This is a genomic window from Candidatus Neomarinimicrobiota bacterium (genome assembly GCA_017656425.1).
Taxonomy (GTDB): domain Bacteria; phylum Fidelibacterota; class UBA2242; order UBA2242; family B5-G15; genus JACDNV01.
Genome location: JACDNV010000004.1, coordinates 1 through 189,837 on the forward strand (window position 1 = coordinate 1; position 189,837 = coordinate 189,837).

Genomic DNA, 189,837 nt, shown 5'->3' on the forward strand with positions numbered 1-189,837 from the left:
GATTGGGGGTACCTTTCTTATTTTTATTCAAAATTTCAACAGAAAATTTAACAGATCCCAGTTGTGTTCTTATCTATAGCCACAAGTATCATATGAGACCTGTAATCATCCGGGTTCAAAAAATACACATCACCTGTAGCTACCATCTCCAGTTTATACTTCATGGAAAGAGCCTGCGCTTTTCTTTCCTCGATACCACATCTTAGCTCAACAAAAAGATTCGTTTTTGGAATTACGTTAATAAGTCTTTCTATCACTCTTTCTTGATACGCGAGTACGAACAAACCCTCTCCATACCTTTCAAGCAACCGAGCAATATTCCCATTTGCATCATAATGCACTTCCGTAAGAAGCCTGCACAAATTCTCATAACCCTGTTGGTTCTCCACAAGCAGCACAACCTCATCTGTATTATCCATAATAACATTTGAACCAGCAATCGGATTTATACACTCATCTTTAGCACGCTGAACAAAGTGTATAAAACCCCATATTCCATTTACTTCCGTAAGAGCAAGATGAGTTTGACAAAACTCCTTTGCCCGTGCAATAAGTTCACTGGGTGAAGCAGTCCCCCTCATTTTGGAATAGGTAGAGTGAACATTAAGATGAGTAAACATATTCTACTTCCTTGCCCAAATCTTCAACCATACATTTCAGATGACTTTGTTTGGAAAACTTTAAGCTCAGAAGCTCTGAAAATTGCTGAAAAACCGTATTTGTTTCTTATCCTGTCAACAACTATTGAAAGATTCCTATCCTTTTCAGGAAAAAAAATATTGAGCTGTCCCACATAGGGGGCAAAATCCCATGCATCTATTAGAATAGACCTTATTCGATTTCGCCGATAATTTGCTCTGTGAAACAAGTCAATGCATACAGATATTACATAGCTATCAGAATTTGACAAAAGCCTCCCTTTCTTCATCCCCTTAAAGCCATCAGAATAGTGAACCTCAACCTTTACACTGCGGGCAATCTGTTTCCTAATTCGGAGCTGATATGCTACTTGTTCAGCTATACCTATGAATGCTGTCATCACACTATCTTCGTCGTTGGTATCTTCAGTTAGAACAGTCTGTTCCACTATATGCTCTTTTAAAGTCGGAGGTTTAACTGCAGAATTATCCTTACCATGGGACTCCATATAAAGCTTTCTGGAATAATTACGAAAGATAGCTTCAGAGGTCTGTCTGTCCTCTGTTATCTCCTGGATATTCTTTACTTTCTTAAGCAATAGGAAGCTTACTATTTTTTTTACATCGGGTAGAGAAACCGTGGGCAAGAAGCTGGATGCAAGAGGACTGAGAAATAGGGGTTCTTTTCCCTCCTCCACAAGATAGACATTCTCTGGTACTACAGCTGTAGAGATACAACTTACCAACTTATTTGTGCTTATCCTTATACGGCTGGACAGATTTACCTTTTCTAAAAGAGTTTTAGAAATAAGACAACCTGCGTCTACCGAACTTTTGTATATCCCATCCATTCCTGTCATGTCCACAAAAAATTGCCCATAGGAAAGTGGCTCTATTACAGGAGAGAAAGGTTTTATCATTCTGTAGATATATTCATGAATCTGAGCATACAAAGAGCGATTGAAGGGAAGAAAAATCACTCCCCTTGCAATTTTCTTTGCTGTTAATACTTTCAGTCCTGGTCTTATTCCTTCTTCCTCCGCCTCCGGAGAAGCAGACACAACGGTACCATTCTGAGCGTTTGATGAAATAATGGCTATTGGCTTTTTACGTAGCCTTGCATCCAGCATTCTCTCTACCTGAATGCTAAAGTCTTTAACTCTTATATGAAATATCGAACGTTTCATTTTTCATTTATATTTTCTAAAGACAAAAAGTACTACCCCAATTATTCTGAAATCATCTTCCGGTGCTACTTTTATAATACTGTAAGCAGGATTCCTAGGATGTAGCTCTACCCCGTCTTTACTTGGATAATATCTTTTTAACGTAGCTTCTCCATTTATGAAAGCTACAACCGTCTGTCCTGGATATGCCGTGGCTCTTTTTCTTACAATGATAAAATCCCCGTCTTGAATATTATCTTCCACCATGGAATCACCTTTTACCCTAAGTACAAAGTTATCAGGATGAACATACGACAGGGGCACCTCTATATATTCCCTGTCTTCTATAGATTCAAGAGGCTTACCTGCGGATATCAAACCCAGAAGTGGCAGTCTATAATTTTCCTCATCCTTATCCTCACTAACGTAAAGAGCCCTTTTTGCATTAAATCCACCACGTATAAGATAGCCATCTCTTTCAAGCTCCCTGACATACCAGTTTACAGTCCCCAATGAACTAAACCCCAGTCCATTCATTATTTCAAAAAATGTCGGTGGTCTATCGTACTGTTTGATAAACCCTTTTACAAACCTTAAAAACCTTTCTTTCTTTGGCGATAATTTTCTCTTCATAATAAAACCCGTAAGTTTCTCGTAAGTAATATAAAAAGTTTATTACTATTTTTCCAGCCGAAAATTCAAAAAAATGAAAAAATATTCTTTAAAGTACCGCTGATACGAGGCGATACTTTCTATGTTATTTTTTATGTTGAATGAATATGCAATTTTTCCAGTAGCTTGTTATTAAACCAGCCTATCTTTTTATCCTTTAAAACTTTTGCCATAATTGTTACCACTCTACCAACATTAGCAGCATCAAGAACTCTATTTTCTTCCTCATCCAATAATCTATTAGAATTTTTATATGCAAGTGCCCATGGTGGTATAGAAAATCCCATGGAATTTAAAACAGCATATAAATTGGATATCACAGATATACAACCAGAATCATTCCCAGCTGCTATAATACCTGCAACTTTCCCCTCAGTAGGACAATTTCCCTCAATAAAGATTGAATTTTCAAAAATTGTCATTCTGTCAATAAGGTTCTTTACTGGAGCTGATACATTATACCAATATATTGGAGAAGCTATAATCAATCCATCAGCTTTTATAATTTCATCATACAAAAGCTTCATATCATCTTCAATTTCACACGGATATTTACACCTCAATAAATCATCGCAAAGACACCCCTTACATTGCTTTATTTCATAATCATAAAGATGATAAATTTTTGTATTAGCACCTTCATACTCCGCAGCCTTAAGAGCAACAGACAACATTTTCATCGTATTTCCATTTTTTCTTGGAGAGCCATTAAATCCTACAATAAAAACTTCAGACATGGCTTTCCCCCACTGAAATGTAATTAATTAGTATTAATCTAAATTAGAATTATTCTTTTATTTGCTCAGTTAATTTATTATAACTGCTTATCTCATCTTTAATCTTTTCAGGAATATGCTTCATATGTGATCTTGCAGCTACAAGAATTGCATTTGTTACTGCTTTGGCTTTCGATCTTCCATGAGCTTTTATTATTATTTTCTTAAACCCTAAGATTGGTGCGCCGCCATACTCAGAATAATCTACTGCTTGTTTGATCTGCTTTAGACCACTGGAAAGAGCAATAAGACCTAACTTCCATATAAATTTTCTTTTAAAAGCATACCTTCCGAAATGACTTAGAATATCAGCCATTCCCTCAATAGTTTTCATAACAATATTCCCAACATAACCCTCAGTCACGACAATATCAGCATATCCTTTTAAAATTTCATGCCCTTCTATGTTACCTATGAAATTCAATCCATCAAGAGACGCCAATATTTTATATGTCCTACTCAGTATATCTCCACCTTTATATTCTTCCTTTCCTATATTTAACAGCGCGATTGTAGGATCTTTTAATCCCTTTAGTTCACCAAAATAAATTTTTCCCATTATAGCAAATTGTACAAGGTCTTCGGGATTGCAATGAACATTAGCACCAACATCAAGCAGTAGAGAAAATGGTTCCGGTCTTGCCTGAGCATTTTGAGTTGGAAATACAGTAGCTATTGCAGTTTTTTTAACTCCAGGTATTCTCGAAATGTGTTTCGCACATGATAATACATAAGCTCCTGTATTTCCTGCCGATACTAAGCTGTCAGCTTTACCCTCATTTGTAATACTTGCAGCAATCAACATTGAAGCTTTTGGATTCCTCAAGATTCCCAGTCTGGGAGTTTCCTCATTTGTAATTCTTTGATCAGTATGTATAATATCTATCCGATTTTTTTTATATTCACACTCATCCAATATTTCTTTTATTTTCTTTTCATCTCCAACCAGTATTATGTTTACATCACTCCTCAATGTTGCATCAGCGGCACCGCGTACTATCTCACCAGGGGCATAATCACCACCCATTGCGTCGACTGCAACAATAGCACCATTTACCCTTATATACTCCTCATTACTTTTTTTCTTATACCACACTTTTAGTTTTACCTAAGATCAAAAATCCCTCTAACCGAAAATATACTAAATCCCCATGAAAATAATAAGAAGGTTAACTTCCACTTACTATGAGACCATCCACAAGTATGGTAGGTGAACTTATATTATCGCGGAATTCTAAATCACTCCCCACCATCTTTATATTTTGGAGCATATCGAGTACATTTCCCGATACTGTAAATTCATGGACTGGATAACTCAGCTTCCCATTTTCAATCCATATACCTTCAGCACCTCTTGAATAATCACCTGTAACATAATTTACACCAGTCCAATGAACATGGGTTAAATATAACCCATTTTCGACTGAAGCAATAATATCTTCCTTCCTTACATCTCCCTTTTCAAGATAAAAGTTTGTAATTCCCGAAGATGGAACCGAACCTATTGATCTTACGGCACTTCCTGTTAATGGATGATTCAATTTTCTAGCTGAATAAGAATCGCACAGATAACTCCTTAAAACCCCATCCTCAACTATAACATTTTTCCTACTTACAACTCCTTCATCATCAAATGGCCTAGAACCTAATCCAGCATGTAGTAAAGGATCATCAATGAGTTGAACTTTGTCTGTGCCTATAACTTCTCCAAGTTTATCCGCTAAAAATGAGCCTTTCATAAACACTCTGGAACCAAGCACACAGGTTGCTACAATCCCTATTAAGTCTGTAGCAACATCAGGATCAAAAACGACCGGAACCTGAGATGTCTTCGGTTTTTTTGCTCCAAGCTTTCTTATTGCTCTTTCTGCCGCCTTTTTTGCCACAGAACCAATAGACTCCAGGTTTTTATAAAATCTACTCTTTGTATACCAGTAATCGGTTTGCCTAGAACCATTTCTTTCCGCTACAAGTACTAGACTCATCGAATAATTCGTCGTGGAATACCCATCAACAAAACCTTTTGTCGAGCCTATAACTATATTGGATACAGAATCACTCCACTGTGCTCCTTCAGAATTTTTAATTAACGGACTATATTTGAATCCTTCTTCCTCAAGCTCTCTAACCATTCTTATTTTATCTTCAGTAGGTATTACCTCAATTAACCTATCATAAGTATTTATCTCCCTTGTTGATCTGCCAATTAATTCCCCATCCGGTAAACCGACATAACTGTCCTCGCTCATATATTCCAGCATATCTATCATTTTTAAAATTTGTTCTTTTACTTTCTCCTTTGAAAAATCATTGCTGAATGTTACACCACATTTTTTACCTTTTATTATTCTTAAACCAATTCCCTTTGGATTAGAAAATCTTAGCTCTTCTATCTTTCCTCTTCTTATTTTTACATGATGACTTTTTGATTCAATAATTATTAAATCAGCTTCGTCAACTCCCTCACCGCGAATAACTTTTAAAACAAATTCAGCAAAATCTTTTAGTTCATTCATAATTACCCCTAAATCTTTGTACCTCCAATAGTAATACCACTTACCTTAACGGTTGGCATTCCAATACCTACTGGTACTCTCTGATCGTTTTTGCCACATGTCCAACCTCCCTTGGAAAAAACCAGATCGTTCCCAACCATCTCAACTTTCTTCAAAATATCGGGACCATTACCAATTAACGTAACATCTCTAAGTGGGACTGTTAATTTACCATTTTCTATTAAATACGCTTCTGATACACCAAATGTAAAATCACCATTTACAATATCAACCTGCCCACCCGCAAACCTTTTTGCATATATGCCAAATTTCACAGAGGAAATTATTTCATCGGGATCATAATCCCCGGGTTTCATAAAAATATTTGTCATTCTCGGAATAGGAGGATATTTATATGATTCTCTTCTGCCATTACCAGTAGCATGCATATCCATTAGTCGTGCGGACATTATATCATGAATATACCCTCTCAAGATACCATTCTCAATCATTACAGTCTCTTCTGGAAGAGTACCCTCATCGTCTATGTTTATAGAACCCCTTAAATTTGGTATTATTCCACTATCTATAATAGTACATTTATCTGATGCTACTTTCTCACCAATTTTACCAGAGTAATTTGACAGCTTTTTTCTTGCAAAATCAGCCTCCAATCCATGCCCTATTGCTTCATGAAGTAGTATGCCACTCTCACCCGGACCCAGGACGACAACATGAGTACCTGCTGGTGATGGTTTTGCATCAAGATTTGTCACAGCAATTCGAGCCACTTCCTGACCTAACCATGATGGCGAATTCTCATCAAGAGAATAAAATTCAAGCCCTACTCTCCCACCGAGCGCCAGTCCAGCTCCTTGCCTATTCCTTCCATTTTCTGCTACACAATAACAAGTCAATAAAACGAGGGGCTGTATATCTTCAAAGTATCTACCTTCAACATCAACATATATAATCTTCCTTGTTTCTTCATTAAAAGTTACGCTCACTTTAGTAATTTTGTTATCATATTTTCTAGCAGACGAATTAACTAAGTTTAGTAATTCAATTTTTGAATCAATCGATTCATCAGTCGACAATTGCTTTACACTGTATAAATTTCGTTTTCTAGTTCTTTGTATTGGAGCAATATTAACTGAACCTCTATTCATAGCTATCTGAGAAGCATTTAATGCCGCCTCTTTTAAGTTTTTAAAATTTATCTCTTCTGTATATGAGTATCCAACCTGTTCCCCATCCACGACTCTTATGCCCGCCCCAGCTGAGATTCCCGAGGAAACAGATTTTATTAAATCTTCTTCCATTTTTACGGTGGATGCAATCTTATATTCAAAATATATATCTGCATGTTCACCACCACGAGACAAGGCAAAATTGAGAATCTTTTTTATCTCACTTTTCGTAATTCCGAATAACTCTTCCATATCCTTAAACTCCCAACAATTAAATTGAATGACTATAAGCAATTTATTTTATCAAATTAAATGGTTTTTAACAAACACTTTATTATAACCTCACTTTTATTTAAGAAAGGTCCAAATCAGGTCTTAAAATATTCATGTGTTTTTAAACTTTTCCAATAGTATTAAAATATTGGGATTTATGTATTTATATTCTATCGTATCTATTTGGTAACATCAGTATAATAAGTTTATCAACTCGGCAATTCCTCCATTTCTATCGGCATTATTTATATGCTATAAGGAAACAGGTTTCGAATTGATTGTGTTCGATAAAATCCCCTGGGCAATCGATAATATTCTTAATGTCAACATGTATGTTATTCTAAATTTTAAATTATAATTACTCTTTCGTTAAAACGAAAGAGTTTTATAATTGTTACCTTATCAATAATTTAATAGATCTAAATTATGAGGTCTTTATGAATAAAGTTAATTTTACTTTAATAGGAGTCATCTTTATGTTAATATTTACCAATATTACCTACAGCAAATCGAAAGCATCAGGAGATTACAAATATTCACCATTTAATCCACCTATTAGTTACGAAGAAGCAACGAAAAGAGCTGAGCAAATACTCAGCAAGATGAGCCTTGATGACAAAATCCAGCTCTTAGGTGGACACAAATTATTTTACGTTAAAGGATTTAAAAAATACGGTATTCCTGAATTTTATATGTCCGATGCTACCCAGGGAGTTCATATAAGAAAAATAGTTAGTAAAAAGCTAAGAAAATCGGTTGCGTTTCCGTCTCCTATTTGTCTATCATCTACATGGAATCCCGAACTCGCCTATAAATATGCAAAAAGCATAGGAGAAGAGTGTCGTGCAGGCGGAATAGCAGTCTTACTTGGACCAGGTATGAATATTTACAGGATTTCACAAAATGGAAGAAATTTCGAGTACTTTGGTGAAGATCCGTATCTGGCAGCAAGAATGATTGAAAACTATGTTGTTGGTGTCCAGAGCACAGGAACAATCGCCACATTAAAGCATTTTGTTTGTAACAATAATGAATATCACAGACGTACAACAAACGTAATTGTTGACGAACGATCTCTTTTTGAAATCTATACTTATCCATTTAAAGCAGGCATAGATGCAGGTGCTATGGCAGTGATGACAGCATACAATAAAGTCAATGGAGAATGGTGCGGTCAAAGCAAATTTGTGGTGGATTGTCTACTACGGAAGAAACTGGGTTTCAAATGGCTGGTGATGTCAGATTGGTGGTCTACCTGGGATCCAGAAAAAACAATAAAATCTGGTATTGACCTTGAAATGCCAGGTGATATCTTAGATGGTCACCCCGTTTTTGATCGCATTGGCGACATCACAGTGAAATCAAATACTAAAAGACTTCTCAAAGAGGGCAAAATAACCGAAAATGGCATAAATCGTATGGCAAAAAATATTATTAGAACTTTCATTGCTATGGGTTTGTATGATAGACCTGTCATGGAGAAAAAATTTTTAAAAAACTTCCCGATACATGAAAAAATTGCATTGCAAACAGCCAGAGAAGGTATAGTATTATTAAAGAATAAAAATAACATTTTGCCGATAAATAGTAGCAAAAAAATATTGTTGACAGGCAAATTTGTAAGGAAAATACCACATGGTGAAGGATCAGCTTATGTAAAAGGATACAATCGTATTTCACTAATAAAAGCGCTAAAAAGTGAATTCGGACGAAAGATAAAATATAAAAAGAACCCATCAGACAAACATATAATAAACTCCGATGTTGTTATTCTATGTATTGGAACAATTGATTCTGAGGGGAAAGATAGACCTTTTGAACTACCTGAAGAAATAGAAAAAAATATTAAAAGAATCGTTTCTCTAAATCCAAATACAGTTGTAATAGTAAATTCAGGTGGTGGTATCAAAATGACTGATTGGGCTGATAAGGTAGGTGCAATTATATATGCCTGGTATCCAGGACAGATAGGGAACATTGCTCTCGCAGAGATACTCGCTGGTAAAGTTAATCCATCTGGGAAGCTTCCAATTACTATTGAGAAAGATTTTAAAGATTCTCCTGGGTATGGTTATATACCTGAGGGGACAGACTTGAATACTGGCTGGGGCGAAGACTTTAATATATTCTTTGAAGTAAACAATATAGAATACAAAGAAGGGATTCTTGTAGGATACAGGTGGTACGATACAAAAGGAATAGAACCATTATTTCCCTTTGGACATGGCCTATCCTATACCACATTCGAATATAGAAATCTTGAATTATCAAAGAGTAAATTTACATCTAAAGATACTGTCACCGTCAAATTTAACTTGACAAATACAGGGAAAATGGCAGGCGCTGAAGTAACCCAACTTTACGTAAGAGATATTGAATCAAAGGTTTTAAGACCAGTTAAGGAGTTAAAGGGATTTAAAAAAGTATATCTCGAACCCGCCGAAACAAAACAGGTTGAAATAAAATTAACAAAACGTGATTTTTCCTATTGGGATCCTGACAAGAAAGATTGGTATGCAGAACCAGGAGAGTTTGAAATACTAATAGGCTCATCTTCAAAAGATATCCGACTTAAAGGAAAAGTCACATTGGTTGAAAAAAATTAAAATAAGAGAGGCTTTTTTAAATCCAGCAACCACTGCAAGGCAATATAAAATTCTTTCTTTTCTTTATCCTTTTCATGTTTATAATTATCTATTCTTTTTAATCCCAAATTTAACTTAATATAATTGCTATAGGAAAATAGGTATAAAAACCCAAATTCTGGATTTAAATTGTATTCGACAATTCCAGTAGGAAATGGCTCACTATAACCTTCTTCTACTGTTCGCTCCATCCATGGTTGATCCCACTCCTTAGATAATTCGCCCTCACCTCTTCTGATATAGTCAATGTTAAATGTCACCTGAATTTTATTTCCAATATATTTCCTTAAAAAAATGTTAATCCTATCCAGATCGCTACCGAGAGGATATCCAATTGGTACATTTCTATGTATAAACCATTCATGCTTGTTTGGTGTTTTATATGTCCTATTAGTTATTACTATATATTCAATTCCTATATAGAGACCACTTATATTAAAAATATCAGCAGTTTCCATTCCCACTAAAAACCCTACTTCATTAGGTTCCAAATCGCCTGGTTCTTTCTTGTCGAGTTGAACATCATCTATTAAAACCTCACCATATAATGCCCACTTATTTCCAAGATAGTCAAATGTTATATTACCTAAGGTATTACCAATAACCCCAAGGCTACCATCGTTCATCTGTTCACCATGGAAAAAGAGAAATGGATTTAGTAATGAAAAAGTAAATAGTCTATCACTGCCACCATACAATATACTTTCAGTAAAATCTACAGAGAAGTTCTTTATCCTAAATCCAATTGTATGTGTACTCAGATATCTTCTGCTTCCATTAATTGGGTCAAGCTGGGCAAGCATAAAGGATAGAGTGAAATTTTTCCTTTTCAATTCAAACTGCACATTATCAAGGGGACGAATAAACCAGGAATAGGTAAGATTACCCGTTCTCCCATTCCCTTTTGAATAATAGCTTCTTCCGAAAGAGAAACGCATAAAATTATTTTTATACATGATGTATGCTTGTTCGGTATACCCCGCAAGGCCACGCCACTGTTTTCCAATATATCCTTCCTGTTTGGTTACCCAGGGATCAATTGCCATTACATTAACAACGGAAATATTGTTATTTATCGGTAGTAGCCCGTATGTCCTAATAGCACATCTAAATTCATTATCAATAGAGTTGAAGTTAAACTGTGAGTTTATTCCAACTAATAAATAATCATCTTTACCTTGTAAATAGAAATTGTTTATATACTTATCTGCTAAATTTAATCTGGGATTATCTATATTTTTCACAAAATCTGCTATATTACTAATATCAAATGGTTTTGTGATAAAGTCTAATGGATAAGCTTTTTTATAAATGAGTCTGTAATATCTTAAGTCCTGATATAAATAGTCATATTGAGGCAACATATATTGAGGAAACAAATTTTTACACAGAAAGCATATGAATGTAATTATGAATAGCCTTCTAAAATTCACAAGAGAAATTATTAAAAATATATAAAAGTTAAAAATGTATTGTATGTGCCAAAAATTATTATATGTTCCTCCGAAAAAATTTTCACTTACCGAGAAAAATTTCTTTGACAAATATTATTTTTCTGTATATATTAATATCAAATGAAAATTAATTTATGTCTATAAAAAATAGTTAGGGAGGGTAAAAATGAAAAAAGTAGCAGTATTAACGGTAGCTCTGATGCTCATTTTTCTAATTAGCTCAGAGAGCATATTTGCCAAGCAGCCAGTAGTTGGAGCTAGCACTGGAGCAATGATGCCTCTCGGTGAAAACATCAAAGACAAATTTGGAATGGGGATTCCATTTACTGTAACAGCAAAAGTACCAGAGCTGGTAATGTTTGGTGATATGTCACTCGCAGCAGGGCTGGAATTAGGCTATTATATGGCAAGCGGGGAAAATGGTGGTGACGACCTAAGTGGAATTCCTTTATTAGTTGGTGGGACTCTAGATCTATCGCCCTTTTTACCTGTTGAAGGATTAATGCTCGGTATAGAAGTCAACCTCGGATTAAATATGCAAACAGTAGGAGATAATTCATACACAAATATAGGATTGTTACCTGGTATCTGCATTGGATATAATGTAATGGAAGGTCTAAATGTAGTCGCGAAGGTTCGTGGCGCAGAATTCCTGAGTAGCGAAGATGATGCCGACTTTGGTGGATCTCAAGAATGGCTTGACATAAGGGTAGGTGTTGAATACGCATTGCCAGTGGAACTACCCTTCTAATTATACCGATTAAATCGGGTATTCAAACCCCTTTCCTCCTCTAAATGAGGGAAGGGGGTTGTTTTTTATAACAATTATACTTACAACTTTATACCAGAATTATTAAACTTCATTAAAATGAAGTGTGTTTTTATCTTCTTTATTTCAGAAAATGACCCAAATGGAAAAGAATACAATGTAAAAAATGTAAAAAAGTGCAACATCCATCAGTGAAAATGCAACGATTACAATTTTCATAAATGACTCTATATCAATTTATCTAGAGGAGGCAAAAAACTGCCTCATAATTAATAATGAATATAAAAATATAATGCATGCTTTAAAAATTCTTATAGAACAATACAAGATACCATGAGATCTAATTTCTATTTTGCAACCTGGCTATGAAATAGAATTTTCAAAAAATATCGTAGATAAATTTTACCGAGCATATTCTCTCTCTGGAGCTGGATTTATAGTTTGTAATCATTATGAAATTTCAAATAACGAAAAAGAGTTGCATATTCTCAAAGATGGGCAAGACCCATCAAATATTATTGTACCTGGTAGAGTTAATAATTCAATGCTCTTTTACCATGGCCCTTTGATTGCGATTTCAAGAAAGTACTTGAATAAGGTTATACTAAAAACTGATGTAAATCACGCATATGATTATGCACTAAGAATGGGAGTACTCTCGCATGGCGGCACTATTTTTACCATTAAGGAGCCTTTATATTCCTGTAAAAAGCTTATCCCCTTCTATCCCGGATATGAAGCAATTAAAAAGAATGAAAATAGTAAGATACAATTCGATCAATCTAATTTTAATTATCTATCTGACCCGGGAAGATTCGAATGGTGTAATATAATTTTCAAAGATTATCTAATAAAAAATAGATATTATCTTCCGGATTGGTATTTTTCAAAACCCGCATCAGGTTACCCCCCTAACGGTTCTCATTTGTTACGCCAACATACAATAGGGAAAAGCTCATCAAATATGCTGTTAAATCTTTCATAACCGCATTTAACAAATTCTCAAAAAAGTACCAATGGAATTAATAATCGTAGACAATGGATATGATAACACTTCCGATGTTATATCAAAATATATAAATGAACACAAGGAAATAATAAAGTACTATAAAGTTAACAATTTAACTCTCGGAGAAGTCAGAAATTTTGGAGTACAGAAAGCAAAGTATAATATCATTGGTCAGCTTGATTCCGACGATATTTTAATAGATGACCCAGTAGTTGAGATTTTTGACCAATTTAAAAGTACACATGCTGCACTAATAATTGGAACATATAGGATTGCAACAAGAGATTTAGATTCAGGTGAACTAACCATATCCGATCAGATTGTAGACCATGATGAATTCTTAGTTCATTACAACAATCCTTTGTTACAATTCTGTATACCAGGTTATGGGGCACCAAGGTATTTTAGAAAAGAAGTTTTCAATAAGGTTGGTTTTCCCACCTTTAAATTATGGAGAAGATACTATCTTTATTGATTGGATTATAAGAGATGGCTATATTATAAAAAGAAATCTATCAAAACCTAAATATCTGGTTGTAAGACACAAAGAGAACACTGACAGTAATAATATATCATACGAAATTCTTCAGGAGGAAAATAAAGCAAAATATTTTGCAAGAAAATATATCCTAGAGGAGATAAAGCATAAAATTGAAGCTGATAAATCTTTAAGAATCCAATGACAGAAAATAAAAATTTTATCTCAGTAGATGAACTGAGACCATATCTCAAAGAATCTAACAACGTACTTGACTATAATAATCTGGTCAAAGCTTTAATCAAGCATCAGGAAGATTTATTAAATGGCTTTGAATTGTTAATAAAAAACTTAAAAACCCTGGACAAATGTCAGATACAAAAAATAAAAATAGGTTCTATTGTACTAAACGTTATGCTAAATCCAGTGAGGAAAAATAGCTTACTGAGTAGTGGTTTTAAAGACAGGTTAGAAAAAGCCCAATGTAAGCTGTGTAATCTTTATCCAAATCAAAGAGGACTTCCAATTATTAACGGTAAATATATAATACGAATAAATCCCATGATGGTAACAAGAGGAGATTTGACTATAGCAACTACAGAACACTATCCACAAGTAATAAAAGGAAAATTTGCAGATATGGTTTATATTGCAAAAACGTTATCTGATTTTTCGATATTCTACAATGGACTATTGGCTGGGGCCTCCAATCCGCACTTTCATTTTCAGGCTGGCTTTAAAAATATGCTACCCGGGGAAATGCAAATTGAAAACTTTTTAAATAATATTGAAAAATATAAGGTGGAGAAAATAATAGCAAAATCTAACATTCAAGTGCTATACATTCCTGATTTTTTAAGAAAAAATATTATCGTTACCTCAACCAGCGAAGATGAATTGACCGAATTTTTTGATTTTTTTAATAATGACTTTCTTGATATAAGTAAAAATATTAAAAATTTAAACGGCGTTCCGGATTTTGGAGAATATATCGATTCTATAAAAATGAATGAATTGGAAGGCAGAATGAATTTACTATTGAAATAGTATCCAATAACAAAAAAATATCTTCTCACGATTTTCCCAAAAGTTACAAATAGACCTTCACTGTTCTACGATAAAGAACCAAAAAGAATTATTCTCGGTATGGCTATAAGGGAATATTTGGGACAAATAATCACGATCAGAAGTAAAGATTTCCAGAAGTTAATCTTCAATCCACTTTTAATTGAAAAAGCTTACCAAGATACGACACTACCAGATAATCTCTTTTACCAATTAGTTCAAAAACTTTCTGAATATCAATTTTTTTAAAACTCTATGACAAACCCTCCAACTGGCATGAAACTGAATTGGTAAATCTTACCTTTTTTACCATCTCCTGTGTAATAGTAATCCCAGATATTTTTTCTATTCAACGCATTTATAAAATGAAAGTAGGAAACAATTGAATATTTCTTTGTATACCACCTTCTGAGAATCATAATATCAAGTCTATTATAGCATGGCGTTCTTTCAGTATTTAAGTCTGTAGACCACGTTATAAACCATCTCCTTAAATATGGGTTATAGCTATGTTTCGTATATGGTTTGCCATCTGAATATCGCCATCTGATTCCAATTTCCAGCTCATTACCCGGATCTAACAACCATGCGATTGGTTTCCACCAGAATCTATTATTCAAATCAAGATACCAACTATATCTTAACATTACTATCTTATAGCCTACTATAAAAGTGAATACATTCCTGAAATCATAACTTGAAGTATAATATGCTACTTCTTTTCTTCTTAAATCAAGCCTTTTTGATATATAATGGGAGTAAGATAGAGTGAAGTTAAAGCTTTTGCTAAGTTTCTTTTGTAAAAATAGCTCTATACCCTTTGAATAGCCCTTACCTTTGCTCAACTTTTCAAAATTATAATTAGATAATGAATCTCTTTCAACCCAAGCACGATTTGTTGCAAGATTGTAATATTTCTTATAATATATCTCAATATTCCCTTTAAAAGTGTTAGAAAAAAGATGCTCCAGACCAAAAATATACTGCTCACAGATCTCAGGTTTTAAGCTTCTATTTTTCTCTGGATTTATAGAAAAATTAAAATAGGCAGGTTGCTGAAAATGTTTCCCGTAACCAGCATTTATATAAGTTGAACTGATTATTCTATATGAAATGCCCAAACGGGGTGATATAGCATTGCTATTATTATACTCAAATTGACTAAGCCTCAAACCCATAAGAATTGTTAATCTATCAAATAGTATAAGTTTGTGTTGTAAATAAGCGGCATAGCTTCGTGTATCAATATCATTATTAATTCCCCATTCATCAAATATTCTTTCCACTCTATATATAGAATAAGTATCAGGACTGGCTGAGTAAAAACCATTAGCATCGTAGTAGAAAGTCGTATCATAGGGATTACCATAGGGATGATAATAGTAGGAATAGATGGTATCAGCGCTTGACCAGTCTTTATGATAAAAATTTATTAGCTTTAAATTAAAGCCTGCTGATAAAGTATTGAAATCATTTATTTTACAGGTGTAATCTCCCTTTAGTGTCCATTCACCTTCTGCATCCCTCTTTTGAAAGGTTTTATATTTTTTATTATTATTTAAGTTAAATACATCCCATTTCCAGTAGTCTTTGACGTTTGATAATGTAACATCCATAAAACTATTTTTACTCAATAAAGATTTGAATGTTATACCTGTAGCATATTTCCCGCTCTTGACATCAACTATATCCGTTCCTGAAGGAATAGTTTCTTTTGAATAATCAATATAAATCTTTTCATCACCGAGTAGTCCATTCCAGATAATTTTAGCTCTAGGTGAAATATAGTAAATCACTTTCCATTGTGCATTCCAATACTTAGGAATAGCAGTCATGCCAAAATTTCCAATAATATATTCGAGATAACTTTTATGAATACCAAATATATATGTTATCCTATCCTTTATTATTGGTCCTTCACTTAACATTCCGATACCCGACATTCCCATATCAAAACTAAAATTACGTTCTTCCTTGTTGCCCTCTTTAAGGTGAATATCCATTACTGAAGATAATTTACCACCGTATTTTGCAGGAAAAGCACCAGCGTAAAAATCAATATCATTGATAAAAAAAGGATTTATCATTGATATTGGACCACCACCTGCACCCTGGTTTCCATAGTGATTTGGATTAGGAATTTCAATGCCATCCAATAAAAATAAATTTTCTCCAGGATTGCCTCCTCGAACTATAATTTCATTTTCTTGATCTGCACCCGATATGACAGAAGGTAAAGCCTGCATCATTCTCGGAACATCCATCATGCTACCGGGGTCATTTATCATTTCAGTGTAATCCATATTCTTATCACTGGGGACTGGATCTCCAAGTTTTGCGAAAGCAGATGACTTTACCACAACTTCTTTCCCGCTTAATACTACTCTACTCATTCGAATATCCATTTGAGTTTGTCTACCCAATGCAACAGGGATATTTAACTTTTCAATAGTTCTATACCCTATAATCTGAAAACTGACATTGTACATTCCCGGGGTTAAATTTAATAGTCGATAGAATCCATTTTCATCCGTAATCGTACCAATAGAATCACCTTTTACAAATACATTTACACCTGCGATAGGCGATTGAGTTTCATCATCCACAATTGTGCCTACAATCCCCCCACTTTCATTCTCGGAAAATGAAAACCTAAAGAAAACAAAGGTAACTATGAATACTATTATCAAAATTTTCATAATATGAATCCCCTTATGAAATAAAACATTAACCCTAAGAGTATACTTTGTCTAATATGGTTGTCTTATACCCTAATATTTTTTAATTAAAGTATTATCTTTTCCTTTATTATTACACAAATGAAGACATTTATTACAGAATCTTATACAATCTATCGGCAATAAATCCTGCAATAGGTGGAAAAAAGAAAGTGCTTAATAAGCGGGTAAGATAAAATTTCCAGCCTACAATTGCTATCTCCATGGGCATTCTACCAATTGCCCAGAGTGACCAGGCTGTGACAAAAGCTACCATCGTTCCAATGCTTGCTCCGGACTGTATAAGTCCTGCTATTACAGGCAAAGCTACATAAGGTCCACCCGGGGTAATACCACCCACGATTGTCCCTATCAGGAGGCCCCTAAACCCAGCTTCCTGTCCTATCCATTTAGATATAATTTCATTGGGAATAAGAGACCTGATCATACCAGCTAATATAAAAGCAAAAATTAACAATGGTAATACATCCAGTGTCATCCTAAATGCAATTTTTAAACCAACAATATGGTTACCTTTTCCCTGAAAATAAGCAATAAGGAAAAGAATAGTGGACAGCAACGCCATTATTATTATAGAGGTTAACATACTATTATTCCCTTTCCTTTTTTCAGTTTTATTCATTTTCTAAATTCCTTATTCAATAATAATATAAGAACAAAACTATCGAATTAAATTAACATTCCAATCAATAATAAACAAAGAATCCTCTAAAATCATAGATTAAATCGAAAATTACTGGTACTAAAATCATCCCTAAATCTTTACCGTGAAAACCCGAAAAATATCTCTAAAGATAAAAAAATAAGATACATTTAAATCTCTTAAATATACAGGATTCATAAAAGGGTAACGACACTAATTATGGTTAATTAAAGATATTATCAATGAAATAATAACGGATAATCTTTTGCTTAATCTGCATTTTACCTTTGAACAATCTCAAAAAATGAATAATAAGTTTATTTTATATCAGGGAAAAATTTCAATATGACTTCCTTTTCAGGTGGTTTCGTCAGATTTGTAACGGTTACAAGCGCACCAACAGAAACCAATAGTGATATATAAATACCTGGTATACCCCATGGATCTCCATTTTTCATAATCGATGGGAATAATGTCGGGATAACAAATTCTAGAGAAAGACTTGTGGCAGCACCTGCAATAATTGAAGCAAGTCCACCGGCTTTAGTTGCTCTTTTCCAAGACAGAGCAGCTATCAAAGCTGGTGTTATAGTCACTCCATACATTGTATATGCTACGTATGCGTATCGCAAAACACTGATACTTGATCCCCTTACAGTAGGAATGAAAATCATTAAAAAGGCACAAACACCTAATATTACAACAAATGTCTTTTGTAAAGCCACCATTGTTGAATGACTAGCTTTTGGATTTATAAATCTCTGATATATGTCTCTCATTATATTTGTGGTGGGCGAGAGTAAGTAGTTCATACCCGTAGAAATCACTACAGCACATGCTGCACCCCACAGCAGTAACCCGGCGATTAAACCAATTACAGACATGCTTGATATATCTTTGGCTGCCTTTAATACAATAGAAGCAGGGTCAACTCCAGCTTTAAAATTAAGAAACTCATCTTCAGTAAAGTTTTTTGAAAGTGAACAGTCTATTCTTTCTATTAATGCTTCATACTGATTTTTCTTTAATACTCCCATTTGATAATCTTTTAATGCTAATTCATTCGCTCTGGATAATATCTCACCAGTTCTGATCTTTTTTTCAATAACTTCATGCTTTAGCCGATTTATAATTTCAAATTCCTTTATATCTACCCAGTGAGCTGAAGCCGCATATATTGCAATCGCTACAACAATTACTTCGACTAAAATAGTACCGACAATCCAGAGAGCAACAGCTTGCTTTGCTTCCCTCGGAGATCGTGCACTATAGAATTTTTGATACATGGATTGTATTCCCAAAAGCAAAGTTAAAGTTGCAAGGAAGTAACCACCAGCTTTTACAGCCGGATATCTCCCAAAGTCAGGAGAGAAAACCATCATATGTCCAGCTGGTAGGTGCTGAGCCGGAGCATGAAATCCTCCAGAAAATAATACAACAAGTGGAACTGCTATACAGCATGCAAGCAATATAATAATCCCATTCGGTAAATCCGTATGAGCTACAGCTACCATTCCTCCAAGAGCTGTGAAAAGGATAACAAAAATTGCCGCAAGGGTTTGACCAACTTCCACTGATACTTTACCTTCAGTTACAACATTCAAAATCAAACCCCCAGCCCTGAATTGATAAGAGACAATTGTTGTAAAAGCTATTATTATCATTATTGCACCAATTACTCTCGCAGCTTTTCCATATCTTTCCTCAAGAATATCACCGATCGTATACTGTCCAAAAGTCCTTATTTTTCCTGCCAGAAAATAAATCACTAAAATGCCAAACCAGGCTCCCGCTGGCATCCAGAGACTCGACCAACCTGCCTTTGCAGCATATTCAGCTCCTGCTATAAAAGTACCCGAACCAATCCATGTGCATATCAATGTAAATACCATTATTTTAATATTAAGTTTTCTGCCTGCAACCATAAAATCATCCTGGGTCTTTACCTTCTTGCTGCGGTAAAAATTAAATCCAGTAAGTATTAAGAAGTATAAAAGTATTACATATAGGTACCAGCTCATATCTACTCCTAAACACTAAATTAAAACCAACTCTTTTTGGATTTCTCCAACGATCACCACTTCCCTATTTTTATCTACATACACATCTATCTCTGTCCTAACGCCAAGTTCACCAGGGATATAAATTCCAGGCTCAATAGAAAAACAAAGTCCTGGTAAAATTTCCCTATCATCTTTGGTTTCAAAATTATCAATATTGACTCCATTCCCATGAACCTCTGTTCCTATCGAATGCCCTGTTCTATGTATAAAGTATTCACCATATCCTGCATCTTTTATAATTTCCCTCGCTACATCATCAACTTCATAACCGAATAATTTTTTATTTTTCTCTAACCTATTTTTGATAAAACCAATAGCTTCATCTCTAGCTTTACATACCAGTCTAAATACTTCCACATATTTTTCAGGTGGATTATCCCCCACAAAGCCACACCAGGTTATATCGTAGTAAATCGATCCTGGCTCATCCAGCCTTGCCCATAAATCAATCAAAATCCTATCTCCATATTTAATTATATATGAATTTTCAGGTGTTGGTGAAAAATGGGGATCAGATGGATGTTCATTAACACCAACAATTGGATGATCTCCATCATCCGTCAAGCCTTCCTCTTCAAATCTTTTTACAATAAACATTTGAATGTCAAATTCTGATATGCTTTTTCCTTTTTTTAAATTCTCTCCAATAAAACAAAATGCTTCGTCTTTTATTTTTTGTATTTTCTCTCCTGCCTGCTTATGTGTTTTAAAGGCTTCTTCATCTATAATTGCTTCAAATGATTGGACTAAATTTGCCGATGAAACTATCTTTACTCCCAAAGACCTCACCAATTCTATAATCCCACCATCAACAACTGATATATACGGAATATTATTCATAGGTGAATATTGCATAGCAATTTTCTTATACCCTTTCAAAATATCCTTTAGATTTTCTCTCAATTCTGACCATGTACGGTAAACAAACTTATCACCGGGTAGGCTATCAAGCTTTGTTGATTCTACCCCGGAGACGAGCTTTTTCGGGTTCCCACTTTTTGGAATAAAATAGAACCATCTCCTCGTAGTAAAAGATTTTGGATTAAGACCAAGGATTTTATAACTGATTATATCTCTATTATGAAAATCATAAAAAAGCCATCCATCAATTCCTGATTTCAAAATTTCTCGTTGAACTTTTTCTATATTCATAAATGACCTCCGGTTTTACCTCAATTTTTGTTCATGCTTTACTGGATATTTTCCCTCCTTGATACTCTCAAAAACTTTTCTGAAATATAAAAAATACAAAATTGCAATAACCATAATTAACAATAATAACCTTAAAAGTCTGAAAGCTTTACTCTTTGCCCGTCGCTTCATTTGTCCAGAGATATATTAAGCATTTTTAAAAATTTTACAATTAAAATTTTTTAGGATACTCTTTTATCTACAGTAATACCTATACTTTCACTTTCAAAGTTTAAACGTTAAAAATTAATAGTGACAATTCATTGTGACTCAAATGATCTATTTATGTGTTAATCAAATGGCTAAAATAGTTAAATAAAAAGGAGTACCCCGATTTTTGAGTAAATGGGATAAAGAAAATATCTTTCTTACTTTTTCTGACTTTTGTAAATACCTCCTGTAAGTTATGTTTAACCGTTTAACAAACGAAGGTATTTGCCATAAAAATAGAGAAAGCCATCATCGAGAAACTGGAAAAGTATCTGGAAACTGCCAAAACTATAAATGATTTGCTTGATAAAAATGGCGTCATCTCTCAAAAGAGATCCTTCGGAAATCCGTAGGATCCCTATTCGGGAAAAGCTTATCGAACACTTAACTATAGCAACTGTTACAGAGAGTTTCACAAGGTCACCAAAACTAAAACCATTTTCCAAACCGACACAGCACTAAAAAATACTTTATCTGGCTTATTTATGCGTCTCAAAGAAATAGATAACAACCATCAGAGACTGGACAAAATTATTGCTCAATTGGCTATCTATTTCAAAGGAAGGTTAAACCTAAAATTCTAATGGAAATAGGTATTTACACAAAAAATTAAACAGTATCTTCTCTGATAACTATGAAAAAATTTAATGTTATACAAAATTCTTCGGGTAAATCCATACAGAGAGTTATCTTCTTCAATTATCTTTATCAAAGATGTCCAATTCCTTTTTACTATTCTTCTCAACCCTATAAATCTCTTATCTCTTATTCTCTCAATCTTTCTTATCTCTATCAATTCTACCAACCTCCTTAATTGTATACCATGTGCATGAACTTTCCCGTTACAAACAATTTTTGACTTGACTCAAATATATTACTTGGCTATATTATAGTAATAAATTTAGATATATGATTAAGTAGAAGGATTTTAACAATCATTTTTTTATTCTATTGGATATAATATCAACTTTTTAAAATAAGAGGTTGTATATGAATGAAAAACAAATTATTGTTAAAATTATTATTGCTCAAATTTTAATAGCACTTGTGAGTTGCAATAAACAACCCTTACTTAATAATGTGGATAAATCGCGAACTAAAGTAATTTCAGGTTTTGTACAAAAGGGGCCTTTTATAAAAGGATCTTCAGTGACAATACAAGTATTGGATGAACATTTGAATCCTATTGGAAAAACTTACAATACTCAAATCTTAAATTCAGTAGGGGAATTTTGTATCGTAACAAATACTGAAGATACTTTATTTGAATTTATCGCTAGTGGATACTATTTCAATGAATTAAAAAATTCTCTATCAAATAATGAACTAACATTAAGAGCAATTGTTAAGGTAATTGAAGATACAACTATTAATATAAATACTTTAACGTATATGATAACTGAACGCATGAGATATTTAATTGATCATGAAAGTTATACATTTGAAGATGCAAAGAAGAAAGCAGAAAGAGAGCTATTAGAGAATTTCAATATTCCTGTTGATAGTATTGATTTTCCAGATGGATTTGAAAAGTTAGACATTACGAAATCAAATGAAGGTAATGCTGTTCTCCTTGCTATTTCTTGTACTCTGCTTGGCAATAGAACAACCGCTGAATTCATACAAATTATGGCAAATATTTTATCAGATATACGAGAAGATGGTTTAATCGATAGCTCACAAATTTTGGATGAAATTAGAGAGGATGGAAAATTAATTAATTTTTTTAAAGCCAAATATAATTTAAAAACATATTATGACTCTTTAAAGATAGATGCTTACATACCCGATTTTGAAAAATATTGTGATAATGATGGAGATGGTATTTTGAACTATGAAGATAATGATTATGATATATTTAAAAATTTAACTAAGACAGATAAAAATGGTATTATTAAATCTATTGACGAAAATGATTGGGGCTATAATGGAGAATATGAAGTTGGAGATACAATAAATTTAACTTTATTAAGTAATTTTCATTCTTCGGAAAAATGTACAGTACTACCACCATTTCCTAATCCTATAAACAAAAAGAATACTTTAAATTTTTATTTTAATTTACCTATGCAAAATTATCTCAAATTTTACTTTATTAATGAAAAAGGAGATACAATGAAACTAATAAATTCATATATGATGATGGGTTCTTATCATTTACCTATAACAATTGAACAAGTTGGTTATTACGAAGCATATTTTATTTTTGGTAACTATACTATTAAAGGTACAGTATTAGTGAATTAGACATAAAATTCCAAAAGTTAAATTTGGCAATACCTTTAGACTATCACTATTACTGAAGAGATAGAAGAGATTGAATAAGGATTATTAAGAATTTTTATAAGCTAAGTTGACAAATGGATATACAAAGTCAAAAATAGCTAAAACATTAAAGAGTTTATGGTTAGTATCTAGTTAAGGCTCTATAGAGGATGTTAAAGAACTATTATATTAAAAAAGGATAATGAAAATATAGGATTCTGGAAGAAGGTATTTCAGGATTTAATAAGCAGAGAATTAAGTAAAATATTTGTTTTTTTAATGGATAATTTTTATGGTCTTGAAAAACTTTTAAGGAAATTCTTCTCACTATAAGATCATCAGTTATATTTTTTTATATTTATCAAGAATCTTAAGGACAATCTATCTAAAAATAGTTGGATTCATAATCTTTTGGTCGACTAAACCTCTTCCTATTCCCAAAAGCAAAGCCTATGAACTTAAACAAATTTTCTTTATGAAGATCTCTGATAACTATGATAAATTTTAATGTTATGCACAATTTTTTAGGCAACTTTTAAATTCTAAATTTGCAATTTTCCCTCACAACTACTTCAAATTTACTTCAAGTTTTCTTCTTCCCTTATTCATCATATCTTCATCAGTATCATCAATTTTATTTATTATGTATAAAATTTTAATTAGATTTAGCGATAATTTTTTTATGACATTAAGAAAAAGAGGTAGAATATGAGACCTGTGGTTGTAATAGTAAGAGATGGATGGGGTTACAATGAAAATCCTGAAGGAAATGCTGTAATGGCTGCTAACACTCCAAATATTGACTACTACAAAGAAAATTATCCATGGACTTTACTGGAATGCTCTGGAGAAGCAGTAGGTTTACCAGCAGGATACCAGGGCTCAAGTGAGGTAGGACATCTTAATATGGGCGCAGGTAGGATTGTGATTCAGGAATTAAAGAGAATTGATGATGGACTAAGAGATGGCTCATTTTTCAACTCGCCAAAATGGAAAGAAGTAATTGGAAACTGGAAAAAGAACGAATCAAGATTGCATTTATTTGGACTACTTCAAGATGAAGGGGTGCATGCACATCAGGAACATCTTTTTAAAATAATGGAGAGGGCAAGAAAAGAATATCCGGAAGGAGAAATAATAATTCATCCATTTCTCGATGGAAGAGATACACCACCAAGAAGCTGTCTTGAATATATTGCAAAACTAAACAAAGTTATGGAAAAAGTTGGAAATGTCAGAATTGGATCCATCATGGGCAGATACTACGCTATGGATAGATCAAGAAACTGGAAGCTTACAGACATTGCTTTTCGTTGTATAGTTGACGCTGAGGGAAGACATGCAAATTCAGCCGAGGAAGCAGTAAAGGAATCATATGAAAAAGATAAAACTCCCGATAATGTTGATATGTTTGATGAATATATACCACCTTATGTGATTGGAGATTATGATGGCGTTAAAGATGGTGATTCAATAATACATACCAACTATAGACAGGACAGAGCGATACAACTTTCAATGGCATTTGTAGAGCCAGACTATCCTGGAAATCTATCAAGAAGACCAAAGGTAACATATGTTGGATTAACAAGATACTACGACGAATTTAAAAATTATATTATTGAAGCTATGTCAAGCACTGGTGGCATGGAAAATATTCTGGGTGAGGTAATTTCAAACGCGGGATTAAGACAATTAAGAATATCCGAAACGCAAAAATTCAGACATGTTACAAGCTTTTTCAATGGCAAAAATACAACACCATTCCCACTTGAAGACCAGGTTGAAATAAAATCAAGATTTGACCCAGCCACATTTGCAAGCCACCCCGAAATGGAAGCATATAATGTAACGGATAAATTACTGGAGATTTTAAAGGATAATTCTTATTCATTTATACTTGTTAATTATGCCAATGGTGATATGGTAGGTCATACTGGAGATTTTAATGCCGCAAAGAAGGCAATAGAGATTGTAGATGAAAATGTAGGTAGACTCGTCACCAGATTGCTCGAACTTGATGCCCATGTCTTAATTACTGCAGATCATGGTAACTCAGAACAGATGATAGACTATGAAACTGGTATGGTAAAAACAAGCCACACAACGTTCCCTGTAGAGTGCATTTATGTATCTAATAACGCAAAAGGAAAAAAATTAAAGGACAGAGGTATACTATCAGATATAGCACCTACTGTGTTATACCTGTTAGGTCTTAAAATTCCTAAAGAAATGACTGCAGAAGTACTTATAGAAGATTAGTTTCAGATTAAACCTTTTTCTTTAAGCTTACGTCTATAAATTTCAGCATTTTCACCTATTACAACAAAGTGCACCATATCAGGCACATTATTTTCTTTTAGAAAGTTAACAATCTCACTAATAGCAATTTCAGCAGCTTCTTCTAATGGATAACCATAAGCTCCAGTGCTTATTGCGGGGAAAGAAATCGATTTCAGACCCTTTTCTTTTGCCAGTTTGAGACAATTTCTATAACACTTAGCCAGAAGTTCGGCTTCATTATTGTATCCGCCCCCATAAATAGGACCTACAGTATGAATAACATATATTGCCTTTAAATTGTAACCATTAGTTAGGACAGCTTCTCCTGTTGGTAATCCATTTGGGAATAGTTCTCGCCTTATTTTTTTACATTCTTCAAGCAACTTTGGTCCTGCTGCCCTATGGATAGCTCCGTCTACACCCCCGCCTCCCATCAAAGAACTATTAGCAGCATTAACAATGGCATCAACATTTTCTTTTGTTATATCACCCTCGACTAAAATTATTCTTCCCTTTACTTCCATGGGAACCTCCACAAATTAGTTTCAATTGTGCTATATAATATTCATACAATAACTTTCAATAATTTTAATCTTAATACAAATTTATCCTCACTCGTTTAATATAATAAGAACACAGCCTCATTTTCATATTTAAATATGTTATTCCATATTTAATATTGGGAAAATTTTTAATAATTTTCAACCGATTCAGATCAGAAATTTAGCAATGCCAATATTCTCAATATGTCTTTGTTTAAGATTGATTACTGAGAAATAAAGGAAAACGAATTATATGGGCAAAGAAAATTATGATAAGGAAATTGTTACACATCTCATTTTTAGGTTCTTGGTTATGTAGAAAAATTAGGGATGGTTTAAAGACATTCCTCTTTAAATATCTTTTTCAAAAAATTAGTAAACCCATCGCTATAATTGATATAACCACTACTGTCTATCCACATCGCATATACATCATCAAAATTTTTTAAAATTTCCCTTCCTTTTTCATATCCTGCTACGAAGAGCGCAGTTGCTAATGCATCAGCAAGTTCGGTATTTGGTGCTATAACTGTTACTGACTGGCAGTTGGATGAAGGGAGCCCGGTAAATGGATTAAGAAGATGATGATATTTTTTCCCATTGACAATATAATAATTTTCATAATCACCTGAAGTCGCTACTGATTCACTGGAAAGATTTAAAATCCCAATAATCTCACCAGGTTTTCTCGGGTGTCTTATCCCTACTTTCCATTTTTTACCATCAGCTCTTTTTATCAATCCAATATCACCGCCTGCATTTATTATCGCTCCCTTTATGATTGGAAAACTTGAAAGATAGTTTTTAACAGAATCAACAGCGTATCCTTTCGCAATCCCGCCAATTGTTATTCTTAGATTATCAAATTTTTTTGAAATTCTATTACCATTCATTAATGAAAGATTATTATATCCAACTATACCGGATAAAACATTGAGACTATCAATATCTGGTTCTTTTTTTATTTCCTTACCAAAGCTATATTGGTTGAGGTATGTACCTACAGTAATGTCAAAATAACCTAAAGTCTTTTTAGATATACTTATACTCCTTTTTATCATATTATAAAAATCTTCAGGTAGTTGCATTATCACATTGTTTTTCATCATATTAACATGATAAGAATAACTTTCTTTATTTCCCTCATAGAATATTCTATCAATACTATCGATAATATTAAACGCATTATTTACGATATTTGAAACGCTATCTTTAAGTTCACTCGAAGGAAATAAAACTGTAATTTCTATAATTGTACCAATGGAAAAGTGAGTATATTTTTTTAATGAAAATTCACTTATTTTACCACAGGAAAAAAAATAGATGGAAAATATAAATATTGAAAAGGATTTTTTTATCATTAAGAATTATTTACATAGTTATGGCATCAACATTTTTCAGTTTACCAAGCTTTACGTAAAGCCTATTTGGTGCACATACAATATCCCCGTATCTCTTTTCCCCCTCATGAATACATAGCTTACTTCTGCAGCAAGAGTTGATCACCTTTATCTTCCTATTTTTTGTTTGAAGAACGGATTTGCCAGCGAATCCTGAAATTATTATTTTATCGTAATCCCTCTTTAAATTTATTTTTTCAACGATTTTACCATCTACATATATCTCTGCCACATCTTTTTCTGTGTTATTAAATGAAAAAAGATTAAATAAACTATTCTTCTTTATTTCAAGGCATATTTTCCATTCCGCTTTAATACATGAACCTCTTAGGACTTCTGCCAGTCTCTTAATTTCATTCATACCCCTACTTAAAACAGGATCAATTACTCTGTCATCGTGTATAATTGTAAGCCCACCGTTGACCTGTCCGTGTTTTTCTAAATAATACAAAGCGCTATAACTTTTTATCAAATCATAAAATACAATAACATTACCTTTTTGTTTATATTGGAGTCCAAAATCTTTTGAAATTCCTTTAGTTAAGTCTATTAAACCTTTCTCAGGATTATCTGTAAAAAGAATAAATGATGTATCATCAAGTTCGTCACCAATTTCTACTTTAGGCAAAATCAATGTAGCTCCAAGTAAACCGGCCTCCTTTAAAAATTCTCTTCTTGAAATATTACCCTTCATCTCCCATCTCCTAATCACTTTTTATTACTCTTACAATTTTAAACATTGTTAAATCTTTTCTCGATATCTTACTAAAGATATACTTTATCAAAAACCCTGATAAAATTACTACAAAAATTCCAACACAAAAAGATATCAGTTCAGGATACCCATCTGAAATCTTTGTTTTTAATAGTGAATATGAAAGGGATATTGAGCTTATAAAAAACAGTAGGGGTATACCATACTGTATTAAAGATATTTTTAAAATATTTTGGCCAACCTTTTCTATCTCAACCAATTCGCCACTACTGATTTGTCCGTCATATTTTATCTTTATCTTCCGTTTTCCATTTCCACCTATGTTACATAAAAATCTTCCGGAACAATTATCACATTCACCAGTCTGAACAAGTTCAACAGTCACACTATCACCATTTTTATCAACAATAATTCCCATCTCCTTATCACTGTCCTGATTCATTTTTCCTTCTCCGGATCACCAACTATTACAATACATTTTGTCGGGCATTTATCCGTTGGTAATATAGGTTCCTTTGTGTATTTTTCATAGTCAACAACTGCCAGATTATCAATAACTTTAAAGCCTTCACCTCCAGTTGCTCTTTCACATATACCGCAGGAAATGCAGGCAGCGGAACACACACTCCTTGCAAGTCTCGGATTATCTCTATTTTTGCATAAAACAAAAACATTTCTGTTAATAGGATGGAGTTCAATAATATTTCTAGGACAGGCTTCAACACACTTTCCACAACCGGTGCATTTATCACGATCTACAACAGGAATACCGTCAGGACTCATATATATCGCATCAAATGGGCATACATCAACACAATCTCCAAAACCTATACATCCCCAATTACATGCCCTTTCTCCACCACCTACAAGATGAGCTGCAAGACAGGATTCCACTCCAATATATTCAGCTTTCTTTTTCTGGTTTTTTCTATCACCTCTACATAACACAACAGCTACATTTCTAACCTTCTCTTTTACCTCAAGTCCAAGTAGTTTTGATATTTTCTCAATACTTTCACTATTAGCGACTGGACAACTGCTGGGCTCCATATCACCCTTCAGAATAGCCTCCGCCATCGCAGCACATCCAGCAAATCCACATGCTCCACAGTTTGACCCTGGAAGTAAATCAATAATTTCTATAAGTCTTGGATCTTCTTCAACTGACAATTTTTTACTGGCAATAGATAATCCGACAGAAAATAACGCACCCAATGCCCCCATTGTTAATATTGCATATAGTATAGTTATAACTGTCATATCAACCTCTTTAAATCAATCCTGCAAATCCCATGAAGGCCAAAGCAAGGCAACCAGCTGTTATCATTGTGATACCAGCGCCTTTGAATGGCTCCGGTACATCAGCAATATCGAGCTGCTCACGAATCCCAGCCATTATAGAGATAGCAAGGGTAAAGCCAGCTCCCGCTCCAAAACCAAATACAATACTTTCAATAAAATTATATTCCTTTAAAACCATAAAAAGCGCCAATCCGAGTATTGCGCAGTTTGTAGTAATTAGTGGCAGATATATTCCAAGGGCATCATAAAGGGGTTTACTAACTTTCCGTACAAACATCTCAACCAATTGTACTAGACTGGCAATTACAAGAATAAATGAGACAATCTGTAGAAATTCTAGATTCAAAGGAATCAACACAAGATAATAAATCAGCCACGTTACCGTAGCAGTCATTGTCATGACGAATGTTGTAGCAAGCCCCATACTAACCGCAGGTCCTAGCTTTTTCGAAACACCCACAAAGGGGCATAACCCAAGAAAGTATGTTAATACATAATTATTAACAACTGCAGCAGATATAAATACCAGTAATAAATTCATAGATTACCTCAACATCATTTTTTCTCTAATCCTATCTTCTTATTTATCCAGTTTGCAAATCCAATCATTAAGCCCAAAGTCAAAAATGCTCCTGGCGGCAAGATCATAACAAGCCAGGTATCGAAGCTCTCTGGCATTACCTGGATGGAAAAAATTGTCCCTGATCCCAATAGCTCTCTTACTATACCAAGCACCGTTAGTGTAAGTGTAAAACCTATACTCATTCCCAACGCATCAGCTATCGCCATGTGTACAGGATTTTTCGATGAAAAAGCTTCCTGCCTACCAAGAATAATGCAGTTTACAACTATCAATGGAACATATGGACCAAGAGCTTTACTTATCAGTGGGAAAAAGGCAGCCATTGTCCTGTCGGCAACAGTAACAAATGTGGCAATAATAACAATGAATGTAGGAATTCTTACCTGTCTTGGTATAACCTTCCTGATTAGCGAAACCAGAATGCTGGACATTGTAAGTGTGAATATAACAGCAATCCCCATTGATAATCCATTTATAGCTGAATTGGTAACAGCGAGCGTCGGGCATAATCCAAGAAGCATTCTTAATACGGGATTATCCCTCCATAAACCTTTTAAAAATTCGTATAAAATTGAGCTCTTCCTCGTTGCCATTTTTTACTCCTGATTCTCCAGAAATATTTTTCTGCTTTGACTAATTGTATTATTTAAAATCTTAACAACTGACCTAGAAGAAATTGTTGCACCTGTTATTGCCTGAATCTGATTTGGCTCTGTCGGTTTCTGATTTTTTACCCATGTTATCTGCGGTAATACCTTCAAACCTTTAAACTGATCCGAAAACCAATTCCTATCATTTGGCTTAGATGGATCGTTTACTATTTTTGTCCCCAATCCTGGCGTCTCTACCTGTTCAAGTATTTTTATTGCAAGTATTTTTTCCATATTCAAATCCATACCCACAAGTATAGATATTTTCCCTTGAAATCCATTTCCTTCTGCTAAAAAAGCAATCCCCAACTTTTTATTATCCTTTGAATAACCGACATAAAAAGTCATCCCACTCTTTTCTACTTCCTCATATCTTACAGCGCCCGGAATAACTTCGAATATAGCTTTTCTCTGCTCAGACTGACGATATTTCTGTATTTTTGGATATGTATAAAAATTATATATTGATAAAATTGCTCCGCTTAAAATAGCAGTAACTGATAATACTATAATCATCTTAGCAGTTGTATTCATTTTCTCTCCCCAAATATCCTAGGTCTGGTATATCTATTTATTAATGGAGTAACAGAGTTCATCAGAAGAATTGAATACATTACTCCCTCAGGCAAACCACCAAATAGTCTTATAATAATAAGGATAACACCAGCTCCTATTCCAAAAATCCAGGAACCCAAAGGGGTAATAGGAGAAGTGACCATATCCGTTGCCATAAAAAACGCTCCCAACATCAAACCACCCGATAATAGATGAAATAATGGATCTGGATACTGCTGTGGATTTATAAGCCAGAACAAGCCCCCAAAAACTGCAACTGTTCCTAGGTAACTAACCGGAATTCTCCAATCTGCGTATTTGAGGAAAAGTATAACCAACCCCCCGATAATAATCGCTATGGCACTGGTCTCCCCAATACAACCACCTACATTACCCCATAACAAATCAATATACGGCGTTAATGTCTTTTCAAATTTAAATGAACCTAGTGGAGTTGCAGCTGTAATAGCATCGACAGCATTTGAGGTCGCCTGAGAAACTTTATGGGCATTCATCCAGCTCTTTTGCTGAAGTATAGTTGGTGTCCATGTTGTCATTTTTACGGGAAATGACGCCTGCAGAAAAGCACGACCAATCAAAGCAGGATTAAAAATATTATATCCAAGTCCACCAAAAACCTGTTTCCCAATTCCAATTGCAAATATTCCACCTATAATAACAGCGTAAAATGGTATTGCAGGAGGAAGCACCAAAGCTAGCAAAAGTCCTGTGATAACAGCGCTGCCGTCATAAACGGTTACCCTTTGTTTCCTCAATAGTTGTATTATAGCTTCAGTCGTTGCAGTCGCTAAAATCGAAACAAGCATGACCCAGAGCGCCCTCAAACCAAAAAAGTAAATACCCATCGCAGATGCCGGAATCAACGTTATAACAACTGTCCACATTATCTTTGGTACACTTTCACCAGATTTTTGGTGTGGTGATGGAGAAAGAAAAAGCAGTTTTTCCTCAAGTCTGTTTTTCTTGTTCTTATCCATCTGATTTACTCTTTCTTATTTAGTCTATTGACCATAAACTTTCCAATTTTAATATATTGAACCAAAGGAATATGGGATGGACATACATAGCTGCATGAACCACATTCAATACAGTTTAATATCCCATAATCGTTCGCTTCCTTATAAAGAGCCTTCTTAGAAAAATGAGCAATTCTTGTAGGGATTAGAAACATAGGACATACGCTGACACAGTTTCCACACTGAATGCAGGGGTAAACCTTTTCAACAAATCCCTTATCATCCTTTAAGCATAAAATACCACTTGTACCCTTTATTATTGGTACATCAAGACTTCCAAGTGCAATCCCCATCATAGGACCACCCATTATAACTTTTATTTTATTCCCTGTAAGTCCACCGCAGTATTCTATAACATCTTTCACTAGTGTACCTATTGGTATTAAAAGGTTTTTGGGCTCTTTTATTCCATCACCTGTAATAGTCACAACTCTCTCGATAAGTGGTTTCCCATACACTACAGCGTCATGAATTGCAGCAACAGTACCAACATTATTCACAATAACACCTACATCCATCGGTAATCCGCCTGCTGGGACTTCCCTATTCAGGATGGCTTTTATCAGCATCTTTTCGGCACCTTGCGGATACTTTGTTTTTAAAACAGATACTTCAATATTATCATAGTCCTTTATATAACCGTTTATAATCTGAATTGCCTCAAGTTTATTATTTTCTATTCCAATATAGGACTTCCGGATACCAAGAGCTTTCATGATTATCTGTATGCCTTTGATAATTTTCTCCGGGAATTCAATCATCATCCTGTAATCAGTTGTAAGATAGGGTTCGCATTCACAGCCGTTTAATATAAAGGTATCAATCTTTTTATTTCTTGTAGGACTGAGTTTGACATGCGTTGGAAAAGCTGCACCGCCAAGTCCAACTATACCAGCTTTCTCTATTATCGATACTATATCATCACCAGAGAGTTTATCCAAATCTCTTTTTTCTTCAATAACTTTTGATTCACCTTCTTCAGTTGCAACTATATGAACCATTTTATCAGAATAACCAAGAGGATGAAGAAAAGTATCCACTGTTTTCACTTTTCCCGTTATGCTTGCATGTATATAGCCTGAAATAAAACCAGATGACTCCCCTATCACCTGTCCCTTTTTGACATCCATTCCTTTTTCTACTATAGGTTTAGCCGGACTACCAACATGTTGAAACAACGGGATAAATACTTCCCTCGGTGTTGGAAATCTCTCAATTTTTTTATGTTCCGTTAACTCTTTAAATTCCTTAGGATGCACACCTTTCCTGAAAGTCAGTAATTTCATCTAAAACATTCCCCCTAAAATAACTTGTATTATTTTGCAAAATTAATACCATAAAATCTCTCGACATAAAATTTTAAAAACATTCTATAAATTAAAAAAGAAATTCTATTTCATTAGAATTACGAAATCAAACTTTAATCAATAAACCACCACTTGACACCATATGTGTAAAGCCTATTTCTATATGGCATTAATGGAAGCGCTGAGAAAAGTCGTCCATTAAGATTATAAGTTGCATAATAAATGTAAAATGAGCTGACTTTAGCACCTATCTCTCCTGATATATATAATTTATCATTATTAAATACATCAAAGTTTATAATGCCAATTGAATTTGTCTCTTCAAACCAGGCTACATGATCATATCCCTTTAAATACCAAACTCCACCTGAAAAATATATTTTTAAATTCCCCTTAAATAGATAAAAATACCCATTTATTGAACTATTAGCATAAAAAGATAAAAATCTATCACTTTTATTTTTAACGGGTATAATAACCTTATTGGATAATTTTACATAATTTTCGAATTTAAAATCAAACTGTAACCGCAGGAAAAATTCGTTAATAGAAATTTCATTAAATCCTACATATCCAATATTAGGCTTGTTTTTAAAGGGTAGATAGAAGTCAGCCGAAACAAATTTTAAACCGGCATAAGAGGCAAAATATTTACTATTAAAGTTCAATTCCAGTCCCCTATCTAGAACTGAAAATCCTTTCGTCAAATCGTAATTACTTAAAGTATCCTTCATTACCTCGTATATAAGTGGATAGAAATAAAAATCCCTTGATAAGTTAAGCTTCATTTTAAGATATTTTGACAAATTCAAACTGATATAAGAATTTATCACTGCATTTGTATTTACTAAACCTCCCCTGATAAAAAATTCAAAATACTTTGTATTCTTCCAGGTCTGGATGCTTTGTCTTATTTCATATCTTCCATATTTACCTTCGCTAAAGAATGTATAATTCATCGCATTAATATTAATTTTCATATCCTGTTTAAAAATTCTGAAATTACGATTGTATAATATCTGATACTGACTCGATTCGCCATCCATTTTTATATCACCCAGCCTCCGCCGGTATATATTTGCACTTGTTAATAATCCTATTTTATATCCATTAATCGAATCGGGATTCTCAAGAGAAACATATCCACCAACTCTATAATTTTTATCACTCCCTGCAAAATCATAATAAGCCGTAGACATATTATACTCTGATACACCAGGCATATATTTATTATAAAATATGCTGGACCTCAAAATCAAACCCTTCGGATAGAATTCTGTGATGAGCCTGTAATTTTGATTTAAACTCTCTCCTATAGATCTACCATATTTAGAACCATATAAATTATACCTGCCATCATAAGAAATGTTGGAAAATTCAAATCCCCATATTCCTTTTTCATAGTAGCTTCCACTTGCAAATCCATATACATTTAGAAAAGAATAATCCCCTTTTGTGTAGCCAAATCCCGTGATAGGTGTTGTCAAATAACCATTATAACCTGCTGATAATGTATTAAAATTTATCTTATTGATATAAAATCTTGACTTTCTCCATAGGTTTGGTATATCGCTAAACAAAGGATCTATTTCTATGAAACCATCCCTCTTATCCATAAAGGTATAATCTGGAAGGTTATAATATATATTTGCATTTTTAATTCCCCAGTCATCGTAATCAATTGAAATAACATCGCTTGTGTTTTCTATCAAATCTGAAATTTTCATTGGAAATAGTGATGTATCAATACAGAACGATACATGTGAAGAATCGATCATTGAGTAAATAGGTTGGTATATCATTAAAAATACAAATAATACAAATACTGTTATTTTCAACATTCCCATTTTAATTTTCACTGTAATTAATAAAAATTGCCCTGTATAAAATTCTTGAAATATATGGTACAATAAGAGCAAATATTATAGTGTTTGAGACAATATGAATGATACTGAATCCAACACCTGCTATAATCACCGCTATTATACCTTTTGCGTCAAAACCAGCAGTAATGGGATACGCAATTGTTGTTGCTACGTCGTAAAACAAAGTGAGAAGTAGCCCAATCAACCCTATAATTATTGATATTTTCTTATAATCACCCTTTAATACTCTTTTGGATAATAATCCCCCTGTAAATCCAATAATTGCACCAGAGACTGATTGAAGGACAATAAGAGGTGGAAACATCAAACCTGAACCGAAGGGATTTAATGCAGAGAACAAAAATTCACCTATTAATCCTATAATAGCGCCCTTTAATTTTCCCATCAAGACACCAGATATAAAAATCATAGCAATTATCATCTCAACATTTGGCACCATTATCAATGAATAGCCCAATCCTAAAATTAAGGCTATAAATAACCCTATAAACGCTATACTTTTTGTCTTTGATAAAATTTTTTCCTGCACTGCCAAATACTATTCTCCGAACAATCCACCCTGAGTCTTTTCTGTCTTATCCCTTTTTTTATCTAAGGTTCTTCCTTCATCTCCCTCTTCATTACCTTTGTCTATAATAACATTGCTATCCATTACCGCAACATCCTCCGTAGTCCTTTTGTATTCCCCTTTAAACAATGCACGATGGAAATAATTATTTTTTGATGTCCAGTTTCCTGAACTTGAGTCACAGATTATGCTATTTTTCATCTGGTACAATCTTGTATCCATCTCATCTATCTGATGTACAATCTGTGCTTCAATAAACGCTGGTTCCTTTGGAGATTGCCACTCGAACTTACCGTGATGAGAAAGGATAATATGCTCAAGTTTAAGCTTTAGCAACTCTGGAAAGTTTTTAATTTTTTTTATCTCTTCCAGTAGTATGTCTCTACCCAGCACCACATGACCGAGAAAATTCCCCTCATCGGTATATTCTGGAAAGATTTCTCCTGACAATTCTCTTATCTTGCCTATATCATGAACCAATATCCCTGCAATAAGCAAGTCACGATCAATTTCCCCTTTGTATATTTCACTAACAGCATCTACTATTTTCAATGTTATATAAATATGCTCAAGTAGTCCCCCTCTATATGCGTGATGTAGTTTCATTGAACCAGGAAATGATTTAAGACTCTTTTCATATTTTATATAAATCCTTTTTAAAAGCTCTTTCAAAGCCTGATTACTGATACTTTCGATACTATCCATAATTTCATCCCACATTTCATCAATATTACGACTTGTAGTCATTATAAAATCTTCATAGGTAATATTTTTTTCTGCCAATCTGTCAGGCTCAATCTTTTTCACTCTCTCCAGCTTCACTTGAACATTATCCCTGAATCTTTCAACAAATCCAACAACTCCTATTATATCACCTCTATTTATATAATCATTTATCCGTTCTGAATTATCCCACACCTTAGCATTTATTGAACCTGTCTTATCAACAAGTTCAAGATCAAGATACAAATTTTCATTCTTCGCTACTTTTAATTCCTTCTTTTTTACCAGAAAATACCCTACGAATTTATCGCCTTCTTTTAATTCATTTATGTATTTCCTTTCCACTTCCTCCCTCTCATAAATGTGGTATTAATTTAAAAATTTAATTAGAGTTTGGAAAAGATTAATTATCAAATTTTAGCATAATTAAAAACATCTGTTATAAACCGAATTAAATATTTGAAAAATCTAAAATAAAATTACTCCAATCATTCCCCAGGTTTCATCTGATTAAATGCTAAAATTTTAAGACCTAATAATCACAAAAATTATTTAATTTAAATTGTGAGTAAAATTAGGAACACGACAATTATCGTTATATCATTCCTTTTCTTGCTAATTTTACTTCTTTTAAATGATTTCATTAAAATGAAAAGATATTCACTCGATGTAACTGATAAAATTCCCATAATTGTTTTCAGCCTCGGCTGGCATACAGGGATAACAATTGAATATAAATGCATACCTAAAAGATATAAAAAATATTTTGATGATTTTAGAGACTACAAATATATCGAGATAAGCTGGGGTGATGCAAAATTTTACCAGGATCGATCACCGAGGATAAACTATCTCCTTGCTGCAAGGGCGATTCTACTGCCAACACATGGGATACTGCATATTACAGGGTTTAATCTATCTATAGAATTATTTTATAAGTACTGTTCAATAAAAAAGATCAATATTACAAACAGTGATTTCAAAAAGATGATGGATTGCATTACTTCATACTTTGTTTTGAATCGGCATTATCAGCCAATACGAATATCTCAAAGCCTTTATGCCTATGGTTGGTTTTATGAAAGCAGAGGTATTTACATCTTTCCGATAACATGTAATGTTTGGACGGCACTTATATTAAAAAAAGCCGGACTTGATATAACCCCTATATTTTATCAATCAGCAACACTATTGATGTTTATGTTGGATCAAATCCGTGAATATTCACTGGAATAACTGCTTTATATAAATTTTATAGTCTATGTTGATAATAGAATATGTTTATGGTAAATTCGATTTAGATTATTAAAAGTGAGAATAATTCTATGAATGAACATGAAATTCTGATGAAAAAAGCACTAAAGCTGGCTGAAAAAGGACGAGGTTATACAAGTCCAAATCCTGTAGTAGGCGCTGTGATTGTAAAAAAAGGCAAAATAATTAGCGAAGGTTATCACGATACCTTTGGCAAGCCACATGCCGAGGTAATAGCTTTGCAGAAGGCTGGAGAAGAAGCATTCGGTGCCACCTTATACGTTAACCTTGAGCCATGCTGTTTTTCTGGTAAGACACCTCCCTGCACTCAGGCTATTATTAATGCAGGGATAAAAAAGGTTGTTGTAGGGACAATTGACCCTAATCCCCGAGTAAATGGGAAAGGTATAAAAATTTTAAAAGAAAATGGTATTGAAGTAGTCGTCGGAGTTCTTGAGAAAGAGTCAAAGGAAATAAATAAGGGGTTTTTTAAATATATAACAAAAAAACTTCCATACATAACCTTAAAATTTGCCATGACACTCGATGGATTTATTGCCGATGTTTCTGGAAACAGCAAATGGATATCATCTGATAAATCAAGAATATTAGTAAAAACAAAGCGTAAGAGCTATGACGCTATTATGGTAGGAATTGGTACAGTACTCAAAGACAATCCGGAGCTATTACCCGCTGAGAAAGATGGCTTCATTCCTTATAGGGTTATAATTGACGATCTACTTAATATACCTATTACAGCCAGACTTTTAAACGACAATTTCAGAAAAAGAACCATTATTGTAACAAAAAATGTTGCCAAGAATAAAAAAATAAATGAACTCAAAGGCAGAGGGGTAAAAATTGTAATTTCAAAAGAAAATGATTTTGGATGGATTGATCTGAATGATGCCCTCAAAAAACTTGCAGATTTTGGTATAACTTCTATCTATTGTGAGGGCGGCAGTCAGTTAGCTGGCAGCCTGATAAATGAAAATTTAGTGGACGAGATTGAGATATTTATTGCACCTAAAATAATTGGAAAAGGAATAAATTTCGTATCAGGTTTTTGTAAAAGTATTGACGAATACATTAAACTAAAATTTACAAATGTGGAAAAGATTGAAGAAGACCTGCATATAATAGGGAAATTCAATTAAATGTTCACAGGGTTAATTGAAGAGATAGGTAAAATTAAAAATTTAAAATATATAGGAAGCCTATTAAAGGTTGATATAGAATCATCTAAATGTATAGAAAACCTCAAAATTGGAGACAGTATATCTGTCAACGGAGTATGCTTAACTGTTACAGATTTAGGCAAAACCTCTTTTAGCTCAGAAGTTTCAAGGGAAACAGTTGAAAGAACTACATTTAAAATTATAAAAAAAGGTGATTATGTAAATCTTGAAAGACCTTTAACAATTAATGAAATGCTTGGAGGTCACCTTGTACAGGGACATATTGATTGTGTTGTAAAAATTTCAAATATTAAAAATATTGGGGAATCTACGGAATTCATGATAAATATTCCTAATGATTTTATCGAATATATTGTAGAAAAAGGTTCTGTTGCATTAGATGGTATAAGCCTGACAGTTGCAAGACTTATTGGAAATAATATTATAATTTCGATAATACCAGAAACGTTAAAAAGAACAACACTTCAATATAAAAAGAAGGGTAATTATCTCAATCTTGAGGTAGATATTATTGCTAAATATGTTAAAAATTTCGTAACAAAAATTGATTCTAATTCACTAAATTTAGGCAAATTAAAATCTATGGGTTATTAGAAAGTGGTAATAAACAAAATCGAAGAAGCAATTGAAGAAATAAAAAAAGGGAACATAGTAATCATCGTTGATGATGAAAGCCGGGAAAACGAAGGCGACATGGTAATGGCAGCTTCCAAAATAACACCGGAAAAAGTTAATTTTATAACAAAATACGCTCGAGGGTTGCTCTGTGTTGGTATCACTGAAAATATAGCGAAACAGCTCTATCTTAATCCCATGGTAGAAGAAAATACAGCCCTACATAAAACAAGATTCACCGTAAGCGTCGATGCAATAAAAGGTACTACGACAGGTATATCCGCATATGATAGAGCGATTACAATAAAAAAACTTGCCGACCCAAAAGCAAAACCCGATGATTTTGCAAGGCCAGGTCATATATTTCCAATAGTAGCAGTCGAAGGGGGAGTACTACGAAGAGCAGGGCATACAGAAGCGTCAGTGGATATTGTAAAGCTAGCTGGGCTCTATCCTGTAAGTGCCCTATGTGAGATAATGGATGAAGATGGCAATATGGCTCGCGGTGAGTCTTTAATAAAATTGGCAAATACACATAACCTAAAAACAATAACAATAGCAGATCTAATTGAATATAGAAGAAGAAAAGAAAAATTAATTAATAGAATCAGTGAAGCAACACTGCCAACAAAATATGGTACTTTTAATATTATTCTGTATCAGGATAGTGCAAAAGGTGATGAGCATATTGCAATGGTTATGGGAAAAGTAGACGATGGAAATCCTATTCTCGTAAGAGTTCATTCAGAGTGCTTTACGGGAGATGTTTTAGGTTCAATGAGATGCGATTGTGGTGATCAATTGCATAAAGCACTTGAAATGATTAGTAATGAGGGTAAAGGAGTGCTATTATATCTAAAACAGGAAGGAAGAGGTATCGGATTAAAACATAAATTGCAAGCATATCAGCTTCAGGATAAGGGACTTGATACTGTAGAAGCCAATGTAAAACTGGGATTCAAGCCCGATTTGAGGGACTATGGTATAGGAGCTCAGATATTGGTTGATCTCGGCATAAAAAAAATGAGACTCCTAACAAACAATCCAAGGAAGATAGTCGGACTTGAAGGATACGGATTGGAGGTCGTTGAAAGAGTACCAATTGAGGTACCACCAAACCCTATAAATATAGAATATTTAAAAACTAAACGAGACAAACTTGGTCATCTTATTCTTAATAAAAACGATAAGGAGAGCCATGGTAAAAAACATTGAGGGAAGATATTTTGGAGAAAAGCTTAAAATCGCCCTAATTGCTAGTCGATTTAACGAAACTATCACAAAGAAACTCATCGAAGGTGCAGTCGATTGTCTAACAAGGCATGGCACTGATAACAAGGATATTCATATTGTTTGGGTACCGGGAGCATTTGAAATCCCTAAGACCGCAAAGGAGGTAGCTGAATCTGGATTATACGATGGTGTGATATGTCTGGGTGCTGTAATAAGAGGAGCCACACCACACTTTGATTATATAGCAGCAGAAACTGCGAAAGGAATAGCAAAAGTGGGGATCGAAGCTGATGTACCAATTATCTTTGGTGTACTCACTACAGATACGATAGAGCAAGCTTTGGAAAGAGCTGGAACAAAGGCTGGTAATAAAGGCTGGGACGCTGCTCTCAACTTACTGGAAATGGTAGATCTATTCAAACAACTCAGGGAATTAAAGCACAAATAAAAGAAAAAATTTGCGTCATAAACTATTTGCACTGTTAATAATATATTCTTTTATATATACTCAGGTAAGGATAGGGGAATGGAAATACATTACCTCTAAGCTTTCATTCAATGACCTTGAAATACTAAATGATAAAATATTTGCTGCTACATCCGGAGGTGTTATTTCTTTTGACCCCGTAAATAATAAATTCGAGATAGGTTCATTAAGTCAAGAACTGGAGTCATACAATTTTTATAGTATAAAAAAAGATGATAAAGGATTTATATGGTTAGCAGCCGATTATCCATTTGCTAAAATTTATATTTTAGACTCAAAAAACTTAAACATAAATCAGGTTTTTGATGAGTACACCTGGGATAAAAAACTTACCGCAATCAAAGGCTTTGCTTTTCGTGAAAATGATGCTTTCGTTATATTTCAAGATAATGTTGATTGGGGCTTAATGTATTTCACCTATAATAAACTAAGATCACGATGGGAATATCGAGAATTATATAAGAATTTTCCAATCGATATATACAGAATAAACAATGTTTCGGTTATAAATGACACAATATATATATGTACCGACAACGGACTGCTATATGCTGATTTAAAAAATAATACAAATCTCATCGATAGAAATAACTGGGATATTGTCCCATCTACATTAGGGTACAAAATCCAGAATATAAAATTATACATGGATAAAAAATTATTTAATAAATATGACCTGAACGCTAATATTGATACCCTGATAACAACAACAGATTTAGCACACTACGAGATTTATAATACGATAGGTATGCCGATAAGGAATTTTAATGTAATGGGGGATTCTATTCTAATCTCAACTGATAGATATTTTATACTAATTATCGCAAATAAAACTGTTAGCCTGTTTCCTGGAAATAATTTTACATGCTCAGTGGTAGATAAAGAGGGTAATATATGGGCAGGTTCTCGAATTCAAGCTCTTTTTAAAATTTCTATAGATGGTTTAGTAAAAAAATTCATCCCCAATACTACAGTTACAAACGCTTTCTCTGCACTATATGTGGATGAAAGCGGAAATCTTATAGCTGGTTCAAGAAAAGGAATAAGCTATATTTCCAGTGACAAAATTTATAATATCGTATTTTATCCATATCATAAATCCATCAAGAACAGATTTAATTTATTATCTGATACGGTAAATTATTTTTTAGCAGATACACTGCCTGCATACTTTGGAAGTGAAGGAATTATAAATACTATAATTAAAAGAGGTAACTGGTTCTATGCTGATATGAGTCATTTAAATCTAATAGGTGATATAAATGAAGGTGGTGTACTAAAATTCAATTTTCAGAATCTTGATCAATACATTGCCTACGACACCACTAACTATTATGTTGCAGGTAGTGAAGGTAAAGGCGGTGAATCATCCTATGTTGTACTTGGTAGGATGACTGTCGATCATAGTGGAAATATATGGGTGTGCAATCAATTTGCAGAAAATGACAGCGTACTTTTTGCAATTACTCCAGATAACAGGTTTATTCACTTTTCTATTAGTGAATCAAAGGGAGCATTAAACTATATATTAACAGACATTGCTATAGACAATAAAAATAGAGTATGGGTATCTTCCTATGCCCATACATCAGAGACTTCTCCCTCATCAGGTGGAATAGCAGTACTTGACCATAAAAATACTCTATTTGATAAATCCGATGACGAATGGGTATGGATCAGTACAAACAAAGGTCTGTCAAGTAACAATGTTTATTCAGTCGCCTTCGATAAAGATAATGAACTCTGGATTCTAACTGCAGATGGTATTCAAAGGGCTGGTGTAGCTGATAATTTCCCGAAGAAAATATTTAGTTATATTGAATCGCCAGTATTAACCGGTATACCTTTCGATAAATTTTCCAGAATAAAAATTGATAACCTTGGAAATAAATGGATAACTACGTCTGGTGCTGGAGTAAAGCTCTATACTTATGAAGGTATCTGGTATAACAATGTTGAAGGGTTTACCTCTTCTAATTCAGGACTCCTATCCGATAATATTATGGACATTGCATTTTATGAACCTGATGGATTAGTGTTTTTTGCGACATCGCAAGGTATCTGTGTTTTAAAGTCAGAATTTGGATATTATGGAGAGAAATACAGAAAACTGAAAATATTCCCATCTCCCTACAAAATACCTTCTTCTGAATATATGGTAATCGATGGCTTATTGCAGGGTTCTGAGGTAAAAATTTTTACTATCGATGGGTATTTTATAAGAAAATTGACAAAGGAAGATGGCAATGTAATTGGTTCTCAAGCATACTGGGATGGTAAAGATAAACATGGAAATTATGTTTCATCAGGAGTTTACCTAATAATGGCATATATTCGAGAAGGTCAACACACAGTTGAAAAAATTGCTATAATTAAAAATAAGTAGTACGCAGATTCTTTTGGAAAAGCCTAATATTCTCCCCATTTAAAAATCAATAAATTTATTCTTCTTTAGAATAAATAAGAACGTACCAAGTCGTTGGTATCTTGGTTCAACCTTTTGACCAAAATATTCATATAGCTCGTCTGCTATTTCAGCAGCATTTTTCTTACCGTCTATTTTAATCCACGCTAAGCTACCTACCTCATCAAGATGTATCCTATAACAAGGCCTTTTCATTATAGGCAAAAGGTATCTTTTTAATATGCTTCTGGAAAATTTAGGCTTCAAAAGTACTACTCTTTCTTGCGAGTCTATTTCATGTTTAACTAAGGGACGGGGTACGATCTCTTTTAAATTTATCTCTTTTCCCCGTCCCTTATTTCCTTTCCTCATAATTATTTGCTTTTAGATTTAATTAGTTCTTTATATGGGTATCTAACTAAAATATAGCCTAGAAATAGGAATACCAGCAATCCGAGCCACCAGAAACCATGAAATGTTACCGGCAGACCAACCAATTCTCTAAGATTTATATTTCCCACTACGAGACCAGCTAATATAATGCCTACCAGCGCTTCGCCGGCTACAAGACCCGAAGCAATTAAAAGCCCTGTGTTGTCAAGTGTATCTTTGTCCTGCTGGCTTTCAATTTTTTTCTTTGCAACTGCATCGACAATAAGTTTTATTAATCCACCTACAAAAATAGCTGATGTCGTATTGAAAGGCAGGTACATCCCAACTGCAATCAACATTGGAGATGGAGAACCAATCAAAATAAGCGCAAATGAAAACAGCATGCCAGCAATAACAAGTGGCCATGCCATCTCCCCTGCCACTATCCCTTTACTCATCATTGCCATTAAGCCTGCCTGCGGTGCCGGTAAAGCTTCGCTACCTATTCCATTTGCCTTATGGAGTAACATTATCGGCAATACTAACACTAATGCGGCAGCAATCACTCCCAGAAGACCACCTATCTGCATTTTCCAGGGGGTACCGCCAAGGATATGCCCTACTTTCCAGTCCTGAATCATATCTCCAGCAACACCAGCAATACAACAAACTACGGACGCAACCCCCAATACTGCTGCCACGCCAGGGTCACCCTTCATACCAATAAGTACCATCAAAACTGCAGCAATCAGCAAAGTTGATAAAGTTAGACCAGATATCGGGTTTGAAGAGCTACCTATTATACCAACCAGATATCCTGCTACTGCTGCAAAGAGCAATCCAGCAAAACCCATTACAATCGCAGACAATATTGATGATCCAATATTATGTGTAAATGTTTGATATAAAAATATCATGCAAATTATTATAACACCTATTGCTATAAGCACAAAACCAAAGGGGACATCTTTCTCAGTTCTTAAGACATTATTCTCTTTTGTACCTCCTGCAGCTTTTAGATCAGCTACACCCCTTTTAATCCCATTCGCAAGATTCTTCCTCATCTTGAATAATGTGTAAAATGCACCAACAAGCATACCGCCGACTGCTATTGGTTTGACTGTAGAGCTATAAGCCGATTTCGCAATATCAGCCCAACTGCCATCAGCAGTGAAGGGTAATAAATTATTGTACATTAAAAACATTACTATAGGCATTAAAAATAACCAACCAAAAACACCCCCTGAAAAAGTTATTGCTGCAAGCCTGAATCCGATAATATAACCCACACCAAGAAATGCTGGAGAGGCCGCCGGACTTTGCAGAAATATACCTCCCTTTTGAGAAAATTGGGCTGTTACTGTTTCTTTATTCTCGGTAAAAGCTTTCAATATCTGGCCCTTTCCATCCAGCAGACTAATTTTAGAAAGGGCAAAATGAAAATACCCTTTCACAGTATCTTTTATAATTTGTATTCCGTTAGGATTCTTAAAGAGTTCGATAAGTGCAGCAATACCTATGCTTGAAAATACATATTTTGCTCCTGTCTGTCCACCCTGCCCGGCTTTTACAATTTCTGCACAGGCTCTACTCTCTGGATATGGTAAAGAGACATCCTCAACCATCGTTTTTCTTAACATAATGACAAGTAATACGCCTAGAACTCCTCCGACAAGCATTAACAAAGTCGATTTGACATAATCAAAATCACTCCACACTCCGGTCATTACAAATGCTGGTAACGTAAAAATAGCTCCAGCTGCTAATGCCTCCCCTACTGCTCCAGTAGTTCTAGCGATATTTTCCTCAAGAATAGTTCCTTTAAAAGGTCTTAAAAACGCCATAGAGATAACAGCAGCGGGAAATGTAGCGGCAACAGTCATACCTGCCTTCAACCCTAAATATGCATTAGCTGCCCCAAGTACAATTGCTAAAATTACACCTAAAAACAAAGCTTTAAAAGTAAGCTCCCTCATACTGGTTTCTGGTGGAACAAATGGTTTGAACTCTTTACTAGCCAATTTGCACCTCCTTATTTTTATTAAAATTTAACTAATAAAAACTTAAAACCATAAAATGCGAATTAAACTAAGTATCTATATTTTATTAGTCAAGCAAATAAAGGGTATCATAGTATAAAGATCTACCGAAAATTAAATCTAATAGACAGATTCATTAACATGCAATTATTTTGGAAAAGCTATTTCTTTAAACTATCATAATTACTTCCTTGTCTTATTCCTATTTTTCTAATATTTTACCAAGTTTTATAATACTATTGGAGAAAGATTTATATGGTTAAAAAAGGTTTACCAGCTGAGGCTTACGAGAAGGTACCAGCGGAAAACTATGTACCATATGTACCATCCGATATTTCTATAACAGAATTTACCATAAAATCTTTATTGTTGGGTGCATTGTTTGGTATCTTGTTCGGAATGGCAAATGCCTATCTCGGTCTCATGGCTGGATTAACTATATCTACTGCTATACCATTAGCCGTTATAACTATTGCCGTTGCCAAAGCGTTCGAAAAGATTTGGGGTAAGACATCTATATTAGAAAATAATATCACAAAAACAGCTGGCTCAGCAAGTTCATCTCTTGCATCAGGTATAATTTTTACAATACCTGCATTATATATGTGGAGTCACGATCCCGGACTATTGAAAATAACACTTATTGCTCTTTTTGGCGGCCTATTGGGAGTTGTTTTTATGATCCCTTTACGTAAATTCCTGATATGGAATGAACATGGAAATCTACCTTATCCGGAGGGTATAGGTTCTGCCGAAGTACTGGTGGCCGCTGATACTGGTGGTACAAATGCAAAGAACGTCTTTACAGGACTTGGTATTGGGCTTATATATACTTCCATAATGGATATTATTAATCTATGGACAAGAGAAATATGGATAAAGATACCATTCATTAAGAAAGCTTCCATTGGCATGAATACTCGACCATCTCTACTGGGAGTTGGTTATATACTTGGATTTAAAATAGCACTGATTATGGCTGCCGGCGGACTTCTTTCATGGCTTATTATAATTCCGGCTATAGCTTATATAGGTGAAAATTTTACATCACCTTTATATCCAGAAACTAATCTTTCGATAAAGGAAATGTCCCCAGATCAAATCTGGACAAGATATATTAGATACATTGGTGCAGGCGCTGTAGCCACAGCTGGATTTATTACATTAATAAAGTCAATTCCCATCATGATTTCCTCATTTAAAGTCGGAATAAAAAATATTAGAAAGAACTCTAAACTAAATCAACTCAGAACAGATACAGACCTGTCTATGAAAACTGTTCTGGCAATCATTGTTCTGGTCGTACTCTTACTCACTTTCATTCCATACGTCTTTGACTACACCAATTCTATCATCTTTAGATTAATTACAGCACTATGGATAGTTCTATTCGCATTTTTCTTTACAACGGTATCTTCAAGGATAGTTGGACTTGTTGGTGTAACATCAAATCCCACATCAGGAATGATTATTGCTACTTTGATACTAACCAGCCTTATATTTCTCGCTTTAGGTTTTAAAGGATTAGAGGGTAAAATTGCGGCTATAAGCGTTGGAGCAATTGTCGGATGTGCTGCTTCTATAGCTGGAGATACATCTCAGGATTTAAAAACAGGCTTTTTAATAGGAGCTACACCAAAATATCAGCAGATTGCAGAAATTATCGGAGTAATAACTACCTGTTTCTTTGTAGCTGGAAGCGTACTTATACTTGGCAAAGCCTATGGCTTTGGTTCAAAAGAATTACCTGCTCCACAGGCAAATATGATGAAAATGGTTGTCGACGGAGTAATTGGAGCAAACATACCATGGATTTTCGTGTTAATTGGAGTGTGCATTTCTCTCTTTGTACATTTTGTGTTGAAACTACCTTCTCTCGCATTCGCTGTTGGAGTTTATTTACCCGTTTCTACAATGATTCCTATCTTAATTGGTGGTACAATTAGAAAGGTAATAGAAAAAAAAGTCAAAAATAATAAGGAACTTTTAGTAAAAAGAAGAGAAAAAGGTATATTATTTGGCTCAGGGCTCGTTGGCGGAGATGGGTTAATGGGCGTTGTTATTGGACTCCTTGTAATATTGAAAATAAGACCTGCTATACTTCCTGAAAACTGGGCAGGCAGTTTCAATATTTTAATTGCTATATTATTTTTTGCTATTTTATCTTTTTTACTAGTACAATCAACAAAAACTGAGGAGAGTTAATACAATGGCAAAAGAGACAAAACAGAAAAAGAAAAAAAGAAAAAATTATCATGCAAAACATTTCATTCAAGAATTTTATATTACAAAAACAAATATATTGATCTTTTTGGTAGGACTCATAGTAATTGCTACTGGCTATATAATAATGGCAACAGGAGAAACATATAGTTTTAGTTCTTTAACCATTTCTCCTATATTATTGCTTATCGGCTACCTTGTAATAATTCCAATATCTATTTTGTATAAAAAGAAGAAATAACGAAGATAATTATTGTTTGGATAATACTTCCACAGTATCTCGAGCAATAACAAGTTCTTCATTTGTCGGTATAACCCAGACCTTTACCTTTGAATCTTTTTTGGATATTTCCATTTCTCTTCCAATAGCCTCGTTATTTTTATCCTTATCTATCACTATTCCAAGATTCTCCATATCCTCCAGCGATTTATCCCTGACTCTGGGTGAATTCTCACCAATTCCCGCGGTAAATACAATCCCATCGGCACCATTCAAAATTCCGAGGTAAGCTGAAATATATTTTTTAATTCTATAACAGAAAACTTCAAAAGCGTATTTACACTGAATATTACCATGATCAGCTTCTTTAAGGATATGTCTCATATCATTGGAAATACCTGATAGTCCAAGAAGCCCAGATTGTTTATTTAAAAGTGAGCTTGCCTCGGATAAACTCAGTCCCTCCCTTGCCATAATATAAATGACCACTTCAGGATCAAGGTCACCACATCTCGTTCCCATCACTAGCCCCTCGAGTGGTGTAAATCCCATAGATGTATCAATTGACTTTCCATTTTTTACCGCGGTAATACTGGCTCCATTACCAAGATGACATGAAATAAGTTTAACCTTATCCAACGGTTTTTCCAGCAACCTTGAAAACCTGTACGTAACGTAATAATGGCTTAATCCGTGAAAACCATATCTTCTTATCCCATCTCGATAATAGAAATACGTGGGTATTGCATAAAGATAAGCATGAGGTGGAATACTATAATGAAATTGTGTATCAAAGGCAGCAACATTTGGAACATTGGGAAAAATTTCCATTGCCACTCTTATACCTTCAAGATTATGCGGATTATGTAAAGGGGCAAACCGCGAGCATTCCTGAATCACGCCGATAACTTTGCTATCAATTATTACTGACTTGTGGAAATATTCACCACCATGAACTACCCGGTGACCAATAGCGTCAATTTCATTTCTTGACTTTAATACACCAATTTTTTCATCCTCAAGTAATGTAACAGATTTATTCAATGCATCACCATGATTTAAAATTGAGGCTACCTCATGGTAATATTTACCATTGCTATCCCAGTAGTGTACCTCAGCCCCTGGAAGTCCTATTTTTTCTATCAAACCTTTGGCTACTTCTTTATCAGCATCGATTTGCATTTGACGTAAGGATGTTTCGATCAATTTAAATTTTAATGAAGAACTACCACAATTAAGAACCAAAACTTTCATTCCTCAGCCTCCTATATCAATTAAACTCTTAGAGTTAAGAATGGGAATTGTTACTCCAGCATCCTTTATTACTAATATGCGAGAATTTTTCCCTTTTACTTCAATTGCTTTATTATAAGCTCTTTGAACAGTCTTAAATGGCACCATAAATACATTCTTAACAATATCATCTGATAATTCGGATACTATATAGACATCAGCATGGGTTAATAATTCAGCAAACTTATAAGCTTTGTGATTACCAAAATCAAAACTTTTGCTCGATTTTAAAATCGCTTCATCAGGACTTTTGCTTTCCTTTAAAAAATTGTAGAAACCATCGGAACCAACCCCTGTAATACACCTTGATATTAGAACGATTATACCATTTTCTTTTAAACAGAGTTTCGCATTTTCCAGAGCCTTATGGGACTGATATAAGTTGACATCCATGGGTTCACCAACAATTGCTATTATTATGTCTGCCTTTTCTGATACCGGGACGGTATATATCTGATTAACATGATTAACGATACTATTAAATGACGATACTAAATCACCTGAACATGCAAAACATATCCTTTTATCTTTATCAACAACTGTTTGTATTGAGAAAACCTTCTCTCTTATATTGAGCTTATCAATTATATCCATCATATCTTCATGAACAGGATTTCCATCAAGTTCAAGTGTCTTGGATTCAGGGCTCATTGCAAATTTATGATTCTTTGATATTGTTTCAAATCCAGCCAGTCCCGGTATAAAAGCCTTTCTGCCACCGGTATAACCCGCAAAATAGTGCGGTTCAGAAGACCCGATTACAATAATCCCATCATACTCATAAACAATTTTATTTATATAAATAGGCGTACCCCTATTTGATTCCCCTTTAAAAATAAGCTTTGATTCATCCTTACAGTCATGATATTTTAATCTATATCTTAATGTCGAATAAAACTTACCAAGCACAGCTTTTAATTCACCTTCCTTTGGAACTCTGTGGGTACCAAGAGCCATTATAAATCCCAGTTTGTGCATAGGAGTATATTCGTTTATAATCTCCAATACTTTTTCAGTTGGAGTAGGTCTTGTATAATCATTTATGATAACCAATATTTTTTCCTTGTTATTAAGAAAATCTGAAAATTTTTCTTTTCCGATAGGGTTTTCTAAGGAATCTATAATTAACTTTTTATAATCAGTTTGGTAAAACTCTTTTGGTTGAATTATTCCAATTATATTTTCATCGTCAATTTCCAATTTACCGTATTTTGGTTCCAATTCCCCTAAATCTATAATCATTTTTTTTGCTCTTGGCTTTTCTCAACTTTTTCCTTTTCTTTTTTCGGGTTATCTCCACCGTTCCCTTTTTGCTTGTAGTCAGTAATGTAAAAGCCTGAACCTTTAAAAATCAACCCTATACCACCAGAAATTACTCTGCGTATTGTATCTTTACCACACTTTGGACATATTTTAAGTGGCTCCGATCCAATACTTTGAAATTCTTCAAATTCAAATTTACAGTTATCACAGATATACTCATACGTTGGCATAGCTATACCTCCCTGTACAATATTTTCAAGTACTCATATTACAAAGTATCGAAGCTACATTAACTATATCATCAACGCTACATCCCCTTGACAAATCATTCATTGGTTTCGCAAGCCCTTGTATGATAGGACCGATTGCCTCACATTTACCAATTCTCTGAGCTATTTTATAACCGATATTACCAGAATTCAGGTCAGGGAAAATCAAAACGTTAGCTCTACCAGCAACTTCGCTGTTGGGAGCTTTTTTATTTGCTACAGATTCTACAATAGCAGCATCAAACTGTAGTTCACCGTCAATTTTTAAATCCTGTCTTCTCTGCTTTACCAATTCTGTTGCTTCTATAACTTTATCAACAAGAGGATGTTTTGCACTTCCCTTCGTCGAAAAAGACAGCATTGCTACGATTGGTTCAGTGCCTATGACTGCTTTATGAGTTTCAGCTGTAGAGATAGCGATGTCAGCCAGCTGAGCTGGTGTCGGATCGGGTATGACGGCACAATCAGCAAAGCTGTAAATAAACTCTTCACCCGGAGATATGATAAATATATCGCTTGATACAGTATTTACACTCTTAGATGGACCAATAATATGAAGAGCCGCTCTTAATACATCGGCTGTACTGGTATCAGCTCCAGCAACACATCCATCTGCGATACTCTTTTCAACAATCATTGCACCAAAGAAAATATTATTTTTAACAATCCTTGCAGCTTGATCTATTGTAATGCCTTTATTTTTTCTCTTTTGAAAATACATTTCGACAAACTCATCAAATTTATCGTAGTTCCCTGGATCAATAAAATTGACTTTATCCAGGTCAATAGAATATTCCTTTGCCAGTTTAATTATACTATCTCTATTCCCAACCAAAATAACATTACATATCCCTTCCTTAGTCAATATTTCACTTGCTTTCAAAACTCTTACGTCATGAGATTCTGGTAACACAATAGTTTTATTCTTTCTTGCCGCTTCAGTCCTTATCCTTTCTAGCAGTTCCATTTTTTAACTTCCTCTAAACTTTTTACGTAACATTTGATTTACAAGCTCAGGTACAAATTTGCTAACATCAGCTCCGAGCTTTGCTAATTCTTTTACTACACTCGATGATAAATAGCTATAATCTTGATGAGCCATTAAAAATATAGTATCTATATCTGGGTTTAAGTGCTTATTCATCAATGCCATTTGAAACTCATATTCAAAATCAGAAATTGCCCTTAGTCCTCTAACTATAGCTATCGCCCCAACTTTCTTTGCAAATTCAACTGTTAGACCAGAGAACTTCTCTACTTTCACATTTTCTATGCCCTTTATTGATTTCTCTATCATCTCTAACCTTTCTTCAGAATTAAAAAGAACGTCCTTTTTAAGATTTACTGCTACAGCTATATATACAAGATCAAATATACCAGCAGCTCTTTTTAATATATCTATATGACCATTGGTAATCGGATCAAAAGATCCTGGATATATTGCTATTTTCCTCATTTTTCATAAAAGTAGACAATAGTGTCACCGATTTTGACAGAGTCGGTTTGAGTCAATTCGTTAACTAGTGGTAGAGTTACACTCTTATTACATTCAAGAATAATTTTACACTCTCTATCAAGCTTACCGATATGAATTAGTAAATTATTGTAGGATTTATAATTGTATGGGGGATCAATAAAAATTATATCAGCCTTAAAGTTAGTTCTAAGAAATCGTAATGCATCCATACACCTTAACTCAACCTTATCAACAACTCCCAGGAGTTGTGCATTTTCATTTATAATGTTGATCGCCCTTCTACTGTTATCCACAAATATGCAATGCGCTGCTCCTCTTGAAATAGCCTCAAATCCAAGGTTACCGCAACCGGCGAATAGATCGACTATATATAAATCTTCAACGCTTCCAAGTTTATTGAATACCGATTCCTTGACTTTAGATAGTGTAGGTCTTAAAAATGAAAGGTCAAAGGCCTTTAATTTACGACCTTTAAACTGCCCACCAATAATCTTAGGCATTACTTCTTACCTTCAAAATTTTCAATTCGATGGAAAATTCATAATTATTATCATCATCAATATTGATAATAAAAATTGAATTGTATTTTATGTTAACGGGATAGGAACCTAATTTGTCAAAGAAACTTATCAATCCAGCTAAATCAGCTTTACCTAAAATAGTAGCATTATATCCATATTCATCACTACTAGCGATCTTTATAATGGGTACCGGTATATTTGATTTGGTAGAACAATATCCAATTAATTTTGATATTTGGTTAATATTGCAATAATAGAACTGCGTTGGTTTTTTATCCAATATGTAATTAACAGAACATATAGAAATGACTTCCGTACTGCCATTATCTTCTAAGAAAAGTAAGGTGCCAATATCGGTTATTGACCTATCTGACTTTAGAGCATTCTCTATTTGTAACCTGGCGTTATTGTTTTTTAATGTACCTGAAAAACTAAAAGATGCGTAACCTGCCTTTACATACCTAACATTGAGATATACATTAATTTTTTTTATAATTCTACCTGTACTATAAATAATTCCGTAACCATTATATAGTGATGAGTAGTATTCAGATGGTAGTGTAGTTACGAATAAGTTATCGATCCCTGCTGATTTTGGCTTTATTGGTTGTACTGGGAACTTCTTTACCACCTGAGGTTTTTCAGCCTGTAGGTTCTCATTTACAGTTGGAAGAGATTCTGGAGGAGATAGCTTGCGAGAAATATATCTATATCCAATAAAGGCAACTATGATAATAATTAGAGAGAATATAACTGTAATATATATATATATGTTTCTTCTTTTTCTCTTAGGTTCAAAGGGAGGTTTTTCCACCGATATCTTAGCCTCTATTTCTTTTTTAACTGATTCAAATTGCTTCTGGTCTATTGTCTTCTTTTCCTCGAAAACGACAGAAGATTTTTCAGGTTTTTCAAGTCTTTCTTCTTCAATACCCTGTATTTGCAAACCAGCTTTTTTTAATAAATTAACTGAAATCATATACTACCATCAATATATCTTTGAATAATTCCAAACATAGCTAAAAATTGACTCATAGCTCCAGCACCATCACCATCTCCTCTGTATATATCTCCAATAGGATATTCTACGAAAGGATTTATAACCTCCATGTTTTCTATTCTATAAGTAAGAAATGTATTAAAATTATCTGAATAAATATCATCGGAATAGATATAAATTCTATCTATTGTCACAAGTTTTTCTGTCGGTGAAAATCTCATTTTATTTAGCTCATCTATCAATATTGCCATACTGTCATTACTGTCAGAGGAAAAATGTACCTTATATCCTGATTCTTGACCAAAAGTAAAGCCAGCAATAGAGTAAATCTCTCCATTTCTAACATATCCGACAATATTTGAATCTTCATTTATTTTGCATAATGCCCAGTCTTCAAACATTCTTGCCTTTGGTAGAATTTTACTCATTCCATATAAGGCATCATAGAAGCCTATAGAAATAGCTTTTAGGTCACAACCGATCTCATTAAAAATTTGTTCAGTTTTTTTTATTATATTTTTATGTATTATCAATTCCAGATAATATTTGTAATCATCAAAATAATATTTATCAATCCTATAAAATTGTATCTTATAGTTACCAAACTGTTCCCCAAGCCTCAATTTCTCAAGTTCATATAAAACCTCCTCTTCATAATCATCCCTGATAAATTTATCCAATCTTACTATTTTATAAGTAGCTACCCACTCGGGTAAACTAACTATAAGCTGATTGTCTTTCTCATCTCGAATTGTATCCAGTAAATTAACGATAGACTTTCTTAACACTCCAAAATCTTTTATTGTGGTGAAAGAATCATTCTTTATGTTAAGTGGAAGTGGTGCCTTTTTTATAAATTTTAAACTTTTCCAATTTCTATCATCATCTATTCTTGCATAATGTATACTGTTTTTATTCAAACTTAAAAATATCATTTATATCATCACATCTGTTATCTTCTTTCCCAACTCTTCTCGCCATTTTTTATATATCCGTAATTGGTGTCACTGAAAGTAAAAACAAAATATCTCCGCTCTTTATACCCTTTCATAGGATCTTTAATTGCTATTCCACTGGAGTCTATTAAAACTAAAAATGGCTCTCCAGTTAGTGGGTTCTCAACTATTTCAGAATCAAGTGTAAACCTTCTATATAATATTTCGGTTGCAACACGTGAGGTAATCTCCGTATCAATAATAGCGCGAAACATAGGGTCCTTCAGAACTTCACCAATCCTACTTGAATGAACCCACAATGTATCAAAAGTGAATAGTTCTGCATTCCATTTTGTTATTTGATACGATGTATCTACAACAGTATCCCTGACTTCATAAGAGATGGAAAATGTTGTATCAAATGTCTTATAAAAATTTTGGACGACATCTAACGTAAAAGTACCTTCAGGAATTTTTATTACCTGTTCACCATAAAAGTTACTATCAGCTCTTGTACTATCGCGCACTGCTGTCAATAATTTTGTGGCAAGATAAGGATTATCAAAGTATCTACCGGACATCTGATTTAGATATTTTTCTACTTCATATAAAATTGACATCCGTTTTCTTCCGATATTACGGAAATATTCCTCTTCTTGCCATATCTTATTTGGAACGTAAATTATAATTATTAAAAGTAAGGAAAGAATAACAATTAAAACATTAAGTAACTTTACAGTAGAAGGCTTATACTCAATAGTACCTTCTTCATCACTGATAATGATCGCTTCCTTTTCTTTCTTATTCAATTGTAACCACTCCTCTAATTTTGCTAAGAGTTTTTTCCCCTATACCTTTTATTTCTAATAATTGTTCAACAGAGTCAAATTTACCCACTTTTTCTCTATATTCAATTATTCTCAAAGCAATAACCTCTCCTACATTTGGAATTTTTTTAAGCTCCTCGATACCAGCAGTATTAATATTTATTTTTTCCATAATAATGTCTGTATCGGAAGAGTCGTCACTCATATTTGAGCCAATCTGCATTGATTTCCGTCTAAACTCTAAAATCTGAGAGCTATAATCTACACCTTCAAAAATTCGGTATCTAATTACTCTTATAATACCGCCAACTAGAAGGAGTATAACCAATAGATAAATTACTAATCTTTCTTGTTTGGTTAGTTTTAATAAATTCATGTTTTAAAATAACGATTAAATTAATAATAAATATCTTTATTTGCTAAACTTTGTGAATCTATTAAAATTTTTATTTTCAATTGTTGCTAATTCTTCGTACAATTTTCGTTCTTTTTCAGACAACGATTGAGGAGTTTCAATAATTACTCTAACAATCTGATCCCCTCTACCACTACCATGCAGATGAGGTATCCCTTTTTCCTTTAGCCTCAGCATTTTCCCTGATTGTATCCCGGGTGGAATAGTTAATCTTACAACACCATTTAATGTTGGTACTTCAATTTTTGAACCAAGAACAGCCTCTGATGGTGTAAGATGTATATTTAATATTACATCATCACCTGACCTTGTAAACAATTTATGCGGTTTTTCTTCGAAAAAGACAATTAAATCTCCTCGGGGACCTCCTTTATATCCAGCGTTCCCTTCACCTCTAATTGTCATATAATTGCCAGTAGTAACTCCAGGTGGAATATTTATTTTTATTTCTTTTTCTTTCCTTACCCGTCCCTCACCTCTACATACTGCGCAAGGTTTCTCTAATATTTTTCCTTTACCCATGCAGTTTGAACATGTCCTTACATTAACGATTTGGCCAAAAAATGATCTTTTAACTTCTCTTATCTCACCAGTTCCATGACATACAGGACATATGATGCTTGAGCTACCGACTTGAGATCCTGTACCTTTACATTCAGTACATACTTCATATCTACGTATCTTAATTTTCTTTTTTGTTCCTGAATATATTTCTTCAAGTGAAAGAGGCAAATTTATTTTTAGGTCAGAACCTCTTTCTGAAACATTCCTGTGAGTTCGACTTCGCGACCGGTACCCCGTACCAAAAAACTCTTCAAATCCTGAAAACCCTCCAAAACCTTCCATAAATGTCCGCAACGCTTCAGCTAAATCAAATTCAAAATCTTTAAACCCAGTTCCGGCACCCGTACCACCCATACCACCTTTTAAACCCTCATAACCATACGTATCGTAGATTTTCCTTTTCTCATCATCACTTAATACAGCGTAGGCCTCTGCCGCCTCTTTAAATTTTTCTTCGGCTTCTTTATCCCCCGGATTCCTATCAGGATGGTATTTTAGAGCTATTTTTCTATATGCCTTTTTGATTTCTTCCTTGGTGGCATTACGAGGAACGCCAAGTATTTTATAATAATCTTTACTCATTTCTACCAACGACTACTTTAGCGTGTCTAAGTATTCTATCCTTATATCTATAGCCCTTCTCAAATTCTTCAATCACTGTGTTATTCAGATGGTCCTTGGTTTCTTTAACCATTAATGCATGATGAACATCTGGATCAAATTCTTTTCCCAAGGATTCAATGGGTTCAACACCCAAATCTTTTAAAATTTTTAATAGCTTTTTATAAATTAATTCAATACCCTTTTTAAGAGACTCTTCGCTTTCATTTGAATTAACCGCTCTTTCCAGATCATCTACTATTGGCAGTATCTCTCGTAATACTTTTTCTCCACCATACTCCTGAATTTCAAAAATTTCCTTCTCAGTTCTTTTTCTAAAATTATCATAATCAGCAAGTAATCTAAGATATTTATCTTTTAGCTCATTGATTATTAAATCTTTATTTTTTATCTCATTTTTTAGCTCTTCTATTTGCTGAGAAAGTGTTTTTCTTTTTCTCTTTCCTTCTTTTTCCATTTGTTCAACTTTGCTATTATTTACACCATCCTTATTCATGGCCGTTCCTCAATTATTTGTTAAATGCATATGAAATAACCTCAGCAAAACACTTTACTGCATTGATAGCATTCTTATAATCCATTCTTTTCGGTCCGATAACTCCAATAAAACCCTTACTTTCACCAACTCTATATTCATTTGTTATAATACTAAGATCCTTCATTGCATCTTTTTTGTTTTCCTTTCCTATCATTATCACAATGCCCGGCTTGGTAAGCCGAGCTTTATAAATATGGGCAATTATAGTGCCATTTTCTATTTTACTTACAATATGACTTAATTTTTGCGGATCCTTAAAGTCAGGTTTCTTAAATAGATTAGTAGTACCTGATATTCTTACCTTTTCAACATATGGCATATCAAAAACAATAGGAGCATTTTCAATAATTACTTTAATTATTACGTTATCTATTATGTCTTCCATTCTTTCATGAATAGTTTCTACAATTTCAGATACTTTCACCCCAGACAATCTTTCATTCAAAACAGAAGCAACGAGCGGAAGTTTACTCGGCTCTATCTTTGTATCTACTGTCAAAATGGCTGTTTTTACCAAGCCTGATTTCATCTCAAGGATAACCATTATTTTATTTTCTGACACAGAAATAAGGTCTATCTTTTCCAATATACTCGATGTGTATAAAGGTGCTACGAAAACACTCAACTCATCAGTAATCTCGCTCAAGAGTTTTACTGATTTTTCAATTAGCAAGGTCATATCAACTGTTATTTCAAATAACTCTCTTTCTACTTTTTCATATATATAATCTTCAATCTCACAGAAATTTAAAATCGAGTCTACATAGTACCTGTAACCTCTATCTGTTGGAATTCTGCCTGCGGAAATATGAGGCTGGGTTATAAAACCTTTTCTTTCCAATTCAAACATGGTATTTCTTATCGTGGCCGGACTAATATCACTCATATATTTCTTATGTACCCTCTTTGAACTTACAGGATATGCACTGTCTATATAATCTGAAATGATTGCTTCAAGTACTTTTTTTTCCCTTTCCGTTAATATGCCCTTTATTTTTTTTCTCATAGCTTTAACCCATAAGTTCTACCGACGGATAATTTAAAAAATTTTATCCTATTTTACTCAAAAATTTATTAATGGTTCTTAGACTTCCAATAAAACCAAATAAGAAACCTATTACTAACATACTTATATAAAAAGTCATGTCCAGATTCATCTCATAATAAAGAAACTCCCTCAGATAATTATTTATCACATATCCCATACAATAGAAAAATATTACTGCAATCATAGCTCCCAGAATTCCTTCAAGTGCCCCTTCGATAAAATAAGGTATTTTTATAAAGATATCTGTAGCACCTAAAAGTTTTAGTGTTTCTATTAAATCTCTTCGTGCAAATATGGTCATTTTTATTGAATTCGAAACTAGAATTATCGATATTATTGTAAAAAACAAGAAAATTGAACCAGCTAAAATAAATACTACCCTTTGGTATCTTTCAAGAACAAGCAATAAGTTTTTACGGTATTTTACTTCATCAACAATTGGGAATTTCCTGATATTGGCAGCTATTCCCTCAATACTAATTAAATTTCTATAAATTGGCTTCAGCTCAATCGTAAAAGAAGGTGGGAGTGGATTATAGTCAAGGATTGAATATATATCCTCACCAAATTCTTTTTTAAACCTCCTTGCAGCACTGTCTTCTGATATAAACGTTGCATGTAGAACCTCAGGCATACTATCCAGTTTAGCTTGAAATGCCTCAATATCCTGCTCTGTTGATGCCTTTTTTAAAAACACCTCAAGTTCGAATTGCGCCTTAATCTTATGCACAGCAAATATTATATCTCTTGATAAGATAAAACCAAATCCAATTAGTATCAGTGAGATAGCAATCACAAAAATTGTAAATAAGCCTGCATATTGAGACCTTATAAGATTTAGAAACCCCTCTTTAATTAAAAATAATAAAATCATCATGAAATATTGACTATTCTACCTTTATCTATTTGAATAATTCTAGGATTGGGAATATAGTCAATCAACTTATAATTATGCGTTGCCATAACAATTGCAGTTCCTTCCTCATTAATCTTTTTTAATAATCTCATCAAATCAGCACTAACCTTAGGATCAAGATTGCCAGTCGGTTCATCCGCTAATAATACAATTGGAGATTTTACAAGTGCTCTTGCAATAGCTACTCTCTGTTGCTCACCACCTGATAATTCCTGTGGTTTATAATGCACCCTATGCCCTAATCCGACACTATTTAGTACATCTAATACCTTGTGTTTAATGTCTTTGTAACTAAACCTTGAAATGTATAAACTAAGTGCTACATTTTGATACACATTCCTGTCATTAAGTAGTTTAAAATCCTGAAATATCATTCCTATCTTACGCCTCAAATAAGGTATATCTCGATACTTTATTGAATCACTGTCATATTTATACACCTTTACCCTGCCCTTATCGGGGAAAATATCCATGTAGATAAGTCTTAAAATAGTGGATTTACCAGCTCCTGATGGACCAATAAGAAATACAAACTCCCCTGTATTCACACTGATATTTATATCCTTAACTCCAGCACCTTTAGGAAATGTAGAAGTTACATTTTCAAAAACTATCATTTAACCTTCGAGTTTAAATATCATAATATAATATTAAAAAAATTAGTGAATAAATCTAATCATTTTATTAAAACTACCTCGATATGAAAAAATTAGTTTTTATTCCAGAAATAAAACAAATGTCTGTTCAAAACTATGCTCACTCTACGTAAATCCTGAAATAATAGATATTAAGAGTGAAATGTCGACACTAAGTTTAAAGTCTAAAAAATTAATGTACAACAGTAATACTGAGAAATAAATAGATATTGTTATTCTATCTGAAGGCTATACAAAATATGAATTAAAAATTTAAACAAGACGTAAAACATTTTATAAATGTCTTATTCATAATACAACCCTATAAAGAAAATAAAGATAAGTTTAATGTTTACTACATACTGGTGTTATCTAAGGAATCTGGTATAGATAATCCAAAAGAAAGTAGCCTTAAAAACTCATATTTTGATTTTTCCTACAATACCTTCGGCATTGATAAGTATATTTTATCTTTCAGTAATAAGAAAATCATGGATGTAGCTTGCGCAGTATCTTATAATCAAATATATGCTTTGATAAATTCTAATAAACACGATGGTGGAATATTCAATGTTTATTCAGTTTGCTTTAGTTGTTACAGCATAAAAGAAGATTTTAGCCCGGAAAATTATGTTTTTATGTATGAGTTTAGTAATTCTTTTACTAGTTTGGAAGATGAATATTCTTTCTCCAGCGTAGCTTATGAAGATTTTTATCCAGTTGGGGTTGAACCATGAGAACCAAATTTAACTACCCTTACTGACATAAAAAATTTAAAATTGAAAAAACTTGTTAAAAAATATACACAAATACCAACTACATGGAATAAAACATTATATTACAACATACCTGATAAAAATGAGGAAATGAAAAAGCAATTATTAAAATATATAAAAAATATTATAGATATGCAGGTACCTTTCAGGGTATCGGATACATGAGAAATAGGTTTTACAAACCTTCCCTTAATTGTATCATGTTTTCAAATCCGCTTGATAGTTTCTACCCTGTATGAAGCGAAGCAATAAATAGAATGACCGAATACTAACCAAATAAATATTCACTAAGACAATAATTCTTTAATTCAGTCAATCAAGCATACCTTTCTGAAAAATATACGATCGCTATGAAAAAATTAAATAATTGAATGTGAAATAGTTTCAAAAGAAACTATATGGCATACAGATTGAAAAGAATAAAAAGTGATTTTTGATGAAGTGAGAAAAATAAAAAATAGAAAGGAGGTGAGCTATGGCAATCGTAAGATGGTCTCCAAGGAGAAGCTTATTAGATCTTTATAATGAAGTCAATCGTATATTTGACACCTTCTTCTCTGGAATTGAGGAGGAGGAAGACACACTGGTTACGAATTTTTATCCAGCAGTTGATATCGAGGAAAGAGAAAAAGATTATTATGTAACTGTTGAGCTTCCAGGAGTTAAAAAAGATGATGTAAAAATTACAATTAAGGACAATATGCTCACGATATCTGGAGAGAAAAAGAGCGAAAAGAAAGAGAAAGGGAAAGACTATCACAGATCTGAGAGAGTTTATGGTAAATTCCAGAGAACATTCAGACTTCCAGACATGGTTGAAACCGAGAATGTACAGGCTGAATATAAGGATGGAATTCTGCACATAACTATTCCTAAAAAGAAAGAAGCCATGGCAAAGGAGATTGAAATTAAGGTCAAGTGATTTTGATCTAATTAGCAAACTTAAGCCGGCTTTCGCCGGCTTTTTATTTTTTATCCTTTTAATTTACTTTTTCTTCTAATAAATTTCCTACGGCTGTTAAAGTAGATTATGAAGAAATGTTTATTACAAGATGTAGTCATATGCTTTTTTATAATCATTACTTGTAGTAAATCATACCCATCAATAATAGATCCGTCCATAGCACCCGAAATCACTCCTGCTCAAGAAGCGTGGTTAATAAACAATCTCGCTCTTGCAGAATCTCTATTTGTCGCTCAACTTGACACCGCTACTTCAAATATCTATATATTGTACTACAATCTCGCCTTTTTAAACTTTCTAGAAAAAGAATACTCTATATCCTATAACTATATAAAAAAAGCACTCAATAAAAATAGAAGATATGGACCTGCTTTATATCTTGTAGGTATGATACTTTATAACAGTGGGGATACTGCAGATGCTATAATATTTTTTAAATCCTCGGCTGATTATTATAAATTTTCAGAACTTCCCCTTTATGAGCTTGGGAAAATATATTTTCAAAAGGGTAATATAAAAAAAGCAACTTATTATTTTGAAAAAGCTAAGAGAAAAAATAAAAAATACACAAAAATTTATCCACCACTTTCGAAGTGTTATTTAATTTCAAAAGATACATTAAAAGCAATAAAAATTTTAAAAGAAGGAATGTCTCACAGCTACGATGCTGAGATAATTTTACAACTCGCTGATATATACAACGATATTGGTGACATTAAAAAGGCAATAAAATACTATGGACTCTTTGCATACTTGTACCCTCATCACCCAGATGCAAACAGAGTTATTGAATGGCTCGAAAGCAAAAACATACATAATCCGTACACCGACATTTTCACTCCACCACCCATAAGAACAAAAAAAGATAGATTTTTCCCTATTGGTGAGGAGAAGCTATATAGCGTATATTATGGTCCAATTAGGTCGGGTGAGCTTTATACAAAAATTGCTGATACACTAAATTTTAATGGCACTGATGTTTATAAAGTATATTTTAGTATAGATTCAAACCCAATGCTTGAATTTATTGCGACTGTACATAGCGACTATATAACTTACTTAGATAGGGACACTAAATTTGCGGTAAGACATTATCTACATACAAGAGAAAACAAAATAATTAATAATAAAATATATGATTTCGACAGAAAAAATGGGAAGTTCATATGCAGAATTGTTCAGGAAGATGGACACATTCAATATCTTGAGAAATATCTTCCTAAATATACAACTGATGGTACATCAATCCTTTTTTATGCACGACAGGTAGTAAAAGAAAGAAGAAGTGAAAGGGTGATGACAATAATTGATGAAAATTTTGTTATATCAGACATAAACTATACGAACAAACTCGAGCCTGTTGAATTAAATGGAAAGGTAGAAATGGGATTACTAATTACGGGGAAAAATCATTATAAAGGTATTCTGGGATTTACTGGGAATTTTAGAGGTTGGTTTAAAAATGATATTACCTATTTACCATTACAGGCTGATTTTGAAATATGGGTCGGCAGGATTTTAATAAAACTTGCATCAATTGAAGATTTAAGATTGAGAAGATACGCAAGATGAAAAGACTTATCTTACTTTCACTATCATTTTTATTAACTTATTACAATTGTAGTACAAAACTTATTTTAAGACCAATCACAAAATTTGTTACCTCTGGTTCAACTGTAATATACAAAGAAAGTGATCTTGTAATTGCAGAGCAATTTATAGTTACAAATATCGGGAACTTACAAATTTTTCTTTCAAAAGATCCTGACAATGAAGTTTTAAACCTACTAATGGCACAGGCTCTATGTGCCTATGTGACAGGTTTTGTTGAAGATTATGACACTTCAAGAGCAATAAGACTATACAATAGAGCTTTTAAACATGCATTAAATGCTTTACCCCCAAATCTTAGGTTTGAGGAAAGTGTGAAAATACCTCAGTTTGAATCTATTTTGAATAATTGTTTAAAAAAACATATCCCGGCTCTTTTCTGGATAGGTTTCTCATGGAGCAATTTAATCCTACATAATCTTGATGACCCTACAAGCCTCGTCAATCTTGCTAAAGTTGAAATGATAATGAGGAAAGTAGAATCGACCTATCCTGAATACAACAATGGTGCAGTATATCTATTCTTTGGAGCATATTACTGTTCTAAACCCATTATGTTTGGAGGAAATCCAGAATTGGGAAAAGAATACTTTGAAAAATGTATAAAATTAAATGGTAAAGACTATTTACTGCCCAAGGTATATATGGCTCGTTATTATGCAGTTCAAATGATGGATAAAGAACTTTTCAATAAATTATTAAATGAAGTTATAAATACAAAAACCAATAATAAAGAATATAACCTTATGAATGCAATAGCAAAAAGAAAAGCAAGACTATTTTTGGAAAAGGAAAAACTATTCTTTCCGGAGGTAGAATATGAATAAAAAATTTATTTTATTGATTCTAGTATTACTACTATCTCATATACTTTTCTCAAATGATAAAGTATATATAATAAAAATGGCAACAGTTGCACCAGAAAATTCAGTCTGGATGAAGGAAATGAGAAAATTCGAAAAAGAGATAGGTCAACTTACCAATGGCAGATTAAAATTCATTATCTATCCAAATGGTATTATGGGTAGCGAAAAGGATATGCTGAGAAAAATGAGACTTGGACAGATACATTCAGCGACTTTTACAGGTGTTGGTCTAGGAGAAATAGTACCGGAAATCAGAATACTTGAAGTCCCTTTCTTTTTTAAATCAAAGGAAGAAATAGATTACATATACAATGTTATTTTTGAGGAGCTCGCACCAAAATTCATAGAGAAAGGTTTCTTTTTATCTGGTCTTGCCGAAGTAGGATATGTCTACCTTTTTACAAACTACCCTATTAGAAAAATCGGAGATTTCAAAAAGGTCAAAATGTGGCTCTGGAGAGGTGATCCCCTGGCAAAAGCAGCATTTGATGAGCTTGGAATACCGGCAGTTCCTCTCGAAATAACTGACGTTTACACAAGTCTCCAAACCGGACTTATAGATGGAGTATATATATCACCTTATGGAGCACTGGCACTACAGTGGTTTACAAAGACCAAATATATGCTCAACTATCCTCTTACAAATTCCCTTGGCGCTGTCCTGATAACACAAAAAAAATTAAATGAACTACCGGAAGACCTTAGAGAGATATTAATCAATAAAACAAAAGAATATCTCAAGCAAATGATCATAGAATCCAGAAAGGATAATAAAGAGTCCATCGAAATATTAAATCAAAATGGTATTAAAATTGTCAATATTGAGGACCCTGAGACAATTGCTGAACTTGATGAAATAGGTGCAAGAATTAGAAGAAAACTTATCGGTAAATTATACTCACAGGAACTTCTGGATAAAGTGGAAAAACTTTTAAACGAATTCCGCAATGAACATTCTGAGAAGAACTAAAAAAATACTTGAGAATATAACAGCATACTTTGCATCTATTACATTATTATTACTGGTATTTGTATCCTTTTTACAGGTCATACTAAGAAACATATTTTCTATTGCATTCAATTTTCTCGAAATCATTATGAGAAATACTGTCCTATGGCTCACATTTTATGGTGCTTTGCTAGTTTCTTTGAGGAGTAAACATCTCTCAATAGATATCCTGCCTATTTTTCTTGAAAGAGGTAAAAAGTACAAATTGAAAAGAGGTCTTGACATATTCGTAAATATTTTTTCTGGAATAATATGTACTATCTTAACATACCTGTCCATAAAATTTATTATAATGGAAATAGAATCAGGCTCATATGTTGGTAATATGCTACCCGCGTGGACTGTAGAAATTATTATACCTATCGGATTTTTCCTTTTAAGCATAACCTTTTTCTTAAACATTTTTGACAAGTAGTTATATACATATGTCTTTTAGTATAACAATTTTCATAATTATTCTATTTTTCCTGTCTGTTCCCCTATTTATAACAATAGGATTATCAGCAATTCTACAATTTTTTAAATCAGGTATTGACCCAACTGTAGTAATTGTCGAACTAAATAGAATCGCTTCTGCGCCGACGCTTCTTGCTATACCACTTTTTACCTTTACTGGCTATATCCTTGCCCAAAGCAAAGCGCCAAAACGTTTATTCAACCTTGCTGATTCTCTTATTGGTTGGATACCAGGTGGATTATCAATTGTATCCCTAATTGTATGTGCTGTATTTACATGCATCACAGGAGCATCAGGCATCACAATTATTGCAATAGGTGGTCTTCTCTACCCAATTTTAAAAAATAAAAATTATCCTGAGAATTTTTCCTTAGGTTTAATAACCTCTTCCGGCAGTTTAGGGCTTCTTTTTCCTCCAAGTCTACCTTTGATTATTTATGGAATAATTGCAAGAGTATCTATCGACCAATTGTTTGTAGCTGGAATTATCCCAGGTATAATTTTAATGATACTTCTATCCATATATTCTCTGCATTTTGGATTAAAAGGCAAAAAGACAAAAACACCTTTTTCTTTAAAAAACCTTGCCTTTTCACTAAAAGAAGCTGCTTGGGAGTTGCCAATACCCATTATAATTATCGGAGGTATATATGGAGGTTTTTTAACCATAGTAGAAGCCAGTGCAACCTCTGCCTTTTATACGCTCATAGTGGAATTTTTCGTAAAAAAAGACCTAAATATTAAAGATGACCTTCTATCAGTTTGTAGAGATACGGTACAACTGGTTGGGGGTATCTTCGTCATATTGGGAAGCTCTATGGGATTGACTTCATTTATGATAGACGCACAAATACCACAAAACCTTTTAAATATCATACGAAGCTTCATTACATCTAAATTTACATTTCTAATTCTATTAAATATATTCCTTCTGATTGTAGGTGCTTTGTTAGACATTTTCTCTGCAATTATTATCGTAGTACCCTTAATAGTACCAATAGCATTAAGCTACGGGATAAATCCCATACACCTTGGAATTATATTTCTAACTAATTTGGAAATAGGTTATATAACGCCACCTGTTGGGTTAAATCTCTTTATTTCAAGTTTCCGCTTCAAAAAATCAATTATGTATCTCTATAAAGTCAGCATACCATTTTTGATTGTAATGTTAATTGGACTGATTTTGATTACCTATATCCCCGATTTAAGTCTAATTTTAGTCAAACTATTTTATAAAATTTAACCTTTTATCACTTCCCTAATCTCTTTTGAAAAAGTAGTAATATCAACCGGTTTTTGCATCAATTTTGAGACATTCAGATTGTCCACAAATTCTGACTCTCTACCTATCACATAGCCAGATAAAACAACTATTTTTACATTTTTATCTATTTTTCTCAGTTCTCTTATAAACTCTAATCCGCTCATAACAGGCATAACCCAATCGGTTATAACCAGTGATATTTTATCCTTATTCTCTCTAAATTTATCTAAACCTTCCCTGCCATTCTTCGCCACCAATACACTATATCCCAAACCTATTAGAATGTCATACATCGCTTTTCTTACAGCATCAGCATCCTCTACAAGTAAAATAGTCTCTTTCTTTCCCTTTTCTACTTTGATCTTATTTAGAATGCTTTCACCAAATTCTTTATCCGTTGCCTCTACTGCTGGAAAATAAATAGTGAATTTAGTTCCCTTTCCAACTTTACTATAAACAGAAATATGTCCATTATGCTGCTTCACTATTCCCTGTACCTGACTCAAACCAATACCAGTTCCTTTACCCTTTTCTTTTGTTGTGAAAAATGGTTCAAAAATTCTATCCTTTATTTCGTCCGGTATACCTGAGCCTGTATCTATGAATTTTATTTCTATCCAGCTACCTGTGGTAAGCTCAGGTATTGGTTTTTCCCTCTCTGATTTTATAAATATCTTATCAATTTTAATTTTGAATGTTCCACCAGATGGCATTGCGTCCCGAGCATTAATAGCAATATTTGTAACAATTTGCGCTAGTCCTGACACATCTCCAAATACAATATAATTATCTTTACCGTACTCAAGCTCAATATTTATATTCTCTGGGATTGTTCTCTTAAGAAGTTTTACCGATTCTTTTAAGAATGGTACAAGATCAATATTTGTCCATTCTTCTTCAGTTTTTCTTGCAAAGTCAAGTATTTGTCTTATTAAATTTGCAGCACTATTTGCCTGTTTTACAATAATTTCCAATGGTTCTTTTAAATCAGCAGATATATTCTTTTTCATAATTAATATTTGTGCCCATCCGATAATTGGTGTAAGCAAATTATTAAAATCATGGGCGATACCAGCTGCCAATTGACCCACAGCAGCAAGGCGTGCTTGCAACTCTGCTTCCTCCTGTTTTTTTCTTTCTTCAGTTATATCTGTAATAAACCCAGCATAATATTTACCTTCTTCTTCAATATTAACCGCCGTCACAGATATAACAGCATCGCTTCCATCAGCACGAACTATTTGTACCTCAAAATTTCTTACTATGCCATCTTTTGTCAATTTATCAAGAAATAAACTCCTTTCTTCAGGATATTTATAAAATCTGGGAATGCTCATCTCATCTATTTCTTGTGTATTTTTTATCCTGAGTATATCCATCGCCGCTTTATTTATTTTTATGAATTTACCATCATAAGATGCAACATAAACACCAATTGGACTATGTTCGAATAATCTTGCATATAATTTATCCAGCGTCAAATCGGGCAAAATTCTATCCATTCTAAACCTCCTGTTAATTTGACTAAAAAATTAACAATGGAATTATCAGAATCAATTCATTGTCATAATATCTTAGTATACTATCAGTATATTTCAAATTAAAATAACTCACTTACGAATATCCTCTGCCCTTTAAACCTATGTCTCTATTTAACAAACAAAATTGCTCATACTTAATGGATTTCAGATTAAATATTTTACACACAAGCTCTATAATCATAAAAAAATTTAAATATAATATATGTATATTGCAATTATTTGAATATCAATAAAATTGAAATGCGATAACCTTCTTTTATTAACTTTAATAAAAGATTTAACAGACCCAACGATTCCTTAATATATTGGCAAAATTTACAGGTATTCCAAAAAATCACTCTTACCAAATTTTTATGATATATTATAAATAGCTCACCCAGACAATCTACACAACAGTTAAAGAAAGCGGCGTATTATTGACATTGAGATACCTATGTGAACTAAAAAGCAAAGAACTACAGAAAACGCAATCTGGGAAGACATATTGTTAGAATTTGCAAAGCATGGCGATAGGGAAATTGCTATTTGCTTATTAATTTTTCATATTCAGATTCCATCAATATAAAAAAAGCCTGAGCTTCAGCTGATGTGCCAGGTCTGTCAAAAAATGGCGCCCCGCATACACTACGTACAAAACCATGCTCATCTACACACTTGCTTACTCCTCCTCTCATCTTTATTCCGTATTTTAGCCATCTCTTATCCAGCCACCCCGAATTTATCCCTTTAAAAATTGAATAGGCAAGCATCTGAGATAGATTTGCTTCAATAAAACTATCTTTATTGTCAATAACATCATAAAAAAGCCCATCATCACGCATACATTCAATACAGCCAGATAGTAATTCAGTTACATATTGAATAATTTCCCTTTTTTCTTCACTGTAATTTTCAGGTAAAGTATCAATTACTCTTGCCATACCTGCTGCTGCCCATCCATTTCCTCCACCCCAGAAATCAACACGCCGAAACTTTTTCTCTTTTATATTAAAAATGTGCCTGAACATCTTTTTATCACTATCCCACAAATATTTCCTATATCCCCTTATCTGATGTATCGCATCTTTATACTCGCCAACAACAACAAGGAATGGTGGTGCCATATAGAGTGAGTCAATCCATAGTTCGGGAGCATTCTTTACATGATGCAAAATACCATCTGTCCTTGGAGCTTTATTCTTTAAATAATCCAACATCCTTTCATATCCTTTTTTAAAATATTCATCTCCGGTTCTTTCCCACATTCTGAAAACAACTTCGCCCGCCGATGCTGGATCAGTCACACCATTCTCATAATACATTACACAGAGCTGACCTTCATCGCTCTGTCGATGGACAGCCTCAACCGCCATAAGATATGCAATTTCCATATCTCCAGCTTCATAGAAAGCCTGAGCCGCTATACCGTGCTCCCATGATGCTCTCTGCATCGTTAGTAATACCTTTTTTACTTTAGCAAGCTTACTCTCCTTATTGATATATTCTGTTCTATTAATTGATACTTTACAATTCTTAATAAAAGGGAAAAAAGGAAAAACAAATGATTTCGATAAAAATTCCCTTCTCACCATATTAATTCCTTTCTCAATCATATCGATTTAATGCCCTTTACCATCTCTGATGTACCTGCTCTTTTATATATTTTTCATAAATTTCTTTGACCTTTTGCATAACATCACTGGTGAGGTAAGGTAGATCTGAAGCTCTAACATTTTCTCCTATCTGCTCAGCTCTTTTAGCTCCCGGAATTGCACAGGTAACAGCATCATACATTAGTATCCATTTCAGCGCAAACTGTGTCATTGTAAATCCTTGTGGGCAAATTTTCTTTAACTCCTTCATTGCACGCAATCCTATATCATAATCAACACCTGAGAAAGTTTCTCCTCTATCGAAAGCCTTACCATCTCTATTAAACGATCTATGATCCCGAGGATCGAATTTTGTATCCTTTGTGAATTTACCTGTCAGAAGTCCTGAAGCAAGGGGAACTCGTGCTAAAATTCCCACTTTTTTCCCTTTAGCAAGTTCAAAGAATAATTCTGATGGTCTATGCCTGAACATATTGAAAATGATCTGGACTGTCTGCACATTGGGATATTCAATAGCTTTGATCGCTCCTTCTACTTTTTCAACACTCACTCCATAATACAGGATCTTGCCCTTCTTAACAAATTCGTCAAGAATGTCAAAAACTTCGGGTGTATAATACACTTCAAATGGTGGACAATGTAATTGAAGCAAATCTATAACTTCAACTCCAAGATTCTTAAGACTCCTATCTATGAATCTTTCAAGGTTTTCCCTATTATATCCTTCAGCAATATGGGGATAAAGTCTTCTTCCAGCTTTTGTTGCAACTTTTATATGCGGGAATTCCTTTTTTAACCTACCTACCAACCTTTCGCTCTTGCCATCACCATATACATCAGCTGTGTCAAAAAAATTAACACCGAGTTCAACCGCTTTACGAAGAGCCTCCATAGCCTCATTTTCTTCTACCTTACCCCATACATCACCTCCTATAGCCCAGCATCCAAAACTTATCTCAGATACTTCCCAACCAGTTCTTCCCAACTTTCTGTACTTCATATTAACCTCCTGTTAATTTCTATATTACATCATATCGCAAAATTCAAACATAGTACAAAATTGTAAGTAATATGAATAAAATAGTCAAACATAATACTCTTATTTAGCTAAAAACACGTTATATTATGATAGAATTCAACACTGAATTTATCTATTGACTCGATTGTAAATTCTTAATTAAAGCTGCTAATACCCCTGTATTTCTGATGGACTTTCAAAATCTTCTAAATCCTGTTCACCAGATTGCCTTTGCCTTCTCTCATCACGATAATTGTTGAAATTATACCTTAATGTAAGGTTAAATATAGGAGCCTTTCTTTCAAAATGTCCATGAGTGGAAAATCCCTCTCCATAATTTTTAAACTCAAACTTTCCTGTATCAAATAGATCTCTAACCTGTAATATCGCCGTCAGTTTCTTTGGAATAACATCATATCTAATACCAAGATCCATTATGTAAAAATCGCTTCTTTCTCCCTGTGCAGATACTGAACGACTGTTATACATTAACATCAACTGAGCTTGAAGTCGCCTTGATATTTTGAACTCATTTATAAATCTTGTATTCCAGTTAAAACTATGCCTTGAAAAATCTTTATCGTTTAATTTACCCTCAATCCTGTAATCATAGGTGTTCAACATCAAATCAAAACTCCACCATCTGAATGGATTGAAATTAACCATAAATTCCAAACCAAGTGCCTGATCTCTACCTACATTAGTAACAGTATGCAAAATTATATTCTCTTTATATACTGATTGAACTCTTTCTTCTCTATTATATGTTTTCCTATAATATCCCTCTATAGAAACCAAATTATTGCCCACAAAAGTTTGATAACCTGCCTCATATGAATCGGTATATTCTGGCTTTAATTCTGGATTACCTTTTCTAACATTATAGGCATCCATCCATGTTAGAAATGGTTCGAGCTCCCATCCTCTGGGTCTCCGAATTCTTCTTGAATAGCTCATCATTAGTTGTTGAATATTGCTAATTTTGTAAGAGAAATGAAATGTGGGGAAAAAATCCCATCTATCTATTTTAAAATTATAGCTACTATCCACATAAGTTATGTATCTATATGTATACTCCCCACGTATTCCAATTTGATACCCAAAATCCCCAATTTGACTTGAATATAGAGCATACATTGACTGTATATTCCTCGAATAATCTATTGTATGGCTAAACTCTGGATGGAATACATACTCACTTCCCAGAGTATCATAATCATAGTATTCTGTCCCATCCTCAGATTTTGAGATTCTTGCCACAATCCCGGCTTCAAACTTCCTTACGCTGTCAAAGGGCAATACATATTCAAGTCTATATCTCATCCGTGATCCGGGACCTTCTTCAATATTCTTTTGTCCATATATTATATTGCCAAAATCATCATACATCTCTGTAACCGACTTTTCATCTCCCCCTCGACTACCGTAGTTAATCTGAGCTTTCAAGTAATTTCCTTTATTGTTGAAACTATGTGTAAAATCTGCGTAAAATGACCTGAAAGAACCACTTCGCTTCCATTTTTCTACATTTTTATTTTTGATATCTATATTGGTATTGGAATATGTACGTGTAATCACCGATTTTGAAAAGTTTTCCATACTTCTTAGTCCGAATCTGCCACCAATATTTAATATGCTTTTACTCGTTATATCCAGAACAATTTCACCTCTTATCCCATAGGGATTCCAGATTCTTTTAGATGAACCTATAGTACTTATCATCGAGGTTATACCATTCACAGTGGTTACATTAACCATATTTCTATTTCCAGGAAAATTTCTACGGTTATAATCCAATCCAAGGCTATATCTTACCTTTTTATTCCCTGAGGATAAAGTAACATTTGCACCATATTGTCCATTTGAACCTACGGAAGAATTGATAAGCCCACCAAACTTCTGACTCACATCTTTTTTAAGTATAACATTAATTATCCCAGCAACTCCATCAGGATCATATTTCGCAGAAGGATTTGTAATAATTTCAATCCTTTCTATTGCAGCAGCTGGAATTTGCTGTAATGCTTCATTTGACTCAAGGATAGTAGGTTTATTATCTATCAGAACTGTAAAATTGCCACTTCCTCTTAAAGTTACATTTCCCTCTATATCAACATTTACAGAAGGGACTTTCTCAAGTATCTCAATAGCAGTACCAGCAGAAGATGTTATATGTCTATCAACGTTTATCACCTTTCTATCTATACTGTAATTCATTAATGGACGTTCACCAACAACTTCTACTTCACCCATCTGAATAACACTTGGAATAAGATTAATTACACCCATATCAACTTCCATATTACTGGGTTTTATCTCAATATGATTGATATCTTTCATCTTAAATCCAATAAAGTCAACTTTTAAAAAATATCTACCTGGTCTAACTCCATCAATAACAAATCGCCCATGTTTATCAGTTATGGTACCTGTTAGCATAGTACTGTCAGGTAAGGTAAAAAGCATCACATTAGCATATTCGATATATTTTCCTGATACAGAATCCTGGACAATACCTGTTATTTTACCTCCAACTTTACTAAACTGTCCCAAAATACCTTGAGGATGTCTGATAGGTTGACCAATCATTACCTGTGTCAAAATAACAATAACTAGAATTAAATACAACCTCCTCATCTCATTCTGCCTCCATGTAAAAAATAAAATTGTCCAAAATCAGCAATGTTCAAAACTTAGACAATTATTTTCCAATTTGGTTAATTACAATCATAGAATTTTTTACAACGATATATTTTTTTAATATCAAATGTACTTACGTTTCAATTTAAGTAGAAATTTTTCTCCCCCTTTATTATTTTTCTATTGGGTGAATAAGATGGTTTCAGAGAATAGGGTTAAAGAAGGCGATACAGTCCTTTTAATAAGTCCAAGAGGTAAAAGATATTTAATCAAGGTGGTAAAAAATAAAAAATTTGAAACAGATAAAGGAGTAATCTCCCATGAAGAGATAATAGGAATGAAATATGGTGACGAGATATTCTCTAATAATAATCAACCTTTCCTAATTCTACAACCCTCAATTTATGATATAATTCAATCAACAAAAAGGATTACCCAGATAATATATCCAAAAGATGCATGTTATATAGTGATGAAATTAAATATTTCATCCGGAAAAAAGATTATAGAAGCGGGAACAGGCAGTGGTGCTTTAACGATATTTTTTGCTAATTTTGTAAAACCTGATGGTAAAATTTTTACATATGAAATTCGTGATGATATGATCAAATATGCAAAAGGTAATATAAAAACTCATGGGATGTCTGAGTTTGTCGAATTAAAACAAAGAGATATTGCAAATGGTTTCGATGAAAAAGATGTAGACGCGGTTTTTTATGATTTAAAAAATCCCTGGGACTACATCAATCAGGCATATGAGTCATTAAAACCTGGCTGTTACCTTGGCTGCCTTGTTCCAACAGCAAATCAGGTCATAAAACTTCTAAAAGTGCTTGAAGACTCACAGTTTGGTGATATTGAAGTAGAAGAATTGTTAGTTAGAAAATACAGGACAATTGCTGATAGATTTCGCCCAGATGAAAAAATGATTGGACATACAGGATATCTACTATTTGCACGAAAATTAATATGTAAAAGTAATAAATTATGGTATTCATTCTTAACGGGTAGAAGCTGGAAGAATAAAACAGAAAAAGAATGAGTCATCCGTCTGATATTCTATTAAACGATTATATATTTTCTTCATCATAGTAAAAATTTACATTCTCAATTTCTGATATCGAATTCAATTCTCTTAAAAGTCTTTGATGGTCGGACTCTTTTTTTAAATGCACATAGTAAGATAATTCTAACTCCTCACCTTTACCAGTACTCCGGACATTAATCAATCTCGACGATCGACAGAATTTCTTCAAAACCTCTATATAAGGTGGAGAATCACTTTTCCCGGAATATCTGAATTGAACAAGAAAATCATAGCCCTGCTTAAATAGCATTTTCCTTTTGGAAAATAAAATTAATATACTACCTATAACCAGAACACCAATAATTGATAACAAATGCAATCCCACACCTGCAGCCATACCAGATGTCAGTGCAAAAAATATAAATACAATATCTTGAATATCTTTTACGGCTGTCCTAAACCTAATAATTGACATTGCACCCACCAATCCGAAAGCCCGCGCTAAATTATTCCCGATTACCATTATAACAACACTTGTAATCATAGATAATACAACAATTGAATCGATGAATGATCTTGTGTAACCAACTCCAGTGTACACGATTCTGTATATGATAGAAATTAAAAACCCACTGATAAATGCAACTAATAAGTTTACGATAACCTGTTGAATTGATAATGTAATTACGAATATATCACTCAAACTATCAAGCATTTTTATCTCCTTTTTTAAAACCTACAGGCAATTCTTCCATGGTTTATTATTTTTTCAGGTAAAAACAATAATTTATCTTTCCCTTTTAGTTTATCAATGCTCATCACATATTTGGATAAAGCTAATCTAGTGGCAGAAATTTCACCAAGTATTTTTACTAAATATTCTGGCAAACTATTATAAAATTTTACCTCAAGAATGAAATAATTTTTCATTACGAATTCTAAATCAGAATCTGAGAATAACTCATTCACAACAGGGAAAAGCTTTGCTCGTAAATTTTTATCAAAGGTTATCCTTAAACTTTTATCAAACTTAGAAAAATAAGCTTCTCTATCGTATACAACTAAAGCAATTGGAGCCAGAGATTTTCTATAATAATGGAATAAAAAATGATTTTTAGCCTTTTCAATGTTCAGGATTCCGTTTGTTTCAATATTCTTCGTAACATTACCAGTATCTAAGAAATTTTTCACATCTGAAAAAATCAGAGGAATTCTTTCTTTAAATATTCTGTCATTCAGTTTTCTTTTTATTTCAAAAAAAACTATTTTTTCTGGATTATAATCATCATATCCTCTAAGCCTTATCTTTTTTCTGATAATAAAACCTGCTTCTTTCCTGTAGTAGTATTCTAAAAATGGAGTATCATAGTATATACTTCTAACGATATATTCTTCTCTCCTGTGACCTCCGTAATAATCCGGTATAATAAAAAAGTCCAATTTACTCTTTAATCTATCAAAGATGCTGTTGTGAAATAGATATTTATATTCCAATCTTGACATTTAGAAATACCTGAATAATATGCTAATTATTTTTCTTCGCCCTACTTTAATACTGCATTTAGCTATCATCCCTTTTATTAGTTCATTCATTCCATTGTGAATCTCAACAAATACCAGCCGTTTCTGCTTGCCATTAAGTACTACAACTTCATCAGATATTCTGCTGACTTCACCAAATAGAGTTCGTGTTCTTTTCCCTACAATTTTAGCTTTAACTTCCATCCCTTTTTTGATTTCATGGGATATTTTTATATCAATTGGTACTACAATAATAAAATTTTGGTTATCCATAAGGATACACAAAGTATCAGCAGAATATGCTGGTAATATTTTACCAGAAAAAGGTGCTTTTATATACAACAACTCTTTTTGCTTCTCCAATTCATCAAGCATTGTCCTGAATTTATTAATTTTGTCTCTTGTCATATCAATCAATTCAGGTTTTTCGCCAGTGCTTACATTTTTTAACTCTGCCTCTGCTATTCTTATATTAATCTCTGCTAAATCTTTATCATTCTTGATTATGTCAAATTCCTCCTCAGATATCAGCTCTTTTTCATATAATTCTTTTGATCTTTCATAGATTCTTTTCTTATGCTTGTAGTCTCTCTTAGCATAACTTAACTTTTCTTTTGCGAGCTCAATAATTGCATCTTTTTGTGGTGACTGGTAATAATTAAGCTCAGCTACAGAATATGCAAGCTCTCCTTTTAACTCTTTGATCTTCTGCTTTATATAGGAAGAAAGAAAAATACCAATTGTATCACCTTTATTAATTATCCAGTTCATATTATTAAAGTTTTTAATCTGAAATTGAACTATATCTCCTCTTTCTGGTCTATAAACCGTTTCATCTGTAATGAAACCGAATAAATAATCGATTAATTTAAAGGAAAATACACCCCCCTGATTCATGATGAAAAATTCCTTAGCAGGATACACCTTTCCATAAATGTTTATCTTATAATCTAATTCTAAAAAATAAGAAGAAAGAAAAACTAAAATAATCAGCACTACTATAAATATAGCTGGCCTAACTTTAATCATTAGTAAAACCCAACAAATATCTATAGTAAATTACTTGATATTTTCCTCAATCACAAAGCAAACCTCTTCAATAAATAAATTCTTTATTATTTTTTATAGACAAAGTAATTGTAATAACTTAAAATAAATTAATGAAAAAATTGGTAAGATTATCAACCATAATCAATTTACTAGCAACATACCTGTTGAGTCAAAGTTTAACACAATCAAATCTACCAATTGTAGTTATTAATACCGATAATACTATTCCCAACGAGCCTAAAATTACTGCACATATGGGTATAATATACAATGGAAAAAATCAAATCAATTATATTTCAGATAAATTTAATGAATATGATGGACTGATTGGAATAGAAACACGTGGTTCATCTTCGCAAATGTTTCCTAAAAAATCATATTCCATTGAAACAAGAGATACCGATGGCAATAACCTAAATGTCTCATTACTTGGCATGCCTGAGGAAAACGATTGGATTTTATACGGACCATATAGTGATAAATCCTTAATAAGAAATGCTCTTGCATACAAGTTGTATGAAGAAATGGGGTGGTATTCACCAAGATTCAGATTTTGTGAGTTAATCCTTAATAATGAGTATAAGGGATTATATCTACTGATTGAAAAAATTAAAAGAGACAAGAATAGGGTAGATATATCAAAATTAGCTACAACTGACATTGAAGGAATTGACATCACAGGAGGCTATATTATAAAAATTGATAAAACTGAGGGAAGTAAAACAGCAGGCTGGTACTCTCAGCATAATATTTACTACCAATACCACTATCCAGATCCCGATGACATACTTGAGGTTCAGAAAAATTATATTATAAGCTTTATTGACAGTTTTGAGTACAAAATGAATAATATAAACTATAGTGACCAGCCTGAAGAAAAATACAAAAAAGTAAACATAGAATCTTTCGTCGATGTTACTATAATCTCAGAATTATCAAAAAACATTGATGCCTATAGGCTTAGTTTTTTTATGTATAAAGATAGAGATGACAAAGATGGCAGACTTACAGCAGGACCAATATGGGACTATAACTTAGCATTTGGAAATGTAAACTATTACGATGCAGAAAAATACACAGGCTGGAAGATTATAGAAGGGATTCCAGATGATGATTCCTTTAAAATTCCTTTCTGGTGGAATAAAATGTGGAATGATCCATTCTTTCAGCAAAAGTTCAAACAGAGATGGGGTGAATTACGGAATGATATAATTCCAGAAAATCATATTTTATTACTTATAGACTCATTAACTAATTATATTTCTGATGCTGCAAGAAGAAATTTCGAAAAGTGGGATATTTTAAATACCTGGATATGGCCGAATAATTTCGTTGGAGGTTCTTGGGAAAATGAAATCTTATACTTAAAAAGCTGGATTATTCAAAGGATAAAATGGATTGATACCGCTCTTAATTATGCTGATTTAATATATGACCATAATAAACCAGAACGATATAATATATTGAAATTATTCCCAAACCCTACCAATGGTGAAATTAACATTCAAATTAAACTAAGCATTATTCCTGAAAATATAGATATAAATGTCTATAATATCCTGGGACAAAAAGTTTTTAGTCTTAATAATGTTACAGTAAATGATTACGTTAGTACTTTAACAATACCACTATCAAAATTTGAATCCAATATTTTTATACTTGAAGTAAAAGCAGGAAAACTAAGTTTAAAAAATAAATTTATAATCCTTAAATAGAATTGAATTAAATCAAAATAGCAAAAAAAGATACCATTTTGTATCAATTACCAATATCATTGAGCATAAATTATTTAACATTATCTTTAATAAACTTATTTCCTACCAACTTAATAGTAAATTATACAGCTATATCAAAACAATAAGCCTAATCTCTAAGCTTCGAGCTGAACTCATTGTTTATTCTGGGGGATCCTGCTCTATATGGTTCTATTCTAGGCAACCCTCTGTTTACAAAACAAATGATATATTCTGTTGAGCTAACGGAATATAACCTTTTAAGAATTGCCCTCAATTTTTCAAAAATTTAACCTTAAAACCAATATTTAATTTTAAATTGATATAATTAAAAATAATTATTTATTTCGGTAATATTATTCCATCTTCGACATATAATTATCGCCTGCTACTTGTATATCTAATCCAATTTCAAACTAAAGTAGTACTTACCATTTCGATAAAAGACTATTTGATAAATAATATATATAAATAATTAGCTGAATTACTTTGAATTTGAGATGAAATTCTTTCTAAATAATAACTGGTAAATGTAATTTGAAAGAACAAAAATTAGTATTGTAAATATCAGTAATAATATTACTGGCTCCACAGGTAATAAATAGCCACTATCATCAGCTACATCGCAAACGTACATAAGTATTACCAAGATAAACCCTGCTAGTATAGAAGGTAACAAAATTATCTTTTCATTTCTTCTAATTAAAAAATATCCTAGGTATATGCCGGTTACTATAGATATATAATACAAATATACCTTTATGATATTGATTATTATACCACGATTCATAATTATATTCGAATAATTAAATAAAATCCCAATAAAAATAAAACCAATTATCACAAGCTGATTTAGTAGTTCTTCCCTACAACTGGTATATACCCCACGAACACCGTGCATAATTTCTGATACAAGTAGGTTTGCTCCACTTCTAAGGGTTACAGACATTTCAACATTAAAAATTAAAGTGAAAATTAAAAATACAATTACATGAATGAGATTTGAAAATAACATAAATATATTTACAATTGAAAAACTAGTATCGAATAAGTATTGAATTCTGCCATCTATACTGGAGATTATAAAAATTAAAAAGAATATAACTATCATAAGTGGAATAATAGGAATTAACAAATATTTATTCCTCTCATTAGGAATTATATATTTCAGCTTTTGGTAGTTATATCTATGTATAAACCAGTAATAAATTCCGATAATTATCATCAATATCAGAAACGAGAAATTATCAATTTTAATAAAAGATGGATATGATATAGATAGCAATTGTAAAATATCTAAATTTGGCTTATTACTTAAATAATAAACAAAGTTCTTTGAACCGGCATAGGTCACAAAAAAAACCAACGTTAAAAATAATACTACCATTAAAGATTGCCAAAAACTATTTATCATTATAGACTTATATTGGGCTATTATCGCATATATACCTGTTGTTATTAATAGCAGAGTAGAAATCAAACTTATATCGTCATTAAAAAGTCTTCCGAAAACCAACTTAGTTATACCAATAAAAGCAAATAATCTTAATGTCATAATAAATAGCAACTCAATACTTGCCAGTGTATATCTGCAAGGTTTCATGGCTTTTGGTAATATCTCTTGCCAGAAACCAGCAGGTTCAAAATTGGGATAAAAAATATAAATTACAATAACTACCACAGGGATTAATGATAGAATTATCAACCAAAAACTGTAATTTGACACATTAACTATTATTTTAAGATAAATGAAATCGAAAAATATCCCAGCGATGATAAAACTGAAAAAAAGAGCGAAAATACTATTTAAAGGTTTTCTTATTATTCTGTTTATGTATGAAACAAGCAAAACCCCCAGTACAGATAATATAAAAACTATAAGTATGATTGCAGTATAAAATATAAGACTCATTCCCATTTTACAAAGGAGTTCAATAACTCAGAATTACAAAAACAAAAAATAGGCCAGATTGACTAAGACACATTTTACCGACGGGGAAATCTATGATTAATTAATTACTTTTAACAGAAAAACAATTTTATTTTATCAAATTGATAAAATTTAATTATTTAAGACCTAACTCCTTACACATTCTGTAAAAATTAGATGGAGCAAGCCCTAACATTTTAGCAGCCTCTGTATCTGACTTTGTTTGTTCCCTGACATACATAAAATATTTTTTCCTCATTTCCCTTTCAAAGTCTTTTAGAGGTATTATTTTATTACATGTAAAATCCATCTCACCTACTTCACAAATAGGAATATCTTCAATGTGTAAATATTCATTCAATACTTTTTGAGTTATCTTTTCAAATCCATTTAATAAAATCCTCTGTATAAAATTTTTTAATTGCCTTACATTACCAGGCCACTCATAATTAATCAATGAAGTTAAGACATCATCAGGGATTTCTGGTTTTATAGTGTTATATTCATCGGAAAACTTATCGATAAAATATTTTAAGAGAACCGGTATATCTTCTTTTCTCTCCATTAATGGTTTTACATTTATATTTAACACATTGAGTCTGTAAAATAAGTCTACCCTCAATTTTTTTTTCCTTTAGTAGAGATTTTATATCCGAATTGGTAGCAGAGATTATTCTCACATTAACTTTATATGATTTTTCTCTTCCAATTTTTTCAAGCTCTCCAGTCTCAATTATTCGAAGAAGTTTTGCCTGAGCCTCGTGAGACATTTCTCCAACTTCATCAAGAAAAATGGTTCCCCCATTCGCCTGTTCGAATAATCCTGGTTTGGATTCTTTTGCACCTGTAAATGAACCTTTAGTATAACCAAACAATTCACTTTCAATTAGATCATTTGGGATTGCTGCACAGTTAACAGCTACAAAATTCTCGTATCTTCTCTTACTTCTATAGTGGATGTTTTTTGCAACCAATTCTTTACCCACTCCAGATTTGCCGGTTATCAATATATTTGCATCAGAGATAGCATACTTGAGAATTAAATCTTTCACTCGCTTGATTTCATCAGATACCCCAATTATTTCATTCTCAGATAAAATTGAATCTATATTTTTTTGAAATTTTAATTTTGTCTTATGCTTTTCACATTCAAGCCGTTTCCTTTCATACGCATTTAAAACTGCAAGAACAAAATCTGTAGGTTGATAGATATATTCCCCTATATCCGCCGGATATTTAGTCCCATACCAACACGCACCATTCTTTAGCAATTTGTCTGCAAAATATATATCTGAATGATCAATCGTTTTTTTAGTGATGACTATAACCTGAATAAATGGATCTTTTGATTTTATACTCTTTATCAATTCCTCCCCATATAAACTTCCTGAAATCTGATAATCCATAATTACCACATCATTTTCATAGGCATAATCCTCAATATACTTAACCGCCTTTTTCCCACTTGAAAAAATTGCACTAATCTCACAGGAGTTTCCAAGTGGGCTAAGGGTATTTCTTATTCTCTTAACATCAAATTCTTCATCCTCAATAATAATGATTCTTATTTTTTTATCATATGAGAACATAGTTATCTCCTGATATTTACGATATTGGTATTATAATCTTAAATCTAGCTCCAGAATTCACAGGATTTTCCGCAAATATTTTCCATCCACACCTCTTACAATTCTCATAAGCTATATAGCATCCAAAACCTGAATTTCTATCACCTTTCGTAGAAACATTCTCTTCAAAAATCCTCTGATATCCGAATTGGTTAAATTCTAAAAGTTTCTCTTTAAACTTCTCACCATTGTCTTCTATAAATATTCGCCCTTCCAAAGCCTTTTCATCATACTCCGTTTTTATAAATATAACCAACCCTTCACGGTTATTATGGTCTATTTTATTCTGTATCAAAGGCTCAATTATCTCCCATAATATGTATTCGTTTACATTTAAAACAGGAAATACATCGTCTAAATTTAATTCAAAATCATACTCATCGCTTTTTTTATAAACTCTCAAAAATACATTATTTATGAGGAATCTAATAACTTCATTAACATTAGTTTTAAAAATATTACTTCTCACTACATGTATTGGTGGCTCAATAATTTTCATATCATATATAACTCTAGATATAAACTTTGCGTATTTAATAACCCGAATTTTTACTTCCTCAATATTATCTTTACTGAGACTACTTAAATCTTCATTAACAAATCCCATAATTTTCTCTGCTTTATGATGAGCATGATAAATTCTATTTGCAAAATTGATCTCCTTTCTGCGCTCCACCTCCTTCCTTATCTGAATTTCCTTTTCTTTATAAAGCTCTCTCAATGCATCATCCCTTTCTCTCAAAACATAATTCGATATAAAAAACATTCCGAGCAAACCAAAAAGGATTAAAACAGAAAAAACAGCTCCAATTTCGCTATAAGACGAAGATATAACTCTTATAATATTGCTTATATCAGGAACAACCTTCATATATACCAGCCCATGAAACTCCCCCCATGGTATAAAAGGAACTACCACTTCTACAATATTTCCCTCTTTTAAGTGACTGTATATTTTTTCAAAATCGTAAACAGAATCCCGCAATGTTATATACATCTTAAAAGCATCATTATCTATTTCAGAAATCTTTATTTCATCAGGAGCCCCAAAGAGAAAATTATACAGACTTCTACCATCTTTTATAAAGTAAATAGTATTCCCTCTTTCGGCAACTATACATATCTTCTTTACACTTTTTTGTAATAGCTGTTGATTCAATATTATATTCAGTTTTTCTATAACTTTTAATTTTTCTTCCTCTCTTTCAGGAGGATTAGAGCGTACTTGCTCAACTAACATTTCCAATGAAGTGGTAGTAAGATCGGCAATTCTTTCCACCATTTCCTTTCTGAAAATTTCAATAGACCTTGATATAACTACTTTTGTTGAATTATTGTGAATAAAGGTTAAAATTGTATGAAAAGTAACAATTATTAAAATTAAAAGTATCAAATGCCAAGCTTCAAAGTGATATTTGGTAATTTTGTTTAATAACTTTTTCATCTCTCAATTTTTCGGAATATTTCGATTTCTAATTTTTTCTATGTCGTTTAGTATTTGTCTAACAACTTCCTTAAAATTAAGATTCCCTTTAAAATATTGATTGGTCTTCATTGAAATAATATCTGATATACGAGTATAATTTTTATCCATAGGTCTGCTTATGCCAATATTCAAATAATTTTTTGCAAATCTTAAAACTCTGTCATTATTAACGTAGTTTGTATCCTGGTATATACTTCTTATTACAGGAAGATAACCTTCCACATCTTTTAAAATCCGCTGTGACTTATAAGATATTAAGAACCTTATAAAGGTTAAAGCCTCTTTTAAATGCCTACAAGATTTGGAAATCATAAGATTCCATCCACCAAGAATAGGGAAAGATTTTTTACCTTTATCATATATCGTTCGAGTAAAACCAACATATTTAAATTTTAGTGTATCCCTGCCAAGAACTTTATTCGCTTTTACTAGACTCAACCATCCTCTAAAAAATACTATATCATTATTTAAGGCATATTCATAGCTTGGTATTTCCTTTAAAACAAGTACCTCTTCCGGACATATCTTATATTTATATATTAAATTATTAACGAAATTGCATGTCTGAATAAATCCTGTCGAATTCAGTCTGAAATTATAAAAATCATCGACAATACCGATTAATCCACCTTCTATTTCAAATAAGTTGCAAATCAGTCCCTCATAATTATCTGCCTGAAAGACATAAACAGGTTTATTTTTACAATATTTTTCTTTTATATAAAATATATCATCCCAAGTAAAATTATAAGAATCCCCTTCAATATCTCTATATTCAGGATAATTTCTTAAAATATCCTTTCTATAATAAAGAACTCCTATGTCAAGAAATAAAGGTAAACTATAAAGTTCACCATTAACATAGCACATTTTTAATGCTACAGGTAAAATTTGATCAAGCTCCGATTTATCAAAATAAACAGATAATGGTTTCGCCCATTTGGAAAACCTTTCAACCCATATTTGATCAACTGCAAAAATATCTATCATACTGCTTTCTGTACGTAGTGCACGGCTTAGTAATTCTTTTCTTTCGTTGGTACTGAATTTCTCAAAAGATAAATCAATAGGGATAACTTCTATACTTCCTTTATATTCTTTATTAAACTCATCTATAATAATCCTGTGTGCCTCCGAGAGATGGTCAATATAATAGAGCTTAATAGGTCCGGTATTCTTTCCTATAAAATTTATAGGTGATAAATAAATCAAAAGTGAGATAAAAATTGCAGAGACCACAATCATAAAGACAATAATTATCCTATCGACGTTATGATAAGTATTTGATTTGTAATTTGATACATTCATAATACAATACAAAATTAATAATAGATAACTATTAACACAATTACAAAAGATTAAGCCAACGAATTTCTTTAAGTCAAGTCAATGGAGTGAGGACTTCTAACTGAGCTGGATGAAAAAATTATAATATGGATATAGCAATTACTTGATAGAAGATATTCATACTTGATTGTAGATGCGGAATACGAGATCTTCAGGGAAAATCATAGAGCTATAAATACACCCACTATCACAAATGAGAAAATACCCGATAGTGTGTGTCATTAAATCTTAAACATAAAAGTAGCCAATTGTAAGAATGAAATAAGCTAGTTATCCTAATTAACTCTATGAGAGTTCACGAAAATATTCTGAAATTTCTTATCCTGAAATGAACAAAAATAAAGAAAAGAACATTATGTACTCCAAAAAGAAAAATATATGCCCATTCTCACACAAAATTATCAATGAGATGCAAAATAGCGTAAAATAAAAAACTTGCTTATTAGCATGGTATGAGTCTATACAAACCCACAACTAAAAGGCAGATGCTTTAGTGTAATAATTGCTTATTAATCCATTATCTAAATTTTTGTACCCCGAGCAGGACTCGAACCTGCAACCCTCTGCTTAGAAGGCAGATGCTCTATCCTGTTGAGCTATCGGGGCATCACTTTTTAAAAATCGTATATAAATTTTCTAATATTCTACTTTAAAATCAATCTTTTATTGAGTCAATACTAACAAAGTTTTATTTTAAATATATTTTACCTGATCTTCTGATATACTCTTACATATTCTATTTCCATCCGTTGAGGGAATTCAGTGGTCTCATCAGGATATCCTGGCCAATTCCCACCAACCGCAATATTCATTATTAGGTGAAATTTTTGATCAAAGGGAGCGGGGTAAGGACCGCCAGAAGACCACCATTCTGTTTGCATTTGATAACATGAATCATCGACAAACCATTTGATATAAGTTGTATCCCATTCTATAGCAAATGTATGAAATTCTTTACTGAAATCACCATCTTTTAGAACAAATGACTTACCGGTATGTACATTATCTGGCCATTGCCCACCATAGTGAATCGTTCCATAAACTTTATTTGTTTCATGTCCCAGCATTTCCATTATATCTATCTCACCACTTGCAGCCCAACCTCCATATTTCCACTCTGTTGGCAACATCCATATTGCTGGCCAAATTCCCTGGCCATAAGGAAGTTTAGCTTTCACTTCTACTCTACCATACTTCCAGTCTCCTTTATTCATCGTTTTGATTCTAGCTGATGTATATTGCCATTCTTTTCCATCCTTTATATAACTCTCTTTAACTGCTTGAATTATGAGTTTACCATTTTCTATAAAAGAGTTTATCGGTCTATTTGTATAATATTGTAATTCTTTATTACCCCATCCATGTCCTCCAATATCATATACCCACTTGGTAGAATCAATTTCCTCTTCTTCAAATTCATCGTCCCAGATTAGTTTCCACTCATCAAATTTTTTATCATTAAATCCTTTATCATTGCCATTTACTGTGTTCTTTTCACAATTAACTAAAATCAACACAACTATCATAATTAAAAATAAATAAGCATATTTCTTTGCCATGACATTCAACCCACTATTATTCAACTATTTTTACTGTGCCTAATTTAAATGTTGATCTGTAGGCTGAATCAGTTTTATTAAATAAAGTAAGCTTCTTTCTTGAATATTCATTATCTGCATCTATTACATGTATGTCTAGACCTATGAAATTATTTCCACTCATATTAATGGATAGATCTTCCCAAAACATAGCAAGTTCGATTATATAACCATTTTTACTATTTTCAATTTTAAATTCAGGATTGATATTGGCACCTCTTATTAATCTGAAATCCCCATTCAAATAGATTTTAAAAAAACAATCGTGCTTCGTATAACCGTCTGCTCTATTGTTATCACTATCTATATATACTTCAATTCCATCTCGATTATTTATTAAAACATTATCCTGCACATTAATAAATAAATATAGTCCTTTATTATCCCACAGTAATCTAACTTTAGCCAAAATATCCTGCTTATCCCACTTCTCCTGATATATAAGGTTTTCAAAGGTAAGCTCATTGACCCTTTTCCAATCATCATCTAACTTACCGTCGATAACTATTGAACTTGTAGCTCTTCTTATATTCACTCCCTTAAACGGCGTAACCTTAAGTATAAATTCCTTACTAATATCATAGCCTTTCGAATTATAGACCACTACGTAATATTTATCACCATTATTTTCCATAGTAACATTAGATATAACTATATTTGCTTTGTTTTGTCCTGGTAATGACTTTTTATTTACATACCATTGATAATTTAAAGGGTAACCTGTAGCAACTACAGCATTTTGAAATGCACCTCCCTCCTCTACTTTCAGATTAACAGGTTGCACATAAATTTTTGGTTCTTCAATACTTCTACTTTCTAAATATTTTTTCACATCCAACCCATTGAGCGAAGATACCATATCTGGATAAAATTGACAATATTTAGAATTAGTTAATTCTGCTTGCAAGAATAGAAATTTTCTCGCTTCTCTTCTACCGGGTCTATCCGCATTCCCATTCCAATAATCTAAAATTTTCAAAAATCCATGAATTCTAATAACCGACCAAGGCTGGGTAACATTATCAAACTTTTTATGAGTCCACCAGGACCAGCTTACATTCCGACTTTCCAGAAATTTTGTAGCTTTCCTGTTTAAGTCATAGGGAGGTCCCTGTTCTCCAGTTTCACCATGCCATAAAGGAATATTATATTTTTCCCTGAGCTTCTCCCATCTTACTAATCCCTTTTCGTCAGAAGTTGGTGGATATGAATGAAAAGCTATTGCTATGTGTGGATCCCAGTCTATTGGTTCAAGCATATCAAAATTTTGTGCCCAATCATCTCCCTCAATAAATATTATTCCAAGGGAATCAACCCTTCTTATTGTGTCAGTAAGAACAAGGTATAGCTCCCTTAGTAGTTTGGGATCATAACCATATCTGATAAGCAACGGCTCATTTAGAAGATCGTAACCTATTATTACATCTGAGTCTTTATATCTCTCGGCAATCTTATACCACAAATCAATCAATCTCGGCCAATATTTTTCCTTTTCGGACCACAGCCTCGCTTCACCATCACTATCAGAAATATTCTCAGCATTCTGTGCCCCGGGTGCACCATGCATATCCCAAATAAGCCCAACATCATGTCTCTCACACCATTTTACCACACTATCAAGAAGACTAAAACCATATTCAGAATATATAAATGGAGGTTTATCCGGCTGACTATCTCTTGGCTGCAACCAGGACGCAAGAAGCGCAATCCTGATAGAATTTACACCCCACATCTTCATCGCCTTTACATCTTCCTCAGTAAAGAAATTTCTATGATAAATCTCCCAGAACTTTCTTGCATCCTCTTCGCCTATCAATTCCTCAATAGCCTTTTCAAATTGCCAAGGTCGATCGTATTTTCCAATACCCCACATATATCCTTCGGGTAATAACCAACATCCGATACCAAAACCACGAAGGATTACTCTTTCACCTGTTTTTCTATCAATAAAATCTTTCCCTTTTGTCGTAAACTTAGCAGCTAAATCACTAATAACAACCAGAATAATAATTAAAAAAATAACTTTCTTAACTAACTTAGATCTTACTATCATAAATATCCTTTCAATCTATCATAAAAATAAAATAGGATTAATCTTATTCGATTCATATGCCATAATCATGATAATTTTAATCACCTGAAAACTATCCATAAGACAACCAGCAATGATACTACAATAACAGAAAAGATTAAATTATATTTATCAAAATTTGAAATGGAGTTCAATTTAAAATTACAATTTCTACCGATAGAATGTTCAATGTACTTTGATTTATAAATATCGGTTTTACGTGAGAATAGACTACCAGAGTACATAATTAAAACGGATGTTAAAAACAACAGAATTGCAAAATGCAAAAAATTCATTTGAACAAACCATGCCAAAGGACCAAGAGATATCAATCCCTTTTTCCACAATATTTCTAAAACAAGTCTCAACATTCCAACTATAGCTCCAAAAATTAATGTTGTGAATGCGCCGGTGTTATTTGCTCTTCTCCATAAAATACCAATGACAAATACAGCAGTTATTGGAGGCGCTATATAGGCCTGAACAGATTGCAAATATACGAATAACTGAGAGCTTATGCTTCGTATAAAAGGAATCCATAAAATACTCAATATTACCATTGCCGTTGTTGCGAGTCTGCCCACGAGGACAAGTTCCTTTTCACCTGCTCCATATCTTAAATTTGTATATAAATCCATTGTGAATAAAGTTGAAATACTATTGAAACAACTTGCAAGCGAAGACATCAGTGCTGCTAATAATCCTGCTATTACTAATCCTTTTAGTCCAGCAGGTAACAAATAACTTGAAACGAGCATTGGAAAAGCCTGGTCACTTTTAACCCCAGGGAACATTGCTACTGCAATTATACCAGGTAATACCAATATAAAAACTGGCAATAATTTTAAATAGCTTGCGAGAATTGTACCTGCCCGGGCATGTTCTATATTCTTTGCACCTAAAACCCTTTGCACAATATACTGATCCGTACACCAGTACCAGACACCTAAAATAGGAGCCCCAAACATTATACCAGTCCATGGGAAATCAGGATGGTTAATTGGTTTGAACATCGAAAAGAAATCTGATGGAACCTTTTCTCTCAATCCAGCTATCCAGCCAACTTCTTTCAATCCAAAGATAGTCAATATTGATGCGCCAACAATTAATAATAATGTTTGTATAATACTAGTATAGACTACAGATTCTAAACCACCCGCAATAGTATAAAGCCCTGTAACTATAACAAGTAATATAGAACTGGTTACCATATTCCATCCCATTATAAAATTTAATAATAGTGCTCCCGCAAATATAGTAACTGACATCTTTGTAATTATATAAGAAATTATTGATACTGAAGTCAGATACATTCTACATGACTTACCATATCGTTTTTCCAAAAACTCAGGCATTGTAAATACACTACTTCTTAAATAAAATGGGACAAATAACCACCCAAGTAATAATAATGCAAATATAGCCAACCACTCAAAATTCCCAACTGCTAAGCCAGAGGTTGCTCCTGATCCTGCCAATCCTATATAATGTTCACTACTAATATTGGCTGCAAATAAAGAAGCACCTACAGCAAGCCAGCTCATCTTTTTCCCGGCAAGGAAATAGTCATTAGATGTTTTTTTTCTCTGGGATACCCACATACCGATAATGGATATTAACCCAAAATAGCTGATTATAAATATCCAATCCAACTTCTCAAAATTATTCATCAATCACTCATAAACGTAGTATATTGGTCAGACAAAACAATATGTTCTCTACCATTTATATCAATGTTTATACCAAAATTATTTTTAATTAAATCAACAAATTAACCCGACGATAAGGCTATAAATGGTTGCTAAAAATGTCATTAAAAGTTATCAAAATGATAATTATATATTAATTATTTTTTAACATTTACTACATATTGGGATAAACTTTATCGTGGTACCTCCTCCTGATGCAAGGTTTATATTTATCCAATCACTACTTCTACTATTTTGAAACCAGAATATAGATTCAATTTTTTCTTAAATTTAATCCCAGGGCACAATAATTGAATTATCTGCTTTCCTGGTCTTTCAACAAATTAGTGCGGTATACCATTTTTTACTGAAAAACCAATTACATTAATATTGCCTGGTGAGTAAAAACTTTATTTTTAAATATATATTTAATAATAGAAAATGATTTACTTGTTTCTTTATTCACTGGACCCATCGTCTCTACTTAATTAAAAGAATTTTTTGCACTTCCCTATCAAATGATGTTTCAAATACTATAAAATATAATCCTGAAGGCAAACCCTTAGCGTCGATGATTGATTTGTAATCTCCTGGAGCCTTTTTACCTTCATCCATTTTTTCTACTACCTGACCTTTAACGTTATAAATTTTTATATCTAAATTTGATTCATATGGAATTGTATATTCTACACACGTTCTGGAATTAAATGGGTTTGGATAAATTCTATTTAGCTTAAATCTACCGGTTTGGTTTATCTCAACATGGTCAATATCATTCTTTGACAAACCTATATACACTTCCCCAAGAACACCGGGATTTTTCCACCCTTCCTCATTCTCAGCTAAAGACACAATTTGAGATTCTCTATCTCCTCCGTCATCATCATCATCTATACCAATATCGAATCCAATAACATCGCCAACTTCTGGTGAAATACCAATTGTTTGCCACGGGATCAAAAGTTCCAATAAATATCCACTATCAACCTCTTTAATACAAAACTCAATGCCATCAACTCTACTCAACGAATTTGCACCAATGCTTATAGCGTCATCTTTTATTCTAAATCCCAACTGGTAATCGTTTATACCGTCATAAGATTTACCTTTACTGTTATCACCATCTATAAAAACTTCTACAGCGTCATCTTCCCACCAGTCTGACCCTGAGTCGTTTATCAACACAGAATCCTTGACATTAACCAAAATATACAAATTAGATTTATCTGCCATTGCTTTCCATTCGGCATAGAAATCGTTTTGTTTATTACCTATTACGACATTGTTAATTGGCATTGCGGGTGTATTTGCCCACATTGGATCAATATTACCATCGATTATACAGGGAGTTTTTGTTATCCCAATAATAGGTGGTTTTATATCGCCCATGTCGTCATCCAGTATTGTTACTATACAGCTTCCTTTACCACCGATTATATAATTTTCACCGCTTACGAGTAGGATACTAATATACTCAGGTCCCTCCACTATTTCATCATTTATGGATTTTATAGTCAAAGTATCCACAAATTTGGATGAGTTTAAATTGATAACACTATCTATGTTTTCGATTATAATAAAATCATCATTTACTTCTGCAGAACCTTCTACACTATATTTTACAGAGATATCGTTGTCTATTCCAAAGGCATCGATAACTACAATTGCAGAATCACCATCTTCCAGGCAAAATTGATCCGGGGAATAAATATTTACTGCCGGAATCACATCTATAATACACGTATCCCTTATAAGATTATCCGGTGTATATGCTATTAAATATGATCTGCCGGGCAATTTTCCCATAATTGAAGCAAAGGTGTTACTCGTATCTACTATTACTGCAATATTAGTATCCGTTAATACCCAATTTATTGAATAGTTTGAAGCATATTGTGGTATTGTATTAAGAGCTACTGTATCAATCTTCAACCTCGGCAATTCCATTAATTTTGGATTCAACATGATATCTTCAATTGCTATATTTGTATAATTTATCTTCAAATTAAATCCTTCTTTAACATATATAGGTTCATCTGACTCAATATTAGAAATAGTTAATCCATTTATCTCTGCTTCACCTATACCTGTACAAACAACTATAGCTTTACCTTCATGAGTTTCTATACGCTTTGATTCAATATAAGGATCAAGCCCTGTACCATCAATGACTACATTTTTAAATAATATATTCGAAAACCCAGCGTTACCGCCAATCATAATACCATCTCTCTGGGCATCTATTATATTCAAGTCTATAAAATTAATATTTTTAATCTCTTTTAATGTTGCTGCAAGCTCTACCGCTCCTCTCTCGTATCCCCATAAATCATAACTTGTGCCACACTTAATAATTAAGTTATTTTCAAAGGTTATCTCGTCAGTATATTCAAAATTATATCCTGAAAAATCAGTCGTTAGTCTAATACCCGATCCGGCAAAATTATCTTTAATAATATTATTCCTTATTATATGACCATTACCCCCAAAAATTGCTATTCCTCCCGCTCGCCAATTATGCTCAATTGTATTATTTTCAAAAATAATATTTTCAGACATCTTTGCACTTAAATCATCATAGGGCCAACAAGCTAAACCATCATCTCCGTTATTCCTGATATTACAATTTCTAACAATGGAATTGCTCGTTCCCTGAGTAAAATTCACTCCATCAGCATAATTATTCCTTATTCTACAATTATAAATAATCAAGTTATCGGTATATTTCATAGGATACGAATAATCGCCTATCCAGAAACCACATTCGAAATGCTCTTCCCATATGTCATGAATTATAGAATTGCTGCCAAAAGTCCCCATGAAACATTTGTAAATATACTGCTGTTCGGGTTTATCATTATAGAATCTACTATTTATCACACTATTCAAGTATATATGTGCAATCTCTACATTAGAACAATTATCCCCACCTACAATTCCTCCTCCACTTATGCTATCATTGGTAAAAAATATCTCTGTATACCATATACCCGCTCCAATAATTTTTATATTCGAAATATCTAAAACTAATTGTTTGCTTAGCAAATATTTACCTTCGGGTATGTATACATCTTTGCCCTGATTTTTTGCTTCATATATACAATCGTTAAACCCCTCCGAATCATCATATTCATCATCAGGAACAGCACCAAAGTCAGTTACAGATAATGCACTATCTGGTTTAGGTACTTTTTCGGGAATCTTTTCTATTTCTATAAAATCTATGCCATATTCATAATTGTCTCTTCCTTCCTTAGTAAATCTCAATATATCTCCAGGTTTTAAAGGGCTATCAAGTTTGAAATGTACCTCATCAAACCTCATTCTGGGTCTTTCTGAAGGAGTATTTGTAGGATCTGAACTGGGGAAATATTGCCATGACCAATATGAGGTTAAATTAATATCAAATATTTTTTCTCCATTTACATAAACTCCCAATAAGCCATTTACTCCATTACCTTCTGGTGAATCCGGTAACATAAACCTGATATTGATCCCATCAGCACTATCGTTTATAGTCCATTCAACATAGTCACCTGCTAGAGGTAGTCCTATATATGATTGGTTTGACGCTTCTGAGGCTGTGCTATCCTGGATAAACATTTTTGACTCGTGTAAAATCGATCCAGCGCCCCAATTCCCGAATTCAGCTTCGTATCTTCTATATGGGAAACTAGCACCTATCTGACTGACACTTTTATTACATAAAATAGTTGCAATCAGAAAAATAGATACAAAAAGATATTTATAATATTTCATCACTATCAATCCTACTCCTTATGTTTATTAAATATAATCCTATTTATTTCTAAACTGTCGTTTCTATTTTAGAAAAACCATTTTTTTAACAATACTTTTATATTTACCTTCTAATTTGTAGAAATAAACACCGCTTGACAGCACATGTCCATTATCATCTCTTCCATCCCAAGTTATTTTATATAAACCAACATCCTGTCTACCATTTACAAGAATTCGCACTATTTGACCTCTCGAATTTAGAATATACAATTTAACTTTAGATTTTTGTTTTATCTCATACTTTATTGAAGTCGTAGAATTAAATGGATTGGGATAATTCTGATAAAGCTCAAAGGCTACAGGTTTTAATTTTTTATCTTCTTCTATACCAGCCTCTTTCCACCACCTCGGATCACCAAGGGGATTACCCTTATCGTCTACTAAATTTGCATTATATGATAAATCAATATAATCTTCGATTGGCCATTCAAAAGTAAGTAAGGCATCTGGCGGCTCATGAAAGTAGTAAACTCCATCTTTCCATGGATCCCATATACCATTAAGATTTCCAATAATAACTTCAGGATCACATACTTCCACATTGAATTGGGGATCAACATTTACATTATTACTGTCAACAAAATTAGGATATCCTTCATCATTATCAAAAAAATGCTCTTTTATATAATCTGCCATCCACTTTTGAGGCAACACGCCAAATTCATTATTATTCCACCATTCAATAACTTCTGGAATCCAGTAATAAACATTATTCTTTAATGTATAAACGCGTTCATCTTCCGCAAAATGTCCATCTCCATTAGGATCATATCCTTTCATTTTACAGAATAGGGAGTCTCTGGTCAAAGAGTCAAGCTCAAATAAATGTACAAGACCATGAACATCCTTAGTCGGAACTCTATTGTTCACCTCTTCTATATCCTCAGATGCCATATAACAGTTGTAGAATATATTATTTTCCACATGGCATTCAACTATCCAATTGAATTGGTGAGACTGTGTCCATGTATTTACAAGAGTGTTGTTCTTGAACTCACCATATAAAGTCGGCCCTTCACAATCAGCTGTATACCCACCTACATTAAAAAAAGTACTATTTCTGCAAATAACACTGTCTTTTGGGATACCAGGACCTGATTCACAGAATACCACACCATTCCATTTAACTCCTGGCATACCAACACTAAAAACCAAACAGTTCAAAATTTTCCATGTACTTCTACCGGAACCTGTCCCCTGAACAGCCGCCCATCCAGTATAAGGTGCTTCAATAATAAGCCCATCAAATGTATAGCTTGTGCCTTCATGGTCCACAACGTTTATTACATATTGACCACAAGCCCCCACTCCATCGGGTCTTATCCCTGTGATCCATAAATTTTTAAGCACGGCACTTTCATGAAACTCGAATAACCACGGCGGCGTTGTACCATCAGGTTTTAAACCAGGTCTTACAACGGGTGGTCTTTTATCCTTTGTAGGTTTCTGAGCAACTATTTGAATATCTTCATCAAAACGAATTACATTTTCTACCAAATAAACAGAATCTCTATAAAGCTCATAAACCTTATGTTTTTGTTTTCCATTTTCATCGACATCATTATAAATCCAGTAATCAAGAGCACCACTCAAAGAACCGTCTGGTTTATGATTACCTATAAGTAGTGTATCTCCTTTTTCAATAACCCCGGAAAAAAGAAACTCTGGATGAATTACTATCATCAAAAATAATATTGTTATAGCTAAAAATGGTTTTAATCTTAGCATAGTTCCTCCCTATTTTTTTAAAATTCATATTTAATTCCAAAATCGATAGTTCTACCGTAATATCTCTCATATATTGGTAGTTCCTTAAACTTTATAACATTTTTCTCATACTCGTTGTTTAAATTATTGAAATTAAGGTAAAACTCCATACCCTTAATAGGAAGTTTCTGTCTTAAAGAAAGGTCATGTCTAAAAAAGTCGGATGAATAACCTCTCAAATCTTCGTACCAATTGGTGTTAGTAAATATGTTTGATTTATACCTAAAAGTCCATCTTACTGAGAATCCTTTGTAATCAAACCCAGCTGTCAAATTTAGAATATGGTCGGGTTGATAGACCATTCTTTCAGCATAAGTAGTATCCGCATTCCTATAAATTGGCATAAAATTCTCGTCATAGTCTATTATTACTCTGTTTCGGAAGTACTTTGTCTCTGAGAAATTCCTTGTATAGTTAATATTTAAGACCAAACCTTTTAATATCCCCGGCAGATACCAGAAATTTGACATCCACTGAAACTCTATTCCGTAATCAATGGCTTTATATTTATTATTCTTCGCAAAGGTTACCGTTCTTCCTATGGTCTTACTATCTAATCCTTCAAAAAAGTCAAGCTCTTCCTTAGTTACAACCCAGTTACCTGCATAATAAATCATATCTCTTATTGTTTTGTAAAATAAAGAGGTTGAAAATAGTCCTACTTTGTTTGAAACAACAGCGAATTCAACATCATAATTTCTTGCCTTTTCTGGTTGAAGATTAAAATTATGCCAAACAATAGGCCCGCTAATAGGATTGGTTATCAGTACAGTTGGAACAATATCACTATAGTTTGGACGTTGCAAAGTATGGGTATATCCAAATTTTACATTTAGCCACTTCTTTGGTTTATATACAAAATGAATCATGGGAAGAAAAAAACTATTTTCTCTTTCTTTTTTTACTTTATACCATTTATTGAAGGGCAACCATGCAGCTGTTAGGTCTCTGGCATCTCCCCTATAACCCGTATAGATTGTTTTGTTTCTCTCATATCTTATACCAGGTATAAAAGTAAAGGGACCATATCCCACGGTCATCATTAAATACCCTGCATAGTAAATTTCTTTTCCATCATAATCATAAATAATACTCTCCTGCTGGTTATCATAATAACTAATTGAATCATCCTGATCAGCAATTATATGGTCATTAAGTTCTTTAATCTTATCAAGATCAAGTGAGCAATCGATCATAAATTTATCATCAAGAATACTGATGTTTTTATATTCTTTATCATACAAATCATACGCTAAAATGTAGCTCGAGCCTGCCCCCAGATTCCAATAACTCATGTTTTTAGCACACCAGAAGGTAGATAGTTTATTACCTTTTTTTAAATCCTCCTCTCCAAATAAATAAAAATACATGTCTCTGTTAATTAAATCTTGATTTAACTGCCCACTCAACATAGCGTATAATACATCCTGGTCATAGCTACGAACGGTATTCTTATACATCCCACCCCATTTTAGATCAAGTTTGAACATAGAGGTACTTAGAATATCTTTATAAAGGAAATCTATCTTAGAAACTGCATGGTAACCATCCGAACTAAATTTTCTATGATACAAATCTCCTAACTTTCGATCAACACCAATATATTTTTCTACTCTATCTTTATAAGTATAGGTTAAAGTATCTAAAATCATAACGCTCTGCACATCATAGGGATGGAGGTTTTCCCTTGTATTGATATTAGATGGAAATGATCTATTATCGACATCTACAGCCCAAGCATATAATTGTTCTGGAGTAGAATTCTGAGAATAAGAATAACCAACAGAGGCATCTAACTCCATTTTTCCAATAACTTTTTTTACATCAACAGAATTTGTTATTACACTCAAACAATTATTTTCAGATAGTACACTGACCGGTGTATTACGCCATTGCAAACTAAAATTCATAGCGCGCTCATCTATACCTGTTTTTTTAAGACTTAAAAAAGTATTGGTTTTTATCTTAGTTGTAATCCCATTGTAATCTAATACCAGAGTAGCGTTATACCTCTTTATATTTCTTTTAACATCTCTAACCATTACCAAATCTGTTAAAACAGGACCATCTTCTCTTTCTTTTGAATATACATTATTACCCATTTCCTCTGAGCTTGCATCTTTTCTCTCTGTATCCAGCTGTAAAAATATTCCAACTTTATTATTAAAAAACCTTCGGCTACCACTGAGGATAACCTTATAATTCTTTAAATTATTTGTCAGATCATTATACCCACCCTGTACAATGATATTAAATTGTGGAACTTCAGGAGCTTCTCTTATAACAAAATTAACAACCCCACCTGTGGCATCCGCTTCTTTGTCCGCTGTCAATGATTTGAAAAGCTCAATTCCAGATAGCATATATTGAGAAATCATACTTAAATCTGTACTTCTATCATAAGAATCAGTTGGACTCATTGTTATACCGTTTATCTGTACCTTAGTGTATTTAGGAGCAAGACCTCTAATAACAAGCTTATTACCCTCGCCTCCAGATCTCTGCAATGATACACCTGGTAGTCTACCTATCGCCTCTGCAGCATTTGCCTCTGGTAACTCTTGAATTTGAGTTGATGAGATTACATTTGCTATATTTACCATTCCAATCTGTTGGTTTATTGCTTGAATCTGTCCACGTGCCTGAGCCTGTATCACAACCTTTTCTCCTTTAACAGGACTAACCTCCATAACTATATCTAAATATCTTACTTCATTCTCTTTTATAGTAATCGATATGTTCTTTGTCTTATATCCTATATAACTAACCATAACTTCGTAACTACCAGGCGGTATGGAGGATAATATAAACTCCCCTTTAATATTAGACGCGGTACCAATATTTAAATCCTTAATCATAATGTTAGCACCTGGCAGTGGATTACCTTGTTCATCTACGGTTTTACCTGTCAATATTCCATATCTGGACGCATTAAGGGTACATACGATGATTGAAAAAATCAGTATTAAACGATGAAGTTGTATCATTTTTTCTGCCCCTTTTGTTAAATAATCATTCACAATGTATCATTTAATAACAAAATGGTACGACCTGACTGAGTTTAACTTTACAAAAGTTGCTAAATAAAAATAATAATCCCTGATTACCTTTATAAAACTACCTTTACAATAAATTATTAAAAAACAACTTCGTCTGTCCCGAATTCAATAAATTCCCCGTTAATGGAATCGTTATCACCTATCGCCCAAATAACTTTATTAGACTTTTTTGGATCTATGCTATAATCAAACTGATCTTGAGTGTTCAGTTTCCTTGAAAATTCAATGATGGTAAAATTATTCCATTCCCTGCCTTTGAACTCTATTATATCGTTACTACCACCTAAAATGACATCTGGAATCTGCTTTTCTTCACCACTAAGTTTAAATCCATCATTTAAATAAACCATACTCTCCTTAACGTACCCAATTATAAAATCTGCTTCTGAACCATCAGTATTTACAGGGAACCCCAATGCAACACAGCCTTTTGTCCTTGCCATAATTTCAAAATAAATTGTATCATTAGATATATTCCAGTAAAGATAATAATTATCTGAAAGCTTCTTCTCGCTTTTACGCTTTAAAAATGTAGGTTCTTCAGCACCACATTTTATAAGAATAATCCAAACTAATACAGTAACTAATATTTTAATATGCAAAAACTTCAACACTTTAATCCTAGATGTATTGAAATATTAATAAAGTGATTGATCATCTTAATAACAACATCTTTTTTATATCCTGTACCCCGTTACAGATAATCTTATAAAAATAAACACCCGAGGGAACAGCCCTCCCAAAATTGTCTCTGCCATTCCAACGCAAAAAACTTAACCCACAATCCATTTCCCCATCATATAAATGGTTGATAATTTTCCCATCAAGTGAATAAATGACTACTTTTACTTTCTTTTTATCATTCAACACAATTGGTATATTAGTTACACTGTTAAATGGGTTGGGGAAATTCCTGTTCAAGAAAATCCCATCTTCAATATTTTGATAGATGTTTGAATGGATAAGTTCAAATTTTAAATATTCAAGGTTAAAACCACCTTTAACAAATAAAACTTTTAGCTCATATTGGCCTTCATCCAAATGAATACTATCAATAGTGATATCTCTCCATGCTTTCCACCCTCCAGTATTTTCAACCATTATATTAGAAGCAATCGGATTATCATCTAAATAAATATTCATTATGCCTGTATTGTTTGGGGATGCAACCCTTAATTTAAGACTGTATATACCAGATGTCACTATATCAATTGTGTATTTCAGCCATTCATTATCTTCAATCCATCCAACATTGTATTTTATACCATTTTCATCTTCAGATACCTCGATATCGACACCATCATTTCTAAATTCTCCACCACTATTCCATGCTACCCAATTTGGATAAGTTATCATTTGATAGTTTTTGTCACCATAGGCTATCCCATTCTGCCCCAGATCATAAAACACTGCAGGTATCAATCCAGGAACCCTTAAGTCAGCAAAAGGCTTATTTGTTTTTTTAAAATCCTTATCCAATAAAGCCGATACCACATCTTTTCGAAACTCACAGCTATCCATATCAAATTTTTTCGCTAAGGTAAAAAGTGCATTTTTAGCAAATTCTAAGGAAGGTTTTGAAGCATTCCCATTCCAGTAATCTATAATTCTTTGATAATCATCGGTCAATTTAACAGAGTAAATAACAGATGTAGCATCGATTTTCTTATAAGTCCACCAGTTCCAGCTAATACTGTTTTTCTCTGCAATACTGATTACCTCAGAGAACCAGTGATTGGAATTTTCACCGAACTCGCCAAGCCATAACGGTCTAAGATATTTTCTTCGCATTTCTATATATTGGTTAATGGTATTTGCGGCAGGATCACTCCAGTATTTATGGAACGCATAAGCCATATTTACATCAAATGGAACTTCAAGATTAGAAAAATCTGTAGCATACCAATTACCTTCTATAAATAATAGATGATTATCTCCGTTGCTTCTTATTTCATCTTTTATCTTTATGTATAAATTTCTCAATTCCGTTGTTGAAATACCCTGTGGTAAGACGGGTTCATTTAATAAGTCATATCCCGCTATCACTTTTTCGTTTTTATATCTTTCTGAAATAAAATCCCAAAAATCAATTGTTTTTTTCTTATTCTCTTCATATAACCATAATTCAGCTCTGCCTGGACTATCACTTATATTTCCATCATTTTGACCACCTGGAGCACAATGCAAATCCAGAATTAAATACAAACCATATTTTTTGCACCAAGTCAATAATGAATCAAGAATATGAATTCCTTCACTTTCGTAGCTAAATGATAAATTAGCATCCATAAAAAGATCATAATGAAGGGGTATTCTTATGGAATTAAATCCAAGCTCGGATATTCTCTTCACATCTTTTTCCTGTATATAATATTTTCTATATAATATGAAGAACTCTCTTGTATTTTCAACTCCTATCAACTCCTCTACCATTTCTCTAATGGAAGTAGGGGAACCATAACCTGGCATACGAAGCATGTATCCTTCTGGTACTAACCAACCACCCAATCCAATACCTCTAAACAGTATTTCATTCCCTGATGTATCCAAAAATACAAATCCAGCTGCTTTTACATAATCAGATGAAAACAAATTTACTATCGTCGTATTAATAACTAAGACAAGTATTAATAATTTTAACCTAGAACTACCTCTTAACATTATCATACCATTTAATATTTACTACTTTAAATAAGTTACCTTTTTCTTAACTATACCATTATTTGACTTAACCCTTATCATATATACCCCGGAATTTAATCTCTTACCAAATCTGTCTTTGCCATCGAAACGAAGAATATACTCACCGGAGCACAAATAGTTATTATACATTTTATTAACTATCCTTCCATATAGATCAAATATCGAAATCTCAAAATTACCTCCAGATTTCACTCCAACTGCTATATTTAAACTTTCATTAAATGGATTGGGATATACATTTAATAATTCAAATTCAATTTCTTTTATATTGCTTTCTTTTATCCTGTTATATCCAACATCTTCGGATGTCGTCAGGCATAATATCATATAACCATCTTTAAATACTACGTTCTCAGGTATGAAATCACAATTATTACCATAAAATGTATGTGTAGCTTTCTGCCATCTATCACTATCGAAATAATCAAAGTCATCTTTCCATTTGAATTTAAAATTTTTCCCCATTCCATAGTCACCATTTTCGGGATCATACTCATAATATTTAACCCAATCATATACGGCGTACTTAGGCAAAATCGAATCATCAAATTGACCAACCCAATTCTTATCTGTAGACTGCCATAAATTCATCATTATCTTCTGAGGTTTATTTAATTCCGCTATATGTTGACCTACTTGTATGTGCTTAGATATATCATCTATATACCATGCAACATAATTAGGCATCCATTCGATTGCATATATGTGAAAATCTTCGCTCGGATCAAAGTTCACTGTAACCAATTCAACATGGTTTATTCTTCCAGGTGTTATTGTATTGAACTGGACTTTATTATTATATTTCCCCAGAATTTCAATATCAATTTCATTCCAATCCATTTCATCTTTTACATTATCGTGATATGTGAAAAATGACGAGACTATGCCTGACCCAGATGCAGATTTAAATCGGACTTCAAATCTACCATATAGAAAGGACTCTTTTGTTCTTAACTCTCCACCTTTGTAAGGCTTAGGGTATACTAAAGATATACACACAAGACACAGTGTAAACTTAATTTGCCATTTTCTTCCCATAATCCAACCTATTATAAGTTGTTAATACTGGAAAGTTAGGAACTACCACAGGATATGGAAGTCCTGTTTGTAATACTGACATATCAACTCTAGTAAGCTTTATATTTTCCAGTATATAGGTATTTATCTCTATTTCATTTTCATACTTTTTAATCAAACTTAAAAAATAGGGATTAAGAACAGTATCAATTATTGAAATGTAATCCTGTTTAAAATCATCTAACAAATTCTTCTTATTTAAAATTCTATTTCTTTGATCTATAGCTAGCAGATTGTCTTTCCACATTTGAACGTTGTGATTCACACTTTCTATCCTGTCATATCCTCGTCTATATGCATCTTGAGTTATGTAATAATCTCTGACTAGATCTACAATTGCATATTTTAGCTGTTCTAAATATTCTGAGTTTTTAAATCTTCTTTTTCTAAAAACTAAGGGATGCTTTTCAAGTAGCTCTTTAAATTCCTTCACAGTCCATGCCCTGTTATCGATATTAAATAATGGTTCATCTATAATGTCGTCAAACAGACCTTGTATACTGTCCGGTGCCGCCTTAACTTCCAAATCCCACAGTGCTCTATTTAGCTCACTTTTTTTATCTATATTTAGATATAAATCGGACACTCTCTGGGCTATTGTAAGAAATATGTCCCTATTAAATTCAATTCTTTTCCCTTGCATTATTCTTTTAACTATCTGGCTATAATGTTTATCTGCTTTATATAACTTAAGGAACCTTTCAACTTCCTGCATATGAGCCGCTCTTGATCTTTCATCAATAGGAATAGTAGTAGTCCAGCCCATAACTCTAAATATTATGAAGCTTCTGTAGGAAATTCTTATAGGTCCAATAATTTCACCCTTGTTATATTTTCTTGAATAAATTTTAAAAATTACATCTGGATCAGTTACCATGTTCAATTCTAATTCCATATATGGGATGGAATCACCTCTTAGATGATCATAAAATACTCTTTCAAAAATTTCATTATTTATAGTGCCATACCCAATCAATTCATTGAAAACAGCAGTATCCGTAAATGTATAATAGTTCAACTTATATTTTCTTAAACTATTTTCGTAAAAATCGTTTAATTCTTCTTTAGTGAGTTTAATTCTACTATAGGATAAAAGATAATAGTGCCATTGCCTCATTGCCTGCTCTTTCCTGCCTGTCAAATAATTATTAAAATTTGAGTTGGTTAAGAGTGGTGATTTACTCTTCTCTGCCTCAATGGCATACAACTTTTCGGCAATCAAAGTATTCAATATTATTTTTTTATGTATATAATAGTCTCCCCTACAATACGCAGGGCGAGGAGTATACTCTGCACGTCTTATGAATTCATTCTTAGTAATGACCCTGTTACCAATCCTGGCTATTATTGAATCCTGACTTATTTCAGGAAATTTTTTACTACAACAAGTTGTAATGACACCAATTACAAATAAAGTAGAGACAACAATTTTTCTTATAATCATATAGTATCACAGGTTAAAATGAAAATTTAACAGTATATACATTATATTTACCAAGAATGTTCATATCCCTATATGCATAATCAACCAAAAGAAAAGTATTTCTGGGCATTCTTATCCTCAACCCAAAACCAGAAGTTAATCCATATACTGAATACGGCATAAATATCCCTTTATATCCTGCTCTTAAAAATATACTACCAATTCTAAATATTTTGAGTTCATATTGAGTTCCTATATTAATGTATTCAGCATTATTATTGGGATGAATAGCATCTGCTGCAATTATTAAATTATGGTAACTTGACACTATGGGTCTATATGAAATACCAATCCTGGAAATTAATGGTAATTCCCAGCTCTCAGTATCAAATTTACCCTGCGCATCCCCGTAATTACCCGCTTCATCAGGCAAAATATCAATTGTATTCAGAAGGTCAATTCCATCATACTTCATTTTAGTTCCATAATTTGAAATACTCATTCCTATATTTAGTCCATCTTCCCTTTCCCCTGATAAACTAAAAAATCCTGTATTTACAATGGCACCCAGATCCAGAGCGACAGAATTGCCTATACAATGCCATATTTGTGATGAAATTAATTTAGCAGTAGCCCCGAAAGAAAACCAAGTAGCGAGTTTACGAGCATAAGACAAACCTATTGCATATTCATTTGCAGTATAAACCTCTCCTGTTCCATCTTCATATTTCACGGTGGTTACGGGTATATCGCCATAATTTATCTGAGTTGCTGCAAGTGCAAAGGTACCCAATAAAGGCAAATTAACAGCGCCCGCCACAAAGATGATATCGATATCAACTAACCATGGTTGATAACAAAAGATTGCCTCTCTTCCAGTGAGAAATGCAAGCCCCGCAGGATTCCAATAAATTGAGGATACATCATTTCCTACACTAACATATGCGTCACCCATCCCCACTGCAGAGCTTGCCATACCTATCTCAAGAAAATTAGCCGCAGTAGTACCTACACGGTGTGGTTTTTGTTGAGGCAACAACGAACAAATGAATATGAAAATTATTAAAATTGCTCTCTTTATTCTCATAATTACACCCTTATTTTATTACTGCGAACTTACCCATAACTTCATCACCTGTTTCCTCTGCTTTTATATAATATATATACATACCAGCAGCTATTTCTAATCCCTCTCTTGTTAACATATCCCAGACATATACGCCCTTTTCAATTGGATTATTAACGTGTATCTCATCAACCAAAACACCGCTTACAGTAAATATCTTTATTGTACATTTTGCAGGGATATTTTTAAACATCAATCTTCTGGGTTGATTAAGGTAAGGATTTGCAACAGCAGGTTCAATTTCATTCGTACAAATATATGGATTAGGTACAATTTTCACGTCTTTTAGATTGTTTGCAAGCTCTTCTCTATCGATTGTGTCAGTAGCAGTAATTGAGAAGTAAAGAGAATCGGTTTTCCAGAATGGTCTTTTAAATGTAACTCTATATACACCATTATTAGGTGGTACAGTACTATTTAGAAAATCGATAACAAATATTGTTCCTGCCCAGTCTCCGTTCTTATTTAGTGCACCAACAAGGATTTTATCTTCATTTATTTCAAACAGACCATCTTCATTCACATCTTGAATTAATATATCCATCCTCTCATAGTTTCCTGTGGAATCCTTAAAAAGAATATTATAAACAGTAAAAGGAACAGTCTGATGAGTCAGTATTTGAGAAGATCTAATCCTTGTATCTGATTCATCTCTGATTCCCGTTTTATCATCAGTAACACCGGTATATTGATCTCCAAATACTATATTATACTCCCATGGAAAATACTTAGATTCCCTTGCTGAGGGCATAATAAACAATGTATCATAACCTTCAATCCAGCCACTATTGGCAAAATCAAATGTTGGTGTTTCGATATTTAAAACAATATTTAGTCTTATACCATCGAAAACATCAGTATAAAATCCACCTGTCTTTATAGTATAGTAATTCAGCGTATCATTACGATTAATATTATCTCCGGAATATTTACTGCTATTTTCATAATAGACCAGTGATGTATCTTCCGTAAGGTTAAAAACTTTATATCCACTCGTAGTATAAATTAATCCATGATCATAGTCATTTATAATCTCCGGTAATCCACTAATATTATGAACAGTATCAATATCAAAAGTAATACAATATTCATGACCGGACTTTAATGCTCCAAGAGCAAGCAATTCCGGTATTACTTCGCCTGATCCGATAAATGATATTCCTTTCCTGATGTTTGTCTCAGGTGGTACGTAGCCAGCTGATGGAGGAGTTGGAACCACTACCGCTATGTTTTTACCGTATCCAATAATGTTTTCATTTTCATCCATTTCAATTACGAGATTATTTTCTGATGGAGCAATGCCTGGTCCTATGTCAGGCGCACCGTAGTCATAAGCTACAAGACCGTAATAATATGTCCTCCCGTTTTGTACATTATTATCAATAAAATAATGAGTTATTCCGGTCTCACTCCCAAGAAAATACCCCATACCATTTACCAAGCCAAAATCTGTAAAACCCTGTTTGCCATCCTTTAGATCACACTGGTATATCGGTTTATAAAACATAGGGGTACCGTACCCATCAGTAATTACCTGTGCATCATGAAAATAAGGATCAGTAGCCCTATATAACTTATATCCTTCAAAATCATTAACATTACCAACAAATGGATCACGAGTTCTGGTATCTGCGACATCATCCCAAGTAAGGATAACTTTCCTGTCACCGGGTGTTGCCGTCAGCGTTGGCATCTCAGGTGGACTGGCAAATCTATAATCTCTTTCATATATTACCTGAACTATTCTTTTTAATTCAAAAAGAGCAGGTGCTGTGTGTTGTTCTGACTCTAGTCCTTCCAGTGGATCATAAGCGTGTAACTCTGACATAGAAATACGTTCTGTCCTTCCTTTATAAAGAGGGAAAGGTCCAGAAGCAAACACTTCCACCAAATTAGATATAACTCCATAATATTCCATTAGTGTATCCGCTGCTAGTATTTCCCACATTACATCATCATTCTTAAACCAAATTGTTGTGTTTGATTGTGCATGGCTTTGAATGGGAAACATTCTAAAACTCGTCAAACCAACCATATCAGATTCAGAAACATCAGTAGCTGCAAAATTTGGCTCACATCCAACACCCTCTTTATAATCTGGCATATGGTTACATTCTCCCTCATCAGGACCTGTATAGTTTAGCTCTCCTGGACCTACACCATCTAATCCCACATCATCACCAGCAAATTCCGTAATTTGATAAACGCCATCACCATTTAAATCTTCGCCATCCTGCCAATCTTGATCTTCATCGGCATCCCAGTGTTCATGTAAATCTTCCATTTTTAATCTATAAAATGCTAAGAACTTGTTTATATCAGCTATATCTTCAGTTGGACCAACAAGCCTTGTTGCTGGATTATCTCTTTGTTCATCTATAAGTCCATCATCGTCATTATCTATACCATCATAGGGTAATCCAGGACTCTCAAGGTAAGCAAAGCCCATAATACCAGTCCTTCCACCAGCATATCCAGTTTCATCATTATCCCATGAATAAGCCATATCCAGAAGTTTATTAAAATATGCAATCTCGTCATCAGCTTCACCACCTATACCGTTATCAACCCAATACCCAAAGCATACTTGAGTTAAATGATACTCAGAAATATTTGCAATGTTGTATTCCCAGAAAATGCAATCCCGTGCTTGTGGATTATTCCATTGATATCCTCTCGTCTCTATCCGAATACCGATACCTCCCCATGGTTCACCTTTTTGTATTGTTACACTGGGTCTTTTGTCCCCGATTTTCCTTCCTGGTCTCGGATAGTATTTTACATAATCTTCAGGTCCTAGATACTCCTGATCCTGTGCATCATTAACAACAAAATATGTCTCCAGATCGGCATACATTACTCCTCTTCCAAATCTACCATTCCATTCTCCTGGCCATTTTAATTGATCATAAGGTGCTGGCCAACCCTCTGGAGGCCACGAATTAGGCTTATTACTCATTGCAGGATAATCCTGGGTCTCATTAAAATACCCGAATACAGGATAGAATCCCCAAGGTGTACCATCTACAGGGTTATAATCCATTTCCTCTCTATAACTGGTCTGCAGAAAATATAATGTATGGTAATTATTTGGAAACATTATAATTTTCGTAATGTCTGTTTCAGGAATAGTATCTGGATTTGTAGGAGTCGGATTGGAGGATTTTTTTATAAAAACTTTTGCACCAACTAATAAACCAACTCCATCGAGCATTCTCTGTGCATCAGGTCCATAAGGCCAACCAGAAAACTCAGGACCAACCTCACCACTGTACCAATTTGATAACTCAGTAGTATTCTTAAAATATAGATAAACCCTATTACCATTCATAACTCCTGCACGTACTGCCGCTATATCGCCTGCTGGATCATCGGGACCCTCATATTTTTTACCCTGGCCAAATACTAACGTTATAAAAATCAGTAATATTAAAAATAGAATTGAAATTAATCTCTTCATTTCTACTCCTCAATTCACTTAAAATGATAATACCAAACCAATTTTAATTGTTCTGGGGACAGAATATGCTGATGGATTTTTATATGTTTCATCATATGTGCTAAAATTACTTCTGTATGATTCTAAATCAGATGGTCTAACTATTGCGGTATAAGCCCTTCCTGTCTGTCCGTTTACCCATACTTCATTAAGTCTATCAAACAAATTGTATATAGACCATTCCATTCTCAATTCGAATCTTTTAATTGAAATTATATCGTAGTACCCGGTAGCATCAACACTGTATGATTGGCTAATGTAATCATTGTTAGGATATAAATTCAGTCTTGAAATTCTATTTTCTGGTATTGGACTCCACGTATAGGGTGTACCAGAATTATAGTATCCTGTAAATGTTATACCCCAACGGTCCGTATTGTAACCAACAGTAAGGTTAAATGTATGGCGTTGATCCCAGCTCATTGGAATATATCTGATTATAGGGTCCATATTATTCCCTTCACGATTAAAATTCTGCTCCGGGGTATCAGCATTACCTCGAGTGTATTGTAACGTATAATTTAAAAACAATGATATCGGTCCTCTTACAAAATCAAGTTTTACCTCAAGACCTCGTGCATTACCATAATCTTTATTTGTATATATACCATAGCGAATCTGGTTATAGGTTGTCATAACCTTTGTGCTTAATAAATTATAAATATCCCTATAAAAAAGGGTTACTTCTAATCCCAGGTCCCTAATTAGTTCCTGCCACAAGCCAACCTCATATGTAACCGTTTTTTGAGCCTTGAGCTGAGGGTTACCCATGGTGGCTTCGAAATCCCTTGGACCTACTAAGTGGGAATGATTTTGATAAAAAGCATATAAAGGAGGTGTTTGGAAAAAGTGTCCATAACTGAAATGAAGTATGGCAGTTGAACCTAATTGATATGCCAGACCAAATCTTGGGCTTATTTGAACCTTCGGATCTGCTTTTACATATTTAGACATCATTGAATCTGGCAATGACAATTGGTTTGCAGGATTTCTGAGATCCGTAGGATATGTCGTGTTCGGATCGAAATAATCGTATCTTAAACCTATATTGATAACCATCTCATTAAATTCCATTTTATCTTGAATATAAAGTGAATATTCATATGGTTTTACAACATAAACATCTGACCATCTTGTAGAATCGGGATAAATTACCGGCTGGTACACTAAATTTGCAGAGTCTGTCCCAGCATATTTGTTTCTGATTACATGGTATTGGTTATCCAGTATATGCTGAGCATATTCAAATCCTGTTTTAAAACTATGATTTGTATTAGCCTGCCATGTCAGGTCAAATTTCGTTTTATAATCTGTCTGATATCTCTTAGTATGGGGTTTCCCCAGATATTCTCCAAACCTATTTCCTGCACCTTCCTGTCCGCCAGTATAGAAATAGCAACCATTATTATTTAAGAATCTATCATTAATATATCGGGAGTCATAAGGATTCTCATAATGGTAATTGCCATAATAATCATAAATTTTTGCCATCTTCAATTCATAAAATAGATTTGTTGAAATCATATGGTTTATCTGTATGGACAATAAATTATCTTTACCATAAGATTTAAGCTGACCGTCAGGATTATATTTAAACGTATGATTGTAGCTTTTCCAGCTCGACAAACTTGTATTATACAACAGCGATAATTTAAATTTGGAAAATGGTTTGAAGGTAAATTTAGTCATAAGTGACTGGTTTTTATTCCAATTCATAGGCACAAATTTATTATCCCCTGTATTTTCAGAATACCATTCAGTAGAATCCATAGAAGAAAAATCGCTATAATCAGTTATTCTGAATCTTCTGATTCCATTGAGATGCCCTTTATTATCCTGTTTTCTATAATTTATAAAAAATGTTAAAAAGTCTTTTATGATTGGACCACTTAATTGGAATTTATAATCTTTATTTCTATCGATTTCTGCCTCATCGATCCCGATAAATATTTCATCATGTGTGGTAAAGTAATTTGAAAAGCTACCTGATATAAAGCCATGAAAATCATTTCCGCCTTCCCTCGTTACCATATTGACGACACCACTCATCGCCTGCCCGTACTCTGCATTAAAAGTGCCTGTAATCACTTCAAGATCTTGAACGGCTTCTGGCTCCAGCATAACTGCAGAATAATTACCAGTAAAAAGTTCATCCACACGCAAACCATCAATCATATAGGAAACCTCGTAAGATCTGCCACCCCTGAAATGGCCTGCAACAACTCCTGCCTGCATATTGACAATTGTAGCTACATTTTCAACAGGCATCTTTTCAATTTGATCTTGTGAAACGTTTTTAATAGTACTGGTCTGGTCTTTTTTTATCGCTATTCTATCAGCTTCAACAACAACTGTTTCCCCCTCTATCGACGTTTGATCAAGATCAACATCTATATATGTAGTTCTATTAACCGATACTTTAACTCCCGTGATCTTCTCTGTTTTGTATCCTATTACCTGAACTACCAATGTATATTCACCAGGAGGTACATTTATTAAATAGTAGTTCCCATTTTCATCGCTTGCCGTCCCGATGGTACTACCCTCAAGCCAGATATTTGCTCCAGGTATCTTATCCCCGGTTTTCGCATCAGTTATAGTACCTGCAATCTTACCGGTAGTCTGAGCAAAAATTGAATTGGATATGAAAAACGTTAATATTATTAATAACCAAATTTTTGAATTCTTCATGGCTACTCAACCTACAATTTATTGCAGTTGGACATTGATATAAAGGGGGGTATACTACCCCCCTTTATATGTTATTTATCACATTTATCATTTAATTAACAGCATCTTCTTTGTCATTATAAAGTCGCCGGCTCTCAGTTGATAGATATATATCCCAGATGGGTAGTCTTTCGCATTCCAGTTCACCTTATAATAACCTGCTGGAAGGTCTTTATTAATCACTTTATCGACTTCCCTTCCCAATACATCATATATAATTAACTCTACTTTTCCATAGTTCGCTATGCTAAAAGCAATCGTTGTATTTGGATTAAACGGGTTTGGATAATTATCATATAGCTTATAAACAAAAGACATAGCATTTTCAGCAGCTTTTATATCAGTCTTAGTAGTATCGAATACCCATGTATATGCCCATTCTGTTGGATATCTCCATTGATTATCGGTACTGAACTTTGAGAAACCAACATTTCCTTCCCAGCTACCATCATTATCATGGAAATATAGATCAATTGGGATTCTCATACCATGCTCAGGGTAAAACCTTGCATCTTCTTCCATCTTTATACTATCAAGAGGAATTTTAGCTTCAATGACATAATCAGGGTTATATCCTTCAAAGAAGTAATTGTCTGTTCCAGGCTCATATAGTATCACACCACCGCGGGTATCGTGATGAAATCCAGTTTCATTCATATATAACGAATAATCAGGTTCGCTACCTCTCATGAATGATGTGTGCTTGGCTCCCACCCAATCATAGAGCCCAATAAAAACCTGAAAAGCATCACTATTCCACCAGTCGGTATTTGGATCATAATTGTAAACATCATCTACTACATCAGCACCTATGTATAGATAGTTACTATCCATTGCAAGATAGACTGTTGCATTAAGGTCATTTGCATCGTCAACTGTCCCTGCTGGCACATGCCCTAGTTCAGGATTAATTATAAAGGGTTTTATACCTTCCCACTCACTAAAATCCCCATCGGCAACAAAATTCTGGGGTGGGTTCATAGATATAACGGGTATACCCTTAGCTGTATTGGTAAAAGCATCAGAGAAACCTGGCTCACCAACATTACCTGCACCATCAATACATACAACAGCATAATAATAGGTAACATCTTCATCTTTTAGTGGGGAACATAGCCAATGTATTGCAGTCTGAACATTCTCAAGTACCCCAGAAGCAACAACTTCTAAAGTCGGGTCGTTGATATCAGTAATTGGACTTTCACTTGCATAAACGTTATAAACTTCACCATTTTCACCAGGGACATCCTGCCAGGTAACCAAATTATAATATTCTCCAGCTGTTGTACTTACGTTCTGAACAGCTGCAGGTGCAATATTATCTATCAGTGGATTACCAATCCATACATTATCTAAATATACTATTTCTCCATAACCTGTAGTTTGATCAGTTACTAATATCTTGAATCTATAAAATCTTGTTGAATCCATTTCACCAGCTCTCAAAGCAGCTCCATCCCATGCACCACTTAGTCTATAGAAGTCCTTTAGAGCCACTTTAACTAGTTTCCATGTACCATCAAAATAACCCATATCCTCTGTTATCGTATATCCCGCTTCAAATTCCAGATCAGGAGTATCATCAGCCCCATTTCCATCATTATCAACCCAACCATCAATGTCATCATCAGTTAAAACCAACTTTAACTGTCCTATCCCTGACGGAGCTTTAATCCAGAACTTAATACTATCCACAGTCCAGGTATAACCTAAGTCTCTCGGACTATCCATTGTGAACATAAGTCCATCCCATGCTTGAGTAGGTAGTTTCCACTTTATACTATTTGTTAATCCATTATCAACATCTTCCTCGTTTGTTACCATATATGCTCCAGTATTCCCCCAGGCACTGGACATTGTAACATTATTGGGAACAGCCTTGCCATTAAAAAACACTACTGCAATGCTTCTCGGTCCCTTAAGTACCAGATGATCAAGTATAATAGCCCCTTTGGCGCTATCCCCTTCTCCAGAACCACTCATTGAAAACTCTATAGAGAAACCCTTAATCTTATCCTTATCAAGCACCCCATTACCGGGAATTCCAGCCCATCCTGTTAGATTAAAACCTTCTCCACTCCAGTATTCTCCACTAGCTATCAACGGTATCTTAATTTCATTCCAGCCAGGCTCATTATCAAGGACATAATGAAATGAGTAATAGTATTCACAATCATTTACGCTATAAGTCTTGTTGCCATTAGGAGAATTACTTACATCATGCAAATTAAACCTTAGATGAACTCTTCCTTCAAGATTCTGTGGCTCTACATTATAATACCAGAAAGATACCGTATCATAAGATGACCAATCATATACTGCATCTGAATCAGGATTCCAGTGTTCTATTTTCGTATAACCACCCCAGCTCTCTGTATTATGGGTTGCCCAGACTAACTTCATTGCCCCATCACCGAATTTTTTAATATCGTTTACGTAGCTAATGTGGATGTAAGCTCTCGTAGAATCAGCATTATCATTTGCTTGATAATGGGCACCATGACTAGTACTAACGTTGATTTGATCAAACCATGCCCAGTAATTTGTGTCTTCCGGAGCTTGATCAAATTCGTTAATCAATTTCTCCCAGCCTGAAAAGGCTGTTCCAAAAAGAAAAATAACGAACACTAAAGATAGTAATAAACTTTTCCTCATGACATCCTCCATTTTATTTAAAAAAATTTCTACAATAAAAATATTTTATTTCTTCTAACAAGAATTTATCTCAACCCCTTATTCGACATTCACATATCACTTTGATTATTGCAAAAAATAGACCATATGAAAAATACACGCAGCTATACTGCAAAAATATCTACTATACTTACTTTAATTATCATTATGATAATTAAATATTATATTTTATTTAATAATATTTAGTACTATTTTATACCTAACTCTTTACATAATCGATGGAAATTGGGAGGAGCTAGTCCAAGTTTCCTTGCTGCCTCTGCGTCAGATAAACTTCTATCTCTAACATATCTTATAAACTCTGATTTTACCCTGATATCAAACTCTTTTAAAGTTGGTAATTCGTTATTAATTAAAGAAAAGTTAATCAAACTTTTCCCTACATCAGCCTTAATATCCAAAAATGCCATCGCAATTTCCCTGCTAACTCTAGCTACTCCATTCAATACAAGCCTTTGAATGAAATTTTTTAACTGCCTTACATTCCCTGGCCAATCATACTGTAATAAAAACTTTATAGCTTCTTTATCAAATGTCGGCTTTTCTATATTATACTCCCGCGAGAAAATGTCACAAAAATTTTCGATTAATACCTCAATATCTTCTCTTCTTTCTCTCAATGGTTTTATATTAATATTGAGAACATTCAACCTATAAAATAAATCCTCTCTTATTTTTTTCTCTTCTAAAATCCTTGTAATATCTTTATTTGTGGCAGATATAATTCGGACATCAACTCTATGTTTTCTTTCACTTCCGATCTTTTGTAGTTCACCCGTTTCTATTATCCTCAAAAGCTTTGCCTGAGCTTGAATTGACATTTCACCAATCTCATCAAGAAAAATTGTTCCTCCATTAGCCTTTTCAAACAAACCTACCTTTAACTCACTTGCTCCAGTAAAAGCCCCCTTTGTATAGCCAAATAATTCACTTTCAATTAATTCATTCGGAATCGCAGCGCAATTAACTGTAATATAATTTTCAAATCTCCTATGGCTTTTATAGTGAAGATGTAAAGCAACGAGTTCTTTCCCTACACCAGATTCACCGGTAATTAACACATTCGCGTCAGCTTTAGAATATTTATCTATCAGCATTTTGATATCTTCTATTTCTTTCGATATACCTACTATCTTATTTTGCATCAATATATTCTCAATATTTTTCTCTACTTTTACATCCGATCTATGTTTACTTAGTTCTAATTGCTTTCGCTCGTAGGCATTAATAACGGCCAGGATAAAATCTGTAGGTTGGTAAATATAATTGTCCATATCTACAGGGTACTTCGTCCCATACCAGCATGCACCACTTCTCATCAATTCATTTGCAAAATATACATCATTAACATTAATAGTCATCTTTGTTATCACAATTATCTGTATAAAAGGATCGATCTGCTTTATCTTTTTTATCAATTCCTCACCGTGCAGACTTCCTGAAAGCTGATAATCCATTATTACTACATCATCTTTTAATTTGTTCTTATTCAAATATTCTAAAAAGTCTTCTCCATCTCCAAATACACCATCAATTACATATTCGCGTGACATTGTCTTCAGTGTATTTTCAATTCGCTTAACATCAAATTCTTCATCCTCAAGAATAACTATCCTAATTTTACTATCAATTCTATGCCCCATAATAAGCACCTCCTCCTGTAATAGGTATTATAATTCTATATCTTGCCCACCTATCTTTATTTTCAGCAACAATATCCCATCCACACTTCTTGCAGTTTTCATAAGCTATATAACACCCATAGCCCGAATGCCCAACATTCTTTTTCGTAGTGACATTTTCTTTAAAAATAAGCTGGATACCATCTTCATCTTTTAACACGAGCTCAGATGGAAAATTTGCTCCATTATCCTCAATAATAATCTCACCAATATTTTTCTCTTTATAAATGGTGGTCTTAATCCTGATAACTACATTCTTACCTCCATTATGATCTATTTTATTCTGAATTAATGGCTCAAGAATTTCCCAGATAACAAACTCATTAATATTTAATATTGGAAATTCTTTATCCAGCTCCATTTTAAAATCATACCGGCTCGACATTTTATGTGTTCTTAAAAAAACATTTTTTACTAAAAATTTTATTACTTCATTAACATCAGTATGGAACATAGAACCTCTAATAATATGTATTGGTGGTTCAAATGTTTTCATATTATATATCACCCTCGATATAAACTTTGTATATTTTAAAACTCTATTTTTTACCTCCTCAATATTATTCTTATTAATTATATTCAAATCTTCATTTATAAATCCCATTATCTTTTCTGCCTTGTGGTGGGCATGATATATTCTTTTAGTAAAAAGCTGTTCCTTCCTGTGTTCTATTTCTGCTTTTAGCTTATTTGCTCTTTCCTCATAAAGTTGCGAAAGCGCTATATCCCTTTCTTTAAAAGTATAACTTGAAACAAAAAACATACCCAGAAGACCAAAAAGTATTATGGCAGTAAATATAGCCCCAGTCTCATTGTAAGATGAGGAGATTAATTTCTCAATATTTCTTAAATCAGGAACAACTCTCATATATACCATACCATAAAATTCACCCCATGGCACCAGTGGTACGCCCGCTTTAACTCCATTTTTTTCATCAAGATAGCTAATTATAACCTCATTATTCTTTAGCTCATCTCTAATTTCATAATACATTCTTAATGCAGGAAGTATAACTTCCTCCTCGCTTTGTACAGTACTATCACTTTTGAAAAAGAAACGATATAAACTGCGTCCATCATTTAAAAAATATAATCGATTGTTTCTTTCTAGAACCAAACACATTTCTTTTACATTTCTTTGGAGAAGTTGCTGGCTGAGAATTATATTAAACTTTTGTATTATTCTCCTTTCCTCTTCCTCCGTATTTGGCATATTACTATACGCCTGTTCTAGTAAAAGCTCTAAAGATGTTGTTGTAAGGTCTGCCACCCTTTCAACAAAATCTTTTCGATAAATCTCCATTGTTTTTAACAATAAAGATCTAGTTGAAGTATTATGTATCACAGTTAATATAACTTGAAAACCAACTATAGCCAAAAATAATATAACAAAGTGTCTACCCTCAAAATGACGCCATTTAAAATTTTTTACCTTCATAGTTATCCTCAATGATTAATAGAAAGTAATAGATTTCCAATTCCTTTATTTATTATAAATGGAACTTCAGAAACATCTAACTCACCTCTTAATAGCATATTGATATTGGAAGAAATTACATCTGATATTTTAGTATAATTGATATGAGAAGGACGAGAAATACTATAATTAAAATATTTATAATAGAATCTCAATTCTTGATCGATACTGGTATACTTTTCGTCAAGATAAAGCTTTTTAATAACAGGCAAGAACCCCCCTTTTGACCTTAATATCCATTGGGAATCCTCAGAGACCATATATTTTATGAAAGTAACAGCTTCATATTTATGAGGGGAATATTTGGAAATCATCAAATTCCAGCCTCCGATAACCGGGCGAGGTTCATTCCCCTTTTTAAAAGCAACATACGTTCTGTCTAAATTCTCAATTTTTTTAGTTTCAACACCCTCAACTAAATACATATCGTTAAAACTTGGCCATCCCCTAAAAAATGGAATATCATTTAATAGAGCATACTTCCAGCTTTCAATCTCATTAAACTCCGTAACCTCTATTGGAGCAATCCCATTATCAATCAACTTTTTCATGAAGTTAATGGTTCTTATAATAGTCGTATCCACAAAATTAAAGTCTTGCAGAGCCTGATAGTTGCCTCCTAAACCACCAAAAAATTCTACAAAATTACATACTAATCCTTCATAATTATCACCCTGAAATACATAAACCGGCTTGTCTTTATAATATCTTTTCTTAATTTCATAAAGGATCTCCCATGTAATAAATGGCTTATTGTTATCATCATAGCTAATTAAATCTTTAAACCTTTTTACCAAATCTTTTCTGTAATACAATAACCCTATATCGAAATAGATAGGAATACTGACAAGTACCCTGTTATTATAACACGTATTTAAAGCTGGTTTAATAAACCTATCCAGCTCCTGTCGGCTGAAATGTATAGATAGAGGTTCAGCCCAGCGTGAAAATCTTTCGACCCATACCTGATCTACGGCAAAAATATCTATAACACTACTTTTTGTTCTAAGGGCTCTTGCAATTATCTCTTTTCTGTCATTTGTGCTAAATTTAGTAAAAGGAAGATCAACAGGAATAACCTCTATTTTCCCTTTATACTTCTGATTAAATTTCAATATTGCTTCTCTATGTGCTTCGGAAATATTATCGGCGTAGTAGATTCTAACACTCTCTCTTTTAAATATTGGCAAGGAAATAGGCAATAAATAGACAACAAAAGAGATCAATATCGCAATTATTATTATCATTATATAAAATCCATACTTGTAGGTAATGGAAGAGCTTCTATCTTCACTCATTATAATAGCCTCCTATAAAAAATTATTATCATATTGATAATATAATATTTTTTATTTTATCATACGAAACCTTAATTTTATAATAAAAATAAAGAAATAAAAATATGGTATATTTGTTGCTTCAATAGTACTCAAGTTTTTTAATATGAATATGGGGGATTTAAAATGAAAGTCAGAATTTTTTTATTATTGTCACTAATTATACTTACTGTCCTTAATTGTAACAACAATTCAAATACCTTGCTTGATTCAAAAAATGAAGAAAAAATTGAATCACTAATAAGCCAGATGACATTAGAAGAAAAAATAGGGCAAATGTCTCAAGTTGATATAAGATTTATAAAAAAACCAGAAGATATTTATATATATGGATTCGGCTCCATCCTGAGTGGTGGCGGTGCACATCCACCACAGAACACTTCAGAAGCATGGGCCGAATTATATGACAGCCTACAAACATTAGCTCTTAAGAGCAGACTAAAAATTCCTATAATCTATGGAATAGATGCAGTACACGGGCATAATAATGTCATGGGTAGTGTTATATTTCCTCATAATATAGGTCTCGGAGCTACTCGTGATCCAGATTTGGTAAAAAAGGCTGCAAGAATAACCGCAATAGAAGTGTCAGCAACAGGGATAGACTGGACATTTGCACCATGCGTTGCTGTAACCCGAGATGAAAGATGGGGAAGGACCTATGAAAGCTTCGGTGAAGTACCGGATTTAGTTTCAATAATGAGTAGAGCCGCAGTAGAGGGATATCAGGGAGATAATCTGTCGAATATTACAACTGTAGTTGCCTGTGCAAAACATTTCATAGGTGATGGTGGAACAACAAATGGCGTTGATAGAGGTAATACTGAGATTGACGAGAAAACTTTAAGAGAAATACATCTGCCACCGTATAAAGCAGCAGTAGATGAGGGCGTAGCAACTATTATGGTATCCTATTCCAGCTGGAATGGAACAAAATGCCATGCAAGTAAATATCTTATAACTGACTTATTAAAAGAAGAAATTGGATTTAAAGGAATAGTAGTGTCAGATTACGCTGCTATTGACCAGATACCTGGAGATTATAGAAATGATATAAAGACGGCAATAAATGCCGGGATTGATATGGTAATGATTCCTGACAAATATGAGGAATTTATTTCATTACTTACTGACCTTGTTAAAAAAGGGGAGGTACCTGAAGAAAGAATTAACGATGCAGTAAGAAGAATTCTAAGGGTAAAGTTCGCTCTTGGTCTCTTTAATGACCCATTTTCCCATAGAGAATTGCTTTCAAAAATAGGCTCTGACGAGCATCGACAAATAGCGAGAGAATGCGTAAGGAAATCCATTGTTTTACTTAAAAATGAAAATAAAATTTTGCCATTATCAAAATACTTAAAAAGAATACATATATCAGGTAAAAACGCTAATGATATAGGAAACCAATGTGGGGGATGGACTATTTCCTGGCAGGGTTCCAGTGGAGATATTACTAAAGGGACAACAATTTATGAAGCAATAAAAAAATCCGTTTCAGATCAAACCAAGATAACTTTTTCCATAGATGGATTGAATGCAGAAGGAGCAGACGTTGCAATAGCTGTACTTGGTGAAACACCTTACGCAGAGATGCAAGGTGACAGACAGGATCTTCATCTTGATTCAAAAGACTTACAGACTCTGGAAAATCTTAAAAACTCAGGTGTACCAATTATCGTAATATTGGTAACTGGAAGACCACTCATTATAACAGAACAGCTAAAATATATCGATGCTTTGCTCGTCGCTTGGTTACCAGGTACTGAGGGTGAGGGTGTAACAGATATTCTTTTTGGTGATTATTCTCCAACAGGTAAACTGCCAATTAGTTGGCCAGCAAGTATGGACCAAATTCCAATCAATATCGGTGATAAAAATTACAATCCCTTATTTAAGTATGGATTTGGTCTATCATATTAACTGTTAACATATCTCCAGGTAAACCTGGCTCGAACTAATTCACTTAGTTTGTCTTTTTTTAAAATTATAGAACTGACATTAACTATATCGTTATTTTCTAAAGCTTTCATCCTGAATAATACATTATCACCTGCATAAGCTTCATTCTTATAATCAATATTTAATTCATATAATTGATATTTTTTCAAAAAATCATCTGGCATAGACCGCAAAAGCCAATCAACGTATACAACATTATTTACATGCCTGTTCAAATCGACATCATGTATTGATACCGGAAATTCTCTTTCAAAATCATAGCTGTCCGTCCCAGATATATCAGAAAAACCATCTGGGAAAGTTATCTTTTCAACAACTGTATTATCAGGAATAATTTTTCTAGCGCCTACCACTCTCTTTGATTTTATATCAAGCAAAGCCCATGATGTACTTGATAAGGCAACTAAAATGCCTTTCTCTGTGACAACCTCATAATCCCTAACAGCAAATTTTTCATTTACCTCAGAGTTCCATGTATATATTAAAATTTTATCTTTCCATGCTGGATATGAATAAAATCTAATTCTATAACGCGATAGAACCCAGGTAAGACCTCTCTTTATTAAATCTTCGTATGAAAAATGAAAAATTCCAGCATGTATTCCTGCCATTTCCTGAAGTAGATTCATTAAATATGTAACCTTTAATTTCCCCTTATGATCAATTCCAAAAGAGGGAATTGTAAATTTTTTTACATATATACTGTTTTCAACATAACTACTCGAAACCTCTCCTAGTTTCTTAGTTTTTATAATCTGCATGACATCTCTTATCCAGGAACATTCACAGGGATTTGGACATGGAGAAAGCTCCTCTACATGAAAGCAATAACCAGGGCAAACATTTTCACCAGTTAAACGTACTCTAAAAATCGGACCACTATGAAGTTCTTTAAATTTATAAGCATTCACTCCAATCGTTGATCCACAATCCTTATGATTAAATAAAAGGATTCCCAAATCTATATTTTTAAAATTTACCTGATATCTAGAAAGAGTTAGATTCTTATCGGAAATAAATTCATCGAGTGTTTTCCATTCGCTACCACAGCTACATCTTTTAAAAATAGTCCTGTATTTATTATTATCCAAATATTTAACTTGCTAATTATTCAGCTTTTCCAGCACTGCCGAGAACATTCTTGTTTTTATGTATAATTAAATTTTTCAATGCCTCTCTTGCTGGACCTAAATATTTTCTGGGGTCAAAAACTTCTGGTTGTTCATACAGTACCTGTCTAATCTTTGCAGTAACTACAAGCCTACCATCCGTATCAATATTTATCTTACATACAGCAGATTTCGCAGCCCTTCTCAATTGATCCTCGGGTACACCAACTGCACCTTCTAATTTCCCACCATACTTATTACACAATTCCACAAATTCCTGCGGCACTGACGAAGCACCATGTAAGACAATTGGGAAACCAGGTATTCTTTTTTCAATTTCTTCAAGTATATCAAATCTCAACGGCGGTGGGGTTTCTCCAGGCTTTACTTTAAATTTATACGCACCGTGGGATGTCCCTATCGAAATTGCAAGACTATCAACTCCAGTTCTTGAAACAAAATCCTCAACATCATCCGGATTTGTATAATGTGATTTTTCAGCAGAAACATGTTCTTCTATCCCGGCAAGTACTCCAAGCTCACCCTCAACAGTTACATCATATTGATGAGCAAAATCCACAACCTGTTTCGTTATCTTAATATTTTCCTCATAGGGAAGATGTGACCCATCAATCATCACTGATGAAAAACCCATTTCTATAACTGACTTACATAATTCAAACGAATCCCCATGGTCAAGATGTAAAGCAACCGGTACATTACTCCCCAGATCATCTCTCAGCATACGAATAGCACCCTCTGCCATATACCTCAATAATGTGGGATTAGCATAATTCCTTGCTCCCTTGGATACTTGCAATATAACTGGAGATTTACTCTCCGCACAACCCGTAATTACAGCCTGTAATTGTTCCATATTATTGAAATTATAAGCAGGAATTGCATAGCCCCCTTCCATAGCCTTTCTAAACATCTCTCTGGTATTTACAAACCCTAAATCGCTATAATGTACCATCTTTCCTCTCCTCTCCTTTTAATTAACAGCTCTAAATATAGAAAAAAGATTAGACTTTTTCTAACAAGTTTTTATTCTCTAGTGAATATACAACTATTCCATCTCTTAACTTAGGTTCAAACCATGTTGACTTTGGTGGCATTATTTTATTATCATTAGAAATATTAATAATATCTTCTATATCAACAGGGTATAATGAAAATCCAGTTATCGCATTCCCCATATCCACTTTTTTCTTTATCTGTTCAACTGAATCAAAACCACCAATATATTCAATCCTATCACTTTGACTCGGATTATGAATATTAAAATAAGGTTTTAGAATAAATTCGTGTAGAATATTTACATCAAGATTTTTAGCAATGTCATCATTTTTCTTAGATCTTAATCTTATTGAAAAACACTTTCCATCACAATAAAATCTAATATCCCCTTTTCTATTAGGTATTAAATCTTTTACCTGTTTTACATAAAATATTTTTGAGATATAATCAATAAAATCATCCAGTAAAAAGTGCTCAACTCCTTTTATAATCCTATTATATGAAAGTATGAGTAACTGATCATGAGGAAATATAACAGACAAAAGCCAGCTATTAAGATTAGAAAAAGATTTATCTTTTGAATTTTTGAAAATATTATATGCCGCTTCTGCTCTATGGTGTCCATCAGCTATATAAAGAAAATCTATCTCTTTAAAAAAATCTTCTATATTAAGAATTAAATCTTTCCTATTAACCGCCCACAATTTATTGAGAACACCATTTTCGTCTGAAAATTCAAAAACAGGTTTCTCCATTAAAACCGAACCAATTAATCCCTTAAAATTGCGATCATCTTTAAAAAATAACATAACTGGTCCAGTTTGTGCTTTAACAACTTCAATATGTTTTGTTCTATCTATCAACTTTTCTTCTCTTGTTAATTCATGCTTTTTAATCCGACCACTTTCATAATCCTCCATTGATACTATTGCATACAGACCTATCCTTTCCTTTTTATTAAACTTTTGTGATAGAACATAAAAATGAGGGGCATTGTCTAAAATGAATATTTTCTTCCTTAAAAACCACTGCCAGTTTTCCCTTGCTTTTTTATAAATAATACTATCATACTCATTAAAACTATCATCAAATAGCCCATCCGCCCTTGTAACTTTAAAAAATGACAACTCATTCATTGACAATGCTTTCCTAACATCATCCCGCGACACAACATCATACGGGGGGGTAGTTACATTTTTTACATATTCTTTCTTTGGCCTGAATCCACAAAAGAGTTTGATTATCATGATTTTATAGCCTTAAAATATAATCCTTTTAACAAAAATCTTTTTTAGCAAAATATTTTCATACTTCTAAAATTTATTTTATATTCAAGATTTTGAATATAAAAGCATATTCAAAGGCAATATCTTTCAAATAATCATATCTTCCTGAATGACCGAAATGTCCTGCGTTCATATTAGTTTTTAATAAAAGTAGATTATTATCTTTTTTCATCGCACGCAATTTCGCCACCCATTTAGCTGGTTCCCAGTATTGCACCCTTGGATCATACAATCCGGCAGTAACGAGGATATTAGGATACTCCTGATTAGTTACATTATCATATGGAGAATAGGATTTGATATACCAGTAATATGGCTCTTCGTTGGGACTGCCCCACTCATCATATTCAATAACTGTAAGAGGGATAGTTTGATCTAACATTGTATTTAATACATCCACAAAAGGTACCTTTGCAATTACCACCTTAAATAAATCGGGTCGAAAATTAACCACAGCACCCATAAGTAAACCACCAGCACTTCCTCCAGATATAACCAATTTATCCTTTGATGTATAATTGTTGTTAATTAAGTACTCGGCAACATCTATGAAATCATAGAAGGTGTTCTTTTTCTTTAATAATTTACCTTTAAGATACCAGCTTCTACCGAGTGCACCTCCTCCTCTAATGTGGGCGATTGCATAAAGAAATCCCCTATCAAGTAAAGGAAGCCTGTTAGAACTAAATCTCGGATCTATAACCGAACCATAGGATCCATAACCGTAAAGGTAACACGAATGATTACCATCTTTCTTATAACTTTTTTTATACAAAAGGGAAACAGGTATTCTTACACCATCCCTTGCCTTTACCCATATTCGTTCCGTTTTATAATTCCTTGAATCATAACCTGGTATTTCATCAACTTTCCTGAGGATAGCCTCGCCAGTTTCTGTATTAAAATCATATACAGCGCGGGGAGTTATCAAAGAATTATAAATATATCTTAACATAGGTGTATTATACTCATAGTTTTCACCAAAACTCATAGTGTAAACTTCTTCATTTGATGGTATGTTATATTCACTTCCACTTACTAGATTCATTACTTTCAACTTTCTAAGACCATCTTCTCTATAATCTATCACAAGGAAATTTCTAAAAGGATACACATTATATATCATCTTCAGTGAATCATGTTTTATAAAATCTGTCCAGTTTTTTTCAGAAGGATCATTAACAGGTGCTTTTACAACCTTGAAATTCATAGCGTTTTTATTGGTTGTGATGTAGAAATAATCTCCGTTATGAGATATATAATACTCTATTCCATATTCCCTCTTTTTTATTAACTTCAAATTATTAGTGGTACTATTGGCTTTCAAAAAATAGACTTCAGATGTAACCTGGCTATTCAGTTCAATAAAAATATACTCACCGCTTCTTGATCTACGCACAGATACATAGAATTTACCATCATTTTCCTGATAAATGAGATTGTCATTTTTAAAATCATCTCCGACAATATGCCTGTATACCCTGTAGGGTCTCAAGGTTGAATCGAGTGTCGTATAAAATAGGGTCTTACCATCACTTCCCCACGCAACACCATAGTAAACGTTCGGTATGCTTTCTCTCAAAAATCTATTACTTCCAATATCTTTTAACCTCAAGTAATACATTTCTCTGCCTGTTGTATCAATTAGAAATGCTATATATCTCTGGTCGGGGCTTAATGTCACAGAAGCAACTCTGCAATATTTTTTACCTTTGGCCAATTTATTTACATCAAGATAGACTTGCTCTTCAGCATCAATCGATCCCCTTTTACGACAATAGATAGGATATTGTTTACCTTTCTCATATTTAATGTAATAGTAGTAGTCTCCATTTTTAGAGGGAACAGATTGCTTATCTTCTTTCAAGTATTTTTTAAGTTCCTTAAACAGCTTTTTTTGTAATCTTCGCGTGTCTTTCATTACCCAATCAGTATATCTATTTTCATCATTAAGATAATCAATTACCCTTTGACTGCTTCTTTCACGAAGCCAGTAATAATTATCAACACGGATGTCGTTAAAAATCGTATCGTAATGGGGTATTTTATCTGCGACTGGAGGATTACATTCTTTCCTGCAAAAAGGAAGCATCAAAGTAATTACAAAAGTCGTTAATACAAATAAATATCTAATCACAAGCCCTCACTAATTTTTCAATAACATTTAAATGCCCATAGAAACCTCTAAAATATATTCAATTTTGTCATTCAATAAAAGAAACGAAGTAAAATTATTAATAATATCGCACTAAAAGATTTCTACTACAAGTTAATCTTAAGTTTGCTTACAGGTGTGAAAGTCAGTAAATTTCTCCTGTTTTCTAAACTACTAACTACTAAGGAGGCTGATAAATGGGATTAATGACAGGTATCAGAGGACATACTCAGTTAATACTATGGATTCTACTAATACTATTTGTTTTAAGTATGACAATCGGTGGGCTTGTCGGCGGTGCCAATATACTTGACATCATTTCCGGAAAAGCAAAGTTAAAAAATCTTGCAGGTATTGTCGGTAAAGATGAATTAAAGGCTCAGGACTTTTATAATCTTCTTCAAAATGAGTTAAATCAACTTAGGGCTAATGGCAAGGAAATAGACGACCAAATGATTGAACAGGTTTCCGATAGAATATGGAATACATTCGTAAAGGAAGTAATACTAAAACAAGAGGTAAAAAAATATAGCATGGAAGCAACGGATAATGAAATATTTCAAAATCTTGTAAATAATCCCCCTGAATTTTTACAGAAAAATGAAGCATTCCAGACCGACGGCAAATTTGATTACAATAAATATATACAGGCTCTTACTAATCCACAAGGTAATGAGTGGCTCGGCGTTGAGCAATATATGAGATATGCACTACCATTGAATAAAATAACTATAATGATTCAAACTTTCGCTACTGTTTCTGATGCAGAAGTACTCGATTACTATAAAAAGACTAAAATTAACTACGATATAGAGACACTAATCATACCTATTTCAATTGTACCTGATACAAATATTATTGTAACTAACGATGAAACAATAAATTATTATAATAAAAATAAAGAACAATTTTTTGTGGATGAAAGCAGAAAGTTGAAATATGTATATTTTGAGATTAAACCAACTATCCAAGATACTCAAAATGCGCTCTATACTATTGAATCAATAAAAAACAGGTTAAAAAATGGTGAAAGCTTTGAAACGTTAGCAGCTGAATATTCCGAAGATCCCTATACGGCAAAAAATGGTGGCGATCTCGGATGGTTTGGAAAAGGGCATATGACAAAACCCTTTGAAGACGCTGCATTTTCCGCAAAAAAAGGTGAAATCGTAGGTCCCGTATTAACACAATTTGGATATCACTTGATAAAAATTAATGACATAAGAGTGAGGAAGGGCAAAAAAGAAGTTAAGGCAAGCCACATTCTTATTAAAATCAAACCAGGACCAGAAACTATACAAAATATAAAAGCAAAAGCAAATCTTTTTGCTTATGATGCTGGTGAATATGGATTTGAAGCAGCTGCTGATAGCCAAAAAATCGAAATAAGAGAAACAATGCCAATATATAAAAATACTATGTATATCCCTGGTTTAGGATATGTACCTAAGGTAACTAAGTTTGCTTTCTCTGATATACCTCTTGAAACTATTTCAGATGTATTCTCTCTTGATAATGCATTTGCAGTTTTTAAACTATCTGAAATAATCCCTTCTCACTATAAGAAAATTGACGAAGTAAAAGATATTATAATAAGAGAAATCAAAATGCGAAAAAGAGAAGAAATATTACAGGCAGAAGCTGATTCTATATACTCACTTGTAACGGAAAAGAAAAAAGAGCTTGAAGATCTCGCTAATGAAAATAAAAAACTGTCTTATGGCAGACATATTGGTATAACACTTGACAAACCTATTAAAGGTATTGGGCAATCAAATAAGCTTATCGGTGCAATTCTTGAGTTAAAAGAAGGTGAAATTGCAAAACCTGTAAAAAGTGGATCACAATACATAATTGTAAAACTACTTAATAAGACTAATTTTGATGAACAACAATTTAATACGGAAAAAGAGGCTTTGAGAAATTATCTTCTTACTAAAAAGCGGGAAACATTCTATAGCAACTGGTTATCAGAGTTAATCAAAAGAACAAAGATTGTAGATAATAGATCTCAGATTTTATATTGATAATTATTTATTATTTTTACTTATATCTTTTAGGACATCAAGACCATGTGGTTGGGGCATAACCCAACGCACAGGTTGAATTCCACCGTCTTTTCTAACTACTCTTTCTACCAATTTGCATTTAAGAACTGAATGTTCAATAAAAAGATCATCTTCAATTAAACATCCGAATATATATGTTGTCCCCTTAATTGTTACATTTTTACCTATTTTTACCGGGAACTCATCGCTTCCTGTAATATTAACTCCTGACTCAATTCTGCTGTTATCCCCTATTTCTACACGTCCTTTTATTATATCACCACGCATTATTATGCAATTTTTCCCAATCTTCACAATTTGATTCGTATAGGTAGATATGGAGACATTTTCTTCAATAATCGAACCCTCACCAATTTCGATATTTCCAACTAACTTTGCTCCCGCCCTGATCTCAACTTTTTTATTAAGCTTAACACCAGAAGAAATATAAGCACCTTTGCCGATAAAAATATCCAATGGTCCATTACTCTTATCCATTTCTATAATATCATAAACAACCTTATCAGCAATGAAGAAATCATCATCATCTTCTATAACAATAATATCTCGTAATTTTAGCCATACCTTTTGTCTATAAATTTGTTCCATTCTTTTCAGAACACTTTTTACATTGAACCCTATTACTGTTGTATCATCTTTTGCATGTTGTGCTCCTACTTTTAATCCTCTCTCATTGAAAATTCCGATTAAGTCAGTTAGATAATACTCCTTTTGAACATTATCAGGCACTATTCTACTAATATTCTCTATCAGTGGTTCAAATTTAATAGCATATACTCCTGTATTGAATTCCTTTATATTTTTCAGATAATCTTTACTAAACTTAAAATTAAGTCCATTATATTTTACCTCCCAAACATCATCATTAGACATTGCATCTATATCCTTTTGCTCCTTGATTGCAATAACTCTATTATAATACTCACCGGTAGGCATACCATTTGCATCAATTTCTGGAACGCGGATTATCCTTCCATATGTATTTTCAACAGGATTGCCGGTAAAAATTCCGGTCAAAACGAACATATCGTATTCACTCTTTTCAAACGAATCTTTAAATTCGCTTACTACATCAGCAGTTATAAGCCCCATATCCCCTGGGAAAATATATATATCTTTAACATTTTTTAATCTTTTTATCTCTTCCAAAGCGGTCATAACAGCATGACCTGTGCCCATCTGTTTTCCCTGAAATACATATACCAGCCCCTCTTTTTTTTCTACCGCCTCCACAACCTGATCAGCCTTAATTCCAACAACTATTACCTGATTTTTTGAATTTAATCCCTTCCTCGCTGCCTCTGATACCCTAACAACTGTGGGAACTCCCCATATTTCATGTATCATTTTTGGTTTTTCAGATTTTATCCTCTTCCCATGACCCGCAGCAAGTATAATAGAAATAGGAGAACCATCATCGATTAATTGACTTGAATATTCTCTAATAATTTTTTTTATATCTCTCATTCTACATATCTCCTATTGCACAAGTAACATTAATCTTAAGAAAAGGTAATATATTGGAGTTACAATAAAAAACGCATCAAATCTATCGAGAAAACCACCATGACTTAAAAGCAATCTGCCACTATCCTTTACACCAACACTTCTTTTTAATACCGATTCAAATAAATCTCCAATTTGGGCAAATACACCAATAATCGAACCAATAATAATTGCACCAGCCAAACCAATATGTATCTTCCCGGTAAAATAAAATACCAATAGGAGTAATATACTACCAATTAATCCAGCTATCCCTCCTTCAATAGTCTTGTTTGGACTGACCTCAGGTGCCAGTTTATGTCGACCTATTAGTTTGCCAACAACATATGCAAGACTATCACAGGACCATATTGCCAGTACCATTATCAACAAAATAATCCAGCTTTCAGTGTTTTTCCACAAACTATCTCTTATTATTATTAAAAACGATAAAGTAAAAGGAATATAAAAAAACCCAAATAATGTCAAAGAAGCGTTTTCAAACGCTTTCTCAATTCTTGAAAGAAAAGAAATGACTATTAAAAAAACAATTATAAAAGTTAAAATTAAATAAATAATACCGTTAAAGTAATAGACTGTAATTATAAATAATAACCCCATCGCAATTGCATAATTACTAATCGGCTCATATCCCTTTTTATTCGATAATCTATAAAATTCATATTGAGCAAAAAATGAAATTATTAAAGTCAGTGATAAAAGGTAGTAATTCCCTAAATATATGCATAAGACAATCAGTGGAACACCAAATACATTTATAATCATCCGTTTTGCAAAATTTCCCATACCTTTACTCGTCACCCCATTTGATCACAGTAACTTTTACCTTCCCAACACCATCTTTATCAAGACCTATTTTTGCAGCAGCTCCATAAGACAAATCAAGATCCCTACCCGGAATGAAAGGACCTCTATCATTAATTTTAACAATTACAGATTTGCCAGTCTTTAGATATGTAACTTTAATTATTGTCCCTAGTGGTAAAGTCTTATGAGCAGCAGTTAATCCATACATATCAAAAATCTCTCCACTGGAAGTCTTTCTACCATGGAAATCTTTACCGTAGAAGGAAGCAGTCATTATAGCAGTATGCTTAACCCCTTTTATCAAATCAGCAATACCTTCACCTGTCTTCCTTCTGTAATCTCTCTCGTATGTATACCTTGGACTTGAAGCACACGAGAATAATAAAATAGCTGATAATCCAAGAAACACAACTCTATAATTCATTTTAAAGCAGCTCCCACTAAATCAGCTATATTTAAAATCCCATTCTTTCTACAATATTCTACGATAAAATTATAGATCTCTTCCGCGATTAATGGATTATTAAAATGAGCTGTGCCAATTTGAATTGCCGAAGCTCCAGCCAAAATAAACTCTATAGCATCTTCTGAGGAAAAGATACCCCCCACGCCGATAATTGGTATATTCACTTCAGATTTAACCCTTATAACATTAGCTATTGCTATCGGTTTTATTGCGGGGCCAGAATATCCAGCAATTACTCTATTTATAACCGGCTTTTTTTTATAAATATCTATTGCACAACCATAGACTGTGTTTATTAATGTAATGGCATCTGCACCATTATCATTACAAACTCTCGCAATCGAAACAATATCGTCAACATTGGGAGATAGTTTAACAATCAGTAACTTTTTCGTTAACTTCCTCACTTTAGAAATCAAATTGCTTAATGTTATACAATCCTTACCAAATTGTATCCCACCTTTATCAACATTAGGACATGAAACATTTATCTCATACCCATCAATCCAATTATATTTATCCAGATCTTCTACTATTCTAAGATATTCATCTTCAGTATTCCCTGCTATATTAATGATCTTTTTTATTCTAAGATTTTTCAAAAATTCCGATTTCTCCTTTAAAAACCTTTTCAAACCAATATTGGCAAGACCAATTGAGTTTAACATTCCACATTTTGTTTCAAAAATCCTTTCTGGTGGATTACCCTCTCTCTCCTCTAGAGTTATAGTTTTAGTAATCAACCCACCGTAATAATCCAGATTAACAATGTCAATTAATTCATCTCCATATCCAAATGTTCCCGATGCCGGTAATATTGGACTATCAAGAATAAAATCATCTCTTAGTCTTACTGACATCAATTTCCTAAAGTCTGACATGTCTCCCATCAAATACGGGCCCATCCTTACAGACTAATTTATATTCCTTTTTGCCTTCTTTGTAATACTCCACAGCGCATCCCTGGCATAATCCGGTACCACAACCCATAACCTTTTCAAGGGCAACCTGAATGTTATAATTTTTTTTATTTGATATGTTTATCAGGCTTTTTAACAAAGGCTCTGGGCCACAGCAAAACATATTCTTACCATGATTTATCTCACTTTCTTTTGATAAAAATAGGTCAACAACTGTACCTTTAAAACCATAGGAGCCGTCATCGGTGGAAATATAGATTTTACCCTGTTTATCAAGATTTATTACTTCATCCCTGTTTTTAAACCCGGCAAAAAAAATATAATCAATATTTTTTTCATTTAGATAGTCTGATAGAAAAACTAATGGTGCTATACCAATCCCGCCTCCAATCAATATCAACTTACCAGAACTATTTTCTATCTTAAAACCTTTACCAAGTGGACCGAGTACTTTTACCATATCTCCCTTTTTCATTTCACTCATAAAGATTGTGTTATATCCAACAACTTTATACAATATAGTGACTATATTGTGATCAATTCCTGCTATGCTAAAGGGTCTTGGGAAAATACTATCAAAATAAAGATTAATAAATTGACCGGGAAGTGCATGGGACAAATCGACTCCGAAATCGAGTTCCATTCTATATGTATTTTTTGCTATTCTCAAATTACTCAAGACCGTTGATTTAACAAAATACCGTCTCATTTGTATTACTTCTCTACTGGAATCTTCTTATTAACATCGCTTCTTTTATTATTTATATTGGCTGTCGAATCCTTAGCTATGAAATGATTATATACATTAACGATTTGCTCAAGTTTTTTTTCAATACTTGCATAATCTTTCTTATTTCCATAGTTATCAATAAATATCTTATACCACTTCATAGTATTTTCAAGATCATAAATCCTATTTTCATAAAGCCAAGCAATTGCCAAAGCGCTCTTTTCACCATATTCAGTATCACCATATTCATTGAAACAATCTTTGAGTAATACAATTGCAGAATCAGGTTGCCTATCAAAATACTTCTCTGCTTTTCTGAAAATATCTTCTGCTTCTCCTTCCCTACCCAACTTTCTTATTTTACCGGACAATAACAAGGATGTATATTCTGATTCCGGATATTCGCTTATTAACCTGTTATAAAATTCTTTTGCACTGATCGTATCTTCTATATCTTTAGAAATGTAATAAAGAGTATACAATGTCTTATCAGAAATACCATAGATGTCAGAATTATCCACTATGCGCTTTAATGTTGCAATTGCACTGTCTGGAAGATTAAAGTTGAAGTAATAAATCTCCGAGAGCTCATATAATTTTTCATAATATTCTCTATAAATTAAATTAGTATCGGCTAAATCCTGTTCAGAAGTTTTTTTCATTATAATTGCCTTTAACTTTTCTGTATCACTACTACCTATTGCTCCCTCCAGCGCTGAATTGGATTCATTGCTTTTCTTTGCCTCATTCAGAAGTTTTAACTTTTTCTCAAGTTCATTTTTAATATTAAAATACCGGCTAAGTAGCTGAAATTTCTGCTTTGAATCAAAGGCATATCGTGAATCAGGATATTCCTTTGGTACCATTTCGTATTGCTTTTGAGCCTCTGCATATCTATTAAAATAATACATATTGAGCTCAGCCATATTATAATAAGCTTCTGCAGATTCTGGAGTTTTTGGATAATTCTGCGTAATCTGAGAAAACCTCGAATATGCTGATTCTTTGTCTCCTTCATTTAAATATATTTTAGCAAGCAGAAGTTCAAGCTCTTGCCAAATGCTTTTATTATTCTCGTCAGCAAGTTTCTCCAAAATCATATTCCTTGCCTCGTCGTATTTACCTGCTTCTGTATATATTTTAACTAATAATACCTGTATATCATCCCGAATGGTTTTATTTGGCGAAAAATCATAAATTTTGTTTAAACTCTCTATTGCATTATCAAGCATTTTAAGTTCTACATAACACTCAGCTATTTTGTATTGGCTTTCCGCACATAATTTATTGTCGTTGGATATATCAATAATTCTATTATAATAATAAATTGCTGAATCAAGATTACCCAGTTCATAATATATGTCACCTGTTATTTTCAAAATCTGCGAAATATACTTTTTACCAATAACTGTTTTTCTAAACCTTTTGGATTCACTTAATGCCAGATCATATTCACCGAGACCCCAGAGGCTTCTTAATAACCACACTCTTGCTTCTTGTACTCTGTCACTATTACCATATATATTCAAAAAATTTTTAAATATTTTCCTACTTGTGAAATAATCACCCTTATAGTAATTACATTTACCAATCAGCAGATATGCATCATCCACCCATTTGCTGTCAGGATACTTTTCAATTACCTTATTTGCCTTCTCAATGGCTTTATCTAGATCTCTTTTTACAGAAACAGGTAACTTTTCTCCCTCTTTCTTATTCCTTTCTAAACTCTTTATTGCATTTTTAAAGTATTGCTCGGCATTATAAAAAGTATTATAGTAAGCACATGAAAATAAGGCAACCAATACATAAATAAGATATATCTTTGTTTTAATCAATCTTTTAACCATTGATACCTTTCAAATTTTTAAACTCTTCTACAAACTCAGGAAGTATTTCCCCAGCTTTACCTTCGAACCATAAATCTACAAAATCAGTTAAAAAACTCCTGCACGGATTTACCTCTATAATATAAGCACCATTATACTTTGCATATCTTGGGAAATCAGAAGCCGGACGCACCGCTCCTGATGTTCCAACTATTATAAAGAGATCGCAGTTAACTGATGCATAGTAGGCTTTCTCGACGGCATCTTCCGGAAGTTGTTCACCAAACCACACAACATTAGGTCTGATTAAACCCTTGCACTCACATTTTGGTATACGATCAGATGACTCGTTATATATCTTCTCAAATTCTTCTAATGAAAACATTTTACCACACTTGATACAATAGTTCTCCATTATATTACCGTGAAGTTCTATAACATTTCTGCTACCTGCCTTTTGATGAAGTCTATCAATATTCTGAGTTATCAAATAAAAATTCTGGACATATTTTTCAATCTCTGCTATAGCAAAATGCCCGGGATTTGGCTTAGCTTTGAGTATTACATTCCTACGATATTCATACCATTCCATGACTCTCGCGGGATTTTTATAAAACCCTTCAAAACTTGCCAGTTCATCTGGAGAAAATTTGCTCCATAATCCATTATCTCCTCTAAAAGTATGTATTCCACTTTCTGCTGATATACCTGATCCAGTTAGTACAGTAACAAAACCTGTATTTTTTATTATTTTTTTCAGTCTTGAATCCTTTATTAACGACATAATTTAAATTTATAAGTACCAGTATATTAAATCGTTGTCATAAACTATGCCAAGCTCTTTATGTTTCGGAATAATTCTAATGGAATAACCATTAAGACCGCTCTGCCACGAAGATATGGTAGCTCTATATATATAATCTTCTCCTCTTTTTTCAATCATTTCCATTTCTACAAACTTTCCATCTACAATTTGCATATCAAACCCAATTTTTCCATAATAGATTTGTACACAAACATCTTCAGGATCCAGTTCACCTAAGGAAATAGTTGAGATAATCTCAAGACTATCAGTTATTTTTATCCGGTTGCTAAAATTATCTTCTACTTTTAAAATCTTAGCCATTACCCAATTTTTTGCCAGTTTATCCTTCCATTTGGCGAACTCTCTTGCCAATCTATAATTGTTATCTTTAAGCTTTATCATAGCCTCATAAGAACATTTATACATTTTATCCGTATATTCATATAACATTCTATTTGTATTAAAAACAGGGCAGATTGATATCATGGATCTTTTCATTAATTTAATCCAATCTCTTGGCATACCATTTTTATCTCTCTTGAAATATAGAGGAATAATTTCCTTTTCAAGTAAATTATACAGTGCATTTGCATCCTGTTCGTCCCAGTAATCATAATCAGCATACTCTTCCCGCCTACCTATTGCCCATCCTATTTCGGGATTATATGCCTCATCCCACCAACCATCAAGAGTACTGACATGAATACCACCATTGGCCACAGCCTTCATACCGCTTGTACCACATGCCTCCAGACCGCGACGAGGATTATTCAACCAGACATCACAACCCTGCAACATATATCGAGCAATATTTATATTGTAGCTTTCTAGAAATACAATTGACTGACGGAATGGCTCCTCATTCGAAATATCTATAATCTTTTTTATTAACTTTTTACCCTCCATATCCTTGGGATGCGCATTCCCTGCTATTATGATCTGGACTGGCATTTCTTTATTGGTTAAAATCTTTGCTAACCTGTCGGGATTGTGAAAAATCAATGCCCCTCTCTTATAAGCTGCAAACCTTCTTGCAAAGCCAATTGCCATTGCATCGGTATCAAGAACTGAATCAATTCTTTCGACCTCAGATTTTGATTTACCAAGTCTAATATATTGTTTTTTTAGTTCCCTTCTGGCAAAACCAATCAATCTTTCTTTTCTACGTTCGTGTGTTTTCCATAGTTCTACATCAGGTATTTCTTCTACTTTCTCCCAAATTTTCTGGTCTGCCGGTTCTTCTTTCCATTTTGGACCGATATAACGATCAAAAAGGTCAGCCATTTCCTTTGAAATCCAGGATGGCTGATGAACACCATTGGTAATATGTATTATTGGGACTTCATCCTCTATAAGACCTTTCCATAGATTTCTCCACATTCTGCGAGATACACTTCTGTGCAACTTACTTACAGAATTTATCTTATTAGAAAGCTTAATTGCTAAAATAGCCATAGAAAAACTATTATCTCCGCTATTATCGCCTACCCCTAATTGCCATAATTGATCAAATTTAATCCCTAAATCCCTACAGTAGTTAGAAAAATATTTTTCCATTAGTTCTCTTGGGAAAATATCAATTCCTGCTTTAACAGGTGTATGTGTCGTAAATACCGTCCCCGACTTTACGACTTCAAGTGCTTCCGGAAAATTTAACCCTTCTCTTTTTATAAGACTTCTAACTCTTTCAAGAGCTGAAAAAGCAGAATGTCCTTCATTAAGATGATAGATTATCCTCCCATCTCCAAGATATTCTATAAGTTTTGTTCCACCCATTCCGAGCACAATTTCCTGCTGAATCCTAGTCTCAAGATCGCCACCATATAAGCTCTCTGTTACTCTTCTATCACGTTCGGCATTATCTGGATTATCGGTATCAAGCAAGTACAGAATTATTCTACCAATTAGCACTTTCCATACATTAACCTTTACTTTTCTCCCAGGGAAATCAACCTCGATAACGACAGGATTATTGTTTTCATCGACTAAAGGTAATACTGGCAAGTTATAAAAATCATAATTCAGATATTCCTCGTCTTGCCACCCGTTTATATTTAATTTCTGTTTAAAATAACCTCTTCTATAAAGAAGTCCAACACCGAAAAGAGGTATCCCCAGTTCTGAAGCACTTTTTAAATGATCACCAGACAATACACCAAGTCCACCTGAGTATATAGGTAGACATTCCGTTAAACCGTACTCCATAGAAAAATAGGCAATCTGTAAATCTTCAGTATATCCGTTTTTTTTCTTAAACCAGGGCTCTTTGTTAATGAATTGATCAAATTTTTCTAAAACTCTATTATAAAGAAATAGATATGTATCATCCTCTGCTTTTTCCTCAAGTACCTTTTGGTCTATATTATTCAATATAAAAACTGGATTATGGTTACTTTTTTCCCATAATTCCATGTCCAATCTGATGAATAGCTCCCTTGCATCAGCTTCCCATACCCACCAGAGATTGTAAGCCAGTTCCTTCAGTCTTTTAATTTTATCTGGAATGTATGGCTCAACTACAAAAGATTTTATCGCATTAACCATAGTAACCCCTTCTCAATTTTTCCCAACTCCATTCTTTGCCGGAAATAACTCTTTGATAGCTACAAATATATCGTGAATGTCATAAGGTTTTGAAACAATTTTGTTAACCAATACTTTTTTTCTATTCTTTACCTCCATTTCCAATCCCCATCCCGTTATAAGTATTATCTTTATATCCTTCTTTAATTTTCTCATCTCCATTGCTATATCCCAACCTGAAAGGCCTGGCATTCCAATATCTGTGCATACTAATTCTATATCCCCATCATTTTTAAAAATATCTAAGGCGTTCTTACCATTCTCTGCTGTCTTTACATTCATTCCAAAACTTAATAAAATATCTTTTAAAATTCCTCTCGGGCCATCCTCATCATCAACAACAAGGACATTTAATCGTGGAAGTAAGGCATCTTCACCCTTTATTTTTCCCGTCCTTTCAAAATTAGCTGATTTTTTTGATGAAAGTGGTAGTCTAATCTTTATTGATGTCCCTTTGCTTAATTCGCTTTCAACATATATATCTCCCTCATGGTTCTTTACTATACCATATACCATACTCATTCCCAAGCCCGTTCCCTTACTTCCTTTAGTTGTGAAGAAAGGTTCATATATTCTTTTTAAAGTCTCTTCACCCATACCAATACCGGTATCGATGAATTCTATCTCAACATATCTACCTTTTGGCTTAACAATAATAGACAAATCTCCACCATTTGGCATGGCATCTATAGCATTTAAAATAATATTAGTAAAAGCTTCCCTCAATTCGGTCTCTTTCCCATAAACATAAAAACTATCATCATAGAATTTCTTAATATTTATTTTCTTTCCTGCCCTTTCCATTTCATGTTTCCATTTACCTTTTGTAAAACTTACGCTATCATTAATAACATGTGTAATATCAACAAGGGTTCCTTCTTTTTTACTCCCAAATTTAGTAAAACTCTGTATCCTCTTTACAATTTCCGTCCCATCAATTGCTGCCTTTTCTATAATTTTAAGTTCATTAACTAAATCCTGGTCATCACATTTATTCAATAACATTTGAAGCCTTCCAATAATTGTACTCAGAAGGTTATTAAAATCATGTGCTACGCCTCCAGCTACTTCTCCAAGAGCTCTCATCTTCTCTGACTCTGCCATAAATCTATGAATTTTTTCCCTTTCTTCTTCCATTTTTCTTAATTGAATAATCTGAGAAATGTGATTTGCAAAAATCTCAAGCGGTTTTACTATATCATCATTTGGTATCATACCACTCTTAGAGTCGTCGACAGAAATTATTCCGATTACTTCTCCACCGCTATTTTTCAAGGAAATAAGTAAACTATCTTTGTTATGCCATCCATCCTTCCTTCGCGGATATTCGATTCTCCCAAAATCAACAGAATCTTTCCTAACCAGATCTTTCATTGTATGTAGAATATAACAAGACTGCTCACCAACTTTTATTCCTTTCTCTAATAATTTTAGATAATCATCCTTATTTAACCCGGACTTCAACATCTTGCCCACCTTTCCCTTTTTAATTCCATAATATCCCAGTATCTCCCTATAGGGGTATTCTGAAATAAATGTGTACATCAGAACTCTATTATAATCCGAAACATCCACAATCGCACGGCACATTCTTTTAAATAGTTCTTTTTTATCACCTACAGTCAAAATATCAGCGGATATCCTGCTAAATTTTTCAATTTGTGACGTAAGTTCCTTTATGCGCTGTTCTGCTTTCTGTTTTTCTGTTATATCTAGCAAATGAGCAACTACTGAAATCTTATCATTATCCTTAAAATATATGGAGCTTACCTCCAAAACCTTTATCTTACCATCTTTACATATTACCTTAATTGTATGTTTTGGACTAAAATTTTTACTGTTTATCTTCTCGAGATAATTCCTTTCAGCAATTTTAACGCTGTCTGGTGTTAAAAATTTTCTAAAATCTGCATACTCAAGTTCCGACTTACTATAGCCTGTTATTTTTGTAATTGTATCATTTGCAAAAGTAATTCTAAAACTGTCATCAATCACCACTATACCCTCATGAGAATACTCAACAACTCTTCTATATTTTTCCTCGCTTTCTTTTAACCTATCCTGTGCCTTTTTTTCTTCACTATAATCTCTCGAATTATCTGTATAGAATAAAAATTTGCCTGAATCATTACGTATCTCATTTACACTGACTGATACCCAGAAAAGTGAACCATCTTTCCTTTTTCGCAATTCATACCCTCTATAAACTCCCTTATCTTTGCACGTTTTTATGACCTTCTTAAAGTGATCAATAGGATTTGGTTCCCCATATAGACTAAAGACTTTTTTACCAAGTATTTCATCAGTATTATAACCATACAAATTACTGAAGAACCTATTTGCGTAAATTATTTCAAATTTTTCATTGAATGCCACAATTGAAATAGGGGCATTGTGAGTTATTTTACTTATTTCTGCTATCTTTTCTTCATATCGTTTTCTTTCAGAAATATCCCTGATTATTAACAAGGTTGCAGGTTTACCAGAAAAATTTACAACATTAACACTGGCTTCCACATTTATATCACACCCATCTTTTCTTTTTAATACTGTTTCTATTCTTGATGGACACTTTTCTCTTATAATTTTAGATTTTTCTTTCTGACAAACTTTATCAAACAAATCAAATTCCAAATTTTTTATTTCATCATAATCATAGCCAAGCAGTTCTGGAAATTTTCTATTACAATATATAATTTTACTATTCTGACATATCACTACTGCATCATTTATATTCTCAACTAGCGTACGATATCTTTGTTCATAGTCTAAAAGTTCTGTAATATCAGATGCTATTTCAATTACGCCAATCATTTCATTACGGTTGTCTACTACTGGATACCCTTTGATAAACCATCTGCTACCATCTCTGTGAATTTTTATATTGGAATATGGCTTATTACTCTTGATAACTGTTTCAATCGGACAATCATCACATACTTTATAGGGACTATCTCCCCATATTTCATAACAATAACTACCCAGAATATCAGAGACCTTTTTTCTGGCAGCCTTGCAAGCCGCGTTATTAGCAAATAGTACTTTCCTGTTAAGTGATTGATAAACCACAAGTTCATCAATCACATTGACTATTATATCTAAATTTATGCTGTTTATTTTTTTCTTCAAAATCTGTACCTGTAAACTACCAAACCGACTATCAAAAAGTCACACATCATCTTAAATTTTAATCAAATCGGAATAAAAATACCCACCATAACAACTGCCATTCAAATTAAACAAAAAAATCCTTAACCTGCCATTCTTTTTTAGTACCTGTACTTATTATTGGAATTAATAGTTATCATAATTGATAAATTTTTATCATATTTTAGATTTGAGGTGCTATAAAAAAACACATAGAACCAACATACAATTTGATACGACATCCAACTTTTCAAAAATAAAATTTCAGACAATATAAATATGATTGTGTCTAATATGAAAATATATAAGAATAACCTTCTGTGTAATATGAAAATATTTACTCTACCTTTTTATAGATAAAAATAAATTAAAAATATTACTTTTGCACAAACGATTAATCCAGTACAAGTTTAATTTTTTATATAACGCAAAAGTCATCCACAATACTACTATACTCATTGCAATCTTTATTAACAATATATATTTGTTCAAATTCAAATTCTTCAAAATAATATAAAAGAGAATAAACACCAAAAATTCCCATATTAAGATTATCAAATAATAATAACTGATTGAATAAGATTTTAATTTTAGTTTCAATATTGTTAAAGTTGAAATAAATAATATAATAATTGTTACAATGAACGAATAGATATTACCATAAAATTTTAAATCTTTTAAAAGCAGAAAAAAAACCAGAAAAGTAATCATACCTATAAAATTTACTAATGTTGTATAGGGTTTAATAAATAAACCATCAAGTATACTTCTACATATAGCATATGTTAAATAAAATCCAACGAATAACCCACTTAATCTAAATAAGTTTTCATATTCAAGATAACTACTGTTAAAAATGATAATTACTATTTCTTTCATAAATAAAAATAAAAACAGTCCCAATGGGATGAAAATAGAAATAGAAACTTCAAATATCTTATCAAAATCTTCTTTAACCTTTTCTTCGCTGTATTTTTTTGCTCTGAAGGAAAACTCCGGTAATAGAACTAATCCCAATGCGGATGCGAAGATTTCAAACACTTGAATTATATAAATAATAAGACCTACTACTGCTGTTTCAACTAAACCATATAATTTCGAAGTAAAATAAACAGGAAGAAAAAAAATTCCTGCTGAAAAAAAAATTGATGGCAATCTAAATATACCATATCTAAAAAACCCAGAGACATCAGGTCTGTTATTAATTATTAAATTATAATCTTTATAAATAATTTTTGTATTTCTATAAAACTTAAAGTAAATAATCCCAATAATTACAATATTTAAAAGTGAAAATAATAAAAAATAGGTTGATATAATATAATTTTCTTTTACATTTAGCAGAAATAACAAAAAAACTGTGCTCAAAGAAATAAACCAGAATACAAGATTAACTAGGTTCATATAATTGAATTTCCTAAGCCCTCTGAAATAACTAAGGGTTATATAATAAATACAAACAGATAAGATATATGCGCTTAATGGTAAGAGTAAATATTTATATTTATTATCATTAAAAATCAAATTTACCAGTCCATTTCTATATATAATGCTAATAAAAATAAATACTCCATAATTTACAAAAAAAGTTATCAAAGTGGCTTTAAGATAATTTTTTGAATTCTGTTCGTCAGCGCTAATAAATTTGGACAGAGATGTCTGTAAATTAAATAAAAATATGGGATATCCAAAAAGTACTAATCTTCTAATAAGAACAAATATCCCCATCGATTCTTTTGACAATAGCGTAGCAAATATCTTAATTACTGCAACACCGCATATTGCACTAAATACTTGGACTATGAAAGTTTTTATAATTTGTTTTTCAATCAAGTTTTATACATTTTGTAACAGTCACATTTAAAAATCAATCTTTCTGATTTCTTTTGCTGGTACACCAGCCACAATCGTATAAGGAGGTACATCCTTGGTAACAACAGCCCCTGCCCCAACTATTGAATATTCACCAATTACAACTCCGGCCAAAATAGTAGCAGACGATCCGATTGATGCACCTTTCTTTACTACTGTTGGAATTACCTTCCAGTCCTTTTCTGTCTGTAATTCACCATCAGCATTTGTTGCTCTTGGATAAAGATCATTTATAAATGTTACATTATGTCCAATAAACACTTCATCTTCTATTGTAACACCTTCACAGATAAATGAATGTGAAGATATTTTACACCTTTTTCCTACTTTTACACCCTTCTGGATTTCTACAAATGGACCAATTTTAGTTTTATCTCCAATTTCACAGCCATAGATGTTAACAAAACAAAATATTTTAACATTTTCCCCCAAAATAACATCATCACTAATTCTTATAAAATTGTCTTTAATATATTTTTGGTCAAGTTTCATTTTAAAACCTAACCTTGATGCTATCGTTTTTTATAGAAAACTCAGATGCTTCTAATATTTTAACAACATCAAGGCCTAAATAACAGTCAGATATAGGATTTTTATGATTGATAATACTTTCAACAAAATCTTTACATACCAAAGTTAAAGCTTCTGTATCATCTAATTTCGGTGCATACATATCTCCTGTTCTATACGATATCAGCATTCTATGTACCCCTTCCTGATTAGTCGCTATAATTCCTTTATCATATACTTTAACTTTTTCACTTGGCTCTGTATCATCATATACAATCATTTTCTTTGTCCCACCAATTAAAATTTTTCTCACTTTTGTCGGTGCTAACCAATTCACATGAAAATGAGCAATTAATCCATCATCTAAGAAAATTGTAATATATGCAATGTCCTCTATATTATTATAATGTGCTATACCACTTGCCAATACAGCTTTTACTTTTGATTTAATAATATACTTCATAATTGAAACATCATGGGCAGCTAAGTCCCAAACAACATTGACATCATGCTGAAACAGACCTAGATTTACTCTTACTGAATCAAAATAATATATATCACCGATATCACCACTTTCAATAATTTCCTTTATTTTCCTGACAGCACCTGTATATAAAAATGTATGGTCAACCATCAGTACCAAACCATTCTTCTCTGCTATACTTATTAGTTCCTCTGCATGCCTTACTGATGAAGTCATTGGCTTCTCTAACAGTACATGCTTACCGCACTCTAACGCCTTCTTACATAAAGGATAATGAGTAGCAACAGGAGTCGCAATTGCGATAGCATCAATATCTTTGTTTTTAAAAACTGCTTCCATATCCTCTATAATTTCTACCGATGGGTACCTTGATTTTATTATAGTGTGACGATTTTTCTCTTTGTCAAAACCGTAAACTTTTTTAACCTGAGGAGTTGACAAAAAATTTCTGACCAAGTTTGGTCCCCAATATCCCAATCCTATAACAACAACATTCACTTGTACACTCCTTTTAAAAATCCTATATCATTTTTTTTAAAAAATCTTTTATGCATCGGGAAACATAATATATCTGCTCATTTGTAATCTCAGGGTAAATAGGTAAAGAAATTCCCCCATCCGCTAGATCCTCCGCAACAGGGAAATCACCCTTTTTATATCCAAGGTATTCAAAACATGGTTGTAAATGAAGTGGTATCGGATAATGCAATCCAGTACCTACACCTCTGTCATAAAGATAACTTCTTAACTTATCTCTTATTTCTTTTCTATTTTTTACTTCTCTATTTATTTGGATTACATATAAATGATACACATGATAGGAATAATCCATTTCCTTAGGGAGAATTATCTGTTCTATCCCCGATAGAAACTCATTATAACATCTGGCCACCTTTCTTCTTTTTTCTGTCCATTCTTTTAAATATTTTAATTTTACATATAAAACTGCCCCTTGAATATTTTCCATTCGATAGTTATGTCCAAATACGACATGATTATATTTATCTTTAGATCCATGATTCCTCATCAAATAAAACTTTTCAGCAAGTGCCTCGTCATTTGTCATCACTGCTCCTGCTTCACCATAGGCTCCCAGATTTTTCCCTGGATAAAAACTAAAAGATGCAGCTACTCCAATACCACCCACTTTTTTACCTTTATACTCTGCTAAATGTGATTGAGCTGCATCCTCCACTAAAACCAAATTATATCTTTTCGCTAATTCGCTTAATGAATCCATATCAGCAGGCTGTCCATATAAATGCACAGCTACAACAGCTTTTGTATTTCTAGAAATTACAGATTCAATTTTTAAAGGATCAATATTATAACTTTCTTCATTGCAATCAACAAATACAGGTTTAGCACCACACAATATTACGCCCCAAGCAGTGGCAATAAATGTATTGACCGGTATTACAACTTCATCACCAGGTTTTATACCCAGTCCCCATAATACCAAATGATTTCCAGCAGTTCCACTGCTAACACCAATGCAATACCTTACATTATGCATTTCTGAAAATTTTTTTTCAAATTTTTTAACATATTCTCCCATAACAAACGAAGAATTTTCAAAAATATTATTAAAAGCTTCCCATATTTCATTTTTAATCATGTTATATTGTATGTTTAGATCTAAAAATGGAACTTTAATAGTTTATTTTCCCTATATTTCTTATTATTTTTGAATTAATACTATTTACTTTTATCAAAAATTACTCAGGGTAAGTTATAAATAAATAAAATATTATTCCAATAAATTTTGTACAAATTCATTCCCTAACACTACTACATTTAATCTAAATGGGAGACAGTTCTTTTAACAAAATATATTGCTATAAGTTGTACTTAAACTAATAAAGATGAAAATTAAAATTCCAAATAAATATCTATAAGAGAATCACAAATACCAGATAAAAGTAATATAATAAAATATATTCTGTTCAATTTCAAAAATATCTATTTTTTATATATTACAAAAATCGATATGAGTCTTTTTTATGAATTATGCCCTCAGCTCTCTAATAATTTAAATTTCGCCACAAATATATCTTTAATCAAAATTTAAAAATTCCTTTTTTATTTGGAATGGTAACTTGGTTCCTTTCCCACATATTGAAAAAACCTTTTCAGAAACTTTTTGTATTTCAAAAATATTCAAATTAAAATTTGATGAGATTTTATTATTAATTATATTATCAGATTTAAAGAAATGAATTTTTGTGAGAGAATAATTTTGGATAACTTTCCATTAATATCTATAGTAATAGCCATAAGGAACGAAGAAAAATATATCAAAAAGTGTTTAGAAAGTTGCTATAATCAAACATTGTCTAAAAGACTATATGAAATACTCATCATAGATGGCATGAGTAATGACTCCACATTATCAATTGTAAACAATTTTGTTGAAAAACATAAAAATCTTAGAATAAAAATTCTATCAAATACAAAGAAAATACAAGCAGTTGGATGGAATATTGGAATAAAAAACGCAAAAGGGAAATATATAATACTATTATCAGGTCATGCCTATCTCACTATAGATTATTTGGAAAAATGTCTTATGTTTCATGCAAAGTACGATGCTCCTTGTATCGGGGGAGTAGTAAAACTCGTAGGTGAAGATAACAAAAGTAAATCAATAGGGGCAGCGTTCAATAGCATTATTGGTTCAGGAAATGCGAAGTATTGGTGCGGTACTAAAATTGAGTACGTGGAAACTTTGCTCTTTGGAATGTATAAAAAAGAAGTGATTGAAGAAGTCGGATATATTGATGAAAATTTAGTTAGAGGAGAGGACTGGGAATTAAATTATAAAATAGTGAAAAAATTCGGTAAAATGCTACTTATACCAGAAATAAAATCATTTTTATACGCAAAATCAAACTTTAAAAACCTTTTTAAAAGACAATTTATTGCTGGATTATGGAAACCTTATATTTTCAAAAAACACCCCAAATCAATATTATTTCGTCATTTGCTGCCACCTATTTTTACTTTTGCGACATTTCTATCTATAATAATTTCAATTATTTTAAAAACACCTACGATAACACTATCAATTATAATCCCATACTTATTGGTAATAAGTAGTTATAGTATTCTTTTAAAAATAAAAGATAAAAGTTTATCTATAACATATCTGATAATATCCTTTTTGATTATACATTTTACGTATGGAATGGGACTTATCTTAGGAATCTTTAAATTTTTATTTTAGCCTTATAATATTTCTGAAAATCAATCAAGAGTAAAACAAATATAAAACATAAAAATAATCCTTTTGAAACAATTAAAACTGTATAGTTTGCAGAAATAAATGAGAAGGTAAAATTCATTACTAAACCGCTAACCAACATTACATATATAACATTTTTTTTATAATTTGAAGCCTCTAATAGCTTCTGCTGGAATAAATTTGTTAAAAAGCCCAACAGTAATGTAAAAAAGATAACCCCAACCAATCCAAAATCAGCCCATGCGCTTCCAAGATATATAGCATTGGCAAATCCAGTTGTAAATGGCATTCTCCACCAAATTTTTGCTACATAATTTGCTATATTAAATGTCCCATCTTCAAATAACCATGAAAACAATTTTGTGGATCTTCCTAATAGAAACTCATGCATTGACGGGAAAATTTTGTAGTATTGGTATAGAACATCAGCAGGGGCTAAAAATACTCTATAAAATAAAGCATTTAATATAGTTTCAGTATTTCTAAGCAGTGGATTCGTAGTAAAGTAATATATAACAATGGGGAATGCAAATATTAACAGTAAACCAAGAACTATGTATTTAAATTTAATTTTACCTTCTTTTAAAAAATAAAAGGAGATAAGAGATAAAAAAATTTGAGCTACAGGAGCTTTTGCTGTCGTAATAGCATTATTTATAAGTCCAGTAACTAAAAATATTATAAATAACACCTTATATTTATTTTCTTTGTATAAAATGCATAAAAATAAACTGCCCACGATTCCAAGTGGATAAAAAAGGTCCCTATTCCATGAATATAAGTATTTTTCAATTATATTCACTTCCAATAACTTAAAAGCCTCTTCCCTTAAAGCCCACATATAAGCATAAGATTTTGGATTTTTTATCATTTCCAGTAGAGGTATCTTTTTAATTCTTATTAAATATAAAAACAATAGGGCAAAACATAGTATTAACAAATGAATTAACAACTTATAGAAAATATGATCATATTCGCTTTTTTTTATTTTCATATAATACATTTTGCTTATTTTATCTATGTTAATATCCCATAAATATTTGGATGTTAACAATCCGATCGGAAATAATATATAAAAAGATAAAATAGAAAAGAAATACATGTTTTCAATCTCATTAGTGGTTTTAGTTATAACAAAAATAGATGGAATAGAGATAAAAATTGTATAAGAAAAAAGTAATAATGAGGGAAACGATAAAATTCTTAATCCATTAAAACCATAGATAAATCGCTCATTGTAAATAATTAATTCATAAACCAATATAGAGGAAATCACTAATCCAAATAGTAAAGCAATTTCCTCATTAACAAATATAAACAATAGTAAACTTATAATCGGAAGTATAATAATCAAAAATTTATCATAATCAAAGAGTTTCGCATCTTCTATAGTTTTATTCATAGAATATTTCTTATTAATTGAATTTTTTTATTCTATCTTTGAGTTTATTATACTTGTCTTTAAAATAAATATAATAAATACCTAACAATGATGAAAAAATGAAAGTTAAAACGACAATTTTAGCTCTTTTCGGTTTAGCCTTTCTTTCTGGTGGAATAGCTTTATCTACAACTTGAATTATAGAAACCATTTTATTTTCATTTAGCCTGGCTTGTTCATATACAGGTCCTAAATATTCTAATACTTTAGTATAATATGTTAGATTTCTTCTTATCTGAGAAAATAATACTTCAATCTTAGGAACCTCTTCGGACTTAAATATTAATTTTTCATTATGCGGATTGTTTAATAGCTCGTTATATTTATCACGAAATGCATCAATTCTCATTTTTAACTGATTAACAGAGGGAGTATTTCTACCATATGTTTTTAATGCAACATTGTATTCCACTTCGGTTACCGCTAATTGTGCATGAACTTCTGCTAACATACTAATCCAAGATTCCAACTGGTCTGGCAAACTTATTACATTATATTTATCCATGAATAATTTTAATTTATTTTCATAAAACTTGATACTATCAATCACTTCTTTGTACTTATTTTCATAAATTGTTCTTATTTCGTATGCTACATCATAATTTAAAGTTCTCAAAATACTATCTGCAGCATACACAAGATAATTCGCAATCTCAGCTGCCTTATATTTATCTCTATCAAATACACTTATAATTATCTGAGATTCTTCTCCAACATTGATTTTAACATTACTTCTTAATTTCTTTAGGGTCTTTTCGAAGCTATCTGTCCTATATCTCTCTTGTAATTGAAATCTTTCAATTATTCGTTCTAATAAGGTCCTGCTTTTTAAAACTGTCATGACCTTATTCAGATTCGACTCTAATCCAATTCCACTTGGTATTCCAAGGTTTGATAAAATTTCAATTCCCGGGATTGAAAAAGACCTCGATTTACTAATTAAAACAGTGACATCAGCTTTGTAAGTTTTAGGTAGAAGCAAACTAATGATTATCGATAACATGGTAAAACTTAAAACTATTACTATTAGAATAACTTTATTCTTCCAAAGTAAATATATTAGACCAATTAAACCGTTATTATTCCTACTCATATGTACCCCCTGATTACTTATAATATTTAGTTGCCGCTAGATATGTTAGAAATACAGACATTAAAGACGCAGTTATTTCAAGAATTGAAGACCTTTCTCCTACAAGTATATCCCGATTATTTCTTTTAACCATTATAATATCACCCCGCTCTATTAATACATTTAGTCCTTTTTCAATTTCCCCATTTTTACGAATTACCGTAACTTTATTAAGACTTCCTTTTTCTGTTACACCTCCTGCTATTCCAATATAATCATGGGCAGTTAAACCAGGTATATAGCCATATTTCCTTGGTAATTTAACATAGCCCAACACCGTAACACCTTCCATCGCTAAAATATCAACCTCATCACCAGGCTGTAATATAAAATCATCGAAATTATCTGATGAAACTTGAATTATTTCTCTTTCCGAACTGACTTTTCTTCTTATTAATACTTTTGATAGATCAGCTGTTGGTTTTACATTAACTAATCTCAATAAAAAGTCATTCAAAGTCTCATTATTTTTAACTACATAATATCCCTGGTTATACACCTCTCCCCTTACTTCAACACATTCACTATCAACACTACCAAAAGGAATAAAAATCATTTTGCATTCCTTTAGAAATGGATTGTTTTCTTGATCTCCGGTAAGCAAATACATTGTAAAATCTACAGTATCTACCTCATTATTATTATTAAATATCAATATTTCATTCTGTTTTGCCAAATTATTAAATCCACCCGCTTGATCTATTAATTCACTTAATCTAATGACTGGGGTTATAGTATATATACCTGGCTTATTGATTGCACCTAAAATTTGAACTTTAAAATTACGAATATCAGATAGAACAACAATAATCTTTGCTTCTTTATACCCATTATTTTTAATAATATCTACTACTTTTTCCACTCCATCCTTTAAGTTCATACCTGCCAACCTAAATTTTCCGACACCAGGTAAAACTATATACCCATTTGGATTAACTCTAGTTCTATAATCAAAAGAGATATCGGTTACGATCATTATATAAAATTCATCACCTGGGCCTATTATGTAATCTTCAGGATTAATAACTTTCTCTAATATAAATCTTTGTTTCAACGACACCTCGCCCATTAAGTAACCAGTAGGTTGTTCATAAATTGTACCCTTTTTACCTTCTTCCTGCATTTGCATAAAAGCAATTTGAGAAACAAAAATAAATGTTAAAAAAATTTTTAAAATTACCTTAATCATAATTCCACTCCATATTTATTTTATCACTACCACCAACCAACACAAAAATTTTTCTAAATATTAATTATTCAATTCCCTGTACTTTCTTATTTCTACAATAATATCACATCTTGTTATTATCATATTTTCCCTTTAAATAATTTTCTATATGTAAATAGTAATTTATTTTCTTCGCTTTCCCAGACAAACTCTTTTTTCATCTTTTTTATTTTATTTTTAATGTTATCATAGTTACTGTATAAATATATAATTTTGTCCGCTATATCATTACTATCTAATGGATCAACAAAAATTCCATAATTGGTAAACATTTTTTTCCAATAATCAAAATTAGATATTATAACAGGCAATCCAATACTAATATACTCATATATTTTCGTAGGTTGACTAAACTTGTTATTTCCCGTCGGATAAAATGTACATAAACCCACATTTGCCTCAACTAAATAATCATATACATTTTGAACTTTCAAATACCCTAAATATCTGACATATTTCCAACCATCTAAATTGTTGCATTCATGCTCAAACTTTTTACTCCCCCACTTCCCTACCAACCACAAAGAAAAAATTTCCTTTCCAATTTTTTTATTAGCTATGTATACAGCATTAATACATTCTTTAATCCCTCTTTTCTCATCTAGTAATCCTGTAATTATTAGTATAAAATTATTTTTATTGCTTTCATATACTTTTTCTTTTTTAGCTTTATACTTCTTTATAATGGATAGAATGGGGAAATTTTGGATGATAATCGTTTTATCTTGACTAATATTTCTAAATTTTGATTTAATATGTTCAGTAGCAACAATAACAAAATCATAAAATCTTGAAGCAAATTTTTCAAATATATCAAAAGTAATAGATAATAATTCCCTTATAATTGATAATTTTATATAATATTTTTCCTTTATAAAATTCGAATAATCTTCATGAACATCATAAATAACCTTTTTACCAACTATCTTCAAAATTAAACCAACAATTATTAATTCAGGATCATGAAAGTGATATACTTCTGCATTGATTTTTATAGCCTTTATCAATGCAATCATAGGTTTAAATAGTATTCTAAAAAAGCGATTTGGTAGTGTAGGTAATGGAATGATTTTAATTCCACCAATAATTTCTTTTCTCTCGAATGTAACAATATAATAAACATCATAACCTGCTTTATGTAAAGAACGCAACTCTTTATAAAAAATTCTAGGATCAAACAAAGAATGCACTGTACTAATATGACAAACTCTCTTCTTTTTCTTCAATATTTTTTATCCTCAATTATTTTAATATTTATGTATCTAACTCTTTATGCCCTGATAATTCCAATTACCTTCATTTTTTAAATTAAGAAAAAAATAGAACATATCAAATATTCTATTCTCACTCAAAATTTAACTATAAACTTTATTGATTGTCATAATATTCAACTGGAAATGAGGATATTTATGAAACGTCTTTCTCTAATTTTATTTACATCCTTACTATTATTTTCATGTAAAAATAATAAGGTTTCCTCTACATTTCGAAACGATATTACCATCGATGCTAAACTTGACGATTGGGAAAAATTTATTTACATCAAAGATATCAATTCCGGCTTTGCGGTCGCTAATAACGATTCATTCTTATACATTGTTCTTAAAACAAATGACCAAAAAATTGTAAGGAAAATATTAATGAATGGACTTACCGTATGGTTGAAAAGAAAAGGACTGAAATCTGCAAAATATGGCATAAAATACCCTCTTGGAATGGCACAGTCTCGTAAAGGTTATGATCAAGAAGGTTTTACTCCACCACATGGTTTCAACCGGAAAAGAAATAAGCCCAAGTTTGATATTAATAAAATGATAAAAATTACAAAAAAACAACAGACTGGAATAGAGATATGTGGACCCGAAAAAGACGACTTCATTATACTTGGTTTCGATAACAAAGATGGAATAAGAGTCTCTATTGGTACATACGAAGATCAGTTTGTGTATGAACTTCGATACCCAATTTACAACAATACTGACTACTCATCCTATTCTCTAAATATAAAACCAAGGGGTGTCATTAATTTGACGCTCGAATCCAGAGCACAATTACCAGAATTCCATAAAGGAATAAGAGGTGGGTTTAATCACCCGGGAGCTGGTTTCCCCAATAGACGGGGCGGAGTACCAATATCAACTCCTCCGGGCAGAAAGATACCAGGTGCAGATAACTCAATGTATAGAGACCTTAATTTAAAACTAAAAATCAAATTAGCAGAATCAGAATAATATCTCTTTACCAGTTATATTCAAACCCGAAGGTCCACCGATTTGATAAAGAAATATCAGAACCTGTCTTCAAATATACCCTAAATTTATCTTTGACAGAATATTCAAGTCCCAGTCCAGTCGATATGTATCTGTCAAACTCCGTTGGTGGAGTTTCTGTATACAATTCAAATCGATTAGTTTCCTCATCATCAATCTTCAGGACCCCGTTCTCCCAGTATTTTCTTATTCTATAGGGAAACAATCTTTTACCAGTCGTTTCATATTCTGTTAGACTGGAATTAAAAGATACGGAAAGTAGAAGGTTAAAATTATTGGATAACCTTAATTCCATTCCAATGGGGACATTAATATACCATTTTTTTATACTCTTTTGTAAACTCATACAATCTTTCATAATCTACCAAATTTCCAGAGTCAGAAGGTTTGTAGATCGTATAAACAGTATAGATGCTATCCGTATAAAGATACCTCTCACTGATTCTTATCTTTTCAATGTGCTTACTTAAATATATGCCGGTGAAAATCCTGATCCCATCATCAGGCATGAATATAAAAGAATTAAAAATTGAATAATTATTAGATTCCTTATTCCCATCTCCATTAAAATTACCTATGCTTTTCCTATAATTCTGGAATCTCCGTTTATGATAACTTTCATCACTATCATCATAATAATCATAGACTTTATCTGAATAAGACGTATCATCGGAAAGAAATTTCATCGAATAATCAAGCGAAGAAGATCTAAACAACAAGCCTGTTCTTATTATAAATTTTTCGTTCAGTCTGTTTTCTATATTAAAATTAAGATACCTACTTTTTCCATCAGATTCATTCGCTTTCCAGAAGTCGTAATATCTATAATTAAAGTTATAATAATCTGGATTCAAGGCATTTTCTTTCCAGGTTTTAGAAGTATCCATGGCATTTTCTGTTTGAGAAGAATTCCCGAAGATTGTCCCAGCGAAAATTCCAGTACTTATTTTTTCCGTCAATTTATAAAGAAGCCCAATCCCAAGTAACATATGCTTTCCTGATATATCCACATCAATATCATCAAGATAATAATAGTAATTATGAGGGTTCTCTTTCCAGTAAGAGTTGTACATTTCACCATCTCTATTAACACTTAGATATTCCAGTTTAAAGGCAATGCTCATTTTTGAATTCAATTCATATCCCGCTATTAATCCAGGCTGAAATCCAAATATTTCCTGCTGATTCTTTTTACCAAAAATAGCGCTGGTATCATATTTCACTTCGTTACCAAGAGATTGTAAGAAATAATCCCCCCGATCCATCTCTCCATAGCTAGGATAACCGTAAAACGCACCATAATCAAATATAGCGCGATTATAAATAAAAAGATTTAACTTATTACCAGGTGAAAACACCAATCCCAAATTATACAATGGACTCTGATCGATCAAGCCATAATAACTGTAATACAGCCATCCTGGACCATAAAAATCATCAATATCAAATCCAATTCTCGTATATAGAGGTATGTATGACCGATAATAACTATATGTGCTTCCAAAATCAAAATAGATAGAATTTTTATTAAACTTCACAATATAGACTGGATTCAAATTCAAGTCTGCAAATTTATCAACATACATTCCTAATGAGTAATCAGGATATACAAGAGACTTAACAGTTGTAAAATTATAAATTTCATATAAATACGGAACTTCAGGATATCCTGTGCTTGGTCTGGGAACATATGCAAAAGTATTCCCTATTAACAATAGAATTAAAATTTTTAATTTCCATTTCATTTTACACTCCCTCTTACTTGAATTAATTAAATTTATATGGATAACTTCGGTAAATCATGTATAAAAGATTAAAAATGATATAATCATTTATGATTAAAAATTAATTAAATTTTGCCTTGTTATTATGGTGGCATTATGTTCAATTCTTACTTTCATTTAAAATATCTAAGCGATAACCTAAACTCAAAATTCAGATCTCTTTTTGTCACATCGATTTTCACTTTTGAAAAGGGCAAACTACATATTGCAATCTCTAATGGGAATTGCATTGTGTTTTCAATAACAAATCCACTCCCATATTTAACAATTAAAGAAAAAACGCCCTATCCAAAATCAAAAGTATCTCTATTTAAAGAAATACATGGTCTGCAAATTACAGGTATAAAAATCAATATCAACGATAGACAAATAATCTTTGATTTTGAATCTAGTAACTACCTTTTACTATTTAATTGCTACGGAATAAACGGAAATGTTTTTCTTTTTTCAAAAAACTATGACTTTATCGATTCATTTAAAAAAAAAGAAAGGGAAATCCCTGTAATCAGTCAAGATTTAATACATAATTTTAAGAATCCTGAAGAAGTACTCTTGCAATATGAGGATCTAAATCAATTTATCAACCAATTTCAGGATAAACGAATAATCGACTTACTAAAAAATTACTATAATCGCAGATTTGATAAAGTATTAATCCAGGAAATCTGCTACAGATCTGGAATCGACGAAAAAAAACAGGTATCGACGTTAAAGGATATACAGATTGAAAAATTAATTAACAGTATAAAACAAATTTTCGATGAAATAAATCAAAAAAATTTCTACATATATTATGACGAATTACCCATTTTCAGCTTAATAAATCTCGAATCGAGGAAAAAAGTTGATTTCAAAATCTTCGGTAACTGTCTAAACGCAACAAATGAATATATCTCCCGATATTTTAGCGATTTTCAATTCCGTCAAGAAAAGACAAATTTAATTAAAATTCTCGAAAAATATATTTCTCTCAATGAGCGAAAACTTGTAAGACAACAAAATGATCTAAAGAATATAAAGTCTCCAGATATTTACAGGGAATGGGCAGAGACTATAATTGCAAACTATAATAGAGTAAGTGAGAAATCCGATTTTGTAATTCTTCCACGGTTAACCAATCCAGAAGAGAAAATTAAAATTCCATTAATCAAAGGATTGAGTCCTGAAGAAAATGCTAAAAAGTATTTTCAAAAGGCAAGAAATATAGAGAATTCGAAAGAAGTTTTAATTAAAGCCATTAACGAAACAGAAAATAAAATAAATAGAGCAAAGGAACTGATCGGAAAAATTGAGAAAATAAAAATATGGCGGGAATTAAAAGAATATACCAAAAAAATTAAATCAATATATCAACCCGTTGTTAGAAAGAAGGAACAGCAGGAACGATTACTCTATGTGCAAATAAACTATAAAGGATGGGAAATTTTAATAGGAAGAAGTGCAAAGGATAATGATGAACTCACTTTCAACATAGCTAAACCCAATGACTTCTGGTTCCACACTCAATATGTCCCTGGCTCGCATGTAATAATAAGAAACCCTAAAAAAGCCGATAATCTTCCTGAAGAGATAATCAAAATTGCTGCAGGACTTGCTGCATTCAATAGTAAAGACAAAAATTCAAAACTTATTCCTGTTATATATACAAAAAAGAAGTATGTATGGAAACCGAAGAAATCTGAGCCTGGAGTAGCTGCTTATAAATTTGAAAAATCTATAATGGTAGAACCAATCAATCCTCAAGCCATTCAATAAAAGCCTTCCTGAATTCTGTTAAATCAATAGATAAACCAACCCTGTGAGAATTACCCAGCTCTCTATAAATCCTGCCAAACCCAAATGCATAATTAAGTTTAATTACATTTGTATTAATTCCAGCCCCAACTGTATAGTCTCCAATATCATCCCTGCCCGCTCTAAGACTAAAATTCTTCTTTATTCCGATCTCTAACCCGAACCTCAATCTTACGTTACCAACTAATAGATAAAAAGCTTTATCATTTTCCTCTTTCCCTGCTGAGAAATCCAAACCAATAGATGGTTCAAGATATGATATAAATTTCCCGGGTTTAATCCTTATTGAAACACCTGCTAAATATGATGGTAGAATCAGTTCTTTCTCACCATCATCCCATATTATCGGAGTCGTGAAGAAGTCCTTTGCGACAAAGCCTATTTGAAACATTCCAGCATTACGCAAAATTCCAATATCAATACCTATACCCCATGCTCGGGCTCTATATAATTTTTCAAATGGAATCTTTAAAGTAACTCCATAATAAATATTTTCACTTTTCAACTTAGCGATTGAAAAATACAGGGCACCGAAAGCAGTATTAAAAAATTTCATGTTTGAGTAATCGGGTCTAAAAGAATTTTCCACACCCTGTATCTCAATAAAATTGGATATATTGTGAATGCTATCTACACCAACCCTTGTTAAGCCAATTGAATAGCTGTAACCGTTCCTGCCCGGTATCAATAAACTAACACAATCATAATTAACAATACCGGCAAATTCTTCGGTATGTGTAACCTGAAATAATATCCTTTCACTTTTTAATGCTAACGCTGGATTCCAATAAAATGCAGTAGCAGGACTTGCATTACTTATTACAGCTCCACCTAATCCAATCTCGCGAACACCCGCGCCAAACTTCAAAAACTCACCTGTATATTTCGTCTGTATCGGATATATTATATTAAACACAACTAATAGTATTGATAATATTCTACTCAAGCTTTAAAGCCCATATTTCTTTTTTAATTCATTAAGTTTGTTCAAAGCCTCCAGCGGAGTAATGGAATTTATATCTATCTCCGAGAGTTCCTTTTTAATTTTACTTTCAATTTGATTAAACAAACTGAGTTGGTCAGGATTTTTATCTAATTTCTGAAATATATCCTTTTCAGTTGGCAATACCCTTTCTTCACGAGATATATTTGATAAAATTTCATTTGCCCTTAGAGTTACCTCGACTGGGACACCAGCCATTTGTGCTACGTGAACACCATAGCTCTTATCGCATGCACCTGGAATAATCTTTCTCAAAAATATCACCTTATCACCATATTCCTTAACAGCTACATTTAAATTAATAACTCTTGGTAATATTTTTTCCAGTTCTGTCAATTCATGATAATGTGTTGCAAATAGCGTCTTCGAGCCTATCTTTTCATTGTTATGAAGATATTCGGTCACAGCCCAGGCTATAGCTATTCCATCGTATGTCGATGTCCCTCTCCCAATTTCATCAAGAAGTATTAACGATTTTGGAGTGGCATTGTTCAAAATATTTGCTGTCTCTATCATTTCCATCAGGAAGGTTGATTCACCAGCTGCGAGATTATCGCTTGCTCCTACCCGAGTAAAAATTTTATCAACTACACCGATTTCTGCGCTCTCAGCCGGAATAAATGAACCAATCTGTGCAAGTAATACTATCAGACCAACCTGGCGGAGATACGTGGATTTGCCTGCCATATTAGGACCTGTTATAATAAGTATCTGCTTTGTCTGGTTATCAATATCAAGGTCGTTTGGTATAAACTTCTCTCCAGAAGGTAGTAGAGCTTCAACAACCGGGTGTCTACCATTTTTTATAAAGATTCTGGACGAATCATTTATTACGGGTCTTGTATAATTGTTTTTTATAGCGATATAAGCAAGAGATGAGAATACATCTATCTGAGAGACTACATCTGCTATTTTAAGAATATCTTCAACATATTTTAAAATCTCCTCTCTTAAAAATTGAAATATCTCATATTCGATTTCGGATATTTTTTCCTCAGCATTGAGTAGCATTTCCTCATACTCTTTCAACTCTGGCGTAATGAACCTCTCAGCATTGACTAAAGTCTGCTTCCTTATATAATTCTCTGGCACTTTGGAAATGTGCGTCTTTGTGACCTCTATATAATATCCAAAAACTTTATTATAGGAAATTTTGAGTGAGGGTATACCGAGCCTGGCTCTTTCTTTTTCCTGCAATTCCAGAATCCAATTTTTACCATCTCTTAAAACTCTTCGATATTTATCAAGCTGTTCATTGAATCCCTCTTTGATAAATCCACCTTCATGTATACCTGTCGGTAAATCCTCGTCTTTTATAGCATCATCAAGAATTTTTATTAATTCTTTTGGAATATTTATGCCTGACAAAAGTTCTTTGAAGGTATCTACTTTTTCAAACTCTTTTAGTATTACAGGTATAAGCTTAAGAGTTTCTCTAAGCTGATAAACCTCCCTCGCAGTGGCTCTATTTGCACTTATTCTCGAGAGCAACCTTTCAAGATCAGAAAAATCTTTTAATAAATTACGAACATTTTCTCTTTTATCGGTGTTATTATAAAAATATTCAACTTTATCAAGGCGTGAATTAATACGTTGTGGATTTTTCAAAGGATGAGCCAACCATTTTTTCAATAACCGACTCCCGGATGCTGTAACAGTTTGATCAACTACCCAGATCAGGGAACCTTTAACTTCACCACTCTGCATTGTTCGAAATATCTCAAGATTCCGTTTTGTAAATTCATCTATTAGGACATAGTCACTTTCCAGCAGAGGCTGGATTTTTACAACATGTTCAAGGCTTTTTTGATTATTCTGATGTAGATAGTGTATTATAGCACCTGCTGCTGATATACCTAGCTTGTATTTCTCAATTCCAAATCCCTTCAATGTCTCAGTTTTAAAATTCTCTTTAAGCGTTCGCTCAGCATACTCATAAGAGTATACCCAGTCATCAATCTCTGCTACACGTAGAACCTTTCCCTTAAATTCATATTCAATGGATTTATAATCCGATTCAGGGCATATAATTTCGGATGCTTTCAGAGTACTTACAGTATCTTTATAACTTTTATCATCCGAATCAGTTAAATAAAATTCTCCTGTTGAGACATCTATAGCAGCTATACCAACACCCTTCTGAGTTTTATAAATTGAAACAAGATAGTTATTTTCCTTGGTATCCAGGAATCTATCAGTAATCGCTGTTCCCGGAGTAATTACCTCAACAACTTCTCTTTTTACTATACCTTTAGCTTTCTTTGGGTCCTCAACCTGTTCGCAAATTGCAACCTTCAGCCCAGCTTCAAGCAACTTATGCAGGTAACTATCAAGAGCATGGTATGGAAAACCGGCGAGAGGAACCTTCGAAGCTTTGCCATTTGCACGTTTTGTAAGTGTAATATTTAAAATTCTGGATGTTATTTTTGCATCCTCCTCAAATGTTTCATAAAAATCCCCCATCCGAAACAATAAAATTGCATCAGGATATCTCGACTTTATTTCTCTGTATTGTTTCATTACTGGTGTTGATACTAAATCTTCTTTTGCCATATTCATAAAAAGCTTTACTCTGTTGAAATATAAAAATTTATAGGGTGATTAGTAAGCTTAAAAGTTTTATAATTCTTTAAAAGTTTTTATTTGAAATCCGAAATCAGAAAACTTCTCTCTTTTCTAACAGCGGATCCAAAAACGCCATAAGCTCCTACAACACCTGAAGCATCCATTTCTTTTACAACATAATTGTAATAATTTTCATCAAAAGCAACTACCTCAACTCTAATAGAATCATCGGTTTCAATTACTTCAGAATTAATGATATAGAAGTTCACATACAAAGTTTCATCTATCACCGGTAACCAGTCACCGGACTCTTCTTTTTGAGAAACAATTAATGAATAAGCCTGCGTACCTTCCCTAGAATCCCAGCTAATTTTCAAATTATCGTTCATTGTTATATCAAAATCTTTTGGTACCTTCGTTACTCCAGTTATAGTATCCCCCTCTTGTGTCAATAATAGTAAATTATATGTTGAATCTGGTAAAATCTTAAGTGAATCGGTATAGTAATTGTAAAGAAATACTAACCTCCTCTTGACTCATCCCTCCCCTTTTCTTTTCTCAGTCGGATTATAAAATCCGACATTCCAGTTTCACAGAACGCCAACCCCCATCCCCACAATTTTCTCTGCCCCTTTATAACTTGAATTGATTTTACAAAACCGTTTTTTTTGTCAAGAATTTTTTTAATGTATTATGAAACTGTCATTGCAAGGAATCCCATTGGGGCGACGAAGCAATCATCTATGCAAGTAGTAATATAATTAAAACATACTGTTATCAGCTCAAACACAACAGATTGCCACGCTCGCTTACGCTCGCTCGCAATGACAGGGGCTACTGAAGTATTTACACTAAGTTAATTTTCTAGCTGGTTAGCTTGTTAGCCCGTTGTCTGCCAGCTTAATGGCTTGCTAGTCTGACAGCCTGTTAGCTTGTTGGCTTGTTAGCTTGATAGCCTGATAGCCTGTTAGCTTGTTAGCTTGACAGCCTGTCAGGCCACTTACATTTTAGCCATCCGGCTATCTAGCTACCCAGCCATCTAGCTATCCAGCTATCTAGCCATCAAGCTATCCAGCCATCTAGCTATCTAGCCATCTCGCCATCCCAATAAGATGAGATTGCTTCGCTCCGTTTCACTACGCTCGCAATGACGGCGGAAATGCAAACTGTCTTGCTACCGTTTACAATTACAGGATAAATGGGAAATAATTTAAAAATGTTTATTGGCTGACTTCATAATTAAATATTACACTTCAAATGATTCTGAACTTGCTTTAAAAGTACAAATCTGATTGTGCAGAATATTTGAAAAAATATAAAGATAACTACCTAAATTTTCCTAAATACCCTGATTATATAAAAAATATGTATAAACAACAAATATCGTTTAGTCAATAAACTAATAATTGGAAAGAATGTGGTATAATATGAGGGTATTCTGTATCTATGTAAACTTTTTAAATGAACCTTTTTGTACAATTGATAAATCTCCGTGATAACTGGTTAACTAAACATACTTTCATATTTAAAGGTAAGGCTTATGAACTCAAACAACTCTTTTATATGAAATTCTCTGAAAATGATTATAAACTTAATGTTAGATACAGTTTCTTAGGTAAGTCTCGTCATAATATCCCTATCTCTGTATTTATTCCTATATCCCCTCCTCTCTTCTGAACTCTAATATGGGACTAAACCTATATATTTTTCAAATTCTTTATATACTATCCTCTACAATGTCTCCTGTATTAATCCCTTTCCCATAGAGATCCTTCGGACATTAACTCCCCATCATTTAATATCACTTCTCGCAATAATCTCTTCGCTTTACTAAAATGATATTGTTTTTCTTTCTTTGCTATACCTTCCTCCTTTCTTTCTCTTTAACATCTTTTTTCCTAATTCAAGGAGTATATGGCTTTTTATTTCCGTTACCATTTTTATACAAAATTATGAATACAATCTTTCAATTTCAGTTAAGGCCTTAATTGCAGATTCTTCACCCGCTTTAATAATATCTTTAGCTCTATAAAATTCTAAAAGACTATACTCTTCAACCGAAGGTGATATTAAAATATCCGGTTTCCATAACAAAAGCTGTAAAGCTTGCAGTTGAGTCTCAAATATAATTATCGTTTGTAGAAGAATTTTTAAAAGATTTGGTTGTTTGTAAATTTTCCTTGACCTTTCATTTTTGAGATTTATTGTTTCTCCTTCTTCTTTATCATTAAAGAAATTTAGTTGCTTAAGAAACTGTTCTTTTGATACAGATAGAAATTTATTAAGAATATTTTGCCTATCATGATTTTTTAGCTTCCAGTATTTTTCGGGATTTGGTATAGCATTCACTGCGATTATAATATCGGCATTGTTTTCATATGCAACACTAACGGGTAATGGATTAACCAATCCTCCATCGACGAGCAGCCTCTCCCGGTACTTTACGGGCGTAAATAAAATAGGTATTGCAATACTTGAAAGTATAGCATCAACCAGTTTACCACTATTTAGTACTATCTCAGTTCCATCACTAAGATCAGTTGCAACAGCGCTATATGATATCGGCAGCTGTTCAATTTCTTTTTCGTTAAGGTGATTACTAATGAAATCTCTGACTCTGTCTATATTGACGAACCCGCTTTTTTGCAATCCAGGGGTAAATGTTTTTACTACAAACCTTTTGTCCACTTGTAATGCTATTTCTCCCATAAGCTCAGCAGAAAAACCGGCTGAGTAATATCCTCCTACAAAAGCTCCCATGCTAGTTCCAACTACAATATGAATTGGAATCTTATTTTTTTCCAGTACTTTAATGACCCCGATATGAGCTAATCCCCTCGCTGCTCCGCTACCTAATACCAGAGCAATCCTTGGATTCTCCATAATATTCTCCCTATCATATTCCGGATAATTATTAATATTAAAAAATAATTTTTTATAACATGTCTACTTATTTGCAACGCCTCATGAAAGTATGAGTATGCGGCTCTATTTGTTGAGTACTTGTCAAATTTTATCAAATGCTTTAAACCCCATAAATGTACAATCTTAATTTTTTTATTATTTGCTCTATAATAAAGATTTATGATAGTTTCAACACCATACCCAGTATTCATTATTTTATCTACTATGTGAATTATGTCTTTTCTAAGAACAGCTCTCTCGCCGGACAATGGTTTCAATGGATTGAACAATTTATTAAAAATACTTTCTGTCGGCTGCCCTATAACCATATCGGCTTCTTCCTTGAGGAGTGGCTGAATAAGCTGAACAATATATCTTTCTTTAAAATTTACCAGATCAGCGTCGACAAAAACCAATATATCCCCATGTGCTTCAACTATTCCAACAGACATGGCATAACCTTTCCCTCTATTGTAAGGGAATTCGATTACTTTTACCTTTGGCTCGTGTAAGAAATTTTCAAGAACTTTTCCTGTATTGTCAGTAGATCCATCATTTATTACAATAATTTCGTCAATGTAATGCGAGTTTATTAGTCCTTTTAATGTTCCTGGAAGAGTAACTTCCTCATTATGTGCGCAAACGATTACCGTGATGTTTGAGTTATTCATAAATATATCCCTTTGTAAAAACGGTTTTAATTTTCTTCTCTATATAGATAATTCCAGATGGGATCTAAAAGTTTTGCTACTTCGTTATCATATTCAATCATTCCATTGTAATAATTATCATCTTTTAGCGATTCTTCGGCTGAACGGTATCCAGGTTTCGCTTTTGTTTCTAATAATACTTTCCTGGCTTCATCATAGTGGTCTCTTATAAAACATGGTCTTATTTCGTTACCCCTGGTTGCCGGGGGTAACATATAATTATACGATCTTTGCCATTTTCTTATTTCACTGAATAAATTAGAAAATAATGCATCAGTTAAACTTTTCCCCTTAGTATATAAGTCATTGATATTATCTACCCAGTAGGGAACAAATACACACGGATATATATTTCCATTCCAATCTATGTATAAATATCCCCCTGACCTACCAGCTGCAATACAGCCCGATGAGAATGTTCCTCCATTCCAGAAATCGGCTATAAACCTTCTTTCTTTCCTTACAAAATGCTGCTCTTTTTCCCACATATTTTTTCTCTTCTCAGGCGGGACTTGCCACGATATATCGACACCTCTACCAATCGGCATATATTGAAAAATCCACATATATGAAGCACCCTGTTCATCTAAATAAAATTTTATCATCTCATCTGATATAATTTTTTCACAATTTTCCTTTGTTGCGGTTACAGAAATACCAAAAGGGACACCGACATCTCTTAAGTTTTTAAAAGCATTTAATATTTTTTTAAAGGTTCCTTTCCCTCTTCTTTTATCAGTTTCTTCTTCAAAACCTTCCACAGAGATAGCTGGTGTAATATTTCCGACTTCAGCTAACCTTTGCGAAGTAACTTCATTAATCAATGTTCCATTTGTATATACCAAGAAATATTGATTATTATATTTTTTGGCAATTTCGATAATATCGGTTTCGTTATCTTTCCACATAAATGGCTCTCCACCTGAGATAACTGTAAACCACGTTCCCCACTTTTCATATTTTTCCTTCAGTATTTTTTCAACAACATCAGCAGAAAGCGATGGTAATCCTTTTGGCAAACTTGCAGCATAGCAATCCTTGCATTTCAAATTGCATTTACCTTCAGGTGATATCACCAAAAAACCAGGAGGATTAATTTTGTACGTCTTGATAAACTCATTCTTAATTTTTCTACTACCGAATCCCAGGAACCCTTTTATGAATACATTAATAATGCTATTTCTAACTCCAGGTGAACCATTCTTGTATGCTTTAAGCGCGCTTCTTATTACATTCATTGCAATGTAAAACTTGTCTTCTCTCTCTCTTTTTGGCCCCATGGTTACTGAATTTCCCAGGTTTACCATAAAAAAATAAGCAAGTTTCTCAACCAAAGGAATAGTAATTGCAGATCCAATTTTAGATGATAGAATGTAAAGGCATGGTTTAAGGAGGTTGTAAGTCAAGTTTGTTCTAACGCATTTAGGTATTCTCATTTTTGCCTCATCTATTATATTATTTCCAGTAAATCATAGAACGTTCGACCATTATATTCAAACGGTCGATTTTTTGTCAAAAAAATTTATTTTTTTGTTATTCCATGCATAATAAGTTTTAAAACATTATCAATTTTTTCGCTTGATAATTTGAATCCATTTGAAAGTTGAGACTGTATTTCCAAGCCTTTTATTGTAAAGAAAATTGAGTCTACAACGGATTCAATATTGTTTATAAGAAATTTACCTGTTTTTATTCCCTCCTCAACTATATTTCTTAAAACCATTATTTCTTCTTCTTTAATTTTTTCTATAACCCCTTTTAAGAATACGTATTCATTTGAATATTCATTTAGAATCACACTATATAAATTATTAAATTCTTTTGCTCCATTAATTTTTGTAATGGTATAGAGATAGATTTTCCTCTCTGGTTCAGCTACGGCATTTATTGATTTAAGAATCCTCTGCTTTAACATATAAAATTCTTTTTCTATTACTGCTTTAAATATGTCATTTTTACTTTTAAAATAGTGATATATAGTACTTTTAGCTTTACTAACAGAATTTGCTATGTCCCACATAGTTGTTTTCTTAAACCCGAATTTTGCAAAAATTTTACGGGATGTTTCTACAATATTTTTTCTAATTTCGTCATTAGTTCCCATCTCAGCTAAATTTCCATATTCTAAATATCGACCAAAAGCGTCAAATGGTATTGCAATATAATATTTTTTACTAATGAAGTCAATGATCTTTTTATTTCCATCTGCTCACTCCACGTTTTTCTCCAGATTTAACGATAGCTGCTCAAGTATGCATGATAAACAGTTTCTAACAGGGATAAAAGCTCTAACAACTACATTAGAACTTAAAAACCCGCATTTGTAAGTTAATCTTTAACTCGGGAGGATTTACGTAATAGGGATATTGATATTTAGTTTATCAAGGAGTTTTTCTGTTTTTTTGTCGATTTCAGCTATTTTCCATTTGTTGTTGATTTTTACTTTTCTTATCTCAGAAAGATGTAAGAGCACATCATGGACTGAATATCTCGATAGAAGTTTTTTTCTCAATAGTATTTGATATATCTTATAATACCATTGCAAAGCAATCGTGTTGATAAAATTCCAACCTTCAAGTGATTCTTCATTTTGCATATAGGTACGGTCTGCTTCCAGTAGATTTTTAAATACATCGAACATTTGCTCAACACTACTTCTACTTTTGTAAAACTGAAAAATCTCTTCTGCAGATTTAGAAGTGCAGTTGCTAATTACTGAAAGCGTTCCAAAATAATGTTGTTTTTCATAGAATTTATCAATGTGATACTCTTCAGGATGAGTTTCTATGCGGGTTAAATAATCTTTCTCTTCAACGCTTTTTAAATGTTCATCCAGATATATATAAACTGTTCTGGAGGAGAGAGTAGATTTAGAATACCAGATAAAACGTTTTTTATATTTAAAATATCCATCCATACAACGTTTATCACCACTTTTTAAGCAACTGTAATCTATAAGTATGCTATTCCTTTTCAGTGGAATAATATATTGAAGTTCATTCTCCTCCATTTGGTTAACGTTATCCTCAGAATAAAATCCTTTATCGGCAATAATAACCGCATCTCTGGCGCCACTTTCTTCAATACATAATTTAAAAGCACTTATCTCACGCACATTACCAGGAGTAATACGATAGTAAACCGGCATGTGATTTTTTACGGAAAAAATAAAAAGTAAGTTTACCTGTGGAAGATATACCCTCTTATTGTTATAACCGTATTTTGAAATAATGATATTCTCTGACTGTGTGAATAACGGTGTAGCATCTATCAGAATGTGATCACCTTCAGATATAAAATCTTTAAAATACTTTACTATTTCACTGCGCATAATACCCAACTCTCTAAGAAATTTACTAATCCTTTTCTCTGTTATCTTAATATTAGCAAAAATCTCAGAGAGAAAACTATGTTGATGATGAAAAGGCATATTCTTTATATGAGACCGGTGAAATAATCTGTAAAAGGCAAGGGCTACTATGAATTGCCACTCATCTATAAAATAATTCTGAAGACTCCTTATCGAATCAGTCATGGAGTCTAATATGAACTTGCTGGCGCCATATTCTTTTACCTGAAGAGATATAATAGAAGGAGTTGTTTTCTCTAATTTCCTCTTAGGAGATTCAATAAAACCCTCTGGTGTGATTTTACCAATAATCTTCCCCGTTTTCTTTTTAGGTTTTTTCTTCTCAGGATCCCAGACACACTTGACTTCATAGAGGTAATAGTTACCGTTAATTAGTCTTAGTTCAGTACCTTTGCGTTTATGTTTTAGAGCCCATTCAGGATGCCTCATGATATACCGTATATACGTAATATGTATATAGCATATTACAAGGTCTAATGCAAGCATTTTCAGACGAATAATCAATTCTTTACTGAAAACTATTACGTATTTTGAGCAGAGTTAGAGATTGATATTCGGGTAATCCCAATTAGTGTGAAACGGAGCGTGGTAATCTCATCTGATTGAGATAGCTAGATGGCTGGATGGCTAGATAGCTGGATAGCTAGATGGCTGGGTAGCTAGATAGCTGGATAGCTAAGAGGTAAGTGATCTAACTGGCTGTCACGCTATCAAGCTAACAAGCCAGCAAGCTAACAGGCTAACAGGCTAATAAGCTAACAAGCCAGAGAAGTAACTTGGTGTAACTACTTCAGTAGCCCCTGTCATTGCGAGCGGAGCGTAAGCGAGCGTGGCAATCTATTATGTTTGAGCTGATAATGATATGTTTTAATTATATTCCTACTTGCAAAGAAGATTGCTTCGTCGTCCACGTTATGGACTCCTCGCAATGACATGTGGTTATTATCATGGGTTAAGCGTGGAAAAGAAATAATAAATAATATCAGTATTCTTAGTGTCCTTTGTTAGAAAAAATCTCTTAGTGTCCTTGGTGAGACGCAGTCCGGCTTGCCAGCTTGCTCGCTAATAAAAGTTCGAAGTTCTACGTTCTATTTTCTGTGTTTGTATAGTTATAACATTGAACTTTATAACGTTGAACATTGAACTTTCTTAACTTAAATCCTAATTTAACCTTTAAAGAAGGCAAAGAGTATCCCTATGATGGCACCAATCTGCCCAACCCAAAAGATAAACATCCATTTGATCAGTTCTGATTTTACTTTCTCATCGTTGGTTTTCAGGGCTTCGATTCTCTCGATGAGTTCAGTTTTAACTTCGGCAATTTCTACTCTTACCTTAGCCAATTCTTCGGAGAGTCTTTTTTCGAATTTTTCTTCGACGAATTGGATTACGTTGTTTTTAGTTTCTTTCTGTGCTTCGTTTATAAGTTCGACTAAAGCTTCTATGCCGTCATCCCCGAGTTTTTCTCTTAAAGGCTTTTTAACTGTTACAACAGGCATTTCGACCTCAATAGTTAATGCAACTTAAATATACTAATTCTCAGATATGGTTGCAAGTGTATGGGGATTATCTTCCGTCATTGTGAGCGAGCGTAAGCGAGCGTGGCAATCTATTTTGTATAAGCGAAGTAGTGTATATTTATAGCTTCAATCATTTTATAAAGCAGATTGCCACGTCGCTCACTAACGTTCGCTCCTCGCAACGACGTGTCGATTGTCACTGCAAGCGATAGCGAAGCAATCTGTTATGCTTTAGTTGATAACGGTATGCTTTAATCGTTATTCCAACTGCAAAGTAGATTGCTTCGTCGTCCACGTTATGGACTCCTCGCAAAGACGTAGCCCTGTCATTGCGAGCGTATTGAAACGGAGCGAAGCAATCTCTTTTGTGTAGTCGAGGTAGTGAACATTTGAAACCTCAAGCGTTTAGCAAAGTAGATTGCTTCGTCGTCCCAATGGGACTCCTCGCAACGACTTGTGGATATTAACTTTGATAAAACGTGGCAGTGTATGGGGCCCAAAATTTTACGCTTTATGTTTGGTTAGGGATAATGTTGAACTTTCTTAATTTGATCTCATTTTCCGTTCCGTAATTTCCACTTCAATCTTATTTAGGTTATCCATGAGTCTTTGTTCAAATTTTTTTGACGAATTTGAGAGTATCATTTTTGATTTTTTACATTTAGTTGTTCAGTTCTATTAGAGCATAAACGCCATCATTTCCTAATTTTTTCTCTTAATGATTCTTAAACACTTACAACTGATATTTGAAACATAGCGAATATACAGATATTATAATTATTTTAAAATATAATAGGCAGAAGATAAATGAACGATAAGACTAACCCAAAATTTTTTAACACCATAAAAATATGTTTTTTTATTTAAAAACTGTGTTTATATTACTTGTGAATATTTGATTAGGAAGAATTTAACTCATAAAGTATTTGACTGGGAAATTGAGTAAGAAAAATAGATAATGGAATTTTTTATTATATCAATCTTTCTAAAAGTTATTTTGGAGAAAAGCCACTAAGTCATCATGTTTCCCCTACCGGTAATATTCCCCGTGATTGATAAATATATAATAAAAAATAAGAGGTAAAATTTTTGTGTTATCAATAACAAAGAAAAAACTACAAGGAGGAAAAAGTGAACATCTATGTTGGTAATCTATCGCGTGAATTAAGTGAAAATGAACTATTAGAAGCATTTCAGGCATATGGAGAAGTTTCATCGGCAAAGATTATTGTAGATAGAGATACGGGTGTTTCCAGAGGTTTTGGTTTTGTTGAAATGCCGAATAAGGAAGAAGCCGAATCAGCAATAAATGGGCTGAACGGTAAAGAGCTTAAAGGTCGTAATCTTGTTGTAAATGAAGCAAGACCACGCAGAAATAGGTACAATCGAAGCAGACGCTATTAAACCTTAAAAGTAAAAGCCCTCTTGCTAAAATCTGGCCTGAGGGCTTCTCTCTTAATAGTTCTTATTAGGAACAACGGGTAATTTTTTATTATAATCAATCTACATAATTATAATAAAGGTTCGGGGTTGTGCCGATGAAGAGGCTCATATTATTCTTAATTTGCTTTACTTTTTTATTTCTCCAGCAGGATTGGGGAGGTAGTTATCCTGATGGATGCACCTCCATAATGGTAGGCAGAAAAGCGACAGTTGATGGATCGGCCATTACTTCACATACCTGTGATAGTCATAGAAGCAGAGGTTGGCTGGATATTGTTTCACCCATGAAGCATAAAAGAACAGATATGGTGACTCTGGTAAAAAGGATAGAGTGTGAAACTACTGCCATGCCATTATATATTTATGTACCAACTGGCAAAATACCACAGGTAAAATATACACATGGTTTTATCAATACAGCCTATCCATGTATGAATGAGCATCAACTGGCTGTCGGTTAGTCGACTTTTGGAGGAAGAGAGTCATTGAAATCCGATAGTGGACTTATAGATTGTCAACATTAGCAGCTCAAAGCTGGGGAGATATGAGGCATGATCTTGAAGAAGTCTGGGTCCATTACAGAAACAATTATTGGATAATCAAAGTGATGTAGAAAAGGAAGCTATGAGATTATATAAAATTTCAAAGAAGAGGACTGTAAAATATCTGACAAACTATTCTATCAATTGGGGAAATAAAGTAGTTGAAAAAGCCTGAGAAATAGATGATTATCTATGGGCAAAGTATGATGAAAAATTTTAAGTAAATATGAAGAATGCTTATAATTAACATAATATATTGTCTTTTTTCCGTCATAAGCCTGGTACTTATTTTATTTAATCTACCCGGGACTTTTTTAATAACAATATTCTCGTTTGTAAGAGAATTAATTGATACGAATTCAGGGATCAGATGGGAACTGATTTTAATATTATTGTTTATATCTTTATTACTAGAAGGTAGCGATTATCTGATCTCAATATTTACAATAAAAAGATATGGTGGTTCAAGGGCTGGTATATGGGGAGCGATCCTAGGTGGTATTATTGGGGGTATTGTAGGTTCAGGATTTATGCCCATTATTGGTTCTCTACTCGGAGTTATTGTTTTTAGTTTCTTTGGTGCATTATTTTTTGAAATTATGAATAAACGAGAGTTAAGAAAAGCATTCAGTGCAGGTAAAGGTGCCTTTTTTAGTTTTATTTTTTCAAAAATAATAAAATTGTCTGCAGGTATAATAATGATTATTCTAACACTGGTATGGAAATAAAATAAATGCTTTAATTTTTTATCTGTAAATCTGTTTTTCTATCACGCCATCCTTAGTTATGGTAAGTTTTACAGGAATCCCATTTTCTCCAATCTTACCCAGATCCTGTCCGTTAAAATAGATTTTTACTCCAGCAGGTTTCCCAATTCTTAACATGATAGTATTTTTTGCATATAATGTTTTTGTATTTTCAGGGTAATAAATATAATCATATGGTGGATTATTATCCTTCATAATTTCTATCCAGCAGGTGTCGAGTATAACGATCCGAACCGAGAAAGAATCAATCTTTGATGTAGGCTCTGATACTGTGGGCTCAACTTTAATCTTTGTAGTATCAGTTTTTTGTGTATAGGCTGGGGTAATTAAAGTACTTTTTGAAACTGTGGTATCAGCTGGTTTTTGTTGCGCATTCTTTTGAATTGTCTGAGCTTTGTTTGTGGGTTCTGTATTCACCTTTTTTCTATCTTCTACTACCTGTTTAATTATAGTGATAAGAAAAATTATCATCAGGATTACAATAACAGTTGTAGGTATATCTATTCCAGTTTTTTCTCTCTTTCTTTCAGGTTTTTCTTTTTCCTTTTTGAGTGGTTCTTTCTTTTTGGATATCTGAACAGATTCATCTTTTTGTGATTTATATGAAACATATTCTTCGATTATTTTATCCGGATCAAAATCAAGTTCTTTAGCATATGAACGTAAGAAAAGTCGTATATAGGTCTCAGGTAAGATTGTGAAGTCGCCTTTTTCGAATGCTTCGAGGTATTTTTTATTAATTTTTGTTCTTTCAGAGATCTGGTCGAGACTCAGACCCAATTCTTCGCGTCTTTTCTTTAACTCCAGGTAAAACATTTCATTCCCTTTTTTCCGCTACAAGAAATATTATAAAATTTTGTTTTTAAAACAAAGTAATTATAAGCATCTAATTAAATTTTTTCTAACGTTATGATAAAAGTTGGGTATCGGAAAGCCCACTACATTAAAAAAACAACCATTTATTTTATCAATAAAAACAGCACTAAAATCCTGAATTCCATAGCTTCCGGCTTTATCATAAGGGGTATAATTTTTTATATAAAAATTTATTAAGTTGTCATCAATCTTTCTGAAAATTACTTCTGTTTTTTCAATTCCCTGAATGTATTTCCCATTATTACTATTAAGAATGCAATAAGCGGTATATACAAAATGTTTATCACCGCTCAGATTTTTCAACATATTGTAGGCATCCTTCTCGTTTGCAGGTTTTCCAAGTATTTTTCCATTTTTGACAACGATAGTGTCGGCTGAGATGATCCAGGCATCAGGGTGTTTTTCAATTAGACTTCTTGCTTTGTTATATGCGTGTAGGATGCATATTTTTTCAGGAACTGAAGCAATATTATTATTCTCCTGGTAATGAGGTGCGGAGATGTCAAATTCATTAATTATTATTGATAATAATTCTTTTCTCCTTGGAGATGTAGAACCCAGTATTATCTTTTTCCCATAGAAATTAAGCATAATCAGTACCCTTTGACCATTTTCCCTATGTATGTAAATGTTTTACCTTCTAAATCCTCTGCATAAATTTTATATATATAAACTCCACGAGAGATGATATCATTAAAATTATCTTTACCGTCCCATTCTATTCTGTTGAATCCTGCAGGATAAATAATACCGTCATCAATAGTTTTAATTAGCAGTCCTCTTATGGTAAATATTTTTATTTTTACGTAGCAGTCTCTGGTGTTATAAAATGTAAAGTAGGTTTTCTCACAAAAGGGATTAGGAACGTTATAAGGTTTTAGTAGTTTGAACTCTGTAACAGGATTAAATTCAAAAACTGCACTGACTTCCGACGGATTATTTGCATTGTCCCATGCCTTTATCGTCAAGGTATGAGTCCCAGGAGCTAAATTCTCGGGCATAAAAAATGTAATAGTCCCGGATGTGTCAGAATTTTGATCATATATAAAATTTTTTGTTATTATATATGTCAGGTCTTTATCCTCATCAATTGATAGTGTTATGTTATGTCCCATATAGCCAGAAATGTTTATCCCATGTTCATCGATAATTTTTATTTCAAGCGGGGAATCCGGTGTTATTATATCCCCATCGATAAAATTAGAGTTATTTAGATACAGTAAGATTCTTGGACCCGTAGAGTCAACAATATCACTTATCCCCCCATAGTATACGGGAAAATAAGAACCTGCATATTCCTCTCTATTTGTACTATCCCAGCCGAAAAATGTTATTTTTCCAGGGGTAGTTTGCCAGCTTATATCTTTTGGAATATAAAAACTTGTTTTGAAATTCGTGTTAAAATTGATTATACCCTGGAATAGTTTTTCCCCCGGTAGCATGTAACTCATAATGTGGGCAACTTTTCTCATATCATAAACTGTTCTTTGTACCATTCTATCACTATCATAAACTACGATATTTCCATTTCCATTTGGGTTATTATCTTTTATATAACCTTTTAAAGAAACTTTTGATAAGATCTTTAAAGTATCATTATCCATTTTTTCAAAATGTGCGGTTTTGTATGGCAGAGCAAGATATATAGCTGGGTCTCCGAGAAGCACGTATTTCTCATCGTTTTCACTATTTCCATTTATTATCTGTCTGGTTAGCTCTCCAATTCTAATTTTATTTGCACAGGAATCGTTAAATAATTTTGAATAAAATTTATTTACAAAATTTGCATTGGCACTTCCGTAGACACCACGGGTAGCAGAAAGTGTTGCAATAGCTCCATTGTCTGGTTGGATTACAAGAGCTTCTGCCATACAGTTTTCATAAATATCATCAAAATATCCCCAACTACATGTAGCAGCTAACCAGAACGGTAACTTCATGCCAGTATGAATTCTATTCAAATCTCGTTTCATTTCAAGTATATATTCCTGTGCCCAGACGGTAGGACTACCATGTCCCATATAGTTTATGATTGCTGTTCCGTCTTCAAGTTTTTTTAAAATATCTTCTGTAGCTGATGGTCGCTTTACTCCATAGGCGGATTCGTCAAAAATTGCAGGATATTCCTCGAGATATATTTTGTTGATATTTAAAAATTTTGGAAGAACCTTTGCTATGTGATCTTCTGAATCATAAATATGCATTGGTTCGTAGTTATTCGGTCTTGCCACATCATCTGCAACAAGAGTAATGGTACTCCTCCATATACCATAACTAGGATTCAGTATATAATTTTTGATCTTTTCGACGGCATACTCAGCTTCTTCTACCGTTCTCGCGGTAATTCTCCCTATTGATAAATCCATGTATCGATCGGTACCATTTATGTAGGTAAATCGAGCATCAGTTGAATAGGTTTGTTGAGGACTGTAAAGAAAATTGTCCGATTCGACCTGATATGTCATAATTATATTACCTTCGTTGGATTTTATCCCTCTATAATCATAAGTTCCGTCACCAAGAAGCAATACGAACTTTGGTTGTGGATCCCAGTAATTATATGCATATTGTAGAAAATAGCGAATGGCATGTGGATCAGGAATGTCTGCGTTAAATTCATGTATAATATCGCTCTGGTATACAACTTTTGTTGTTAACCTGTTTTCTTCTTGAACCAGATTTGAATGTATGTTTGCCAATTCATTGGCGGGGTTTGCGAATTCCTCAGTTGTAATAATAACGTATTCAGCACCGGGGACAGTCTCATTTCTTAATTTATTCCATTGATTCTCAGGGATGTATTCAAGTCTTACTGGTTTTTTTATTTCACTTTTATCAATTACTAGAAAATGATTTAGTTTGTTACTATAGAAAGTAAAGTAGTATTTTCTATTCTCTTTCTCAATTGGCACTTTTTTTACATTTGACCAATCTGTTATATCGTAAACCGATGGATTTGAAATATTCGTATTAAAGACAATTTTGACATTTTTATCCAATTTTTGAATCCAGAAGTCTTTTGGATTCTTAGTGATATCAAGGGAGGCGAAATATAGCCATTCGATGAAATCCAAATATGCGTTCGCTTGATGTATGTTTGATGAATATTCTATTTTGAATATATTAATTCCCTCGATGATATCATTGTTGGATAGTTTTCTATTTATAAATGAGCTGTTATAATTCCAGCATGTAAAGTTGTCAAATGAAGCTGGATTATTATTCAGGTATACGGAAAAATTATGTCTAACACTAATATCTTCGACGCGGGTTCCACCGGCAACTCTTATCCTTAGCCATCCAGTAAATGAAGGATCATCACCCGGTAGATATACAGAGAAATAGTGAGAAGTGCCGCTACCAGCGAATTTCTCGCCATACCATCTCTTTCCTGATTTCATAAAATTGGTAAAATCTTTTTCGTGGTGGATAAAAAACATTCCAGTAGCAATCATTGTGTCGATTGAAGAAGTTTCCAAGATTTGCATTCTCTTCGGATTTCCAGGATTATCCGCAATACAAAGCCAGTAAAAATTAGTATCCGAGTAGCAATTTTTTTTATATATGAGATAATATTGAGAATGCTGTGATATAGTGTATGTTCCTTTGCCATAGAATGTGAGAGAATCGCCAGGTCCAAATGTATTATCACTACTATGAATCACTATAGCATTTTCAACTAGATTTTCTGGAATATTTATTGTCGGATCTTTGGAAAGCTCACCCCCACCAGTAGAATTTGAATATAAAAAGATTCTATCATGGGATATAGGAGAGTTAATTGCATTAACCTTATGCAGTTCATCATAAGTGATTGAATATATACCGTCTTCTGTTATTGGAATCTTGATCCATTTGCCTGTTGGATAAATTGTCGGTTTGGATATGGAAAGTTTACGCCTTTTTACCCATTTGTCAATGTATTTGGAGTTGATAAATGTTCTTTTGTAGTATTCTATTTCATTTTTATTAACGGATGAGGTGTTGGATTGGGAATTTTCTGAAATTGATTCATAATCTATTTTGATTATAATTCTTCTCAGGACATTTATTTTATTATCTATTAATTTTAAACCAAATATTTTTAACGTGGTGACTGGAATATTGCCGAAATAGCCTGGTTCGTTTAAACTTACCTCACCAACTCCCTTAATAATGTTTATAATTTTATCTGAAAAAGGATATTGTCTTATCGGCTGGTAATTCGATTCTATTACTGTCATATGTGGCATCTTTAATGATGGTAGAGCTATATTCTCAGTAAAAAATGGTAGATAAAATTGATCGATCTTCTCAAGTGAACTGTTACCGATTTTAATTGCCTTGATCTTATTATTTTCGTATATGAAATCCATACTGTCTGACGAAGTAAATTCAATAACTAGATCTTTTTCCGATTCGCTTATAATACTGAATGAACCAGAATATATCAATGTAGTAGTTAGTAGTGTGCTTATTATAACTTTTATTTTAATATTTCCTCCAGGGTTTTTATTGATGTTTATTCAAAGACTCCACATATTTTAATAGCTTTTTACGTTTAATGCTAAGTTTTGATTCCTTAAATGAAGATAAGTACTAAAGATTATTCTGGTTTTTGCATGCATTCTGATATTGTTATCATGCTTTTTTCTGAATTACATATAACTATCTTATTACTTAAAGAGTGAAAGAATGGGGGGTTAATTCATGGAAAGAAACGATAATTATATAAAATTTTTAGGGACAGCTGGCGCAAGGTATGTTGTTGCAAAGCAGATAAGGGCATCAGGGGGTATATTTATAAGTTTGGGTGGTAGGAATATCTTGCTTGATCCAGGGCCGGGTAGCCTTGTAAGATGTGCAAAGTCGAAACCTACTATTGATGTTACAAAGATTAATGCCATCATCTTGACTCACGCACATATTGATCATTCAAATGATGTTAATGTGATAATTGACGCAATGACTGAGGGAGGCTTAAAAAAACGAGGACTTCTTTTCGCACCGGAGGATTGTATATCAGGCGAAAATAACATATTATTTAAATACCTAAAAAGTTATTTAAATGACATTATTATTCTGAAACCCGAAAGTACATACTTTATCGATGGAATTGAATTTGTAACGTCTATAAGACTTTTGCACTCGGTAGAGACCTATGGTATAAAGTTTCATTTCGGTGATAAAATGATCTCCTTTGTTGCGGATACCGCATATTTCCCTCAGCTTATTGATTCTTATAGAGGATCATATATGCTGATTGTAAATGTAGTACTATATGAAAAGTCCAAAGATAAAGACATAAAACATCTCTGCATAGATGACGTGTGTAAAATTATAAAAGAGATAAAACCAGAGAAGACGGTATTAACTCATTTTGGTATGACCATGATAAAAGCAAAGCCCTGGGAAGTTGCAAATATTTTAAGTAAAGAATTAGGCAGAGAAGTGATAGCAGCTAGTGACGGCATGACTATTGAAATTTGACTAAAATGTTATGGTTACAAATTTGTAATCATAACATATATGTAACAAATATTTGTATGCTTCGTCAAATTAAATGATTATTAAAAGAGGAGTAAAAATGGTACTGTTAGAGGGGAAAATTGTACGTATAGACTTAAAAGAGCAAAATGGAGTAATATTTAAAATTTCTGGCAGATTTCTGGCCTCATGTAGAACTGTCAATAAAGCTTGGGTTATTTTAGAGAAGAATATGGGTTTTTAAAAAGAGCTAATGTAATTTTGGATTGAGAAGAGAAGGTTTTATAGTTCACTGGACCTCGTTGTAATTGATGACAATTTAATTGATGAACTTGCATATCGTGCCGTTTTTGCTCCATCATGCTTTAATAATCAAATATGGAGTTTTGTTATTGTATACGAAAGTAAAAAGTTAAATGAATTGAAAGAAGCCTTATCTTCCGATAATGCATGGGCAAAAGATTCATCTGTAATAGTTGCGGTATCGTCAAAAGAGGATTATGATTGTGTATTAAAGGATAGAAAATATTATCAATTTGATATGGGTATGGCCATTGGATTTTTACTCTGTTAAGAGCAACTGACCTGGGTCTTGTAGCTCATCCTATTGCAGGATATAATCCAGATAAGGTCAGAGAAGTATTGAATATTCCATCTGATGTTGAAGTAATAACATTAATTATTATTGGTAAGCATAGTAATACAATAAAATCATCACTAAGTGAGGGACAGGTATAAGCGGAATTAAAAAGACCAGAAAGAAAAATGTTCGAAGAGATTTGTTTTAAGGATTTCTATTCGGAATAAAAATTATACTTCCTAAATAATTCTACAATCAGACAATATTCTTGCAAAGCCTTGATTTAGAAAGTAAATTTTCAGGCTTTAATAAATTGATATAGGATCAGAATGTTAACGCAGATACAGAATGGATTTGTAGAAATAATAAGATTTATTAGGGGTGAAGGTAAGCTGACAGAATCCAACATAAAGGAGTCAGTAAAGAGGATACGAAGGGTTTTAGTTGAAGCGGATGTTAATTATCAGGTAGTTAAAGATTTTATAAACAAGACCACTGAAAAAGCCTTAGGTCAGGAAGTTTTGAGGAGCTTAAATCCTGGTGAAGTTTTTACAAAGATAATTTATGACCAACTGGTCGATCTTCTTGGGGGTGAGAACAAACAGTTGCGTACTGCATCAATTCCACCTACCATTATAATGCTTATTGGTTTGCATGGCTGTGGTAAGACAACATTCGCGGGAAAGCTTGCAAGATATTTATCGAGTAAAGGAAATAAACCGGTGCTGGTTTCTACCGATATTTATAGACCTGCTGCTATCGCGCAGATAGAAAAGGTTGGTAGTCAGGCAGGGGTGCCTGTTTTTGAAGAAAAAGTTGGGGTTATTGAGAAAGTAAAAAAGGCAATATTTTACACAAGAGAGCATCACAGGGATACATTAATTATAGATACTGCGGGAAGATTGCATATCGATGAGGAGATGATGACTGAACTTGTAAAATTAAAGGATGAAATAAAACCTCATAATATTTTGTATATAGCGGATGGAATGACAGGACAGGATGCAGTTAACACAGCGAAAGAATTTAACGAACGTCTTGATATTGATGGTATTGTACTTACAAAAATGGATAGTGATGCAAGGGGTGGAGCAGCATTGTCGATTAAATACATTACTGGCAAACCTATTGTTTTTATAGGCGTTGGAGAGAAGTTAACAGATATTGAAAAATTCTATCCAGACCGATTAGCAAAGCGTATTCTGGGAATGGGTGATATTGTTGGATTGGTTGAAAAGGTTCAGTCGGTTATGGATGAAGAATATGCTAAGACACTAGAAACAAAGATAAAAAAAGAAAAGTTCACACTTAATGATTTTTTAGATCAGATAAAAAGGTTCCGCAAAATGGGTTCACTGGAAAACGTTGTACGTATGATACCTGGAATATCCAGACTAAAAATAAAGAATTTGCAGGTTAATGAAAAGGAGCTTATAAAAACCGAAGCTATTATACAATCAATGACAAAGGAGGAACGGTACAGACCTTCAATTATAGATGGCTCTCGTCGAAGAAGGATTGCTAAAGGGAGTGGAACTACGCCTGCTGATGTTAATAGAGTATTAAATCAATACTGGCAACTTGTTAAATTGACAAAAAGTTTAAAAAAGCTTAAATTCCCGTCTGATTTTTCGGGTTTTAATTTTTAGAGTGTAATATAGGAGGATAGAGTTGGCAGTAAGAATAAGGTTGCTCAGAATGGGGAAAAAGAAAAGACCTTTTTATAGGATTGTAGTTACCGATTCCAGAGTAAAACGTGATGGAAAATATATTGAAAAAATAGGTTATTATGATCCTATACCTGATCCATCAATCATAAAGATAGATAGAGAAAAAGCTATAAATTGGTTAAAAAAAGGCGCACAACCTACAGATACGGTATATAGCCTGTTTAAAAAGGAAGGCATAGCTCTGGAGTGGCATCTTATTAAAAATAATGTTGATGAGAAAACAAGAAATATAGAAATCCAGAAATGGGAAATGGCAAAGAAATTAAAAGAGGAAGCAAAAAGAAAGAAGGAAGAACCTGCGGTTGAGGAAGAAATATCTGTTGGGGAAGAATTAGAACGGGTTGAGGAATCCGAAGGTGAGAAAACTGTTATTGAGGGAAATGCGGAAGAAACTGAAAAGGAAGAGAAATTAACAGAAGCTGAAGCTAAAGAAGGGAAAATAGGAGATAAGAAATCTGAAGGAATCGAGACAGTAAAGAAAACTGAAGTATTAACTGAAGAAACTGAAAAAGAGGAACTCAATCAGGAATCGTCCGAAGACATTAAGGCAGAGGGAACCAAGGAAGATACTTCCGCTGACAATAAGAATAAAGAGGCTGAAGGACAGTAAAATAGAGGTTTTACTAATTGTATTTTTTTATTATATTAACAAATGTTATGAGTAGAACAAGGATAATGAGACGAGAAACCAGTTGTAAGGAGAGGTAGCATGAAGGATTTTGTTGAGTACATCGTAAAAAAATTAGTTGATCGTCCAGATCAGGTAAAGGTCTCTCAGATTGATAGTGAGAGAACTGTAATTCTTGAGTTATCAGTTGATCCAGCTGATTTGGGAAAGGTTATCGGGAAGAATGGTAGGACAGCTAAGGCATTACGTACTATTATTACCGCAGTCGCTGCGAAACAGGGACAGAAACGGGCTATTCTTGAAATTCTTGAGTAAAAGCTTTAGGAGATGCATGAGAGAAACTATTTATTCCCCATAGGTATAATTTCTAGGCCTAAAGGGCTTAGAGGGGAATTAATAGTTTCTCTAACATCCACTCACCATTATATTTATGACATTGGCGATGTAGTGTGGTTGGGAAATAACCCTAACCACCTACATCAGTGGAAAATTGAATATTTTAAAATAAATGGTAGAAAAGGATATTTGAAATTAAAAGATGTTAATAATGTGGCAGAGGCAGAGTATTTTAGGAATATTGGTGTTTATTTCCCGATTGTTGACGGTAAAGAATTTGAGTATCTAAAAACGAAAGGTTTCAATGTTGTAGATATTAAAACCGGCGAAAATCTGGGTAAGATCGTGGATTTCTTATTGAATACTCCACAGATACAATTAGTAGTTGAGAAAGATAAAAAGGAATATTTTATCCCATGTGTGAATGAAATTGTGGTTAGGATAAACTTCAAAAAGCAGATAGTTTTAGTTAATAAATTTGAAGGTTTAATGTGAAAATGAAAATATATATATTAACAGCATTTCCTGAAATATTTAAAGCATGTCTTAATATAAGTATGTTTAAAAAAGCACACGAGAGAGCCGGTGTTGAATATTTAGTTATGAATCTAAGAGATTTTTCTACTAACAAACATAAACAAATTGATGATACTCCTTATGGTGGAGGCTCGGGTATGGTATTGAAACCCGAGCCATTTTTTTTTGCCTATGATTACATAATAAAAGAGAATCCTGATAGGAAATTTCGAGTCATTTATCCAACGCCTCAGGGGAAAGTTTTTAACACTGAAATTGCAAAAAATCTTGCTAGAGAAGATATTCTGGTATTCTTTTGTGGGCATTATAAAGGAGTGGATGAAAGAGTTATTCAATCACTTGTAACTGATGAGATAAGTATTGGTGATTATGTGTTAACCGGAGGTGAGCTACCAACACTGATTATTATAGATACTTTAATAAGACACATCCCCGGGGTTTTGCATAGTTATGAGTCGGCTGAAAGCGATTCATTTGAGGATAGTTTGCTTGAAGGTCCAGTTTATACTAAACCTGCAGAGTTTCGAGGACTAAGGGTTCCTGAGGTTTTACTTTCTGGCAATCATGAATTGATAAATAAATGGAGATATGAACAGCGATTGAAAAGAACAAAAGAGAGAAGGAAAGATTTAATTGAAAAAATTGAAAAGGAACAAAAGTAGCTGGAGGTTAACATGGATAAATTAACAGCTGCAGTGGCAGATCAGCTAAGAACGGATATCCCAAATTTTAAAGCAGGGGATACAATAGCTGTTGATTATAAAATAGTTGAAGGAGAAAAAGAAAGAATGCAAAGATTTAAAGGGGTAGTAATATCAAAAAGGGGTGGTGGTCTAAACGCTACCTTTACCGTTAGAAAAATTTCCGGCGGTATAGGTGTCGAAAGAATTTTTCCCCTCCACTCCCCAAATATTATAAAAATAGAGAAATTAATGGAAGGTCGAGTAAGAAGAGCAAAGCTCTATTATCTCAGGAAACTTACTGGTAAGGCAGCGAGAATTAAAGAAAAGTTTCCAAAGAAAACATCGAAATAATAAACCTAGCTATAAAAAATTTCTAAATAAATGGGAAAATTTGGACATTACGAGAAGAAGGCTATTTTATTTACTGGTCTGGCACACTCCTTTCATCATATTGGAATGTTACTTTTCCCTCCTGTATTAGTGGCTGTAAAGAAAGATCTCAATGTCTCTATATTCATTTTAAGTGTGATTTACACAATATCTGGATTTTGCAATGGTCTTGGTGCGCTTCCTTCTGGCATTCTGATTGATAGACTTGGTACGAAGAGGCCTCTGATTCTGAATCTTGTGGGAGTAAGTATCGGGGCAATTTTGATATTTCTTTCCCGCGATATTTATTCATTAGCAGTTGGTCTGGCGATATTGGGGCTTTTTTCCAGCCTTTATCATCCAGCAGGATTGACGCTAATATCTCACACGGTGAAAGAAAGAACACACGCCCTTGGTTTTCATGGCATAGCTGGTAGCTTAGGTCTTGCTTTTGGTCCTTTATTTTCTGGTTTTGTTGCTAGCTTTTTTAGCTGGAGAACTGTTTTTCTAATATTTGGGCTGGCTGGCTTTGCCCTGACATTTATGGTTCAAATGTTTTTAAAAGAATATGAAATTCATGAGGGTAAAAACAGGATAGTTCAAACTAATGCCACCTTAAGGAGCACTTTAATTTTCTTTTTCATGATATCAATTTTATATGGTATGGCTTATGCTGGTTTCACCACATTCATTCCTATCCATTTTTCTGAAAATGCGAAGAAAATATTATCGAATACTGGTTATATCATCCGAGGTGGTGTGCTTACATCCATTGTACTGCTTGCTGGTGTTTTAGGGCAGTATCTCGGTGGCATAATTGGGAGTAGGAAAAAGCTGGAAGTAACTTTATTTTTTATAATCCTCCTTAATATACCACTATTGATATTGATGACTTTATCGAAAAATTGGATGTTACTCATAATTACGATTTTATTTGGAATCGTCCATTTTGCTTACCAACCAGTTCAGAACAGCCTTCTCGCCGAATATACAAGTCACAAAAGAAGAGGTACGTGGTATGGCGTTCAATCTTTTCTGGCATTCGGTGTGGGCAGCTCTGCCTCTGCAATTTCTGGCTACATAACGGATTTGCTATCAGTAAGATGGGTATTTATAACTATGGGTCTGATTTTAATCCCTGCTTTGATATCTGTGATAATTTTGTATTTTATGGACAGGAATAGAGTAAATGAAAACAGATGAGGAAAAACTTTTTATATTATACCTTCTGTTGAAAAAGTAGAACAGCTACTTAGTTTTAAAAAGCCTAGAAAAATATTCAACACGGATTGCAAAAAAGAGGTGTTAGGCTAATTGAGTTCCGCACGAATGATTGCAAAAATACTATTAATGAAAGTAACAGTACAATTTTATTCCTGCATATTTCATATTTATATTACAAGGTTATCGAGCCTGCTAATAAAATCGCAATGTAGGAAGATTTACCCATTTATAGGGGATACCGATTGTTGTATTAGATACTGGTGATCTATTCTACCCTGGGCTGATCAATCTACTTTATGAACCATTTCAACAAGAAATTACACCAATTAAAGTGGATATCACAACATTTAAGGATGAAAAGAAGAAGTGATTTTATATTGTTGAATAATTATAATTGTCCGTCTTTTTCCTTTTCCAGACGTGATAGTCTATCGAGTCTTATTGCGTCTTTTACTGAGAATATACAGAAAACAATAATGAAAATTGTACTAATCAGAATACCACCTAAATCAGCAACGGTCATTTCCAGTTGCTCACCAAACTTTATTGTCGGGTTAAATCCAATCAGTACAAAATTTATTAGAGCTATACCAATTCTGACTTCTGTAGGACCTATTTTATTGAATGATATCCTGAAAATACCCTCAGTATAAGAACCGACATGGGCATATATATTAAGTAAAAGATAGCCAATTGTAATGAATAGTGCTATTTCCAGTTTCATCAGAGGTGAGAAACCTATACCAATTGTTACCACAGCAGTTGTAAAGGCATCACAGATATGATCAACAAAGTAGCCATATTGCTCTCTCTCCTGATGTCTTACACGTGCAAGTGTGCCATCAAGACTATCTGCATACCAGTGTATTAGTAGACCCAAGTTACTGAGTAAAAGCCACCAGCTGGATTTCAATGTCAAAATATAGCCGGCTGCTATTATGAAGCCTGAAATAATTCCGAGAATTGTCAAATGGTCTGGCTTGATCCATTCAGGTAGTGCGGCTGCCATTTTGGGAAGAACGCGACGTTCCCATGGTCCAGTTAGGGTATCTATTACCCTTTTTGCTTTTTTGTTATTATCCATGCTAAACCTGCCGTTTATTCAATTCAATTTTTGGCTTTATGATGATGCGCTATTGATTTTCTGAAAATAATAAACTCATTTATAAGGAACTTGAAAATAGGACCTGCTGACATACCAATTATTCCAGCTAACATATAATGTACACCTAGGAATTTGTTAAGAGAATAAAGAGTACTGAGATTGATTGCAAAGTCGACAGATGCTGTCAGAATGTTGTATTTATAGAGTCTTTTTAAAAAGTCACTAAGTGTGAAATGGACACGGTCGTTCCAGGTTATAAAATAGTGCCAGGTAAAGTTATGTAATATGGCAAGCTCAATTGCAAGAGCACCAGAGATTGAAATTGGGAGATCAAGTTGACCGTGAAATAACCATAATGAGCCAAGATTGACAAAGGTTCCTAACCATGCTACGAACTGAAATCTGATTATATTCTTTAGTTTCATAATAAGTCTCCGTGATAGATTAGTAGATTTTTTAAATAAAAACAAAAATTTTTTGTAATATTCGAATGGCATTATGAATTGCTGATGGGAAAAGTAATTAAAGAGATATATAGCAAATCAATATTGAGCAGAACAGGTATAGGTGGGATAGATTTTGTGATCAATCCCTATGTGGGCTGTAGTCATGGATGCAGGTATTGCTATGCACGTTTTATGAAAAGAATTACAAACCATAAAGAAAACTGGGGTGATTTTGTTGATGTGAAAATTAATGCTCCAGAACTTTTAAATTACAGTAGAGTTGATTTGGAAGGAAAAACAATTACATTGAGTTCTGTTACTGATCCATATCAAGCTATTGAGAAAAGATATTGTATAACGAGGAAAATTTTGGAAGCTCTTTCTTCTAAAAAACCAATTCTTGAAATATTGACAAAATCTTCACTCATTTTGAGGGATGTTGAATTAATTAAAAAATTTGATGATGCAACAGTTGTGTTTTCAATCTCAATAGATGATGAAAGATTGAGATGTCAACTTGAACCATCGCATTTGACTTTTGAATCGAGAATAAATGCCTTAAAAATGATTCGTAAAAATAAAATTCACACTGTGTTATTTATTTCTCCAATTATCCCCGCAGTTACAAACTGGAAACGAATAATAGAAAATACAAAATATTTTGTTGATGAATTCTGGTTTGAAAATCTGAACCCCTACCCATCAATTAGAAACAATATTAAGTTCTTTATAAAGAAAAATTTTCCAGAATTATTGGGACTGTATGAAGAGCTTTTTTGTGGGTTTACAAATTACTGGGAACTATTGTATGATGAGATAGATAGCTATTGCAGAAAAAATAGGCTTAATTTTGAAATATACTTTCATTATTAAGGTTTGCAGGTAGGTAAGTTTGTTATGGTATGTCGTCATATAAGATAATAGATTAGAAGTAATTTAATAATATATATACGAAACTGGTAAGACGGTATTAATTTGAATTTTCCTCTTTAATGATTAATTGTTCAAAACAATATTTAATAATGATAATGATGTTTCTAAATGAATTTATTTGTTCGGCAAAGCTAATATAATTCTGTTGGAATTGCGAAGCATAAATAATAAGGGTATCACTGCTTAATTCTATTTCTTCTGAGTTGATCTGGCAAAAATTTTTCTATACACTATCCATGATTTTCAGGAATAGAAGCATAATCTTATCAACTTGATTTTTATTTATCCAGTAATGCTAACATTTAAAAAAATCCACTCAAAAGTCTGAAAATGCCGTTCCGCTATATAATCATTTCTTCTGAAAAATTTCAATGTAAGGTTTATCACTTACTTATTGCTCATATTCGTTGACATGATGCTTGACGCAATAGTTAATGTAAAAGTTGAACATACCAGAGTAGGCCAGTTCGCAAAAACCAATATATTTGTGAAGATCGAATGATGATGAATTACACCGCAAGTTAGCGAATAAATTGAAATTATAGACTGGACAGAAGTGTCTCTGAAGTTTTTCAAAAACTCAGAAGTTTTAAAGGAGATGGGGGATCGGAGGCGACGATTCGACATATTTAGAAAGAAAAATTATACTCAAAACGAAACATCACCCCCAGAATCAGATAAGATTGCCACGCTCGCTTACGCTCGCTCGCAATGACGGAAGATAATCCACATACACTTGCAACCATATCTGAGAATTAGTATATTTAAGTTGCATTAACTATTGAGGTTGAAATGCCTGTTGTAACCGCTAAAAAGCCTCTAAGAGATAAACTCGGAGACGATGGTGTAGAAGCACTAATCGAGCTTATAAACGAAGCTCAAAAAGAAACTAAAAATGACGTGATCAATTTCGCTGAGGAAAAATTTGAAAAAAGATTATCAGAAGAGCTTGCTAAGGTTAAAATTGAAATTGCCGAAGTTAAATCTGAGATAATCAAGTGGATGTTCATATTCTGGATCGGACAGATAGGGGCTATTCTTGGAATACTCTTTGCTTTCTTTAAAAGTTAAATTAGGATTTAAGTTAAGAAAGTTC

General features: G+C 32.9%; 152 protein-coding genes, 1 tRNA gene and 2 pseudogenes. 46 read left to right on the plus strand and 109 right to left on the minus strand.

The window, feature by feature from the left end:
* Positions 1-47: 47 nt before the first annotated feature.
* From H0Z29_03830 to H0Z29_03860, 7 genes are all read right to left on the minus strand, one after another.
* A complete protein-coding gene (locus H0Z29_03830; GenBank protein MBO8130634.1) occupies positions 48-620 on the minus strand; it encodes a PHP domain-containing protein in 573 nt (190 codons plus the stop codon).
* 23 nt (positions 621-643) lie between these two features.
* Positions 644-1,825, minus strand: coding sequence for a hypothetical protein (locus H0Z29_03835; protein ID MBO8130635.1), 1,182 nt, complete (start codon positions 1,823-1,825; stop codon positions 644-646).
* 3 nt (positions 1,826-1,828) lie between these two features.
* Complete coding sequence (gene lexA / locus H0Z29_03840; protein MBO8130636.1) at positions 1,829-2,437, minus strand: repressor LexA; 609 nt, start codon at positions 2,435-2,437, stop codon at positions 1,829-1,831.
* Positions 2,438-2,568: 131 nt separating this feature from the next.
* Positions 2,569-3,213 (minus strand): flavodoxin family protein, encoded by a 645-nt coding sequence (locus tag H0Z29_03845; GenBank protein ID MBO8130637.1) that lies wholly within the window; start codon positions 3,211-3,213, stop codon positions 2,569-2,571.
* A 49-nt stretch (positions 3,214-3,262) separates the two neighbouring features.
* Entirely contained in the window at positions 3,263-4,348 is a 1,086-nt protein-coding gene (gene plsX, locus H0Z29_03850; protein MBO8130638.1) for a phosphate acyltransferase PlsX, read from the minus strand.
* 73 nt (positions 4,349-4,421) lie between these two features.
* Positions 4,422-5,768 (minus strand): TldD/PmbA family protein, encoded by a 1,347-nt coding sequence (locus H0Z29_03855; GenBank protein ID MBO8130639.1) that lies wholly within the window; start codon positions 5,766-5,768, stop codon positions 4,422-4,424.
* Positions 5,769-5,776: 8 nt separating this feature from the next.
* Positions 5,777-7,189 carry a TldD/PmbA family protein gene (locus H0Z29_03860; GenBank protein MBO8130640.1) on the minus strand — a complete coding sequence of 471 codons (1,413 nt, stop codon included), beginning with the start codon at positions 7,187-7,189 and terminating at the stop codon, positions 5,777-5,779.
* Positions 7,190-7,686: 497 nt separating this feature from the next.
* On the opposite strand from H0Z29_03860, the gene H0Z29_03865 reads away from it, so the two are divergent.
* On the plus strand, positions 7,687-9,816 hold the full coding sequence (locus H0Z29_03865) for a glycoside hydrolase family 3 C-terminal domain-containing protein (GenBank protein ID MBO8130641.1): 2,130 nt from the start codon (positions 7,687-7,689) through the stop codon (positions 9,814-9,816).
* Here H0Z29_03865 and H0Z29_03870 read toward each other — a convergent pair.
* Positions 9,813-11,234 (minus strand): hypothetical protein, encoded by a 1,422-nt coding sequence (locus H0Z29_03870; protein MBO8130642.1) that lies wholly within the window; start codon positions 11,232-11,234, stop codon positions 9,813-9,815. The two genes, H0Z29_03865 and H0Z29_03870, sit on opposite strands and share 4 nt — an antisense overlap.
* A 241-nt stretch (positions 11,235-11,475) precedes the next feature.
* Here H0Z29_03870 and H0Z29_03875 point away from each other — a divergent pair, with 241 nt between their 5' ends.
* The 4 genes from H0Z29_03875 to H0Z29_03890 all read left to right on the plus strand — a co-directional run bounded on the left by H0Z29_03875 (position 11,476) and on the right by H0Z29_03890 (position 14,612).
* The gene (locus H0Z29_03875) at positions 11,476-12,060 is read left to right on the plus strand and encodes a hypothetical protein (protein ID MBO8130643.1); all 585 of its coding nucleotides are present in this window, start codon (positions 11,476-11,478) and stop codon (positions 12,058-12,060) included.
* A 370-nt stretch (positions 12,061-12,430) separates the two neighbouring features.
* Positions 12,431-13,063: a hypothetical protein gene (locus H0Z29_03880; protein MBO8130644.1), complete on the plus strand. Its 633-nt coding sequence runs from the start codon at positions 12,431-12,433 to the stop codon at positions 13,061-13,063.
* Positions 13,064-13,094: 31 nt separating this feature from the next.
* Positions 13,095-13,562 (plus strand): glycosyltransferase family 2 protein, encoded by a 468-nt coding sequence (locus H0Z29_03885; protein ID MBO8130645.1) that lies wholly within the window; start codon positions 13,095-13,097, stop codon positions 13,560-13,562.
* Positions 13,563-13,766: 204 nt separating this feature from the next.
* Positions 13,767-14,612 carry a DUF4922 domain-containing protein gene (locus H0Z29_03890; GenBank protein MBO8130646.1) on the plus strand — a complete coding sequence of 282 codons (846 nt, stop codon included), beginning with the start codon at positions 13,767-13,769 and terminating at the stop codon, positions 14,610-14,612.
* Between the two features lie 263 nt (positions 14,613-14,875).
* Here the strand turns inward: H0Z29_03890 and H0Z29_03895 are convergent, their stop codons facing one another.
* From H0Z29_03895 to H0Z29_03915, 5 genes are all read right to left on the minus strand, one after another.
* Positions 14,876-17,329, minus strand: coding sequence for a TonB-dependent receptor (locus H0Z29_03895; GenBank protein ID MBO8130647.1), 2,454 nt, complete (start codon positions 17,327-17,329; stop codon positions 14,876-14,878).
* Positions 17,330-17,462: 133 nt separating this feature from the next.
* A complete protein-coding gene (locus H0Z29_03900; protein ID MBO8130648.1) occupies positions 17,463-17,990 on the minus strand; it encodes a permease in 528 nt (175 codons plus the stop codon).
* A gap of 338 nt (positions 17,991-18,328) precedes the next feature.
* Complete coding sequence (locus H0Z29_03905) at positions 18,329-20,032, minus strand: hypothetical protein (GenBank protein MBO8130649.1); 1,704 nt, start codon at positions 20,030-20,032, stop codon at positions 18,329-18,331.
* Between the two features lie 15 nt (positions 20,033-20,047).
* Positions 20,048-21,226, minus strand: a complete 1,179-nt coding sequence (locus tag H0Z29_03910; GenBank protein ID MBO8130650.1) for a M24 family metallopeptidase — start codon at positions 21,224-21,226, stop codon at positions 20,048-20,050.
* An 829-nt stretch (positions 21,227-22,055) separates the two neighbouring features.
* The gene (locus H0Z29_03915; GenBank protein MBO8130651.1) at positions 22,056-22,271 is read right to left on the minus strand and encodes a hypothetical protein; all 216 of its coding nucleotides are present in this window, start codon (positions 22,269-22,271) and stop codon (positions 22,056-22,058) included.
* 194 nt (positions 22,272-22,465) lie between these two features.
* On the opposite strand from H0Z29_03915, the gene H0Z29_03920 reads away from it, so the two are divergent.
* The 3 genes from H0Z29_03920 to H0Z29_03930 all read left to right on the plus strand — a co-directional run bounded on the left by H0Z29_03920 (position 22,466) and on the right by H0Z29_03930 (position 26,002).
* Positions 22,466-23,722 (plus strand): hypothetical protein, encoded by a 1,257-nt coding sequence (locus H0Z29_03920; protein MBO8130652.1) that lies wholly within the window; start codon positions 22,466-22,468, stop codon positions 23,720-23,722.
* A gap of 201 nt (positions 23,723-23,923) precedes the next feature.
* Complete coding sequence (locus H0Z29_03925) at positions 23,924-24,073, plus strand: transposase (GenBank protein MBO8130653.1); 150 nt, start codon at positions 23,924-23,926, stop codon at positions 24,071-24,073.
* 375 nt (positions 24,074-24,448) lie between these two features.
* Positions 24,449-26,002 carry a 2,3-bisphosphoglycerate-independent phosphoglycerate mutase gene (locus H0Z29_03930; GenBank protein ID MBO8130654.1) on the plus strand — a complete coding sequence of 518 codons (1,554 nt, stop codon included), beginning with the start codon at positions 24,449-24,451 and terminating at the stop codon, positions 26,000-26,002.
* A gap of 2 nt (positions 26,003-26,004) precedes the next feature.
* Here the strand turns inward: H0Z29_03930 and H0Z29_03935 are convergent, their stop codons facing one another.
* The 13 genes from H0Z29_03935 to H0Z29_03995 form a co-directional block, all read right to left on the minus strand.
* The gene (locus H0Z29_03935; GenBank protein MBO8130655.1) at positions 26,005-26,547 is read right to left on the minus strand and encodes an O-acetyl-ADP-ribose deacetylase; all 543 of its coding nucleotides are present in this window, start codon (positions 26,545-26,547) and stop codon (positions 26,005-26,007) included.
* Between the two features lie 353 nt (positions 26,548-26,900).
* Positions 26,901-27,926, minus strand: coding sequence for an FAD:protein FMN transferase (locus H0Z29_03940; GenBank protein MBO8130656.1), 1,026 nt, complete (start codon positions 27,924-27,926; stop codon positions 26,901-26,903).
* A gap of 10 nt (positions 27,927-27,936) precedes the next feature.
* On the minus strand, positions 27,937-28,659 hold the full coding sequence (locus tag H0Z29_03945) for a NusG domain II-containing protein (GenBank protein MBO8130657.1): 723 nt from the start codon (positions 28,657-28,659) through the stop codon (positions 27,937-27,939).
* 10 nt (positions 28,660-28,669) lie between these two features.
* Positions 28,670-29,122, minus strand: a complete 453-nt coding sequence (locus tag H0Z29_03950; protein ID MBO8130658.1) for a SoxR reducing system RseC family protein — start codon at positions 29,120-29,122, stop codon at positions 28,670-28,672.
* Positions 29,119-29,940 carry an RnfABCDGE type electron transport complex subunit B gene (locus H0Z29_03955; GenBank protein ID MBO8130659.1) on the minus strand — a complete coding sequence of 274 codons (822 nt, stop codon included), beginning with the start codon at positions 29,938-29,940 and terminating at the stop codon, positions 29,119-29,121. Before H0Z29_03955 ends, H0Z29_03950 begins: the two co-directional genes overlap by 4 nt.
* Positions 29,941-29,950: 10 nt before the next feature.
* The gene (rsxA, locus tag H0Z29_03960) at positions 29,951-30,523 is read right to left on the minus strand and encodes an electron transport complex subunit RsxA (protein MBO8130660.1); all 573 of its coding nucleotides are present in this window, start codon (positions 30,521-30,523) and stop codon (positions 29,951-29,953) included.
* A 14-nt stretch (positions 30,524-30,537) separates the two neighbouring features.
* Entirely contained in the window at positions 30,538-31,158 is a 621-nt protein-coding gene (locus tag H0Z29_03965) for an electron transport complex subunit E (GenBank protein ID MBO8130661.1), read from the minus strand.
* Between the two features lie 3 nt (positions 31,159-31,161).
* Positions 31,162-31,749 carry an FMN-binding protein gene (locus H0Z29_03970; GenBank protein ID MBO8130662.1) on the minus strand — a complete coding sequence of 196 codons (588 nt, stop codon included), beginning with the start codon at positions 31,747-31,749 and terminating at the stop codon, positions 31,162-31,164.
* Complete coding sequence (locus H0Z29_03975; protein MBO8130663.1) at positions 31,746-32,768, minus strand: RnfABCDGE type electron transport complex subunit D; 1,023 nt, start codon at positions 32,766-32,768, stop codon at positions 31,746-31,748. Before H0Z29_03975 ends, H0Z29_03970 begins: the two co-directional genes overlap by 4 nt.
* 5 nt (positions 32,769-32,773) lie before the next feature.
* On the minus strand, positions 32,774-34,093 hold the full coding sequence (gene rsxC, locus H0Z29_03980; GenBank protein ID MBO8130664.1) for an electron transport complex subunit RsxC: 1,320 nt from the start codon (positions 34,091-34,093) through the stop codon (positions 32,774-32,776).
* 134 nt (positions 34,094-34,227) lie between these two features.
* Positions 34,228-35,961 carry a hypothetical protein gene (locus tag H0Z29_03985; protein ID MBO8130665.1) on the minus strand — a complete coding sequence of 578 codons (1,734 nt, stop codon included), beginning with the start codon at positions 35,959-35,961 and terminating at the stop codon, positions 34,228-34,230.
* Between the two features lies 1 nt (position 35,962).
* Positions 35,963-36,535: an ECF transporter S component gene (locus H0Z29_03990; protein MBO8130666.1), complete on the minus strand. Its 573-nt coding sequence runs from the start codon at positions 36,533-36,535 to the stop codon at positions 35,963-35,965.
* A 3-nt stretch (positions 36,536-36,538) separates the two neighbouring features.
* Entirely contained in the window at positions 36,539-37,636 is a 1,098-nt protein-coding gene (locus tag H0Z29_03995; GenBank protein MBO8130667.1) for an HD domain-containing protein, read from the minus strand.
* A 303-nt stretch (positions 37,637-37,939) separates the two neighbouring features.
* On the opposite strand from H0Z29_03995, the gene H0Z29_04000 reads away from it, so the two are divergent.
* From H0Z29_04000 to H0Z29_04025, 6 genes are all read left to right on the plus strand, one after another.
* Positions 37,940-38,527, plus strand: coding sequence for a DUF2459 domain-containing protein (locus H0Z29_04000; protein ID MBO8130668.1), 588 nt, complete (start codon positions 37,940-37,942; stop codon positions 38,525-38,527).
* A gap of 89 nt (positions 38,528-38,616) precedes the next feature.
* Positions 38,617-39,702, plus strand: coding sequence for a bifunctional diaminohydroxyphosphoribosylaminopyrimidine deaminase/5-amino-6-(5-phosphoribosylamino)uracil reductase RibD (gene ribD, locus H0Z29_04005; GenBank protein MBO8130669.1), 1,086 nt, complete (start codon positions 38,617-38,619; stop codon positions 39,700-39,702).
* Positions 39,703-40,338 (plus strand): riboflavin synthase, encoded by a 636-nt coding sequence (locus tag H0Z29_04010; protein ID MBO8130670.1) that lies wholly within the window; start codon positions 39,703-39,705, stop codon positions 40,336-40,338.
* Positions 40,339-40,341: 3 nt separating this feature from the next.
* Positions 40,342-41,574, plus strand: a complete 1,233-nt coding sequence (locus H0Z29_04015) for a bifunctional 3,4-dihydroxy-2-butanone-4-phosphate synthase/GTP cyclohydrolase II (GenBank protein ID MBO8130671.1) — start codon at positions 40,342-40,344, stop codon at positions 41,572-41,574.
* A complete protein-coding gene (locus H0Z29_04020) occupies positions 41,558-42,040 on the plus strand; it encodes a 6,7-dimethyl-8-ribityllumazine synthase (GenBank protein ID MBO8130672.1) in 483 nt (160 codons plus the stop codon). Before H0Z29_04015 ends, H0Z29_04020 begins: the two co-directional genes overlap by 17 nt.
* Positions 42,041-42,050: 10 nt before the next feature.
* A complete protein-coding gene (locus tag H0Z29_04025) occupies positions 42,051-44,465 on the plus strand; it encodes a hypothetical protein (protein ID MBO8130673.1) in 2,415 nt (804 codons plus the stop codon).
* 39 nt (positions 44,466-44,504) lie between these two features.
* Here H0Z29_04025 and H0Z29_04030 read toward each other — a convergent pair whose 3' ends face one another.
* On the minus strand, positions 44,505-44,855 hold the full coding sequence (locus H0Z29_04030) for a PqqD family protein (protein ID MBO8130674.1): 351 nt from the start codon (positions 44,853-44,855) through the stop codon (positions 44,505-44,507).
* A gap of 2 nt (positions 44,856-44,857) precedes the next feature.
* On the minus strand, positions 44,858-46,876 hold the full coding sequence (locus H0Z29_04035) for an oligopeptide transporter, OPT family (GenBank protein ID MBO8130675.1): 2,019 nt from the start codon (positions 46,874-46,876) through the stop codon (positions 44,858-44,860).
* Between the two features lie 273 nt (positions 46,877-47,149).
* On the opposite strand from H0Z29_04035, the gene H0Z29_04040 reads away from it, so the two are divergent.
* Positions 47,150-49,099 carry an oligopeptide transporter, OPT family gene (locus tag H0Z29_04040; GenBank protein ID MBO8130676.1) on the plus strand — a complete coding sequence of 650 codons (1,950 nt, stop codon included), beginning with the start codon at positions 47,150-47,152 and terminating at the stop codon, positions 49,097-49,099.
* Between the two features lie 64 nt (positions 49,100-49,163).
* Positions 49,164-49,358 carry a DUF3098 domain-containing protein gene (locus tag H0Z29_04045; protein MBO8130677.1) on the plus strand — a complete coding sequence of 65 codons (195 nt, stop codon included), beginning with the start codon at positions 49,164-49,166 and terminating at the stop codon, positions 49,356-49,358.
* 9 nt (positions 49,359-49,367) lie between these two features.
* Here H0Z29_04045 and H0Z29_04050 read toward each other — a convergent pair whose 3' ends face one another.
* From H0Z29_04050 to ftsE, 15 genes are read right to left on the minus strand one after another with little or no spacing between them, the layout of a single operon-like run.
* A complete protein-coding gene (locus H0Z29_04050) occupies positions 49,368-50,591 on the minus strand; it encodes an acetate kinase (GenBank protein ID MBO8130678.1) in 1,224 nt (407 codons plus the stop codon).
* 3 nt (positions 50,592-50,594) lie between these two features.
* Positions 50,595-51,872 (minus strand): nickel-dependent lactate racemase, encoded by a 1,278-nt coding sequence (gene larA, locus H0Z29_04055; protein ID MBO8130679.1) that lies wholly within the window; start codon positions 51,870-51,872, stop codon positions 50,595-50,597.
* On the minus strand, positions 51,869-52,123 hold the full coding sequence (locus H0Z29_04060) for a zinc ribbon domain-containing protein (GenBank protein MBO8130680.1): 255 nt from the start codon (positions 52,121-52,123) through the stop codon (positions 51,869-51,871). The genes larA and H0Z29_04060 overlap by 4 nt, the downstream gene beginning before the upstream one ends.
* 25 nt (positions 52,124-52,148) lie before the next feature.
* Entirely contained in the window at positions 52,149-53,129 is a 981-nt protein-coding gene (pta, locus tag H0Z29_04065) for a phosphate acetyltransferase (GenBank protein ID MBO8130681.1), read from the minus strand.
* 3 nt (positions 53,130-53,132) lie between these two features.
* On the minus strand, positions 53,133-53,618 hold the full coding sequence (gene coaD / locus H0Z29_04070) for a pantetheine-phosphate adenylyltransferase (GenBank protein ID MBO8130682.1): 486 nt from the start codon (positions 53,616-53,618) through the stop codon (positions 53,133-53,135).
* Complete coding sequence (gene rsmD / locus H0Z29_04075) at positions 53,615-54,139, minus strand: 16S rRNA (guanine(966)-N(2))-methyltransferase RsmD (protein ID MBO8130683.1); 525 nt, start codon at positions 54,137-54,139, stop codon at positions 53,615-53,617. The genes coaD and rsmD overlap by 4 nt, the downstream gene beginning before the upstream one ends.
* On the minus strand, positions 54,132-55,139 hold the full coding sequence (locus H0Z29_04080; GenBank protein MBO8130684.1) for a hypothetical protein: 1,008 nt from the start codon (positions 55,137-55,139) through the stop codon (positions 54,132-54,134). Before H0Z29_04080 ends, rsmD begins: the two co-directional genes overlap by 8 nt.
* Positions 55,136-56,095 carry a hypothetical protein gene (locus H0Z29_04085; protein MBO8130685.1) on the minus strand — a complete coding sequence of 320 codons (960 nt, stop codon included), beginning with the start codon at positions 56,093-56,095 and terminating at the stop codon, positions 55,136-55,138. Before H0Z29_04085 ends, H0Z29_04080 begins: the two co-directional genes overlap by 4 nt.
* Positions 56,096-56,112: 17 nt before the next feature.
* A complete protein-coding gene (locus tag H0Z29_04090; GenBank protein MBO8130686.1) occupies positions 56,113-56,904 on the minus strand; it encodes a hypothetical protein in 792 nt (263 codons plus the stop codon).
* Positions 56,897-57,298, minus strand: a complete 402-nt coding sequence (locus tag H0Z29_04095; protein ID MBO8130687.1) for a helix-hairpin-helix domain-containing protein — start codon at positions 57,296-57,298, stop codon at positions 56,897-56,899. Before H0Z29_04095 ends, H0Z29_04090 begins: the two co-directional genes overlap by 8 nt.
* A gap of 36 nt (positions 57,299-57,334) precedes the next feature.
* On the minus strand, positions 57,335-58,483 hold the full coding sequence (gene dnaJ, locus H0Z29_04100; protein MBO8130688.1) for a molecular chaperone DnaJ: 1,149 nt from the start codon (positions 58,481-58,483) through the stop codon (positions 57,335-57,337).
* Complete coding sequence (gene grpE, locus H0Z29_04105) at positions 58,476-59,018, minus strand: nucleotide exchange factor GrpE (GenBank protein MBO8130689.1); 543 nt, start codon at positions 59,016-59,018, stop codon at positions 58,476-58,478. The genes dnaJ and grpE overlap by 8 nt, the downstream gene beginning before the upstream one ends.
* Positions 59,019-59,031: 13 nt before the next feature.
* The gene (hrcA, locus tag H0Z29_04110; GenBank protein ID MBO8130690.1) at positions 59,032-60,066 is read right to left on the minus strand and encodes a heat-inducible transcription repressor HrcA; all 1,035 of its coding nucleotides are present in this window, start codon (positions 60,064-60,066) and stop codon (positions 59,032-59,034) included.
* A gap of 43 nt (positions 60,067-60,109) precedes the next feature.
* Positions 60,110-60,985: an ABC transporter permease gene (locus tag H0Z29_04115; protein MBO8130691.1), complete on the minus strand. Its 876-nt coding sequence runs from the start codon at positions 60,983-60,985 to the stop codon at positions 60,110-60,112.
* Positions 60,982-61,641: a cell division ATP-binding protein FtsE gene (gene ftsE / locus H0Z29_04120; GenBank protein ID MBO8130692.1), complete on the minus strand. Its 660-nt coding sequence runs from the start codon at positions 61,639-61,641 to the stop codon at positions 60,982-60,984. Before ftsE ends, H0Z29_04115 begins: the two co-directional genes overlap by 4 nt.
* 314 nt (positions 61,642-61,955) lie before the next feature.
* Between ftsE and H0Z29_04125 the strand changes: the two genes are divergently transcribed.
* The 8 genes from H0Z29_04125 (at position 61,956) to H0Z29_04160 (ending at position 68,588) form a co-directional block, all read left to right on the plus strand.
* Positions 61,956-62,396: a hypothetical protein gene (locus H0Z29_04125; GenBank protein MBO8130693.1), complete on the plus strand. Its 441-nt coding sequence runs from the start codon at positions 61,956-61,958 to the stop codon at positions 62,394-62,396.
* A 140-nt stretch (positions 62,397-62,536) separates the two neighbouring features.
* Positions 62,537-62,674 carry a hypothetical protein gene (locus H0Z29_04130; protein MBO8130694.1) on the plus strand — a complete coding sequence of 46 codons (138 nt, stop codon included), beginning with the start codon at positions 62,537-62,539 and terminating at the stop codon, positions 62,672-62,674.
* Between the two features lie 236 nt (positions 62,675-62,910).
* The gene (locus H0Z29_04135) at positions 62,911-63,357 is read left to right on the plus strand and encodes an Hsp20/alpha crystallin family protein (GenBank protein ID MBO8130695.1); all 447 of its coding nucleotides are present in this window, start codon (positions 62,911-62,913) and stop codon (positions 63,355-63,357) included.
* Positions 63,358-63,465: 108 nt separating this feature from the next.
* Entirely contained in the window at positions 63,466-64,971 is a 1,506-nt protein-coding gene (locus tag H0Z29_04140; GenBank protein ID MBO8130696.1) for a DUF3108 domain-containing protein, read from the plus strand.
* Positions 64,968-65,837, plus strand: a complete 870-nt coding sequence (locus H0Z29_04145; GenBank protein ID MBO8130697.1) for a hypothetical protein — start codon at positions 64,968-64,970, stop codon at positions 65,835-65,837. The genes H0Z29_04140 and H0Z29_04145 overlap by 4 nt, the downstream gene beginning before the upstream one ends.
* A complete protein-coding gene (gene dctP / locus H0Z29_04150; protein ID MBO8130698.1) occupies positions 65,830-66,846 on the plus strand; it encodes a TRAP transporter substrate-binding protein DctP in 1,017 nt (338 codons plus the stop codon). Before H0Z29_04145 ends, dctP begins: the two co-directional genes overlap by 8 nt.
* Positions 66,824-67,300, plus strand: coding sequence for a TRAP transporter small permease (locus H0Z29_04155; protein ID MBO8130699.1), 477 nt, complete (start codon positions 66,824-66,826; stop codon positions 67,298-67,300). The genes dctP and H0Z29_04155 overlap by 23 nt, the downstream gene beginning before the upstream one ends.
* Positions 67,301-67,310: 10 nt before the next feature.
* Positions 67,311-68,588, plus strand: a complete 1,278-nt coding sequence (locus H0Z29_04160; GenBank protein MBO8130700.1) for a TRAP transporter large permease subunit — start codon at positions 67,311-67,313, stop codon at positions 68,586-68,588.
* Here H0Z29_04160 and H0Z29_04165 read toward each other — a convergent pair.
* The 4 genes from H0Z29_04165 to H0Z29_04180 all read right to left on the minus strand — a co-directional run bounded on the left by H0Z29_04165 (position 68,585) and on the right by H0Z29_04180 (position 75,397).
* A complete protein-coding gene (locus H0Z29_04165) occupies positions 68,585-70,111 on the minus strand; it encodes a response regulator (protein MBO8130701.1) in 1,527 nt (508 codons plus the stop codon). The two genes, H0Z29_04160 and H0Z29_04165, sit on opposite strands and share 4 nt — an antisense overlap.
* Before the next feature lie 560 nt (positions 70,112-70,671).
* The gene (locus H0Z29_04170; GenBank protein MBO8130702.1) at positions 70,672-71,742 is read right to left on the minus strand and encodes a glycoside hydrolase family 88 protein; all 1,071 of its coding nucleotides are present in this window, start codon (positions 71,740-71,742) and stop codon (positions 70,672-70,674) included.
* A 16-nt stretch (positions 71,743-71,758) separates the two neighbouring features.
* Positions 71,759-72,742, minus strand: coding sequence for an aldo/keto reductase (locus H0Z29_04175; protein ID MBO8130703.1), 984 nt, complete (start codon positions 72,740-72,742; stop codon positions 71,759-71,761).
* A gap of 186 nt (positions 72,743-72,928) precedes the next feature.
* Positions 72,929-75,397: a TonB-dependent receptor gene (locus H0Z29_04180; GenBank protein ID MBO8130704.1), complete on the minus strand. Its 2,469-nt coding sequence runs from the start codon at positions 75,395-75,397 to the stop codon at positions 72,929-72,931.
* Positions 75,398-75,596: 199 nt separating this feature from the next.
* On the opposite strand from H0Z29_04180, the gene H0Z29_04185 reads away from it, so the two are divergent.
* Positions 75,597-76,442 (plus strand): tRNA (adenine-N1)-methyltransferase, encoded by an 846-nt coding sequence (locus H0Z29_04185; protein MBO8130705.1) that lies wholly within the window; start codon positions 75,597-75,599, stop codon positions 76,440-76,442.
* Between the two features lie 28 nt (positions 76,443-76,470).
* Here H0Z29_04185 and H0Z29_04190 read toward each other — a convergent pair whose 3' ends face one another.
* From H0Z29_04190 to H0Z29_04200, 3 genes are read right to left on the minus strand one after another with little or no spacing between them, the layout of a single operon-like run.
* Positions 76,471-77,142 carry a DUF4956 domain-containing protein gene (locus H0Z29_04190; GenBank protein MBO8130706.1) on the minus strand — a complete coding sequence of 224 codons (672 nt, stop codon included), beginning with the start codon at positions 77,140-77,142 and terminating at the stop codon, positions 76,471-76,473.
* Positions 77,143-77,156: 14 nt separating this feature from the next.
* On the minus strand, positions 77,157-77,930 hold the full coding sequence (locus H0Z29_04195) for a polyphosphate polymerase domain-containing protein (GenBank protein MBO8130707.1): 774 nt from the start codon (positions 77,928-77,930) through the stop codon (positions 77,157-77,159).
* A complete protein-coding gene (locus tag H0Z29_04200) occupies positions 77,931-78,977 on the minus strand; it encodes a hypothetical protein (GenBank protein MBO8130708.1) in 1,047 nt (348 codons plus the stop codon).
* Positions 78,978-79,108: 131 nt separating this feature from the next.
* Here H0Z29_04200 and H0Z29_04205 point away from each other — a divergent pair, with 131 nt between their 5' ends.
* On the plus strand, positions 79,109-80,713 hold the full coding sequence (locus tag H0Z29_04205; protein MBO8130709.1) for a CotH kinase family protein: 1,605 nt from the start codon (positions 79,109-79,111) through the stop codon (positions 80,711-80,713).
* A 502-nt stretch (positions 80,714-81,215) separates the two neighbouring features.
* Here H0Z29_04205 and H0Z29_04210 read toward each other — a convergent pair.
* From H0Z29_04210 to H0Z29_04315, 22 genes and pseudogenes are all read right to left on the minus strand, one after another.
* Positions 81,216-82,643 carry a hypothetical protein gene (locus H0Z29_04210; protein MBO8130710.1) on the minus strand — a complete coding sequence of 476 codons (1,428 nt, stop codon included), beginning with the start codon at positions 82,641-82,643 and terminating at the stop codon, positions 81,216-81,218.
* A 154-nt stretch (positions 82,644-82,797) separates the two neighbouring features.
* Positions 82,798-84,250 (minus strand): annotated as a pseudogene (locus tag H0Z29_04215) (sigma-54-dependent Fis family transcriptional regulator).
* A 16-nt stretch (positions 84,251-84,266) separates the two neighbouring features.
* Positions 84,267-85,733 carry a HAMP domain-containing histidine kinase gene (locus H0Z29_04220; GenBank protein MBO8130711.1) on the minus strand — a complete coding sequence of 489 codons (1,467 nt, stop codon included), beginning with the start codon at positions 85,731-85,733 and terminating at the stop codon, positions 84,267-84,269.
* A gap of 3 nt (positions 85,734-85,736) precedes the next feature.
* Complete coding sequence (locus tag H0Z29_04225) at positions 85,737-87,083, minus strand: extracellular solute-binding protein (protein ID MBO8130712.1); 1,347 nt, start codon at positions 87,081-87,083, stop codon at positions 85,737-85,739.
* Between the two features lie 571 nt (positions 87,084-87,654).
* Positions 87,655-87,728 (minus strand) — tRNA-Arg (locus H0Z29_04230).
* 98 nt (positions 87,729-87,826) lie between these two features.
* Positions 87,827-88,681 carry a glycoside hydrolase family 16 protein gene (locus H0Z29_04235; GenBank protein ID MBO8130713.1) on the minus strand — a complete coding sequence of 285 codons (855 nt, stop codon included), beginning with the start codon at positions 88,679-88,681 and terminating at the stop codon, positions 87,827-87,829.
* Between the two features lie 16 nt (positions 88,682-88,697).
* The gene (locus H0Z29_04240; GenBank protein MBO8130714.1) at positions 88,698-90,773 is read right to left on the minus strand and encodes a cellulase family glycosylhydrolase; all 2,076 of its coding nucleotides are present in this window, start codon (positions 90,771-90,773) and stop codon (positions 88,698-88,700) included.
* A gap of 80 nt (positions 90,774-90,853) precedes the next feature.
* Entirely contained in the window at positions 90,854-92,461 is a 1,608-nt protein-coding gene (locus tag H0Z29_04245; protein MBO8130715.1) for a sodium/solute symporter, read from the minus strand.
* 498 nt (positions 92,462-92,959) lie between these two features.
* Complete coding sequence (locus H0Z29_04250) at positions 92,960-96,238, minus strand: right-handed parallel beta-helix repeat-containing protein (protein ID MBO8130716.1); 3,279 nt, start codon at positions 96,236-96,238, stop codon at positions 92,960-92,962.
* Between the two features lie 63 nt (positions 96,239-96,301).
* Positions 96,302-98,008 (minus strand): T9SS type A sorting domain-containing protein, encoded by a 1,707-nt coding sequence (locus H0Z29_04255; GenBank protein MBO8130717.1) that lies wholly within the window; start codon positions 98,006-98,008, stop codon positions 96,302-96,304.
* A 17-nt stretch (positions 98,009-98,025) separates the two neighbouring features.
* On the minus strand, positions 98,026-101,034 hold the full coding sequence (locus tag H0Z29_04260; protein ID MBO8130718.1) for a carboxypeptidase-like regulatory domain-containing protein: 3,009 nt from the start codon (positions 101,032-101,034) through the stop codon (positions 98,026-98,028).
* Between the two features lie 149 nt (positions 101,035-101,183).
* Positions 101,184-101,717: a hypothetical protein gene (locus tag H0Z29_04265; protein MBO8130719.1), complete on the minus strand. Its 534-nt coding sequence runs from the start codon at positions 101,715-101,717 to the stop codon at positions 101,184-101,186.
* 43 nt (positions 101,718-101,760) lie between these two features.
* Positions 101,761-103,767 carry a cellulase family glycosylhydrolase gene (locus H0Z29_04270; protein ID MBO8130720.1) on the minus strand — a complete coding sequence of 669 codons (2,007 nt, stop codon included), beginning with the start codon at positions 103,765-103,767 and terminating at the stop codon, positions 101,761-101,763.
* Between the two features lie 21 nt (positions 103,768-103,788).
* Positions 103,789-104,847 carry a family 16 glycosylhydrolase gene (locus H0Z29_04275; GenBank protein MBO8130721.1) on the minus strand — a complete coding sequence of 353 codons (1,059 nt, stop codon included), beginning with the start codon at positions 104,845-104,847 and terminating at the stop codon, positions 103,789-103,791.
* Positions 104,825-106,330 (minus strand): hypothetical protein, encoded by a 1,506-nt coding sequence (locus H0Z29_04280; protein MBO8130722.1) that lies wholly within the window; start codon positions 106,328-106,330, stop codon positions 104,825-104,827. The genes H0Z29_04275 and H0Z29_04280 overlap by 23 nt, the downstream gene beginning before the upstream one ends.
* 13 nt (positions 106,331-106,343) lie before the next feature.
* Positions 106,344-107,396: a PorV/PorQ family protein gene (locus H0Z29_04285; protein MBO8130723.1), complete on the minus strand. Its 1,053-nt coding sequence runs from the start codon at positions 107,394-107,396 to the stop codon at positions 106,344-106,346.
* 10 nt (positions 107,397-107,406) lie between these two features.
* A complete protein-coding gene (locus tag H0Z29_04290) occupies positions 107,407-110,895 on the minus strand; it encodes a hypothetical protein (protein MBO8130724.1) in 3,489 nt (1,162 codons plus the stop codon).
* 18 nt (positions 110,896-110,913) lie between these two features.
* Positions 110,914-113,625, minus strand: a complete 2,712-nt coding sequence (locus H0Z29_04295; GenBank protein ID MBO8130725.1) for a TonB-dependent receptor — start codon at positions 113,623-113,625, stop codon at positions 110,914-110,916.
* An 87-nt stretch (positions 113,626-113,712) separates the two neighbouring features.
* The gene (locus tag H0Z29_04300) at positions 113,713-116,319 is read right to left on the minus strand and encodes a T9SS type A sorting domain-containing protein (protein ID MBO8130726.1); all 2,607 of its coding nucleotides are present in this window, start codon (positions 116,317-116,319) and stop codon (positions 113,713-113,715) included.
* Positions 116,320-116,546: 227 nt separating this feature from the next.
* Positions 116,547-118,001 (minus strand): sigma-54-dependent Fis family transcriptional regulator, encoded by a 1,455-nt coding sequence (locus H0Z29_04305; GenBank protein ID MBO8130727.1) that lies wholly within the window; start codon positions 117,999-118,001, stop codon positions 116,547-116,549.
* Positions 117,991-119,478 carry an ATP-binding protein gene (locus tag H0Z29_04310; GenBank protein MBO8130728.1) on the minus strand — a complete coding sequence of 496 codons (1,488 nt, stop codon included), beginning with the start codon at positions 119,476-119,478 and terminating at the stop codon, positions 117,991-117,993. Before H0Z29_04310 ends, H0Z29_04305 begins: the two co-directional genes overlap by 11 nt.
* Before the next feature lie 8 nt (positions 119,479-119,486).
* Entirely contained in the window at positions 119,487-120,815 is a 1,329-nt protein-coding gene (locus H0Z29_04315; protein ID MBO8130729.1) for an extracellular solute-binding protein, read from the minus strand.
* Between the two features lie 165 nt (positions 120,816-120,980).
* On the opposite strand from H0Z29_04315, the gene H0Z29_04320 reads away from it, so the two are divergent.
* Entirely contained in the window at positions 120,981-122,774 is a 1,794-nt protein-coding gene (locus tag H0Z29_04320) for a glycoside hydrolase family 3 C-terminal domain-containing protein (protein MBO8130730.1), read from the plus strand.
* On the opposite strand, the gene H0Z29_04325 is transcribed toward H0Z29_04320, so the two are convergent.
* The 4 genes from H0Z29_04325 to H0Z29_04340 form a co-directional block, all read right to left on the minus strand.
* Positions 122,771-123,904, minus strand: a complete 1,134-nt coding sequence (locus H0Z29_04325; protein ID MBO8130731.1) for a hypothetical protein — start codon at positions 123,902-123,904, stop codon at positions 122,771-122,773. The genes H0Z29_04320 and H0Z29_04325 overlap by 4 nt on opposite strands.
* A 16-nt stretch (positions 123,905-123,920) precedes the next feature.
* Positions 123,921-124,898 (minus strand): class II fructose-1,6-bisphosphate aldolase, encoded by a 978-nt coding sequence (locus H0Z29_04330; GenBank protein MBO8130732.1) that lies wholly within the window; start codon positions 124,896-124,898, stop codon positions 123,921-123,923.
* 49 nt (positions 124,899-124,947) lie between these two features.
* Positions 124,948-126,189, minus strand: a complete 1,242-nt coding sequence (locus tag H0Z29_04335; GenBank protein MBO8130733.1) for a DUF1015 domain-containing protein — start codon at positions 126,187-126,189, stop codon at positions 124,948-124,950.
* Positions 126,190-126,262: 73 nt separating this feature from the next.
* Positions 126,263-128,320: a S9 family peptidase gene (locus tag H0Z29_04340; protein MBO8130734.1), complete on the minus strand. Its 2,058-nt coding sequence runs from the start codon at positions 128,318-128,320 to the stop codon at positions 126,263-126,265.
* Between the two features lie 260 nt (positions 128,321-128,580).
* Here H0Z29_04340 and H0Z29_04345 point away from each other — a divergent pair, with 260 nt between their 5' ends.
* Positions 128,581-130,410, plus strand: a complete 1,830-nt coding sequence (locus H0Z29_04345) for a peptidylprolyl isomerase (GenBank protein MBO8130735.1) — start codon at positions 128,581-128,583, stop codon at positions 130,408-130,410.
* 3 nt (positions 130,411-130,413) lie between these two features.
* On the opposite strand, the gene H0Z29_04350 is transcribed toward H0Z29_04345, so the two are convergent.
* From H0Z29_04350 to H0Z29_04410, 13 genes are all read right to left on the minus strand, one after another.
* Entirely contained in the window at positions 130,414-131,919 is a 1,506-nt protein-coding gene (locus tag H0Z29_04350) for an NTP transferase domain-containing protein (protein MBO8130736.1), read from the minus strand.
* Positions 131,920-131,931: 12 nt separating this feature from the next.
* Entirely contained in the window at positions 131,932-132,744 is an 813-nt protein-coding gene (locus H0Z29_04355) for a phosphatidate cytidylyltransferase (GenBank protein ID MBO8130737.1), read from the minus strand.
* Positions 132,745-132,748: 4 nt separating this feature from the next.
* Complete coding sequence (locus tag H0Z29_04360) at positions 132,749-133,189, minus strand: septal ring lytic transglycosylase RlpA family protein (protein MBO8130738.1); 441 nt, start codon at positions 133,187-133,189, stop codon at positions 132,749-132,751.
* Positions 133,186-134,091, minus strand: coding sequence for a dihydroorotate dehydrogenase (locus tag H0Z29_04365; protein MBO8130739.1), 906 nt, complete (start codon positions 134,089-134,091; stop codon positions 133,186-133,188). Before H0Z29_04365 ends, H0Z29_04360 begins: the two co-directional genes overlap by 4 nt.
* Before the next feature lie 7 nt (positions 134,092-134,098).
* Positions 134,099-134,860 carry a dihydroorotate dehydrogenase electron transfer subunit gene (locus tag H0Z29_04370; GenBank protein ID MBO8130740.1) on the minus strand — a complete coding sequence of 254 codons (762 nt, stop codon included), beginning with the start codon at positions 134,858-134,860 and terminating at the stop codon, positions 134,099-134,101.
* 5 nt (positions 134,861-134,865) lie between these two features.
* Positions 134,866-136,731 carry a tetratricopeptide repeat protein gene (locus H0Z29_04375; GenBank protein MBO8130741.1) on the minus strand — a complete coding sequence of 622 codons (1,866 nt, stop codon included), beginning with the start codon at positions 136,729-136,731 and terminating at the stop codon, positions 134,866-134,868.
* Positions 136,724-137,458: an NAD-dependent deacylase gene (locus tag H0Z29_04380; protein MBO8130742.1), complete on the minus strand. Its 735-nt coding sequence runs from the start codon at positions 137,456-137,458 to the stop codon at positions 136,724-136,726. Before H0Z29_04380 ends, H0Z29_04375 begins: the two co-directional genes overlap by 8 nt.
* Positions 137,459-137,503: 45 nt before the next feature.
* A complete protein-coding gene (gene glgP, locus H0Z29_04385; protein ID MBO8130743.1) occupies positions 137,504-140,059 on the minus strand; it encodes an alpha-glucan family phosphorylase in 2,556 nt (851 codons plus the stop codon).
* 12 nt (positions 140,060-140,071) lie between these two features.
* Complete coding sequence (locus H0Z29_04390; protein ID MBO8130744.1) at positions 140,072-143,227, minus strand: PAS domain S-box protein; 3,156 nt, start codon at positions 143,225-143,227, stop codon at positions 140,072-140,074.
* 360 nt (positions 143,228-143,587) lie between these two features.
* Positions 143,588-145,078, minus strand: coding sequence for a lipopolysaccharide biosynthesis protein (locus tag H0Z29_04395; protein ID MBO8130745.1), 1,491 nt, complete (start codon positions 145,076-145,078; stop codon positions 143,588-143,590).
* A gap of 27 nt (positions 145,079-145,105) precedes the next feature.
* Positions 145,106-145,609: an N-acetyltransferase gene (locus H0Z29_04400; GenBank protein ID MBO8130746.1), complete on the minus strand. Its 504-nt coding sequence runs from the start codon at positions 145,607-145,609 to the stop codon at positions 145,106-145,108.
* A 1-nt stretch (position 145,610) separates the two neighbouring features.
* Positions 145,611-146,609, minus strand: a complete 999-nt coding sequence (locus H0Z29_04405; protein MBO8130747.1) for a Gfo/Idh/MocA family oxidoreductase — start codon at positions 146,607-146,609, stop codon at positions 145,611-145,613.
* Between the two features lie 22 nt (positions 146,610-146,631).
* On the minus strand, positions 146,632-147,768 hold the full coding sequence (locus H0Z29_04410; protein MBO8130748.1) for a DegT/DnrJ/EryC1/StrS family aminotransferase: 1,137 nt from the start codon (positions 147,766-147,768) through the stop codon (positions 146,632-146,634).
* Positions 147,769-148,326: 558 nt separating this feature from the next.
* Here H0Z29_04410 and H0Z29_04415 point away from each other — a divergent pair.
* Positions 148,327-149,337, plus strand: coding sequence for a glycosyltransferase family 2 protein (locus tag H0Z29_04415; protein ID MBO8130749.1), 1,011 nt, complete (start codon positions 148,327-148,329; stop codon positions 149,335-149,337).
* On the opposite strand, the gene H0Z29_04420 is transcribed toward H0Z29_04415, so the two are convergent.
* The 4 genes from H0Z29_04420 to H0Z29_04435 all read right to left on the minus strand — a co-directional run bounded on the left by H0Z29_04420 (position 149,321) and on the right by H0Z29_04435 (position 154,382).
* Positions 149,321-150,757, minus strand: coding sequence for an oligosaccharide repeat unit polymerase (locus H0Z29_04420; protein MBO8130750.1), 1,437 nt, complete (start codon positions 150,755-150,757; stop codon positions 149,321-149,323). The two genes, H0Z29_04415 and H0Z29_04420, sit on opposite strands and share 17 nt — an antisense overlap.
* Positions 150,758-150,770: 13 nt before the next feature.
* On the minus strand, positions 150,771-151,889 hold the full coding sequence (locus H0Z29_04425) for a hypothetical protein (GenBank protein MBO8130751.1): 1,119 nt from the start codon (positions 151,887-151,889) through the stop codon (positions 150,771-150,773).
* A 13-nt stretch (positions 151,890-151,902) separates the two neighbouring features.
* Complete coding sequence (locus H0Z29_04430; GenBank protein MBO8130752.1) at positions 151,903-153,117, minus strand: SLBB domain-containing protein; 1,215 nt, start codon at positions 153,115-153,117, stop codon at positions 151,903-151,905.
* Positions 153,118-153,236: 119 nt separating this feature from the next.
* Positions 153,237-154,382: a glycosyltransferase gene (locus H0Z29_04435; protein MBO8130753.1), complete on the minus strand. Its 1,146-nt coding sequence runs from the start codon at positions 154,380-154,382 to the stop codon at positions 153,237-153,239.
* Positions 154,383-154,565: 183 nt separating this feature from the next.
* On the opposite strand from H0Z29_04435, the gene H0Z29_04440 reads away from it, so the two are divergent.
* The gene (locus H0Z29_04440) at positions 154,566-155,387 is read left to right on the plus strand and encodes a hypothetical protein (GenBank protein MBO8130754.1); all 822 of its coding nucleotides are present in this window, start codon (positions 154,566-154,568) and stop codon (positions 155,385-155,387) included.
* A 7-nt stretch (positions 155,388-155,394) separates the two neighbouring features.
* Here the strand turns inward: H0Z29_04440 and H0Z29_04445 are convergent, their stop codons facing one another.
* Positions 155,395-155,772, minus strand: coding sequence for a hypothetical protein (locus H0Z29_04445; protein ID MBO8130755.1), 378 nt, complete (start codon positions 155,770-155,772; stop codon positions 155,395-155,397).
* Positions 155,735-157,171, minus strand: a complete 1,437-nt coding sequence (locus H0Z29_04450) for a hypothetical protein (GenBank protein MBO8130756.1) — start codon at positions 157,169-157,171, stop codon at positions 155,735-155,737. The genes H0Z29_04445 and H0Z29_04450 overlap by 38 nt, the downstream gene beginning before the upstream one ends.
* A gap of 135 nt (positions 157,172-157,306) precedes the next feature.
* Here H0Z29_04450 and H0Z29_04455 point away from each other — a divergent pair, with 135 nt between their 5' ends.
* On the plus strand, positions 157,307-158,965 hold the full coding sequence (locus H0Z29_04455; protein ID MBO8130757.1) for a DUF814 domain-containing protein: 1,659 nt from the start codon (positions 157,307-157,309) through the stop codon (positions 158,963-158,965).
* Here H0Z29_04455 and H0Z29_04460 read toward each other — a convergent pair.
* The 9 genes from H0Z29_04460 to H0Z29_04500 all read right to left on the minus strand — a co-directional run bounded on the left by H0Z29_04460 (position 158,943) and on the right by H0Z29_04500 (position 171,055).
* A complete protein-coding gene (locus H0Z29_04460; protein ID MBO8130758.1) occupies positions 158,943-159,950 on the minus strand; it encodes a hypothetical protein in 1,008 nt (335 codons plus the stop codon). The genes H0Z29_04455 and H0Z29_04460 overlap by 23 nt on opposite strands.
* A 3-nt stretch (positions 159,951-159,953) precedes the next feature.
* Positions 159,954-162,560, minus strand: coding sequence for a DNA mismatch repair protein MutS (gene mutS / locus H0Z29_04465; protein MBO8130759.1), 2,607 nt, complete (start codon positions 162,558-162,560; stop codon positions 159,954-159,956).
* 86 nt (positions 162,561-162,646) lie between these two features.
* Positions 162,647-163,024, minus strand: a complete 378-nt coding sequence (locus H0Z29_04470; GenBank protein MBO8130760.1) for a hypothetical protein — start codon at positions 163,022-163,024, stop codon at positions 162,647-162,649.
* Between the two features lie 1,498 nt (positions 163,025-164,522).
* Positions 164,523-165,455 (minus strand): patatin-like phospholipase family protein, encoded by a 933-nt coding sequence (locus H0Z29_04475; protein ID MBO8130761.1) that lies wholly within the window; start codon positions 165,453-165,455, stop codon positions 164,523-164,525.
* A complete protein-coding gene (locus tag H0Z29_04480) occupies positions 165,425-166,147 on the minus strand; it encodes a glycosyltransferase family 2 protein (GenBank protein ID MBO8130762.1) in 723 nt (240 codons plus the stop codon). Before H0Z29_04480 ends, H0Z29_04475 begins: the two co-directional genes overlap by 31 nt.
* 26 nt (positions 166,148-166,173) lie before the next feature.
* Positions 166,174-167,622 (minus strand): radical SAM protein, encoded by a 1,449-nt coding sequence (locus tag H0Z29_04485; GenBank protein ID MBO8130763.1) that lies wholly within the window; start codon positions 167,620-167,622, stop codon positions 166,174-166,176.
* An 86-nt stretch (positions 167,623-167,708) separates the two neighbouring features.
* Positions 167,709-168,290 (minus strand): TetR/AcrR family transcriptional regulator, encoded by a 582-nt coding sequence (locus tag H0Z29_04490; GenBank protein MBO8130764.1) that lies wholly within the window; start codon positions 168,288-168,290, stop codon positions 167,709-167,711.
* Positions 168,291-168,536: 246 nt separating this feature from the next.
* Entirely contained in the window at positions 168,537-169,985 is a 1,449-nt protein-coding gene (locus H0Z29_04495) for a transposase (GenBank protein ID MBO8130765.1), read from the minus strand.
* A 737-nt stretch (positions 169,986-170,722) separates the two neighbouring features.
* Positions 170,723-171,055 carry a DUF1640 domain-containing protein gene (locus H0Z29_04500; GenBank protein ID MBO8130766.1) on the minus strand — a complete coding sequence of 111 codons (333 nt, stop codon included), beginning with the start codon at positions 171,053-171,055 and terminating at the stop codon, positions 170,723-170,725.
* 1,152 nt (positions 171,056-172,207) lie between these two features.
* Between H0Z29_04500 and H0Z29_04505 the strand changes: the two genes are divergently transcribed.
* The 3 genes from H0Z29_04505 to H0Z29_04515 all read left to right on the plus strand — a co-directional run bounded on the left by H0Z29_04505 (position 172,208) and on the right by H0Z29_04515 (position 173,789).
* Positions 172,208-172,480 (plus strand): RNA-binding protein, encoded by a 273-nt coding sequence (locus H0Z29_04505; protein MBO8130767.1) that lies wholly within the window; start codon positions 172,208-172,210, stop codon positions 172,478-172,480.
* A 134-nt stretch (positions 172,481-172,614) separates the two neighbouring features.
* Positions 172,615-172,980, plus strand: a complete 366-nt coding sequence (locus H0Z29_04510) for a C69 family dipeptidase (protein MBO8130768.1) — start codon at positions 172,615-172,617, stop codon at positions 172,978-172,980.
* 314 nt (positions 172,981-173,294) lie between these two features.
* Complete coding sequence (locus tag H0Z29_04515; GenBank protein ID MBO8130769.1) at positions 173,295-173,789, plus strand: DUF456 domain-containing protein; 495 nt, start codon at positions 173,295-173,297, stop codon at positions 173,787-173,789.
* A gap of 18 nt (positions 173,790-173,807) precedes the next feature.
* Here the strand turns inward: H0Z29_04515 and H0Z29_04520 are convergent, their stop codons facing one another.
* Genes H0Z29_04520 through porU form a run of 3 tightly spaced genes read right to left on the minus strand, consistent with a single transcriptional unit; the run spans position 173,808 to position 179,059 of the window.
* The gene (locus tag H0Z29_04520) at positions 173,808-174,644 is read right to left on the minus strand and encodes a DUF4115 domain-containing protein (GenBank protein ID MBO8130770.1); all 837 of its coding nucleotides are present in this window, start codon (positions 174,642-174,644) and stop codon (positions 173,808-173,810) included.
* Positions 174,645-174,704: 60 nt separating this feature from the next.
* Complete coding sequence (gene maf / locus H0Z29_04525) at positions 174,705-175,295, minus strand: septum formation protein Maf (protein MBO8130771.1); 591 nt, start codon at positions 175,293-175,295, stop codon at positions 174,705-174,707.
* Positions 175,296-175,297: 2 nt separating this feature from the next.
* Positions 175,298-179,059 (minus strand): type IX secretion system sortase PorU, encoded by a 3,762-nt coding sequence (gene porU, locus H0Z29_04530; protein ID MBO8130772.1) that lies wholly within the window; start codon positions 179,057-179,059, stop codon positions 175,298-175,300.
* 334 nt (positions 179,060-179,393) lie between these two features.
* Here porU and H0Z29_04535 point away from each other — a divergent pair, with 334 nt between their 5' ends.
* The 10 genes and pseudogenes from H0Z29_04535 to H0Z29_04580 all read left to right on the plus strand — a co-directional run bounded on the left by H0Z29_04535 (position 179,394) and on the right by H0Z29_04580 (position 186,236).
* Positions 179,394-180,173 carry an MBL fold metallo-hydrolase gene (locus H0Z29_04535; GenBank protein ID MBO8130773.1) on the plus strand — a complete coding sequence of 260 codons (780 nt, stop codon included), beginning with the start codon at positions 179,394-179,396 and terminating at the stop codon, positions 180,171-180,173.
* A gap of 97 nt (positions 180,174-180,270) precedes the next feature.
* Positions 180,271-180,414 carry a hypothetical protein gene (locus H0Z29_04540; GenBank protein MBO8130774.1) on the plus strand — a complete coding sequence of 48 codons (144 nt, stop codon included), beginning with the start codon at positions 180,271-180,273 and terminating at the stop codon, positions 180,412-180,414.
* A gap of 21 nt (positions 180,415-180,435) precedes the next feature.
* A pseudogene (locus H0Z29_04545) lies at positions 180,436-180,908 on the plus strand (nitroreductase family protein).
* A 171-nt stretch (positions 180,909-181,079) separates the two neighbouring features.
* Complete coding sequence (gene ffh, locus H0Z29_04550; protein ID MBO8130775.1) at positions 181,080-182,399, plus strand: signal recognition particle protein; 1,320 nt, start codon at positions 181,080-181,082, stop codon at positions 182,397-182,399.
* A gap of 22 nt (positions 182,400-182,421) precedes the next feature.
* Positions 182,422-183,090 carry a 30S ribosomal protein S16 gene (rpsP, locus tag H0Z29_04555; protein MBO8130776.1) on the plus strand — a complete coding sequence of 223 codons (669 nt, stop codon included), beginning with the start codon at positions 182,422-182,424 and terminating at the stop codon, positions 183,088-183,090.
* A gap of 99 nt (positions 183,091-183,189) precedes the next feature.
* Positions 183,190-183,423: a KH domain-containing protein gene (locus tag H0Z29_04560; protein ID MBO8130777.1), complete on the plus strand. Its 234-nt coding sequence runs from the start codon at positions 183,190-183,192 to the stop codon at positions 183,421-183,423.
* Positions 183,424-183,435: 12 nt separating this feature from the next.
* Positions 183,436-183,939: a PRC-barrel domain-containing protein gene (locus tag H0Z29_04565; protein MBO8130778.1), complete on the plus strand. Its 504-nt coding sequence runs from the start codon at positions 183,436-183,438 to the stop codon at positions 183,937-183,939.
* Positions 183,940-183,941: 2 nt separating this feature from the next.
* On the plus strand, positions 183,942-184,643 hold the full coding sequence (gene trmD / locus H0Z29_04570; GenBank protein MBO8130779.1) for a tRNA (guanosine(37)-N1)-methyltransferase TrmD: 702 nt from the start codon (positions 183,942-183,944) through the stop codon (positions 184,641-184,643).
* Between the two features lie 12 nt (positions 184,644-184,655).
* Positions 184,656-185,015: a 50S ribosomal protein L19 gene (gene rplS / locus H0Z29_04575; protein MBO8130780.1), complete on the plus strand. Its 360-nt coding sequence runs from the start codon at positions 184,656-184,658 to the stop codon at positions 185,013-185,015.
* 30 nt (positions 185,016-185,045) lie between these two features.
* Positions 185,046-186,236 carry an MFS transporter gene (locus H0Z29_04580; protein ID MBO8130781.1) on the plus strand — a complete coding sequence of 397 codons (1,191 nt, stop codon included), beginning with the start codon at positions 185,046-185,048 and terminating at the stop codon, positions 186,234-186,236.
* Between the two features lie 409 nt (positions 186,237-186,645).
* Here the strand turns inward: H0Z29_04580 and H0Z29_04585 are convergent, their stop codons facing one another.
* Positions 186,646-187,341 carry a CDP-alcohol phosphatidyltransferase family protein gene (locus H0Z29_04585; protein MBO8130782.1) on the minus strand — a complete coding sequence of 232 codons (696 nt, stop codon included), beginning with the start codon at positions 187,339-187,341 and terminating at the stop codon, positions 186,646-186,648.
* Positions 187,342-187,364: 23 nt separating this feature from the next.
* Entirely contained in the window at positions 187,365-187,787 is a 423-nt protein-coding gene (locus H0Z29_04590) for a GtrA family protein (protein MBO8130783.1), read from the minus strand.
* An 84-nt stretch (positions 187,788-187,871) separates the two neighbouring features.
* Here H0Z29_04590 and H0Z29_04595 point away from each other — a divergent pair, with 84 nt between their 5' ends.
* Positions 187,872-188,681 carry a radical SAM protein gene (locus H0Z29_04595; protein ID MBO8130784.1) on the plus strand — a complete coding sequence of 270 codons (810 nt, stop codon included), beginning with the start codon at positions 187,872-187,874 and terminating at the stop codon, positions 188,679-188,681.
* 852 nt (positions 188,682-189,533) lie between these two features.
* Positions 189,534-189,812 (plus strand): hypothetical protein, encoded by a 279-nt coding sequence (locus tag H0Z29_04600; protein MBO8130785.1) that lies wholly within the window; start codon positions 189,534-189,536, stop codon positions 189,810-189,812.
* Positions 189,813-189,837 lie beyond the last annotated feature (25 nt).

What these genes read in the sequence shown, in the direction of transcription:
- H0Z29_03830 (MBO8130634.1), bottom strand. Translation starts at nt 620, where the DNA reads ATGTTTACTCATCTTAATGTTCACTCTACCTATTCCAAAATGAGGGGG.
- H0Z29_03835 (MBO8130635.1), bottom strand. Translation starts at nt 1,825, where the DNA reads ATGAAACGTTCGATATTTCATATAAGAGTTAAAGACTTTAGCATTCAG.
- lexA (MBO8130636.1), bottom strand. Translation starts at nt 2,437, where the DNA reads ATGAAGAGAAAATTATCGCCAAAGAAAGAAAGGTTTTTAAGGTTTGTA.
- H0Z29_03845 (MBO8130637.1), bottom strand. Translation starts at nt 3,213, where the DNA reads ATGTCTGAAGTTTTTATTGTAGGATTTAATGGCTCTCCAAGAAAAAAT.
- H0Z29_03855 (MBO8130639.1), bottom strand. Translation starts at nt 5,768, where the DNA reads ATGAATGAACTAAAAGATTTTGCTGAATTTGTTTTAAAAGTTATTCGC.
- H0Z29_03860 (MBO8130640.1), bottom strand. Translation starts at nt 7,189, where the DNA reads ATGGAAGAGTTATTCGGAATTACGAAAAGTGAGATAAAAAAGATTCTC.
- H0Z29_03865 (MBO8130641.1), top strand. Translation starts at nt 7,687, where the DNA reads ATGTTAATATTTACCAATATTACCTACAGCAAATCGAAAGCATCAGGA.
- H0Z29_03875 (MBO8130643.1), top strand. Translation starts at nt 11,476, where the DNA reads ATGAAAAAAGTAGCAGTATTAACGGTAGCTCTGATGCTCATTTTTCTA.
- H0Z29_03885 (MBO8130645.1), top strand. Translation starts at nt 13,095, where the DNA reads ATGGAATTAATAATCGTAGACAATGGATATGATAACACTTCCGATGTT.
- H0Z29_03890 (MBO8130646.1), top strand. Translation starts at nt 13,767, where the DNA reads ATGACAGAAAATAAAAATTTTATCTCAGTAGATGAACTGAGACCATAT.
- H0Z29_03895 (MBO8130647.1), bottom strand. Translation starts at nt 17,329, where the DNA reads ATGAAAATTTTGATAATAGTATTCATAGTTACCTTTGTTTTCTTTAGG.
- H0Z29_03900 (MBO8130648.1), bottom strand. Translation starts at nt 17,990, where the DNA reads ATGAATAAAACTGAAAAAAGGAAAGGGAATAATAGTATGTTAACCTCT.
- H0Z29_03905 (MBO8130649.1), bottom strand. Translation starts at nt 20,032, where the DNA reads ATGAGCTGGTACCTATATGTAATACTTTTATACTTCTTAATACTTACT.
- H0Z29_03910 (MBO8130650.1), bottom strand. Translation starts at nt 21,226, where the DNA reads ATGAATATAGAAAAAGTTCAACGAGAAATTTTGAAATCAGGAATTGAT.
- H0Z29_03920 (MBO8130652.1), top strand. Translation starts at nt 22,466, where the DNA reads ATGAATGAAAAACAAATTATTGTTAAAATTATTATTGCTCAAATTTTA.
- H0Z29_03930 (MBO8130654.1), top strand. Translation starts at nt 24,449, where the DNA reads ATGAGACCTGTGGTTGTAATAGTAAGAGATGGATGGGGTTACAATGAA.
- H0Z29_03935 (MBO8130655.1), bottom strand. Translation starts at nt 26,547, where the DNA reads ATGGAAGTAAAGGGAAGAATAATTTTAGTCGAGGGTGATATAACAAAA.
- H0Z29_03940 (MBO8130656.1), bottom strand. Translation starts at nt 27,926, where the DNA reads ATGATAAAAAAATCCTTTTCAATATTTATATTTTCCATCTATTTTTTT.
- H0Z29_03945 (MBO8130657.1), bottom strand. Translation starts at nt 28,659, where the DNA reads ATGAAGGGTAATATTTCAAGAAGAGAATTTTTAAAGGAGGCCGGTTTA.
- H0Z29_03950 (MBO8130658.1), bottom strand. Translation starts at nt 29,122, where the DNA reads ATGAATCAGGACAGTGATAAGGAGATGGGAATTATTGTTGATAAAAAT.
- H0Z29_03955 (MBO8130659.1), bottom strand. Translation starts at nt 29,940, where the DNA reads ATGACAGTTATAACTATACTATATGCAATATTAACAATGGGGGCATTG.
- rsxA (MBO8130660.1), bottom strand. Translation starts at nt 30,523, where the DNA reads ATGAATTTATTACTGGTATTTATATCTGCTGCAGTTGTTAATAATTAT.
- H0Z29_03965 (MBO8130661.1), bottom strand. Translation starts at nt 31,158, where the DNA reads ATGGCAACGAGGAAGAGCTCAATTTTATACGAATTTTTAAAAGGTTTA.
- H0Z29_03970 (MBO8130662.1), bottom strand. Translation starts at nt 31,749, where the DNA reads ATGAATACAACTGCTAAGATGATTATAGTATTATCAGTTACTGCTATT.
- H0Z29_03975 (MBO8130663.1), bottom strand. Translation starts at nt 32,768, where the DNA reads ATGGATAAGAACAAGAAAAACAGACTTGAGGAAAAACTGCTTTTTCTT.
- rsxC (MBO8130664.1), bottom strand. Translation starts at nt 34,093, where the DNA reads ATGAAATTACTGACTTTCAGGAAAGGTGTGCATCCTAAGGAATTTAAA.
- H0Z29_03985 (MBO8130665.1), bottom strand. Translation starts at nt 35,961, where the DNA reads ATGGGAATGTTGAAAATAACAGTATTTGTATTATTTGTATTTTTAATG.
- H0Z29_04000 (MBO8130668.1), top strand. Translation starts at nt 37,940, where the DNA reads ATGAAAAGATATTCACTCGATGTAACTGATAAAATTCCCATAATTGTT.
- ribD (MBO8130669.1), top strand. Translation starts at nt 38,617, where the DNA reads ATGAATGAACATGAAATTCTGATGAAAAAAGCACTAAAGCTGGCTGAA.
- H0Z29_04010 (MBO8130670.1), top strand. Translation starts at nt 39,703, where the DNA reads ATGTTCACAGGGTTAATTGAAGAGATAGGTAAAATTAAAAATTTAAAA.
- H0Z29_04020 (MBO8130672.1), top strand. Translation starts at nt 41,558, where the DNA reads ATGGTAAAAAACATTGAGGGAAGATATTTTGGAGAAAAGCTTAAAATC.
- H0Z29_04030 (MBO8130674.1), bottom strand. Translation starts at nt 44,855, where the DNA reads ATGAGGAAAGGAAATAAGGGACGGGGAAAAGAGATAAATTTAAAAGAG.
- H0Z29_04040 (MBO8130676.1), top strand. Translation starts at nt 47,150, where the DNA reads ATGGTTAAAAAAGGTTTACCAGCTGAGGCTTACGAGAAGGTACCAGCG.
- H0Z29_04050 (MBO8130678.1), bottom strand. Translation starts at nt 50,591, where the DNA reads ATGAAAGTTTTGGTTCTTAATTGTGGTAGTTCTTCATTAAAATTTAAA.
- larA (MBO8130679.1), bottom strand. Translation starts at nt 51,872, where the DNA reads ATGATTATAGATTTAGGGGAATTGGAACCAAAATACGGTAAATTGGAA.
- H0Z29_04060 (MBO8130680.1), bottom strand. Translation starts at nt 52,123, where the DNA reads ATGCCAACGTATGAGTATATCTGTGATAACTGTAAATTTGAATTTGAA.
- pta (MBO8130681.1), bottom strand. Translation starts at nt 53,129, where the DNA reads ATGGAACTGCTAGAAAGGATAAGGACTGAAGCGGCAAGAAAGAATAAA.
- coaD (MBO8130682.1), bottom strand. Translation starts at nt 53,618, where the DNA reads ATGAGGAAAATAGCAATATATCCAGGATCTTTTGATCCGATTACCAAT.
- rsmD (MBO8130683.1), bottom strand. Translation starts at nt 54,139, where the DNA reads ATGCCTAAGATTATTGGTGGGCAGTTTAAAGGTCGTAAATTAAAGGCC.
- H0Z29_04080 (MBO8130684.1), bottom strand. Translation starts at nt 55,139, where the DNA reads ATGATTTCAGTTAATTTATTAAAAAAAGCTGGTTTGCAAATACAGGGT.
- H0Z29_04085 (MBO8130685.1), bottom strand. Translation starts at nt 56,095, where the DNA reads ATGATATTTTTAAGTTTGAATAAAAACAGTATACATTATGCAAGAATA.
- H0Z29_04095 (MBO8130687.1), bottom strand. Translation starts at nt 57,298, where the DNA reads ATGAATTTATTAAAACTAACCAAACAAGAAAGATTAGTAATTTATCTA.
- dnaJ (MBO8130688.1), bottom strand. Translation starts at nt 58,483, where the DNA reads ATGAGTAAAGATTATTATAAAATACTTGGCGTTCCTCGTAATGCCACC.
- grpE (MBO8130689.1), bottom strand. Translation starts at nt 59,018, where the DNA reads ATGAATAAGGATGGTGTAAATAATAGCAAAGTTGAACAAATGGAAAAA.
- hrcA (MBO8130690.1), bottom strand. Translation starts at nt 60,066, where the DNA reads ATGAGAAAAAAAATAAAGGGCATATTAACGGAAAGGGAAAAAAAAGTA.
- H0Z29_04115 (MBO8130691.1), bottom strand. Translation starts at nt 60,985, where the DNA reads ATGATGATTTTATTATTTTTAATTAAAGAGGGGTTTCTAAATCTTATA.
- ftsE (MBO8130692.1), bottom strand. Translation starts at nt 61,641, where the DNA reads ATGATAGTTTTTGAAAATGTAACTTCTACATTTCCTAAAGGTGCTGGA.
- H0Z29_04135 (MBO8130695.1), top strand. Translation starts at nt 62,911, where the DNA reads ATGGCAATCGTAAGATGGTCTCCAAGGAGAAGCTTATTAGATCTTTAT.
- H0Z29_04140 (MBO8130696.1), top strand. Translation starts at nt 63,466, where the DNA reads ATGAAGAAATGTTTATTACAAGATGTAGTCATATGCTTTTTTATAATC.
- H0Z29_04145 (MBO8130697.1), top strand. Translation starts at nt 64,968, where the DNA reads ATGAAAAGACTTATCTTACTTTCACTATCATTTTTATTAACTTATTAC.
- dctP (MBO8130698.1), top strand. Translation starts at nt 65,830, where the DNA reads ATGAATAAAAAATTTATTTTATTGATTCTAGTATTACTACTATCTCAT.
- H0Z29_04155 (MBO8130699.1), top strand. Translation starts at nt 66,824, where the DNA reads ATGAACATTCTGAGAAGAACTAAAAAAATACTTGAGAATATAACAGCA.
- H0Z29_04160 (MBO8130700.1), top strand. Translation starts at nt 67,311, where the DNA reads ATGTCTTTTAGTATAACAATTTTCATAATTATTCTATTTTTCCTGTCT.
- H0Z29_04165 (MBO8130701.1), bottom strand. Translation starts at nt 70,111, where the DNA reads ATGGATAGAATTTTGCCCGATTTGACGCTGGATAAATTATATGCAAGA.
- H0Z29_04170 (MBO8130702.1), bottom strand. Translation starts at nt 71,742, where the DNA reads ATGATTGAGAAAGGAATTAATATGGTGAGAAGGGAATTTTTATCGAAA.
- H0Z29_04175 (MBO8130703.1), bottom strand. Translation starts at nt 72,742, where the DNA reads ATGAAGTACAGAAAGTTGGGAAGAACTGGTTGGGAAGTATCTGAGATA.
- H0Z29_04180 (MBO8130704.1), bottom strand. Translation starts at nt 75,397, where the DNA reads ATGAGGAGGTTGTATTTAATTCTAGTTATTGTTATTTTGACACAGGTA.
- H0Z29_04185 (MBO8130705.1), top strand. Translation starts at nt 75,597, where the DNA reads ATGGTTTCAGAGAATAGGGTTAAAGAAGGCGATACAGTCCTTTTAATA.
- H0Z29_04190 (MBO8130706.1), bottom strand. Translation starts at nt 77,142, where the DNA reads ATGCTTGATAGTTTGAGTGATATATTCGTAATTACATTATCAATTCAA.
- H0Z29_04195 (MBO8130707.1), bottom strand. Translation starts at nt 77,930, where the DNA reads ATGTCAAGATTGGAATATAAATATCTATTTCACAACAGCATCTTTGAT.
- H0Z29_04200 (MBO8130708.1), bottom strand. Translation starts at nt 78,977, where the DNA reads ATGATTAAAGTTAGGCCAGCTATATTTATAGTAGTGCTGATTATTTTA.
- H0Z29_04205 (MBO8130709.1), top strand. Translation starts at nt 79,109, where the DNA reads ATGAAAAAATTGGTAAGATTATCAACCATAATCAATTTACTAGCAACA.
- H0Z29_04210 (MBO8130710.1), bottom strand. Translation starts at nt 82,643, where the DNA reads ATGAGTCTTATATTTTATACTGCAATCATACTTATAGTTTTTATATTA.
- H0Z29_04220 (MBO8130711.1), bottom strand. Translation starts at nt 85,733, where the DNA reads ATGAAAAAGTTATTAAACAAAATTACCAAATATCACTTTGAAGCTTGG.
- H0Z29_04225 (MBO8130712.1), bottom strand. Translation starts at nt 87,083, where the DNA reads ATGAATGTATCAAATTACAAATCAAATACTTATCATAACGTCGATAGG.
- H0Z29_04235 (MBO8130713.1), bottom strand. Translation starts at nt 88,681, where the DNA reads ATGGCAAAGAAATATGCTTATTTATTTTTAATTATGATAGTTGTGTTG.
- H0Z29_04240 (MBO8130714.1), bottom strand. Translation starts at nt 90,773, where the DNA reads ATGATAGTAAGATCTAAGTTAGTTAAGAAAGTTATTTTTTTAATTATT.
- H0Z29_04245 (MBO8130715.1), bottom strand. Translation starts at nt 92,461, where the DNA reads ATGAATAATTTTGAGAAGTTGGATTGGATATTTATAATCAGCTATTTT.
- H0Z29_04250 (MBO8130716.1), bottom strand. Translation starts at nt 96,238, where the DNA reads ATGAAATATTATAAATATCTTTTTGTATCTATTTTTCTGATTGCAACT.
- H0Z29_04255 (MBO8130717.1), bottom strand. Translation starts at nt 98,008, where the DNA reads ATGCTAAGATTAAAACCATTTTTAGCTATAACAATATTATTTTTGATG.
- H0Z29_04260 (MBO8130718.1), bottom strand. Translation starts at nt 101,034, where the DNA reads ATGATACAACTTCATCGTTTAATACTGATTTTTTCAATCATCGTATGT.
- H0Z29_04270 (MBO8130720.1), bottom strand. Translation starts at nt 103,767, where the DNA reads ATGTTAAGAGGTAGTTCTAGGTTAAAATTATTAATACTTGTCTTAGTT.
- H0Z29_04275 (MBO8130721.1), bottom strand. Translation starts at nt 104,847, where the DNA reads ATGGGAAGAAAATGGCAAATTAAGTTTACACTGTGTCTTGTGTGTATA.
- H0Z29_04280 (MBO8130722.1), bottom strand. Translation starts at nt 106,330, where the DNA reads ATGATTATAAGAAAAATTGTTGTCTCTACTTTATTTGTAATTGGTGTC.
- H0Z29_04285 (MBO8130723.1), bottom strand. Translation starts at nt 107,396, where the DNA reads ATGAGAATAAAGAGAGCAATTTTAATAATTTTCATATTCATTTGTTCG.
- H0Z29_04290 (MBO8130724.1), bottom strand. Translation starts at nt 110,895, where the DNA reads ATGAAGAGATTAATTTCAATTCTATTTTTAATATTACTGATTTTTATA.
- H0Z29_04295 (MBO8130725.1), bottom strand. Translation starts at nt 113,625, where the DNA reads ATGAAGAATTCAAAAATTTGGTTATTAATAATATTAACGTTTTTCATA.
- H0Z29_04300 (MBO8130726.1), bottom strand. Translation starts at nt 116,319, where the DNA reads ATGAGGAAAAGTTTATTACTATCTTTAGTGTTCGTTATTTTTCTTTTT.
- H0Z29_04305 (MBO8130727.1), bottom strand. Translation starts at nt 118,001, where the DNA reads ATGGGGCATAGAATTGATAGTAAAATTAGGATAGTTATTCTTGAGGAT.
- H0Z29_04310 (MBO8130728.1), bottom strand. Translation starts at nt 119,478, where the DNA reads ATGAAGGTAAAAAATTTTAAATGGCGTCATTTTGAGGGTAGACACTTT.
- H0Z29_04315 (MBO8130729.1), bottom strand. Translation starts at nt 120,815, where the DNA reads ATGAGTGAAGATAGAAGCTCTTCCATTACCTACAAGTATGGATTTTAT.
- H0Z29_04320 (MBO8130730.1), top strand. Translation starts at nt 120,981, where the DNA reads ATGAAAGTCAGAATTTTTTTATTATTGTCACTAATTATACTTACTGTC.
- H0Z29_04330 (MBO8130732.1), bottom strand. Translation starts at nt 124,898, where the DNA reads ATGGTACATTATAGCGATTTAGGGTTTGTAAATACCAGAGAGATGTTT.
- H0Z29_04335 (MBO8130733.1), bottom strand. Translation starts at nt 126,189, where the DNA reads ATGATAATCAAACTCTTTTGTGGATTCAGGCCAAAGAAAGAATATGTA.
- H0Z29_04340 (MBO8130734.1), bottom strand. Translation starts at nt 128,320, where the DNA reads ATGCTTCCTTTTTGCAGGAAAGAATGTAATCCTCCAGTCGCAGATAAA.
- H0Z29_04345 (MBO8130735.1), top strand. Translation starts at nt 128,581, where the DNA reads ATGGGATTAATGACAGGTATCAGAGGACATACTCAGTTAATACTATGG.
- H0Z29_04350 (MBO8130736.1), bottom strand. Translation starts at nt 131,919, where the DNA reads ATGAGAGATATAAAAAAAATTATTAGAGAATATTCAAGTCAATTAATC.
- H0Z29_04355 (MBO8130737.1), bottom strand. Translation starts at nt 132,744, where the DNA reads ATGGGAAATTTTGCAAAACGGATGATTATAAATGTATTTGGTGTTCCA.
- H0Z29_04360 (MBO8130738.1), bottom strand. Translation starts at nt 133,189, where the DNA reads ATGAATTATAGAGTTGTGTTTCTTGGATTATCAGCTATTTTATTATTC.
- H0Z29_04365 (MBO8130739.1), bottom strand. Translation starts at nt 134,091, where the DNA reads ATGTCAGTAAGACTAAGAGATGATTTTATTCTTGATAGTCCAATATTA.
- H0Z29_04370 (MBO8130740.1), bottom strand. Translation starts at nt 134,860, where the DNA reads ATGAGACGGTATTTTGTTAAATCAACGGTCTTGAGTAATTTGAGAATA.
- H0Z29_04375 (MBO8130741.1), bottom strand. Translation starts at nt 136,731, where the DNA reads ATGGTTAAAAGATTGATTAAAACAAAGATATATCTTATTTATGTATTG.
- glgP (MBO8130743.1), bottom strand. Translation starts at nt 140,059, where the DNA reads ATGGTTAATGCGATAAAATCTTTTGTAGTTGAGCCATACATTCCAGAT.
- H0Z29_04400 (MBO8130746.1), bottom strand. Translation starts at nt 145,609, where the DNA reads ATGAAACTTGACCAAAAATATATTAAAGACAATTTTATAAGAATTAGT.
- H0Z29_04415 (MBO8130749.1), top strand. Translation starts at nt 148,327, where the DNA reads ATGAATTTTTGTGAGAGAATAATTTTGGATAACTTTCCATTAATATCT.
- H0Z29_04420 (MBO8130750.1), bottom strand. Translation starts at nt 150,757, where the DNA reads ATGAATAAAACTATAGAAGATGCGAAACTCTTTGATTATGATAAATTT.
- H0Z29_04425 (MBO8130751.1), bottom strand. Translation starts at nt 151,889, where the DNA reads ATGAGTAGGAATAATAACGGTTTAATTGGTCTAATATATTTACTTTGG.
- H0Z29_04430 (MBO8130752.1), bottom strand. Translation starts at nt 153,117, where the DNA reads ATGATTAAGGTAATTTTAAAAATTTTTTTAACATTTATTTTTGTTTCT.
- H0Z29_04440 (MBO8130754.1), top strand. Translation starts at nt 154,566, where the DNA reads ATGAAACGTCTTTCTCTAATTTTATTTACATCCTTACTATTATTTTCA.
- H0Z29_04445 (MBO8130755.1), bottom strand. Translation starts at nt 155,772, where the DNA reads ATGAGTTTACAAAAGAGTATAAAAAAATGGTATATTAATGTCCCCATT.
- H0Z29_04450 (MBO8130756.1), bottom strand. Translation starts at nt 157,171, where the DNA reads ATGAAATGGAAATTAAAAATTTTAATTCTATTGTTAATAGGGAATACT.
- H0Z29_04455 (MBO8130757.1), top strand. Translation starts at nt 157,307, where the DNA reads ATGTTCAATTCTTACTTTCATTTAAAATATCTAAGCGATAACCTAAAC.
- mutS (MBO8130759.1), bottom strand. Translation starts at nt 162,560, where the DNA reads ATGGCAAAAGAAGATTTAGTATCAACACCAGTAATGAAACAATACAGA.
- H0Z29_04475 (MBO8130761.1), bottom strand. Translation starts at nt 165,455, where the DNA reads ATGGAGAATCCAAGGATTGCTCTGGTATTAGGTAGCGGAGCAGCGAGG.
- H0Z29_04480 (MBO8130762.1), bottom strand. Translation starts at nt 166,147, where the DNA reads ATGAATAACTCAAACATCACGGTAATCGTTTGCGCACATAATGAGGAA.
- H0Z29_04485 (MBO8130763.1), bottom strand. Translation starts at nt 167,622, where the DNA reads ATGAGAATACCTAAATGCGTTAGAACAAACTTGACTTACAACCTCCTT.
- H0Z29_04490 (MBO8130764.1), bottom strand. Translation starts at nt 168,290, where the DNA reads ATGGGAACTAATGACGAAATTAGAAAAAATATTGTAGAAACATCCCGT.
- H0Z29_04495 (MBO8130765.1), bottom strand. Translation starts at nt 169,985, where the DNA reads ATGAGGCATCCTGAATGGGCTCTAAAACATAAACGCAAAGGTACTGAA.
- H0Z29_04500 (MBO8130766.1), bottom strand. Translation starts at nt 171,055, where the DNA reads ATGCCTGTTGTAACAGTTAAAAAGCCTTTAAGAGAAAAACTCGGGGAT.
- H0Z29_04510 (MBO8130768.1), top strand. Translation starts at nt 172,615, where the DNA reads ATGAAGAGGCTCATATTATTCTTAATTTGCTTTACTTTTTTATTTCTC.
- H0Z29_04515 (MBO8130769.1), top strand. Translation starts at nt 173,295, where the DNA reads ATGCTTATAATTAACATAATATATTGTCTTTTTTCCGTCATAAGCCTG.
- H0Z29_04520 (MBO8130770.1), bottom strand. Translation starts at nt 174,644, where the DNA reads ATGTTTTACCTGGAGTTAAAGAAAAGACGCGAAGAATTGGGTCTGAGT.
- maf (MBO8130771.1), bottom strand. Translation starts at nt 175,295, where the DNA reads ATGCTTAATTTCTATGGGAAAAAGATAATACTGGGTTCTACATCTCCA.
- porU (MBO8130772.1), bottom strand. Translation starts at nt 179,059, where the DNA reads ATGGATTTCATATACGAAAATAATAAGATCAAGGCAATTAAAATCGGT.
- H0Z29_04535 (MBO8130773.1), top strand. Translation starts at nt 179,394, where the DNA reads ATGGAAAGAAACGATAATTATATAAAATTTTTAGGGACAGCTGGCGCA.
- H0Z29_04540 (MBO8130774.1), top strand. Translation starts at nt 180,271, where the DNA reads ATGGTACTGTTAGAGGGGAAAATTGTACGTATAGACTTAAAAGAGCAA.
- ffh (MBO8130775.1), top strand. Translation starts at nt 181,080, where the DNA reads ATGTTAACGCAGATACAGAATGGATTTGTAGAAATAATAAGATTTATT.
- H0Z29_04560 (MBO8130777.1), top strand. Translation starts at nt 183,190, where the DNA reads ATGAAGGATTTTGTTGAGTACATCGTAAAAAAATTAGTTGATCGTCCA.
- H0Z29_04565 (MBO8130778.1), top strand. Translation starts at nt 183,436, where the DNA reads ATGCATGAGAGAAACTATTTATTCCCCATAGGTATAATTTCTAGGCCT.
- trmD (MBO8130779.1), top strand. Translation starts at nt 183,942, where the DNA reads ATGAAAATATATATATTAACAGCATTTCCTGAAATATTTAAAGCATGT.
- rplS (MBO8130780.1), top strand. Translation starts at nt 184,656, where the DNA reads ATGGATAAATTAACAGCTGCAGTGGCAGATCAGCTAAGAACGGATATC.
- H0Z29_04580 (MBO8130781.1), top strand. Translation starts at nt 185,046, where the DNA reads ATGGGAAAATTTGGACATTACGAGAAGAAGGCTATTTTATTTACTGGT.
- H0Z29_04585 (MBO8130782.1), bottom strand. Translation starts at nt 187,341, where the DNA reads ATGGATAATAACAAAAAAGCAAAAAGGGTAATAGATACCCTAACTGGA.
- H0Z29_04590 (MBO8130783.1), bottom strand. Translation starts at nt 187,787, where the DNA reads ATGAAACTAAAGAATATAATCAGATTTCAGTTCGTAGCATGGTTAGGA.
- H0Z29_04595 (MBO8130784.1), top strand. Translation starts at nt 187,872, where the DNA reads ATGGGAAAAGTAATTAAAGAGATATATAGCAAATCAATATTGAGCAGA.
- H0Z29_04600 (MBO8130785.1), top strand. Translation starts at nt 189,534, where the DNA reads ATGCCTGTTGTAACCGCTAAAAAGCCTCTAAGAGATAAACTCGGAGAC.